This window comes from Paraburkholderia sp. HC6.4b (assembly GCF_014200875.1).
Classification (GTDB): Bacteria; Pseudomonadota; Gammaproteobacteria; order Burkholderiales; family Burkholderiaceae; genus Paraburkholderia; species Paraburkholderia tuberum.
On the sequence record NZ_JACHDC010000019.1, the window covers coordinates 1 to 226,483 of the forward strand.

Here is a 226,483-nt window from a genome sequence, read left to right on the forward strand (position 1 = left end):
TTTGCCTACTTTCTTTGCAGCAGCAAAGAAAGTAGGTGCCGCCCCGCACAGGGGCAACGCTAATAGACCGACAAGACAACAAGGAAAGGCCAACAAAGCGAGAACAACGAAAAAACCCCAACCCATATCCAGAAGAACAAAAAAAACCAAAAAAAGCGCCGCCCCCGCCGGGGCATATAATGTCCCCCGAACTGCGCCTAAGCAAAAAAATGCCCGACCTCCTCTCGAATCTAAACCCCGAACAACACGCCGCCGTAACGCTCCCGAATGAGCCCGCCCTGATCCTGGCGGGCGCCGGCAGCGGCAAAACCCGCGTCCTGATCACCCGCATCGCGTGGCTGATTCAGCAAGGCCTCGCGTCCCCCGCGACCGTCCTCGCGGTGACCTTCACGAACAAAGCCGCCCGCGAAATGATGGCGCGCCTCTCGGCGCTATTGCCGATCGACACGCGCGGCATGTGGATCGGCACGTTCCACGGCCTGTGCAACCGTATGCTGCGCGCGCATCACCGCGACGCCGGGCTGCCCGCCACGTTCCAGATTCTCGATACCGCGGACCAGCTGTCGGCGATCAAGCGCCTGATGAAGGGCCTCAACATCGACGACGAAAAATACCCCGCGAAAAATCTCCAGTACTTCATCAACAACGCGAAAGAGCAGGGCCTGCGCCCCAAAGACGTCGACGCCACCGACAACTTCAACCGCAAGTTCGTCGAACTCTACGAAGCCTACGATCAGCAATGCCAGCGCGAAGGCGTCGTCGACTTCCCCGAGCTGCTGCTGCGCTGCTACGAACTGCTCGCGCACAATCCGCCGCTGCGCGCGCATTACCAGGCGCGCTTCAGGCACATCCTCGTCGACGAGTTTCAGGACACCAACAAGCTGCAATACGCGTGGCTGAAGCTGCTCGCGGGCCAGCACAACGCAATCTTCGCGGTCGGCGACGACGACCAGTCGATCTACGCGTTCCGCGGCGCGAACGTCGGCAACATGCGCGACTTCGAGCACGAGTTCAACGTGCGCAATCTGATCAAGCTCGAGCAGAACTATCGTTCGCACGGCCATATTCTCGATGCCGCCAACCAGCTGATCGCGAACAACTCGCGACGCCTCGGCAAGAATCTGCGTACCGACGCGGGTCACGGCGAACCGGTGCGCGTCTACGAATCAGCGACCGATTCGCAGGAGGCCGGCTGGATCGTCGAAGAGATTCGCGCGCTGATCAACACCGGCCTGTCGCGCAGCGAAATCGCGGTGCTCTACCGCAGCAACGCGCAGTCGCGCACGATCGAGCACACGCTCGTCAACGCGGGCATCGCGTATCGCGTGTATGGCGGCCTGCGCTTTTTCGAACGTCAGGAAGTCAAGCACGCGCTCGCATACCTGCGCCTGATCGACAACCCGAACGACGACACCGCGTTCGGCCGCGTCGTCAATTTCCCGACTCGCGGCATCGGCGCGCGTTCGATCGAACAGCTTGCCGACGCGGCGCGTCTGTACAACTGCTCGATGGCCGCGGCGATTCCCTACGTCGCCGGCAAGGCCGGCTCGAGCCTCGCCGCGTTCGCGAACCTCGTCGGCAAGATGCGCGCCGACACGCAGCAGATGAGCCTGCCGGAGACCGTCGAGTACGTGGTCCGCGCGAGCGGTCTCGCCGACTTCTATCAGAACGAGCGCGAAGGCCAGGAGCGGCTCGAGAACCTGCAGGAACTCGTCAACGCGGCCGCCGCGTTCGTCAGCGAGGAAGGCTACGGGCTCGATACGCCCGCGCGCTCGATTCCGCTGCGCCCAGGAGCCAGCGCCGCGCCCGAACTCGCGGTCGCGACCGACGATCCGACCACGGTGGTCCTCGACGCACCGGGCGTCGCCGATCCGGCGCAAAACCCCGACACGATGACGCCGCTCGCGGGCTTTCTGTCGCACGCATCGCTCGAAGCGGGCGACAACCAGGCGCAGGCCGGCCAGGAAGCGGTGCAACTGATGACGGTGCACGCGGCAAAGGGGCTCGAATTCACCGCGGTGTTCATCACCGGCCTCGAAGAGGGGCTGTTCCCGCACGAGAACAGCGCGATGGAGGCCGACGGCCTCGAAGAAGAGCGGCGTCTGATGTACGTCGCGATCACGCGCGCGAAGGAGCGGCTGTACCTGTCTTTCGCGCAGAGCCGGATGCTGCACGGCCAGACCCGCTACAACATCCGCTCGCGTTTCTTCGACGAATTGCCGCAGGAAACGCTGAAGTGGCTGACGCCGAAGGTCGAGGCGGGCTCGCGCTGGGGCGGCCGCTCGGACAACGCCGGCTACGGGCGCGACTGGTTCGCGCGGCCGGGGTACGGCGGCGGTTCGGCGTCGACGGCGGCGGTGAGCTCCGCGCCGGCGCCCGCGTTCGCGAACGAGCAACGCGCGGCCGACACGGGCTTCCGCGTCGGCCAGCAGGTGTTCCATACCAAGTTCGGCGAAGGCACGATCACCGCACTCGAAGGCAACGGCACCGACGCGAAAGCGCAGGTCCGCTTCAAGCGGCACGGCGAAAAGTGGCTGGCGCTGGCGGTGGCTAAATTGCAGGCGGTCGAATGAGCACGCCCTTGAATCTCAGCCACGATGCGCGGCGGCCGCTCGGCGTTCTGGCCGCGTTGCCGCAGGAACTCGGCGACCTGATCGAAGCGATGCGCGCCGAGTCCGGCGTGCGCACGGTCACGCACGGCCAGCGTGACTACCACGTCGGCACCGTGCACGGCACGCCGTGCGTCGTCACGCTCGCGCGCGTCGGCAAGGTCGCGGCGGCCGCGACGGTCAGTGCGCTGATCCACGCGTTCGATGTCGAGGCGATCGTGTTCACCGGTGTCGCGGGCGGTGTCGGCGGCGACGTGCATGTCGGCGATATCGTCGTTGCGAGCGCGCTGATGCAGCACGATGTCGACGCGTCGCCGCTTTTTCCGCGCTTCGAGGTGCCGCTGCTCGGCATGTCGCGCTTCACCACCGATGCGGCGCTCGCCGACCGTCTAACCGCCGCATGCGAGCAGTTCGTCGCCGAGGAAGGCGCGGCCTGCGCGGCGCGCTTCGGCACGCGCGCGCCGCGCGTGCATCGCGGCTTGATCGTCAGCGGCGATCAGTTCGTCGCGAGCGCGGCGGCCCTCGCGGCGTTGCGCGACGCGCTGCCCGACGCGCTCGCGGTCGAGATGGAAGGCGCGGCGATCGCGCAGGTCTGCTACGAGTACGGCGTGCCGTGCGCGGTCGTGCGCACGATCTCCGATACCGCCGACGACCACGCGCCCGGATCGTTCATGTCGTTCCTGACCGGGATCGCGGGCACGTATTCGAACGCGATTCTCGCGCGCTTTCTCGGCACGCGAGACACCGCGGGCTGAGCGCCCGCTTGTTCGTCCGCCTGTTCGTCCGCCTGGTCGCCCGCTGCTTGGCCCGCTTATTCCTTCCTGCCGTCGCCGAGCGCGTCGCGCACCTGCTGCAGCGCGGCCGGATCTTCGATCGTCGGCAAATCGCCCGGCTCGCGCCCTTCGGCGAGCGCCGCGATAGCGCGGCGCAATAGCTTGCCGGAGCGCGTCTTCGGCAGCATCGATACCATCACCACGCGCGCGGGCCGCGCAATCGAGCCGAGATGGCGGTCCACCGTCATCGCCAGCTCGGCTTCGAGCCGCGCGCGCTCGCTCGGGTCGCCTTCTCCCTGCGCGCCGCGCAGCACGACGAAGGCCATCGCTGCCTGACCCTTGACCGGATCGGTCACACCGACCACCGCGACTTCCGCGACAGCCGCATGGCTCGACAGCGCCTCCTCGATCTCGCGCGTGCCGAGGCGATGGCCCGCGACGTTGATGACGTCGTCGGTGCGGCCGAGGATCGTCACGTAGCCGTCCTCGTCCTGCACGCCCCAGTCGAACGTCGAATACACCTGCTGGTTCGGCACGCTCGACCAGTAGGTGCCGACGAAGCGCTTGTCGTCGCCCCATACCGTCGACATGCAGCCCGGCGGCAGCGGATAGTCGAGCGTCAGCACGCCTTTCTCGCCGGGCGCGCAGGGCTCGCCGGTCAGCTCGTCGCGCACGGTCAGGCTATAGCCGATCGAGGGCACGCCCGGCGAACCGAGCTTGGTCGGCAGTGCCTCGATGCCGCGCGGAATCGCGAGCATCGGCCAGCCGGTTTCGGTCTGCCAGTAGTTGTCGATCACCGGCTTGTTCAACGCGTTGGAGATCCATTCGGCGGTCGGTTCGTCGAGTGGTTCGCCGGCGAGAAACAGCGTGCGCAGGCTCGACAGATCGGCTGCCTTCATCAGCGCCGGGTCCTGCTTCTTCAGCACGCGTATCGCGGTCGGCGCGGTGAACATCAGGTTGATCTTGTGCTGTTCGACGAGCCGCCACCAGATGCCGCCGTCCGGACGAATCGGCGTGCCTTCGTACATTACGGTGGTCAGCCCCGCGATCAGCGGCGCGTACACGATGTAGCTGTGGCCGACCACCCAGCCGACGTCGGACGCGGTGAACATGGTGTCGCCGGGCTTGCCCTCGAAGATGTATTCCATCGATGCCGCGAGCGCGACCGCATAGCCGCCGACATCCCGCTGCACGCCCTTCGGTTTGCCGGTCGTGCCCGACGTGTACAGCACGTACGACGGCTCGTTCGATTCGAGCCACTCGCACGGGACGTGGGCGTCGAAGAACTGTTCGCGCAGCGGCTCGTAGGCGACGAGGTAGGGTGCGTTCAGTCGCGCGGGCGCGAGCTGCCGGTCGATCAGCAGCACATGCGGTGTCTTGTGCATGGCGCGCGCGAGCGCTTCGTCGACGAGCGGCGTGTAGTCGACCACCTTGCCGCCGCGCGCGCCGGCGTCCGCAGTGACGATCAGCACGGGCTTCGCGTCGTCGATACGCGTGGCGAGGTTCGGCGCCGCGAAGCCGCCGAACACGACCGAGTGGATCGCGCCGAGCCGCGCGCAGGCGAGCATCGCGAACAGCGCCTCGGGGATCATCGGCAGATAGATCAGCACGACGTCGCCGCGCTTCACGCCGAGCGAGCGCATGACGGCGGCCATCCGGTTGATTTCGGCGTACAGATCGGCATACGTGTAGTGCCGCTCGATGCCGGTTTCGGTCGATACGTAGACGAGCGCGTTCTGCTGCGCGCGTTCGGCCAGATGCCGGTCGACCGCGTTATGGCAGAGGTTCGTGCGACCGCCGACGAACCAGCGCGCGAACGGCGGCTTCGAGCGGTCGAGCACGGTGCCGAATGGCGTGTGCCAGTGAATGCGCCGGGCTTCTTCGCGCCAGAAGGCTTCGGGGTGGTCGATCGAGCGGCGGTGGAAATCGCGGTAGCGGGTCATCGGCGGCGATCCTCGTGCGGCGGGAGTGGACGGGGTTGGATGAAACGGAATCGCAAATTGCGCGCCCGGTGCGGCGCTGGTTATGCGCACAAGCATAGCCACGGGCGGGAGGGGGGGCAAGCGGGTTCGCCGTAAGGGCGAAGGGCAACAGAAGAAAGTCGTTGTTCGTCACTTTCATCCGTCGCCCATTTGTTGTTTCTGCACCGCGAGGTAGGGTAGAGGCGATCAACGTGACAGGTCGTTTTCCCCCAGGATGGTGAGGCTTGCATGTTCAATCGATACGCTTATGAGCGTGGTAGAGCGGGCGTTCCAGCCTGCGCGACCTGAAGGAGGGGGCTACGCCGTCGCCAGATTGCTACATTCCATTAACGGTCAGGTACTGACATGCGCAAGTCCAGCATCGCCCGTTTTCTCGCTGGCGTAGTTCTGCTTGCCCTTGTCGTTGCGGTTGCTGCGTTTAACGTGATTAACCTGGACGAAGCGTATGGAAGCGGCGAGCCCTATTATTCGCGCACGACGAACATGGACAAGTGGAGCGATCCTTTGCCGGTGCTGGCTGTTGTCGACGGTGTTGCGGTTATCGTCATTGCGGTGGGTTTTTTGCTGTGGAGGCGGATGCGGGGCTAAGGCGAGGGTGGTGCTCTTTGCGGTGTTGGCCTTTCCTTGCTGACTTATCGGTCTATTGGCGTTGCCCCTGTGCGGGGCGGCACCTACTTTCTTTGCTGCTGCAAAGAAAGTAGGCAAAGAAGACAGCTAAAACCGCAAACTCTTAAGCGGGTCCCCTGGCTTGGAAGGGGTAGTGGTGCATCTGGAATCCGTGCCCCCGCACATTCCGCCGTTCGTGACAAAGCCGTCATCCCTCCCCCTCCGCACTACGTGCGTCGCGGACGGGTCTGCCAGGGAAACCAACGGCTTTGCCCGCGCAGCGGGGGCCTTCGGCTGTGCCTCGGCGATGCGCCGAAACAACCAGTGGTTTTTGAACGGGGTTTCGGCGCGCGTAGCGCCGCCGGAAGAATGACCGCCTTGTCACTAGCGCGGAATGTGCGGGAGCACGGATTCCAGATGCACCACTACCTCATGCAGACCGAGGAACCCGCTTAGGAGTTGGCGGTTTGAGCTGTCTTCTTTGCCTACTTTCTTTGCAGCAGCAAAGAAAGTAGGTGCCGCCCCGCACAGGGGCAACGCTAATAGACCGATAAGTCAGCAAGGAAAGGCCAACAAGGCCAGAACAACGAAAAAAGCCCCGCCCCGCACAGGGGCAACGCTAATAGACCGACAAGACAACAAGGAAAGGCCAACAAAGCCAGAACAACGAAAAAAGCCCCGCCCCGCACAGGGGGCAACGCTAATAAACCGACAAGCCAGCAAGGAAAGGCCAACACCACACGATAAGGAAAAAGCCCCAACCCCGCGGCACGCGCTCACCCTTTAACCCGCTTCCCCTCAACATCCGGCAACAAAACAGTGAGCACCCCAATCAACGGCAAAAACGAACAAACCTTATAAACAAACGCAATACTGGTAGCGTCAGCGAGTTCCCCAAGCACCGCGGCGCCCACGCCGCCAAGCCCAAAGGCAAAACCAAAGAACAACCCAGCCACCATCCCAACCTTCCCGGGGATCAACTCCTGCGCATAAACAAGAATCGCCGAGAACGCCGAGGCGAGCACCACCCCAATAACAACCGTCAGCACACTAGTCCAGAACAGATTCGCATACGGCAACAGCAGCGTAAAAGGCGCGACGCCAAGAATCGACACCCAGATCACGTACTTGCGCCCGATCCTGTCGCCGATCGGCCCGCCGATCACCGTACCCGCTGCGACCGCCGCGAGGAACACGAACAGATGGATCTGCGCGGCCTGCACCGACAGATGGAACCTGTCGATCAGATAGAACGTGAAATAGCTATTGATGCTGGCGAGATAGAAGTACTTGGAGAACACCAGCAACACCAGCACGCTCATCGCCAGGATGATCTTGTTACGCGGCAGCGTCACATGCGCGCCCTGGCCGCGCGCCTTCCTGACCGACGGATGACGCTTGTACCAGCGGCCGATCTGCGTGAGCACGACGATCGCGACGAGCGCCGCCGCCGAGAACCACGCGATGCTGCGTTGCCCGTGCGGAATCACGATCAGCGCGGCGAGCAGCGGCCCGAGTGACGAACCCGCATTGCCGCCGACCTGGAACAACGACTGCGCGAGACCGTGACGGCCACCCGAGGCCATCCGCGCGACTCGCGACGACTCCGGATGGAACACCGACGATCCGCAGCCGACCAGCGCCGCGGCGACCAGCAGCACGCCGAAGTTCGGCGCGACCGACATCAGCAGCAGCCCGGTCAGCGTGAAGCCCATGCCGACCGGCAGCGAGTACGGCTTCGGATGTTTGTCGGTATAGCTGCCGACGAGCGGCTGCAGCAGCGACGCGGTGATCTGGTAGGTCAGCGTGATCAGACCGATCTGCCCGAACGACAACGAGAAGTTGTCCTTGAACATCGGGTAGATGGCGAGGATCAGCGACTGGATCATGTCGTTGAGCAGGTGCGAAAAGCTGATCGCACCGAGCACGGAATACACCGTGCGCTGGACCTTGGCGGCCGCCGGCGCAGCGGCGGCCGGGGACGCGCTCGCCCCCGTGGCGGATGCGCCGGCAAGGGCGCTTTTATCGAGGCTCGTTTCCATACGCTAGAAAAAAAGATCGGGAAAACGGTGGAATGAAAGATCGGCACCGAAAACCGGTGCGGGCAGCACGCCTCGTAGGCGCGTTCCGCGAAGCACTGCGGCGTTTCGTCGCGGCAACCGGCGTTTTGAATATCTAGCCGAAGTTTAATGTGGCCGAAGCGAATTGTAAGGACAAGTTTTGTCGCGAATCGGACAAGGGGGCGGATGGCTTTTCATTCGGCGGTGAAACGACGAATCGTCAGCTCTTTGCCTGAAGAAACTTTTTTTGGCGAGTTTTTGGCCACGGTATAAAGCGCTCGCGATTGCGCGGCCCACGAAGCGGCGCGTCGAACATGGAACCGGGAACGGCAAGCGGCGCACGACCCGCCCCGGCCTGCACAAGCGAAATTCAAGATCGCGGGGCGGGCTGCCGTAGACCCGGAGAGATAAGTGGTGATGCCGGAACCGACCGTCCGGCGCGTCGACATGTGGGGACGGGGATGATGAAAGCAGTGGCACACAGCGCAGCGGCAACGAAGTTCAACGGCCTGTCGGTCAAGGCGACGCTGCGGATCGCGTTTGCGATTCTGCTCGCCGGCACGCTGCTGATCGGCGTGTTTTCGCTGCTGCAGATCGGCCGGCTGAACGCGTCCGCGCAATCGATCTACGACCAGGGCCACGTCGCGAGCCGCGCCGCCGAGGAAGCGCGCGGCCACATGCTGCGCGCGAGCCGCGCGCAAAAGATGCTGCTGACCGCGACCACCGCGAAGGAGCGCGACGAACTCGGGGCCGACATCGAGCGCGGCCTCGCGGGTCTCAACGAGCAGCTGGGCACGCTCCAGCAGTACGTCGATAAGTCGGACGCGAAGGCGGTCGGCGCGCAGAAGGCGTTCACCGCGGCGGTCGCGGCATGGAGCGGTCACCTGCGCGACTTCGTCACGCTCGTGAAAGCGCAGCCGCTCGATCTGTCGCAGATGAACTGGCAGGTCGGCACGCAGGACGTGTCGCTGCTCGTCGAAACCGGCAAGCTCGAAAAGCTCGTCGACGAACTCGTCGCGCAGCGCGGCACCGCCGCGAAGGCGACGATCGACGCGTCCGGTTTCATCTATCACTCGTCGTTCGTGATGATCGCGGTGATGACGTTCGCACTGATCGTGCTCGCGATCGGCATCGCCGCGTGGGTCGTGCGGCGCCTCACCGCGCAGCTCGGCGGCGAGCCCGCGTACGCGAAGGAGATCGCGCGTCGCATCGCCGCGGGCGATCTGTCGAATCGCATCGCGCTCGGCGGCAAGGACCGTGCGAGCATGCTGTTCGCGCTGTCCGACATGCAAAGCGGACTCGCGACGACGGTTGCCGACATCGCGTCGAGTGCCGATGCGATCGCGACCGCGTCCGCGCAGATTTCGATGGGCAACCTCGATCTGTCGCAGCGTACCGAGCAGCAGGCGCTTGCGCTCGAGCGCACCGCGAGCAGCATGGAGCAACTGACCTCGACGGTGCGTCAGAACGCCGACAACGCAAAGCAGGCGAGCACGCTCGCGAACAACGCGTCGGCGATCGCCGAGCAGGGCGGCGCGGTCGTGAGCCGCGTGGTCGCGACGATGAACGACATCAACGACAGCGCGCGCAGCATCGGCGACATCATCGGCGTGATCGAGGGGATCGCGTTTCAGACCAACATCCTCGCGTTGAACGCGGCCGTCGAGGCGGCGCGCGCGGGCGAGGAGGGGCGCGGCTTTTCGGTCGTCGCGGCGGAAGTGCGCAATCTCGCGCAGCGCAGCGCGGCGGCCGCGAAGGAGATCAAGGGCTTGATCCAGACTTCGGTCGAGCGCGTCGGCAACGGCTCGACGCTCGCTGCTGACGCTGGTCAGACGATGGACGAAGTCGTCAAGGCCGTGAAGCGCGTGACCGACATCATGGGCGAGATTTCGGCGGCGTCGTCCGAGCAGAGCGCCGGTATCGAGGCGATCAGTCTCGCGGTCACGCAGATGGACTCGGGCACGCAGCAGAACGCCGCGCTGGTGGAGGAGGCCACCGCCGCGGCCCGCTCGCTCGACGATCAGGCGCGCGGGCTGAAGGCGATGGTGGGGCAGTTCCGGCTATAAGAGGCGGCGCGGGCGTCAGCTCGCGTTGGCCAACGAGGAGCCGGAGCCCGTCCCCGGCCGCACGACTACCGTGCAGGTCGTGCCCGCCGCCAACATCACGTCCGCGGGTACCGAGTCGATCTTCACGCGCACTGGCACGCGCTGCGCGAGGCGCACCCAGTTGAAGGTCGGATTCACGTCCGCGAGCAGTTCGTGGCTTTGCGGATTGTCGCGGTCGTAGATGCTGCGCGAGATGCTCTCCACGTGGCCTTTCAGCATGCCGCCGCTCATCAGCCGCACTTCGGCCTGATCGCCGACGCGCACGTGCGGCAGCTTGGTTTCCTCGAAGTAGCGATACACCCAGAACGAGTGACTATCGACGATCGCGAGCTTCGCCGCGCCCGCGCTCGCATAGTCGCCGCGGAACACGGACAGGTTCATCGAAAGCTGTGGAGATTTTGGGCCGTCGCCCATGTACGGACTGCCTGTCGCACGGTAATTATCTGACTGCTGTCACCCCGGCAGCGACTTCAGATAGACCATCGACACACCTATGTCCCTGTCCGTATTTGAGATGCACTCCCTGGAGCTTTTCTGCCAGCGGCCACCGGGTACCTGTTACGTCATCTGCGACGAATGGCACTATAAAGCGTGCCTCGGCAAGGCCGCAGACCTTCAGAGAGCCAGGGCGGAGACCCGGGAATTTCTTGCTATCGCCACACTGAATCGCGGAAAGTGGGAGGAGGACCGGAAGCTGGTCAGGAATCTCATCGACAGTCACTGGCTGTTTTTTCATGATGTACGGGACCGGAACCCTGACACCGATGGCTGGCGGGTCATCGTTGCTCTGTTCGAAGAGATGCGCCGGGGCAAACTGCTTGCCGTTAAAGGTCCGCGTAATGGCCTGTTTCCGTCACCGTACAGCGGCACGCCGTTAATGAATCCCGAAGGGAGGACCGGCAGTCACCCGGACGGTGAACCTGTGCTGTCCGTCCAGTATGATCCGGCCACCTGGCAAACGCAGCTGAACGCTGCGCGCGCAGCCCGGGCGACACCGCCGCGCATCGAGATACCACAGGCACTGACCAAGGCGCAGCGGTGGCAGACGCGCAAGGCGCTGATTGCGGCGGGCAATGCGACCATGTCCGGGCGCGTGCGGGCAGCGGCTGAACGGCTTGCGCGCAACAATGTCGCGGTGGAGAAGGCCAGACTCTCCGATCATGTCTACGAGCCGTCCAGGCCGGTGCCCGAAGGGTGGACGAACCGCAGCGGGGATATGGAATTTCTGGATTGGTATGGCTTGAAGCCGAAAGACCTGAAAATCAAGGGTTCCAATTTTGGAGCGCAGCTATACGAACCCGATCGTCATGTCTTCGGCGACGATATGAAGCCCACCCTCGCCTTCAAGGGAACCGAAATGACGAGCCTGGCCGACTGGTCGAACAACTTTAGCCAAAGCGTGGATAGGGAATCGCCCTATTACGAGAGGGCTGTCAATACAGGCAAAAAATTAGCCTTCTCAGCAGAACCTATCGACATAACAGGTCACTCGTTAGGCGGTGGCCTGTGTTCGGCTGCATCCGTCGCCAGCGGCAAGGACTGCTGGAGCTTCAATGCAGCGGGCCTGCACCCGAAGACGGTCCAGCATTACGGCGGCCAGGTCACGCCATCGAACATCAATGCATACCATGTGAACGGCGACATTCTGACCGTGGCACAGACGTGGACGCCCCTACCCGGTGCAGCCGGTACTGCCTATCCCCTGCCCGGCAGCGGATCGCCGGTGTCGCGGCACTTCATCAGGCAGGCAATAGACGGCATCGAGCAGCAGAAGGCGGAGGACATCTCCGTACTTGAAACACTGTCATAACGGGGCTGAAAGCGATGAAAACACTCAGCCGAATTCTTATCGTGCCGGTGCTGTTACTGGCGCTATCCCCTGTAGTTCATGCAATGAAAAAATTTCCCGCCACTGATTTTTTTAGCGGCCCGCAACTCGAACTGGCGCAGGCCATCGAGCGAGGTGATATGGAGCAGGTCCGGCGATTGGCCCCGAAGACAGACCTGAACACGCCCGGACGCAAGAACATGACGATGCTGTTTTTTGCGTTTCAGGAGGCGTTGCAGCGCGACCCGCATCGGCTTGCGGTTGCGTCGGAGGTGGTGAGGGCGGGGGCCGATTCCTTGCAGGAAGTGCCGAATTTTGGCGATCCGCTCGGGGTCGTGCTCAACAGCTCGCACCCGGAATTCCTGCGTGCGATGCTAGACGGCGGTGTTGATCCAAACTTGATTTCAGAAGGCACCCCGATAATTTTTGATGTTGCAAAGGAGTCGACATCTGGTTCGCTCAGGCTGCTGGTGGAGCGTGGCGCAGATGTGAACCGGCGCGATTCGTTGCGTAATTCAGTGCTATTTGAAGCATTGATGAACAACGCACTCGACCAGATTGACTACCTTCTCGATCACGGCGCAAACCCGTCTACTTACAACATCAACGGAGTATCGTTCCCATTCGCGCTTTCACATGACATCAACAGAAACGCCTCCGCGCCTGATTCACCAGCCTACATGAAGCTGGTCGAAATCCGGGACCGCATCATCAAGATGGGCGTGAAATGGCCTCCGGAGACTCCGGAACAGATAAAAGCACTTTGGGGAGCCAATCCTCCGCGACGGCTCGATGACAGCAAGCTTCCGCTACCTTGAGGCAGAAACCGGAAGAGCTACATCCGGGTAGCCCTCAGACTGCTGACCAACCCCACGTTTTTCGGAGCGTGGGGTTTTGTTTTTTCAGGCAAGAAGCGATGAAAACACTCAGCCGAATCCTTATCGTGCCGGTGCTGTTACTGGCGCTGTCCCCTGTGGTTCATGCAATGAAAAAATTTCCCGCCACTGATTTTTTTAGCGGCCCGCAACTCGAACTGGCGCAGGCCATCGAGCGAGGTGACATGGAGCAGGTCCGGCGGCTGGCACCGAAGACGGACCTGAACACGCCCGGACGCAAGAACATGACGATGCTGTTTTTTGCCTTTCAGGAGGCGTTGCAGCGCGACCCGCATCGGCTTGCGGTTGCGTCGGAGGTGGTGAGGGCCGGGGCCGATCCCTTGCAGGCCGTACCGGATTTTGGCAGCCCCCTCGGGGTCGTGCTCAACAGCTCCCACCCGGAATTCCTGCGCGCGATGCTGGACGGGGGCGTTGATCCTAATCTGGTCTACAAGGGAGATCCATTAATTTTCTTTGTTGCAGGAGAGTCGACATCTGGCTCACTCAAGCTGCTGGTGGAGCGTGGCGCGGATGTGAACCGGCGCGATTCGTTGCGTAATTCAGTGCTGTATGAGGCGCTGGCAAATCGCGCACTAGATCAAATTGACTACTTGCTGGATCATGGGGCGAACCCCGACACCTACGATATCAAAGGCCTGTCGTTTCCTCAGGCGCTATCAACGCGCATTGCCGATAACGCATCCGCGCCCAATTCTCCGACCTACATGAAGCTAATCGAGATTCGGGATCGCATCATCAGGATGGGCGTGAAATGGCCCCCGAAGACACCGGCACAGATACGGGCGCGCTGGGGGGCAAACGCACCACGTTGGCTCGATGACAGCAAGCTTCCGCTGCCTTGAATAACGTGGCTGAAAGCGATGAAAACACTCAGCGGAATTCTTGTCGTGCCGGTGCTATTACTGGCGCTATCCCCTGTGGTTCATGCAATGAAAAAATTTCCCGCCACTGATTTTTTTAGCGGCCCGCAACTCGAACTGGCGCAGGCCATCGAGCGAGGCGACATGGAGCAGGTCCGTCGACTGGCACCGGAGACAGACCTGAACACGCCCGGACGCAAGAACATGACGATGCTGTTTTTTGCGTTTCAGGAGGCGTTGCAGCGCGACCCGCATCGGCTTGCGGTTATGTCGGAGGTGGTGAAGGCCGGAGCCGATCCCTTGCAGGAAGTGCCGAATTTTGGCGATCCGCTCGGGGTCGGGCTCAACAGCTCGCACCCGGAATTCCTGCGTGCGATGCTGGACGGCGGTGTTGATCCAAATTTGATATCAGAAGGCACCCCGATAATTTTTGATGTTGCAAGCGATCGTAAATTGGGCTCGCTCAAGTTGCTGGTGGAGCGTGGCGCGGATGTGAACCGGCGCGATTCATTGCGCAACACATCTCTCTACGAAGCGCTAACTGGCTACGACACCGGGGCAGTCAATTACCTTCTCGATCACGGAGCCAACCCCAACACTTACAACATCAATGGAATCTCATTCCCAAGACAATTGGAATCGCAGATAGAACATATAGGCTCCACCTCTGAATCAGGTGTCAAACTGGTCGAAATCCGAGACCGCATCATCAGGATGGGCGTGAAATGGCCTCCGGAGACTCCGGAACAGATAAAAGCACGTTGGGGAGCCAATCCTCCGCGACGGCTCGATGACAGCAAGCTTCCGCTGCCTTGAAGCCGAGACCGAAAGTGCTACATCCGGGTAGCCCTCAGACTGCTGACCAACCCCACGTTTTTCGGAGCGTGGGGTTTTGTTTTTCAGGCAAGAAGCGATGAAAACACTCAGCCGAATTCTTATCGTGCCGGTGCTGTTACTGGCGCTATCCCCTGTGGTTCATGCAATGAAAAAATTTCCCGCCACTGATTTTTTTAGCGACCCGCAACTCGAACTGGCGCAGGCCATCGAGCGAGGTGATATGGAGCAGGTCCGGCGACTGGCCCCGAAGACAGACCTGAAGACGCCTGGGCGCAAGAACATGACGATGCTGTTTTTTGCCTTTCAGGAGGCGTTGCAGCGCGACCCGCACCGGCTTGCGGTTGCGTCGGAGGTGGTGAGGGCCGGGGCCGATTCCTTGCAGGAAGTACCGGATTATGGCAGCCCCCTCGGGGTCATGCTCAACAGCTCCCATCCGGAATTCCTGCGCGCGATGCTGGACGGTGGGGTTGACCCCAACACCATGATCGAGGGCCGCAGACCCATCATTTTCTTTGTTGCAAGAGAGTCGACATCTGGTTCGCTCAGGCTGCTGGTGGAACGTGGCGCGGATGTGAACCGGCGCGATTCGTTACGTAATTCAGTGCTGTATCAAGCGCTGGCAAATCGCGCGCTAGATCAAATTGACTACTTGCTGGACCATGGGGCAAACCCCAACACCTACAACATTAATGGCGAGTCATTCCCACTAGGGATATGGGATGACATTAATACCTTCGCGCCCAATTCCCCGACCTACAAAAAGCTAATCGAGATTCGGGACCGCATCATCAAGATGGGCGTGAAATGGCCTCCGGAGACTCCGGAACAGATAAAAGCACGTTGGGGAGCCAATCCTCCGCGACGGCTCGATGACAGCAAGCATCCGCTGCCTTGACACAGAGACCGAAAGGGCAACCTTCGACTGGAAGTCCGCAATGAACCAGTTTGTCATCCTGTTTGGCGAGCGCTTCACGCTGGCGAGGGGGTAGGATTTTTTAAACCGACTCGCACACGAAAAGGCGGATAGGCTCCGGGCACGCAGCAGAACGCCGCGCTGGTGGAGGAGGCCACCGCCGCGGCCCGCTCGCTCGACGATCAGGCGCGCGGGCTGAAGGCGATGGTGGGGCAGTTCAGGCTATAAAAGGCGGCGCGGGCGTCAGCTCGCGTTGGCCGACGAGGAGCCGGAGCCCGTCCCCGGCCGCACCACCACCGTGCAGGTCGTGCCCGCCGCCAGCATCACGTCGGGCGGCACCGAGTCGATCCGCACGCGCACCGGCACGCGCTGCGCGAGGCGCACCCAGTTGAAGGTCGGATTCACGTCCGCGAGCAGCTCGTGGCTCTGCGGATTGTCGCGGTCGTAGATGCCGCGCGAGATGCTCTCCACGTGGCCTTGCAGCGTGCCGCCGCTCATCAGCCGCACTTCGGCCTGATCGCCGACGCGCACATGCGGCAGCTTGGTTTCCTCGAAGTAGCCATACACCCAGAACGAGTGACTATCGACGATCGCGAGCTTCGCCGCGCCGGCGCTCGCATAGTCGCCGCGGAACACGGACAGGTTCGTCACGTAGCCGTCGACCGGCGACACCACGCGCGTGCGTTCGAGGTTCAGCTTCGCGGCGTCGAGCGCGGCGAGTGCCTGCTGATAGGCGGCATCGGCGGCGGACGCGGTATGCGTCGCGTTTTCGCGGCTTTCCTTCGACACCACCTGCGAATCCATGTCGGCACGCCGTTGCGCGTCGTCGCGCTTCATCTGCAATTCGGCCTTGCGCGCGGCAACGGCGGCCTGCGCCTGCTCGACCGCGATCTGGTAATGCGACGGATCGATCTGCATCAGCAGGTCGCCCTTCTTCACGAACTGGTTGTCCTTGACCGGCAGATCGACGATCGCGCCCGACACGTCCGGCGCGACGTTGACGATCTCGGCGCGCACGCGGCCGTCGCGGGTCCACGGTTCGTCCATGTAATGGACCCACAGCACGCGGCCAATCACGATCGCGACGATGAAAATGACGGCTGTCGCGATGAAGCCCACAAGATTTCGGATGGTCATGTTTCGACTCTGATCAACGATAAACGGCGAGGCCGAGAAGGCCGCACACGGACACGAGCAAGCTGGCCCGGAACAGGGAGGGGTGCCACACCACGCGATACAGGCCCGTATAGGCGATCACGCGATCGACGAGCCAGGTCAGCGCGGCGCCCGCGATGAACAGCAGCACAATGGCCGGCACATAGGCATCGAGCACGGCGATATCACGCGGCATGAGGAACTCCTTCTTCTTCTTCTGATGCGTCCGCGCGCGCGCCGATCGCCGAGGCAAGCGGCGACTGCGGATCGAGCAGCGCGGTACGGATGAAATGCAGTTGACTGAGGATGCGCAGCAGCTGATGGCGTTCTTCACGCGATGGCGTGAAGCCGGCCATCAGCTGCTGCACTTGCGCGATCGCATCGGCGGTCGCCGCGAGCGCGCGCGCGAAGTGCTGCTGCCGCGGCCGCTCGAACAGCGCCGCGAGCGCATCGCGCAGCGCGCGCAGCGCGACGCGCCACGGTGCCGCTTTGTGGTAGCGCGGCTCGTTGGGCAGCGTCGCGATTTCGCGGCGCAGGTCGATCACCGCGTTGCCGACCTCCAACACCGAAAACAGCCAGCGCAGCGTGTCGCGCTTCGTTTCGGGCTCGTTCTGCGACAGCGCGTCGATCTGGAACATCAGATCGCGCGCGCCGCTTTCGAAGCGCGAGCGCACGCGTGCCAGACCCGCGCGGCCGGCCAGCACCACCTGGCGGCGCAGGTCGACGAGCAGACGGTTGCGCAGCCACGGCGTCGACGGCGGCAGCAGCACCGCGAACGCGATCGACGACACCAGCATCGACAGCACCAGCGCGAGCGCGTCGTTCATGAACGCACTCGGGTCGTAGTGAATCACGTTGTCGGGGCCGGCGAGGAAGCAGAAGAAGATGCAGTAGCCGACGCCGTAGCCCGCGAGCGTCGCACGCGTGGTCATCAACACGCCGAGCAGCAGGAACGGCGCGAGCGCGACGCACAGCATCACGAAGCCGTCGATGTGCGGATACACGCCGAACACCGCGATCATGCCCATCAGCGTCGCGAGCACCGTGCCGCCGGCCATCTTGAACGCGGTGCGCTTCGGATCCGGCGACGCCGACGCGAGCGCGCACACGGTCGCTGCGACCAGCGTCAACGTCGAGCCGCTCGGCCACGCGGTGGCGATCCAGAACGCCCCGAGCACCATCATCACGATGGCCGCGCGCAGGCCCGCGACGCCGGCCGCGATCGCGTTGGTTTTCGGCTCGTAGCGCTCGATCCAGCGTTCGCGCGCGTGCTTATCGACGGCGAGCGACGCGTAGGTCGCCGCGTACGCATGCAGGTCGTCGATGAAGCGGTACAGCAGCTCGGCGCCCGTGTCGAAATCGAGCAGCGGCGCGTCGGGGTGCGTTTCGAGTTCGTCGCGCGTCGCGCGCACGCGTTTGGGCAACTCGCTTCTGTAGGTGTCGAGCTGGGCCGCTGCGTGCGCGGCGTCGGCCGCGCTCAGCACCGGCTCGCCCGACTTCGCGAGCAACGGCGCGATCTCCTTGAAGTACGGTTCGAGCGCGGCGATCGCGATCGCCGCGCCGTGCGTGCCGCTGTCGCGCAGACGGTTCATCAGCTGATGCAGCGCGTGAAAGCGCGTCGACGCGGTCATGAACTCGCTGTTCAGACGCGCGAGGCGCCCGCCGCGCATCCTCGAATCGGGGCCTTCGAACACGGCGATGCTGCGCGCGGCCTCGAAGCCGACGATGTCGGCGACGAAGCGCGCATTGGTCGCCTCGATCTGGGCGCGGTCGTTGCGCCCGGCAAGCGACGCCGACACGTACTCGACGAACGCCGAGAAGCGCGCGCGCACGGTGCTGCGCATCTGCAGGCCGGCGAACTGCGGAAACACGAGGCCGCTGACCGCGCCCGCGCAGATGATGCCGATCACCACTTCCGCGACCCGCGTGAGCGCGCTCAGGAACGCGCCGTCCGGATGCTGCGAAGCGGGGATGCCGATCAGCGCGGCCGTGTAGCCCGCCAGCACGAAGCCGTACGAACGGAAGTTGCGATTGCGCGCGGCGCCGGCGGTGCAGATGCCGACCCAGATCGCGGTCGTGACGAGGAAGAGCTCGGGCTGCTGCGCGAACAGTCCGATCAGCGCGAGCATCACGACGAGACCGACCAGCGTGCCGCAGATCCGATAGAAGCTCTTCGCGAACACTGCGCCGCTTTGCGGCTGCATCACGATGAACACGGTGGTCATCGCGGTGCGCGGCTGCGGCAGATCGAGCTTCATCGCGATGCCGAGCGCGAGGAAGCACGCGGCGAGCGACTTGAACAGATAGATCCATACGAGGCCGTCGGTGCGCGCCCAGTGGGCGGCGGCTTCGGAGAGCGCGGCGAACGAGGCGGGGCGCGCGCTCGACGGGGAGGGCGAGGAGGACATGGCCTTCCTTACTCGGACGCGGGCGCGTTCGGGGCGCGCGAGGCGGTGGTGGCAGAGGTGATGGCCGCGTTGGTCTTTGCGTTGGCGTTCGCATCTGCATCCGCATCCGCTGTTGCCGTGTCGCTACTCGCCGCGCCGCTCTTGCTCTCGCCGCTGCCCTTGCCATGCGCCGGCAACGTTTCGTTATCCCGCGGACCGTTGGCCGGATCGTCGAGACCGCCGCCGAGCGCCGTCATCAACGACGCATGCGCGCCGAGCCACTCGGCCTGCACTTTGGCGACACCTTCCTGCGCGCGCAGCAACTGGTTTTGCGCGACCAGCACGTTCAGATAGTCGGTCAAGCCGCGCCGGTAGCCTTCGCGCGACAGCTCGTAGTTCCTGCGCGCGGCGGCGACCGAGCGGTCGGCGTCGTCGGCCTGGGTGGTCAGCGAACGGATGCGGATCACCTGGTCGGAGATGTCCTTCAGCGCGCCCACGATCGACTGGTTGTAGCGCTCGATGGCCTCGTCGTAGCCCGCCGACGCCGCGCCGAGCTGCGAGCGCAGCCGGCCGCCGTCGAAGATCGGCAGCGTCAGCGCGGGACCCACGCTCCAGCTATGCGACGGACTCTTCAGAAACTGGAACAGCGGCCCCATCGCCGCATAGCCGCCGATCGACGCGAGCAGGTTGATGTCCGGATAGAACCCGGCCTTGGCGACGTCGATGCCGCGCGCCTGCGCGGCGACCGTCCAGCGTGCCGCGACCACGTCCGGCCGGTGGCCGATCAGATCCGCGGGCAGCGCGGCCGGCAGGCCGGCGGGCGCGGCGAGCGACAGCGCCGGGCGCTGGATCGCGTCGCCGGCGCCCGGGCCCTTGCCCGCGAGCGCGGCCAACTGATTGCGGCCGAGCGCGATCTTCTCCTCGATCGCGTCGATCTGGCGCTCGTACTCGGGCATCGGCGTCTCGGCCTGGCTCACTTCGAGCTGCGTGCCGATGCCGCCCTTCAGGCGCCGGTTCGCGAGGTCGACGATCTGCTGCTGTTGCTGCAGCGTGGCCTTCGCGATGTCGAGCAACGCGTAGTTCAGCGACATCTCGATATAGGTGCGCACGACGTTCGCCTGCAGTTCGAGCTGCGCGGCGCGCGCGTCGGCGGCGCTGGCGTGCGCGAGGTCGAGCGCGCGCTCGGCGGCGTTCTTGTCCTTGCCCCAGAAGTCGAGGTGATAGGCGAGGCCGAGCGTGCCGGTGTTGTTCCACGACTGCTCGCCGGCGAGCGGGCCCGGGCCGTAGAACACGTTGTCGGCCCACTGCTGGCGCTGGATCGACAGGCTGCCGTTGACTTGCGGCGCGAGCGCCGCGCGCGCGACGCCGGCCATCGACGCCGCCTCACGCACGCGCGCCTGGGCGACCGCGAGACTGGGATTGCCGGCTTGCGCGTCCGCGATCCACCGGTCCAGCTGCGGATCGTCATAGGCGCGCCACCAGTCGGCGGCGGGCCACTGCGCGTCGGCGTTGGCGGCGCGGATTGCGTTGCCCGCATCGAGCGACGCAGGATTGATCGTGTGCGTTTGCGGCGCGACGCCTCCGGTACTTGCGCATCCGGCGATTGTTAATAGGATCGTAAGAACCGCGGCCGCGGCGATCCCTTTGCGTACCGGAGACTGCACGATTTCCTCCAAATTTGACTATAGAAGCTTGTGCGCAATTATATTTTTTGATCGATTGCGGAATAACCGGTAAAGATGCAAGGCATTTTTACCAGACATGAGACAATCGCCATTGCTGATCGTGTAACAATCGATGCCGATTTCTGAGGATAGGTATGGACACGCTTCAAAACATGCGCGTTTTCGTCCGCGTCGTCGAAGCGGGCAGCTTCACGGGCGCCGCACAGCATCTGAATACGACGACGGCCTACGCGTCGCGCGCGGTTTCCGATCTGGAAGCGCATCTGCGCACACGGCTTTTGAACCGGACCACGCGCCGCATCGCGCTGACCGAAGCTGGCGAGCGCTATCTGCAGCGCTGCGAGCAGATTCTCGCGTACGTGGATCAGGCGGAGGCCGAGGCGAGCGACGCGCACGCGCGTCCGTCCGGCAAGCTGAAGGTTCACGCGATGACGAGCTTCGGCCAGCACTACGTGGTGCCGGCCGTAGGCCGTTACCAGCAGCGCTACCCGGACGTGCATATCGAACTGACGCTCGCGCAGCGCATGCCCGATCTGCTCGACGAAGGCTTCGACGTGTCGCTGACGCTCGCGACCGGCCTGCCGGATTCGGGGCTCGTGTCGCAGCGCCTTGGCAGCGCGTTCAGCATTGCGTGCGCGTCGCCGGCGTACCTCGAACGGCGCGGCGTGCCGCAAACGCCTGCGGACCTCGCGCAGCACGTCTGCCTGCAGATGGTGACGCCGGTAAATCCGCCGGACAAATGGACCTTCGACGGCCCGCACGGCGAGGAAGTGGTCTCGCTCGGCGCGGCGACGTTTCAGGTGAACGTGGCCGAGGCGATGGTCGTGGCCGTCGCCCAGGGCATGGGCGTAGCGCTGATTCCGATCTACTCGGCGATCAGCCGTTTGCGCAGCGGCGAACTGGTGTGGCTGATGCCCGGGTACACGTCGCAGCAGATGAATCTGTATGCGCTGTATCCGTCGCGGCAGTATCTCGATGCGAAGATCCGCACGTGGGTCGAATTCCTGCGCGACGAGTTGCCTTCGACGCTGGCGGCGGATCAGGAGGAGTTGCGGCAGTTCGCGCGGACCTGACCGATCTGCTTGTCATGCATTGACGTTCGAGCGGCACGCGGAGTGCGGCACGCGGAGTGCGGCACGCGGAGTGGGTACGCGGCGTGACAGCCTGTTACACACGCGCCGCGCCGCAACATTTCTTTACTTCTGCCGCGCAGCCGATTTGTTAACGTGTCGTTCACGCGTCGCCGCTCTGGGCGGACGCGCTGGATTCGCCGCCGTTCGGCGCCTCGTAACCACTGAAGGACGACACATCCATGGATACGCACCTGATGATCGGCTTGGCCGTCATGTTTGGACTGATCGGCGTCGCCGCCTCGCGCGATCTGCTGCGCCGCATGCGCGAACAGCAGCCGCAGCTCGTGCCGGTCGAGGTCGAGTCACAGGATGCGCCGCGGCGCGAGCGGTGAGCGGTGAGCGGCGGCGGGTTGATCTGATGCAAGAGGCCCGCACCCGCTAGATCTCGACGACCTTGTCCCACGCAAACAGCGGATTTTCCCACTGGCGCGTGCGCCGGTCGAAATAGCCGCGCGGATTGCACACGACGCGGGTGCCGTCCACCACGTAGTCGAACGACGTATGCGTGTGGCCATGAATCCACAACGCGACAGGCGCGCGCACGAGCTCGGGCAGATGGTTGACGAAGCCCGCCGACACGCGGTCTTCGGCAAAACGCCCGGCCAGGCTCAGCCGATGCGGCGCGTGATGCGTGACCACGATCGTTTGGCCGGCGAACGGTTTGGCAAGCTCGCTTTCGAGCCACGCGCGCGCATGCTGGTGCAGCGCGAGCGAATCGGCGGGCGTGAAGTCGCGCGCGGCGTCGCGCGGGTCGTGCGGCCAGTTCATCTGGATCAGCCCGCGATAGTCGAGCATGACCCGGCGCGCGGCGACGATCGATTCCTCGATTGCATCCGGTGTCGCGCCGTACAGCGCGAAGTCGGTCCACAACGTCGTGCCGAGCACGCGCCAGCGGCCCTGGCTGTCGACCAGCGCGGCGTTGTTCAGCAGATGCACGTTGTCGACCTGCGCGGCCGCGTCGAGCATCGCGCTCTCCAGCGCGCCGAATTCACCGTCGTAGTACTCGTGATTGCCCGGCACGTAGACGACCGGCACCGCGTCGTCGAACGCCTGCGCGGCCCAGCGCGGGCCGGCCGCATGATTGTGGATGTCGCCCGCCAGCACCACGAGATCCGCCTGCGCATGCGGGATCAGTTCAGGCTCGTCGTTTTCCAGATGCAGATCGGACAGCACGCGAATCTTCACGGACGCGACTCCTGCAAAACGCCTGCGCGCCGGATCGCGCAGGCTTCAGATATTAGCGTAGCACCTTGCCCGGATTCATCAGGTTGAGCGGATCGAGCGCCTGCTTGATCGCGCGCATCATCCGCACCTCGACGTCCTGCTTGTAGCGGGCGGCTTCGTCGATCTTCAACTGGCCGAGTCCGTGTTCCGCGCTGATGCTGCCGCGATGCGCATCGACGCTGTCGTAGACGATCCGGTTGATCGGGCTCTGGTACTGCCGCAGAAACGCCTTCGCATCGACGCCCTCGGGCGCCTGCACGTTGTAGTGCAGATTGCCGTCGCCGAGATGGCCGAACGTGACCATGCGCGCGCCCGGCGCGGCTTGCGCGATTGCCGCATCGGTCGTTTCGATGAAGTGGCCGATGCGTGAAATCGGCACCGCGATGTCGTGCTTGATGTTCAGGCCTTCCTCGGCCTGGGCGAGCGGAATGTGCTCGCGCAGATTCCAGAACGCGCGAGACTGCGCGAGGTTTTCCGCCACCACGGCGTCTTCCACGAGACCTTGTTCGAGCGCGGTTTCCATCAGCCCCTCGAACAGCGTGCGCGCGTGCACTTCGCTTTCGCTGTCCGACAGTTCGAGCAGCACGACCTGCGCATGCGGTTCGGCGAACGGATAACGCATCTGCTCGAAATGCCGGCCGACGAGGCGCAGGCAGAAATCCGACATCAGTTCGAAGCCGGTCAGGAGCGGCCCGGCGACGCGTTGCGTGAGCGCGAGAAAATCGAGCGCCGCATGCGGCGACGCGAGCGCGGCGAGCGCGGTGACGCGCGCGGCCGGCTGCGGATGCAGCTTGAGCACCGCCGCGGTGATCAGGCCCAGCGTGCCTTCCGCGCCGATGAACAGGTCGCGCAGATCGTAGCCGGTGTTGTCCTTGCGCAGCCCGCGCAGGCCGTCCCACAGTTCGCCTTGCGGCGTCACCACTTCGAGGCCGAGACATAGCTCGCGCGTGTTGCCATAGCGCAGCACGCCGGTGCCGCCCGCGTTGGTCGACAGATTGCCGCCGATCGTGCAGCTGCCTTCGGCGGCGAGGCTCAGCGCAAACAGACGCCCGGCCGCTTCGGCGTGCTTCTGCACGTCGGCGAGGATCACGCCGGCTTCGACCGTGATCGTGTTGTTGTGCGGATCGATGTCGCGCACGCGATTCAGGCGGCGCAGGCTGATGACCGCCTGCGCGCCGCTCGCGTCGGGTGTCGCGCCGCCCGCGAGGCCGGTGTTGCCGCCCTGCGGCACCAGCGCGACGCAATGTTCGACCGCGAGCCTGACGAGCGCGGCGGCTTCCGCGGACGTGGCCGGGCACAGCACCGCGCAGGCCGCGCCGGTGTAGCGGCGGCGCCAGTCGGTCAGAAAGGGAGCGGTGTCGTGCGAATCCGTCAGTACGTAAGTCGCGCCGATGGCGTCGCGGCAGGCGGCGAGAAAAGCGGTGTGGGTCATGTGGATCGGTTGACGGTGTTGGGGCCTGGGCGTCAGGCGGGCGGGATCGGTTCGCTGGCGGCTTGCTTTGCAGCCTGCTTTGCAGCCTGTTTCGCAGCTCGTTTCGCCGCGCGCTTGAACGGTCCGACATACGCGAGTGCGCAGGTGAAGAAGATCATGGCGAGCGCCGCTTGAAGCCAGCCGAGCCGCGCGCTCAAGCCATGATCGCTCCAGCCACGCACGACGCCTTCGGCGAAATACAGCAGGATCAGCATCGACGCCCATTGCATCGTGTAAAGCCGACGTCGCCACACGCCCGGCAACGCGCAGAGTAGCGGCAACGCTTTCAGCACGAGCAGCGAGCCGCCAGAGCGCAACGGCGCGAGCCACCATTCCCATGCGACGGCAAGCACGATCATCGAGACCAGTGTGAAAGCGGCGACGAGCGCAGCGGCAGCTTTGGGTTGCACGGGCACGACGATTGTAGATGCCGACGCGTTGGCCGCGAGGCTTGCGGGCGCCGCGTTCGCGTGGCCCCCGGAATTCGTGGCCGCGAGTTCAGCGCCACGCGCGTCACGACGGGCGTCGTCGCGTTCGGTGGGTTGCGGATCCGGTTCGTTCACGGCTTTACGCTCACGGCCTTTCGGACATCGACGCCGCCGTGCGCCCAACGCGCGCACCAAGCGCAATCGCCAGCGTCCGTTCGTCGGCGGAGATGCCATGGCCGGTCGTGCCCGCGCGCGCGTAATGCGACGCGCCGTACGGCGTGCCGCCGGTCTGCGTGGTGGACAGCGCGCTCTCCGTGTATGGAATGCCGACGATCAGCATGCCGTGATGGAGCAGCGGCAGCATCATCGACAGCAGCGTGGATTCCTGGCCGCCGTGCAGGCTGCCGGTCGACGTGAACACGCAGGCCGGCTTGCCCGACAGTGCACCGGATAGCCACTGCGGCGTGGTGCCGTCGAGAAAGTATTTGAGCGCGGCAGCCATGTTGCCGAAGCGGGTCGGCGAACCGAGCGCGAGGCCCGCGCATTCTTCGAGGTCGCGCAGCTCGACGTACGGTGGTCCTTCGGCGGGAATGTCCGGCTCGCTCGCCTCGCAAACCGTGGAAACCGCCGGCACGGTGCGCACGCGCGCCTGCATGCCGGGGACGCTGTCGACGCCGTGCGCGATCGCCAGCGCGAGCTCGCGGGTGGCGCCGTGACGGCTGTAATAAAGCACGAGAATGTCTTTCATAGGCCTCATCATTGAACGGGTATTATAGGGGTTCGGTCAGTTGCACAGGCCGCTCATAGCCGTTCGGCCAGCAGCTTCGGCCAAACGCCGCGCGGAGTTCCCGCAGTCCCGGTCTGACGGTTCAGCAAGCAAGGAGGCAGGTTTGTTGGTTAGGGTGCGTTTCGATCTCGACACGCTCAAACGGCTCGCGCAATTCGCGGCGCAACGCATCGGCGAGGACCGGATTCCGCAGGTCGCGGGCAGCCTGACGTTCACGACGATGCTCGCGCTCGTGCCGCTCGCCACCGTCGCGTTTGCGCTGTTCACCGCGTTTCCGATCTTCAGCTCGTTCCAGGCGTCTCTGCAGTTTTTTCTTGCCGACCACCTGATGCCCGCGCAACTGAACGATCAGATCTTCAAGTATCTGAACCAGTTCGCATCGAAGGCCAAAGGGCTGACCACGATCGGCATGATCATCCTGTTCGTCACCGCGGTGATGACGATGATGACCGTCGAGTCCGCGTTCAATGTGATCTGGCGCGTGCGCAAGGCGCGGCCCGTCGCGCAGCGCATTCTCGTGTACTGGGCGATCATCACGCTCGGTCCGATCCTGATCGGCGTGAGCCTGTCCATCTCGTCGTATGTGTTCACGCAATCGATGTCGTTTAGCGCCGCGCAGCGCATCACACCGCTGATCGAATGGGCGCTCGCGAGCGCCTCGCTGCCGTTCACGATGCTCGCGTTCACGATCCTTTACGTTTATCTGCCGAACTGCCGTGTCGAATGGCGCGACGCGGTGGTCGGCGGCGTGATCGCCGCGGTCGCGTTCGAGCTCGCCAAGCGCGGCTTCGGCTACTACGTGCGCCGTATTCCGACCTATACGGCGGTGTACGGCGCGTTCGCCGCGGTGCCGCTGTTCCTGTTGTGGATGTACCTGTGCTGGTTCATCACGCTGACCGGCGCGATGATCGCATCGGCGTTGCCGGCGATTCGCATCGGTCAGTTTCACCGCCCTGTGTTCGATGGCAGCAATCTGTTCGATTCGCTCGAATTGCTCGCGCGGCTGTGCGAGGCGCGTGAGGGCGGCAGACGCGGCTACACGATGCCCGAGCTTGCCCGGATGCTTCGCCGCGACAAGGATACGACGCTGATGCTGTTGCAGCGTCTCGAGGAGATCGAGTGGATCGCGCGGCTGGAGGAGGACCATACCGGCCCGCACTTCGTGCTCCTCGCGAACCCGGCGCAGGTGACCGTGCAGCGGCTGTACGACCTGTTCGTGATCGACCGCGCGGAGCTTACGTATCAGCTCGAACTCGACTCCACACGCGTGGACGGCGGCATGCTGCTCGCCGCGCTCGACAACGACCAGCTGAAGGTGACGCTCGCCGCGTTGCTCGCCTCGCGCGCGGCGGCACGGGCGGCGCGACCCGGCGATGGCGAGCGCGCGGCGGCTTCGATGCCGCACCAGGCGGCGTGATAGGGCGGCCAGACTTCGAGCCGCCCCGATAAAACTACAACGAAATCTTCCCCACGCAGATGTCCTTGAACATCACCCAGTCGCCCATCAGGCTGTAAAACGGATGACGGAAGGTGGCAGGCCGGTTCTTTTCGAAGAAGAAATGGCCGACCCACGCGAAGCCGTAGCCGCACACCACGGCCGCCGGCAACCATAGCCAGTCGCCGGTGGCGAGCGCCATCGCGAGGCAGCCAATGACGCCGAGCGAGCCGACGAAATGCAGCCGCCGCGACACGAGATTGCGATGCTCGCTCAGGTAGTACGGATAAAACTCCGCGAAGTTCGCGAAGTGATCGGTATGTGCTGTATGAGCCATGACGGCCTCCGGAGGCTGAAAAAGACAGCTTCAATCATTCTCCGGCGATCGCCTGCCTGGCGCAACCTGGCCATTCGGCAGATGGCGCGGCGGGTTCGGCGTGGGTATCGTGGTCGTTCGGCAGTGATTCGGTGGCGATTCGCAACGGCATTCCCGACGGCCGCCCGCGGAGCACCGAGGCGCGCGGCGAGCGGCCATCGCGCGCCCCATCAGCGCGCTTCGTGCGGCGGCCGCGAAGCGAAGCCATAGAGCGCATCGAGCGTCGCGTCGGGTTGCTCGGTCATCAACGCGTGGCCCGCATCGAGCGTGACGGTGTCGACCGGCGTGCCCGCCTGCGCGAGCGCATCGGCAAGCGCTTTCGCCGCGCGCGGCGGCGTCATCGCATCGCGCCGGCCAACGATCAGGCGCGTGGCGCAACGCACCTGCGCCGCGCGAGCGTGGCCGTCCGCATAGGTATGGCAGGCGGTGAAGTCGGTGTGGAACAGATGCGGCTCGCCCCCGGCGGACACGTGCTCCATCAGCCGCTGGTTCATGCCGTGCAGCCAGAAACCGGGGCCGGGGCACGAGGGCTTCGCGGCGAGCGTCGAATGTGACCACTGGTTGACCATGGCGATTGCCTCGGGCTCGCGATTGAGCGCGGCGTCGAGCAGCGCGTCGGAGACCGTCATCGGCAGCGCGGTGGCGAGCAGCGCAAGATGCGTTGCGCGCTGCGGATAGCGGCCGGCGAAGTCGAGCGCGATCAGCGAGCCCATGCTGTGACCGGCGACGAACGCACGCGTGACGCCCACGGCGTCGAGCAGCGCAGCGAGCCAGTCGGCCAGCGCGGCGATGCTGGCGAGCGCGGGGCCGGCGCTGCGTCGGTGGCCCGGCAGATCGACCGCGAGCACGCCGAAGCCGTGATGCGCGAAGTAGCGGCTTTGCAGCGCCCACACGCTGTGATCGTGCTCGGCACCGTGGATGAACACGGCGGTTGGCAGGCTCGCGTCGAAGGGTTTGCCGCCGGTGTAGGCGTAGGCCGGTTTGCCTTGAACGGTGACGATCATGCGGACTCCGGGCGGGCGGGGGTGCTCGTGGCGGCGGGCGCGGCAGTGGCGGTCTGTTGCGAGGCGCTGCTCGGCGTTGCGGTACGACCGCCGCTCGCCGCTTGCGCGGTTTTTTGCGCGGCCTTCAGCGCGCGCTTGAGATCGTCGATCAGGTCATCCGGATCTTCGAGCCCGATCGACAGGCGGATCGTGCCTTCGGTGATACCGGCCGCGGCGAGCGCGGCGGCATCCATGCGGAAGTGCGTCGTCGATGCCGGGTGAATCACCAGCGAGCGCGCGTCGCCGACGTTCGCGAGGTGCGAGAAGAGCGTGAGCGCTTCGATGAAGGCGCGCCCGGCCGCGCGGTCGCCGCGCAGGTTGAAGCTGAACACGGCGCCCGCGCCGCGCGGTAGCAGCCGCCTGGCGAGCGCGTGGTCGGGATGCGTCGGCAACTCGGGATAGGCGACCGATTCGACCGCCGCATGACCGGCGAGAAACTCGACCACGCGCCGTGTGTTGACGACGTGACGCTCCATGCGCAACGGCAGTGTCTCGATGCCTTGCAGCAGCTGCCACGCGGCCTGCGGATGCAGGCACGCGCCGAAGTCGCGCAAGCCTTCCCGACGCGCGCGCAGCAGGAACGGCGCGACGGTGCTTTCCTCGGCGAATACCATGCCGTGGAAACCGTCGTACGGCTCGGTAAATTCGGGAAAGCGGCCGGAAGCCTCGAAGTCGAACGTGCCGCCGTCGACCAGCACCCCGCCGATCGTCGTGCCGTGGCCGCCGAGAAACTTGGTCGCCGAGTGGTAGACGAAGTCGGCGCCGTGCTCGAAGGGGCGCAGCAGGTAGGGCGTCGTGAAGGTCGAGTCGACCAGCAACGGCAGGCGGTGCGCGTGCGCGATCTGTGCGAGTGCGGCGATGTCGAGCACGTCGAGGCCCGGATTGCCGAGCGTTTCGCCGAATAGCAGGCGCGTGTTGGGGCGCAGCGCGGCGCGCCATGCGTCGAGGTCGCCGGGCTTGACGAAGGTCGTCTCGATACCGAAGCGTCGCAGCGTGTAATGCAGCAGATTGTGCGAGCCGCCGTACAGCGCGCTCGACGCGACGATGTGCGAACCCGCGCCCATCAGCGTCGCGATCGCCAGATGCAGCGCGGCCTGGCCGCTCGCGGTGCCGATCGCGCCGGCGCCGTTTTCGAGCGCGGCGACGCGCTCCTCGAACACGGCGACGGTCGGATTCGAGATGCGCGAGTAGACGTGGCCGGCGCGCTCCATGTTGAACAGCGCGGCGGCATGATCCGAGTCGCGGAACGAAAACGACGTGGTCTGGTAGATCGGCGTCGCGCGCGCGCCGGTGGCAGGGTCGGGGGCTGCGCCGGCGTGCAGCACAAGCGTATCGAAACGGTTGGCGGACATCGTGGGCGGCGGGCCGCGAGCGGCCTCGCGAAAGATCGGGGTGGGCGGCCATCCTACCATTGGCGCGCGCCGCTTCAAGCGCGGTTTTCCCGCGGGTTCCTGCGGCTCGTGCCGGGAGCGGGGCATGCTCGCAATCTGGAAGTCAGACGAATTCGAGTCTCCGAAGCCCGCCGCGCCTTGGCTGGCGGGCCGCTTTCCTTTTATGGGCCTTTCCGATAGGATCGAAAAAACATTTCATGCACTGCAAGATTGGCGGTATCAGGAGATAGATCATGCGAGTCAGCGACATTCTTAAAGTCAAGGGCAATACCCTTTTTACGGTCACGCCGGATACCACGCTGCATGACGCCGTCAATACCATGGCCGAGCACGACATCGGCTCGCTCGTCGTGATGGAGTACGGCGACCTCGTCGGCATGCTGACGTTTCGCGAAATCATTCTGACCTTGAGCGAGAACGGCGGCAGCGTCGGCACCTCGACGATCCGCAAGGTGATGGACGACCATCCGCTCACCTGCACGCCCGAAACCGACGTCAACGAAGTGCGCCGCATGATGCTCGAGCATCACGTGCGCTATCTGCCCGTCATGGAAAGCCGCACGCTGATGGGCGTCATCTCGTTTTACGACGTCGCGAAGGCGGTGGTCGAGGAGCAGGGGTTCGAGAACCGCATGCTGAAGGCCTATATCCGCGACTGGCCGGAAGAGCAGGAAGGACAGGACCAGCAGCCGGCGCGTTGATGCGCGTGGCTCGAAGGTCGCGCTCCGGCCGTCGCCGCGAGCGCGAATCCGCCGACAGGGCGCGCGCGCAAGCGGGCGCTTTTTTTGTGTCTGGAGCTGGTGCGGACGGATTGCGGCAGCCGCGTGCGCGAGTCGCGGCGATCCGCTTGCCGGCCGTGCCGCCCGCGTCATCGCCATTTTTCCGCGCCGTTCTCCTGACTTCATGAACGATCGTCCGTTGCCCGCTGCCCGCCGCGCCGCTCGCGCGCACGAAGCGCACGAATCCCAGTTCCGCCTGCTCGGCCAGCGCCGCTTCGCGCCGTTCTTCTGGACACAATTTCTCGGCGCGATGAACGACAACGTGTTCAAGATCGGCTTCACGTCGCTCGTCACGTATCAGGCGGCGCGGTTTTCGGGCGTCGACCCGAAAACCGCGGCGTTCCTGATCTCCGCGATTTTCATTCTGCCTTTCGTGCTGTTTTCGGCCACTTCCGGCCAGATCGCGGACAAGTACGACAAAGCGTTGCTCACGCGCCTCGTCAAGACCTTCGAGATCGCGGTGATGCTGGTCGGCGGCGCGGGGTTCTGGCTGCATGGCGCGCCGTTGCTGTACCTGTGCACGTTCCTGATGGGCGTGCATTCGACGGTATTCGGGCCGGTCAAGTACTCGTATCTGCCGCAGCATCTGTCGCAGGCGGAGCTGGTCGGCGGCAATGGCATGGTCGAGATGGGCACCTTCGTCGCGATCCTGATCGGCACGATCGTCGGCGGCGCGGGCGCGGGGTTCGCCGAGCATGGCGCGGTGGTGCTCGCTTGCGCGTGTATCGCGATCGCGCTGATCGGGCGCGCCGTGTCGGGCTTCGTGCCGGCTACGCCCGCGCCGCAGCCCGGGTTGCGCATCAACTGGAACCCGGTCAGCGAAACGTGGCGCAATCTGAAGCTCGCGCACGAAAACCGCGTGGTGTTTCTTGGTCTGCTCGGCATTTCGTGGCTGTGGTTCGTCGGCGCGACGTTCCTCGCGTCGTTCTTCAACTTCGCGAAGGACGTGCTGTCCGCCGATCCCGACGTCGTGACCGTGCTGCTCGCCACGTTTTCGATCGGCATCGGCATCGGCTCGCTGTTGTGCGAACGGCTCTCGAAGCGGCGGATCGAAGTCGGCCTCGTGCCGCTCGGCTCGATCGGCATGAGCGTGTTCGCGATCGATCTTTTTTTCGCGAGCCACGCGCTGCCGCCGGCGGGGCATCTGCTCAGCGTTGGCGAATTTCTCGCGCGGCTAGCGCATTGGCGCGTGCTCGCCGATCTGTTCCTGCTCGCGATGTTCGGCGGCTTTTACAGCGTGCCGCTGTATGCGCTGATCCAGAGTCGAAGTCAGCCGAGCCATCGCGCGCGCATCATCGCCGCGAACAACATCCTCAATTCGCTGTTCATGATCGTGTCGGCGCTGATGGCGGTGGGCCTGACCGCCGCGGGCTTCAGTATTCCGGCGATCTTCCTCGTCACCGCGCTTCTGAATGTGGTAGTCGCGGGCTACATCTATTCGCTCGTGCCGGAGTTCCTGCTGCGCTTCATCGCGTGGCTGCTCGTGCATACGTTCTACCGGATCCGGCTCGTGCACGCGGAGCGGATTCCGGAGCAGGGCGCGGCGGTGCTCGTGTGCAACCACGTCAGTTTCGTCGATGCGATCGTCATCATGGCCGAAAGCCCGCGGCCGATCCGCTTCGTGATGGACCACCAGATCTTCCGCTCGCCGTTCGTCGGCTGGCTGTTCCGGCACGCGAAGGCGATTCCGATCGCGTCCGCGCATCAGGACGCGGCGCTGCTCGCGCGTGCGTACGACCTGTGCGCGCAGGCGCTCGCGGACGGCGAACTCGTCTGCATCTTTCCCGAAGGGAAGCTGACGCGTACCGGCGAGCTGAATCCGTTTCGCCACGGCGTCGCCGAGATCGTCAGGCGGACGCCGGCGCCCGTCATTCCGATGGCGCTGCGCGGGCTGTGGGGCAGCGTGTTTTCGCGCGCGGTGGACGCAACCTGGCCGCGGCCGATCAGCAAAGGTGTGATGAGCCGGCTGAGCCTCGCCGTCGGCGAGCCGATCGACCCGGCGCTCGCGACGCCCGAGGCGCTGCAGCGGATCGTGACCGAGCTGCGCGGCGCCCGCAAGTAGCCGTGGGCCGGTGCGCGGACGCCGAGATGGCGGGCTCGCCCACCATCACCCGCTTTCGGCCGAGTGCGCCCTGGCCGATCGGCCATCGCCGTCGCCAGGCCCGGCTTCGAGACGAGCGGACTGGCATAATAGCGTTCTCCCCGTATTTCTTTGGACGACGCTCATGTCCGGCAACACGCTCGGTACGCTTTTCACTGTCACGACCTTCGGCGAATCGCACGGCCCCGCTATCGGCTGCGTGATCGACGGCTGCCCGCCGGGCATGGCGCTCAACGAAGCCGACATCCAGTTCGAACTCGATCGCCGCAAGCCGGGCACGTCGCGCCACGTGACGCAGCGCCAGGAAGAAGACAAGGTCGAGATCCTCTCGGGCGTGTTCGAAGGTCAAACCACCGGCGCGCCAATTGCGCTGCTGATCCGCAATACCGACCAGCGCAGCAAGGACTACGGCAACATCGCGGAAACGTTCCGCCCCGGCCACGCCGACTACACGTACTGGCAAAAGTACGGCATTCGCGATTACCGCGGTGGCGGCCGCTCGTCGGCACGGCTGACGGCGCCGGCGGTCGCGGCGGGCGCGGTCGCGAAGAAGTGGCTGCGCGAGAAGTTCGGCACCGAAATTCGCGGCTATATGGCCGCGCTCGGCGAGATCGACGTGCCGTTCGTCGATTGGGCGCAGGTGCGCGAAAACCCGTTTTTCGTGCCGAATGCGGAGATCGTTCCGCAGCTCGAGGCGTATATGGACGCGCTGCGCAAGGACGGTGATTCGATCGGCGCGCGCATCAACGTGGTTGCCTCCGGTGTGCCGGTCGGCCTCGGCGAGCCGCTGTTCGACCGCCTCGACGCCGACATCGCGCACGCGATGATGGGCATCAACGCGGTGAAGGGCGTCGAGATCGGCGCCGGCTTCGCGAGCGTCGCGCAACGCGGCTCGGTGCATGGCGACGAGCTGACGCCGGAAGGTTTCGTCGGCAATCACGCGGGCGGCGTGCTCGGCGGTATTTCGACGGGGCAGGACATCACGGTGTCGATCGCAATCAAGCCGACGTCGAGCATTCGCACGCCGCGCCGTTCGATCGACAAGGCGGGGAACCCCGCGATCGTCGAGACCTTCGGGCGGCACGACCCCTGCGTCGGCATTCGTGCGACGCCGATCGCCGAGTCGATGCTTGCGCTCGTGCTGATCGATCACGCGCTGCGCCATCGCGCGCAATGCGGCGATGTGGCCGTGAGCACGCCGAAGATCGCGGCGAGCGCGCCGTAATCCTGACGCGGTCCCGCGATTGGCGGCGAACGAGCCGCCATAAAAAAGAATAGGGAAGGGGACCAACGAAACGCGCAAGAATGCGCGCAGACGAAAGCGCGAGCGCGCTATCGGAATTTGCCTGCGCGACGCTGCCGGTTATCGGGCAGCGCCGCACAGGCAGACGGCACATCAATCACATATTCGGATAGTTCGGACCGCCACCGCCTTCCGGCGTGACCCACACGATATTCTGCGTCGGGTCCTTGATATCGCAGGTCTTGCAGTGCACGCAGTTCTGCGCATTGATGACGAGCCGCTCGCTGCCATCGTCGTTCTTCACGAACTCGTACACTGCAGCGGGGCAATAACGCGCCTCCGGTCCCGCGTAGGTCTGCCAGTTCACGTTGACCGGCACGGTCGGATCCTTCAGCGTCAGGTGCGCCGGCTGATTTTCCTCGTGATTCGTGTTCGAGATGAACACCGAGGACAGCCGGTCGAACGTCAGCTTGCCGTCCGGCTTCGGATACGTGATCGGCTTGCACTGCGAAGCCGGCTTCAGCATTTCATGATCGGAATGCTGATGATGCAGCGTCCACGGCACGTTGCCGCCGAGCAGCTTCTGCTCGAGACCGACCATCAGCGTGCCAAGGTAGAGACCCTTGCTCATCCACTGCTTGAAGTTACGCGCGCGATACAGCTCGGTGTAGAGCCACGACGTCTTGAACGCTTCCGGGTAGGCGCTCAGTTCGTCCGACTGACGGCCGGCCTGCACGGCGTCGAACGCGGCATCGGCGGCGAGCATGCCGGTCTTGATCGCGGCGTGCGAACCCTTGATGCGCGACGCGTTCAGGAAGCCCGCGTCGTCGCCGACCAGCGCACCGCCCGGGAACACCAGCTTCGGCAACGACATCAGGCCGCCCGCGGTGATCGCGCGCGCGCCGTAGGACACGCGCTTGCCGCCTTCGAGAATCGCGCGGATCGCCGGATGCGTCTTGTAGCGCTGGAATTCCTCGAACGGCGACAGATACGGATTCGAATAGCCGAGGCCGACCACGAAGCCGACCACGACCTGGTTGTTGTCCATGTGGTAGAGGAACGAGCCGCCGTACGTGTCGTTTTCGAGCGGCCAGCCGGCCGTGTGCATCACCAGACCCGGCTTGTGCCTGGCGGGATCGATCTCCCACAGCTCCTTGATACCGATGCCGTACACCTGCGGATCGACGCCGTCGCGCAGCTTGAACTTCTCGTTCAGCTGGCGGCCGAGGTGGCCGCGCGCGCCTTCGCAGAACAGCGTGTACTTCGCGTGCAGCTCCATGCCGAGCTGGAAGTTTTCGGTCGGTTCGCCGTCCTTGCCGATGCCGAGGTTGCCGGTCGCGACGCCCTTGACCGAGCCGTCGTCGTTGTACAGCACTTCGGCCGCCGGAAAGCCCGGGAATATCTCGACGCCGAGCGCCTCGGCCTGCTGACCCAGCCAGCGCGTCACGTTCGCGAGGCTGATCACGTAGTTGCCGTGGTTCTTGAAATTGTCCGGCAGCGCCCAGGTCGGCACGCTCTTCGCGCCCGTCGCCGAGAGGAACAGGAAGCGGTCTTCGGTCACGTCGACCGTCAGCGGCGCGCCTTTTTCCTTCCAGTCCGGGATCAGCTCGGTCAGCGCGCGCGGGTCCATCACCGCGCCCGACAGAATATGGGCCCCGATCTCAGAGCCTTTTTCGAGTACGCACACGCCAATGTCAGCGCCTCGTTCGGCGGCGCGCTGCTTCAGGCGAATGGCCGCCGACAGGCCCGCAGGGCCGCCGCCGACGATGACGACGTCATACTCCATCGACTCGCGCGGGCCGTACTGCTCAATGAGACTTGCGGGGGTCATTGATGCTCCTCTTACCGTTAGAATGCTTTTTTCGGGTTCGTATTGTGGGCGATCGATTCCCGCGCCGCAACCCGAAATCCGCAGATTAGCACGACCGTACTATTTCATGATACGGTATAGACCCTTAGTCGGGTCTTACCGAACCCGTCAACCGCAGTTGTCACCACAACCGAACAAGGAAAGACAATGGGCCGTTCGATCAATCTGGAAGGCAAGGTCGCGCTGATTACGGGCGCCTCGAGCGGGCTGGGCAAGCGCTTCGCGCAGGTGCTGTCGCAGGCGGGCGCGAAGGTCGTGCTGGCGAGCCGACGTACCGAGCGGCTCAAGGAGCTGCGCGCGGAAATCGAGGCGTCCGGCGGCGCCGCGCACGTCGTGTCGCTCGACGTGACCGACTATCAGAGCATCAAGTCGGCGGTCGCGCATGCGGAGACCGAGGCCGGCACCATCGATATCCTCGTCAACAACTCGGGCGTGTCGACCACGCAGAAGCTGTCCGAGGTCACGCCGGCGGACTTCGAATACGTGTTCGACACGAATACGCGCGGCGCGTTTTTCGTGGCGCAGGAAGTCGCCAAGCGCATGATCATGCGCGGCAACAACGCGCAGAAGCCGTCGTACCGGATCATCAACATCGCGTCAATGGCGGGCTTGCGCGTGCTGCCGCAAATCGGCCTGTATTCGATGAGCAAGGCCGCGGTCGTCCACATGACGAAGGCGATGGCGCTCGAGTGGGGCAAGCATGGCATCAATGTGAACGCGATCTGCCCCGGGTATATCGACACCGAGATCAACCATCACCACTGGTCGACCGATCAGGGCCAGAAACTCGTGGCGATGCTGCCGCGTCATCGGGTCGGCAAGCCGGAGGATCTCGATGGGCTGCTCCTGCTGCTCGCGGCGGATGAATCGCAGTTCATCAACGGCTCGGTGATCGTCGCCGACGACGGCTTCGGACTCGCGTGAGCGGGTCGTCCAAAGTTTCAAAAGCCAGGCAGAAAAAGGAAGAACGGAAGTACAGAATGAGCGACTTTCACGCAGTTTTCGAAATGACGATGCCGATCCGCTGGGGCGACATGGACGCCTTCGGTCACGTCAACAACACGGTTTATTTCCGCTACATGGAGCAGGTGCGGATTTCCTGGTTCGAGCACATGGACTTTGTCGGCCAGCGCGCGCACGGGCAGGGGCCGGTGATCGTCAATGCGTCGATGGAGTTTCTGAAGCAGCTGCACTATCCGGGCGACGTGATCGGCCGGATGTCGGTGGCGACACCGGGGCGCAGCAGCTTCGATACGGCTTTCGAGCTCCTGCGCGCCGATGAGCCGGATACGCTCTATGCGCGAGGCGCCGCGCGATGCGTGTGGATCGACTACGCGGCGGGCAAGTCGGTGCCGGTGCCTGACGTACTGCGCGCGGCCATCGAGAGCGCGGCGCTCGTCAAGGCGGCCTGAGCGCGCGGCTTGACAGCGCTGTCGCGCGCTTCAAACGCCCTCTCTCAATCCCCGAGCAGCCGCTGCAACAGCTCGGTCGCATTGCCCGTATCGTATTTGCGCATGAGCCGCGCGCGGTAGACGTCGACCGTGCGCGGGCTGATGTCGAGCACGCGGCCGATCTGCTTGCTGGTCTTGCCCGTCACCAGTTGCGCGGCGATTTCGCGCTCGCGTGGCGTCAGTTCCACCGCGACCCGCCGGGTTGCGCTCAAATCCTCGAAGGTCCAGACACCCGCCGCGTGCGGGTCGGTGCGCTGCTGCGCGCGGCCCGTCACGTGACACCAGAACAGCTCGCCGTTCGCGCGCTTCATGATCCGGTCGTCCGCGTAGCTGCCTTGCGCGGTCATGATCGGCGGAATGCGCGCGCCGATCCGCTCGAACTCATCCGCCGATGGATACAACACCTGGAACGACTGACCGATCAGCGCGTCGCGCGCGTAGCCGAATATCGACGCTAGCTCGTCGTTGCAGTCTTCGATGGTCCGCTCGCGGGACAGCACGAGTCCGATCGGCGCGAGGTGAAACGCAGTGCGGTAATCCAGGGCGGGCATGGGCGGGAGGCAAGTACTTATGTATTTTTGCGTATTGTGCCGCATGGCGGGCCCAGCGTACTCTTTCGGGCGGATGACAACGCGGCTCAAGCCGCGGATGACTAGAATGACGTAGCGGTATCGTGAGGCGACGTGAAGTTCGCCCGTTGCGATATCAGCCGCAATGATCCGGCGGCCTGCGTACACGTTTCGGGTTTCCATAGAGGAAGGGACATACAGATGAACAAGGTCTATCCAGGCGCCGCCGAGGCGCTGAAGGACATCGTCAAGGACGGGCAGACGTTCGCCGTCGGCGGCTTCGGGCTGTGCGGCATTCCTGAGGCGCTGATCGCTGCGCTGCGCGATTCGAAGGTGCAGGGCATCACCTGCATCAGCAACAACGCGGGCGTCGACGGTTTCGGCCTCGGCCTGCTGCTCGAGACGCGTCAGATCAAGAAAATGATCTCGTCGTACGTTGGCGAAAACAAGGAGTTCGAGCGCCAGTACCTGGCCGGCGAACTCGAGCTCGAATTCACGCCGCAAGGCACGCTCGCCGAGAAGCTGCGCGCGGGCGGCTCGGGCATCCCGGCGTTTTTCACGAACACCGGCTACGGCACGCAGATCGCCGAGGGCAAGGAAACCCGCCAGTTCGGCGAGAACCACTACGTGCTCGAACATTCGCTGACCGCCGATGTCGCGCTCGTCAAGGCATGGAAGGCCGACAAGGCCGGCAACCTGATCTATCGCCGCACCGCGCGCAACTTCAATCCGATGTGCGCGATGGCGGGCCGCATCACCGTCGCGGAAGTCGAAGAGATCGTCGAAGTGGGCGAGCTCGATCCGGACGCGATCCATACGCCTGGCATCTTCGTGCAGCGCATCGTGCTGAATGCGCATCCGGAAAAACGCATCGAACAACGCGTCGTCCGCGCGAAAGGAGACTGATCATGGCATGGACTCGTGACGAAATGGCCGCGCGCGCGGCGAAGGAACTGCAGGACGGCTTTTACGTGAACCTCGGCATCGGCTTGCCGACGCTGGTCGCGAACCACGTGCCGGCGGGCGTCGAAGTGTGGCTGCAGTCGGAGAACGGTCTGCTCGGTATCGGCCCGTCGCCGACCGAAGACGAAGTCGACGCCGACCTGATCAACGCCGGCAAGCAAACGGTGACGACGCTGCCCGGTTCGTCGATTTTCTCTTCGGCGGATTCGTTCGCGATGATTCGCGGCGGCCACATCAATCTCGCGATTCTCGGTGCGATGCAGATCAGCAGGAAGGGCGATCTCGCGAACTGGATGATCCCGGGCAAGATGATCAAGGGCATGGGCGGCGCGATGGACCTGGTCGCGGGCGTCAAGCGCGTGGTCGTGCTGATGGAGCACGTCGCGAAGGGCGATCAGCACAAGATCCTCGAAGAATGCACGCTGCCGCTGACGGGCGTGGGTGTGGTCGACGAGATCATTACCGATCTCGGCGTGATCGAAGTGACCGAAAACGGCTTGAAAGTGACCGAACTCGCGCCGGGTGTGAGCGTCGACGAAATCAAGGCGAAAACCGGCGCGCCGCTCGATGTGAGCGCGGTGAGCTGACGCGGCTTGAAACGCCGCTGCGCGCGTCGGCGCGACCGCGCGGCGGCAACGGTGTGTTCCGGACGGGCGAGACGTGAGTCTCGCCCGTTCTGTTTTTGGCGCGCGGCGGCGGATGCGCCGGACGGTTGGATCGACCTTCCTAAGCCTTCTGGCCGATGCTTGCCGCGCGACGAAGCGGTTTACAATCGTTTGCAGCCCAATCCGCAGCGTCTTTGCAAGGACACCAGATGGCCGCAACGACTTCCGCTTCCACCACCGGGCGGCCCGCGCCGCGTCAACGTTACGTGCGGTGCGCGAGCGCTGCCGGCCTGCATCGCGTCGCCTATACCGAGTGGGGCGACCCGGACAATCCCCGAGTGTTGCTGTGCGTGCACGGACTCACGCGATCGGGGCGCGATTTCGACCGCCTCGCCGCCAACTTCGCGGACACCTATCGCGTGGTGTGCCCGGACGTGGTTGGCCGGGGCTTGTCGTCGTGGCTCGCGAACCCCAACTTATACGCGGTGCCGCAGTACGTCTCCGACATGGTCACACTGATCGCGCGGCTCGACGTCGACACCGTCGACTGGTTCGGCACCTCGATGGGCGGCCTGATCGGCATGGGGCTCGCCGGCCTGCCGGACACGCCGATCCGCAAGCTGCTGCTGAACGACGTCGGGCCGCATCTGGAGCCGGTCGCGGTCAAGCGCATCGGCGATTACCTTGGCAAGCCCGCACGCTTCGAAACGCTGCAGCAGGGCGTTGACTATGCCGCGCAGCTCGCGCAGAGCTTCGGACCGCTGACTCCGGACGAATGGCGCGAAATCAATACGCCGTTGCTGCGCGAAGAGGACGGCGCATGGGTGCTGCGCTATGACCCGCGCATCGCGCAGCCGTTCGCGGCGGTCACCGAGGAAGCGGCGAAGCTCGGCGAGGCGGCGCTGTGGCATTCGCTCGCGTCGTTCCAGGGGCCGGTGCTGGTGGTGCGCGGCGAGCAGTCGGATTTGCTGTCGCGTGAAACGGTCGCGAAGATGGTGTCGACCGCGCGTGCCGCATCGAGCGTGGAGATCGCCGGCGTCGGGCATGCGCCGGCGTTCCTGGCGGCGGACCAGATCGCGCTCGCGAGGGAGTTCTTCATCGGTTAGGCCGCGAACGCGTCATAATATTGAGTTCCGCATGACGATTTCATCGGCAGTGTCGTGTGGGACGTAGTTCGATTAACCCCTCAGCTCAGGACTTTTCATGGCAGTCATTCGTTATCACGTCGGCAAGCGTCTCTCGGAAATGGCCGTGCACAACGGCACGGTGTACCTCGCGGGTCAGATCGCCGAAGACGACGATCAGGACATCGCCGGCCAGACGCGCGAAGTGCTCGGCCACATCGACCGTCTGCTCGCCGAAGCGAACAGCGACAAGTCGCTGTTGCTGTCGGTGCAGATCTATATCTCGGACATGGCGCATTTCGCCGGCATGAACGCCGTGTGGGACGAGTGGGTCGCGCAGGGCGACACGCCGCCGCGCGCGACCGTCGAGGCAAAGCTTGCGAATCCGAAGTGCCTCGTCGAAATCGTCGTGATCGCGGCGCAGCGCAACTGAGTCGCGGCCGTCCGGCAGCACCGTGGTTGATTTTCCGTTGAATCGTCTGGCCCGGCGGGCCGTCGCACCATGAACACCGATACCGTTCCGAGCGCACCTCATCCCCATCGTTCCTTCGACGAAGCGATGGCGTTCGTGCGCGAACATGCGGGCGAGGTGCGGCTGTCGTCGGGCGAATTGCTCGCGGATCACGCGGCGGGCACCGCGTCGATCATGCGCAAGCTCAACGTTGATCCGCCGGCGGTGCTGGCCGCTGCGCTGTTTGCGCTGACACCGCATCTGCGCGATCCGGAGCGCGTGATCGCCGACGACTTCGGCGAAGAAGTCGCCCAACTGGTCGGCGACGTACGCAAGCTGCTGCGGCTCGGCACGGTCAGTTTGCGCGCGGCGCAAAACGCGATGCCCGAGGCCGGGCGTGACGCGCAGGCTGCGCGCCGCGTGCAGGTCGAGGCGCTGCGCAAAATGCTGCTCGCGTTCGCGCAGGACATTCGCGTCGTGCTGATCCGCCTCGCGTCGCGGCTGCAAACGCTGCGTTATTACGCGGCCGCGAAGCTCACGCCGTCGCCCGACGTCGCACGCGAAACGCTCGATATCTACGCGCCGCTCGCGAACCGCCTCGGCATCTGGCAATTGAAGTGGGAGCTCGAGGACCTCGCGTTCCGTTTCGAGGAGCCGGACACCTACAAGCGCATCGCGAAACTGCTCGACGAGAAGCGCGTCGAGCGTGAGAGCTATGTCGCGCAGGCGATCGAACGCCTGCAGCAGGAGCTGGCCGCCGCGCATATCCGCGCGGAAGTGAGCGGTCGGCCGAAGCATATCTACAGCATCTGGCGCAAGATGCGCGGCAAGGAGCTGGACTTCGCCGAGTTGTACGACGTGCGCGCGTTTCGCGTGATCGTGCCGGACATCAAGGACTGCTACACCGTGCTCGGCATCGTGCACAACCTGTGGCAGCCGGTGCCGAAGGAGTTCGACGATTACATCTCCCGGCCGAAGCCGAACGGCTACAAGTCGCTGCACACCGTCGTGATCGGCGACGACGGCCGCGCGTTCGAAGTGCAGATCCGCACGCAGGAAATGCATCGCTTCGCCGAATACGGCGTGGCCGCGCACTGGCGCTACAAGGAAGCGGGTGCGCGCGGCTATGGCGGCACGTTCACCGCGAGCGAGAAATACGACGAGAAGATCGCCTGGCTGCGACAGTTGCTCGCGTGGAAGGACGAAGTCTCCGAGGGCGAGCATGGCGAAGCGGGCTCGGCACAGCCGTGGGAGCAGTTGCGCCAGGCCACGCTCGACGACGATCACATCTACGTGTTGACGCCGCAGGCGCGCGTGATTCCGTTGCCGCACGGCGCGACGCCGATCGACTTCGCGTTTCACCTGCACAGCGAGCTCGGGCATCGTTGCCGCGGCGCGCGCGTCGACGGCGCGATGGTGCCGCTCAACACGCCGCTGCAGAACGGCCAGACGGTCGAGATCGTGGCGGTGAAGGAGGGCGGTCCGTCGCGCGACTGGCTTAATCCGCAACTTGGCTATCTGCAAAGCCCGCGCGCGCGGCAGAAGGTGCGCGCATGGTTCAACGCGGTGGAGTTACAGGAGCACATCGCGAACGGTCGCGCGATGGTTGAAAAAACCCTGCAGCGCGAAGGCAAGACCTCGGTCAATCTCGATCAACTGGCCGCGCGGCTCGGTTTCAAGACCACCGACGACCTGTTCTCCGTGGTCGGCAAGGAGGAGTTCAGTCTGAGGCTCGTCGAGCAGGCGTTGCACGATGCGCCGCCGCCCGAGCCCGAGGTCGATGCGCCGGAGAAGTTCGAGAAACGCAGCAGCGGCGCGAGCGTCGCGCGCGGCGCATCCACGGGGGTGCTGGTGGTCGGCGTCGATGCGTTGCTCACCCAGCTCGCGCGCTGCTGCCGGCCGGCGCCGCCCGACGACATCTGCGGATTCGTTACGCGAGGCAAGGGCATGTCGGTTCATCGCAGCGACTGCGCGACGTTCCGCCGGATGGCGGAGCGCGCGCCGGAGCGCGTGCTTCAGACGGCGTGGTCGGCGGACGTGATGAGCGGCCGCGGCCATTCCGTCTACCCGGTCGACCTCAGCATCGAGGCGACGGACCGGCAAGGTCTGCTGCGCGATATCTCCGAAGTATTCGCGCGGGAAAAGATGAACGTGATCGGCGTAAAGACGCAATCGCGCCGCAATGCCGCGTTCATGCAATTTACCGTCGAGGTGTCGAGCTCCGCGCAGATTCAGCGCGCGTGCACGCTGCTGGGCGAGATCACGGGTGTCGTGCGCGCGACGCGCAAGAACTGAGGCGCGGGCGGTTGGAAAAAGCCCTGCTAGTGGCGCGACGGACTAAAGTCGCTGCATAAAAGTACTTGCCAAGCCGCGCTATACCCCATATACTCTCGTCTCTTCAGGCTCGTAGCTCAGCTGGTTAGAGCACCACCTTGACATGGTGGGGGTCGTTGGTTCGAGTCCAATCGAGCCTACCAACGAAAATGAAATTCCGGCCTCGCTGGGGTTTCGCAAACTGCAGTAAGCGCTTTGAGCGCAAAAAGGCGAATACGGTTATGACACCGCGAACGTTGACCGAAACCACTTCGGAACGACGCTAGTCGAGGACCACTTTCGCCAGTGAAGTTTGCATAAAATGTGAATGCGGCCCCTCGAAAGCGGGGCCGCATTTTTTTTATCTTTTTGACCCTGGTTGTATGTGCCGCCGCCGGTCGGCACCACGGAGAACGCAATGGTTTCGATACGTTTGCCTGACGGTTCTGTTCGACAGTACGAGCATCCGGTGACCGTCGCCGAAGTGGCCGCCTCGATCGGCCCCGGTCTCGCGAAAGCCGCGCTCGGCGGCAAGATCGACGGGGAGCTGGTCGATACGTCCATGCTGATCGATCACGACGTGGCGCTCGCCATCGTCACGGAGAAGGACGCAGACGGTCTCGATATCATCCGCCACTCGACGGCGCACCTGCTCGCGTACGCGGTGAAGGATCTGTACCCGGAAGCGCAGGTCACGATCGGCCCGGTCATCGACAACGGTTTCTATTACGACTTCTCCTATAACCGTCCTTTCACGCCGGAAGATCTCGAAAAGATCGAAAAACGCATGCAGGAACTCTCGAAGAGGGATGAGCCGGTGTCGCGTCGCGTGGTGTCCCGCGACGAAGCGGTCGAGTACTTCAAGAGCATCGGTGAAAAGTACAAGGCCGAGATCATCGAATCGATCCCCGCTAGCGACGAAATCAAACTGTACTCGCATGGCGGCTTCACGGACCTGTGCCGCGGCCCCCACGTGCCGTCCACCGGCAAGCTGAAGGTCTTCAAGCTGATGAAAGTCGCGGGCGCGTACTGGCGTGGCGACTCGAAGAACGAGCAACTGCAGCGCATTTACGGCACGGCCTGGACGAAGAAGGAAGACCAGGAAGCGTATCTCCACATGCTCGAAGAAGCCGAGAAGCGCGACCATCGCAAGCTTGGTAAGCAGCTCGACCTGTTCCACATGCAGGACGAGTCGCCGGGCATGGTGTTCTGGCATCCGCGCGGCTGGACGCTGTGGCAGCAAGTCGAGCAGTACATGCGCCGTCGCGTGAATGACGCCGGCTACCTGGAAATCAAGACGCCATTGATCATGGACCGCTCGCTGTGGGAAGCTTCGGGCCACTGGCAGAACTATCGTGAAAACATGTTCACGACGGAATCGGAAAAGCGTGACTACGCGATCAAGCCGATGAACTGCCCCGGTCACGTGCAGGTGTTCAATCACGGTCTGCGCTCGTATCGCGATCTGCCGCTGCGTTACGCGGAGTTCGGTTCGTGCCATCGCAACGAATCGTCGGGCGCGCTGCATGGACTGATGCGTGTGCGCGGCTTCGTGCAGGACGACGCGCATATTTTCTGTACCGAAGATCAGTTCATCAGCGAATCGATCGCGTTCAACACGCTGGCAATGAGCGTCTACCGCGACTTCGGCTTTGATAGCGTCGAGATCAAGCTGTCACTGCGCCCGGATGCGCGCGCCGGCACCGACGAAACTTGGGATCGCGCGGAGCAGGGACTGCGCGATGCGCTGACGGCCTGCGGCGTCACGTGGGAAGAGTTGCCCGGCGAGGGTGCATTCTACGGCCCGAAGGTCGAGTATCACATCAAGGACGCGCTCGGCCGCTCGTGGCAGTGCGGTACGCTGCAGCTCGACATGGTGTTGCCGGAGCGGCTGGGTGCCGAATACGTTGCCGAAGACAACAGTCGCCGTCGCCCGATCATGCTGCACCGGGCGATCGTCGGATCGATGGAGCGTTTCCTCGGGATTCTGATCGAGCACCATGCTGGTGCAATGCCCGCTTGGCTCGCGCCGATGCAGGTCGTAGTGATGAATATTGCGGAAAGTCAGGCCGAATACGCGCAGGCGCTAGCCCAATCGTTGCAAAAACAAGGGGTTAGAGTCGAGGCCGATTTGCGCAACGAGAAGATTAGCTATAAAATACGCGAGCACACGCTGGAAAAGGTCCCCTACCTGTTGGTGGTCGGCGACAAGGAGCGTGAAGCGCAAACGGTAGCCGTGCGTGCCCGTGGTGGTGTCGATATGGGTGTAATGCCTGTTGACGCCTTCATTGAGCGTCTGCGCCAGGACGTGCAGTCGTTCAACTGAGCCACTTGGTACCCGGCTCGTTTTTTTTAATTTTTAGAGGAAACGTAACATCGCTACTGATAAGTCTGCGCACCGCATCAACGGTGAAATTACAGCACCCGAGGTGCGACTGGTCGGCGTCGAGAACGAACCGCTCGGCATCGTGAAACTCGCTGATGCGTTCCGCATGTCGGAACAGCAGGACGTAGATCTGGTCGAAATCGCTCCGCAAGCGGTTCCGCCGGTTTGCCGCTTGATGGACTACGGCAAGTTCAAGTACCAGGAAGCGAAGAAGCAACACGAGGCCAAGCTCAAGCAGAAGGTCATCCAGGTCAAGGAAGTCAAATTCCGCCCAGGTACCGACGACGGTGATTACAACGTCAAGCTGCGCAACCTCGTCCGCTTCCTCGAAGACGGCGACAAGACGAAAATCACGTTGCGTTTCCGGGGCCGCGAAATGGCTCACCAGGAAATCGGCATGCGCATGCTCGAACGCCTGCGCACCGACCTCGACGAAGTCGGTCAGGTCGAGCAGATGCCGAAAATGGAAGGGCGCCAGATGATCATGGTGCTCGCTCCGAAGAAAAAGAAGTAAGCGCGAAGCAGTTGGCCGGAGCGACGGCGTGCCATGTGGCGCGCGCTCCGGCGGCGCAAGGTTGTTTGATGCTGTGCTGGGTGTCCGGCTTGGTGTCGGAAGGTTTCGGAACGTCGCGCATGCAAGTGCGCAGTGGTTCCCGAAAAGCGGCCGCTGGCGGTATCGGCGGTCTGCATACCAAGTGGAATGGGTTTCGAAGGGCGGGAAATGGCCATCTGGCCGACCGCACACCCATGTCCATCTAATAATGGAGTTGTCATGCCGAAGATGAAGACCAAGAAGAGCGCTGCAAAGCGCTTCGTGGTGCGTCCGGGCGGTACCGTCAAGCGCGGTCAGGCCTTCAAGCGTCACATTCTTACCAAGAAGACCACCAAGAACAAACGCCATCTGCGCGGCTCCACGGCAGTTCATGATTCCGATCTGAACTCCGTTCGCGCAATGCTGCCGTTCGCTTAACCCTTAACCGACACTCATAGGAGCGAAACATGCCTCGAGTAAAACGTGGGGTTACCGCACGGGCCCGTCACAAGAAGATCATCAAGCTGGCCAAGGGTTACCGCGGCCGTCGCAATAACGTCTATCGCATCGCCAAGCAGGCGGTCATGCGCGCAGGCCAATACGCCTACCGCGACCGCCGCAACAAGAAGCGTGTGTTCCGCGCACTATGGATCACGCGTATCAACGCGGCGGTGCGTCAGCACGACATGACGTACAGCGTGTTCATCAACGGCCTGAAGAAGGCGTCGATCGAACTGGACCGTAAGGTGCTGGCCGACATGGCTGTGTTCGACAAGGCTGCTTTTGCTGCGATCGTTCAGCAGGTGAAAGCCGCCGTTGCAGCCTGATTGCGCTTCTGGCAATTAAAACTGCGTGGTTCGTTGCAGCGAACATCCGGTAGTCTCGGTGACGCTGCAACAAAAACGGGGCTCCTCACCGAGCCCCGTTTTTGTTGGTAGAACCAGTTTTGTTTCGATAGAACACTGACGTTGAAATGATGGGATCAATGGATCTGGACCAGATTGTCGCCGACGCGCAAAAAGGCTTCGCAGAAGCCCCCGACGTCACCACCCTCGAGAACGAGAAAGCGCGCTTTCTCGGTAAGGCGGGTGCGCTGACCGAGCTGTTGAAGGGCCTTGGCAAACTCGATCCCGAAACGCGCAAGACCGAAGGCGCACGGATCAACCTCGTCAAGCAACAGGTCGAGGCCGCGCTGACGGCACGTCGTCAGGCGCTCGCCGACGCACTTCTGAACCAGCGTCTCGCTGCTGAAGCGATCGACGTCACGCTGCCGGGCCGCGGCGCCAATGCAGGTAGCCTGCACCCGGTGATGCGCACCTGGGAGCGCGTCGAACAGATTTTCCGTACGATCGGATTCGACGTGGCCGACGGCCCCGAGATCGAAACCGACTGGTACAACTTCACCTCGCTGAACAGCCCGGAAAACCATCCGGCGCGTTCGATGCAGGACACCTTCTACGTCGACGGCAAGGATGCCGACGGCCGCCCGCTGCTGCTGCGCACGCATACGAGCCCGATGCAGGTGCGCTACGCGCGCACCAACACGCCGCCGATCAAGGTGATCGTACCGGGCCGCACGTATCGCGTGGATAGCGACGCGACGCATTCGCCGATGTTCAACCAGGTCGAAGGCCTGTGGATTGACGAGAACATCAGCTTCGCGGACCTGAAGGGCGTCTATACCGACTTCCTGAAGAAATTCTTCGAGCGCGACGACATTCTCGTGCGCTTTCGTCCGTCGTATTTCCCGTTCACCGAACCGTCGGCCGAGATCGACATGCAGTTCGAAACGGGCAAGAACGCGGGCAAGTGGCTCGAAATTTCGGGCTCCGGCCAGGTGCATCCGACTGTGATCCGCAACATGGGTCTCGACCCGGAGCGCTACATCGGCTTCGCTTTCGGCAGTGGCCTCGAGCGTCTCACGATGCTGCGTTACGGCGTGCAGGACCTGCGCCTGTTTTTCGAAAACGACCTGCGTTTCCTGCGTCAATTCGCGTGACCCGGCGCGCGCGAGCGCGACGAAGCATAAATCGCGACAGCGCACCTGGTGCGCGCCGCGAGCGTCCCCGGCAGAGCTCGCTGAACCGGCGCAAGACCACCGGGCTTTACGAAGCATCTGCCGGACGTGGACCTAACCTGATCACAACGTACACAGAACCATGCAATTTCCGGAATCCTGGCTCAGAACTTTTGTCGATCCGCAACTGACCACCGACGAGCTGTCGCACGCGTTGACGATGGCGGGTCTCGAAGTCGAAGACCTGCGGACGGCCGCGCCGCCGACCTCGAAGATCGTCGTCGGCCAGGTGCTGGAAGTCGTCAAGCACCCGGATGCGGACAAGCTCAACGTGTGTCAGGTCGACGCTGGCACCGGCGCGACGCTCAACATCGTGTGCGGCGCGCCGAATGTTGCGCCCGGCATCAAGGTGCCGGTCGCGCTGGTCGGCGCGCAACTGCCGCCGGCCGAAGAGGGCGGCGCACCGTTCGCGATCAAGCTGTCGAAGCTGCGCGGCGTGGAAAGCCAGGGCATGCTGTGCTCGGCGCGCGAGCTGAAGCTCTCCGAAGATCACAGCGGTCTGATGATCCTGCCGGAAGGCACGCCGATCGGCCAGGACATCCGCGACACGCTCAATCTCGACGACACCGTTTTTGAAATCAAGCTGACGCCGAACAAGGCCGACTGTCTGTCGGTATTCGGCGTCGCGCGAGAAACGTCGGCGATTAGCGGGGCGCCGCTGCGTCCGCTCGAAATCAAGCCGGCTCCGGTCACGCTCAACGAAACGCTGCCCGTGAAAATCTCCGCGCCCGATCTGTGCGGCCGTTTCTCGGGCCGCGTGATCCGCGGCGTCAATGCGCGTGCAAAGTCGCCGCAATGGATGGTCGAGCGTCTCGAGCGCTCCGGCCAGCGCAGCATTTCCGCGCTCGTCGACATCTCGAACTATGTGATGCTCGAGCTGGGGCGTCCGTCGCACGTGTTCGATCTCGACAAGATCCACGGCGGCATGGACGTACGCTGGGGCCGCAAGGGCGAAACGCTGAAGCTGCTGAACGGGAACACGGTCGAGCTCGACGAAACGGTCGGTGTGATCGCCGACGAGCAGCATATCGAAAGCCTCGCGGGCATCATGGGCGGCGACAGCACCGCGGTCACGCTCGACACCACCAACATCTATCTCGAGGCCGCGTTCTGGTGGCCCGACAGCATTCGTGGTCGCTCGCGCAAGTACAACTTTTCGACCGATGCAGGCCATCGCTTCGAGCGCGGCGTCGACTACGCGACGACCGTCGATCATATCGAGCGCATCACGCAGCTGATCCTCGACATCTGCGGCGGCAAAGCGGGTCCGGTCGACGATCAGATCGTCAACGTCCCGAAGCGCGCGCCCGTGAAGATGCGCGTTTCGCGCGCGAACCGCATCATCGGCGTCGCGATCGGTGTCGATGAAATCGCGCAGATCTTCACGCGCCTCGGCCTCTCGTTCGAGCGTGACGGCGATACGTTCTCGGTGATGCCGCCGTCGTACCGCTTCGATATCGAAATCGAAGAGGACCTGATCGAAGAGGTCGCGCGTATCCACGGCTTCGAAAAGATTCCGGCGCGCCCGCCGGTCGCGACCAGCGAAATGCGCGCGACCAACGAGACGCAACGCTCCATCCACGCGATCCGTCATGCGCTCGCAGCGCGCGACTACGCGGAAACGGTGAACTTCAGCTTCGTCGACGCGGAGTGGGAGCAGGACTTCGCAGGCAACAGCAACCCCGTGCGTCTTATCAACCCGATCGCGAGCCAACTGTCGGTGATGCGCACGACGTTGTTCGGCAGCCTGATTCATGTGTTGCGCACGAATCTGAACCGTCGCGCGGCGGACCGCGTACGCGTGTTTGAAGCAGGTCGCGTATTCCTGCACGATCCGTCGATCAAGGCCGGCGAGCTGACCGTCGAAGGTTTCGCGCAGCCGAAGATGATCGGCGCGCTCGCCTATGGGCCCGCGCTCGACGAGCAGTGGGGCGCACCGACGCGTGCCGTCGACTTCTTCGACGTGAAGGGCGACCTCGAAGCGCTGGTCGCACCGGCGCTCGCGCGGTTCGTGCAGGCCGAGCATCCGGCGCTGCATCCGGGACGCAGCGCGCGGATCGAATTGAATGGTCGCGCAGTGGGCTGGATTGGCGAATTGCATCCGCGCTGGATGCAAAAATATGATTTGCCGCATGCGCCGATTCTGTTTGAAATCGAAGCGGAAGCATTAATGCAACGGGTATTGCCGATTCCGTCGGAAGTTTCAAAATTCCCGCCGGTACGACGTGATATCGCGGTGGTCGTCGATCAGAAAATCGAGGTTCAGGCGCTGCTCGACGAGCTTCAGAAGGCCCAGTCCGAACCGGCCTGCAAGGCTGTCCAGAAGGTTGCACTTTTCGACGAATTTCGTCCAAAATCAAACACTTCCGGTGGTCTGGCCGCGCACGAGAAAAGCCTTGCGTTCCGGGTGACCTTGCAAGATACTGGCGGAACCCTTCAGGATGAAACGGTCGATCTGGCTATTCAAACTCTGGTGGAACGTCTAGCTCGAGTATATGGCGCACGGTTGCGCGGATAACCCGCATTTAACAATTGCACGGCTGTTTCCGCATCCATTGTTTTACGCTTGGCGCGCCATTTGATAGATATGAATGAAATGAACTCGAGTGATTTCGAAGCCCTTCTTACGGCGCAACGCAGCGCCATGATTCGAGATATTCCGACATCATCCGCCGTCGTTTCCAATGAAACGCCGACACTCACCAAGGCGGAACTTGCCGAGTTGCTGTTCGACAATGTCGGGCTCAACAAGCGGGAAGCGAAGGACATGGTCGAGGCGTTCTTCGAGGTGATCCGCGATGCGCTCGAGAGCGGCGACAGCGTGAAGCTGTCGGGCTTCGGCAACTTCCAGTTGCGCGACAAGCCGCAGCGTCCGGGCAGAAATCCGAAGACGGGCGAGGCGATTCCGATTGCGGCACGTCGCGTGGTGACGTTTCATGCAAGTCAAAAACTGAAGGCGCTCGTCGAAAACGGCGCCGAAGCGAGCTTCTCGCGCGCTGATTGACTGGCGCGCTTTCGGGCAACCCATCACGGCTAACTGACGATGACAGCGACGATCGAAAAAGTCGTCTTGCCTCCGATTCCGGCGAAGCGGTACTTCACGATTGGTGAGGTCAGCGAACTTTGTGGGGTAAAGCCTCACGTGCTGCGTTACTGGGAGCAGGAGTTCACCCAGTTGAGGCCGGTCAAGCGGCGCGGCAATCGTCGGTATTATCAGCATCACGAGGTGCTGCTGATCCGGCGGATTCGAGAGTTGCTGTACGAGCAGGGTTTTACGATCAACGGGGCGCGCAACCGGCTCGATTCGCATGGCGGCGGTGGGCCGGATGCGGTGGTCGAAGAGGGTGAGGCTACCGCCGGAGTCGCGGGTCAGGTGCAGGCATCGGCGGCAACGGTTGCGGTCGATGTCGAGAAGTTGCGCAAGGAACTGCAGAACGTAATCGATCTGCTGGGCCACTAGTTCATGGACTTGTTCGCTTTGTTCGTGTCGAGCGGTTCTAATCGAATGAAGTGTCTGTTATAATTTTCTTCTGTTCGGGGCGTAGCGCAGCCTGGTAGCGTACCTGCATGGGGTGCAGGTGGTCGGAGGTTCAAATCCTCTCGCCCCGACCAAAAAGATCAAAAGGACTTACGGTGAAAGCCGTAAGTCCTTTTTTCTTGTCCGTCGCGCGGGGCAGCGTTTCCCGCTGTCAACGCTTCGCCCACGCTCATCTGCATCCCGAAGCCTCGATTGCTTTGCTTATGCGCTCGGTTTCGGCTGTCTTGCACATCGCGACCGCCGTGGGCAGCATCGACCCGCCGCCCCATTCTCGAGAAGCCGATTTTTTGCAGTTGGCGTCACGGCGCGTTTTCCACGCGGTGAGCCTCTTCTCGATCGCCGCTTGGCAACTCGCCGACACCGCGGCCTTGCCCTTGACGACCTGCTCCAGCTTCTGCTCCGCGACGATCTGATCGCGCCACGCGCACAGATTCATGCTCATCTGATTCGCGTCGCAATGCGACAGGGCCGCGTCGACCTCACTGGCGGGCAGTCCACTGCGGGTTGCGATGACGTCGGCTGGATTGGATGCGGTTGCCCTTGTTGCGAGTTGAGCGTCGACATCTGCCAAGGTCACCGGTCGCCGCATTTCGTCATTGGTGCATCGGCCAAAGTACGCAGGCGTGCCTATCCCGAAGGTGCAATTGTTCGCTACGTCGTTGTCGTAGCGAAGGACAGCGCCCTCGTGCATCCGCAATGCTGTCCATCCGGCATCGGTCAACTTTTTTGATTCGTTTGGCAGGCTCAGCTCCTCAAGAATAGGCGAGTGCAATCTGGCAGACTTGTCACCGGCACGCGTTCGCATTCGCAAGCGCACACGAATCACAGCCCTCGAGCCCCCAACGCCACAAACCGCTCCAGATGATGATCCTCATCCCCAAGCTGATGATCGATCATCACGAGCCGCTTCGCGTAATGCGCGAGCGGCAGTTCCCACGTCATACCGATCCCGCCGTGCAACTGGATGCATTCCTCCGCGACTCGCGTGCCGATCCGGCCGATGCTGTACTTCGCCGCCGACACCGCGCGCTCGCGCGCGTTTCGTTCACCGTCGAGCGCCGCCGCCGCGTTGATCACCGCCGAGCGCGCCTGCTCGATTTCGAGCAGCAAATCGGCCATGCGATGCTGCAACGCCTGGAAGCTGCCGATCGGCACGCCGAACTGCTTGCGCGTGCGCAGATAGTCGAGCGTGTAGTCTTTCGCGACGTCCATTGCGCCGACCGCTTCCGCGCACAGCGCGAGCACGCCGCAACTCAGCGCATATTCGAGCGTCGCAAAGCCGTGATCCACTGAGCCGAGCACGGTGTCGTCGCGGAGCGTGACGTCGTCGAACGTCACTTCGGCCGCGCGTCCTCCGTCGATCTTGCGATAGCCGCGCACGCTCACACCCGTCGCGTCCCTCGGCACCAGAAACAGCGTGATGCCGGCTTCGGCATCGTCCTCGCCGCTCGTGCGTGCCGAGACGAGGAACACCTGAGCATGCTCGCCATGCTGAACGACGGCCTTTGCGCCGTGCAACGTCCACACGCCGCTGTTGCCATTTACGCTGCGGCGCGCGCGCGTCGTCGCGACCCGGGCAAGCTCGTAATGACTGTCCGGTTCACCATGCGCGAGCGCAACGATCCGCGAGCCGTCGATCAACGAATCCAGCGCCGCATGCTGCACGTCGCCGCCGCTGCGAGCGATCGCCCGGCCGACGATTAGCGTATCGAGAAACGGTTCGACGACGAGCCCGCGGCCGATACTCTCGAACACCACGGAAATATCGAACCCGCCGCCGCCAAAACCGCCGCTCGCTTCGTCGAACAGTGCGCCGATCACGCCAAGCTCCGCGAAGCGTGCCCATAATTCGGTGCTGAAGCCTTGCGTCGAGCGTGCGATTTCATCGCGCGTCGCGAAGCCGTACTGCTCGCTGATAAACCGATTCAGCGTATCCGCCAGCATGCGGCGCTCTTCGGTGTGCTGGAAATTCATGACGTGCGCCTCTTACAGTCCGAGGATCATTTTGGAAATGATGTTCTTCTGGATTTCGTTCGAGCCGCCGAAGATCGACAGCTTGCGATTATTGAAGTACTGCGACGCGGCACTCGCGGCTTCGTCGGGGCCGACCGGCACGCCGTCGAAGCCTTCGTGCAGCGCTTCCTCGACGAATGGCTGCGCATAAGCGCCCATCGCACGCCGCGTCAGCGACGAGATCTCCTGACGGATCTCGGTGCCGCGAATCTTCAGCATCGAACTCTCGGCACCGGGCACGCCGCCGCCCGCCACGGCCGCGATCACCCGAAGATTGGTCGTCTTCATGTTCTCGAGATCGATCTCGACGCGCGCCATGCGTGCCGCGAACGCCGGATCCTCGGCGAGCGGCCGGCCATTGCGCAGCTGTGTCGCGGCGATCTTGCGCAGACGGTTGAAGGCGGCGACGGAAAAGCCGACGCCGGCGATATTGGTGCGCTCGTACGTAAGCAGATATTTCGCGTAGGTCCAGCCCTTGTTTTCTTCGCCGACGAGATTTCCGACCGGCACGCGCACGTCGGTGAAGAACACTTCATTGACCTCGTGCTCGCCGTCGAGCGTGATGATCGGCCGGACTTCGACGCCCGGCGTGTTCATGTCGATCAGCAGAAAGCTGATGCCTTCCTGTTTGCGCACGTCGGTCGCGGTGCGCACGAGGCAGAAGATCATGTTCGCGTAATGACCGAGTGTGGTCCACGTCTTCTGGCCATTGACGAGGTAGTGCTCGCCCTGCGCGTCCTTGCCGCGCACTGCCGTCGTCTTGACCGAAGCGAGATCGGAGCCCGCGCCCGGCTCCGAATAGCCCTGGCACCACCAGTCGGAACCGTCGAGAATGCGCGGCAGCCAGTGACGCTTCTGCGCCTCGCTGCCGTACTTGATCAGCACCGGCCCGAGCATGTTGACGCCGAACGGCACGACGCGTGGCGCGCCGGCGAGTGCGCATTCGTTTTCGAAGATGAATTTCTGCACTGCGCTCCAACCCGGGCCGCCGTACTCTTTCGGCCAGTGATTCGCGAGCCAGCCTTGCGCGTTCAGAATCGCGTGCCACTCGGCCATGTCGCCGCGCGTCAGACGCCGCCCGCCGTGCACCTTGCCGGCGAGACGTCGCGGGAGCTTGTCGCGCAGAAACGCCAGCACGCTGGCGCGAAAAGCTTCTTCCTCGGAGGTGAAGTTCAGATCCATCGCAGTCGTTCCGTCAGTGTTCGTGGTGGTTCAGGCCGTCGTGTTCAGGCTCGCGAAATCCGCGCCGCGCTCGACCAGATCGACGAGCAGCGGCGACGGCCGCCAGAACAGCGGGTCTTCCTTCGCGAACTCGCGGATGTCGGCGAGAATCGTCGGCAGGCCGACGCTATCCGCGTATTTCATCGGACCGCCGCGGTAGCGCGGAAAGCCGTAGCCGTACAGCAGGGTCACGTCGACGTCGAGCGGGCGCAGCGCGATACCTTCGTGGACGACGTTCGCGCCTTCGTTGATCATCGCGGCCAGATAGCGGCGCATGATCTGCTCGTCGGTGAAGCTGCGCGGCGTGATGCCCGCGCGCGCACGCTCGGCGTCGATGATCGCCTCGACTTCGGGATCGGGCATGCCGCCGCGCGATCCTTCGGGGTACAGATAGAATCCGCGGCCGGTCTTCTGGCCGAACCAGCCGCGCTCGCACAGGCGGTCGGCGATCTGCACGTAGCGCGCGTTCGGGTCGCGCGTGGCCGCGCGGCGTTTGCGCGCCGCCCAGCCGATGTCGCCGCCCGCGAGATCGACCACCTGAAACGGGCCCATCGGCAAGCCGAACGCCCGCACCGCCGCGTCGATCTGATACGGCGATGCACCGTCTTCCATCAGCGCGTCCGCGGCGGCGCGGTACACGGCAAGCAGGCGATTGCCGATGAAGCCGTCGCACACGCCGGCGCGCACCGGCGTCTTGCGCAGCTTCTTCGCGAACTCGAACGCAGTCGCGACGACGTCGGCGCTGACCTGCTTCGGCACCACGACTTCGAGCAGCTTCATGATGTTGGCGGGCGAGAAGAAGTGCAGTCCGATTACGTCGGCGGGGCGCGAGATGCTGGCTGCGATCGCGTCGATGTCCAGATACGACGTGTTGGTCGCGAGCACCGCACCGGACTTGCAGACGCGATCGAGCTCGGCGAATACGGCCTTTTTGACGTCGAGATCTTCGAACACGGCTTCGATCACGAGGTCGGCGTGAGCAAGCGCATCGTACGACGTGCTGCCGCTCCAGCGCGCGATGGTCGCGGCTTTCTTCTCAGCGGTGAGGCGGCCCCGGGCGATCAGCCCGTCGTAGACCTTGTCGATGTGCGCGCGGCCACGCGCGAGCGCCGCTTCGTCGCGTTCGATCAGCGTGACGGGCAGCCCCGCGTCGAGCACTGCGACCGCAATGCCCGCGCCCATCGTCCCGCCGCCGATCACGCCGATCGCCTCCAGCGCGCGCGGTTTCGCGTCGCGCGTTTCGGGCGCCTTCAGCACTTCGCGCTCGGCGAAGAATGCGTGAACCAGGCCGGCGCGCTGCGGGCTGTCGAGGCATTGCAGGAACAGCTTGCGTTCGAGCTTCAAGCCCTCCTCGAAGGGCTGTTCGATCGCGGCTTCGACGGCATCGACGATTTTCAGCGGCGAGAACAGGCCGCGCGCTTTCTTCGCGGTTTCGTCACGCGCTTTCGCGACGGCGGCGCGGCTCGCGGCGCGATCGATCAATGCGGCGGCGTCGCGCGTGCGGCGTACCGGCGCGTGCGCGGCGAGCAGCTCGTGCGCGTAGGCGAGCCCTTCGGCGAGGATGTCGCCGCTGTCGCCGAGACGGTCGACGAGGCCGAGCGCGAGCGCCTCCTTCGCGTTCGCGTGACGGCCGCTCAGCATCAGGTCGAGCGCCGCCGGCGCGCCGATCAGACGCGGCGTGCGTTGCGTGCCGCCCGCGCCAGGCAGCAGACCCAGCTGCACTTCGGGCAGGCCGAGCTTCGCGCCGTCGACGGCGATCCGGTAATGCGCGGCGAGCGCCACTTCGAGCCCGCCGCCGAGCGCCGCGCCATGCAGCGCGGCAATCACGGGTTTCGTGCATGCCTCGATGCGGTTGCACACGTCCGGCAGCGAAGGCGGCACCGGCGGCTTGCCGAACTCGCGAATCTCGGCACCGGCGATGAAGTTGCGCCCCGCGCCGACGATCAGCACGGCTTCGACCGCGCGGTCGGCGTCGGCGGCTTCGATCGCGGCCAGCAGGCCGCGCCGCACGTCGGCGGATAGCGCGTTGACCGGCGCGTGGTCGATCGTGACGAGCAGGACCTTGCCGTGCAATTCGCGCGTGACGACGTCGGCTGAGGAGGAAAGGGTCATCGTAGGTGTCTCCGTTTGAGGATGGCGAGGCGCGCCGGATCGTCCCATTCTGGAGTGGTCAACGTTCATTGACAATTACACCGTTGATTGACAGACTGCCAAAATTATTTTGACAAAGACTGGGCCATGGACGTCAACTCGCTGACCCTGCTCGTCGACATCCTCGACGCCGGCAATCTGAGCGAAGCGGCGCGCCGGCTCAAGATGAGCCGCGCGAACGTCAGCTATCACCTGAATCAGCTCGAGCGTTCGGTCGGCCTGCAATTGGTGCGACGCACCACGCGTCGCGTCGAGCCGACCGAGATCGGTCTGCGGCTCTACGAGCACGGCCGCACGATCCGCAACGCGCTGCTGGCCGCGCGCGAGTCGGTGACGACACTGGGCCAGAGCCTGCAGGGGCGCGTGCGGCTCAGCGTGCCGAGCGGCTATGGCCAGCTCGTGATGTCCGACTGGCTGATCGCGTTCAAGCGGCTGTATCCGGGAATCGTGCTCGATGTGATGTTCGAGAACCGCGTCGAGGATCTGATGCGCGACGAGATCGACATCGCGGTGCGCGTGATGTCGGAGCCGCCGCAAAACCTCGTCGCGCGGGACATGGGGCCAGTCCGGTACGTGGCCTGCGCATCCCCCGAATTCGCGCGGACACACGGCCTGCCCGCGACGCTCGACGACCTGCGCACCGCGCCGCTGATTACCGCGGCCGTGATCGGCAAGCAGTTGCGGCTCGCCGCGTATCTGCGCGACGAGCGTCATGAAGTCCTGCTCGAACCGACGATTATTTCGGAAAACTTTCTATTTTTGCGCCAGGCGGTGCTGGCCGGTCTCGGTGTCGGACTCGTGCCCGACTACGTGGTGCAGGACGATCTGAAGCTCGGCGCCGTGCTGACCGCGCTCGATGCCTGGCGGCTCAGCATCTTCGGCACGCACATGTACATGCTGTACATGCCGAATCGGCATCACACGCGCGCGGCGGCGACGTTCATCGACTTCGTGCTGGAGCAGGCGCAGGGCTCGGGCAGGGGCGGCGCGAACTGAAGCTGCGAACTCAGGCGCCGAGTCTGCGCGCGATGGCCGTCGTGACCATCGGCACGCCGACGCGCAGCAGCTTGCGCACGCCTTCGTCGCTACCGACTTTGCCCACCGCGTTGTCGATCATCGCCTGCATCACGCTCGCCGGATAAAATTCGCGAAACAGCGTGTTGGCGCCGGTTTGCTCGAACACGTGGTGCAGGAGCGACCCAACGGGGGGGCCGATGCGCTTGAACAGGCCCATCTTGACCACCCGGTTGTTCCACAGATGCAGCGTGTACGCATTGGAACAGAGCGCCGCGCACTCGTCGAAATAGCGCGGCAGGAACACCTTGTAGTAATCGTTGAAGTGCACCGGATAGAACAGGCTTTCGGGAAGACCGGCCTTCACGCCGTAGATGGCGGTCAACAGACGCGGGCCCGTGTCGCCCCATTTCAGTGCCCGGCCTTTCATCGCTTCGACCCGTTCGATCGCCTCGTGCAAGCGCGGCTGATCCGGATCGAGCCGCAGAATCGCATTACAGATGCTCGACTGGGTTTCCCGGCCGATCAGATCGCCCTTGGCGTTGAGATCGAAATCGCGTAGCAGCAGCATGTCGGTATCGACCCAGATCTCATCGGTCTTCGTGAACATCACGAAGCGGAAATAGTCGGTGAAATGCTGCATCGACGGCACGCCGTGAATCGGGAAGTCGTTCAGCGAGTCGCGCGGCAGTATCGTGGTCGCGTCCTTCGCGATCACGCCGGGCGGCAGAGTGTCGATCGGCTCGTAGCTATAGAGCGCGACCTCGCTGCCGTACAGCGTGAACGAATTCAGACAGGCGATCTCGTAGGGAGAAAGTTCCGGGCCATGCCAGAACGATGCAAACCTTGCCTTGCGCATATGTCATCCAGGGTAGCGATCATGCGGCGCAACATGCGCGCCGAACCTGTGTAACGATCCTAGACGGGCACGGCACAGGTCAGATGTAAAGGGCCTGAATCGCACAGGAGTTGTCGCAAAACGTTGAGTTCAGCGCAACGAGTCGGCGATTATGAGCGGGACTATGTCGTATCTGGCGAATTCAGTTGCGCACGGCAATGCATCAACCGAGTGCGCAAGGTCGTGGGCTAAACTGCGGAACACCGGCCATGCGCGCAGAGGCAGCAAGCGACGGACCATGCATCACGCCATGCAGCGGCAACGACGATATCCAGGAGACCCGATGAACCTCGACGGCGAGACTTACGATTCGCTCACGGCCAGCTTCGCGTGGCGTATTCCACCGCGCTACAACATCGGCGTCGACACATGCGACAAGTGGGCCGATGGCTCGGGGCGTCTCGCGCTGATCTACGAAGACGCCGACGGCCGCGCGACCCGCTATACGTTTGACGAACTGAAAGCCCTGTCCGACCGCTTCGCCAATGCGCTGCTCGCGGCGGGCGCGCGGCGCGGCGAGCGCATCGGCATCTTTCTGTCGCAATCGATCGAAACGGCCATCGCGCATCTCGCGGCCTACAAGGCCGGCATGGTCGCGGTGCCGCTGTTCGCGCTGTTCGGCGTGGACGCGATCGAGCATCGGCTCGGCGACAGCGGCGCGCTCGCGCTGATCACCGATCACGCCGGCGTGCAAAAGATCGCCGAAATTCGCGGCGCGCTGCCCGGGTTGCGACACGTGTTCAGTGTCGATATCGAGCAGGATGACGAAGCATCGGACGCGCCCGTGCGGTCGTTCTGGCAGGCGTTGAATGGCGCTTGCGCCGAGTTCACGCCGGCCGACACCGCCGCGGACGATCCGGCGATCATCATCTATACGTCGGGCACGACCGGAAAACCGAAGGGCGCGTTGCACGGGCATCGCGTATTGCTCGGGCATCTGCCCGGCGTGGAGATGTCGCAGCAGGGCTTTCCCGCGCGCGCGACGCTGATGTGGACGCCCGCGGACTGGGCGTGGATCGGCGGTCTGTTCGACGTGCTGCTGCCATCGTGGCATCACGGTGTCGCGGTGCTGGCGCGCCGTTTTGCGAAATTCGACGGCCACGCCGCGTTCGATCTGCTCGCGCGTCACGCCGTCTCCCATGCGTTTCTACCGCCGACCGCGCTGAAGATGATGCGCGGCGTCGAGCGGCCCGCCCATCTGCGTCTCGCGTTGCAAGCGGTCGCGAGCGGCGGCGAATCGCTGGGCGAGGAACTGATCGGCTGGGGGCGCGACGCACTCGGCGTGACGATCAACGAGTTCTACGGGCAGACCGAGTGCAACGTCGTGGTGTCGTCGTGCGCGGCGCTGTTCGAGCCGCGCTTCGGCGCGATCGGGCGCGCGGTGCCGGGGCACCATGTCGCGATCGTCGATGCCGCCGGCAACGAGCTGCCGCCCGGCGCGATCGGCGATATCGCGGTGGCCGCGCCCGATCCGGTGATGTTTCTCGGCTACTGGCGGAATGTTGCGGCCACCAACGACAAATTCCGCGGCAGGTTTCTGCTGACCGGCGATCTCGGCACGCGCGACGCGGACGGCTTCATTCGCTTCGTCGGCCGTGGCGACGACGTGATCACGAGCGCCGGTTACCGGATTGGGCCGGCGTCGATCGAGGATTCGCTGCTGCGTCATCCGGCCGTCGCGATGGCGGCCGTGGTCGGCGCCCCCGATCGCGAGCGCACCGAAATCGTGATGGCGTTCGTCGTGCTGAAAGCGGGTTTCGTCGGCGACGATGCACTCGTGCGCGAGATCCAGCAGCACGTGAAGACGCGTCTGGCCGCGCACGAATATCCGCGCGAGATTCGCTTCGTCGAAAGCCTGCCGATGACGGCCACCGGCAAGGTGATCCGCAAGACGCTGCGCGAGGCGGTGACACACGGTCCGGACGCGATCTCACCGGCGAAAAACTGAGTCTGCTACGATGACCAACCCACGATGGGAATCACAGCGGAGAGATTGGATGCGCCCCGAGAGTGCAATGCGTTTCGACCAGGAGTTCGCGCCGCGCATTGCCGAGGCGATCGCCGCGTGTATCGCCAAGACCGTGCACACCGACGTGTTGCCGCATGGCGAACAGGGTCAGCCCACCCGCGTGCGGATTCACGCCACGCCGCTCGATGAGCTCGGCCATTACCCGCATCCGTTGAATCTGTATCTGACCTGGGACAGCGACGAAATAGAAAGGCTGATGGGCGAGCAGGGCGCGACGCGTTTCGCCAGATATCTGGCCGCGCTGCCGCGCAAGCTCAATGCGTGGACCCAGGCGCGCGAACTCGATTTCTCCACGCACACACAGGGTGAGCCGGTTACGTTGATCGGCGGGCTCGATTTCGAATCGTAGACGCGCGCGCGCGATTGCGGGCTTGCGTTCGGGAGCTGGATGAAAAACGGCCGCTGTGCTCGAAGAGCCAGCGGCCGTTGCTTTTGCAGCGTTGGGTTACAGCGACGCTCAGCCGCCTAGCGCCGGATCGCTCATGCTGTTGTTTGCCGTCTCGACATGACCGGCGATGCGGCGCGCGAACGTCGGGTCCGTATCGACGGTGATCGCGAGATCGTACCAGCCGTATGCGTTGCGCAGATCGAGGTACAGATTGTCGGTGTCGCCGCCGCGTACCGAACGCTTGATCACATGGCTCGCGTCGTACGCGTTGACGATCGTGAACTGGCAACGCGCGCTGCCGACGTTCTCGAGCCGCAGTTGCAGATTGCCGTTCGCGACATCGTAGCCTTCGGCGACGGCCGGCCGTGCGGTGTCCGAACCATTCCACCAGTTCCGTGCGACCACCTTGCCCGCGAAGCGGCGCAGGAAGCCGTTCGGCCCGTGCACGCTGAAGTCGTAGCTGCCGTCGGCGTTGAGCAGCAGCGCGTCCTGCAGATGCTTGCCCGCTTCGACGGTATAGCTGCGCGGCGCGTCGGCGCTATTGGCCGCGTACACGAGGAATACCGCGCCCGCGCGGCCCGTGTTGACGAAGCGCATCGTCAGCTTGCCGTTCGAGCCTTCGTCGACGCGCACGAACAGTTCGTACGGCAACGCGCGCGCCGGGCGCACGCCCGCTTCCTGCTTCGGCACCGTCTGCACCGTCGGCGGTTGCGGCACGTAGTCCGGGTGACGGTTCTGGTCGGGCGGCACGTAGCCGCTCGTGCCCGGCAGTGACGGCACCGACGCGTTCGGATTCGCGAAGTTGAACGCGGAGGTCAGATCGCCGCACACCGCGCGACGCCACGGCGTGATGTTCGATTCGCCGAGATTGTGCTGCTGGCCGAAGCGCTTTTCGATGAAGCGGATCACCGACGTATGGTCGAACACTTCCGAGCACACGTAGCCGCCTTTGGACCACGGCGAGACCACCAGCATCGGCACGCGCGGTCCGAGCCCGTACGGCCCGGCGACGTTCTTGGCATCGCCGGCATAGATTTCGTGCGTGATGTCGACGCTCGACAAACCGTTCGCGCTCGACGCGGCCGCGAACGGTGCGGCGATGTGATCGAAGAAGCCGTCGTTTTCGTCGTAGTTGATCAGCAGCACGGTCTTGCTCCACACGTCCGGGTTCGACGTGAGGATCTGCAGCACCTGATCGATGTACCACGCGCCGTAGTTGGTCGGCCAGTTCGGATGCTCGCTGTACGCTTCGGGCGCGACGATCCACGACACCTGCGGCAGCGTGCCGTTCTGCACGTCACGCTTCAGAATGTCGAAGTAGCCGTCGCCGTTGACCGCGTTGGTGCCGGTCCGCGCGTTGTCGTACAGCGGGTTGCCCGGCTGCGCGTTGCGGTACTGATTGAAATACAGCAGGGAGTTGTCACCGTAGTTGCCGATGTACGCGTTCTGCGTCCAGCCCCACGAGCCGTTCGCGTCGAGCCCGGTGCCGATGTCCTGATAGATCTTCCACGAGATGCCCGCGTTCTGCAGCACTTCGGGGTAGGTCGACCAGCCGTAGCCGAGTTCCGAATTGTCGATTACCGGACCGCCGCCGCTGCTGTCGTTGCCGACCCAGCCACTCCACATGTAGTAGCGATTCGGATCGGTCGGGCCCATCAGCGAGCAGTGGTAGGCGTCGCAGATCGTGAATGCGTCGGCGAGCTGATAGTGGAACGGGATGTCGTCGCGCGTCAGGTAGGCCATCGTGGTCGCGCCTTTCGACGGTACCCACTGATCGTTGCGGCCGCCGTTCCATGCGGCGTGCGTGGAGCTCCAGTCGTGCGCGAGATCCTGCAGGAATTGCAGGCCGAGGTTCGGCGCGCTCGGACGGAACGGCAGCACGTAGCTGGCACCGCTGGCATCGGCGGTTTGCGGCTGATACCACACCGGCTGGCCGTTCGCGAGGTTGATCGCGCGCGTGTCGCCGAAGCCGCGCACGCCTTTGAGCGTGCCGAAGTAGTGGTCGAACGAACGGTTCTCCTGCATCAGCACGACGATGTGCTCGACGTCGCGGAGCGTGCCGGTCCGGTTGTTGGCCGGAATCGCGAGCGCATTGCGGATGCCCGGCGGCAGCATGCTCAACGCGGTGAAGGAACCGGCGGCTTGCGCGGCCGAGCGCAGAAAATCACGGCGATTGTTTGAGGTCATGGTTGGGGCGGTGGTGGCTTTGATCTTCGGTGGAGGAAAAAGGCACGGGGACGACAAATTGCGGTACTGAAACGGCGATGCTGCGTCGGACGCGCGAAGGCAGGCTAGCCGCCGCGCGCGGCGCGATTCTCAATCGACGGTATGGATGACGGGGCTGGCCAGCGGCGGCGAGGTGGCGGACAGCGCCGTGCCGGCTTCGGATGCGGGTGCCGCCGGTGTCTGGATCGTCAGCGTCGGCGGCGCGGAGTCGGCCGGCGGCGGGGCGATCGATGGGTCGCCGGGGTTAGCGGCGAAATGGTCGGTTGAACTGATCGTATTCGTGCCGGCGGGCGGGGCGTCGTCGCTGCACGCTCCCGCTAGCGCGCACAGCGCGATCACCGCGATGGCGCCCGTCAAACGTTTGCGATGGGGCGCACGAACCGGCTTCGACACGAAGGGCATGGCACTGTCTCCGGGCGGGGAAGGGATGCCTCGCAATCGATGTGCCGAGGTCAGCGATGCAGCAGCATAATCGCCGATCCGTGTAATTTTTATGAAGTATCGGTAACAGACGGGCGCCGCTTATCGTTGTGCGCGCACGAACGCCGCGATGGCGTCGTTGAGCGCGGCGGGCGCGTCGCGATGCGGCGAGTGTCCGCATGCGTCGAGCTTCACGAGTTGGGCGTGCGGCACGCGCGCGGCGATCGTGTCGATCTGCGCCATCGTGCCGTAGTTGTCGTCGTTGCCCTGGATCGCGAGTAGCGGTCGACGGATCGGCGCGAGCGCCTCGACGATCGACCACCGCCTGAACCCAGGGTCGAGCCAGATATCGTTCCAGCCGTAGAACGCGGAATCGACGTCCGCGTGATAGCGGGCGAGCTTCGCGCGAAGATCGGTGGTTTCGTAAAGCTGCTTCGTTTGGGCGATGCTTTGCACCGAGATGTCTTCGACGAATACGTGCGGCGCGATCACGACCGCGCCCGCGAGCGCATCGGGGTACAGCGCCGCATACAGCAGCGCGATCGAGCCGCCGTCGCTATGACCGATCACCCACATGCGTTGGCGTTGGCGCAGGTCGATATCGAGCGCGTCGAGCAGGGTGGGGAGGATGTCGCGCGCCTGGGCGGTCATGAAATCGACCGGCCATTTGTCGTCAGGCGCACGCGCTGTCGAGAGTCCGTAGCCTGGCCGCGAATAGACGAGCCCGCGCATGCCGAGTCGCGCGCACAACGTCTGCGGCCAGTCGCGCCACATCGCGATCGAGCCGAGACCTTCGTGCAGGAATACCGCCATCGGCGAATCGTCCTGCTGAGCATTCGCCTGCTCGTTGACCCAGCGGTACTCGATGCGCAGCGGTCCATGCGACGCGCTCGCCGGCAGTGCGGCAAAGCGGCTGGCGGCAACCGCGGAGGAAGTGGCAGGGGCGGTACCTCGGTTCTGCATCAATGAATCACCTATGACTGTTCGCGTAGCTTGAAGCGTTGAATCTTGCCGGTGGCGGTCTTCGGCAGATCGTCGGTGAACACGATATCGCGCGGGTACTTGTGCGGCGCGAGCCGTTCCTTGACGAAGGTCTTCAGTTCCTCAGCGAGCAGGTCGGACGGCATGAAGTCGCGCTTGAGCACGACGAACGCGCGCGTTTTCACGAGCCCGCCATGATCGACGCCGACCACCGCCGCTTCGAGCACCGCCGGATGCGCGACGAGCACCATCTCGACCTCGACCGGCGACACATATTGGCCGCTCACTTTCAGCATGTCGTCGCTGCGGCCCGCGTAGACATAGCAGCCGTTCGTGAGACGTCGATATTTGTCGCCGCTTCTGATCCATTCGCCGAGAAACGTCGCGCGCGTTTTCTCGCGATTGCTCCAGTACATCAGCGCCGCGCTCGGCCCCTTGATGAACAGATCGCCGACTTCGCCATCGGGCACCGGCCGCCCGGCTTCGTCGCGCAACTCGACTTCGTAGCCCGGCACGGGGCGCCCGGTCGTGCCGTATTCGACTTCGCCCGCGCGATTCGACAGGAAGATGTGCAGCATTTCCGTCGAGCCGATCCCATCGAGAATCTCGGCGCCGAAGTGCGCGGTGAAGCGTTCGCCGACGTCGCGTGGCAACGCCTCGCCGGCCGACGCGCACACGCGGATCGCGACGTCGGCGCGCGCGGGCAGGTTGGGCGACACCAGCATGTTCGCGTACAAGGTCGGCACGCCGTAGAACACGGTCGGGCGGTGCTGCACGAGGCGCGCGAAAATCGCCTCGGCGGTCGGGCGCTCGGCCATCAGGATCGCGGTCGCGCCGACCGACAGCGGAAACGTCAGCGCGTTGCCGAGTCCATATGCAAAGAACAGTTTCGCCGCCGAAAACACCACGTCGCTCTCGACGATGCCGAGCACCGGCTTCGCATACAGCTCGGCGGTCCAGTACAGATTCGCGTGCGTATGGACGGTGCCTTTCGGCTTGCCGGTCGAGCCCGACGAATAGAGCCAGAACGCGATGTCGTCCGCGTTGCTTGCACAGCCTTTGACGGCGGGTAGCGCGGTGTCGACCAGCGTTTCGAAGCGGGACGCCGCGAGCGGCGCTTCGGTGGAGGCGTGAGGTTGCGAGACGATCGGTTGGCAGCCGTCGTCGTCGATGCTGCTCAGCGCCTCGGTCACGTTAGGTAGCAACGGTTCCGATACGATCACCGCTCGCGCGTGGCTGTGCGTCAGCATGTACGTATAGTCGGCGGCGCTCAGCAAGGTGTTCGCGACGACCGGCACGATGCCGGCGTAAAGCGCGCCGAGAAATGCGACCGGCAGCGATACGGTGTCGAGCATCACGAGCAGCACGCGTTCCTCGGGATGCACGCCGAGCGCACGCAGTGCGCTGGCGCAGCGCCGCGCGCGCTGTTCGAGTTCGCCGTAGGTCATCGCGCCGTAGTCGTCGATATAGGCGACTTTGCTCGCGCGCGCTTCGTTCAACTGGAACAGATGCCTCGCGAAGTTGAACAGCGGGGGCGGCGGCGCAACCGGCTCGCGTGCGCTCGTTTCCAGCAGGGCTTCCATATGTCTCCTCCATCCGTGGACACGGTCCGGCTCTTGTGTGATCGTGACCTGCTCGCGGCTCACGCGCGCGTGAATTCGATCGCCCCTTGCGGCAGCAGATACAGCACCAGCGCCCGGCCGTTCGCGACGCTCGGACGATGCGCCGAGCCGGGGCCGTACACGCACCAGCCGGCCGGATGGCCGTCGAACGTCGCGCCGTCGGTGAGGGGCATGATCAGATCGATCTCGCCGTGCGGATGGACGTGGTGCGGACCGGCAATGTCCTGCATGTCGACGACGTCGACGGAAAAGCCGTGCGTGTCGGGCAGCGCCTTGAAGATGCGGCCGTAGCGGATGCCGCCGGCCTCGCGGTTGCACAGCCAGCCTTCGGCGACGCCGCTGCGGCATGCGTTCGCGAGTTCGTGAAAGGTGGGACTGCCGGCAGGCCAGGTGTCGGTCAGCCAGTCGGCGAGCGCGGCGTCGAGCGGCCGCCCGGCGAGTTGCCCAGTGACGCCTGCGATCAGGCGCTGGAATTCCTGTGGGGACATGCGAGCCTCCAGAAGCGCGCTCATGCAGGCCGGCCGTCGGGTCGCCGGCCGCCGGATCGCCGGCCGCCGGAACTTGGGTGCATGCGTATTGCGGCACCGTCTCCGTGACGCGGCCGGAATGCCAAGGCGGCGCGCGACTGTGTTTGTGATTGGATCAGCTTTTGGCGAAAATTAAACCGTTCACCTGGTGCGTGTCAAGCACTATAGTACATGTATCGTAGTCACGAGGTCGCAAAACATGAATCAAAAGTACCCTCCCGCACCGTTGGACGAAACCGACGACGACACGGCCCGCGCCGAACGCACCGAGCGCGCGGGTGAACGCACGGCCGAACGTGGCGGCGAGCGCGAAGAACGCGATCCGTTCCTGACCGCGATGGGCGAGCGTGTGCGTTTGCTGCGCGCGCGCCGCGGCATGACGCGCAAGACGCTGGCGGCCGAAACCGGTTTGTCGGAGCGACATCTGGCGAACCTCGAATCGGGCGTCGGCAATGCGTCGGTGCTGGTGCTGCGGCAGCTCGCGGCCACGCTGAACTGCTCGCTCGCCGAGGTGATCGGCGACGAAACCACCGCGTCCGCCGAATGGCTGCTGATCCGCGAGCTGCTGCAGGGGCGCGACCAGGCGGCACTGCAGCGCGCGCGCATCGCGCTCGCCGAGATGTTCGCGCAGGCGCCGCGCGACCCGCACCGCAAGGACCGCATCGCGCTGATCGGCCTGCGCGGCGCGGGTAAGTCGACGCTCGGGCGCATGCTCGCGCAGGAGCGCAAGGTGCCGTTCATCGAGCTCACGCGCGTGATCGAACAGCTCGCGGGCTGTCCGCCGTCGGAGATTCATTCGCTGTACGGCGCGAGCGCGTATCGACGCTACGAGCAACGCGCGCTCGAGGCGGTGATCCACGAGCATTCGCACGCGGTGATCGCGTCGCCGGGCGGGCTCGTGTCGGAATCGGGCACGTTCAACGTGCTGCTGTCGCACTGCTTCACCGTGTGGTTGCAGGCGACGCCCGAGGAACATATGCGCCGCGTCGTCGCGCAAGGCGATCTGCGGCCGATGTCCGGCAACCGCGAGGCGATGGACGACCTGAAGCGCATCCTCGCCGGGCGCGCCGAGCTATACGGACGCGCGGACATGTCGTTCGACACCAGCGAAAAGACGCTCGCCGATGCGTACCTGCAGTTGCGCGACCGTCTCGCCGCGCGGCTCGCGGCGGAAGCCCCCGACGAGGCGCGCGTGAACTGACCGATCGCGGGCACTAGGGTTTCCCCGTAAAAATGCACTAAAGTGCTTTACGCTGGTATGACGATGCACTATTGTTCAAAAAACAGATTGCATCGTCCAGTCAGGAGACGCCCCATGTCCACAGCACCCACCGCCGTTGCCCAGGCCGCGCCGGTCGACTATCGCACCGAGCCGTCGCAGTACAAGCATTGGAAGCTCAGCTTCAACGGTCCGGTCGCGACGCTCGGCCTCGACGTCGCCGAGGACGGCGGCATTCGCGACGGCTACAAGCTGAAGCTCAATTCGTATGATCTCGGCGTCGACATCGAGCTGCACGACGCGATTCAGCGCATTCGCTTCGAGCATCCGGAAGTCCGCACGGTGGTGGTGACGAGCCTGAAGGACCGGGTGTTCTGCTCGGGCGCGAATATCTTCATGCTGGGGCTGTCATCGCACGCGTGGAAGGTCAACTTCTGCAAATTCACGAACGAAACGCGCAACGGGCTCGAAGATTCGTCGCGCCATTCGGGGCTGAAGTTTCTCGCCGCGGTGAACGGCGCGTGCGCGGGCGGCGGTTATGAACTCGCGCTCGCCTGCGATGAAATCTATCTGATCGACGATCGTTCCTCTTCGGTGTCGCTGCCGGAAGTGCCGCTGCTCGGCGTGCTGCCCGGCACCGGCGGACTCACGCGCGTGACCGACAAGCGCAAGGTGCGCCACGATCGCGCGGATATCTTCTGCACGGTGGTCGAGGGCGTGCGCGGCGAACGCGCGAAGGCCTGGCGTCTCGTCGACGAAGTCGTGAAGCCGAACCAGTTCGAGCAGGCCATTCAGGCGCGCGCGCTCGAACTCGGCGCGCACAGCGATCGTCCGGCCGGAGCGCCAGGCGTCGCGCTCACGCGCATCGAACGCACGGATCGCGAAGCTGGCCTCAGCTATCAGACGGTCGAGATCACGATCGATCGCGCGAAACGTGTGGCGACCTTCACCGCGCGCGCGCCACAGACCGCGCAACCGACCGGCATCGCCGCGATCGTCGCGGCGGGCGCCAACTGGTGGCCGCTGCAATTCGCGCGCGAACTCGACGACGCGATCCTCTCGATGCGCACCAACGCGCTCGACATCGGCACCTGGGTGTTCAAGACCGAAGGCGACGCGCGCCACCTGCTCGCGGTCGATGCGACGCTGCTGCAGCACCGGGATCACTGGTTCGTGCGCGAAACGATCGGCATGCTGCGCCGCACGCTCGCGCGCCTCGACGTGTCGTCGCGCTCCATCTTCACGCTGATCGAGCCGGGTTCATGCTTCGCCGGCACGTTCGCGGAACTCGCGTTCGCCGCCGATCGCACCTACATGGCCGCGCTGCCCGACAACGAGGACGAGGAGCCGGCGATCACGCTGTCGGAAGTCAACTTCGGCCTGTATCCGATGGTGACGCATCAGTCGCGGCTCGCGCGGCGCTTCTACGAGGAAGCCGAGCCGCTCGACGCGGCGCGCGCGCTGATCGGCCAGCCGGTCAAGGCGCTCGACGCGGAGCGCCTCGGTCTCGTCACCGCGTCGCCGGACGACATCGATTGGGCCGACGAAATCCGCATTGCGCTCGAAGAACGCGCGGCGATGTCGCCCGATGCCTTGACCGGCCTCGAAGCGAATCTGCGCTTCAATGGGCCGGAGACGATGGAGACGCGCATTTTCGGCCGTCTCACCGCCTGGCAGAACTGGATCTTCAACCGGCCGAACGCAGTGGGCGAGAAGGGTGCGCTCAAGGTGTACGGCAAGGGCAGCAAGGCGCAATTCGATGTGTCGCGCGTGTGAGATGCGCCGCGCTCACTCCGACTAAACGACGCCGCCTGCCGATACGCGCCTCTCGCCACTGCAGCTTCCGAACAGGGAATTGACCCAGGGAACCGACCATGTCCTCGATCAACTACAGCGAAAAGATTCCGAACAACGTCAACCTCGCCGACGACCGCGCGCTGCAACGCGCGCTCGAACAATGGCAGCCGAACTTTCTGTCATGGTGGGGCGACATGGGCCCGGAAGGCTCGCACGGTTACGACGTGTATCTGCGCACCGCGGTCAGCGTCGATGCGGGCGGCTGGGCGCACTTCGACTACGTGAAGATGCCCGAGTACCGCTGGGGCATTTTCCTCACGCCGGGCGAGCAGGATCGCACGATCCACTTCGGCGAGCACAAGGGCGAAGCCGCGTGGCAGGACGTGCCCGGCGAGCATCGCGCGAACCTGCGCCGCATCATCGTCACGCAGGGCGATACGGAACCGGCCTCGGTCGAGCAGCAGCGTCACCTCGGTTTGACCGCGCCGTCGCTGTACGATCTGCGCAACCTGTTCCAGGTCAACGTCGAGGAAGGCCGTCACTTGTGGGCGATGGTGTACCTGCTGCATCGCTACTTCGGCCGCGACGGTCGTGAGGAAGCCGAAGCCTTGCTCGGCCGTCGCTCGGGCGACGAGGACAACCCGCGCATTCTCGGCGCGTTCAACGAGAAAACGCCGGACTGGCTCGCGTTCTACATGTTCACGTACTTCACCGACCGCGACGGCAAGTTCCAGTTGTCGGCGCTCGCGGAGTCGGGCTTCGATCCGCTCGCGCGCACGACGAAGTTCATGCTGACCGAGGAAGCGCATCACATGTTCGTCGGCGAATCGGGCGTGTCGCGCGTGATCCAGCGCACCGCTCAGGTGATGAACGAACTCGGCACCGGCGACGTCGCGAAGATCCGCGCGGCCGGCGTGATCGATCTGCCGACCATCCAGCGCTATCTGAACTTCCATTACTCGGTCACGATCGACCTGTTCGGCGCCGATCATTCGTCGAACGCGGCGACGTTCTATAGCTCGGGTCTGAAGGGCCGCTACGAGGAAGGCAAGCGCGACGACGATCATCGCCTGAACGAGCTTGCTTACAAGCTGCTCGACGTGCAGGACGGCAAGCTCGTCGAGCGCGAAGTGCCGATGCTCAACGCGATGAACGAAGTGCTGCGCGACGATTACATCAAGGACTCGGTCGCGGGCGTCGGCCGCTGGAACAAGGTGCTCGAGAAGGCCGGCATCGACTTTCGCATGACGGTGCCGCACAAGGCGTTCAACCGGCAGATCGGCACGTTCGCGGGCACGCGCGTGTCGCCCGACGGCCGCGTCGTCAGCGAAGCCGAATGGGCCGCGAACGAAGCGAACTGGCTCGCCACGCCGGAAGACCGCGCGTTCGTCGCTTCGCTGATGGGCCGCGTCGCCGAGCCGGGCAAGTTCGCGAACTGGATCGCGCCGCCCGCGATGGGCGTGAACCGTCAGCCAGTCGATTTCGAATACGTGCGCTTCAACTGAAGCAGGCGAGGAAGTCATGAACGGGCCAGTATCGGTCGAAGTTCTGCGGCAGCATCTGATCGATCCGGAGATCTGCATTCGCTGCAATACCTGCGAAGAGACCTGTCCGGTCGATGCGATCACGCACGACGACAACAACTACGTCGTGAAGGCCGACGTCTGCAACGGCTGCATGGCCTGCGTGCCGCCGTGCCCGACCGGCGCGATCGACAACTGGCGCACCGTGCTGAAGGCCGACGCCTATTCGATCGACGAGCAGTTTACGTGGGACGTGTTGCCGGAGCAGAACACGATGGCGGTGCCGGCTGAAGAACCGGTGGCCGCGTCCACCGCGGACGACAGCGCCGCCGAAGCGGACGGCATCGAAGTGGATACCGTGCGCGGCGCGCTCGTGCCGCCGTGGTCGGCCGCGAAGCCGTACGTGAATCTCTACACGCATAAGGCGCCGACCACCGCGACGGTGGTCGGCAACTACCGGCTCACCGACAGCGCGACGTCGAGCGACATCCATCACATCGTGCTCGATTTCGGCTCGATGCCGTTTCCGGTGCTCGAAGGCCAGTCGATCGGCATTCTGCCGCCGGGAGCTGCTGCCGACGGCCGCGTGCATCACGCGCGCCAATACTCGATCGCGAGTCCGCGCGATGGCGAGCGGCCCGGCTATAACAACGTGTCGCTGACGGTGAAACGGGTGTCGCAGCAGCACGGCGACGCGATCGACGGCGTGTGCTCGAACTATCTGTGCGATCTGAAGAAGGGCGACGTGGTCAACGTGATCGGTCCGTTCGGCAGCACCTTCCTGATGCCGAATCATCCGAACTCGCATCTGCTGATGATCTGCACGGGCACCGGTTCCGCGCCGATGCGCGCGATGACCGAGTATCGCCGCCGCAAGCGCCTCAAAGGCGCGACCGGCAAGCTGATGCTGTTCTTCGGCGCGCGTACCAAGGAGGAGCTGCCGTACTTTGGACCGCTGACGAATCTGCCGAAGGATTTCATCGACACCACGCTCGCGTTTTCGCGCACCCCGGGACAGGCGAAGCGCTACGTGCAGGACGCAATGCGCGAACGTTCGGCCGACGTCGCGAACCTGCTGAAGGACGACAACACCTATATCTACGTGTGTGGCCTCAAGGGCATGGAGGACGGTGTGCTGCAGGCGCTCAAGGATATCGGCGAGCAGCATCAGATCGATTGGGAAGCGTTGTGGGCGAAGCTGAAGCGGGAAGGGCGGCTGCATCTGGAGACGTACTGAGCGGCGCGCCGACACGCCGACCCGCACCGAAAGCTGCGCGAAAAGGCTCCGCAAAGGCTCGTGAAAGCATGAGCGCTTGCGGGGTTTTTTTGCCTGCGCCATATGCTCGACGGCAGAGCGCAGCGGCTGACTTGTGCGGATCGACGCACCGCGCGCGAAGCGCTTTGAAAATCGCGGACGGTTTGCTACAGTCGGCCCACACAGCCGGCCGCACGCCGGCACTCCCCGCCAAACGCGGCAGTCTGCCACCTGCGCAGGCACTCAGACGGAGCCGTCCGATGAAGCCGATTCGTTCACTTGCGATGATTGCGCTGTTGCAGGCAGCACTCGCGCATCCGGCTAGCGCCGATGATCTCGCGCGGATCAAGGCATCGGGCGTGTTCCGGATCGGCACCGAAGGTACGTACGCCCCGTTCACCTACCACGACGACGCGGGCAAGCTGACCGGCTTCGACGTCGAGATTGGGAGCGCGATCGCGCAGCGTCTCGGCGTCAAGCCGCAATTCATCGAAGGCAAATGGGAAGGACTGATCGCCGGTCTCGACGTCAATCGCTACGACGCGGTGATCAACGAGGTCGCGATCACCGACGAGCGCAAGCTCAAATACGATTACTCGGAGCCGTACATCACGTCGCACGCGGTGCTGATCGTCGCATCGGACAACACGACGATCAAATCTTTCGACGACCTGAAGGGCCGCAAATCGGCCAATACGCTGGCCAGCAACGTCGGCAGGATCGCGGCCGCGCACGGCGCGCAGGTGATTCCGGCGCAGGGCTTCGACGAATCGATCGAGCTGCTCGTCGCGGGCCGCGTCGACGCGACCGTCAACGATTCATTGTCGTTTCTCGACTACAGGAAGCGCGAGCCCGAGGCGAGGATCAAGGTCGTCGCGGTCGATACGTCGCCCGATAGCAGCGACAAGTCGGCCGTACTGATCCGCAAGGGCAATCCGAAGCTGCGCCTGGCGATCGACGACGCGCTCGCCGGCATGAGAAAAGACGGTACGTATCAGCGGATTTCGCTGAAGTACTTCGGCCGGGACGTGTTTCATTGACCGTCGGCCGAGGTTGACGCGGATAAATCCCCATTAAAAAGGAAGGGGCGTCGAAACGCCCCTTCTTGGTTGTCGTCAGCCCGTCGAACATGCGGCGTGCCGCACGTTCAACGCGGCAGACGCTGCCTCACACCGTCGCGTCGCTCAGCGCGGCGTCGAAGAAGCGCTCCTGGGCATCCGTGTTCACGCGTGCATACGCGCGGTTCACGCCGCTGATCACCGCGCGGATCGACGCGGTGATCAGGTTCGCATCGACACCGACGCCGAACGCGCTGCCGGCCACATCGGTGCCGGCCATTTCGGCGATCGCGATCGCGCGCGCATCGGCGCCCTGCGTGAGCGCGCGTTCCTCGTAGTGCTGGATGCGCACGGGCACGTCGAAGGCGTGCATCAGCGCGTCGAGCGGGCCGTTGCCGGCGCCGCCCAGCACGCGCGGCGTGCCGTTGATTTCGACGTTGAGCTTGATGTGCTCGCGGCCGTCATGCTCGGACAGGCTGTGGCTGATATAGCGGACCGGCTCGGCCGTGCGCACGTATTCCTGCTGGAACAGTTCCCAGATCTGCGCGGGCGTGACTTCCTGGCCGCTCTGGTCGGTGAAGCGCTGCACGGCCGAGCTGAAATCGACCTGCAGACGGCGCGGCAACACGACGCCGTAGCTCTGCTCGAGCAGGTACGCGATACCGCCCTTGCCCGACTGGCTGTTCACGCGAATCACGGAGTCGTAGGTTCGGCCGAGGTCGCTCGGATCGATCGGCATGTACGGCACTTCCCAGATCGCGTCCGGCTTCTGCGCGGCGAAGCCCTTCTTGATCGCGTCCTGGTGCGAGCCCGAGAACGCGGTGAAGACGAGATCGCCGACATACGGATGACGCGGATGCACCGGCAACTGCGTGCATTCCTCGGCCGTGCGCGCGACTTCGTTGATGTTCGAGAAATCGAGCTCGGGGTCGACGCCCTGCGTGTACAGGTTCAACGCGAGCGTGACGAGGTCGACGTTGCCGGTGCGCTCGCCGTTGCCGAACAGACAACCTTCGACGCGATCCGCGCCCGCCATCACCGCGAGCTCCGCGGCCGCGACGGCCGTGCCGCGGTCGTTATGCGGGTGGACGGAGACGATCAGCGAGTCGCGACGCGCGAGATTGCGGTGCATCCATTCGATCTGGTCGGCGTAGACGTTCGGCGTGGCCATTTCGACGGTGGCCGGCAGATTGACGATCGCCTTGTGCTCGGGCGTCGGTCGCCAGATGTCGAACACCGCGTCGCAGACTTCCTTCGCGAATTCGAGTTCGGTGCCGCTGAACACTTCCGGGCTGTATTGCAGCGTGAAGTGCGTGTCCGGTTGCGCGTCGGCGAGGCGTTTCATCGTGCGCGCGGCCTTCTGCGCGAGTTCGATCACGCCGCTCTTTTCGAGGCCGAACACGATCTTGCGGAATTCCGGCGCGGTCGCGTTGTACAGATGGACGATCGCGCGCGGGGCGCCGCGCAACGATTCGAAAGTACGCTCGATCAGATCGTCGCGCGCCTGCGTGAGCACTTCGATCGTCACGTCGTCGGGAATATGGCCGCCCTCGATCAGCTCGCGCACGAAGTTGAAATCGGTCTGCGACGCCGACGGAAACGCGACTTCGATTTCCTTGAAGCCGATCTGCACCAGCGTCTTGAACATGCGCATCTTGCGCTCGGCGTTCATCGGCTCGAACAGCGCCTGGTTGCCGTCGCGCAGATCGGTGCTCATCCAGATCGGCGCGCGCGTGATGGTGCGCGACGGCCACTGGCGATCCGTCAAATTGACCGGCTTGAACGAACGGTACTTGGTAGCAGGGTTTTTCAACATTTTCATCATCCGGGGGAGAGACCGTGGAATGGGTGTCGACCGGACGACGAAAACGCGATACTGGGCCGCCGGTCGGAAACCGGGGCTGGGTCAGTTACTGGGGATTCAAGCGATGCTTCGGTGTATCAGAGAGAAGCGGACGCGCGCAGCAGCAGACCTAGCCCGGTAGAGCGGGCTAGTAGTAGCGATAGGGTGGTCTGGGCGCGGTACATAGTGCGCAATGGGAACATATTATTGAGAAAGCGTCAAGGGCCGAGGTGGAGTGGGCCGTGGCCTGCTCGGCTGCAGAAGGGGGCGAGCGGCCGCTCGCATGGAAGGTGCCGTGGGACGCTCGCGCGGCACTCGATTCAGGGGTGAGCTCACGAGGCGTCGTCAATTCACAGAGCAGGAGGTGAACATGAAAAGGGTAGCGAAGATATCCGGCCTCGCGAGGATCTGCGCGTGCGCGGCGTTGGCATGTGGGTTCGTCGGGCAGGCCGGCGCGCAGGGGCTCAGCGCGCAGAACGACATGAACGCGCCGCAGAACAGTACAGGTCTGATGCCGCAGGCGGCGCGCGGCAGCGAGTATCCGACGCATGGCAACCAGCAGGCGGGCGAGCTGAATCTGAATCCGACCGATCCGCGTGCGCAACTGGTCAACGGCTTGCCGAACAACGCGAGCGCGGGCGGCTATGGCGCGCCGCTGGCGGGCGTGCGTACTTACGTGCAACCGCCCCAGCCGGCGAATTGAGACTGGCGAAGCAGGATCGGCAGACGAAGACTACGACGCTGAAGGCGGCAAGCCGAAGCCGTTGCGTGCCGCGCAGTCTTCGTCGACGCCCCGCGTTGATCACGCGCCGGACCAAAGTCGCAACGTATCGCTGTTCACCATCACCGATACGCCTATCGTGACGAGGATCAGCGGCAGCAGCGCCGAGCCGTAGCGCCGGATCGGCGCGCCGAGCAACGGGTGGTCGACCAGCCATGCCGCGCCCGCGCACCAGAGCCCGATCATCACGACGAACACGAGCGAAACCAGCGCGTTCTCGGCGGGCGTACGACTCGCGTACAGCGGCACGTAGACGGCGAGGTTGTCCGAGCCGTTGGCGATGGCGACGCTCGCGACGGTCCAGCTCGATGAGCCGCGAACGGATGGCGGAGCGCTTGCGCGGCTGTCCTCGCTATCTTCGCTGGCGTTGCGCCGCGCGTGGCCGGGACCGAAGCGCTGCCAGGCCTTGTGCAGGCCCACGACGATCGGCAGCAAGCCGAGCAGGCCCACATAACCGGCCGGCAGGCGCGTGAGCAAGGCCGCGAGCACGAGCGCCGCGGCGACGAGGATCAAAGAGCCCGCGTACTGTCCCGCGACCACGCGGCGCCGCTCCACGCCCGTTTCGGTCAGAAAGCCGAGCAGCACGAACAGGTTGTCGATATTGGTCGCGGCGTAGGCGACGATCGCGAGCAGGACGAGGCTGAGCATGAAGAAGCCGAGATCGTTACCGGGGGTAGAGTCGTTTTGAATTCGCCACGCAATGTGGGCAACCGGGCTGCCGGCTGCGCCATCGAGGGCGCGACCGGTCAACACAATGCCGATGCGCTGGGTCAAGGTCAAGCGGCAGGCGGCCGCGAAGCCGGGCGACGGGGTCGTAAGCTACAATGACCGAGGCCTGGAACAACGGAACATCGATGAAGATTCGCCTTCTCTCTATCGCCTGTGTCGCGAGCGCCGCGGCGCTGCTAGCGGCCTGCACGATCGGTACCCGCAACTCGGGCGCATGCGAACAATTGATGCGCAGCAAGCTGGCCGAGGCGCCGTCGGGGATGTCGTCGGATACGCTGCGGGTCACGCATCGCGGGGCCGCGATTCGCGGCTCGCGCGTCGTGGTGGAGGGGACGATCGAGCATCGGGTAAGCGCGTCCGAGGTGGCGGTCTCCGCGCCGCTCGCGGCATCGGCATCGCAAGCGGCGATGGACGTCAACGTGGCCGCGAAGCAGGCCGAGCCGAAGAGGGTCAGCACGCCGGCCGCCGCCGAGTGCACGTTCCACGGCGAAGAGCTGGACGTATTCCGCTGGCTCGCGCCGGCAAAGCTGGCCGCGCCGGCTGCGCAACCCGCCAGCGCGGCGGGCTGAGTTCCCGTCCGCGTCTCGCGCCATCGCTGCGCATCCAACCCAATCAACCTCAGAACGCGTAATACGGCCCCTGGCCGGCCGACGTATTGCGCGCCGCAATCGCCGTGTAAATGCGTTTGCCGTAAAAGAACGGCAAGCCCCAGCCGAAGCCCTGACTCGAATTGCCGGCGAGATTGTCGAACGCGTTGTTCGACGATGAGAACAGCGTGCTCGAATTGGCTATGTCGAATGACACCGTGCTCGACACGCCATCGATGCCGGTGATCGACGCGCTCGCCGACTGCGTCGAAGTCGGGCAGTACCACAAGCCGCACAACGGGAACTGCGTCGAGTGGAAGAACAGGCCGTTCGAGCCGCTGTCGAGATAGCTCACCGCATAGGTCTGACCGCCCGAGTTCGTCGTCACGTAGCCGGTCGCGGCGTTCGCCTTCAGGACGTTCGGGCTCGTCAGCGTGTTGTTCGACTGGGTGCCGATGCCGAAGATCAACGAGCCCGACACGCTGGCCGCGCCCGCATCGGCGACGGCCGGCAGGTCGATCACGACGCCGTTGTTGTCGAGCGGGAAGCTGCTGACCGGGTTGGTCACCTGCTGTGCGAGCGGCTGCGCGGTTGCGGTGCAGCCGCTCGTCGTGCAGCTGTAGTACCAGCGCGGCAATGCGGAGTTCGAGCAGCCGTTGCCGCAGTCGACCGGGAACAGGCCCACGCCGAGGATCCCGTTCGAGTGCAGGCTCGACACCGTCAGCAGCGACGCGCCGGAGTTCGCGCAGTCGGTGGGTGCGGCGGGCAGCGCACTGTCGGCGATTACCTGGATCGGAATCGATGACGCCTGTTGGCCAGCCATGCGTACGTCCGCGTTGCGGATCGAGCCCCACGCATAACCGCTGCCGAACACCGCGCATTCGGCGCTCACGCCGCCGCCCGCGGCGATGGTCGGCAGCGACAGGGTCGTCGGCAGCGCCGATGCGAGGATGCGCAGGCCGTTCGAGCCGGTGTCGACCTGGATGTCGTCGATCGTCGCGCAGTTGCTGGTGCCGGCCTGGCAGACGGTGACGCTCGTCGTCAGCATGTTGCGCGTACTGCCGGGCGATACGCCGACCGTGACCAGCTGCACGTTGGGCGTGGTCGATTGCGGCACGTTCGCGCTCTGCGTCGTGTTCGACGCGCTCGTGGAACTGGTCGACGAGGTCGGCGCGGTCGCGGACGGCGTCGAGCCCGAGCCGGACGAGCTGGACGAGGAACTGCCGCCTCCGCCGCCGCAGCCGACGAGGGCCGCGCAGACGATCAGAAGCAGGGCATGGAAACGCAAGGCGGATTTCATGGCGTGGCGATCCGTCGGGTGGAACTTAGGCGTGAAGGGGGCGCGAGCGACGCGTGCGGGGCGCACGCGTTACTGGATGTCGTCGGAGGTGACGCCGGCGGGCAAAGCCGCCGGCAGCCACGCGCGGCCGACGTAGCCGCGCATCGGTCCGCCGGACTCGACGATCACGTCGGCGCGCGTGACCCGCGACGAATGCAGATTGCCGCTGCCGGCCGCCGCCGCGGCGCCTGTCTTGTACGAGTCGCCGTATTTGCCGAGTAGCGCGTGCAGATCCGGCATCGTCGGGCCTTGCCACGCGTAGGCGACGATCAGGCCGGTGCTGGTCGCGTATTCGTTGATGGTCGTATTGCCAGCGTCGGTCCACGTGCGCTCGCGCAGTGCGCCATTGAGCAGCGTGCGCGGCGCGCTCGCGCCCGACACCGCCTGGCTCGGCATCGTGCCGCCCAATTCGGCATGTGCGCCGAAGCTCGCGCAGCACGCGACGACGGCGATCGCCGAGGCGATCGCGGATGGATTGAGACAGGACTGGGACATGAGGCCTTCCTCGTTTGGCGCCGGATTTTTTATTGAGATAACTCGATTAATCTGGCGCTGGTTTTTTTCTGGTCTTTGCACATCGCGGCGGACAGGACCGCGCGCCATGTTTAAAAACAAGCCGCATGCAGACCGGAAGCCCTTATTCGGCGGCCCTCCGGCAAAGACTTGGGAATAGTCCCAAGGTCAACTCGAAAGTGTTATTTAGTGTTAAATTTACCGCATAAGAAGGCAAATAGCATGATGGGCGCGGACTTTTTTCCCGTGGTCGCTTCGTAGCCGTGGCATGCGGCGATTCGCGGGCAAACCCCAGTTTTTGCACAGGCCTCGCCGGGACCGGTAAAATGTTGGGTTGATCCACGGAAACTTGCCGTGGCGTAGCGGAAGGATTCCCCGAACATGACTGATTTTCGTCTCACCAAGCGGTTTGCAGTAATGCTCATGGCAGGCGGGCTGGTCGCCGGCTGCGGCACCTCGTCGCCGACCAAAATCGACTATAGGAGCGACTCCCGTTCGAAGCAGGTATCGCTTGCCGTACCGCCGAACATGATCGACGAGACGGCCGATCAGCGTTCGCTGCCGCCGCAGGGCGGCGAAACCTCGCTGTCCACGCTGAAACAGGTGCAGGCACAGGCGCCGGCCGGCGACGCGGTCGCGGTCGTGCCGCCCGTCCAGGGCATCCACATCCAGCGCGACGGCACCGAGAGCTGGCTCGTGATCGACAACAAAACGCCCGATCAGGCCTGGCCGCAAATTCGCCGCTTCTGGCAGGAGCAGGGCTTCCTGCTCGTGGTCGACCAGCGCGACAAGGGCGTGATGGAAACCGACTGGAACGAAACCCACGCGCAGATCAACGACGGCTTTATCCGCAACACGCTGTCGAAGGCGATGGGCAACAGCTACGTGAGTTCGGAGCGCAACAAGTTTCGCACGCGTCTCGAAGCGGCGCCGAAGGGCGGCACCTATGTGTTCGTCAGCCAGAAAGGCATGCGTGAGGCGATCACCGGTACGAACAACGAGTCGACCCAGTGGCAACCCAAGCCGAACGACCCGGCGCTCGAGCAGGAATACCTGAAGCGCCTGATGGTCTCGCTGGCGCGGGCCGATTCGGGTAGCAACGCGGGTGGCACACAGAACGCCGAGCTGTCGCCCGCGGGCACGCAGATCGCGCCGAACGCGGCGACGGCGGGTGCGAAGTCGGCGACGGCCGCCGTTGTCGCGCAGAACGTCGCGCTCGCGGCGCAACCGCCTATGCCGGACGCGGATTCGGCCAACAACACGTCGGCGCAGCTCTCATCGACCGAACTCACGCTCGGCGAGCCGTATGACCGCGCGTGGCTGCGCGTGGGCCTCGCACTCGATCGCAGCAATTTCACGGTCGACGATCGCGACATGAGCCGCGGCCTCTATTTCGTGCGCTACGTCGATCCGAAGGATATGTCGTCGGCCGAGCAGGGCTTCTGGAGCCAGGTCTTCCACGGCAAGAAGGAGAAGGTCGCCAGGCAGTATCGCGTGAACGTGCGCGCGGTGACGCCGAACCAGACCCGCGTGGCCGTGGTCGACGACAAGGGGCAACTCGACGAAAGCTCGCAGGCCAAGCAGATCATGAGCCTGATGGCCGACCAGCTGCACTGATACGAGAGCCTCGCGGCCGACGCCGCCGGTTCGACGAAACCGCCCGGAGAAATCCGGGCGGTTTTTTTTGACTATGCATTTGACGCGCGAAGGGCCCGCGCGTGAGCCGATGTAACGTGACCGGATCGGCAAGCCGCGACCCGGCGCGGTTGCCGATTGACTCCGTGCGCTCAGGTATCCGCGCGCCGCGTCCCCATCCACGGCAAGCGCTTGACTACGCCGGTCGCCAACGCGGTGCCGACCAGAATCACAGCGCACCCTTCGAGCATGCCGGGCGACACCGTCTCGCCGAGAAACAACGCGCCCCACAGAATGCCGAAGATCGGAATCACGAAGGTCACGGTGATCGCGCGCGTCGGCCCGGCGACCGCGATCAGATGGAAGAACAGCATGTACGCGATGCCGGTACAGGCGACGCCGAGCGCGATCACCGCGCCCCACGCGCGCAGCGAGATCGGCGCGGCGGGCCAGTAGATGACCGCGAGCGGCAGCAGCACGATCGTCGCGCCGATCATCGTGCCGGTCGCGACGGTCAGCGCGTCGACGCCAGTCAGGTGACGCTTCGTGTAGTTGGCGGCGATGCCGTAGAGCAGCGTGGCGCCGAGCGCGGCGCCGGCCGCGAGCGCGACGCTCAGCGGCGAGGCGGCCGAGCCGGCCGGCGCCGCGATCTGATCCCACACGAGCATCAGCACGCCGAGAAAGCCGACCACGAGACCGAGCGTGCGCAGTGCGCTGAGCCGGTCGCGCAGCCACAGGAAGCCGACCAGCGCGCCCCACAGCGGCGCGCACGCATTGATCACCGACGTGACGCCCGCCGACAGTGTCAGCTCGGCATACGCGAACAGGCAGAACGGTGCCGCCGAATTGACGATACCGACCACGAGCAGCGGCACTGCGTGCGTGCGCAACACGGTGGCGGACTGTTGCAGCGGCCGTCGCGCGATCAGCACGATCGCGAGAAAGAGCGCGCCGATGCCGACGCGCAGCGCCATCAGCGGCGCGACGCCGAAGTCGGTCACGCCGACGCGGATGAACAGGAACGATGCGCCCCATAGGGCAGCGAGGATCAGCAGTTGCAGCAGGTTTCTGGTTTTCATTGGAATGGCGCCGCGCGCAGTTGAGTCGGGACGCCAGCTCATCGTAACAGTGCGATCGCGCGAATCGTTTCAGTACGGGATGAAACGGCAAGATCCGGGAGACAGCCGCGTCCGATGAGGTCGATGGTAAGCGCTGCGAGGGCGCGCGCCAAACGAGCAATTCTCGCCGATATGTGAGAAAAATTGCGATCAGGCGGAACGGCGGTGGGATGGGATCGGAAACGGCGCCCGCGATGCGTGGGCGGCCGTCCGAAAAGATGTGAATTGCATTGCGCCGTTACTGGCGCGACCTCAATGCGGAATCATCCATTGCAGGACGTTCTGCTGCGCCCAGACGAGCACGCCAAGCAGCACCGTCAGCAGAATCGAATGTTTGAAGGTCTTGGCGAACACGACGCCTTCCTTGCCCTTCAACTCGGTGGTCGCGACGCCGGTCGCGATGTTCTGCGGCGAGATCATCTTGCCCATCACGCCGCCCGACGAGTTGGTCGCCGCCATCAGCACCGGATTCAGATTGAGCTGGTTGGCCGCGACCACCTGCAGATTGCCGAACAGCGCATTGCCCGACGTATCGCTGCCCGACAGGAACACCGCCACCCAGCCGAGGAACGCCGACACGAGCGGAAACAGCGGCCCGACCGACGCAACGCCGAGACCGAGCGTGTAGGTGAGTCCCGAGTAGTTCATCAGGTAAGCGAGGCCGACGATCGTTGCCACGGTCAGGATCGCGATGCGCGTTTGCACCCACGTATCGGAGATCGCCTTGCCGAACTCGGCGGGCGAGAGCCGTACGACGAACGCCGTGATGAGCGCGGCGACGAGGATCGCGGTACCGGTCGCGAGCGGCTGGAAGTCCCAGACCGCGCCGTACGGCGTGTTGTAGAGCGTGATGAACACGGCCTTGTCGAGACCGGGCCACGACAACTTGATGTCGCCGATCGTGAAGATCCTCGCGATCGTCCAGATGATCACGACGACCGACACGATGATCCACGGATACCAGCCCTGTGCGCCGCCGATCTTGCCGCGCACCTCGCTGATGCGATCGACGTTGATCGCGAATTTCGGATCGACGGCGGGCTTCCAGACGCGCAGGAACGCAACGGTGAGGATCAGCGAAACCAGCGACGACAGCACGTCGGTCAGGCTGTAGTTGATGAAGTTCGAGACGACGAACTGGGTCAGCGCGAAGCTCAGGCCCGAGACCAGCAGCACCGGCCAGATCCGCAGCATGTTGCGAAAGCCCGCGTACACGGCGATCACATAGAAGGGCAGCAGGACCGCGAAGAAAGGCAATTGCCGCCCGACCATCTTGCCGAGCACATCGGACGGCAGATGCGTGACCGCGCCGAGCACCGTGATCGGCACGCCGAGCGCGCCGAACGCGACCGGCGCGGTGTTGAAGATCAGCGTGAAGGTCAGCGCTTCGAGCGTCGGAAAGCCGAGCATGATCAGCAGCGAGCTCGTGATCGCGACCGGCGTGCCGAAACCCGAAATGCCCTCGAGCAGCGCGCCGAACGAAAAGCCGACCACGACGAGCACGATGCGCCGGTCGTTCGGCAGGTTGTCGATCATCCACAGGCGAAAGGCCTCGAAGCGTCCCGAGCGCTGCGCGATGTTGTACAGCAGGATCGCGGTGAACACGATCCACATCACTGGCCAGATCGCGAACACGACGCCAGCCGCGACCGAGTTGAACGCGAGCCCGACCGGAAACTGCCAGACGAAAATCGCCACGATCAAACCGATGATCAGTCCCGCGAGCGACGCTTGCCACGCGGGCCTGCGCGCCCAGCCGAGCAGCGCGAGCACGGCGATGATCGGCAGCGCGGCGACGATGAACGACGGAAAAAGCGAATTGCCAACCGGAGTGAGTAGTTGATGAAACATCACGTCTCCTTCGTTGTTGTGTAATTCGACGCGGGGATTGCGCATGACGGCGCGTCGCTCTGATTCGGCGGACGCTCGCAACTGGCCTCGACAAAGCGGCGTCGCCCGATTTAAGCGGGTGCTGCATGAAACCTTCCAAGGATAGAGCGCCTTACCGGCGCGTCAAGCCGGGAAAGTACGGGCGGGGTATGCGCGGTGGAGGGCGATACGCGCGGAAAAACGACTCATGAAGAAGCGCGCGCGCCGGCAGTTGAAGTGCCGGCGCGTGCACGCTCCGCGACGAAAGAGGACAGGTCAATGCGAGTGGCCGCCCCCATGGCCACCCCAATGGCCGCCCCAATAACCGCCAATGCCGATCGCAATCGACGGTCCGTAGTAGGCGGGGTAGCCGTAATAAGCGGGATAAGGCGGCGGCGGATAGTAGGCGGGATAAACCGGCGGCGCCGCGTACACAGGCGCGGGGACCGCATAACCGGGCTGCATGTCTTGCGGTGCGACCTGCATTTGCGCCTGGGCTTGAGGCGGCTGCTGTTGATCGGTCGCCGGCGCGGTTTGGTCGGCTGTGGTCGCGGGCGCGGTCGAATAGTACGACGGATAATAGCCGGCGGGATAGTAGCCGGCGGGGTAATAGCAGCCTGCCAAAAAGAGACTCGAGGCGAGCACGCAAATCGCGGTGGCGGGCCACGCGAACCTCGCGGAAAAACTGGACGAATCGCGTGGCGTCGAGAGGCGCACCACGCAAAGATGGGTGTCGACGCGGGACTTCATGGCGCGCTCCTCGATGAACCGATGCCGCCTTGCGCGACGTCGTTATGAGGAGCTTACGCTCTTGCCGCGGCAGCGCTGTGGCAAAACCGCAACCGCATATTTCAGCCTATTTCCACGCGCGTTGTCGGGACAAGGGCGCACCGCATCCGGCGCCCTCGGCAGTCCGGATCGTGGTCCGAAAAAATCGTTTGCTATCCTATATGAATCGTTGGACGCGTCATCGGACGCAACGCTCACTTGCCGCTCACTTGCCGACCTGGTTACCGATGACGCCGCCTACCGCCGCGCCGCCCAACGTCGACAAGCCGCTGCCACCGATCGCCGCGCCAGCGGCGCCGCCGACACCCGCGCCGATCGCGGTATCGCGTGTGCGTGGGGACATGTCGCCGCATGCCGCGAGACCCGCGACAAGTGAAAGGGCGGCTGCGACCGTACCAAGACGAGTACCGAGATGACGGATCGATTTCATGATGCTGACTCCGCTCGTTGTTGGAAACAGATGTTTCCTTCTCTCAGCACGCAACGTGCCTGCTCGATGCGGTGGAAAAGAAAAGCCCGCCATGCCGGCGGGCTTCGATACTGCAGTGCTGGTTCGCGCGAATCGCGCAACCCGCTCATTGCCGCTGATAAATCTCCGCGCCTTGCTTCATGAACTCGATCGACTTTACTTCCATGCCTTTCTTCAGCGCTTCGTCGTCGGTGACGCCTTGTTGCGCGGCGAACTCGCGTACGTCCTGGGTGATCTTCATCGAGCAGAAGTGCGGGCCGCACATCGAGCAGAAATGCGCGACCTTGGCCGAATCCTTCGGCAGCGTTTCGTCGTGGAATTCGCGCGCCTTGTCCGGGTCGAGACCGAGATTGAACTGGTCTTCCCAGCGGAATTCGAAGCGCGCCTTCGACAGCGCGTTGTCGCGCACCTGCGCACCCGGATGACCCTTCGCGAGATCGGCGGCATGCGCGGCGAGCTTGTACGTGATGATGCCGGTCTTCACGTCGTCCTTGTTCGGCAGACCGAGGTGTTCCTTCGGCGTCACGTAGCACAGCATCGCGGTGCCGAACCAGCCGATCATCGCGGCGCCAATGCCCGACGTGATGTGGTCGTAGCCCGGCGCGATGTCGGTGGTCAGCGGCCCGAGCGTGTAGAACGGCGCCTCGTCGCACCAGTCGAGCTGCAGGTCCATGTTTTCCTTGATCAGCTGCATCGGCACATGGCCCGGACCTTCGATCATCACCTGCACGTCGTGCTTCCACGCGATCTGCGTGAGTTCGCCGAGCGTCTTCAGCTCGCCCAGTTGCGCTTCGTCGTTCGCGTCGTAGATCGAGCCGGGACGCAGGCCGTCGCCGAGCGAGAAGGCCACGTCGTAGGCCTTCATGATTTCGCAGATCTCTTCGAAATGCTCGTACAGGAAGCTTTCCTTGTGATGCGCGAGACACCACTTCGCCATGATCGAGCCGCCGCGCGACACGATGCCGGTCATCCGGTTCGCCGTGAGCGGCACATATTGCAGACGCACGCCCGCGTGGATCGTGAAGTAGTCGACGCCTTGCTCGGCCTGCTCGATCAGCGTGTCGCGGAAGATTTCCCAGGTGAGGTCTTCAGCTTTGCCGTTGACCTTTTCGAGCGCCTGATAGATCGGCACCGTGCCGATCGGCACCGGGCTGTTGCGGATGATCCATTCGCGCGTTTCATGAATGTGCTTGCCGGTCGACAGATCCATCACCGTGTCGCCGCCCCAGCGGATCGCCCACGTCATCTTGTCGACTTCCTCGCCGATCGACGATGTCACCGCCGAGTTGCCGATGTTCGCATTGACCTTCACGAGGAAGTTGCGGCCGATGATCATCGGCTCGCTTTCCGGGTGATTGATGTTGTTCGGGATGATCGCGCGGCCGCGCGCGATTTCCTCGCGCACGAATTCCGCGGTGATTTCGGTGAGGCCGTTCGGACCGAACGCGCTCGCGCCGAATGCCTGGCCGGGGTGCTGACGGCCCATCATCGCGGCGAGCTTCGCGCCGTTCGGGCCGCTCGTCTTCAGGGTCTCGAGGTACTCGGCACGGCGCTGGTTTTCGCGAATCGCGATGTATTCCATTTCCGGCGTGATGAGGCCTTGCTTCGCGTAGTGCATCTGCGTCACGTTCCTGCCGGCGATCGCGCGGCGCGGCGTGCGATGCAGTCCCGGAAAACGCAGCTGCGCGGTGGCCGGATCGGCGGCGCGCTCGCGGCTGAAGCTGCTCGACAGACCGGTCAGCGGCTCGGTGTCGCCGCGCTCCTTGATCCACGCCTCGCGCAGCGCGGGCAGACCCGCGCGGATGTCGATCTCCGCGTCCGGGTCGGAGTAGGGGCCCGACGTGTCGTACACGTAGATCGGCGGATTCTTTTCGCCGCCGAAGCTGTCGGGCGTGTCGGCCTGCGAGATTTCGCGCATCGGCACGCGGATGTCCGGGCGCGAGCCGGTCACGTAGACCTTGCGCGAATTCGGCAACGGCGCGACGGCGGCCTCGTCCACATGGGCTTCGGCGGAAATAAACTTCGGATTGGCGTTCATGTAAGTCTCCGTACAAAGTGGGGCGGCTAAGCAGGAGACCGAGATGGAAGTAGTCGGAAATCGCGGAGAGGTGAGGCCCTTGAGGCTGGAGCGAAATCCGTACGCTTCCCTGCGCTGGCATTATCCAGATCAGGTTCAAAGGGTATTTCTCACCCACGCAACACGGACCTCCAGCTCCGCGCTACGCAGGACCCCCGCGTTAGCAGCGCACACGATACACCGCCCGCCCGCGGTTTGGCAACCTGTCTGAATGACTCAAAAAAACTGGTCCGGATGAAACCAGACATCTCCTATGCTTGATTCGAGACCGCATCAGACAAGGCAACTTACAGCGAGGGAACGGCCGCCTTACAGTGAAAAATCGTCGGCGGCTTCAGGCTGATACAGGATTTTGTCGAGCTTGAGCACTTTCTGATCGCCGCTGGGTGGCGTGAAACGGATGCTCTCGCCGCGGCGCGCGCCGAGCAGCGCGAGGCCAGCCGGCGAGAACACGTTCAGGCGCCCTTGCGCGAAATCGGCGTTGGGCGGATAGACGACGGTCCACGTCATCTGTTCGCCGCTCGCTGTGTCGATCAGCGTCGCTTGCGAGTTCATCGTGACGACGTCGGCGGGGATGTCGTGCGAGTCGACGATCACCGCGCGTTCGAGCACATCGTCGAGCATGTGCTGCAACTTGGCGTCGGTGGCCGCGTATTTCTCGAGGCGGGTTACGTCGAGTTCGGTCAGGTAGCAGGTTTTGATCTTCTTCATCATCAGGACTCCGGATAAGGCGGTCATGGATGGCCGCATGCAACGACCCATGGGGTGGTCGGCGGATGAGTGGACGAATGGGAGAGCCCGGTGCCCGGCGACGCGGCCCTGGGTATTGGCGGGCTGCGTCAGCGAGGGCGCCGGGCGGCGTGAAGCGGGACCGTTCGGGACGTCTCGCCGGGGCCGTGCGACGCGACGTCCGCGCGCGCGCACTCGCCTGCGCGGCATGGGCGCAAGCGGGCGAGAGCACGGAAAGTCGGACGACGCAGAGAAGTCACGGGCAAAACGACCAGGTGTTGGGGAAAAGCGATCGAGAGGTGCCGGGCGACAAAGCGTGAGGCCGCGCGGCAGCAGCGAGACGAAAGTTCGATGTTAGCACGCTGTCTCACGCAGCTCCGTTTGCGACGTCGCGCCCGTCGATTGACCGTTTTTGTGCGGTGCGAGAAGAAAGCGGGGTGGTCCGCATTGCGTTCAAGCCAGTCAGAGGATTGCCGTTAAACAAAGTGCAGCGAAGGCCGCACTCCAGCGAAGCGATTCGCGGGATGGAGCGTGAATGGCGCGAGGCGACTCGCGCCGATTGACAAAGAGGTGCACATGAAAGCGGAAAGCAGGCGGTGGCGAACGTTCGGTCGCACAGTCGCGGTGGTGGCATTGCTTGCCGCGCCGCTGGCGGCGCCGGCGGCATCGACGGCGACGGGCGGCGTGATCCGGTTCGTGGGGATGATCGTTGCACCGCCGATGCAGATCAGCGTGGATACGGCGCCCATTGGCGTCGCCGTCGGTAGCGCGAGCGTGGCGGGTCAGCGCTTCTCGCGCACGGTGACGTTCAGCGCGCCGCCGGGCGTCGTCAGCGGGGCCGATGTCGCGCTCGAAGTGAACGGCGGCACGCAGTCGCGCGATCTGGTGGCGGCGCGGTTCGTCGATGGCACCGGGCGTGTCGCGACGGCCCGCGACGGCCACTACGCGGTCGATCGCGCGGGCGGCGTGCTGTCGCTGAACGCGAAGCGCACCGATATGGACACGCGCGTGACGGTGGTGGTCAGTTACGACTGAGTCGCGGGCGAGCTTTGGCTGGCTCGTCCCGCGCCGGAAAAAAATTAAAAGAGGCTTGTCATAACCGGCCGCGCGGCTCGACAAACGTGCAGATTACGATCGGAGCACGTCATGTCGACCGCGCACAATCGCTCGATACTTCAACGCTTTACGACTTTTTCGACGCCCGCCGTCGGCCTCGCGCTTTTTCTGCTGAGCGGTTCTGGCATCAGTGCGGCCGACGCGGCCGGGCCCCTATGCGCCACGCACAGCCCCGCGCACCGCGTCGCGCTCGTCGAGCTGTACAGCAGCGAGGGCTGCGATAGCTGCCCGCCCGCCGACCGCTGGCTCAGTCAATGGAAAAGCGACGGCGCCGCGCACGGCATCGTGCCGCTCGCGCTGCACGTCGACTACTGGAACAGCCTCGGCTGGACCGACCGCTTTTCCCAGCATCGCTTCACCGAACGTCAGCAAACGCTGACGCGTCTCGCGGGCGCGCACACGCTCTATACGCCGGAAGTGTTCGTCGCCGGCCGCGAGCTGCGCGACTGGTCGCAACGCGACAGTTTCGAGCGCCGCATCGACGAGCTCGTCGCCGAACCCGCCCAGGCGAGCGTCGCACTTGCGCTGAGCCCGCGTGCGCCCGGCGCGTTCGATGTCGATGCGCAGTTCAGCACGACGGCAGCCGCCGCCACGGGTGCGTTGAGCGCCTATCTCGCGATCTATGAGAACGCGCTGACGACGCAGGTCGGCGCGGGCGAAAACCGCGGCGCGACGCTGCATCACGAGCGCGTCGTGCGCGCCTGGTTCGGGCCGGTGCCCCTCGTCTCCGGTCACGCGCGGATTCATCAGGACATCGATGTACACGCTGCGAGCGTCGATGCGCAAGCCGATCCGAGCGCCAACGCCGCCGGCCGCTTCGGCGTGGTCGCGTTCGTCGAAAGCGACGCGAGCGGCGACGTGCTGCAAGCGACCGACCTTCCCGCGTGCCGTTGATCGACCTCGCGCGCGCCGCATTCACTACCGCTGCTCGAGGAGAGCCCCATGTCCACACCCCACGCCTTGCGCCCCAGCGCACCCGCCGCGCCCACCGCGCCGAAGCGCGGCGCCATTCATCCGCTGTGGCTGCGCATCACGCATTGGCTGAATGCGCTCGCGGCGATCGTGATGATGCTGTCGGGCTGGCGCATCTACGACGCGTCGCCGATCTTCCCGGCGTTCACCTTCCCGACCGCGATCACGCTGGGCGGCTGGCTCGGCGGGGCGCTGCAATGGCACTTCGCGGCGATGTGGCTGCTGGTGTTCAACGGCCTCATGTATGTCGCGCTGAATCTCGCGAGCGGGCGTTTCGTGCGCAAGTTCCTGCCGCTGACGCCGCGCGCGGTACTGCGCGATTTCGTCGCCGCGTTGCGCGGGAAGCTTTCGCATGGCGATCTGCGCGTCTACAACGCGGTGCAGAAATTCGCCTACCTGTTCGCGATCGCCGATCTGATCGTGCTCGTGCTATCGGGGCTCGCGATCTGGAAGTCGGTGCAGTTTCCGCTGCTGCGCGAACTGATGGGCGGCTACGACAACGCGCGCATCGTGCACTTCAGCGCGATGTCGCTGCTGGCCGCGTTTCTCGCCGTGCATCTGGCGATGGTCGCGCTCGTGCCGCGCTCGTTGCTCGCGATGTTGCGCGGACGTTGAGCCCGCGGCTACCCATGCGCATGCTCACGCTCATGAAATCGCAACGCGAATTCCAAACGGATACCGAATCATGAACAAGCCGATAGAGAAACCAGCGGACCCATCCACACATCGTGTGAGCCACAAGCTCGACCGCGCATCGATCCTGCTCGATGCGAAGCGCGAACTGGCGATGCCGTCGCGACGCCTGTTCGGCAAGCAGCTCTTGACGCTCGGCGGCCTGTCGATGCTGACCGGCTGCTCGTTGACCGACGACGCTTCCGTGAACCGTTTCCTGACAGCCGTGTCGCGGCTGAACGATCGCGCGCAGGCCGCGCTGTTCGATCCGAAGCAGCTCGCGCCGACCTACACCGAAGCGCAGATCACGCGGCCGTTTCCCTTCAACGCGTACTACGGCATCGACGACGTGCCGCACGTCGACGGCTCAGATTATCAATTGAAGCTGAGCGGTCTCGTGACCGGCCAGCGCGTGTGGACGCTGCCCGAGCTGTACGCGCTGCCACATGGCGAGCAGATCACGCGACATATCTGCGTCGAAGGCTGGAGCGCGATCGGCCGCTGGGGCGGCACGCCATTCGGCGATTTTCTGCGGCGCGTCGGCGCGGACACGACGGCGAAGTACGTCGGCTTCAAATGTGCGGACGACTACTACGAAAGCATCGACATGCCGACCGCTTTGCATCCGCAAACGCTGCTGACGTTTTCCTACGACGGCGAACGGCTGCCCGCGAAATACGGCTACCCGATGAAGCTGCGCATGCCGACCAAGCTCGGCTACAAGAATCCGAAGCACATCGTCGAAATATTCGTCACCAACACGTATCCCGGCGGCTATTGGGTCGACCAGGGCTACAACTGGTTCGGAGGCTCCTGACGCATGCGGGCGCACGCGCGCTTGCGGCAGCGGCTTCGGAAGCACGCCGGCTCTCGCCGGCTTCGATTCATCCACCACCAAGGAGTCATCCCATGAAGAAGATTGCAGTTACCACGATCGCGTTGTTGATGCTGGCAAGCGGCGGCGCGGCCTTCGCGCAGGCGAGCGGCGCGATGTCGAACGATGAGATGTCGAAGAATGCGATGTCGAAAGATTCGATGTCCAAAGACAGCATGTCGAAGGACGGCATGAAAAAGGACACGATGAAGCACGGCTCGATGAAAAAGGGCGGCGACGCGATGAAACACGAGGCGTCGGGCGCGATGGGCAACTGAGTCGGCGCCGAGGGCGCTTAGCGATCCTGCCGATGCACGGCCGCGCATCGAACGGATCCGACACCGCAAGCCGGGGATGCGTCCCCGGCTTTTCTGTTGCGGGAAACCCAAAAGTTACGATTCTCTCGCGTGGCGTTCTCGGCGCTTACTGCATAATGCGGTGCGCGCCGGGGCTTTGCCAAGCTTGCGGCCGCGCAGCGCGGCCGCGTTGCATCGTGTCGTTCTGACCGGCGCGGCCGCCACCGCCGTTTCTGGCGCTTCCGGCGCCGCCCATCGTCTTCCCGTTCCACCGACATGTCCGCCAGCCTCGCCCGTCCGACCGCATCGCCGATGCGGTGCCCGCCATCCCGCCCGAAAGGTATCGACGCAGGCTCGGCGCCTCGCGGGCATCGAGCGCATCGCGCGGGTCGAGTGGCGACGGCGGACTGAAGCATGTTGCTGCAACGTTCAGCTTTTTCTCCGCGCGGCTGGCCGCTGCGTCTGCCGCAGTCGCGCAACGGGCGGATCGCGCTCGCGCTTGCCGTCGTTTATCTGGTGTGGGGCTCGACGTACCTCGGCGTGCACGTCGCGCTCGGCTCGTTCCCGCCGCTGCTGATGTCGGGCTTGCGCAACCTGTTCGCCGGCATCGGTCTGTTCGTGTTCGCCGCGCGCCGCAAGCCGATCTGGCCGAGCTTCGCCGAAATCCGCAACGCGGGCCTCGTCGGCACCATGCTGGTGGGTCTGTCGAGCGGCATGCTCGCCTACGGCATGCGCACGGTCGGCACCGGCACCGCGGCCGTGATGGTCGCGACCGTGCCGCTGTTCGCGACCGTGATCGCGGTCGTCGCCGGACGCAAGATCGGCCGCGGCGAATGGTTCGCGGTCGGGCTGGGGCTCGCCGGCATCGTGATTCTGAGTCACGGCGACAGCACGCCGGGCTCGACGGGCGGCAGTCTCGCGATTCTGTGCGGCGCGCTGTTCTGGGCCGGCGGCGCGCATCTGGCCGGGCAGCTGAAGCTGCCGTCGGACCTGTTTCTGTCGACCTCGCTGCAGATCGGCCTCGGCGGCGCGATGTCGACGCTGGTCGCATGGGCGTCGGGCGAGCGGATGCTCGAGCTGCATTTTCTGCCTCTCGTCGCGTTCCTGTATCTGATGTTGATTGGGACGATGGCGGCGTACGTCGCCTACGGTTATCTGATTCGCCACACGAGCCCCATCATCGCGAGCAGCTGCATGTACGTGAATCCGGTCGTCGCGGTCGCGCTGGGCGCGCTGCTGCTCGGCGAGCCGGTCACCCGCTCGACGGTAATCGCGACGATCGTGATTCTGATCAGCGTCGGCCTGTCTTTCTGGTTCGATTACCGGAACAAGCGCAGCGCCTGATAGCGGCGCGGTTCTCGTCGAACCGCGCGCCCGCTGTCAAAGCCTTGCCGCCAGCTCCGCGCCCTCGCGGATCGCCGTGCCGTTTCATCGCGTTCTGAAAACGCGTCGCGTCGAGTGCCAGCCAGCACGCAATCATTCACGAAAAAAAAGCCCGCAGCGGCATCCCGCGACGGGCTTTGCAAATCCTGCTGCCATGTGCCGGCTTATTTCGCCTTATCCGCCTCGTTCGTGATGGCGTGGCCGCCCTTCGAAATATCTTCGCCGGCGCCCGCCATCGTGTTGCAGCCGGTGACAAGCATGGCAGTTCCTGCGAGCACTAGCAAAGCGATCAGTCGAGTCATGAAACTTCTCCTTGTCGAGAATGCATCGGTTGATGTCGTCCGACCGGGGCCATGCCAGTCGATTAGGTCTCGATCCGGTTTCGAACCGGTCTATTTGCATGGTAAAAAAAGGGCGGGGGCGGCGCTGTCGGCCGTGCCGCGATTTTGTCGTAGGCGTGCTCCGGTGTTTGCGTCGGCGCACTCCTACAACGGCTTGGGGGCGCTGCGGCGAGCATCTGTCAGACGGGGCTTTGCGACGAAGTGGGCGGCGTGGCCGGCGACGTCAGCGGCTGGTCGACCGAAGGCGTCGCGGCGCTCGCGCTCGGCATCACGACGTCGATGTCGGTGCCGTTTTGCGCGCCACGGCGGATGTCGAAGCGCCCGCCATGCGCGGCCACGCGCTGACGCATGCCGAGCAGGCCGTGCGTATGTGTGCGCTTCAGGTCGGCCGGCATGATGCCGACGCCGTTGTCCGCGATATGCAGCGCGACCTCGCCGTCGCCGACCCGCAATGCGATTCCGACCTTCGAGGCCCGCGCGTACTTGGCGGCGTTCGTCAGCGATTCCTGTGCGACCCGAAACAGCGCGATTTCGGTCTGCTCGTCGAGCTGGATATCGTCGGCGGGCAGGTGCAGCTCGAGCGTCCAGTTGTTGCGCTGCGCGGCTTCGTCGGCGAGCGTGCGCAGCGCGGTAACGAGCCCGAAATTGGCCAGCACGGTCGGTCGCATGTCCTCGATGATGCGCCGCTTCAACGCGATGCCCTGGTCGAGATTGGCGAGTGCGCGCTGCAGCTTGTCGGCGATGTCCGGCTCGCTGTCCTTCAGCTTGCGGCGCGCCCATGCGACGTCCATCCGGCATGCGGTCAGAATCGCGCCGAGCTCGTCGTGCAACTCGCGCGCGAGCTGGGTCTTTTCGTTTTCGCTGACCGCCTGCAGATGCCAGCCGAGCGCTTCGAGCTGCCGCGTGCGCTCGTTGACGAGCTGGTCGAGTTCCTCCTGCTGCGTGATCAACTGACGCTGCGCGCGCGCCTGCCGGTCGATCTGGATGCCGAGATTGCGAAACAGCAGAATGAACAGCACGATGTTCAGCGCCGACAGACCCGCCGCGCACAGCGTCGACAGCCGCTGGTCGGCGCGGCTCGCGGCCAGCGCGTGCTGAGCGCGGCGCTCCTCGTTGTCGCGCAGCAGCGCGAGCGTACTGTCGATCAACGACGCGTCTGCCGGGTTGATGTCGCTCGCGCTCCCGCATGCGCCGAGATCGAGCGGATGCGGCGCGGCGTGCTGCATCGCGGCGGCGCCCGCGCCGATGCGCGCGTCGATCAGCGCGAGAATCTGCGTGAAGCTCGCGAGTTCCGCGCTGTCCGCGCGGGCGCCGCGATAGAAGCGGTCCAACTGCTGCGTGGTGTCGCGGATGCGCGCGGCGCTCGCGCAGAACGCGTGGGCGGATGCGTCGTCCTTCGTCAGAAGAAACTGGTTTTGTTGCGCGGTGAGGCGCGACAGCTCGCTCGCGAGTGTGCTCAGTCGCACGGTGACGTCGCGCGCTTCAAGCGCGGTCTCATACTCGGCGGTGATGCGCTGACGCGCGGTCTCCAGAATCACGAGGCCTCCCACCGTGATCACGATCGCCACCGTCATCGCGATCGCCCAGCTGCGATTGCGCATCCACTCGGCGAGCCGCGCCGTGGCGGGCGCGCCAGCTTGTTCCGGCGGGTTCTGCAGATTCGACACTTTCGGCTCCGGAAAGAGGGCATCGACACCGGCATCAACTCCGGCATCGCGCGAAGCCGCGCGCGTAATGTCGTCGTAACCCAATGTAAGCGGATTCTCACACGAAAAACGGCGAGCGTCGGAATGCGCGCGGCGCCGCGCATCGATAGCATGGACCCGATCGTTCATGCAATGTTTCGGGAGGAAGCCATCATGTTGAAGTGGGCACTGTTCTTCGCGATCGTCGCGGTGATCGCCGGTCTTCTCGGCTTCACCGGCATCGCGGCCGGCGCGGCGGCGATCGCGAAGTTCCTGTTCTTCGTCTTTGTCGTGCTGTGCGTGGTGTTCCTCGTGCTGGGCTTCGTCGTGACGAAGAAAATGATCGATTAGCGCGGCCATCGCGGTGGCGGCAAGCCGCGCCCTCACAGCAGGCGAGCGATTTGCTGGTAGTCGATTGGAAGGCCAACAAAAGGGAGAAATGCCATGCTTCACTATGCCATCGTCTTCTTCGTGATTGCGATCATCGCAGCCGTGTTCGGCTTTACCGGCATCGCGGCCGGCGCGGCCGAAATCGCGAAGATCCTGTTCTACATCTTCCTCGTCGTGTTCGTGGTCACGTTGCTGCTCGGCGTGTTTCGAACCTAGCCGCGCGAGCCGGATGAACGCAACATGAGGTAGGCAGCGAAGTACGCAATGTAGGAACAGTAGTCAACAGGGCGCGTGAACGCGCGGCGTTTGAATCCCCGATTGAGGCGCCCGGTTCGAAGCGCGCTGTCATTCCACCCTGGGCGCATCAGGCGCGATTCGTGCTGATGCGCGATTCACCCAATACCGGATAAAGGAGAAGTTCGATGACGAAGCAATCTGGCGACACGTTCGTGATGGACATCAAGAAGATCCGCGAGGACGCGCGCAAGCATATGTCGGATGGTCCCGTCACGCAGAGCTATGGCGCGAATCGCGAGACGGTGCTCAAGCTGCTCAACGACGCGCTCGCCACCGAGATCGTCTGCACGCTGCGCTACAAGCGCCATTACTTCATGGCGAAGGGCATCAATTCCGAAGCAGTCGCGAGGGAATTTGCCGAGCACGCAACCGAGGAGCAGGAGCACGCCGATCGCATCGCCGAGCGCATCGTGCAGCTTGGCGGCGAACCGGATTTCGCGCCGGACGGCATCAAGGCACGCGCGCATTCGGAATACAAGGAAGGCACCGATCTGACCGACATGATTCGCGAGAACCTGATCGCGGAGCGCATCGCGATCGACACGTACCGCGAGATCGTACGGTATCTCGGCGAGAAGGACGTGACCACGCGCCGGCTGTTCGAGGAGATTCTCGCGGTCGAAGAAGAACATGCCGACGATATGGCGGATCTGCTCGCGGGGCGCGAGTAGCGCAGCAGGCGACACGGAAGCGTCGAAGGACCGGGTCGCGGGCGAACTCGGGAATGCCGGCAGCTGCGGTGCGAAGCCGCCCTCGCATTGCGCGTTCGGCCGTGGCCCCGGATCATTACCATGTCCGCATCGGAGCGACTCCCTTTGCACGGAACCCAACCGATGATTCGAGTGCTGATAGCTGACGATCATGCGATCGTTCGAGGTGGATTCAGACAGTTCGTCGCCGACGAGCCGGACATGTGCGTCGCCGCGGAGGCCGCCACCGGCGAGGAAGCGATCGGCCTCGTGCGCGAGCAGGCATTCGACGTCGTGCTGCTCGACATCGCGATGCCGGACAAGAACGGCATCGATACGTTGCGTGTGATCAAGCAGGTGCGTCCCGAGCAGGGCGTGCTGATTCTATCGGGCTATCCCGAGAGCCAGTACGCGATCAATCTGCTGCGCGCGGGCGCGAGCGGCTATCTGAACAAGGACTGCGAGCCGGAAGAAATCGTGCGCGCGATCCGCTCGGTCGCGCGTGGGCATCGCTATCTGTCGGAGGCGGTCGCCGATACGCTTGCCGACAATCTCGACAAGCCTGCCGCCGGGCGTCCGCATGAAGCGCTGTCGGAGCGCGAATTCCAGATCTTCTGCAAGCTCGCGGCCGGCCAGTTGCCGACCGAGATTGCTGAAGAGCTGCATCTGTCGGTCAAAACGGTGAGCACGTATCGCGCGCGGGTGCTCGAGAAGATGCGTCTCGCGAACAACGCGGACCTCACGTATTACGCGATCAAGAATGGCCTGATCGAATGACGGACGATCGAGATATCCCGATGAACAGCGAACCGAACCCCGCTACCGAGTCAGCCAGCCGCGCGCCGTTGCGCGTGCTGCTGATCGAGGATTCGCCGCTGATCCGCCGCAGCCTCGTGGAGGCGATCGATGCGTCGGGCCTGCTGCGCGTGGCCGCTTATGCCGATTCCGCCGATCAGGCGATCTCGCTGCTCGGCGACGAAGCGTTCGACGCGGTGATCGTCGATTTGCAGCTGAAGCTGGGCTCGGGCGTGCCGGTGCTCGCATATCTGCAGCGCGAGGGGCTGATCGATTCGATGTTCGCGGCGGTGCTGACCAATCACGCGTTGCCCGCGTACCGCGAGCGCTGCGAGCAGTATGGCGTGCGGCACTTTTACGACAAATCGTTCGAGTTCGATCGCGTGCTCGATGCGCTGCATGAGTATGCGTTGGGGCGGGGTGGCGGGGTGTAACGACTCGACCGTAGTTGGCGTTTCTAGTCCTGTTTCCACACTCCGCGCGTCATCGCTTCTTCGAGCATCCCAAGGGTAAGCGAACGTCCGCCGAGCAATTCTCGCGCGCTGGCACTGAACGGGGACTTCAACGCGGCCACGACGATGTCGCGCTTGCGCATGTTGGCGGATGGAACGTGGTAAGCGACGTCGAAATCGCGCAGGTCCACATGGAAGCGCTCAGCCCATGCCTGCATCACCTCGACGATTTTCGCCGGCTCCCAATCCAGATCGTGATACAGATCCATGTCACGGGTCAGCTTGTCGTCGAGAGGCAGCCCGGCGGGAGTGCGCATTTCGCGGATGAACCGAGCGAGATCGAGCCACGTGTCGTTCATTACAGACGATCCTCCGGCTGATATCAATGCCCAGCCCGCGCCGGCAACCGCAAATGATTCCACGCGCCGAGCGCGGCAAACGCGATCCCCGCGATAGTCACGCCAATCCACCCGAACACCGGCCACACGATCGCGCCGACACCCGAGCCCAGCGCCCCGCCGATGAAATACGCGACCATGTACACGGTATTCACGCGACTGCGCGCATCGGGCTTCAAGGCGTAGATGCGCGACTGATTCGAAATCTGCGCGGCCTGCACGCCGATGTCGAGAATGATCACGCCGACCACGAGTCCCGCGATGCTCTTCGCCGAAGCGCCGAAAATCACGAACGCGATGACGACCAGCACGAGCGACACGGTGATGATCGCGCGCGGTCCACGCTGGTCGGCGAACTTGCCGGCGAGCGGCGCGGCCAGCGCGCCGGCCGCGCCGACGATACCGAACAGCCCTGCCGCCTGCGGCCCGAGATGAAACGGCGCGCCCGCGAGCAGCAGCGCGAGCACCGACCAGAAAATGCTGAACGCGCCGAACAACGCCGCACCGGTCAGCGATGCCTCGCGCAGCGCGCGATGCTCGGTGACCAGGTGCCACATCGACACGAGCAGCTTGCCGTACGGCAACGTCGAGGTCGGCTGACTCTTCGGCAAACGCAAAATGATGACGACCGCGAGTGCGAGCAGCGCGACGACCGATGCGCCAAACACCGCGCGCCAGCCGAAGTATTCGGCGACGATGCCCGCCGCGGTCCGGGCGAGCAGGATGCCGAGCAGCAGGCCGCTCATCACGGTGCCGACCGCGTGGCCGCGCTCGGACGGCGGCGCGAGTTCGGCCGCGAACGGTACCGCCTGTTGCGCGATCGTCGCGAGCACGCCGATCGCGAGACTCGTGACGATCAGCACCGCGAGCGTCGGTGCCGACGCCGCAATGACGAGCGCGACGCACAGGCCGGCGATCTGCAGCAGGATCAGCAGACGCCGGTCGAAGCGATCGCCGAGCGGCGCGAGCAACAGCATGCCGGCGGCGTAGCCGAGCTGCGTGACGGCCGGCACCGCGCCGACCCATGACGCGCTGCCCGGAAACGACTGGCGGAAGTTATCGAGCAGCGGCTGGTTGAAATAGATGTTTGCGACCGAGACACCGGCGATCGTCGCGAGCAGCAGCAACACGCCGCGCAACGACCGGGCGGAGGAAGCGGAAGTGGAAGCGTCGGAAGTGGACATGACAGGGGCGGATCGACGGACCGGCCCATGCGCGGTCCTCAAGCGTGCCGATCATACCGGAGCGGCGGTGTTCGTGCTGACGGCCGCGCGAGGCTCGCCCGCGCATCCGGTATCAGGCGGTTGCGAAGTGTGTCCGGCGGTTCAGTCGATCAACGCGCCGGCGTCGTAGAACGGATACGGGCCGTCGGCCGCGTCGACATACGCATGATGCGTGACGATGCCCGTCGCGGGATCGTAGTAATGGAGCGCATACGCGGGCGGCTCCATCACGAACGCCGACGGTCCGTCCTCGCGAAAATCGAGCGCCACCTGGTGCGCGGGCGCTGGAATCGCGCTCGCGATCGTGCCGCCGAAGCGCACGAACATCGACCGATGCACGTGCCCGCAGAGCACGCGCTCGACGTTGGGATGCTGAGCGATCAACGCCGCGAGCTTGTGCGACGCCGCCCGGTCGAGCCGGATCTCGTCCATATGCCCGATGCCGCACGCGAACGGCGGGTGATGCAGCGCGACCACGACCGGCTTGCCGCGCGCCGCATCGAGCTGCCGCTCGAGCCACGCGAGCCGCGTGTCGCACAGCATGCCGGCGCTCGAACCGGGCACTAGCGAATCGAGCGCGATCACGCGCAGCGGGCCGACGTCGAGCGCGTACTGCACGAACTCGCCGCCGCTCAGCAATTCCTCGCGCTCGGCAAACGCCGCGCGCAGCGCGTTGCGTTCGTCGTGATTGCCGACCATCAGGAAGTAGGGGATCGCGAGCGGCGCGAGCAGTGTTTTCAGGCGCGCGTACTGCTGGGGGGCGCCCTGATCGACGAGGTCGCCGGTGATCAGCACCGCGTCGGGGCGCGGGGTGAGCGCGTTGAGCGCGTCGACGCAGCGCGCGAGGTAGGGGGCGGTATCGACGCGGCGATACGCGAGTGCGCCGGGTTGCTTGATATGCAGGTCGCTAATTTGAGCCAGCAGCATGACAGAGGTCCTTCGGGTTGCTTCGTGTCGGGCGCCAGGATGCGGCGCTGTTTTTACCTACGATAGCGCAATCAGTGCGTCCGGCTCGATCGAGATGCCGACCGGCGTGCCGCGCGCAAGCTCGATGCGGCCCGCGACGTCGACGAAGAGCGGCTCGGGCGCGGCACCGCCAATCGTCAGACGCGTGCGTTCGCCGAGGAACGCGGTGCTTTCGATCTGGCCGCGCAGCTGCGCGAGCGCGGGGTCGGTGAGCCGGGCATCCTCGGGGCGAAAGAAGATTTCGTGCGCGCCGCGTGCGTTCGACGCATGCGCGGGCAACGGCACGGCGCCGCCGCTCGTCGCGAGCATGCCGTCGCGCGGCTCGCCCGCGACACGGTTGATCGTGCCGACGAACTGCGCGACCGTGCGATTGGCCGGACGATAGTAGATGTCGCGCGGCGAACCGATCTGCTCGATGCGTCCCGCGCTCATCACGACGATGCGATCGCCGAGCTCCATCGCTTCGGCCTGATCGTGCGTCACGTAGACGGTCGTGATGCCGAGTTCGCGCAACAGCGCGTTCATCTCGCTGCGCAATGCGTCGCGCAGACGCGCGTCGAGCGCGGTCAGCGGTTCGTCGAGCAGCAGCACGCGCGGCTGCACCGCGAGTGCGCGCGCGAGCGCCACACGTTGACGCTGGCCGCCCGACAGTTGATCGATCGGTTTGTCGGCGTGCGCGTTGAGCCGCATCATGCCGAGCAGTTCGTCGACGCGTTGTCGCGCGACTGCGGCCGGCACGCGCTTGATCTTCAGACCGTAGCCGATGTTGCCGCGCACGGTCAGGTTCGGAAACAGCGCGTAGCTCTGGAACACCATGCCGACCGCGCGTTTTTCGATCGGCAGCGTGGTCACGTCGTCGTCGCCGAATGCGATGCGGCCGCCCGCGTCAGGTGTTTCGAGGCCCGCGATCAGGCGCAGCGTCGTCGTCTTGCCGCAGCCCGACGGTCCGAGCAGCACGAGGGTTTCGCCCGCGCCGATCGTCAGGTCGAGCGGTTCGAGCACGCGCGTGCCGCGAAACGTTTTGGCGCACTGCGTGAGCGTGATGGGAACCGAGGTCAGTTTCATGGCGTGTCGATGGGCTTCGCGGAAGAGGCGGCGCCGCGCTTTTTCGACGCGCTGCGCTGGCCGGTCGCATCGACGCCGAGCCATTGCATCGCGACGAGCAGCGGCATCGTCATGATGAAGAACAGGATCGTGTACGCGCTGCCGATCTCGATGCGCATCGACGCGTAGGTGTCGGCGAGGCCGACCGGCAGCGTCTTCGTGTCGGGCGTGTGCAGCATCCACGTGAGGTTGAATTCGCCGATCGACAGCGTGAGCACCGCGAGCGCGCCCGCGACGATGCCTGGCCGCGCGTTCGGCAGCACGATCGTGACGAAGCGCGTGAAGAAGCTCGCGCCGAGGCTCGCCGCGCCTTCTTCGAGCGTGCGCAGATCGCTGCTCGCGCAGACCGCCGCGACTGCGCGCACCATGAACGGCAGCGTGAACACCACATGCCCGACGACGATGAACGCCGCGCTCATCCGAAACGCCGTGAAGCCGCCGTAGATCACCAGCAGCGCGAGTGCCGATGCGAGGCCGGGCAGCGCGATCGGCAGCACCAGAAACTCTTCGACGATGCGTGCGAAGCGCGTCTTGCTGCGCGCGAGCACATAGCCCGCGGGCACGCCGGTCAGCAGCGTGACGACGAGCGTCGCCGCGGCCACTTCGAGCGACAGCCACACCGAGTCGTGATACTGGGTCCACACTTCGACGAGCCAGCGCAGCGTGAGTCCGCTCGACACGCCCTTGAAGTAGTTGACCGTCAGCCCGGCGACGATCGACATGACGACCGGCACGATCAGGAACGCGCACAGCAGCAGTGTGACGAACCATTGACCCGCGGCGAGCCATGTTCGCGTGGAAGGCCACGCGCGTCGCGCGCGCGGTCCCGCTGCCGGTTGCGAAGACGGCGAAGGGGCGGTGATTGAGTTCATAGGTAGGTAGTCGTTGCGTTCGCGAACGCGCGGCTTTGGCGACGCGCCGTTCACGCGCTCGCCGCCACGCCCGAACCGCTCGCGCTGCGCGCGATCGCCAGCACTGCCCACGTGACGATGCCCAGCACGATCGACAGGCCCGCGGCCGTCACCATGTTCGCGTTCAGCGTGAACTCGGTATAGATGGTCATCGGCAGCACGTCGATGTCGGTGGCGAGCGTGAACGCCGTGCCGAACGCGCCCATCGCGGTCGCGAAGCACACGGCGCCCGCCGCGATCAGTCCGGGCGACAGCGCCGGCAACACGATGTCGCGCATGATGCGCCACGGCGATGCGCCGAGCGAGCGCGCGGCCTCTTCGAGCGATGCATCGAGCTTGGTCGCCGAAGCCATCACGGTGACGATCACGCGCGGAATCGAGAAGTACAGATAGCCGAGAAACAGGCCGCTCATCGAATACGCGAACACCCAGCGATCGCCCGCGAGTTTCAGCGACAGCGCGCCGATCAGCCCCTGACGTCCCGCCAGCATGATGACCATGAAGCCCACGACGACGCCCGGAAACGCGAGCGGAAACGTCAGCAGCGCGAGCAGCGGGCGCTTGCCGGCGAACTCTCGACGCGCGAGCAGCAGCCCCGCGATCACCGACAGCACCAGCGTGGCCGCCGTGACCCCCGCCGCCAGCACGACGGTCGCGCCAAGGCTCGACATGTAACGCGCATTCGTCAGCATTGCGCGATACGTCGCGAACGCATGGCCGCCGCCGGAGAGCTGCGCGAGCGCGACCATCGGCAGTAGCCAGAACGCGATGAAGACCGCGAGCGCGGGCGCGAGCAAGGCGATGCGCCAGCGCAGCGGGAACGTGACTTCGTTCAATGCATCACCTGTAGATAGCGCTCGCCGAAGCTCGACTGCTTGTCGGCCATCTTCGCGAAGTCGACCGGCTTCGCGCGCGCGTATTCGCTCGCGGGCAGGAACTGCGCAGCCGTCTCGGCGCTCATCGCGCTCGCGCGCACCGGCCGCAGATACGCCTGCGCCCACAGCTTCTGGCCTTCGTCGGACAGTACGAAATCGAGCACCTTCTTGCCGTTCGCTTCGTGCGGCGCGCCTTTCACGAGGCTCATCACGTACGGCACCGAGATCGTGCCTTCCTGCGGAATCACGAACTCGACGTTCGCGTGATCCTTGTACTTCGCGCGGTACGCGTCGAAGTCGTAGTCGAGCAGGATCGGAATTTCGCCGGACAGCACGCGCGCGTACGCGGTTTGCTTCGGCACGATCGGCGCGTTCGCCTTGAGCTTTCTGAACCAGTCGAGACCCGGCTCGAAGTTGTCGAGCGTGCCGCCGAGCGCCTGGTTCACCGCGACCGCGCCCGCATAGCCGACGAACGCGCTCGACGGATCGAGATAACCGATCATGCCTTTGTATTCGGGCTTCAGCAGATCGGCCCACGAGCGCGGCACCGGCTTGCCTTCGAGCGCGTCCTTGTTGACGAAGAAGCCGAGCGTGCCCGAGTGGATCGTGAACCAGTAGCCTTGCGGGTCTTTCAGGCCGGCGGGAATGTCGTCCCAGTGCGCGGGCTTGTACGGCTGGATCACGCCCTTGTCCTTGGCCTGGAGCGCCGACGATACGCCGAGATACACGACGTCGGCGACCGGGCTTTTCTGCTCGGCCATCAGTTGCGCGATCGATTGTCCTGAGTTCTTGTTGTCGAACGGCACGCGAATGCCGGTCTTTTGCTGGATCGCCTTGATCTGGCTCGCCCAGTCGGCCCATTCGGGCGGGCAGTTGTAGCAGATCGCGGTTTCGTCGGCGCGCGCGGCTTGCGGCGCGAGCGCGACGAGCGCCGCGCCAGCGACGAGCAGGCTCGCCGGCAGTGCGGTCGCGGCGGCGCGCGAGAGTTTCTGCCACAGCGGTATGAGCGAGGATGCGAAGCGTGAGGTTGAGCGGGGCACTGCGGGTCTCCCTGTGTCGGATGGGTTGCGCGGGTTGGGAATGACAGCTAGGGCGCGCGTATGCGCGTGCCTTCATTGGGCTTCTTATGCGAGCGGTTTTTCGGTGGCGGCCGCAGCGCTCGGGACGTGGGTCGGCGACGCTCCGTCGAGATTCGCGTGCGAGCCGAGTGCCGCGATCGTCGCGCCTTCGCGCAGGCTGTGCGGCAGCGTCAACGCGCGCGAGGTTGCGCAGAACGCGCGCTCGTCGCGCGCGCCGCCGATGCGTGCGAGCAAGCGCTGCCACGCCGCACAGCCGATTTCGCGATTCGGCGCGCAGATGCTCGCGAGCGCCGGCGACAGCAGTTCGCCCATTGCGAGGCCGTCGAAGCCGAGAATCGACATGTCCTGCGGAATCCTCAGACACGCGCGGCGCAGGCCGCGCATCACGACCATCGCGAGCAGATCGTTGCTGCAGAAGAGGGCGGTCGGACGGTTTGCGCCGTGCGTCAGGTGCGCGAGCACGGACGGCGCGAGTTCGTCGGCGTTGAAATCGACTTCGAGCGCGGGCGCGGCCGTGAGGCCGGCCTGCTGCATCGCCTGCGTGTAGCCGAGATGCCGCTGACGCGCGCGATCCGAGGCCGCGAACGAGCCGGCCAGCATCAGAATGCGGCGATGGCCGTGCGCGATGAGCCGGCGCACGCCGTCGTAGGCGGCGAGGCGATTGTCGACCGACACCGACGGTCGGCGCACCGTGTCGTTGTGCATCAGCACGTATAGCAGGCCGTCGCGGTCGAGTTCGTCGAGCAGCGGATGGGTGTCGGCATCGGCGACGGTCAGGATCAGTCCTTCGACGCGATGCTCGCGCAGCGTTTCGATTGCGTGACGTTCACGGTCCACGTCGTACTGCGTGGTCATCAGCATCAGCCGATAGCCTTGCGCTGACGCGAGATCGTCGATGCCTTGCAGGCATTCGGCGAACACCGGGTTCGCGAGCGTCGGCAGAACGACGCCGACGAGGCGCGTGCGCTCGCCGCGCAATTGCCGGCCGAGCGGGCTCGGGCGGAAGTTCAGCGCGTCGATCGACTGACGTACCTTGTCGAGCGTGACGGGGTTCACGGTGTGCGGCGCGTTGATCGCGCGCGATACCGTGGCGATGGAAAAGCCCGCGTGGGCGGCGACATCCTTGATCGTCGGCGTCATCGGTTTTCGGCCCGCTGTAATCGTTTTCGTGAGCGGATTATCGGCAACGTTTGTGACTTGTGGATGAATGCGGGTGTCGGGCGCTTTTTTGGGGCTGCCGCGAGGCGATGGTAGAATTCGCGACCACGCGCGATTGCCACCTCTGCCGGGGTGATGAAATTGGTAAACATAGCGGACTTAAAATCCGCCGCCTTCGGGCTTGCCGGTTCAAGTCCGGTCCCCGGCACCAAATACTCGCCAACGGATTTCAACGGTTCACCACGAAGCCCCGACAGCTAGCGCTGAGCGGGGCTTTTGTTTGCTGTAGTCTCCAAGGGTTCACCAGCGATTACAACCCAGGGGGTCGTTTCGGGGGTTGCCACGATTCAAGCGCCCGTCGGATTTCAAGCGCCCGTCGGATGGAAAACGACCCCCGCAGCGGCGCGACAACCGGAGACGCAGACATGGCGCTGACCGATGCCACGATCCGTAACACGAAGCCGGGTGAAAAACAGCAGAAGCTGTACGACGGTGGCGGCCTGCTGCTGCTTGTCACGCCAACGGGCAGCAAGCGATGGATTTTCAAGTACCGTTTTGCCGGAAAGGAAAAGAGCCCCGCACTTGGCGTCTATCCAGACGTGCCGCTTGCCGATGCCCGCAAGCGTCGGGACGACGCCCGCGAAAAACTGGCAGCAAACATCGATCCGGGGGAAGCCAAAAAGGCCGGGAAACGCGCCGCCCGCCTTGCTGCTGCCAATTCATTCGAAGCCGTTGCGCTCGCCTGGATGGAAGAGCGCGGTCAGTCCGTTGAAAGCGGGCAGTGTGAAAAAACGCTTGCGCGTTTCAGGAATGACGCGTTTTCCTAGCTTGGCAAGCGACCCATCGCGGAAATTGACGCACCCGAGATTCTGGCAGTCCTTAAACGCGTGGATAGCCGGGGCGCCCGCTTTACGGCTCACCGTCTGCGCAGCGAAACAAGCCCCGTGTTCCGTTTCGCGATCAAGGAGGGCTATTGCAAAACCGATCCGGCACGCGATCTGGTTGGCGCAATACCGCCTGCACAGACAACGCATTTCGCCTCGATCACCGAGCCCGCCAAGGTCTCGGAGATGTTGCGGGCCTTCGATGCCTTTTCCGGCACGTTCCCGGTTTTGTGCGCGCTCAGGCTCGCGCCCATGCTGTTTGTGCGTCCCGGCGAACTGAGACAGGCTGAATGGGCGCAGATCGATCTGGACAAGGGGGAATGGCGCTACCGCGTCACGAAAACCAACACGGATCATCTTGTGCCACTGGCGGCACAGGCCGTCGCGATCCTGCGCGAACTGCGGGCGCTGACGGGTAGCGGCCGCTACGTGTTCCCAGGCGCGCGCGACGCGCACGCCGTACCGGATAACCTTGGTTCGGCGTACAACCGCACAAAATTCATTCGCGAGCGCCGCGAGATGATGCAGGAGTGGGCCGATTACCGTGACCGGATCAAGGCCGGGGCCGAAGTCATTCCGATCAAAGGCGGGACGGTCGCCTGACTACCTCAGCGGGACAATCTTTTGGAACAGCACCTCCCGATGATGGAAGCGTGGGCGGCGCATGTCTTTGCTCACTGAGACCTACGTGACGTTAAACAGAAAGTCCCGCCGAAGCGGGACCACTTGTACTCATCGGCTTCGCGAACTACCGGTTAATAGTCGTCGCGGTTATCCTCAAACACCGGAAAATTAAGGTCGAGGGTAATCAGGTAGCGCTCGTCGTTTGGTCGGCCGTCTGTCCGAAAGCATCGGATATTGAGGGAAACCTGATATTTGTTGCCGGCCTGCCATCGTGTCGTGGGTGCGTCGCACGCCCGAATTGTATTGCGTGTCGCCTGAGTGTCTTCGATGGGGCGATTGGCCGAAGAGTGAAAAGGTTTCCACCCGCCCCGCCTGAATTGGTTCTGTAGGTCCGTAAGGATCGCCATTGATTCATCAAGCGGTAATGTTTCGACTTGCGGCGAGAGTACAAGCGATTCGACCTTGCCTTTCTGGTCGTACTGAACCATGAAAAACTTCGCGGCCGGCGTTACGAAATCATAGTGTGGATCAACAAATCGGAGTTTTGCAGGGCGTATCAGCACCCCAGCCCAGCTTGTATTGGGTTCAATCGGCGGTAACGTCGAGTGCGATTGCTTACGCACCTGTTCATAGGGTTCCCCTAGCGTCAGCACGACCTCATCAACAGGCTTTGCCATTGCGAGCAGTCCCCATAAGGCAGCGCAGCCAACTACGGTGCAAACGAGATATCTAAACCACCTGATTTTTCGACTCAGCATGTTTACCTTGCATGCGCGATGAGATAAAGGGAATTTTCTACGTCATATTTCTTAAGCGGATCGTGTAGCAGTTGGTCGAAACGCTGTGCGGCTCGCAAAACAAATGTCATGCGCTGCTGTGGATCGGCAAGATTTGCCAGAGGCTCCTTGCTAAATCTTTCGTTCTTGGCGTTGGCCCCCGTCACCGTACACTGATTCGCAAAGGCAAGCTGGATTTCCCGCGCCGATCCAGTCGGAATATGCAATGCCCATGCGAACTGGTTGGCGCGCATCAGCAACGCGAATGTTGGATCGTTGTACATGGCCGGTTGCAAGATGTTGATTTGCTCGTGTATTGCCAAGTCTTTGACACCATCTGCAATGCGGCCACTATCAATTGCGGAGAAGGCGCTCAAAATCTGAGGCCTTTCCTCCGCGAACGGAACACTGTTCTCAATCGGCCACAGGACGGAACTGCGCAAGAGTTTGCGTTCGGGTAAGCATCGCTTTAATCGCGCAAGCCCAAACTTCTTGTAGAACATATGCAGCGGCCAAACGTCGAGAAACAGCGACGTGTTGCCCTTTGCCAGCATCTGATAGACCTTGGCACCGCTTTCGGCGGTCGCAGCACTCACCGCCGACTGTGCCCCGTAGGCCGTCATCCATGCAGCCGGGCCAACACTCGCTACCTTGCGCAAATTGGCAACGCTGTCCGAAGCCGATTTGCCGATCATCTCGGCGGCATTGAGCAGCCCGCATCCTACCTGCTTCGACGCGAACGCCGCGAGTCCGGCCCACTGGAAACGTCGGTCATCCCACCAGAGTTGTGCATACGCCGCATTGATGCTGCGGTTACGCGCAATCGGATCGTCAACGGATACGATGGCCTCGGCCTTCTTCTGATAGAAGCGCCAGCAGTCGATACAGTCCTACTTGTCCTCTTCCGCTCGCTTTTTTGCGGCGGCCTCTTCCTCTTTCCAGTTCGGGTAACAGACCGGACACCTTGGGTTATCGCACTTTTGCATCTTCGTTATTCGCGTTGGTGTTGTACTGACGCCGCGCAAGGCCGATGCCATATTTCGGCGCGCAGTTCTGGGTGAGGGCATGCCGACTCTCTCGGCTCTCCGCTTCGTGAGCGAATCATAAAATGGCCTCACCTTCGACGGGTGAGCGCTGTGGATCACCCTGCGCCAAGCTAGCGCAAACAGGAGGGGGCATTCAATAGGACAGGGTCGATATTTTGTTTAACGATTGTCAAAACAATGGTGATGGTGACCATCGGGTTTAGTGAGTTGTGAGCGGCGGCGCGATAACAAGGAGCCAGCGGTCGCTGTCGCCGTTGTCGGGGGGAGTGACAACCGCTTTCATATGTACAGGATGACCAACCATCAGGTCGCCAAAGCCCTGTACGACGAAGTAAAGAACGGCAACCTGCTGTTTGTGCCCGAGCGGGACGACATGCGCAAGTGTGTGGAGGCGATACGCAAGCAGCGGGAAAAAGGTTCGGGTCCAGCGCCTGCCCGCACACAACAACCGGCCGAGGCGGACATCGCAAGCTCGCTCCATGGCAACAGTCCGCGCGTGCCGCAGAATCTCGGCAATGCAAAGCCGTTGGAGTACGCACCGGACGCGCCGAGCGGCGATGTGCAGCAGATCGCGGCGCGCGGAGTCAGCGCGGCCGAGGAAACTGAGTGCGACGCGATATATCATGCGGAAATGACAGCCTGTTCTGCTGCTGGCGCAATATTCCAAGACCCGCGCACTTATGCGCTGTGCGCGCAACGGGCATTCGCGAATTACCAGACCTGTAGAGGTTATTGATGAGTCAACGACAAACCGCGTTTATCAGTTTTTTCGACGAACACACGGGACAGGTGAAATTCTGCGTTGTGCCGCGACAGTTCGTTCAAACCGCGATTGATCGCGTCATGGCAATCAGCGTGCCGCCGGATGCCGCTGAACACTCCGACGCTCCATTTACAGACGAGGACGCGCGGAAGCTGGGGGGCTTGGCGGTCCTGAGCCTTGCCGCTTCGAATCCTGACTTGAGGTCTCGCTTGCAGATCACGACCGAAGCCCCGATGGTCTGGACACCAGCGAAGCCGTCTGGCGAATAGTGCATTCTTGTAGTCGCTCGACGTCAAGCATGCAGGGTGATTGATGCGATGAAGCGAGCGAATCAATTGCGCGGTGACGACAACGCCATCTTGCACGACGATGGAGGCGTTGAATCAGGCGGTGAAATCATCGACAACATGCACGCCTACGCGCCTTAAGTCGTCCGGAAAGAATCAAACTTATCGCCAGGCCGGACCATGCGTAACATCACCCCCGCCAACCTCACTCCGCCTTCATGTCCCCCCTCAAATACCTCACCGGCTACCCCGCACCGTTGCAAGACAAGGTGAGAAAGCTGATCGCCGCCGATCAGCTCGGCTCCTACGTCGCGCAGAAGTACCCGAGCACGCACGAGGTGCAAACCGACCGCGCGCTCTACGAGTACTGTGCGGAACTCAAACGCGAACACCTGCGCAACGCCGAGCAGATCGACAAGGTCACTTACGACAGCAAACTCGACGTGATGCGTCACGCGCTCGGCCTGCACACGAGCGTTTCGCGGGTGCAGGGCAGCAAGCTGAAAGCGAAGAAGGAAATCCGCATCGCGTCGTTATTCAAGGCCGCGGCGCCGGAGTTTCTGAAGATGATCGTCGTGCACGAACTCGCTCATCTGAAAGAAAGCGACCACAACAAAGCGTTCTATCGTCTGTGCGAGTTCATGCAGCCGGGTTACCAACAGATCGAATTCGATCTACGTCTGTATCTGACACATCGCGATCTGGCGAAGAAGACCGTGTGAGGTACGCCGCGCGGCGGGCGCGGCAGACGTGACAAACGGAGCTGACTTCAAGCCGCCATTTCCGCGGCATCCTCCACCATCGACGCCGTCAACAACACCGGAATCGACTTCGACGTCGGCGTACCCGCGCCATCTGCGACCGAGGAGAGCGGCACCAGCGGATTCGTCTCCGGATAATAAGCGCCGAGGCAGCCGCGCGGAATGTCGTACTCGACGAGCAGAAAACCGTCCACGCGTCGCTCGATGCCATCGGCCCACACGCTCGTGATATCGACGCGCTGACCAGCCGCGAACCCGAGCATCGCGAGATCGTCCTTGTTGGCGAACAGCACGCGCCGCTGTCCGTACACGCCGCGATAGCGATCGTCGAGACCGTAAATCGTCGTGTTGTACTGATCATGTGAGCGGGTGGTCATTAGCGTCATCAGGCGTTCGCCATGTTGCTTCTTCGCCTGATGAATCGGCGTGTCGAGCGCGATCGCGTGGACGATGAACTGTGCCTTGCCGCTCGGCGTTTTCCAGATGCGATCGCGCGATGCGACGCCGAGATGGAAGCCGCCCGGCTTCTTCAGACGCTCGTTGTAGTCGTCGAAACCGTCGATCACCTTCGCGATGCCCTCGCGAATCAGCGCGTAGTCGGCCGCATGGGCGAGCCAGTCCACCTTGCCGCTGCCCAAAGTTGCATGCGCCATGCGCGCGACGATCGCCACTTCGGAAAGCAGATTGTCCGACGCCGGCTTGTTCATCCCATACGAGATGTGCACCATGCTCATCGAATCCTCGACGCTGACGCCTTGCGCCACGCCGTTCTGAACATCGATCTCGGTGCGTCCGAGCGTCGGCAGGATCAGCGCGTCGCGGCCATGCACGAGGTGGCTGCGATTGAGCTTCGTCGTCACGTGCACGGTCAGATCGCATGCGCGCATCGCGTCCCACGTGCGCGGCGTGTCCGGCGTCGCGATCGAGAAATTGCCGCCCAGCCCGATGAAGACCTTCACCTTGCCGTCGAGCATCGCCTGAATCGTGTTGACGACGTCGAGTCCGTGCTCGCGCGGCGGCGCGAAGTCGTAGGCTGCGCCGAGCTTGTCGAGAAACGCTTCAGTAGGCTTTTCTTCGATACCGACCGTGCGGTCGCCCTGCACGTTCGAGTGGCCGCGCACCGGGCACAGCCCCGCGCCGCGCCGGCCGATATTGCCGCGCATCATCATCAGATTCGACAGCAGCTGTACCGTCGCGACCGAGTTCTTGTGCTGCGTGAGACCCATGCCCCAGGTCGAAATCACCGCGCGGCCCTTCACGTAGATATCGGCGAGCTTCAGCACCTCATCGAGCGGCACGCCTGCCTCGGCGACGATAGTGTCCCAGCGCTCGGCGCGCAGATCGTCGGCGAAGGCCGCGAAGCCGACTGTGTGCTGGGCGATGAAGCCGAAGTCGAGCACGCGCTCGAGGCCCGACACGAGCGCTTCGTCATCCAGTTCGAGCACGCGTTTGGCGACGCCCTTGATCAGCGCGAAATCGCCGCCGACCTTCGGACGGGTGAATACCGAGCTGATTTTCGTGCTGCCCATCGTCAGCATTTCGACCGGATGCTGCGGGCTCGCGAAGCGTTCGAGGCCGCGCTCCTTCAGCGGATTGATCGACACGATCGTGGCGCCGCGCTTCGCGCATTCGCGCAGCTCGCCGAGCATGCGCGGATGGTTGGTGGCCGGATTCTGGCCGAAGATCAGCAGCGTATCCGCGTGTTCGAAGTCATCGAGCGTGACCGTGCCCTTGCCGATGCCGACCGTGTGCGGCAGGCCACGGCTCGTCGCCTCGTGGCACATGTTCGAGCAATCGGGAAAATTGTTGGTGCCGTACATGCGCACGAACAGCTGGTACAGGAACGCGGCTTCGTTGCTCGCGCGGCCCGAGGTATAGAACGCGGCGCGGTCAGGATCGTCGAGACGCTTCAGATGGCTCGCGATCAGCGCGAATGCGTCGTCCCAGCCGATCGGCACATAGCGGTCGCGCGCGGCGTCGTAGACGAGCGGATCGGTCAGGCGGCCGTGCTGCTCGAGTTCGAAGTCGGATTGCATCATCAGCTCCGTGACGCTGTGCCGCTCGAAGAACGCGGGCGTCACGCGCTTGCCGGTGGCCTCGGCGGCCACGGCCTTCACGCCGTTTTCGCAGAACTCGAATGTCGACGCGTGCTCGCGATCCGGCCACGCGCAGCCGGGGCAGTCGAAGCCGTCAGGCTGGTTCTGCTTGAGCAGCGTGCGGTAGTTGCCGCCCGCGACCTTCTCCTTGAGCAAGTTGATGGCGACGTACTTCAGCGCGCCCCAGCCAGCGGCGGGGTGCTTGTACGGCTCGATGCGGGCTTCGGCTTGTGTTTCGTTCTTCTTCATGACGTGGCGGTGGAAAGATTCGACAGGGTTTGCAGACCAATGCCGGAGATCGTACTGTGTTCCACAAACTACGTCGGATACAGAAAATCGAAAAGAATAGGAGTACAGTTGCGCAACGATGCCTGAAGCCGCCCGAATCCAGCCGAATCGCATGAAGCTCTACGAAAAACTCGCCGACGAAATCACCGAAGCCGTGCGCCGCGGCGTGTTCGCGGCCGGCGAGCGGGTTGCGTCGGTGCGTCAGGCGAGCCAGCAGCACGGCGTCAGCATCAAGACGGTGCTGCACGCGTATGCGCTGCTGGAGAGCCGCGGCATCGTCGAGAGCCGGCCGCAGTCGGGCTATTTCGTGCGCGACGCGGCCGCGCGGGCGCTCGCGCCGGCGCCCGCCGCGGCCCGCGCGGGCCGCAAGTCCGCGCCGCCGCCGGTGCCCGCGACGGTCGACGTGAGCCGGCTCGTGCTGTCGACGCTACGCAGCATCCGCGCGCACGACGCCGTGCCGTTCGGCTCGCCGTATCCCGATCCGTCGCTGTTCCCGTGGCGGCGTATCAACCAGTACGCCAACGCGATCGCGCGGCGGCACGCGAGCTGGAATCTGATCGACGATCTGCCGCCGGGCAACCCCGAGCTGATCCGGCAGATCGCGCGGCGCTATGCGGAAAACGGTCTGCCGGTCGATCCGGGCGAAATCGTGATCACGCTCGGCGCGACCGAGGCGATCAACCTGAGCCTGCAGGCGGTCGCCAAGCCGGGCGATACCGTCGCGGTCGAGTCGCCGACCTACTACGCGATGCTGCACGCCATCGAGCGCCTCGGCATGCGCGCGATCGAGGTGGCGACGCATCCGGTCGACGGCATCGACATCGACGCGCTCGCGAAGGCGATCGCGCGGCAGAAGATCGCCGCGTGCATGGTGATGCCGAATTTCCAGAATCCGCTCGGTTTCTGCATGTCCGACGAGCGCAAGCGGCAACTGGTCGAACTGCTGGCCGCGCACGAGATTCCGGCGATCGAGAACGATGTCTACCAGGAGCTGTATTTCGGTGACACGCGGCCGTCGACGCTGAAGACCTTCGACACCCAGGGGCTCGTGCTGCACTGTGCGTCGTTTTCGAAAAGCCTGACGGCGTCGTACCGGATCGGCTGGGCGCTGCCGGGGCGCTATCGCGCGCAGGTCGAGAAGCTCAAGTTCCTGAATACGCTGACGACGCCGTCGGTGCCCCAGATCGCGGTCGCCGATTATTTGCGTCAGGACGGCTACGACCGCCATCTGCGGCACCTGCGCCGCGTGTACCGGCAGCAGGCGAGCATCATGAGCGCGCTGGTGCTGCGCTTTTTCCCGGTCGGCACGCGCGTGTCGACGCCGCGGGGCGGCTACGTACTGTGGGTCGAGTTGCCCGTTGCGATCGATTCGATGCGGCTTTATCAGGCGGCGCTCGAACGCGGGATCACGGTAGGGCCGGGGATGATGTTTTCGACGCGCAACGATTTTCGGCACTTCATCCGGCTCAACTACAGCTATCCGTGGACCGCGCAGGCCGAAGCGGCGTTGAAGACGCTCGGTGAGCTGGCTACGACGATGGCGTGACAGGCGCTACGGCGATGCCAAACGACACATCACGACAGGTAGACCGACATGGATGACGACGACATCGACCCGCAACTCGCCGCGATACTCGCGCAGCTATGGCGCGCGCATCGCGAGACACCCTGGCGCGCGTGGTCGCTCGCGAAGCTGTCGAAGCAGGCCGGCGTGCCGATGAGCAGCTTGCGGCGGCAATTGACGGCGCTCTCGGGAAGCGGTCTCGTCGATACGATGTGCCACGACGATGGCACCGGAGCCGCGTCGCTGAGTGAAATCGGCGCGCAGCTTTGCGCGGAGCTGTTCGGCACGAGCGAGGGCGGCGAGCCGTCGGCCGCCGGCTGAGCGTCCCGGCGCAACTGCCACCGGCGCGCAATTGATCCGGCGCACGGGTTGATTGTTGTCGTAGTCAGCGCGCTCCGCCGTCTCATTGCCCGACGCTCGCCTGCACCTGCGGTTGTGATCGCGATGGCGCCATGTCCGCCGCCTCGAGTGTGGCGACGCCGCAGAACCAGTCGGCATCGCCTGGCTGATACTTCCACCGCTTGCTGGACTGCCCGATCACGCTCGCACACTGCTCGTTCACCACAAGGTCGGGCTGCGCGGCCGTGCATTGCAGCGTCGACGGGTCGGAGTGCGCATCCGCATCCACGGACGCCGCGTGCCGCGCGCCGCTCGGCAGGCTCGCCAGCAGTCGCTGCAATTCGTCGATACGCGTCGCGTACCACGTCCGCAGACACGCGGCGTCGCGGCAGTTCGCTTCGCGCCAGGCCCACTTGCTGTCGTTGTCGTCGATGAACGCGCGGCGCTGGGCGACTCGCCGACGTGCCTTCCAGTAGAGTTGGCCCAACGTGTCGTCGAGCGTCGACAGGGCGGCGTCGCCGCAAATCATGCGCTCGGCCGGCGAGCGGCCGCGCTGGCAATCGAAGCTCGCAGCGTTGGCGTACGGATGCGCGAGCAGCAGTCCGGCGATCAGGAGGGGGCGGAAGAGGGTCATCAGGGTCCGGGCGGTGCATCGGTTGATCATGCCGCCGATGATCGACCGGTCGCGCGCCTCGCGGACGTCCGAACAACGCGGGAATTCGGGCGGGTCGTTACCAGATGTTGCCGCGCGGGCTGCCGGCCCAGGTCGGCGCTCGCGCACCTTCGCGTGTCATGAAGTAGGCGCAACGTCTATATGATGGAAGTGGGGGCACTTGGGCCGGCGTGGTCAAAGGCGGCCATCGAAAGAGGGAGAACGAATGCAACGACGACTCGTGATCGGTCTTTGCATGGCAGCGGGCCTTCTGACTTTACCCGGCGCGGCCAGCGCGCAGTCACAGGCCTATACGAACAGCGGGTCCAACCTGCGCGCGGGCCCTGCGGCCGACTACCCGATCGTCGCGCAACTGCCGGCCCAGCGTCGAGCCGCCGCGGCGCCTGCGGGCCACGAACAGACGGCGCCCGCACTGCCGTCGCCCGTCGTACCGGCATCAACCGATGCTGGCACGCCACACCGGAGCCGTCCGCACGCGATGCATGGCAGATTTTCACGCTGGACTTAGCGTAAACCCCGGTGTGCCGCGTACACTAACTTGCCGATGTTGGGTTGGGGGGCGCAACTATGATTTGCGAAGCAACATCACGTGGCACAACGACAGCTGCGCCGGAGGGCGGCCGCTATCGGCCGGAACGGGCCGAGGAGGTACTCGCGTCCGAGCGCGGCGTGTTGCGGCTGATCACCCGCAACACGCCGCTGCCCGAACTGCTCGACGAAGTCTGCCGTCGCGCCGAGGCGCTGCTCGGCGACGGCGCGTGCTGCTCGATCCTGCTGCTCGACCCGGACGGCGTGCATGTGCGCGTCGGCGGCGCGCCGTCGCTGCCGCCCGCGTACAGCGCCGCGATCGAGGGCGCGGCGATCGGTCCGGGCGTCGGCTCGTGCGGCACGGCGATGTTCGAGCGGCGTCTGGTGATCGTCGACGACATCGAATCCGATCCGCTGTGGGAAAACTTCCGCGATTTCGCGTTGCCGCACGGCTTGCGCGCATGCTGGTCCGTGCCCTTCGAAAACGACGCGGGCATCGTGCTCGGCGCGTTCGCCGTTTACTACCGCGCCACCCGCTGTCCGACCCCCGAGGAAGAGGCGATGCTGCGCGACATCGGCGGCAGCGTCGGCCTCGCAGTCCATCAGGACGCGATGGCGCAGCGCCTCGCGCATAGCGAGGAGCGTCACCGGCTGGTCGTCGATCATCTCAGCGAGGGCATCGTCGTGCAGTCGCGCACCGGCATCGTGCTCGCCTGCAATCCGAGTGCGCAGCGCATGCTGCACGTGACACCGGAGGTCGTCGGCAGCAGCATGCGGACCGTGATGACACGCGCGTTCGGCGAGGACGGCTCGGTCATCGGCGAAGTCAACCGTCCGGTCTCGCAGGTCTTTGCGACCGGCAAGCCGATGCTCGGCGTGACGGTCGGCCTCGAACTGATCGGCGGCGAGGTCGTGTGGATCACGCAGAACGTCGTGCCGATCCTGCGGCCCGGCGACAGCGAGCCGGACTCCGTGCTGATTTCGTTTTCCGACATCGGGCCGGTGCGCGAGGCGCAGCGCCAGCTGAAGTACCTCGCCACGCGCGATTCGCTGACCGGCCTCTACAACCGCGCCTACCTGACCGAGCGGATGCGCGACCTGTTCGCGCCGTGCGCCGCCGGCGACCATGACGGCGAGCTCACCAGCGTCGCCGTGCTGTTCGTCGATCTCGACAGCTTCAAGAAGGTCAACGACACCGCCGGTCACGAAGCCGGCGACGCCTTGCTGTGCAGCGTCGCCGAACGGCTGTCGGCCTGCGTCGGGTGCGGCGACACGCTGGCGCGCGTCGGCGGCGACGAGTTCGTGATCGTCGCCAGTGCGTACGGCAATACCGGCGAGCTGATCGGCCTCGCGCACCGCATTCTGGACATGATCGCGGTGCCATTCGCGGTGGCGGGCAACGAGTACTACCTGGGCGCGTCGATCGGCATCAGCCTGTTTCCCGAAGACGGCCAGGACGTCGCGACGCTGATGCGCAACGCCGATTCGGCGATGTATCACGCGAAGCAGCGGGGCCGCAACAACTTCCAGTTCTTCACCGCCGAGCTGAACCAGCATCTGCAGCGGCGTTTCACGATCGAACAGTCGCTGCGGCGCGCGCTCGCGGCCAACGAGCTGAGCCTCGTGTACCAGCCGATCGTCGATAGCCAGAGCGGCCGCACGATCGGTGCGGAAGCACTGCTGCGCTGGTACAACAGCGAGCTGGGCAACGTGTCGCCGGGCGAATTCATTCCGGTCGCCGAGGATGCCGGGCTGATCGTCGAGATCGGCGACTGGGTGCTCGAGCACGCCTGCCAGCAGGTCGCGCAGTGGCGGCGCTCGCTCGCGCCGCATCTGGTCGTCGCGGTCAATCTGTCGCCGCGGCAGTTCAACGACGGGCTGCTCGAGCGCATCGAACGTTGTCTTGCGCAGTCCGGGCTCGAACCGGCCGCGCTCGAACTCGAGATCACCGAGCGGTTGCTGATGAGCGACAGCGATACCGTGCTGCCGATGCTGAGCGCGCTGAACGCAATGGGCGTGCGCGTCTCGGTCGACGATTTCGGCACCGGTTATTCGTCGCTGTCGTACCTGAAGCGCTTTCCGCTGCATAACCTGAAGATCGACCGCTCGTTCGTCGCGGGGCTGCCCGATCATCGCGATTCGGTCGCGATCACGCAGGCGGTCGTCGCGATGGCGCACTCGCTCGGCATGAACGTCACCGCCGAGGGCGTCGAGACCGTCGAGCAGGCGGCGTTCCTGCGCGCGATCGATTGCGACAAGCAGCAGGGCTACCTGTACAGCCGGCCGGTCGGCGCGAGCGCGTATGCGCGCACGCTGTACGACGCGCAGCTGATCGGCATGGCGAAGGCGTCCTGACGCGATTGTTCAGATTGCCGAACAAGTGACTTCGCGTTGCCGCTATTTATCGGCGGCGACGCACTCCCTAAAATTCCCCCATCGAAACATTATTGGTGCGCGGTGCCGAAGCGGCGCCCCGCGTTTGGGGGTCGTCATGTCAGAGTTGATCAGAAACCAGTTTTACCGGCCAGCGGTCGTACTGCCGATGGTCGCGCTGATGCAGGTGATGGTGTCGCAGGACTTCAATCTCGGCCAGGTCGGCTGGGTGTTCGCGGCGCGCGGCGCGCAGGCCGCACTGCAACGTTCGCGCGAGTTGATTTGCGCGGTTCATTGCCACGCCTGAGATTTCCCGCGCAGCATACGCAGTAATCCCAACTGATTGGCGCCGCCTCGCGCGCGGCGCGTGGGAAGACGGGCCGTCGCCAAAGCGCCCGCACAACCAGACATGACATGGCAGCGCGTGGCACTAAGCGTAAGATGCTACGACCTGCACCCAGCCGGGGAGAGTTGCCATGCCACAGCACTTCGACGCAGTCGTGATCGGTACCGGACAAGGCGGTTCGCCGCTCGCCGTGCGCCTCGCTCAAAGCGGGCGCCGCACCGCGGTGATCGAACGCGCGGAGTTCGGCGGCACTTGCGTGAACGTCGGCTGCACGCCGACCAAATCCTATGTGGCGAGCGCCCGCGCGGCGCACGTTGCGCACCATGCGGCGGAGCTCGGCGTGCAGGTGGGTTCGGTCGGCGTCGATCTGGCGGCCGTGAAGGCGCGCAAGGACCGGATCATCGGAGAGTCGCGCAGCGGCGTCGAAAAATGGCTGCGCGGCACGGAAAACATCACGGTGTTCAACGGCCACGCGCGCTTCACCGGCGCGCGCACGCTCGCTATCTGCGGGCGCGACGGGGAATTGCTGAACGAGCTCAGCGCGTTCGAAATCTTCATCAACACCGGCACGCGCGCCGTCGTGCCGCCGCTCGAAGGCATCCAGCGGATTCCGTACTACACGAACTCGACGCTGCTCGAACTGACCGCGTTGCCGGATCATCTGGTGATCGTCGGCGGCAGTTATATCGCGCTCGAATTCGCGCAGGTGTTTCGCCGCTTCGGGAGCCGCGTCAGTGTGCTGGTGCGCGGCGAGCGCGTGTTGAACCGCGAGGATGCCGATTTCGCGGAGTCGGTGCAGAAGGTGCTCGCGCGCGAGGGCGTCGAGTTTCATTTCGGCGTGCAGCCGACGCGCGTCGAGCCGCATGCGCATCATGCGAACGACGTGTGCATCGGCTTCGAGCAGAACATCCCGGCCATGGAGGCGTCGCACCTGCTGTTGGCCACCGGCCGCAGGCCGAATACCGACGATCTCGGCCTCGACGTCGCCGGCATCGAGACCGACCGGCACGGCACGATCATCGTCGACGGCCAGTTGCGCACCAGCGTGCCGGGCGTTTGGGCGATCGGCGACGTGAACGGTCGCGGCGCGTTCACGCACACGTCCTACGACGACTACCAGATCGTCGCGGCGAACCTGCTCGACGGCGGCGCGCGCAGCGTCGACACGCGGATCATGACGTATGCGGTGTTCGTCGATCCGCCGCTCGCGCGCGTCGGCATGTCGGAGCAGGAGGTGCGCAACAGCGGCCGCGAAGCGCTGATCGCGACGATGCCGATGTCGCGCGTGGGCCGTGCGAGCGAGCGTGGCGAGACCGACGGCTTCATGAAGGCGCTCGTCGATGCGAACAGCAAACAGATACTCGGCGCGGCAATTCACGGCATCGAGGGCGACGAGGCGATCCATACGTTCGTCGACATCATGACCGCAGGCGCGCCGTATCCGACTTTGCAATACGCCATGCACGTGCATCCGACCATCAGCGAACTGGTGCCGACGCTGCTCGATGGGCTCAAGCCGATGCAATGAACTGCCTTGACGCTGGCGCGACACGCTGATGACAGGCCCGCTCAAACCCGCACGTAACAGCGGCAATCTGTTCGACCTCGTCGCGCAGTTGGGGACGACGCCCGAGGAGCAGGTCGACGCGCTCGTCGAGCGGGGCGGCGTGACGATCGAGCGGATCGTCTCGACCGGGCAGGCGAGTCCGCCCGGCTTCTGGTACGAGAGCCCGCGCGCCGAATGGGTCGTGCTGCTCACCGGCGCGGCGATACTGGAATTCGACGGCGACCCCGAGCCGCATCGGATGAAGCCCGGCGATCACGTGCTGATCGAGGCGCATTGCCGCCACCGCGTCGCATGGACGAGCGACACCGAGCCGAGCGTGTGGCTCGCCGTCCATTACCCGTGAGCCGCGGCGGATCGAGCCATCCGCGCGTCCGGCTCTCGCGCATCGACAAATCCTCACACCATCACCGATAATCGGCAGCGGCGCGGCCCGCGCGCAAGGCGAAGGCGGGCTGTGCGCCCCACCGCATTGATCTTCGGGACTCGCATGGGCAAGGGACGCGTCGAAGCCTTCAGCGATGGCGTAATCGCCATCATCATCACGATCATGGTGCTCGAGCTGAAGGTGCCCGAAGGCCACGATCTCGCGGCGCTGCGCCCGGTCGTACCGGTATTCTGCGCATACGTGCTGAGCTTCGTCTACGTCGGCATTTACTGGAACAATCACCATCACATGTTCCATGCGGTGCAGAAGGTCAACGGCAAGGTGTTGTGGGCGAACCTGCATCTGCTGTTCTGGCTATCCCTCTTGCCGGCCGTGACGCACTGGGTCGGCGAAAACCATCTGGCCGCGTGGCCGACCGCGATGTACGGCATCGTGCTGTTCATGGCGGCGATCGCGTATTTCATCCTGACGCGCACGCTGATTTCGCAGCATGGACACGACTCGACGCTGGCCAAAGCGCTCGGCAACGACTTCAAGGGCAAGGTCTCCGTCGTCATTTACCTGACCGGCATCGGGCTCGCGTTCGTCGTGCCGTGGGCGTCGGCCGTGCTGTACGCGCTCGCCGCCGCGTGGTGGTTCGTACCGGACCGTCGCATCGAACACGTGCTGGAGGCCTGAGCATGCTGCTCGCGCTGAAGCTCGTGCTGGTGCCGGCCTTTCTCGCCGCGCTGACGGCGGCCGCGCGCGTCTGGGGGCCGTCGGTCGCGGGATGGCTCGCGGGACTGCCGGTCGTCGCCGGACCGATCATGCTGCTGCTCGCAGTCGAGCGCGGGCCGGCGTTCGCGGCGCAGGCGTCGGCGGCGTCGGTTGCGGCGATCGCCGCATCCGAGGCATTCAATCTTGCTTACGGATGGAGCTGCCGACGCTTCGACTGGCCGCTCGCACTGGTCGCGGGCATGGCCGGCTGGCTCGGCGCGGGACTGCTGATTGTGCGGATGCCCGGCTCGCTTGGGTGGGCGCTGGCGGCGGCGTGCGTGGCCGTCGCGGTGTCGCAGAGCTGCTTGCCGCGCGCGACGGGCCATGTGCCGGCGGCGCGCGTCGGGCGCGCGGATCTGGCCGTGCGGATGCTCGCGGGCGCATTGCTGACGCTCGCGGTGACGGCTGCCTCGGCATCGATGGGCGCGGCGTGGAGTGGCGTGGTGTCGGTGTTCCCGCTGCTCGGCATCGTGCTCGCGGTGTCGGCGCAGCGTGCGCACGGCGCGGACTTCGTCGCGCTCTTGATGCGCGGTATGGTGGTCGGGCGCGGCTCGTTCGCGGCGTTCTTCGCGGTGACGGCGATGCTGCTGCCGCACTACGGTGTGGCGACGGGGTTTGCGTGCGCGGCGGTGGTGTCGGTCGTCGTGCAGGGGTTGACGCGGCGCATGCTGGCTGGGCAGCGCCGTGCCCAGGCGGCGGCGCGAGAGTTGGCGCAGCCGCAGACCGAGTGAGACTGCGCATGGCTTCACATCGCTCACCTTCGACCGCTACCCGCATCGGGCTCATCTCGGATACGCACAACCTCGTGCGTCCCGAAGCGTTGCGCTATCTCGACGGCTGCGACGCGATCATTCACGCGGGCGATATCTGCAACCCGGACGTGCTCGACGCGCTCGCGCGGATCGCGCCGCTCACCGCGGTGCGCGGCAACAACGATACCGGTGACTGGGCCGCGTCTCTACCGACGCATGCGCGGCTGACGATCCAGCAGGTGACGATTCTGGTCGTGCACGACATCGCCGAGCTGGGCTGCGTGCCGCAGCACGATGGCATTCGCGTCGTGGTGAGCGGCCACTCGCACAAGCCGTCGATCGCCGAGCGCGACGGCGTGCTGTACGTCAATCCTGGCAGCGCGGGGCCGCGGCGCTTCAGGCTGCCGGTGTGCGCGGGCACGCTGACCGTCGAAGGCGCGCAGGTTGGCGCGACGTTCGATTCGCTGTTGACGTAAAAAAGCGGGCCGGCGAATGTCGCCGGCCCGCTTCAGAAACTACGCCTGACGTGATGACTGCGCAGGTCAGGCACGCGCGGTCGCAGCCGCCGCGAACCGTTCATCCATCTCCTCGGCCTCGCGCTCACCGCGCAGCACCGCGTGCGCTTCAGCGCGCGTCGCGACGCACGGACCCGAGCCGAGCAGCGGCTTGCGCGCGGTTTCGCGCAGCGCGAGCACCGACACGATGCCGATCAGCGATGCGCCCATCAAGTAGTACGCGGGCATCATCAGATTGCCGGTCCGGTCGACGAGCCATGCGGTCACGAGCGGCGTCGTGCCGCCGAACAGCGACACCGAGATATTGAAGCCGATCGCGAGCGCGCCGTAGCGGATCCGGGTCGGGAACAGCGCCGGCAGCGCCGACGGCATCACCCCGGTGAAGCACGACAGCAGCACGCCGAGAATCATCAGACCGCCGAACACCGGCAGCACCGTGCCCATCCGAATCAGCAGCAGCGCGGGAATCGACAGCGCGAACAGACCGACGCAGCCGAGCAGCATCACGGGCTTGCGGCCGATCGCATCGGACAGACGGCCGGCGGCGAGCGTCATCGGCATCATCAGGATCATCACGAGCAGCACGGGGAATAGACCGTGCGTTTCGTTGAAGTGCAGCGTGGCGGACAGATAGCTCGGCAGATACGAGAGCGCCATATAGTCGGTCACGTTGAAAATCAGCACGAGGCCGACACACAGCAGCAGCGGCTTCCACTGCTGCACGAGCAGCTGGCGCAACGACTGGCTGGGCAGCGCGCGGTCCTCGGCTTCGCGCTCTTCGGCCTGTTTCTTGAACGCGGGCGTTTCCTCGAGCTTCATGCGGATGTAGAGACCCACCAGGCCGAGCGGTCCGGCGATCAGGAACGGTACGCGCCAGCCCCAGGACAGCAGCGCGTCATTCGACAGCGTCGCCGTCAGCAGCGCGACCGTGCCCGCGCCGAGCACGTAGCCGATCAGCGTGCCGAACTCGAGAAAGCTGCCCATGAAGCCGCGGCGCTTGTCGGTCGAGAATTCGGCGATGAAGGTCGCGGCGCCGCCGTATTCGCCGCCGGTCGAGAAGCCCTGCACGAGGCGCGCAAGCAGCAACAGCGCCGGCGCGAGAATGCCGATCGTCGCGTAGTTGGGGATCAGGCCGATCGCGAAGGTGCCCGCGGCCATCATGATCATCGTCATTGCCAGCACGCGCTGACGGCCGATGCGGTCACCGAGCGGCCCGAATACCATGCCGCCGATCGGCCGCACGAGAAACGCCGCGGCAAACGTGCCGAAGGTCGCAATGAGTTGCGCCGAAGGGCTCGACGAGGGGAAGAACACCTTGCCGAGCGTGACCGCGATGTAGCTGTACACGCCGAAATCGAACCATTCCATCGCGTTGCCGAGCGCCATGGCGCCGACGGCCCGTTTCAGGAGGGAGTGATCGACGACGGTGATGTCGTCGAGGGAAAGACGCTGTTCCGGTTTGTGATGTCGCCAGAAGCCGTTGCTGGAAGCGGTCAAGGTTGAAACTCCAATGACTGCGACGAAACTCGTGATGCGTTCCGCCACGGTTTTGCTGGGAAGTGTAATTTCGTGAGCAAGGCGAGACTATTCGCGGCACCGGTTATCCGGCGGCGCAACGGATGGCGAAAAGAAGCAAACGCCCGTGCCTCGCGGTAAGTTCGCGAAAAAACACTCGACTAGATTGTGCTGACTGTTGCACCTGCGTGGCCGTGGAAGGGGGGCAGATGCATGAGGGACGCGGGGCTGGCGGGAAACTGACCCATGCGCCACTGAAGGCTTGAAACGAAAAAGGCCGGTCTTGAATTTTCCGCTTTAGGCGGGGAAACGACCGACGAGCCTTCTTGTTTAAAAACAGTTCAATTCAGGATGGCGCGTGCGCGGAAAAACACACGATGAACCAACTTGAAAGAACACGAATGAAGGTGAATTGCGGCTGAAACGAGGGCACATGTTAGCACGATGCCAGAGGATCATGCAAATCGGCAGTGCGAGGCGGGGCCGCCAATGGGACTCGATCCGTTGCGGGACGGGAGATCTGGCGGGGTCGGAACGGCCCTGAAAAACGGACCGCTTAGAACATTGGCGAGCGCTTTTTGAGGCGAAGACGACGCGAGCGGCGGGCGCGATGCGCGGCCGATGTTGGTGCGAAAAAAATCCGCGCTTGCGGCGCGGACTTTCAGGCGTGTGTTTGCTCGGTTTGGGCGACGCGTCGTGTCGTGTCGTCCTCGACGAGGCAAGCTCAGGCCGACGGCGGCACGTAGCCCGACGCGGTATCCGCGCCTTCGCCGAAGAAGAACTTTTCGGTCTGCTTCATCAGATACTGCCGCGCGCGCGGATCGGCCATGTTCAGGCGGTTTTCGTTGATCAACATGGTCTGCTGCTTCAACCAGCTCTGCCAGGCTTCCTTCGAGATACTTTCGTAGATCCGCTTGCCGAGTTCGCCCGGCAGCGGCGGGAAATCGAGGCCTTCGGCTTCCTTGCCGAGCTTCGCGCATTGAACCATACGAGTCATGCTGTGCTTCTCCTGTAATCGATGTGGGGCGGGCAGACGCCGGTTCGGATCAGATGGGGGCGATCACGAAGTACTCAAAGCTGTTTCATCAGCACGAGCGATTTGCGCTGCCAGTTATAGAGTCGGCGGCGGTCTTCGGGCAAGTCGTCGACCGTAACCTTGACGAAGCCGCGCTTCAGGAACCAGTGTTCGGTGCGCGTGGTGAGCACGAAAATGCGCGTGAGGCCGCGTGCCCGCGCGCGCTGTTCGATGCGCTTGAGCAGGCGCTCGCCGTCGCCGGTGCCTTGAGCTTCGGGCGCGACGGTCAGGCACGCCATTTCGCCGATGCGCTCCTGCGGATACGGATACAGCGCCGCGCAGCCGAACAGCACGCCGTCGTGCTCGATTACCGAGAAATGGTCGATATCGCGTTCGATCTGGTGACGGCCGCGCCGTACCAGCGTGCCGTCTGTTTCGAGCGGCTCGATCAGCGCGAGAATGCCGCCGACGTCGTCCGGCGTTGCTTCGCGCAGGCTTTCGAGGTTCTCGTACGAAATCATCGTGCCGACGCCATCGTGCAGGAACAGTTCGAGCAGCAGGCTGCCGTCGAGCGCGTACGGGATGATGTGCGCACGCGGCACGCCGCCGCGGCAGCCGCGGATCGAATGCTTCAGGTAGAACGCGGCGTCGCCAGTCACTTCGCCGCTTTCGTGCAGCTTGTAGGCGTCGTCGAGCGACAGTTCGCGGATCAGCTCGGTGCCGCTTTCGCCGGTTTCCATCAGGCCCGGCGTTTCGGTCAGGAACACGATCTTGTCGGCGCGCAGCGCGATCGCCGCGGCCGAGGCCACGTCTTCCATCGACAGATTGAATGCCTCACCGGTGGGCGAGAAGCCGAGCGGCGACAGCAGCACGAGCTTGCGGCTCGCAAGCGAGTGTCGGATCGAATCCGCGTCGATCTTGCGCACGAGGCCCGTGTGCTGGAAGTCGACGCCGTCCAGAATGCCGACGGGGCGCGCCGTCACGAAGTTGCCCGATACGACGCTGATGTGCGCGTGCGCCATTGGCGTGTTCGGCAGACCCTGGCTGATCGCGGCTTCGATGTCGAGACGCACTTCGCCAGCCGCCTCCTTCGCGGACTCGAGCGCGCGCGCGTCGGTGATGCGCATGCCGTGTGAAAACTCCGATTCGACGCCGTGCAGGCTCATCTGCTCCTCGACCTGCGGGCGCGAGCCATGCACGAGCACGATCTGGATGCCCATTGCCTGCAGCAGCGCGATGTCGGACACGAGCGCATTCAGCAGCCCCTGATGCACCACTTCGCCGCCGAAACCCACGACGAATGTCTTGTTTCGGAACGCGTGGATATACGGGGCGACGGAACGCATCCAGTCGACGAATTGCGCGTGCTGGGCGAGGGTTTCCGGCGAGTCGGCGGGGGCCGGGACGCTCGCGGGCGCGGGGACGAGGTCGGTTTGGGAATTCATGCCGGGGATTATAATGCGCCCCCATGTCGAATGTACCCAAAAGTCCCGCTGGGGCGAACGAGAAACCGGCGTCGGCCGGCGAGCCGGCCAACCCCGGCGACACGATGCGCCGGCCAGCGCAGGATGCGAAACCCGATCAGGCGCGTGACGCGCGTCGGGGGGCGGGCGCGTCTGCGCGAAAGGTGCCGCCTGAAGGGAGCCGCAATACGCCTTCGGCCGCGCCTCGCGGTGAGCATGGCAAGCAGGCTCGCGACGAGGGAGGTGATGCGCGGCAAAGCGAGCAGCGCAATGAAATCCGCGACGCGCGCTCGGACACGCCTCGTGTTGAACAGCGTCGTGCGTCTCGCAACGAACAGGGAGATCGCGGGCCACGTAGCGAGCAACAACGCGGATCGACCCGAGGCGAGCAACGTCACGGATCGCGCGACAAACAATCGGGCGAGCCGCGCAAGGAACAACCTCGCGCGCCGCGCGAAGCGCGGCCGTCGCGGGTCGTCGAGCCGAATCCGATTCCACCGGTCACGTTTCCCGAAGCGCTTCCTGTCTCCGGTCGTCGCGACGAGATCGCGCGGGCGATCGCGGAGAATCAGGTCGTGATCGTGTCGGGCGAAACCGGCTCGGGCAAGACCACGCAGTTGCCGAAAATCTGCCTCGCGCTTGGCCGTGGTTTCGGTGCCGGCGGCAATGGTCTGATCGGCCATACGCAGCCGCGCCGGATCGCTGCGTCGGCGACCGGGCGCCGTATCGCCGAGGAACTCGGCACGCCGTTCGGCGAAGTGGTCGGCTATAAGGTGCGCTTCAACGACAACCTCGCGCCGGGCGCATCGGTCAAGCTGATGACCGACGGCATTCTGCTTGCGGAAACGCAGACCGATCCGCTGCTGAATGCCTACGACACGCTGATCATCGACGAAGCACACGAGCGCAGCCTCAACATCGATTTTCTGCTCGGCTACCTGAAGGAGATTCTTCCCAGGCGTCCCGACCTGAAGCTGATCGTCACCTCGGCGACGATCGACGCCGACCGTTTTGCGCGTCATTTCGGCAGCGACGACAAACCCGCGCCGGTGATCGAAGTGAGCGGCCGGATGTATCCGGTCGAGGTACGTTACCGTCCGGTCGTCGAGGACAGCCCGGCGGTCAAGGCGGCGCAAGGGACCTCGGGTGCAACCTCGTCTGGCCGCGAGCGCCCGAAGACGCAGCGCGAGACTGATCGTGATCTGATGGAGGCGATCGTCGACGCTGTCGACGAACTGTGCCGCGAAGGCCCCGGCGACGTACTGGTGTTCCTGCCCGGCGAGCGCGAGATTCGCGACGCCGCCGAGGCGCTGCGCAAACATCATCCGCCCCACACGGAGATCCTGCCGCTGTTCGCGCGGCTCTCGGCCGCCGAGCAGGAGCGCGTGTTCCGCGCGTCGAACGCGCGCCGCATCGTGCTCGCGACCAACGTCGCCGAAACTTCGCTGACGGTACCCGGCATCCGCTACGTGGTCGACACCGGCCTTGCGCGCGTGAAGCGCTACTCGTATCGCAACAAGGTCGAGCAGTTGCAGGTCGAGTCGATTTCGCAGGCCGCCGCGAACCAGCGCGCAGGGCGTTGCGGCCGGGTCGCCGATGGCATCTGCATTCGTCTGTATGAGGACAGCGACTTCCAGGGCCGCGCGCGCTTCACCGATCCGGAAATTCTGCGCTCGTCGCTTGCTTCGGTGATTCTGCGCATGAAGTCGCTGCATCTGACGGCGATCGAAACCTTCCCGTTTATCGAACCGCCGCCGGGCCGTGCGATTTCCGATGGCTACCAGTTGCTCAACGAGCTCGGCGCCGTCGACGACGACACCCACCTGACGCCGCTCGGCCGCGAACTCGCGCGACTGCCGCTCGATCCGCGCGTTGGCCGCATGATCCTCGCCGCGCGCGACCAGCAGGCGCTGAAGGAAGTGCTGATCATCGCGAGTGCGCTGTCCGTGCAGGACCCGCGCGATCGCCCGATCGAAGCGCAGGAGCAGGCGGACCAGGCGCATCGCCGGTTCGCCGACGAGCGCTCCGAATTCCTGCAGTGGCTGAAGATCTGGAACTGGTTCGACGAAGCGATCGCGCACAAGAAATCGAACCGGCAGCTGCAGGACGAGTGCCGCAAGAACTTCCTGTCGCAACTGCGGCTGCGCGAATGGCGCGACGTCCACTCGCAGCTGCTGACGGTGGTGCGCGAGCACGGCTGGCGGCTGAACGAAGCGGAGGCAACATTCGAGCAGATCCATCTGGCGCTGCTGACCGGTTTGCTCGGCAACATCGGCCTGAAAGCCGACGACGAGCCGTACTACCTCGGCGCGCGCGGCATCAAGTTCTACTTGTGGCCCGGCTCGGCGCTCGTGAAAAAAGCAGGCAAGTGGGTGATGGCCGCCGAGCTCGTTGAAACGAGCCGTCTGTACGCGCGCTGTATCGCGAAAATCGAGCCGGAGTGGGTCGAGAAGGTCGGCGCGCATCTGCTCAAGAAGTCGTTGTCCGAGCCGCATTGGGAAAAGCGCGCGGCGCAGGTGTCCGCGTTCGAGCGCGCGATGCTGTACGGCCTGCCGATCTATCACCGGCGGCGCGTCGCATTCGGCAAGCAGGACCCGGCGCGGGCGCGCGAGCTGTTCATTCGCGGTGCGCTCGTCGAAGGCGAGTTCGACACGAAGCTTGCGTTCTTCGCGCACAACCGCAAGTTGCTCGCCGACATCGAGCAGCTCGAGCACAAGTCGCGCCGCCAGGACGTGCTGGTCGACGACGAGTTGATCTACGCGTTCTACGATCAGGCGCTGCCGGACGGCATCCATACCGGCGCCGCGTTCGAGCGCTGGTATCGCGACGAGGTCGAAAAGAGCGGCCAGGCGGAGGACAAGCTGCGGCTGTTGTATTTGTCCCGAGACGATCTGATGCGGCACGAGGCGGCGGGTGTCACGACGGATCTGTTCCCTAAGCGGCTGACGATGGCGGGCATCGAGATGGCGCTGACCTACCACTTCGAGCCGGGCACGCCGCGCGACGGCGTGACGCTCGCAGTGCCGCTGTACGCGCTGAACCAGGTCGACGCGCGCCGCTGTGAGTGGCTCGTGCCCGGGATGCTGAAAGAAAAGGCGCAGTTGCTGCTGAAGTCGCTGCCGCAAAAGCTGCGTCGGCATTGCGTGCCGCTCCCCGAGTACGCGGCGGGCTTCGCCGAACGGCACGGCGCACAGCGCTTCGGAGGAGGAGGCTTGCTCGAGGCGCTGATCGCCGACCTGCGCGAGCAGACCCAGGTCACGATGAAGCAGTCCGACTTCAAGCTCGAGACGCTGCCCGCGCATCTGTTCATGAACTTCAAGGTCATCGACGAACATGGCCGGCAGCTCGCGATGGGGCGCAATTTGTCGCAACTGCGCGCCGAGCTCGGCGCTCAGGCGCAGCAGCATTTCCAGAAGCTCGTTTCGGGCGCGGCGGGCGCCGCCTTGGCCGACGCGGGCGGCGGCGGTGTTGCGGCACCTGCACGCTCTCCAGATTTGGCTCAGAGTGGCGCGTCGCGCGGCAAGGGCGCGGCCGCGCCGCAACCCGCGACACCCGAAGGCGCACCAGCCACCGCGCTGTATGAAAACCTGACCACGTGGAATTTCGGCAAGTTGCCCGAGTTGCTCGAAATTCGCCGTGGTGGTCAGACGCTGTTTGGCTACCCGGCGCTCGTGGACCGTGGCACCCATTGCGACGTCGAGGTGTTCGATTCGCCGGAAGAAGCCGCGCGGATTCATCGGGCGGGCTTGCGTCGGCTCTTCGCGCTGCAGTTGAAGGAGCCGATCAAGTATCTGGAGAAGAATCTGCCAGGCCTGCGCGAAATGGCCATGCAGTTCATGCCGCGCGGCACGCAGGAGGAGCTGCGCGATCAGCTGATCGACACCGCACTCGACCGCGCGTGTCTGCAGGATCCGCTGCCCGACGACGATGCGAGCTTCCATGTCCGCCGCGACGAAGGGCGTAGCCGCCTCACGTTGCTCGCGCAGGAAATTTCGCGGCTGGTCGGTCAGATTCTTGGCGAATACGCGAGCCTGACGAAGAAGCTCCTGCAGGCGAAGCCATTCGTGGCCGCGTACACCGATCTGCAGAATCAGCTCGATGCGCTGATCGGCAAGCGTTTTGTCGTCGATACGCCGTATGCCCAACTCGCACATTTCCCGCGTTATCTGAAGGGGATGGCGCTGCGTATCGACAAGCTGCGCGCGGACGCCATACGCGACGCGCGCCAGTTCGCCGAATTCCAGCCGCTGCTGCAGCACTATCAGCGCGCGGTGTCGCAGCGCGGCGGCGTCGTGGATCCGCGGCTTGCGGAATTCCGCTGGCTCCTCGAAGAATTGCGCATCTCGCTGTTTGCGCAGGAGTTGCGCACCCCGATGCCGGTTTCGGTGAAGCGCCTGCACAAGGTGTGGGAGTCGATGCAGCGCTAAAGCCAGGGCGCTCGCTCGCGGACGCTGGACACTGGGTGTGCGCCGCGGCCGATGAGCGGGCCCGCGCACCGGTGCGCGCGGGGTACACCGAGCGTCCTCTGAACGCCGCCGCGGCCGGACTCGGTCCGATACGTTCGCACGAGCTGATTTCACCAATGCATCCCCGCGCCGATCGATGCACCGAACTGTCGGCGAGAGTCGGTGCTGCCTTGGACCTTGTAGATCCATTTGCCGGTGTCCGACAACTGCGACACGCTGATTGCGAGCGCAGATTGACCGCCGTACGTGCCACCCGCCATGGCGACCATGCCGTGTCCCGGCAGGACCGCTTGCGGCAAAGCTGCCATCGCGAGCGCCGATGCCGTGCCCCCGTAGCTGTCCCGACGGGCGGAGCGGATCTGGTCGTCGGTATAGCGATTCGACGCGCTGATCGCGCCGCTCACGCTTTGCTGCAACTGATTGACGTTGACCGCGTCGGTGCCTCGTACGCCGGCCGCGACGTTGGCGATCTGGCGTTCCTGGCCCGCCGCGCCAACCGATACCGTGTTCGCTCGGTCGGCGACGGAGCCCTGGCCTAACGCCACCGAGTTGTCGGCGCTCGCGCTGGCTGCGGCACCGACCGCCGTCGCGTTGTTGCCGCTGGCGATGGCGTTCGCTCCGATGCTTGCCGCGTTGGCGCCGCTTGCTTGTGCATTCGCTCCGACGGCAATCGCGTTCGTGCCGGCCGCCTCTGCGTTCGCACCCTCGGCGACCGTGTTGACGCCGCTCGCCCGCGCGTTCGCCCCGGCCGCAATCGCGTGCGCGCCGGACGCCTGCGCGCTCTCAGTCGCGCTATCGCCTGCCGCGCTGAACAACGCGTCGGCCGGGCCGATCGTCGCGTTATTGATCGCGCCTTCGAGCGCCGCGTTCAGCTGACCGAGGTTGACCGCGTCGGACGCCTGTACGCCGTCCGCGACGTTGTGGATGACGGTGCCCTCCGTGGTATCGCCGCCGAGCGTAACGCTGTTCCGGTTGATGCTGCCGTCGGCGTTCGTGTCGTACATGACCGCGCCGTCGAGCTTCGCTGCGGTCGCGCTGCTCTGGTCGCTCACCGCTTTCAGCTGGGCGACGTTGACCGCATCGGTGTCGGCGGTGCCAGCCGCGACGTTGGTGATCTGGCGTTCGTTGGCCGTTGAACCGACCGACACGGTACCCGCGCGATCGGCGATCGAGCCCTGGCCGAGCGCGACGGAGTTTGCAACTAGCGCGCTCGAGTTAGATCCGAGCGAAAGTGCGTTGTCGGCGGCTGCGCTGGCACCGGAGCCGAGCGCGAGGGCGCCGGCGCCGTTCGCCGTGGCGTTGGAGCCGAGCGCCGTCGCACCGGAGCCGTAGGCCGACGCTGAGGCGCCCAGCGAGGTCGCGTCGGCCGTGCCGGCGACAGCGCCCGCGCCGATCGCGGTCGAGTCGGATGCGCTGGCGCTGGCGCTGGTGCCGAATGCGGTTGCGTTGCTGCCCATAGCGCTGGCGTTGCTGCCCGCGGCAAGCGCGTGCGTGCCGTCTGCGAGCGCCTCGTTGGAGCCGTCGACCGGGTCAGCAGCGCTGAAGTAATGCAGCGCGCTGCTTTGAGCGAGTGCATCGACCTTGTTGTCGACCGCGCTCAACTGGCTCACGTTGACCGCGTCGGTGGGCGCGGCGCCCGCGGCGACGTTGGTCAGGCGACGCTCGTTGTTCGCCGAGCCGAGCGAGACTTCGCCCGTCGCGCTGGAGGCCGCGATCGGGGTGGCGCCCGTTCCCACGGGCACAAACGCGCTTTGCGACAGGTCCGTCGTGGTGCTGGCGTTGGCGCCTAGCGCGACGCTATTGTCGGCGCTCGCGTTTGCGTTGCTGCCGAGCGCGATCGCGCCGGCTCCCGCGGCCGTTGCGCCGAAGCCGATTGCGCTGGCGTAGGCGCCGCGTGCCTGCGCGGCAACGCCGAGGGCGATGGCGCCGACGCCGCTGACGACGGCATTACTGCCAAGCGCGACGCTCGAGTCCGCGAGCGCCGAGGCCCATGCTCCGGCGGCGAGCGAGTTGGCGCCTCCGGCCTGCGCGACATAGCCGAGCGCGGTCGATCCGACGCTGGTTGCCGTGGATAGGGAGCCAAACGCGGAGGCGGCCGAGTCCGCCGCTATTGAACCGGAGCCCGCTGCGACCGAGTCGACGCCAAGCGCCGACGCGTTCAGACCGAGCGCGGTCGCGCGTTCCGCTTGCGCATTCGCATAAGGCCCGAAGGCGCTCGCGCCTTCGCCTTGTGCGGAAGAGGAGAGGCCCATGGCGACGGCGCTATCGCCGTGCGCCGTGGCGTTCGCCCCTAACGCGATCGTGCCGTCGTTTTGCGCGTTCGCCTGCGAGCCGACCGCCAGCGATGAGTCGCCGCTTGCGGTGGCCTGTGCGCCTATCGCGACCGCGATGTCGCCGGGCGCGCTGGCCGTGCCTACCTCGACGGAATCGACGCCGGCGCCTGTCGCTTCCGTGACGTAAAGGGCCGCCGCCGCTATTGCAACACCCGCGGTACTTCGAACCGCCCGTGCGATGCTTTTCTGGCGCGCGGAAGCACGGTGTGTTTGCAGGCAGGCAGTTCGCGGCGCTGCGACTTTTATTTGAGACGTGGTATGGCGAATTATCGAAATATTCTTGTTCATCAATTAAAAATCCTCCGCATTATTGTAGTTAGTGGCACGTAGTTAGTGGCACGCAGCGCGTATTCCGACTTTGACGTGAAGTTATTGCCTGGTGGGTTTGAAAATATTGAAAATACAAAAACGCCGGTCATTGGTAAGGCTTGCGTTATTTGGCCGAGCGCGCGTCAGCCCGGCGATGTACGCTCGGGATTCATGGGGGAGGCGCTACCGGGGCGGCGCGTATGGAGAATTCTCCGATGTCCGCGTGCAATTCAGATATCAGCAAACTCCGAAATTCAATCGGGCTAAAAAATATATTAATACGGCTAGGTTTTTATTGATAAGGAAAGAGGAGTATTCTTATTGTTCCCGCTAATCATTTGCGCGATTTTAACGTGTGGCTGATGCATGATTGACCCTGACAGGGAGAGCACATTGATTCCTCACTCGAAAACCCGCGGCGCGAGCATCAAACCGGACGTGGCAGACGAAACCTCCCGCACGCGGCCGCGCTTCATCGCACCCGTCATTTTTCGGTCGTCGCCAGTGACTTACGTCAACCGCCCGGACCGGCAAACGTTCTACAATGACCGTTGTTCTCCGAAGCGAGTTTTCATGCGTCAATTTTTTCTTCCCGGCTTGAGTGCCACGTTCGCCGCGACCGCGGTGCTGGTCGCCGCCGCAGGCTTTTTTTCTCCAGCGGCGCACGCCAATAACGTGATCGTGCTCAATTCCGGCGAGGCCACGCTGAGCCTGATCGACGAGAACAGCCATCAGGTCATCGGCACCGTGCCCACGGGCAAGGAACCGCATCACCTGATGGCCACGCCGGACAATTCCTCGCTGATCGTCGCCAATTCGGTGTCGAACAGCCTGATGTTCGTCGATCCGAAAACGGGGCAGTTACAGCGCTGGGTCGAGAACATCGAAGATCCCTATCAGATCGGTTTTTCGCCTGATCGCAAGTGGCTCGTCACTACGGGACTGCGGCTCGATCGACTCGACATCTATCACTACGACAACCAGAAAAACCAGATGACGCTGGCTTCACGGCTGCCGCTCGCGGTGATGCCGAGCCACATGGCGTTCTCGAATGACAGCAAGACGGTGTTCGTCTCGCTGCAGATCTCGGGCGAGCTCGCCGCCATCGACCTGCCCACGCAAACCGTCAAATGGAAGATGAAGGTCGGCAAGGTGCCCGCGGGTCTGTGGATGACGCCGGGGGAAAAGTACCTGCTCGTCGGCATGACCGGCGAGGACTGCGTCGCCGTGGTGGACTGGCGCAACCAGAAGGTCGTCAAGACAATTCACACGGGCAAGGGCGCTCACAATTTCCGCTCGCTCGCCGACGGCAAGCATGTCGCGGTGTCGAACCGCGTCGCTAGCACGATCAGCATCATCGACGAAGACACGCTCACCAACGTCGGCGACATCACCGGCCTGATGCCGGGACCGGACGATATGGAACTTTCCGCCGACAAACGCTATCTGTGGGTGACCTTCCGCTTCGCGAAGCATGTTGGCATCATCGATCTCAACACGCGCAAGCTGATCCAGACCATTGCGGTGGGCCGCTCGCCGCACGGCATCTATTTCTTCGACCGCGCGCCGGTGACGGCGCCGAACGGCGCTTGAGGGGCCTGAGGGCGCCCGACAGTGCCTGAGGGCAACAGGGCAGAGCCAGGACGCCACGAGCCACCAAGGATGAAGTAACAGGCCAGCATCATGTTCCATCTGATTTTCTCCTCACTCGACAGCTTCGTTTCAGCCGCGCAGACGTGGCTGTACGTCGACGTGGTGCAGCCGCTGCTGTTCCGGTTCGATCTGATGGACTACGACGAGGACACCTACGACAGCCTGTACTGGGTCATCGTCGGTGTGCTCGAGGTGCTCGCGATGTACGCGATCCTGCGTCCGCTCGAGGCGCTGCGCCCGGTCGAGCAATGGGAGAACCGCAAGGCCGTGCGCGTCGACGTGCTGTACACGTGGATCGCCAAGCTCGGCATTCTGAACCTGTTCTTTTTCTTCGCGCTGCAACCGTTCTTCGACAACGTGCAAGGCTGGCTGCGGCTGCACGGCATCGCGAACCTGAACTTCGACAACCTGTGGCCCGGCGTGACCACGCAGCCGCTCGTCACGTTCGTCATGTATCTGCTCGTACTCGATTTCGCCGGCTACTGGTATCACCGCTGGCAGCACCGCGTCGGCGTGTGGTGGGAGCTGCATGCGGTACACCATAGTCAGCGGCAGATGTCGCTGTGGTCCGACGATCGCAACCATCTGCTCGACGATCTGCTGCAGGCGTCGTTCTTCGCGATGATCGCGCTCGCGATCGGTGTGCCGCCGTCGCAGTTCGTCGTGCTGGTTGCGATCACGAATCTCGCGCAAAGCGTGCAGCACGCGAACATCCGCCTGTATTACGGCTGGCTCGGCGAGCGGCTGCTCGTCAGCCCGGCGTTCCACCGCCGTCACCACGCGATCGGGTACGGTCATGAAGGGCTCAAATACGGTTGCAATTTCGGCGTGCTGTTCCCGTGGTGGGACATGTTGTTCCGCAGCGTGTCGTGGAGCCGTGATATGGAGCCGACCGGTATCAGCGATCAGCTCGAAGGCCGCCGCTATGGCGATGGATTCTGGGAGCAGCACTGGTTCGCCTTCGTGCGCATCGCGCATCGCCTCGTATCGAAGCGCCGCGCACCCGGCAACGACACCGCTGCCGTTTGAGTCGGTTCAGAGTCCGTTCTGAGTCCACTGCGGATCCATTCGAGCGCGCACTCCGCCGTGCTGCTCGCTTCCGCCGGCGGCGCGTCCCTTGGTTTATGCTGTGCACGTTCGAGCGCACCCTCCAGTGCCCCAGCATGCCTGGCCCGGGCGCGGCGCGATTCTCCCGTCCATCGTTTCGTTCGCAGGCACTGGCTCGCATGAATGATCTGTTGCGCTCGTTTGGGCGCGCACTCGCAAGCGCGTTGCATCCGCGCATGCTCTGGCTGACCTTCAAACCGTTTATCGTCGCGACGGTCGGCTGGGGCGTACTCCTGTGGTTCTTCTGGCAGACGCTGACCGGCGCGACCCGCACCTGGCTCGACGACTGGTCTTTCACCGCCACGCTTTATCATCTGTTCGACGTGCTCGGTTTTTCGACGCTGCACGCGGTCATCGCGCCGTTCATCGTGATTGCGATGGCGATCCCGCTGATCGTCGTCACGGTGCTGCTGCTGATCGCCATGCTGTCGATGCCGGCCGTGATCCGCTTTCTCGCGGCCCGCCAGTTCGCCGGGCTGGAGATGCGCCACGGCGGAACGTGGTACGGTAGCCTCGGTCAGGCGCTCTGGACCACGCTGCTGTGTCTGGCGCTGCTGATCGTCACGTTGCCGCTGTGGCTCGTGCCGCCGTTCTTCGCGTTGATTCCGCCGCTGCTGTGGGGATGGCTCACGTATCGCGTGATGACCTACGACGCGCTCTCGTTGCATGCGACGCGCGACGAGCGGCGCGAACTGGTGCGGCGCCACCGGCTGCCGTTGCTGCTGATCGGTATCGTGAGCGGCCTGCTAGGTTCGCTGCCGACGCTGTTGTGGGCGTCGTCGGTATGGCTGATTGTGCTGTTCCCGGTGATCACGACGGTGACGATCTGGATTTACGCGTTCATCCTCGTGTTCTCGGCGCTATGGTTCGGCAACTACTGCCTGCGCGCGCTGCAGCGCATGCGGGCGGAAGCGCCTGGTGGCGCGCGCGAGGTCGCGCCGGTTCCCTATTGATCAAACGAAAGAGGCGGCAATGGCATTTGGCGTCATCATCATCGGCGATGAAATCCTCTCGGGCAGACGCGTCGACAAGCATCTGCCGAAGGTCATCGAGTTGCTCCGCGGGCGCGGGCTGTCGCTCGGCTGGGCGGAGTACATCGGCGACGATCCGGAGCGCATCACGGCGACGCTGCGGCGCACGTTCGCGTCGGGCGACATCGTGTTCTCGACGGGCGGTATCGGCGCGACACCGGACGACCACACGCGCCAGTGCGCGGCGGCCGCGCTCGGCGTGCCGCTCGAGCTGCATCCGGAAGCCGCGAAGCTGATTCAGGAGCGTATCCGCGACATGTATCCGGCGAACTCGCCGGCGCCGCTCGATCTGAACTCGCCCGAGAACCGGCATCGCCTGAATATGGGCACGTACCCGCAGGGCGCCGACATCATTCCGAACGGCTACAACAAGATTCCGGGCTTTTCGATCCGCCAACACCATTTCGTGCCGGGTTTCCCGGTGATGGCCTGGCCGATGATCGAGTGGGTGCTCGACACGCGGTACGCGCATCTGCATCACACGACGCCGCACGCTGAAAAATCGCTGCTGGTGTTCGAGTTGCCGGAGTCGCGCGTGACGCCGCTGATGGAGAAAATCGAGCGCGATTTTCCGGGCGTGCGGGTGTTCAGCCTGCCGAGCGTCGGGGATGCGGAGCGCGGCGGCGTGTATGCGCGGCATCACATCGATCTGGGTGTGAAGGGTGAACCGGAAGCCGTCGCCGCGGCGTTCGTGAAGCTGCGAGAGGGGGTGCATCTGCTCGGTGGCGATATCGTCGAGCCTGAAGCGGCGGCAGCGGCTTCGGCAGCGGCCACGGGTAAGCCGTGAAGCTGAGCGGGCCCTCAATACGATTCAGGTAAGTAGTCAGGACACGACTGCGCTGACGAAGTTTTATACGGCGTTCTATCACGCGCTGTGGGCGCCGAGCGTATTCAGCGATTCCAACGGCCAATATATCGGCTTCGACCAGCAGGTCCATACGGTTAGCGCGGGCCACGCGGCGCAGTACACCAGCTTTTCGGGCTGGGACATCTATCGCTCGCTGATTGCGCTCAAAGCCACGCTGTTTCCTCAGGAAACCAGCGATATGGTGCAGTCGCTAGTCAACGATGCAGATCAGTGCGGCGCGATTCCGCATTGGGTCAACGACAACGTCGAGGATGGCGTGATGCCCGGCGACGCCGGCTCGCTGATCGTGGCGGGCGCCTATGCATTCGGCGCGCGAGCGTTCGATACCTCGGGCGCGCTGAAGCACATGATCAAGATGGCCAACGTTCCCGGAACGGCGTGCAATGGCGTGACCACGAACGGCGGCCGCGCCAGTTATCTGCAGTTCGGCTACATCACGAATGGCGAATGGGGGCAGGCATCGTCGACGCTCGAATACGCGAGCAGCGATTTCGCCATTTCGCAGTTTGCCGGCCAACTGGGCAATTCAACGATCCAGAAGATGCTGCTGAGCCGCTCGGCCTATTGGCAGAACCTGCTCAACACGTCGCTGCCGTCGCCTCTGATCGCCGCGCGCAACTCGGACGGAAGCTGGATTGCGCAGACGCAGAGCAGCACCGACAACTACGTCGAAGGCAATGCCGGGCAGTACATGTGGATGGTGCCGTTCAACCCCGGTCGGACCGTTTGCGCAACTGGGCGGCAACACGGCGGCGGTGTCGCGCCTGAACGCGTTCTTTACGGTGTTCGAACGCGGGGATGAGCCTGCCCAATTTCTATATGGGCGACGAACCGACCTTCGAGGTGCCGTGGCTATATAACTGGGCGAGCGATGGCGGTGGAGCAGACCATCGCGATGCCGCCGGGCGAACTCGTGGCGAGCGTCACGCTGCCGAAACAGGTCAGCGCCGGCAAGTTGCACGTGTTCGGGATTTCGGCCGCGCCCTGAACACAATGGAGCGCCGCGCGCGCGCGGCGCTCGACAAAACAAGCGGTCCGCGCCTGAGGGTCAGGTTGGCGCGAACCGCGACATCGCAGTGTCACAACCCGCGCCGACGACGCAATCAATGCGTGGTCGGCGCGAACCGTTTCAATCGGCGTGCTTCAGCGCCGCGCCACGGGCTTCCGCAGATGCGGGCAGTGCGCCACGCGCCATCAGGCTCCGATCCACGGCAAGCCGCGAAAACACCATCCCGACACCGTCTTCCGATGCCCCTGGCCGTCCTTGTCGCCTTCGAAGCCTTCCAGCAGGTCATACGCCTTCGTGAAGCCGGCCTGGGTCGCGGCGATCGCGGCGAGCTTCGAGCGCGCGGCGCTGCGGCACAGGAACAGCACCGGCGTGTCGGGCGAGGCGACCTGCGCGAGTTGCTGCACGAACTCCTGATTGGGCACCGCGCCCGGATAGCGCGTCCATTCGACATGCGCGTATTGGCCATCACCGATCACCGGCCGGCCGACCCAGTCGAGCTCGGCGCGGGTACGCACGTCGACGAGACGCGTGCGCGGATCGAGTTCCAGCAGTTCGAACGCCTCGGCCGGCGATACCGCGCCCGCGTAGGGCAGTTGGTTCTCGGTGCGGCGGGCGTCCGCCTTCGCGTAAAGCTGTTCGAGCGTGCTCATGAGCGTCAATCTCCTTCGGACCAAATGATCATTCTAGCGCGCTGCAGGCAGCGCACAGACCTGTGTAGACTGGCGACGCCGGGCAGTCGCGGGCGCCGTCCCAACCTCGATGCGCAAATTTGGTGCATTTCCTGCTGAATGCACCACAATGGTAGGGACCGTCGTTTCCAAAGCGGTGAATGCGCGAAATTGGTGCGTTGCAATGCCCGCACGTTTGTTTGCGAGTCTGCCCGCGCCTCGTGCGTGGCCGGCAAACGTAAGCGGCGTACTGGTGTGCGCCGGATTTGCCCATGCGAGGCCCAGAGGTGGCACACTATCTGCTTTATTGGTGCCGATCGATTTATCCCGGGCAGAATTTTCCGCCCGCGACGCCATATAAGTGGACGTTCCGGGATGGGTCAGCTAGATTGGGCGGCGGCTGAATCCGCCGAAATTGTTAATCAGGAGATAGGTTATGAGTAAATCCGTGGCCGACGTCATTCAACTCGTCAAGGACGAAGACGTCAAGTTTGTCGACTTCCGTTTCACCGACACGCGCGGCAAGGAACAACACGTTTCGGTGCCGGTGTCGGCATTCGATGAAGACAAGTTCGAAAGCGGCCATGCGTTTGACGGATCGTCGATTGCCGGCTGGAAGGGCATCGAAGCATCGGACATGTTGCTGGTCCCGGACGCGAACACGGCCTTCATCGACCCGTTCTACGAAGAATCGACCCTCGTGCTGACCTGTGACGTCGTCGAACCGGCTGACGGCAAGGGCTACGAGCGCGACCCGCGCTCGCTCGCGAAGCGCGCCGAAGCGTACCTGAAGAGCTCGGGGCTCGGCGACACCGCGTACTTCGGTCCGGAACCGGAATTCTTCATTTTCGACTCGGTCCAGTGGAACACGGACCAGTCGGGCTGCTTCGTGAAGATCGGTTCGGAAGAAGCACCGTGGTCGTCGGCGAAGGAATTCGAAGGCGGCAACACCGGCCACCGTCCGGGCACCAAGGGCGGCTACTTCCCGGTCGCGCCGGTCGATTCCTTCCAGGACATCCGTTCGGAAATGTGTCTGCTGCTCGAACAGATCGGCATTCCGGTCGAAGTGCATCACCACGAAGTGGGGGGCATGGGCCAGAATGAAATCGGCACGAAGTTCTCGACGCTGGTGCAGCGCGCCGACTGGACGCAGCAACTGAAGTACATCATCCAAAACGTCGCGCACACGTACGGCAAGACGGCAACGTTCATGCCGAAGCCGGTCGTCGGCGATAACGGTTCGGGCATGCACGTTCACCAGTCGATCTGGAAGGACGGCACGAACCTGTTCGCAGGCAACGGCTACGCAGGTCTGTCGGAATTCGCGCTCTTCTACATCGGCGGCATCATCAAGCACGCTCGCGCGCTGAACGCGATCACGAACCCGGGTACGAACTCGTACAAGCGTCTCGTGCCGCACTTCGAAGCGCCGGTCAAGCTCGCTTACTCGGCTCGCAACCGTTCGGCATCGATCCGAATTCCGCACGTGTCGAACCCGAAGGGCCGCCGTATCGAAACGCGCTTCCCGGATCCGCTGGCGAATCCGTACCTGTGCTTCTCCGCGCTGATGATGGCGGGTCTGGACGGCGTGCAGAACAAGATTCACCCGGGCGAAGCCGCCGACAAGAACCTGTACGACCTGCCGCCGGAAGAGGATGCAAAGATCCCGACCGTGTGCGCGGGCCTCGACCAGGCTCTCGACTCGCTCGACGCGGACCGCGAGTTCCTGACGCGCGGCGGCGTGTTCACGGATGCGATGCTCGACGCGTACATCGAACTGAAGACGACGGAACTGCAGCGTTATCGTCAGGCGGTGCACCCGATCGAATTCGAAATGTATTACTCGCTGTAAGCGGCCATGGCGCTTCGCCCTTCACCCGGCGAAGCGCTTTGCCCGACGCTCGCGATCGGTCACAAAGGGACGGCGGCGCCGTCCCTTTTTCGTTAGGCCGTACGCACGGCCGGCCGCGCGCGGGCAACACGGCATTCGGTGAAGCACAATAAAGCAGCACTCCTGATTTATCACCATCTCCTACCGGCCAGACTGCAAGATGGTTCTCAAGAATCTGATCAAGGCAAGGAAAGGACACGAACAGACGCTGTCGGACGACATGCAACTCGTGAGTTCCGGCTTGCTGCCAGGCTTCGAGGCGCTGCCGACCGTCTTGCTGGTGCTCGAGAAGCGCACGCTGCGCGTCGCGTTCGCGAATCCGTCGGCGGAGTCGATGCTGGAGATGTCTCGCAAGCAACTCACGCAGATGGCGTGGCCAGACATCTTCTCGAACGCGGACGAACTGGTCGCGACGATCACCGCGATCGCCGCGCACCGCTTTCACGCGACGCATCTGGACGCCGTGCTCGAGCGTCCCGGCCACGAGCCGCTGCACGTGCATGCGATCGTCGGTTTTCTGGAAAGCGCGCAGGACTACGTGTTGCTCGAACTGTTCGAGAACGAGCGGCATCTGCGCACCGACCGCGAAGAGCGCATCAACGACCTGACCGCCGTCAACAAGCATCTGATCCGCAATCTCGCGCACGAAATCAAGAATCCGCTGGGCGGCATTCGCGGCGCCGCGCAACTGCTCGAGTTCGAACTCGGCGAACGTGAGCGCGACGAGTTGCGCGAGTACACCCAGGTCATCATCAAGGAGTCGGACCGTCTGCAGACGCTGGTCGACCGCTTGCTCGAACCGCACCGGCATCCGCATATCGTCGGCGACGTGAATGTTCACGAAGTGTGCGAGCGCGTGCGTCAGGTGATTCTCGCGGAGTTTCCGCGCGGCCTGACGATCGAGCGCGACTACGACGTCAGCGTGCCGGATCTGCGCGGCGACAAGGAGCAGCTGATCCAGGCGCTGCTGAACATCGTGCGCAATGCGGCCGAGGCGTTGCGCGAGCGGATCTCGCAGGGCGATGCGCGCATCGAATTGCGCACGCGCATCGCGCGCAAGGTCACGATTTCAAAACGCCTGTGCAAGCTGGCATTGGACTTGCATATCATCGACAACGGCCCAGGCATTCCCGAAGAGATTCGCGACCGCATTTTCTATCCGCTCGTGTCGGGGCGCGAGGACGGCAGCGGTCTCGGTCTCACGCTAGCGCAGACCTTCGTGCAGCAGCACGAAGGTCTGATCGAGGTGGACAGCCGGCCGGGCCATACCGAGTTTCAGATTCTGCTGCCGCTCGACCTCTAGATAACACAAGCACCTCAAGACTTCTGACCGACCTATATGAAGCCGATCTGGATAGTAGACGACGATCAATCAATTCGCTGGGTGCTCGAGAAAGCGCTGGCGCGCGAGAACTTCGCGACGCGCAGCTTCGCGAACGTGCGCGAAGCGTCGGCCGCGCTCGATCACGACAGCCCGCAGGTGCTGGTCTCCGATATCCGCATGCCTGGCGGCTCCGGGCTGGAGCTGCTGCAAACCGTACGCGACAAGGTGCCGGGCTTGCCGGTCATCATCATGACCGCGTTCTCGGATCTCGATAGCGCGGTCGCCGCATTCCAGGGCGGCGCGTTCGAGTATCTGGCGAAGCCGTTCGACGTCGACAAGGCCGTCGAGCTGATTCGCCGCGCGGTCGACGAAAGCATGCGCGGCGAGCAGACGTGGGACGACCGCGTCGCCGAAGCGCCCGAGATGCTCGGCCAGGCGCCCGCGATGCAGGACATGTTTCGCGCGATCGGCCGCCTGTCGCATTCGGCGGCCACCGTGCTCATTACCGGCGAATCAGGCACCGGGAAGGAACTGGTCGCGCGTGCGTTGCACCGACATAGCCCACGCGCGAACGGCCCCTTCATCGCGTTGAACACGGCCGCGATTCCGAAGGATTTGCTGGAGTCCGAACTGTTCGGTCATGAGCGCGGTGCGTTCACCGGCGCGCAGGCGATGCGCCAGGGACGCTTCGAGCAAGCCGAGAACGGCACGCTGTTTCTCGACGAAATCGGCGACATGCCGTTCGATCTGCAGACGCGTTTGTTGCGCGTGCTGTCGGACGGGCAGTTCTATCGCGTGGGCGGCCACAATCCGTTGCGCGCGAATGTGCGGGTGATCGCGGCGACGCACCAGAATCTCGAATCGCGCGTGCGGCAGGGACTGTTTCGCGAGGACCTGTATCACCGTCTGAACGTGATCCGTCTGCGCTTGCCTGCGTTGCGCGAGCGCAACGAGGATATCCCGCTGCTGACGCGGCATTTCCTGCAAAAGAGTGCGCGCGATCTCGGCGTCGAACCGAAGCGCGTGTCCGAGGAGGCGCTCGCGTATCTCGCGTCGCTGCCGTTTCCGGGCAACGTGCGGCAACTCGAGAACCTCGCGAACTGGCTCACGGTGATGGCGCCCGCGCAGACGATCGAAACCAAGGATCTGCCGCCCGATCTCGGTCCCGCGCACGGCAGCGGGAGCGAGCTTGGTGCGGGCGCCGCTGCCGGCGCGACGACGGATGGCACCGTGGCCACCAATGCGGGAATCGCGGGCGGCGTACCGCTCGCTGGCACGAACGGCGGCGCGCTCGTGCATCCGGGTGGGGCGGCCGGTGCGTCGGTCGCCACCGCGCTGAGCGCATGGGAAGGCGGCTTGCGTACCGAAGTCGCGCGCATGCTGCGCGAAAACGCGGCCGACGTGATGGACGAACTCGCGCGCCGCTTCGAAGCGGCCGTGATCCGCGAGGCGCTCGACTTCACGCGCGGCCGCAAGGTCGAGGCGGCCGAGCGGCTCGGCATCGGGCGCAATACGATTACGCGCAAGATTCAGGAGCTCAATCTGGAGCCTTGATGCGCTCGTTCTGAGCGATGCTGCATGGCAGGCGGGGGCGGCTCAGGCCGCCTTCGTCGTTGTTGCATCGCGCCCCGCGGCAAACCGTCAACCACCGCGCACGAGGCATAATCAACGCTGTTCCGATCCAACAGCCGACGATGCCAGCTTCTTCAGCTTCTCCCGCCCCGTTCGAGTGGCCGCTTTCCCCCGATCCTTTCCTGTCGCTCGAAGAGCTGTACGACGCTGACGCACTCGCATGGGTCGACGCGCAGAATGCGCGCACCCGCGTGGCGTGGTGCAGCGGCGAGTCGTTCGACACGCTCAGACGGCGGCTCGCCGATGCCTATCTGCCGCGCGAGCGTCCGGTGATTCCGGATCGCTGGAAGGACTGGGCCTACGATTTGTGGCAGGACGAGCGCAATCCGCGCGGTATCTGGCGACGCACTTCGTGGGCCGCATGGCGCAACGGCGCGCCGGTGTGGCAGAACCTGCTCGACTTCGACGCGCTCGGCGCGGCCGACGGCACGCCGTGGGTCTGCGTCGATCTCGACATCCTTTATCCGGACGGCGACCGCGCGCTGATCACGATGTCGCCGGGCGGTTCGGATGCGCTCGTCGTGCGCGAGTTCGATCTCGACGCGCGGCGTTTCGTCGACGATGGCTTCGCGATTGCGAAGGCGGGCAAGCACACGGTGTCGTGGATCGATCGCGATACGCTGTACGTCGGCTGGGACAATGGGCGCAAGACGCTGACGCGCTCCGGTTATCCGCGCGACGTGCGGCGCTGGACCCGCGGCACGGCGCTCGCCGATGCGCCCGTCGTGTTTCGCGGCGAGTTTGGCGACATCGGCGTGGAGGCGCATTACGATCCGGTCGATCGCCGGCATACGGTGACGAGCAGCGTCGACTTTTTCGATTCACACACGTATTACCTCGACGACGCTAGCGACGCCTGGCATCGTTACGAAGTGCCGTCGCACGTCGCGGTGGGGGCGTGGCAGGGCTGGCTGTTGCTCGAGCCGCGGCTCGATTGGGAGTGCGAGTGGGACGGCAATCTCGCGCGCTATCCGGGCGGCGCGCTGCTCGCGATTCGCGAGGACGCGTTTTTGCGCGGCGAGCGCGACGTGACGCCGCTCTTCACGCCGACGCCGCTGACCTCGGCCTGCGAGTGGTCGCATACGCGCCATCATCTGATCGTGTCGTATCTCGACGACGTGCGCGGCAAGACGCTGATCTGGACGCCGTCGCAGCGCGAGGACGGCACCTGGCAGTGGCGTGAGCGCGTGTTCGCGTCGCGCGGCGATGCGCAGGTCGACGTGTCGCCGGTCGAGTCGACATTGAACGACGAAGTGTTCGTCGACACCGACGATTATCTGCAACCGCCCGCCTACTGGCTCTCCGATCTCGCGCTCGAGGAGCCCGGCGAATGGGAGTTGCTCGACCGTTGGCCGACGCAGTTCGACGCGACGCGCGTTGCGGTGACGCGCGGACATGCGGTATCGGCCGATGGCACGCGCGTACCCTACACGGTGATTGGGCCGAAGGAAGCGCCGTCATCGCCGGGCGATGAAAGCCCGACGCGCCCATGTCTGTTGAGCGGCTACGGCGGCTTCGCGATTCCGCTGCTGCCGAGCTATCTGACGGGGCAGGGCATCGGCTGGCTCGAACGCGGCGGCGTGTACGTGGTCGCGCATATTCGCGGCGGCGGCGAGTTCGGCACGCGCTGGCACACGGCGGCGCAAGGCGAGTATCGCCAGCGCGCGTTCGATGATTTCATCGCGGTCGCCGAGGCGCTGATCGCGACCGGCGTGACGAGCGCCGCACAGCTCGGCATTCAGGGCGGCAGCAACGGCGGTTTGCTCGTGGCCGCCTGCATGGTGCAGCGGCCGCAGCTATTCGGCGCGGTCGTCTGCGAGGTGCCGTTGCTCGATATGAGCCGCTATCACCTGCTGCATGCGGGCGCCTCGTGGATCGACGAGTACGGCGACCCCGACGAACCCGATGAAGCGCGTGCGCTCGCCGCGTATTCGCCGTATCACAACCTCGCGGCGGGTGTCGCGTATCCGCCGGTGCTATTCACGACGTCGACCGCCGACGATCGCGTGCATCCCGGCCATGCGCGCAAAATGGCCGCGCGCATGCAGGCGCTGGGCGCGCAGCACGTGTGGTATCGGGAGAATACGGAAGGCGGCCACGGCGGCTCCGATGAGCTGGAGCAGGCCGAGCATGATGCGATGGTGTTCGGGTTCCTGTGGGGTGTGCTGGGCGGCGCTTGAAGCAATAGGGACGCGAGGCAGCGCTGCCTCGTTTCGTCGCTGTATTCCGGATCAGCCCAGCTGCGCGAACACTGGCGCGTGATCCGACGGCTGCTCCCACTTGCGCGGCACCTTGTCGATGTCGCACGCCGAGCAGATGTCGGCCAATGCCTTCGACAGCAGGATGTGATCGATGCGCAGTCCCGCGTTGCGACGGAACGCCATCATCCGGTAGTCCCACCACGAATAGATTTTTTCCTGCTGCTCGAACTGGCGGAACGCGTCGAGCAGGCCGAGGCCGATCAGTCGCACGAACGCCGCGCGTTCCTCGGGCGACACCAGATTCTGACCTTCCCATGCCTTCGGATCGTGCACGTCGCGATCGTCGGGCGCGATGTTGTAGTCGCCGAGCAAGGCGAGCTTCGGATGCAGCGTCATCTCGGTTGCGAGCCAGTCGTGCAGCGCGTCGAGCCAGCGCAGCTTGTACGCGAACTTGTCGGTGCCGGGCGCCTGGCCGTTGGGGAAATACGCGGAGATGATGCGCACGCCATCGATGGTCGCCGCGATCACGCGCTGCTGCGGGTCCTCGAAACCGGGGATGTTGCGCACGATGCTGCTTTCGTCGACGTTCAAACCTTCGCGCACCAGAATGCCGACACCGTTATAGGTTTTCTGACCCGCGTACCAGCTTCGATAGCCGACCGCCTCGAGTTCGGCGCGCGGAAATTTTTCGTCGGGAAGCTTCAGTTCCTGCAGGCACAGCACGTCGGTGCCGCTGCTCGCGAGCCAGTCGATGACGTGTTGCTGGCGGACTTTGAGGGAGTTGACGTTCCAGGTGGCGATTTTCATCAGTTGCACAAATTGTTGATTTTCAATAAATATTTGACTTGATGTGGTCGTGATATACGTATCGATATACCATTTCGCGAGTGGTGTTCCGCGAGTGGTGTTCCGTTACTCAGGAGTCACACGCCATGCCAGTCCGGCGTCGCAGCCTATATGATACGGCCTGTCACGCCGGGGGGCGCGGGTTCGTGTCCCGTCCACTCCGCCAGACAAAGCCCGTTCATGGGAACTTGAACGGGTTTTTTGCTTTTGGACCATCACCAGACCATCATCTCGGGCCGGTCGAGCTTGGGCTTTCGCCGCTGTCCCGGTTGTTGAACTCCCGCCCATGAAACAGGCGCTATTCGGTAGGAACGGGAACCCGGATGCACGCAACCCGCCGTGCATCACCTTGCTGGGAAACCGCTTGCGGTTGCGCATCGCCGCATGCGTCGATCGCGGCGGGGCAGCGCGTGCGGAACGCGCATCCCGACGGCGGTTGCAAGGGCGACGGAATCTCGCCTTGAAGCAGCAGATGCCGTCGCGCGCGCTCGACGGTCGGGTCGGGAACCGGTACGGCCGACAGCAATGCACGGGTATAGGGATGCGCAGGTGCCGCGTACAGCGCGCGTTTTTCGCCGAACTCTATCACGCGCCCCATATACATCACCATCACGCGATGGCTGATTGCTTTCACCACGGCCAGATCGTGTGCGACGAACAGCAGCGACAACGCCAGTTCGCGTTGCAAGTCGCGCAATAGATTAACGATTTGCGCTTGAATCGACACGTCGAGCGCGGACACCGGTTCATCGCAGATCACGAGTTGCGGCTCGCTGATCAATGCCCGTGCAATTCCGACGCGCTGACATTGCCCGCCCGAAAACTCATGCGGATAGCGCCGCAGATGCTGCGCATTCAGGCCGACGCGTTCGAGGATGGCCAGCACGCGAGCGCGCACATCGGCGCGCGCGACATCGGGCCGATGCGTGATCAACGGCTCCGCGACGATCTGCTCGATCGTCATGCGCGGATCGAGCGACGCCAGCGGGTCCTGAAAGATCATCTGCACGTCGCGCCGCAAGATGCCGAGATCGCGCTTCGCGCCTTGCACGGTTTCGACGCCATGAAGCTTGACGCTGCCGCCCGACGCAGGCGCAAGACCGACGATCGCGCGCGCGAGCGTGGACTTGCCGCAGCCGGATTCACCCACCAGCCCGACGGTTTCGCCGCGCCGTACATCGAACGACACGCCGTCGACAGCGCGCAGCGTGGCCTTGCCGGACCACGGTAATTTGCCGCGCGGCACGCTGAAATGCACCTTCAGTTCGTTCACCGACAGCAGCGGTTCGGTACTGTTGCAAGCGGAATGCTGGTTCATCGAACGGCCTCCAGAATGGCTGAAACCGGACGGTGGCACGCGCGCAATGCACCCGCCAGATCGCTACGCGCATCGAGCGACGGCACTGTGGTGCGGCAAGTATCGTCTGCAAACGAACAACGCGGTGCGAACGCGCAACCCGCGCCGATTTGCCCCGGCAAAGGCGGATTGCCCGGAATGGTTTGCAACGGGCGGTCGTCGTCGTCGGTGATGCGTGGCAGCGCGTTCAGCAGGCCGATCGTGTACGGATGGGTCGGCGCGGCGAACAGCGCACGCGCGTCTGCCTGCTCGACCGTGCGCCCTGCATACATCACCATCACGGTGTCGCACAATCCGGCGACCACGCCCATGTCGTGCGTGATGAGGACGATTGCCGTGCCGCGCTCGCGATTCAGTTCGCGCAGCAATTCGATGATTTGCGCCTGAACGGTGACGTCGAGCGCGGTAGTCGGTTCGTCGGCAATCAAAATTTCCGGTTCGGACAGCAACGCCATCGCAATCATCACGCGCTGCCGCATACCACCGGAAAACTCATGCGGATACATGCCGATGCGGCGTGCGGCATCGGGAATCCGCACCGTGTCGAGCACCTCGATGGCACGCCGACGCGCTTCGCGACGCGACAGCTTCTTGTGCAATTGCAGCGATTCCGTCATCTGCCGTTCAATGGTCAAAAACGGATTGAGCGCCGTCATCGGGTCCTGAAACACCATGCCGATCCGGTTGCCGCGAATCCTGTTCAGCGCTGCGTTGTTCATCGTCAGCAGATCGCCGCCGTCTTCGCCACGATACAGTGCGGTGCCCGACACGCTGCCGTTCGACGACAGCAAACCGAGCAGCGCCATCACGGTCTGACTCTTGCCCGACCCCGATTCGCCGACGATGCCCAGCGTGCTGCCCGCGTCGAGCGAAAACGACACGCGTTGGACCGCATCGACCGGCGGTCCTTCGCGGCGCGTGAAGCGCACACTCAGGTCCTTCACTTCGAGTAGCGCCATGTCAATGATCCTTGGGGTCGAGAGCGTCGCGCAAACCGTCGCCGACGAAGTTCACGCAATACAGCGTCACGCACAGCATGACGGCAGGGCAGAGCAGCAGCCACGGCATCGATTCGAGTTTTTGGGCACCGTCTTCGATCAGCACGCCCCAACTCGTCATCGGCTCCTGGACGCCGAGTCCGAGAAACGACAGCACCGATTCCGTCAGCACGATCGTCGGCACTGTGACCGTGGCATACACGACCACCACGCCGATCAGGTTCGGCACGATATGCCGCGCGATGATGGCGCGGGTGCTGACGCCAGTCGCACGCGCCGCGTCGACGAATTCGCGCGAACGCAGCGACAGCGTCTGACCGCGCACCACGCGCGCCATATCGAGCCACGAAAACGCGCTGATGGTCAGCACGACCAGATAGAATGCGCGGCCGAACAGCGTCATCATCATGATCGCGATCAGCATGTACGGAATCGCGTACATCACGTCGACGACGCGCATCATAACGGCGTCGACGCGTCCGCCCATGAAGCCGGCTGTCGCGCCCCACGCGACGCCGATCAGTCCGGACACCAGCGTGCCGAGCAACCCGACTTCGAGCGATACGCGCCCGCCCACCAGCGTGCGCGCGAGCAGGTCGCGACCGAGTTCGTCGGTACCGAACAGATGCATGCCGAGCCACGACGGCGGCAGACTGATCGATCCCCAGTCGCTGTCGACCGGATTGTTGGGCAGAAACAGCGGCCCCGCAAAGCATGCGACGACGATCAGCAGCAGGATCACGAGACTTGCAAATGCCGCGCGATTACGCAAAAAGCGCATGCTGGCAATCGCGAACGGTCCGCGCGAAGCCTTCGTGACGATGCCGCCGGACAGACAGCCGCCTGCGGCCGCCGCATCGGCCGGCGGCGCGACGAACGCGCGCGCGGCCAGGTTGAATCGACGAATCTTCATGTCAGTACCGGATGCGCGGATCGAGCCATGCGTAAGCAAGATCGACCAGCAGATTGAACAGGACCGCGAATGCCGTAATCAATGCGACCAGACCGAGCACGAGCGTGTAGTCGCGATTGATCGCGCCGTTCACGACCAGTTGCCCGAGACCGGGCAGCGCGAATACGGATTCGGTGACGACCGCAGCGGTGATCGACGAAATGCACAGCGAGCCGAGTAGCGATACGACCGGCATCAGCGCCGGTTTCAGCGCATGACGCAAGACGATGGTGCGGCCGGCCAGACCTTTCGCGCGCGCGGTCCGGATGAAGTTGCCGGACAGCACTTCGATCATGCTGCCGCGCATCACGCGCGCAATCGTCGATACGTTGATGATCACGAGCAGTACGATCGGCAATACGCGGTAGTGCCAGTCGCCATCACCCCAACCGCCAGCGGGCAGCAGACCATGCTCGCCGCGCTTGATCAGGATCGCGAAGACCCACACCAGCACGGGGCCGAGGATGAATGGCGGCACCACACTGCCGAGATTGCCGAGGAACATCACGCCGTAGTCGATCACGCCATTGCGGCGCACCGCCGCAACCGTGCCGAGCGCCACACCGATCACCAGCGCGATCGGCACCGAAATGCCGCCGACGCCGAGGCTGACCGGTAGGGCTTTCCACACCAGTTCGCTGACCGACCAGTCCGTGTAACGGAACGACGCGCCGAGATCGCCGTGCAGCAGCGAGTCGATGTACAGCAAATACTGCTTCCACAGCGGCTGATCGATGTGGTATTTCGCGTCGAGATTGGCAAGCACGGCCGCCGACAGATGCTTCTCCGAATCGAACGGGCCGCCGGGCGTCAGGTGCAGCAGCAGGTAGCACGCGGTGATCACGGCGAGAATCGTCGGGATCGCCCATAACGCGCGGCGCAATGTATAAGCCAGCATGGCAAGGCTCCTTGCGCTCAGTGCTTGATGATGTACATGTCCTGCGACTGCCGCTGATCGACGTAGTTGGTCGGCGAATAGCCGCCCACATACGATTTCACGAGCCGCACCGCCGAGTACTGGAACATCGGAATCAGCGGATAGTCGTTCATCGCGATGTCGTGCGCCTGCGTTAGCATCGCGGTGCGCTTCGCTTCGTCCATCTGCTGGTTCGCCTGATCGATCAACGCATCGACCTTCGGATTGCAGTAGTGCTGGTCGTTCTGCACGCTGTTGCAGCGGATCAGGTCGAAGAACGACATCGCGTCGTTGTAGTCGACGAACCAGCCGTCGCGCGACGCCTGCACCTTGCCGTCGTGGCGCATTTTCAGCAGCACGCGGTTCTCGACGTTTTCGAGCTTCACGTTGACGCCGAGCTTGGTGCGCCATTCCGACGTCGTGAATAGCGCGACCTTCTTGTGCAGGTCGTTGGTGTTGTATGTCAGCGTGAACGTCAACGGCTTGGCAGCGGAATAGCCCGCCTGTTTCAGCAGGTCTCGCGCGGTTTCGATGCGCTTCGCCATCGGCCACGCGGCCCAGTCGGGCTGGAATTGCGCCGCGCCTTGCGTGCCTTTTGCAATCAGGCCGTACAGCGGCAACTCGCCGCTGGCGGTCAGTTTAGACGTCAGCAGGTTGCGGTCGATCACCATGGATAGCGCCTCGCGCACGCGCTTGTCCCTGAAGGCCGGGTCGGCGTTGTTCAGCGAGTAGTAGTAGGTGGCGATAAACATCCCGGTCTTCAGTTCGGAGCCGAACTGCTTGCTGACCTGGTTATAGATGCCGGACGGAATCGAATACGTGTAATCGAACTGGCCGGCCTGATTCATCCGCATTGCCGTTTCGTCGCTTTCGATCGGCAGATAGGTGACTTTCGTGATCGCGACCTTGCTCGCATCCCAGTACTTGTCGTTCTTCACCATCACGAGACGGTTGCCCGGTTGCCAGTCGCTCAACGCATACGCACCGTCGCTGACCATGTGGCCGGGACGGGTCCATTCGTCGCCGTACTTCGCGACCGTCGCGCGGTTCACCGGCGCCATCGTCGACATTGCGGTCAGTTGCGGAAAGAACGCGGTCGGGTCTTCGGTCCTGACCTCTACCGTGTACGGATCGACCGCGCGCACGCCGAGACTGGAGAGCGGCGACTTGCCCGCCAGAATCGCCTTCGCGTTCTTCACGAACTCGACCAGGATCGTGTATTTCGAGCCGGTCTTCGGATCGACCACGCGTTGCCATGAATAGACGAAATCGGCGGCCGTGACCGGCTCGCCGTTACTCCAGCGCGCGTTGTGGCGCAGCTTGAAGATCCATGTATCGGGCGCGCTGCGGCTCCACGATTGCGCGACGCCCGGCACGACCGCACCGTCGGCGGCGATTCGCGTCAAGCCTTCGAACAGGTCGAGGCCGATCGTATTAGCGGCCCAGGATTCGATATGCGCGGGGTCGATCGATTCTGCCTCGACGGGTGTTTGCCGCGTGAGTTCCTGGGTGGCTGCGAGCGTGACGCCGGGCGGAATCGTCACGGCGTGGGCGGGAGAGAGAAGGGCGAGCGCCAACGCGGCCAACGCCGCCCGAGTGGCGTGAATCGGTTTCATTGCGTATTTCAAGTGGCATCCGAATAGCAAAAAAGCTGGCGGTGCGCGAGGCACCGCCGCCAATCCTCTTCAACAACGAAGAAGAGGCAAGAGGAGACCTACGGTCCTGCGATAAAGCCCGCTGCGACGATCAGAAGCGGTAGGTCGCACCGATCTGGAAGAAGCGGCCCAGATTCGTGTACAGCGACTGGTCGTAGCCGGTGATGTCCGGCGTTGATTGCCACTCCACGTCGAACGGCGGCTCCCTGTCGAAGATGTTCTGGATGCCACCATAGATCGTCCAGTTCTTGAAGCCGCGATACGTCATCATCAGGTTGAACTGGCTATACGACGCCACCGAACCCGTGCCACCGTCGCCGAACTCGGCTGCCACTGCGTTGGTGTACGGACCCGTGTACTGCCAGCTCAGCGTCGTGGTCATCTTGCGGTAATCCCAGGTCAGGCTCGTGTTGCCCTTCCAGCGGGGATTCGACGCACCGAACGGTTGCAGCAGCGCGAGGTTGTTACCCGCGAAGTCCTGCGTTGCAGCGCCCGGGCTGTTCAGCTTGAAGTGCCACACGTACGCCCAGTCGCCCGACAGCGTGAACGTGCCGTACTTCGTGCCGACCGACTTGCGGAAGTTCATGTCGAAGCCGTCGGTATCCAGCGAGCCGAGGTTGACGAACTGTTGCGCGATGTAGCGGATCGTGCCGTCAGGATTGCGCACGACCTTCGACGGGTCGTTGGCATCCAGCACGGCATTCGGATCGTCGGTACCGATCACGCCGTCGATATGAATCTTGTAGAACGCTGCACCGATATCGGTCGACGCATCCGGCGACAGTTCGAAGCCGATGTTGTAGTTCTTGGTGTGCTCCGGTTGGAGGTTCGGATTGCCGTTGATCTGTTCCGTCGTGAAGTGCTTGGTCGGCACGCCGCTCGGGTCGTTCGGATCGACGAGGTTCTGGTGAGCGAGGTAGGTTGCCTGCGAGTTTTCGACCAGCGTCGGCGCGCGGAAACCACGGCTGTACGACGCGTACGTCGTCAGCATCTGGACCGGTTGGAAGCGCAGTGCGAAGTTCGGCGAGAACGCGCCGCCGAAGTCGCTATAGTGGTCGTAGCGGCCCGCTTGCGTGAACGTCAGGTTGTGGATGATCGGAATATCGATCTGGTAATACACGGCCGCGATGTTGCGTTCGCCGTCGACGGACTGAACGTTCGCCGGCACGACGATCCCTTGCGACGAGTACGTGCGCGGGTTGATCAGCGAGCTTTCGTGACGGAATTCCGTACCGAAACCGATGCCGACCGGGCCAGCCGGAAGGTTGAACAGATTGCCGGTCGAGGTCTTCGCCGTCACGCTGTCGAGCTTCGAGATCGCCTGCTGGTTGTCGTCCTGGAACAGGCCGTTCAGACCGTTCGGTGTCGATGCCGGGTTCGCGAAGTTGTAGCCGCCGTTCGGGCCGAGGATGTTTTCAAGCGCGGCCGTGTTGATCATGTTCGAGTACGTCGTGTCGACCGTGCTCTGCGAATGACCATAGTCCACCGACCAGTCCCAGTCGCCGACCTTCGGCGTGGTGAACGAACCTTTCACGCCCGTCGAGGCCTTCCAGAACGTCGATACCGTGTCTGCGCGCTGCGCAACGCCCGGGAAGGTCAGGTTGATCGGCGTATCGACACCGTACGGGTTGTACGGATTCAGCGCCGACACCGTGCGGTCGAGTTGCGACACCGAGCCGGTCAGCGGATTGAACACGTTCGACGTGCTGCTGATGGCCGGGCTGCCGAAATACTGTACCGTCTCGTTGCGGCTCGCCCACAGGTCGGCGTAGGCCTGTATGTCGTCGTTGATCTTGAAGGTGCCACGCACCTTCGCGTTCATACGCGTCGTCTGTGGAATCAGCGAGTACGTGTTCGCGTTCTTGTACACGCACGATGCGCCCGCCGCGTTAGTGCTGCCCGGAGGGCACGGGCTCAACGCGGCGGTCGAGCCGTCGGGCAGTTGCCAGAATGACTGCTGGTTCGGACCCAGAGGACCCGTCGACCCACCTGGGAACTGGCTGAAGTCTTCGTTTTTGGTCATGTCGCGCTGGTCGAGCGTCGAACCGGAATCGCGATAGTAGCTGGCGGCTGCCGTCACGTTGAAACGATCCGAGTTCAGGTCGCCGAAGCCGCCGAGCACGCTGAAGTTGCCCTGACCGTCACCCGGATGCTGTGCCTTGCCGAGCTGCCCGTCGATCTGAAGACCCTGGAAGTTCTTCTTCGTGATGATGTTGACCACGCCGGCAATCGCGTCGGAACCGTATGCGGACACGGCGCCCGTCTTCACGATTTCGATGTGATCGACGATGTTCAGCGGGATCGTGTTGACGTCGAAGAACGTGTCGGTGAAGTTCACCGCCTGTGCGTAGTTCGCGACGCGTTGGCCGTCGACCAGCACCAGCGTGTACTTCTCGGACAGACCGCGCAATGCGATCCCCGAGCCGCCCGGCGCCGTGCCGTTCATCGTGGTGGAACCCCAACTGGACGCGGAGTTGGCAGACATGCCGCGCAGGAAGTCGGCCACGGTCGTGTAGCCGCTTTGCTGGATTTCCCTTGCCGTAACGGTCTGGACTTCGACGTTGCCGGTCTTGTCCGATGTGCGGATCAGCGAACCGGTGACTTCTACTTTTTCGAGCTTGCTGACGGCGGGGGGAGGCGCCGCTGGCGTGCTTGCGGCCGTCGGAACGGCCGCTGTATCAGGTTGGCTTTGTGCGTGTGCCAGCGGGACGAACGCCGCTGTCAACACCAGCTCGGCTCCGATGATTCTTTTGATGGCTGAGGCCAATCGCTTCTGTTTCACTTGCGCTCCTTCTTGTTGTTGAGGCCACTTCCGTTGAACGATCACGCAAACGCAGGCGCGAGTTGCGCATGCGCTGCAGTGCGTTGACGTCAGCGAGTTCTTCGCTGTCCGGCGCATCCCCGCGCCGTCCCGCACATCCCGTCCAGGGTGCGTCGCCGATCGTGTCGGACGCGCGCCTTGGTCTTGAAGCGAGCGCAGCAAGAGCACGAGATATGCCATGTGTGAGGTCGCGGACCGTCGGAAAGGCCTTGAGCGGCCTGCGCAAATGCATCGAAGCGATTGATTTGCTTAGGAATTAAGACTTACGAAAAATTTTGTTACGTGGGTAATGCATGGAAATAAATCTCTCCTCGTGCGTGTAACAGAACACAAGAAAATTTCAATTAAAAAAGAATACAGCCTGGTGGTTCGTTGTCGTTACGATTGGTGCGGAATTCGCACCGCGCGAATGCGTTAATTCCGAATTGGTGCATTAATAAAAGTGGATAAAACGCAATTAGATTCACTAATTCTGGGCAATTAAGGTGCCTTAAAAACGCTAAGTAATAAATGTAAGAAAACGATCGGTAAGATGGCTTCGCGTTGCGCGGAGCCTTTTTAGGGCGGGGATTGGTCTGCAATTGGTGTTCATGAGGTAAGCAAACTGAATGTGCAAAGAAAGCTAGACGTAATAAAGTTGGCTATGTCGTATTGGGCATTGCACCAAAGCGTTTCAATTGCGATTTTTCGCACCATTTCGGCAATAGCGAATTAAAGACCTTTCCAGGATAAGTCTTGGAAAGCGGCTTTACGCCATTACCGAAATCAATTTGTTTTGCTATACGCGTGCGCGAGCGCGACGCAAGCCTTCGGGATGCGAGTTTTTGTTACGCTACGTAAGGCTATGAAATAAAAGGCAAAGCGTTCCATGTAAGGGATTGGCGACGTCTTTACGGAGCAATCAGGCGCTCGATCTGGTACGGGCTTTGCATGGGTGACAGGCCTTTTTAGCTGGCGACCCATAAGGCAGCCGGCATCTCGATACCCACCGTTATTCAACGGCCGCTTGAGCCTGTACTAACCGGAGTCCGCAGTGCTGAATACCCTCATTAACTACTCGATCCAGTCGATGGGTCTGATCCCTCTCCTCGCGTTCATCTTCCTGCTCGGCATCGCGATCATCATCGAACGATTCATGTTCTTCTCGCGTGCCGTGCGTGCCGGCAAGACCCTCGAACATGACCTGAAACTCGTCGATGCAGCCAATCCCGACGATGCCGCCAAAGTGGCCGAGCACTACAAGCAGACCGTGCAAGGCGAACTCGTGAAGTCGGCGATGAAAGTGAAGGGCAAGAGCGAAGCCGTGGTCGAACGCGAGATCGAGGAAACGATCATGTTCCAGTTGCCGCGTCTCGACCGTAACCTGTGGATTCTCGACACGGCCGTGACGCTCGGCCCGTTGCTGGGTCTGCTTGGCACGATTATCGGCATGGTCGAATCGTTCAACGTGCTCGGCACCAGCGGCACCGCGAACCCGAACGGTGTGACGGGCGGCATCGGTCACGCGCTGACGGCCACCGCGTGCGGCCTGACCATCGCGATCATCTGCGTGATCTTCCTGAACTACTTCAACAAGCGTATCCGGATGACGGTCAACCAGTTCGACCTCATCAAGTCGCTGCTCGTATCGCGCTTCGCAGTCTGACGCCCGCACTCAAGGAGACGGACCATGCGAAACCATCGCAGCCATTACCTCGGCGGTGAAGAGAAAGCGCGCATCGAGATCATCCCCATGATCGACATCATGATGTTCCTGCTGGTGTTCTTCATGCTCGCGACGCTGAAGATGATCCAGGGCACAGGCATCAAGCTCGACCTGCCGCAATCGAGCACCGCCGAGCAGTTGCAGCAGACCGTCAAGCTATCGATCGGCGTGACGAAGACGGATGAAATCTATCTGGATTCGAAGCCCGTGACGCCCGACGAACTGACCGCGCGTCTGCAAGGTCTGGTTCACGACTCGAAGAAAGTAGATGTCGCGATTGCCGGCGACGAAGGCACGAGCTACAAGAATATCGTCAAGGTCATGGACCTGGTGCGCGCGGCGGGCATCAGTTCGGTTGCATTGGCCACGAACCCGACGACATGAGTTCACCGGCCATCGACATGAAAGATCCGCAAAACCGCCTGCACGGTGCACTTTGGGCATCGACGACGCCGGCGCATCACGGTCGCATGCCCATGAAGCTGGCGATCGGCGTTGCGGTGCTGGTCGAGGCGCTGGTGATTCTGGGCGTGTCGCACATGAAGTTCCAGCCGCCGCCGCCTCCGCCGCCGAAGGAGATGCGCGTGCAGATTGCGCCGCCGCCTCCGCCACCGCCGCCGCCCGAGGTGAAGAAGCTGGAGCCGCCGCCGGCGCCGCCCAAAGCGCAGCCGAAGCACGAAATACCGAAGCCGACCCCGACGCCGCCGCCGCCGCGACCGACGCCGCAGCCGGTGATCCAGCCCACGGCGAATCCGGCTCCGAACGCTCCGGCGATCGCCTCGCCGACGCCTGCGCCGGCACCCGCTCCGGCACCGGCCGCGCCGCCGGCGCCGCCCGCGCTGCATGGCGTGGTGGACGGCCGCGGTCACTGCCAGTCGGTGCAGCCGGTGATTCCGCGCAAGGCATTGACGGACGGTATTTCGGCGGACGTGATCGCGCATCTGACGATCGGTACGGACGGCAATGTCAGCGACGTGAAGATCATGCGCGTCACGCCGCCGACGTCGGTGTTCAACGAAGCCGTGATTGCCGCAGGCAAGGCGTACAAGTGCGAGAAGAATGCCGAGCCGTATGTCGGCGAAGTTCAGTTCTCGTTCAAGACCACACCGTCCGACGACGAGTAACCACGACGAGTAACGACGACGAATAAGCTCAGCTTCGACGCGAACTTCCGGCCTTCGCAATTTACCCATCCGGCCTTCAACCCGGAACCGCGCGAGCGGTGGCTACCCGCCGCCGCCCGCGCGGTTTCGAAGCATCGCGCATCGGCTACGAGCCGATTGCGTCCAGACACGCATGATGACAACCGACAGGTTTCGAGGCCCGCGCGCGCGCGTCGTTACGGCGTTCGCGGCGCGGGTTGCGATGACGCTCGTCGCGGGGCTGCTGGTCGTGCCGTTGACGACCGCGCCCGCGTTGGCGAGGGCGTCGATCGCGCAGTACGACGCGCCGAAGTATCCATCCGGGTTCACGCATTTCGATTACGCGGACCCGAATGCGCCGACCGATGGCACACTGGTTTTCCAGAACTACGACGAAAGGCAAAGCTACGATTCGCTGAATCCGTTCCTGACGCGTGGTGCGCCGGCGCCGGACATCCTGCATCTGATGTTCGATACGCTGATGCAGCGCAGCTGGGACGAACTCGCGTCGGAATACGCGTTGATCGCCGACGACGTCGAGGTGGCGCCGGATGGCAAATCAGCGGTGTTTCATATCGACCCGCGAGCGCGCTTTTCGAACGGCGATCCGATCACCGCCGACGACGTCAAGTATTCGTTCGATACGCTGACCAGCCCGCAGGCATCGCCGCTGTTCAACTCGCAGTTCGCGGTGATCAGCCGCGCCACGGTGCTCGACCCGTCGCGGGTGCGCTTCGACTTCAGGCACGTGGAACGCGACGCGCCGTTGATCGCAGGCGACCTGCCGGTTTTCTCGCGCAAGTGGGCAATGCAAGCCAACGGCACGCGCATCGCGTTCGATCAGTTGACCAACGTGCCGCCGGTGTCGAGCGGCCCGTATCTGATCGAGCAGCGCAAGAACGACACGCAGATCGTCTACCGTCGCAATCCGGCTTACTGGGCCGCCGATTTGCCGTCGCGGCGCGGCATGTACCATTTCGCGCGCGTCGCGTTCAAGCTCTATCACGATCATTACACGCAGCTCGAGTCGCTGAAAGCGCTCGATACCGACGTGATGGTCGAATACAGTTCGATGCAATGGGCGCGCCGTTATATCGGCAAGAACTTCGATAACGGCGCGTTGCAGCGCAAACTCTTTCCGGATCACGGCGCGCAGATGCAGGGGCTGATGTTCAACACGCGCAGGCCGATGTTTTCGGATGTGCGGGTGCGGCATGCCCTTGCACTCGCGTTCGACTACGACTGGCTGAACCGGATGACCTTCTACGGCCAGTACCGGCGCACCAACAGCTACTTCGACGATAGCCCGTTCGCCGCGCAAGGCGCGCCGACCGATGCCGAACTCGCGCTGCTCGACCCGTATCGCGCGAGTTTGCCGGCGGCCGTGTTCGGTCCAATGGTCAGGCAGGCCGACACGATTGCGCCGCACACGTTGCGCGAGAACCTGCGCGAAGCGCGCGGCCTGCTCGCCGAAGCGGGTTGGACGGTGCGCGACGGCCAGTTGCGCGACGCGCACGGCAACCCGATGTCGATCGAAATCATCGACGATCAGCCTGGCATGGATCGCGTACTGCTGGCGTATATGCGCAACCTGCAACTGCTCGGCATCGATGCGCATATGCGCGAGATAGATAGTGCGTTGTATCAGAAGCGGATCGACAACTTCGAGTTCGATATGACGACGTTCATCTATCTGCGCGTGACGATTCCCGGTTCAGAACTGGAGCGTCGTTTCAGCAGCGCATCGGCATCGCAGGTCGGCTCGGAAAACTATCCGGGCGTGAGGTCGCCGGCGGTCGACGCGCTGGTGCGCGCGGTGATGCGCGCGAGCACGCTGAACGAACTCGAAACCGCGACCCATGCGCTCGACCGCGTGCTGATCAACGGCTATTACCTGGTGCCCGAATATTTCGCGCCGGATACGCGCATAGCGTACAAAAGCGCCCTCGGCTACCCGTCGGTGACGCCGGTCAGTTTCCAGGGCGAGGACTGGATCGTCAGCTACTGGTATCGCAAGCCGCCGTCCGCTGCGGCCAACACCGCCGAGGCGAAGTGAGGGGCTTATGTTTATCTACATCGTCAAACGTCTGCTGCTGATGATCCCGACGCTGATCGGCGTCGTTACGCTGACTTTCTTCGTGACGCAGTTCGTGCCGGGCGGCCCGGTCGAACAGATGATGACGCAGTTGCGTCACGGCCAGCAGCGCGGCGGCGAAGGCGGAGGCGGCGGCAACGCGTATCACGGCAGCCAGGGCGTCGATCCGCAGCAGATCGAGCAGATCAAGAAGCAGTTCGGCTTCGACAAACCGCCGCTGACGCGCTATCTGAAGATGCTGAGGGACTACGCGCGTTTCGATCTCGGCCAGTCCTACTATCACCATCAGAGCGTACGGGCGGTGATCCGCTCGAAACTGCCGGTGTCGATCACGCTCGGGTTATGGACGGTCGTGCTGACCTACATCGTGTCGGTGCCGCTCGGGATCGCGAAAGCGGTGCGCAACGGCTCGCGCTTCGACACCGCCACCAGCGTGATGGTGCTGACCGGCTACGCGATTCCGGGCTTCGTGTTCGGCGTGCTGCTGCTGATGCTGTTTGGCGGCGGCACGTTCTGGCAGATCTTCCCGATGCGCGGCCTCACGTCCGATAACTTCGACGAACTCAGTGCGTTCGGCAAGGTGCTCGATTATCTATGGCACATCGTGTTGCCGGTGACGGCGTCGGTGGTGGGCAACTTCGCGATCGTCACGATCCTGACCAAGAATACGTTTCTCGAAGAGATTGGTCGTCAATACGTGCTGACTGCGCGGGCGAAAGGCGCGCCCAAGCGTGACGTGCTGTGGAAGCACGTATTGCGCAACGCCGCGATTCCGCTGCTGACCGGGTTGCCCGCCGCGTTTATCGGCGCCTTCCTGAACGGCAACCTGCTGATCGAAACGCTGTTTTCGCTCGACGGCATGGGCCAACTGTCTTATGACTCGGTGATCCGCCGCGACTATCCGGTCGTGCTGGGTTCGCTGTTCCTGTTCACGCTGATTGGTCTCGTGACCAAACTCATTGCTGACGTCTGCTATGTACTCGTCGACCCCCGCATCCAGTTCAACAGCCTGGACCGATAAGCTGCCGCCCGGCGCGTTGCCGGTGTCCGTGTCGCCTGGGCGACGCGTGTGGCAGCGTTTCCGTCGGCAGAAGCTCGGTTACTGGAGCCTGATCGTGTTCGCGACGCTGTTCGTGTTGAGCCTGCTCGGCGAAGTGCTCGCGAATGACCGGCCGCTGATGGTCCGTTACGACGGCCATGACTATTTTCCGATCGTGAAGGACTATCCGGAAACGATGTTCGGCGGCGATTTTCCGACCCGCGCAAACTATCTCGATCCGTTTATCCGCAAGCAGTTGACGGAGAAAGGCAACTTCGCGGTCTACCCGCCGAATCACTACCACTACGACACGATCGATTACTTCGCGACGCGGCCGTTTCCGGCGTCGCCGTCCGCGACCAACTGGCTCGGCACCGATCAATACGGCCGCGACGTGCTGTCGCGATTGCTGTACGGCTTCAGGCTGTCGGTGTTGATGGCGCTTGCGCTGACGGTGTCGGGTATCGTGCTGGGCGTGCTGGCGGGTGCGTTGCAAGGCTTTTACGGCGGCCGCACCGACCTGATCGGGCAGCGCCTGATCGAAGTATGGAGTTCGATGCCGGACCTGTATCTGCTGATCATCTTCGCGTCGATCTTCGAGCCGAGTTTGTGGCTGCTGTTTATCCTGCTGTCGATGTTCGGCTGGCTGGTGCTGTCCGACTATGTGCGCGCCGAATTCCTGCGCAACCGTTCGCTCGATTACGTTCGCGCCGCGCGCACGATGGGTTTGAGCAACTGGCAGATCATCTGGCGTCATCTGCTGCCGAACAGCATGACGCCGGTGATCACCTTCCTGCCGTTCCGGATGAGCGCCGCGATTCTGTCGCTGACGAGTCTGGACTTTCTGGGGCTGGGTGTCGCACCGCCCACGCCGAGCCTGGGCGAACTGCTTCAGGAAGGCAAGAACAACCTCGACGCATGGTGGATTTCGGTATCTGCGTTTGCCGCGCTGGTGATCACGTTGTTGCTGCTGACGTTCATGGGCGACGCGTTGCGCAATGCGCTCGACACGCGTTCACGCGGGTCGGCGTTCGGCGGGAGGAAGTGATGAGCGACGCAACGTTGCACAAGCCTTTGCTGGAAATCGACACGTTCTCGATCCGTTTCGGCGACAAGGTCGCGGTTCGCGAACTGAATCTGACGATCGGGCGCGGCGAGCGGGTTGCGCTGGTCGGCGAATCCGGTTCGGGCAAGAGCGTCACGGCGCTGTCGATCCTGCGCCTCGTCGAACCTGCGCAGACCAGCGGCCAGATCCGTCTCGACGGCGTCGATCTATTACAGAAAACCGAGCAGCAGATGCGCGGGATTCGCGGTGCCGACGTCGCGATGGTGTTTCAGGAGCCGATGACCGCGCTCAATCCGCTGTTCACGATCGGTCAGCAGATCGCCGAAAGCCTGCGTCTGCACGAGGGTTTGTGGTCGAACGCGGCGCGCGCCCGCGGCATCGAACTGCTGCGCCGTACCGGCATTCCCGAGCCGGAACGGCGGATCGACAGCTACCCGCATCAACTATCCGGCGGACAACGCCAGCGCGCGATGATCGCGATGGCGCTCGCGTGCCGTCCGCGCCTGCTGCTCGCCGACGAACCCACTACCGCGCTCGACGTCACCGTGCGTCAGCAGATCGTCGATCTGCTGATCGAGTTGCAGGAACAGGAAGCCGCCGATCGCGGCATGGCGGTGCTGCTGATCACGCACGACCTGAATCTCGTGCGCCGCTTCGCCCAACGCGTGGCGGTAATGGAAAAGGGTGTGCTGGTCGAAACCAATACGACCCAGGCGCTGTTCGCAGCGCCGCAGCATCCTTACACGCAGCGCTTGCTCGACAGCGAACCGAATCGCGAGATCGGGCCGATCGAACCGCACGCGCGTCGGGTGCTCGAGGTGCAAGGCCTCGCGGTCGATTACCGGACGGCCGCGAAAGGCTGGCGCTCGCTGTTCAGCGGTTCGACCTTTCGCGCAGTGCACGACGTCGATCTGACGCTGCGTCGCGGTGAGACGCTCGGCGTGGTCGGCGAATCGGGCTCCGGAAAATCGACGCTGGCGGCGACGCTGCTCGGTCTGCAACGGCCCGCCGCCGGTCATATCCATATCGACGGCGCGCCGTTGTCGGCTTTGCGTGGCGCGAACTCGCGCCGCGCGTTGTACTCGCGGATGCAGGTGGTGTTTCAGGACCCGTTCGGGTCGCTATCGCCGCGTATGACGGTCGAGCAGATCGTCGGGGAATGGATCGAGGTGCACCGGCCGGAAATCGACGCGCGCACGCGCCGCGCGCGGGTGGGGACGATGCTCGAAGAAGTGGGCATGCCGCAAGAATCGATGCTGCGCTATCCGCACGAGTTTTCCGGCGGGCAGCGGCAGCGCATAGCGATCGCGCGTGCGTTGGCGGTCGAACCGGAAGTGCTGATTCTCGACGAGCCGACCAGCGCGCTCGATGTGTCGATCCAGCAACAGGTGCTTAAGTTGTTGGCGGGCTTGCAGAAGAAGTACCGGTTAAGCTATCTGTTGATCACCCATGATCTGGCGGTGATGCGTGCGATGGCGCATCGCGTGATCGTGATGAAGAACGGCCGCGTGGTCGAGGCGGGAGACACGCTCGATGTGCTGCATGCGCCGTCACATCCTTATACGCAGTCGTTGCTCGCCGCGTCGATGATCGCGCCGGAGCACGACGAACCCGAGGTGCTGCAATGAGTGAATCGCGCTGGACGCAGGCCGCCCGTGCGTTGAAGAGCAATGCGGCGTTCTGGTCCTTACGGATTTGCGATGAGCAGATCGACGACCACGAAGTGCGCAACGACGTCGCGCAGCCGCTGCGCACGCAGCGCGAACGCGGCGTCATGCTGACCGCGTGGGCCGGCGCGGGCGCGGGCTATGCGGCAACCACGGATCTGTCCATCGCGGGCTTGCAGGCTGCGCTCGATATCGCGACGCAACGTGCGCTGGCGAGCGCCGGCGCATCGCTGATCGACCATCGCGCGGTGTCGCGCGAAGCGCTCAGCGGCGCGTATGTCTCGCCCAATGCCGACCAGCCGCTGCCGACGCGCGGCGAATGGCTCGCGCGTCTCGCGCACGAATGCGCCGCCGCGAAAATCGACGACCGGATCGTCGAGCGCACGGCATCCGTGCAGATCACGCGCACCGAACAGGTTTATCTGACCAGCGACGGCGCGCGAATCGACCAGCGCTTTTGCCTCGTGATGCCGGAAATGAGCGTCGCGGCGCACGCGAACGGCGACACGCAGGTGCGCACGCTCGGCGGCAATTACGGCACGCTCGCGCAAGGCGGCGTCGAAGTGCTGGACCGCTACGCGTTCGACGGCGCAGGCGTGCGGCTCGCCACTGACGCGCTGACCTTGCTGGCCGCGCCGAACTGTCCGTCTGGTCCTCGTGACCTGCTGCTGATGCCCGATCAGATGATGTTGCAGATTCACGAATCGATCGGGCATCCGCTCGAACTCGACCGGATTCTCGGCGACGAACGCAACTTCGCCGGATGGAGTTTCGTGAAGCCGGAGATGTTCGGCACTTACCGTTACGGCTCGGAACTGCTCAACGTGACATTCGATCCGTCGTTGCGCGAACAAGCCGCGTCGTACGCATTCGACGACGACGGCACTGAAGCGCGCAAACAGTATCTGATTCGCGATGGCGTGCTCGAACGTCCGCTCGGTGGCGCGCTGTCGCAACAGCGCGCAAAGATGGCGGGCGTCGCGAATTCGCGTGCGTCGAGCTGGAATCGCGCGCCGATCGACCGGATGGCGAACCTGAATATCGAACCGGGAACCAGCACGCTCGGCGAAATGATTTCCGGCATCGAACACGGCATCCTGATGCGCACCAATACGTCGTGGTCGATCGACGATCACCGCAACAAGTTTCAATTCGGCTGCGAGTTCGGCCAGTTGATCGAAAACGGCAAGCTCACGCAAATCGTCAGGCAACCGAATTATCGCGGCATATCCGCGAATTTCTGGCGCAGTCTGAGTGCTGTCGGCAATGCCGGCACGCGCGAAGTGTTCGGCACGTCGATGTGCGGCAAAGGCGAACCGGTGCAGCTGGTGCGCGTCGGCCATGCGTCGCCGCCGTGCGTGTTCACGCATGTCGATGTATTCGGAGGCGCGCGATGACTACAACCCATGCAGTCAATGCATCGAGCGGCTTCGATTTCGCCTCGAACGCGCAGTCGCCGGATTGGCACGCGCATTTCGCGCTGCTCGCCGATGCGATCGACACGTTGCTCAGCGGCGACGAAGTGGCGTTGACTCGGCTGTCGGCGGAGCAATCCGACTTTATCCGCTTCAACGGTGGCAAGGTTCGGCAGATCGGCCAGGTGTCGCAAGGCAAGCTGACCGTCCGCCTGATCGACGGCGCCAGGCAGGCGTATTCGAGCTTCACGGTATGCGGCGATCCAGCGACGGACCTGCGCGATATCGCCGATGCGCTGAATACGTTGCGCGACGGCTTGCGCGATGCGCCCGACGACCCGCATCTGTTGTACGACGCCACCCAATGGACCCAATCGACGCGCCGCAGCGGCAAGCTGCCCGCGCCCGACGCACTGTTGCGGATCGCCACCGAAAGCGCGCGCGGACTCGATTTCGTCGGCTTCTATGCAGGTGGCTCGATGGTGCGCGGCTTCGCGTCGTCGCGCGGCAGTCGCGGCTGGTACGAAGTCAGCAACTTCAGCTTTAGCTGGTCGTTGTACGACCCGAGCGGCCGTGCGATCAAAAGCACGTACACCGGCGACCACTGGGACGACAGCGTGTTCGCCGCGAAGGTCGAACAGGCCGCCGCACGTTTGCCGGTGCTTGGACACACGCCGCGCGCGTTGTCGCCGGGGCGGTATCGCACGTATTTGGCGCCGGCGGCGATGCTGGAACTGGTCGGCACGGCGTCGTGGGGCGGGTTTTCCGCGCGCGCGAACGCCACCGCGCGCAGCCCGTTTTACCAGCTGCACAGCGGCGAAGTCGCGCTCGATCCGCGCGTGTCGATGACCGAAGACCTGAGCCTGAATATCACGCCGCGCTTCAACGAAGACGGTTATCAGCGCGACAGCGTGCCGTTGATTCACGACGGCCGCAACGCCGGGCAACTGACCAACGCCCGTAGCGCGCGCGAATACGGATTGACGCCGAACGGCGCGCTCGCCAGCGAAACGCCCGAGTCGCTGGCGATGGCTGGCGGCGATCTCGACGCCGCCGATATCCTTGCCGCACTCGATACCGGGCTGTATGTCGGCAATCTCTGGTACGTGAATTTTTCTGACCGGATGAATTGCCGGTTGACCGGCATGACGCGTTTCGCGACGTTCTGGGTCGAACGCGGCCAGATCGTCGCGCCGGTCGACGCGATGCGTTTCGACGACAGCCTGTACCGTTTGCTGTCGAGCGAGCTCGAACGTCTCGACGCCCAGTCGGAACTTCTGCTGAACGATGGAACGTGGGGCGAGCGGCAGACCGGCGGCTGGAAACTACCCGGCTTGCTGGCACGCTCGTTCGAACTGACGCTGTGAGTGAGTTTCCGATGACAGACTGAACGCCATAACAATGACAGAACCAAAGACAATATTTGAGAGCACGACCCGGTTCGGGGCCGAACCGGTCGAGATGAGCATTCGGCCGCTGGATCCGGACGACGCCGCGCAATTCCACGCGCTGCGTTCATGCCCCGGTGTGATGCGCCAGAACCCGATGCGTCCGTATCCGACCTTGCAGCAGACTCAAGGCTGGCTCGCGAAGCTCGCGGCGCCGTCGATGGCGATTGCAGCGCTGGTGGGCGATACGCTGGTCGGCGCGGCCGATCTGCATCCGGGCGCGCTGCGTCGCGCGCATAGCGGCTGGCTGGGTATCAGCGTGCACGACGACTGGCAGGGCAAGGGCGTCGGCACGCGGCTGATGGCCGAACTGATCGATGCCGCCGACAACTGGTACGGGCTGCGCCGTCTCGAGCTGAATGTGTTCGCCCATAACCATCGCGCGATTGCGCTGTATCGCAAGTTCGGTTTTTCGCACGAAGCGACCTTTCGCGGCGCCGTGCTGCGCGACGGCATGCTGATCGACTCGATGTTCATGGGCCGCTTACGCGCGCCGATGGGTCATCTGCAAGCGGAAATCGAGGCGACCGTATGAACGTCTCGTTGAAACCCGACATGGCGCATGTGATTATCCGCGCCCGCGAAGCGTCCGACCTCGACGCGATCACTTCGTTGATGAACTGCCCCGGCGCGCGGCATGGCACGTTGCAGACGCCGTATCGCTCGAACGCGACGGTCGGGAGCTGGCTCGAAAAAATGCCCGCGAACACGCTCGGACTGTGCGCGGAGGCGGGCGCTCGCGTGGTCGGGATGATCGACGTGTTGCCGCACATGCACCGGATGGCGCATTGCGCGGGAATCGGTCTCTGCGTGCATGACGATTACGTCGGGCGCGGCATCGGCACGGCGCTGCTCGCGGCGGCCGTCGAGTGCGCGGATACGCTGCTCGGCCTGCGTCGGCTGGAGTTGACCGTGTTCGTCGACAACCACCGCGCGATCGCTCTGTACCAGCGCTTCGGTTTCGTCGAGGAAGGACGCTCGCCAGCGTTCGCGATGCGCGACGGCAAGCTGGTCGATGCATTCCATATGGCCCGTTTCGCCGATGCGCCGGTGTTCGCTTCGCCGGTCGCGCTCGCACCGAACCCACACGCGTGAGCATGCCTTGGCCGCCTTTTTTATCGACCGACCGGTCTTTGCGTGGATTCTGGCGCTTGCGGTAATCATCGCGGGCGCGCTCGCGTTGACGCAACTGCCGGTCGCGCAATATCCACGACTCGCGCCGCCGCGTATCGTGATCGACGCCGTCTATCCGGGTGCATCGACGGAAGCCGTGGATGCGAACGTTGGCAGCGTCATCGAAGAAAGTCTCGACGGTGCCGACGGGATGCTTTACTACGAAACCGCCAGCGACGGCCTCGGCAACCTTGAAATCGCGGCGACCTTCGCGCCCGGCACCAACCCCGATATCGCGATGATGGACGTGCAGAACCGGCTCAAGCAGGTCGAGCCGCGTTTGCCGCAACAGGTGGTGCAGCAGGGTATCAGCGTTTTCAAGGCCGCCAACACGTTCCTGATGCTGGTCGCGCTGACATCCACCGATGGCACGCGCGATTCCGCGCAACTGAGCGACATCCTCAGCCGCGACATCATGCGCGAACTGAAGCGCGCGCCGGGCGTCGGTTCCGCGCAACTGTGGGACGCCGACGAAGCGTTGCGCGTCTGGCTCGATCCGATGAAGCTGCGCGAATTCGGCCTCGCCGCGTCCGACGTCAACGCCGCGATTGCCGCGCAAAACGCGAGCGTCGCGGCAGGCACACTCGGCGACGCGCCGCTGGTGGACGGCCAGCAGCTGAGCGCGTCGGTGAACGTCAAAGGGCAGTTGCTGTCGCCGGAGGAATTCGGCCAGATCGTGCTGAAAGCGCACCCCGACGGCTCGGCAGTGCGGCTTGCCGACGTCGCGCGGGTCGAGATCGGCCGCGACAACTATACGTTCTGGTCGCGCCTGAACGGCAAGCCGTCGGCGACGGTCGGGATTCAACTCGGGCCGCGCGGCAACGCGCTCGAAACATCGGACGCGATTCGGGCGCGGCTCGCGGAACTGGCGAGCCGTTTGCCGCCGGGCGTCGCGGTTCAGGTGCCGTTCGATAGCGCGCGCTTCGTCAACGTTGCGATTCGCGAAGTGCTGATCACGCTGGCCGAGGCGATCTTGCTGGTGTTTCTCGTGATGTGGCTGTTCCTGCGCGATCTGCGCTACGCGCTGGTGCCGACAGTGGTGATTCCGGTCACGCTGATGGGTGCGTTTGTCACGATGTACGCATTCGGCTTGTCGATCAACGTGTTCACGATGTTCGGCCTCGTGCTGGCGATCGGCATTCTGGTCGACGACGCGATCGTGGTGGTCGAGAGCGTGCATCGCGTGATGGACGAAGAGGGCATGGCGCCGCGCGACGCGACATTGAAAGCGATGAAACAGATCGGCGGTGCGATCGTCGGCGTGACGGCGGTGCTGACCGCCGTGTTCGTGCCGATGGCGTTCTTTCCTGGCGGCGTCGGTGGGATTTACCGGCAATTCGCGGTCGCGATGATTGCGTCGATGCTGGTGTCGTCTTTCATGGCGCTGTCGTTGACGCCCGCGTTGTGCGCGAACCTGCTGAGCGCGCCTGCGCAATCGGTCCGTCAGCGTGACGCGCGACGCGGTTTGCGTGGCGTTGCCGCGCGCCTCTCGACGCGTTTCGAACAGGGCTTTGATCGCGCGTCGCGCGCCTACCGGGCCATGACGGCCGCCGCGATGCGCAGGGTCGGGCCGCTGCTCGCGCTGTATGCCGTATTGCTGCTGCTGTGCGGCGCATTGTACTGGCGGATGCCGGGCGGCTTCCTGCCCGTCGAAGACCAGGGCCAACTGCAGGTGATGATCCAGTTGCCGGCCGGCGCGACGCAGGCGCGCACGCTCGCCGTCGTCGAAAAGACCGAGTCGATTTTGCGCATGCAAACGGCGGTGGCGAACGTGACAAGCGTGATCGGCTGGAGTTTCGAGGGCAGCGGACAGAACGTAGCGATGTCATTCGTCGCGCTGAAAGACTGGGGCCGGCGCGGCGTTGATGCGATGACGCTGCGCGACACGTTGAACCGGTCGTTCAGCCGGTTTCTCGACGGCAACGTGCAGGCGCAATTGCCGCCGTCGGTGCCGGGCGTCGGGCATTCGGACGGCTTCACGTTCCGGCTCGAAGATCGCGGTGGCTTGGGCCGCGACGCGTTGAAGGCCGCCCGCGACCAGCTTGCCGAGCGCGCGAAGGCCGATCCGTCGCTGGCGTCGATTCATTTCGAGGATCTGCCCGACGCGCCGCGTATCGAACTCGACGTGGACCGCGCGAAGGCGTACGCGCTCGGCTTATCGTTCGACCGGATTGCGGACGTGCTCGGCAGCACCTTTGGCTCGCACTACGTCGACGATTTTCCGGCGGGTGGCCGGATGCGCCGCGTCCTGGTGGCGGGCGATGCGTCGACGCGGATGACGGAAACCGATCTGCTGGCGTTGTCGGTGCCGAACCAGTCGGGCGCGATGGTGCCGCTGTCGTCGGTTGCGACGCGCCGCTGGACCATCGGGCCAGTCGCATTGACGCGCTACAACGGCTATCCGTCGCTCGATCTGAACGGCCGTGCGGCGAGCGGTGTCAGTTCGGGGGCGGCGATGGAGGCGATGGAGCGGCTCGCGGCGAGCTTGCCTGCGGGCATCGCGTTCGACTGGGTCGATGCGGCGCGCGAAGAACGCGCGGCGGCGCGGCAGACGCCGTTGCTGCTCGGACTGTCGCTGCTGGCGGTGTTCATGGCGCTGGCCGCGCTATACGAAAGCTGGACGATTCCGCTCGCGGTGTTGATGGTCGTACCGCTTGGCGTGGTCGGCGCCATTGCGGCGATGCTGATGCGCGGCATGCCGAACGACGTCTACTTCAAGGTTGGGATGATCACAGTGATCGGCTTGTCCGCGAAAAACGCGATCCTGATCGTGCAATTCGCGCGCGACCTGAGCCTACGCGGCGTGCCGCTGACGCGCGCGGTGATACGCGCGGCGGGCGCGCGATTTCGCCCGATCGTGATGACGTCGTCGGCGTTCCTGCTGGGCGTCGTGCCGCTGGTGCTGGCGAGCGGCGGCGGTGCGGAAAGCCGCCGGTCGATCGGTACGGGCGTGTTCGGCGGCGTCGTGACGGCGACCTTGCTCGGGCTGGTGTTTGCGCCGGTCGCGTTTCAGGCGGTGGCGGTGGTCGCGCAGCAAGGGCCGCGCGGCGCGCTGCGGCGCTTGCATGGCTATCGGCGTCAGTCGCGCGAGTTGATTCGCGATGTCAGCACATGATCGGCTCACGCGCCGTCGATCTTCAGATACGCACGCGCGAGGCCTTCGTTTTCAAAGCCGAGCCGCTCGAGGAGTCGCGCGCTGCGCAGATTGTCGGGCCGGTAATTCGCCTTTACGCGATGCAGTTGCAGCGTGCTAAAGACGTGGTCGATTGCGTTGCTCAACCCTTCGCGCGCGAAGCCGCGACCTTCGAAGCGCCGCGATACCGGGAACCTGAGATGACACGCCTGGAAGGATGCAAGACCAAAGATAGAAGTGTCATGGCGGTCTCACTGATGTGGCAACTATCGGCACCCGCCGCAGGAAGATGCGTTCGTCCGAGCAGGAAAGCCGCACACCGCGCGCAGCAAGATGGACCGTCTTGGTTGAAAGAAATGGTGTATCGCGTGAACGGGTATCCCCGCTTACGCAAATAGATGATCGATTGGAAGCACGAAGGGACGACTCATGGCGCAATACGCATGAGCATGGGCGACCGTGCTCGCGGCAGAAGAATTTAAATGCCGTGTTGATTCCTCGTGCATGGGTGCCGATGCCTGCGCAACTTGAGCAAAGAGGTTTTCACGGGCAGCGCAGCAAGAATTGCATCGGGTGGATACGTCATATCAAGTTCCGCTCAACGATGAAGATAGCTTCTTGCGTTGTTGCGTTCGCGCGGGCGAGGCTCGATGAATGAAGTCCCGGCCAGTTGCTCCGATTCGCGGTAGTCCCGCATCTTATCGCGTGCGCGAGCGGGGAGTGTGCAACTTGCCGTTGCGATGTTTCGTAGCGCGTGCGACGCATCGCGCCGCGCGAATGTGCCGCTTGCTCGACCGCACTCGATATGTATTTCGCGCCAACATTTGACGTTGTGTCAGCGATCCGATATACTCTTTTTTCTCTGACGCGGGGTGGAGCAGTCTGGCAGCTCGTCGGGCTCATAACCCGAAGGTCGTAGGTTCAAATCCTACCCCCGCAACCACAATTCGAGACTGATTTCCGGCAGCACAGACGAGCAGTTGTTCGGAAACGTCTTCATAGGACGCGAAGTAACCACCGTCCCTCTTCTGTATCTCTATCGGTCCCATCAGCGTCGCAATTATTTGCCGCGCTTCATCGACGGATTCCCCCGATAACGCTTCCCTGAGTTCTGTTGTTCGTGCCTTTGCGCGTTGAGCAATTTCCGCGAACTGTTCGCTGTTGAGCTTCGTCCGAGTCAAAGCCTGGGTAAGCGCCTCACGCTCGCCTTCCGCTTTTTTCAGCCGTTCCATCAGGGCCGCTGAAACGCCTATTTCTGCCAGCGCCTGCGTCAGATTTTCGATCTGCCGGTCGAGCGTGCTTACCTTCGCTCGAATCTCCCTGGCCGATCCGGCCGTATCGTCCTGTTCGTTCGCGAAATATCGGCGCACGGCCGAATCAATACCCGCCTGGGCGTCGTCGGACAGCAGTTCATCGCGCAGGATATTGAGCAATCGTTCGTCTGTCTCAGCGCGGTAAATGTTCGCGCCGTGACATGCTTGCAGGCCGCGCTCCTTTCGGGTCACGCAGCCGTAGTAACGCTGGTTGATTGAAACCATTGCCCCGCCGCACTCAGGGCAGCGCAACAATCCACCGAACAGGCTGCGTGGCGCGCGTCCAGCCCCCGACGTTCCGGCGTTCAGGCGATCCGCGCCCATGCGCGTGCGCACTGAGTGCCAGAGGTCATCGCTGACGATGCGGTAGTGGTCGCGGCGTTCGGTTTTCCATTCGTTTTCCGGCCGGTCCTGACGTACGCGCGCGCCCGTGTCGGGGTCCTTTATCCACTGCGAGCGGTTCCAGATATAGATACCGATGTAGGCCGAGTTATTGAGAATGCCGGAACCCTTGCGCGGTGAGCCGTACAGCGCCGAACGCATCCAGGTTGTGTTGCGCGGCGACGGCACGCCGAGGCGGTTGAGTTCGTCGCATATCCTGAAGGTGGACCAGCCCGCCGCGAACTTCTCGAAGATGAACCGCACCCACTTCGCCTGTTCGTCGTTGACGCGGTAATCGCTGCCATGCTCGCCTTTAACGAGGTCGTAGCCGTAGCTTTTGCCACCGGCGACGAACCCGCGATCAACCTGGCCGGTCTGACCGCGCAGTGTCTTGCAGCGAAGATCATCAATATAGAGTTCGTTGACAAGGCCGCGAACCGTCCGCTGCACCTTGCGGCTGCCTGAGGTCGAATCGTAGCCATCGGACACGCCGAGCACGCGGATGCCGCGAAACTCAAGCCGACGCAGAATGGTTTCCTGCTCGACCTGATCGCGCGACAGGCGGTCCAGCGCTTCGACGACCAGTACATCGAACCGGCCCGCCATCGCGTCGGCCATCAGCTGCTTGCCGCCAGGACGTGATTCGACACGCGTCCCACCTGAGATACCTTCGTCCGAATGACGGGCAACAATTTCGCACTCGGCCAGCGTCGCGACGCGACGCGCACATACGTTTATTTGGTCCGTGACCGATGTTTCTTTCTGTTTGTCCGTTGAGAAGCGGGCATAGATTGCCACTCGCATTTCGATTCGTTCTCCGTGTTGTTCGCCGCTCGGGAACCCCGTACCATGTCGCGTGCTACGCTGCGCGCGAGAAGATTTATCAGGGCTTGCCATGCTTCAGGATGCTTGTCCCGCAACAATTTTAGCCTCCACATTCGTTGTAGGCTTTCAGCGCATTCCGAATCTGAGCGCTGTCCGGTTCATTCCTGTTCATCTTCGATGCCGTTCGGATCAGGCACGTTCATCGTTCCAAGCGTGTGCGGCCGGCGCAGGAAATAGACCGTGTGCGCTGTCGTCGCTTCGTCGTCCGGGTACACATGGATGTGCCATATGAACGAACAGGTGCCCCCATCCTTCGGCTGAAAGTGAACGCGATCCAGGCGCGCGTCCACGAAGCGCAAGTCGCCCAGGCCGTCGCGATCTTCGTCACGCAGCGCGAGCTTTACGCCAGCGAATTTGCCCGCCCAATGCAGCGTGCCAAGCTGTGGGTTTCGCAGTACCGGCGTACTGTCCGGGTCAACGATATCGGGTTGCCGATCCGCCTCATATAGCGAACTGCGCAGCGTCGGCGACATATCATCGAGCGCAGTATTCGGCAGGTCCGCCTTGATGGTCAGGTCGAGCGCAAGCCGTTCCTCTTCGCCGTGAAATTCCACGCGCGTGTTGATGTGTTCAAGCCTGACAGGATGATTTTCGAAGCGCATCATTGCTCACTCTCCATCCTGTGGCGTTTCGCTAGATAGAACTCTTCCAGTTCTTCGCGCTGGCCTTCGTCCGGCACGGTGCGTATCAGGCCGGCGGCAACATCGAGCGCGTCGAGCGTTTCCGCTTGTTCCAGCGCGTCCATGACCTGGGCGAACGTCATTGCAGCCACTTCGCCGCCGCGATCACGTTTCGAGCGTGCGTCAGCAGGATCGTCCTGCGCGGGTTGCGCGTGCGCCGCTGCGCGTTCGGCGTTGAGCTTGTCGCTGTATGCCGTGCGCGCGATTTCCTTTTCCTGATCGGTGCGCAACTTCGTAGCAAGTTCGCCTGCCGCCGTCATTTCGCCGCTGTTCGTTGCTTCCGCAATGGCCTTCAGAACCTCGTCAAGCGTCGGCGCTGCATTGCGTGTAGTCGCGTTCTTCTTCATGCGCTCCTTGACGCTACTTGTGCGCGACGATCCATGCGCCGCGGATTCCCGTCTGACTTCTTCGGCTGGCCCCATGTCGCGCATGCCGTTGTCGATCACGTCGAGTTCGTCGGGCGTGCGGACGCCAAAGACAATTTCGGACGCGTGCAGCCGGGACCAGCGTTTACCGGACAGGTAGGCAATCTGCTGCTTCGGGTCATCCGCCCATAACGTCGAGTTGCGCACGCGCGCCTGCTTCATCAGGATCGTCAGCACGCGCGGTTCGCGCTCGCCCCTGAGCGTCGCAAAGCAACGCACGCCAACGTCTGCTTCGTCTTCGATATTCCATGCAGGCACGCGGTATCGGACAGGCTCGCCGTGTTCGTTTTTCTTCGTCTTCGACTCGCGTTCAACGAACTGCCCGACGATCTTTTCCCAATCGCCAAACCAGTCCCAGTTGATGCGATCCACCAGCAGGCCAGATGTATTGACAGCCGCGATGATGAGCTGCGCCTCGTAACCGATCTGGTTGTTGACGAAGTGCGTTTTTGCTGCGACAGCGAACGGATTCATACCCCATTGCAGCGCCTGAATCGTCACGGCAGCGCAATTGCCGGGCTTGCCGCGATACGGTTCGGGAACGGTGACGCCAGCCGTCGCCATCAGATTCGCGAAGCGCTCGATGTAGCCAAGCATGTCGGGGTTCAATTCGAACCGTTTCAGGGTGCGCGGTTCCTCTTCCACTGTTGCGATCATTCGGCAACCTCCTTTCCTTCCTTCGGTTTGCTGTACGTCAGCGTCGTGTAATCGCACGCATCAACGCTGTACGCGGGACGGTGGACGAACTTGCGTTTATACGCGCCACCATTGGGAAGTCGGCCGATTGCGGCCTCACCCATTGCGTGCAGGATGTGGGCGCGTGCGCCGTCGCTGACGGCCTGGTACGCCTTGACCTGTTCGTCGGCCTCGATGCGCACGTTGTGCCAATCCATCAGCGCCGCATCGAGCGTGATGGTTTCGCCAGTCGTACCGGGATAAAGACGCTTCAGCATGTCAACCCCATGCCGGTGCGAATAGTCGAAAGGCGGCGGCTCGCCGGTTTCCACGAACGTCCAGAACGTCATTTCCTGGCCGATCAGCAGTTCCGAAAATTCCGGGTCGCGCTCTATCGTGTAGGTGACAAGACGGTTGCCACCGACAACCGCGCCCAGGTGCCAGGCGTCGTAGTTCAGTACCGTCAGATAGTGATGGCACTGGCACAGGTATTCGACCGGAACCTGATCCGAACCCTGATCGCCCCACTCGCCGGAGAAGCGGAAGAAATCCGCATTGACGTTCTTCGCTTCGAAGCCTTCGCGTCGACCTTCAACGAGCCTGTCTACGGACGCAGCCATGAACTGGTACTTCGGGTGTCGGATGATCTGATTGCGACGGCGCAGACGCACACCCGTGCGATGCGCAAACATATCGGCCGCGATGGCTTCCATCGCCCGGCCGAAGCGGGTTGTTTCGTTGTCTTCGCGCTCGCCTGTTGTCTGCCCGGTCTTGTCCAGCCACAACTCATAGGCTGTCTGATAGCGCGACTGGCCGATAGCGGCGGCGGCGTCGCTGCCGCCGATGCCCTTGCGGCGCTCCGCAAGCCAGTCGTCCCTTGCATTCATGGGTCTATTCCCTAAGTGAAAGACCGCGTTGCGTCAGCGCGTCCACAACGGCCTGAACAGAATCCGGGCCAACGTGCGTCATCAGCAACAGGTCGCGCGCACGACGCTCGCACAGCTCGCCTATCGACGTGATACCGGCCGCACGAAGCTGATTGGCGATCCGTACCGACAGGCCAAGCTCCGCAATCGGCTGCCGGGCAAGCAGCGAAAAGTCGAATGCGCTCATTGCTGCGGGTCCGGCAGGACGCGGACGAATACTGTCCACAGACCCGTTTCGATGTCGCGATACTGGCCGGTGATGACCGGCGCCCGAGCCGAGCGGATCGAGTCGCGGATAGTCAGCGCGTGCCCATAAGCTGCTTCGCTATCTGGCGACCGGATAATATGGTTTTCTCCGCCTTCTTCATGCGGCATTGACCAGTGTTCGATAAATGCGGTTGACACAATTCGCTCCGTGCCGAAATAACATGGATCGAAAGATAGGCGTCAAGCCGGGTTGAATTCAAGAAAAAAGCGAAAACCCTCCGCCGCAAAAAAGATTATCAGCTGCCGCTTTCAGAACGGCCGTTTAATTTTTATTTCCATATCCATCAGCGGCTTGCGCAGCGGGTGTCGAGGATGAATTTACATAACCTGACGATAATGGTTGAAACATCCAATTTTCCTAAGTGAATGCACCTATCCTCTTGATTTTTTATAAAAAACATCTGTGTACTTCCATGCACTTGCATGCACTCTTAATACAAATCAACGTAATTGACGGGATGCCTTTTTACGCCTAATTTTTAGTCCGTGAATCCAGTAAAGAAATTCGTCATGCTTACTGCGACAGACGATTTTCCCGGGGTGACGACACCGTAGGACGACGCGATGAATCCAGCCGATCAAGGAGCGCGCCTTACCGGCTCGGACGGCAAGACGTACCCGCGCAGCTACAAGGTCAACCGCGACGCGATCCGGCAGGCCATCGAAGCCGATCCGACCGCGACCAACACGGCGATAGCTAGGCTGACCAACGCGTCACGCGATACGGTTATCGACGTGCGCCGCAACATGACCGCCAACGCCGGGGCGCTGGTCGATGCACGCTACGTCGCGATGTGTACCGCCATTGCGGAATGCCATCGCGTCGATGAAGTGAAAGACCTTCGCGATAAGGCGCTCGCGTTCGAAGTCTATGCAAGGCAGGCGAAGAACACCGACGCCGAACGCAAGGCCTGCGCGATCCGCCTGCGCGCCGAACGCCGCGCGGGCACGTTGCTGACAGAGCTTGCACAGGCGGAATTGCGAGCGATGCCGAAGACGGCGAACCCGACCGGAAAAACCCTAGTCGTAGGCAACGACAAGGGGTCCTCCGTCGCAACGCTCGCTGACCTGGGAGTAACGCGGGACCAGTCATCAAAGTGGCAAAAGCTGGCGACGATCCCCGAACGGGAATTCGAAGACGCGTTACGCGATCCCGCGAAGAAACCAAGCACGACGGCTCTTATCCGGGACATCCACAACGATGTGGCGGCGACGATCAACCGCATCCCTGAGGATGTTCTGTGGATATGGGGCCGTGTGCGCGACTTCGAGAGCGACGGGTATCTCTCGAAGAATCCCACCGCGATCTATGACGCGATGACGGACGTCATGCAGACCGACGTGCGGCGCATCGTACCGGCGATGGCCGGGTTTCTGTGCGCGATGCTGGAAGGGGCAAGCCATGACGGGACGTAACACCACGCCGCAACCGGCAGGCGGCGCACGGGAAATCATCGTCCGGGCGGTCCGCAAGGCAATCCTCGAACTAGAAGCCGAAGACGTTCAGCGCGTCGAATGCAACACGGTTGCAGATCGCGCCCGTACACGACTCGAAAGCGGCAACGAATCCATATGCGCGAGGTACGGCTTCATGCAGTACCTGCTCGATGTCACGCGCCGGGAACTGGCGCGCAGCTACGGCGCGGAGTCACACGAGACACGGGCGATACAGGGCGACTTGTACACAGGCACGTTGCAGGCGCGTTATCCCGTTCCGCATCAGCGCGGCGAAAACCCGCAATACGTGCTGCTCGATCTCCTTACACCCGAACAGGTCCGTTGGAATGCGCGTCAGCATCGCAAGGTCGGGCGCGCTCACTTACGACACGCGGATGCGCTCGACGCATTCGCCCGTACAAAGGCCAGCGGCAGCAATGCGGCCTGACCCGATGGTGCAACCATGACTGATTCCGGAATCAAGGGAAGTTTCGCTATCCGCATCGCGAGGCGCGCACGCGCGCTGGATGACTATGAGCGTGCGGCGCGCGTCGTACTGCGTGACGCTGAAGCGGTCACACGCTGCATAGGTGGCCGTCTGGCAGAGCTGCGCGAACAGGACGCGCGAGCCCGCGCATTGCTGGCTGATAGCTCTGGCTTACCGGCCTGCGCGTTTCTGCTGGCACTCGCCGATGCGCTGCAGGATCGGCAACCGTAAGCGCCCGCTCGCAGTGGTCAAAAGCATTTACACACTGAGGCGGACCAATGAAACGTCCCTCGTTCCAGTTCTATCCGGGCGACTGGACTTCGAACGGCAAACTTCGCCGCTGCTCGCACTCGGAAAAAGGAATCTGGATTGACGTGCTGTGCCTGCTACACGACCAGGAGGATTACGGCACGGTTCGCTGGCCGTTGAGGGACATCGCCCAAGCGGTGCATTGCACGCTCGCCGCGCTGCGTATGCTGGCCGACAAGCGAATCCTGAAAGGCGGCGACGTGGGTGAACCTGTCGAGCCTTATCTCTACGTTCCCCGTTCGGGACGAAGGGAGGGAACGCCTGTCGTTCTGGTATGCGAACAGATCGGGCCAGTCTGGTATTCCTCGCGGATGGTCAGGGATGAATACGTGCGTACCATTCGCGGCAATTCCTCGCGCTTTGGTGCTGCTGAGGGTGACGCACCAAACCCCGCACCAAAGCCCTCCTTAAGTGACGGCTCTTCATCTTCATCTTCTACTTCATCAAATGCAAAGACAAAAACCGCGCGCGGAGCGCGCTTCGACGCGCACGCGCGTCTTGTGTCGCTCGGTGTGGAACCTCAGATCGCAAGCGACTGGCTGACCCTGCGCAGCGGCAAGCGTCTGAAACCCACGGAAACGGCCATTGCTGGCGTTCTGCGGGAAGCGCAATCGGCTGCCTTGTCGCTAAACGACGCACTGCGTATCTGCTGCACGCGTGGCTGGGCCGGCTTTCAGGCCGAATGGCTGCTGCCTCGCTCGAACGGTGCAACCGGACCGCCGTTCGCGCGGCTCAGCCCGCGCGATGTGCGCGAGGCACGCGACCGCGAAATGATCGCGGCGCTAACCGGGCGCGATGCGTCGCGCCCGCCAAACGTGTTCGACCTTGCCCCTGAGGACGTGCGCGATGTTCCCGACCGATCAACCTGAAACCCGCGGCGAATGGCTGTTTCGCCAGATGCACGCGATCTATGGCGCGCGCTTCGTGGCGATGTGGCGCGGCGTCGATACCAACGATCTGAAACGCGTCTGGACGCACACGCTTCAGGGTGTGCCAGCCGAAGCGCTACAGGCCGGCATTGTCGCGCTCTGCGATGTGCCGCATCCACCGACGCTGCCCGAATTCCTTGAACTCTGCCGCGCCACGCGCCGACAAGCCGCAGCAAGCAGTCCGCCACGTCTGCCGCAGCCCGACCGGGCGGACCCGGCGAAGGTAGAAGCGTGCCTCGCACGCATGCGGGAAATTCTTGCGCCGCTCGCGAATCGCCGGCCCTCGCCGCAATGGGCCTTTGAGATGTTGCTACGCGGGTGCGCAAAAAACGGCGCACCGCTCACCTATGAAACGAAGCGAATCTCGATTGATGCCGTACTGTCGCCAGCGGGCCGCGCATATCTGGACGACGCGCCTGCAGAGAAACGAGCGCAGTACCGAGCCGTTTTCGATGCCGCGTTCCAATTGCGCGGCGGCGTGCTGCCCTCGCGTGTACCGGGCGAAGACGACGAAGAGCCGCATGAGGCCACGGTGTGAACGCGATTGCCTTCACGATCCTGGGCGAGCCCGCCGGCAAAGCGAACAGCCGCGAAATCGTCTCGCGCCGCTATCGCGATGACGCGAACCGCATCCGTTCGCGCCCGATGTCGATCAAGTCAGACAAGGCGCGCGCCTATGAGCGCTACGCGCTACGGCAGATTCCCCCGCTGTGCCGCGTGCAACTGACCGGCCCGGTGCGCGTCACGCTGCGGATCTTCTACGCGTCCGAACGGCCGGACCTCGATGAATCCGTGATTCTCGACGTGCTGCAGAACCGCTATGCAAGGGTGAAGGCCGGTGGTGCAAGTGTGCGCGAGTTGGTACAGGCCGGCGTCTACAGGAACGACAGGCAGGTGCGCGAGAAACACGTCTATCACGGTATCGACCGCACCAATCCGCGCACCGAGGTCGTCGTTGAACCGCTTGCAGCACAGCAGTGCGTGCTGTCGTTCGCGCACGCGCTATCGATGGAGGCCATGCCATGAACCTGCGACAGAGAGAGGTCAGAGTGATCCGTTCCGACCAGATGCGCCACCGCGCATTGCACGACGCTGCACGTTTGCGCGAAGCGCTCGCGCTGATTGCCGACCTCGCGGAAGGCACGACGAGCGCGCTAACGCTGCCCGATATCGCGCGGATTGCACGCGCCGCGCTGGTGGGTGCGGAACCAGCGGACCCGCGTCAGCAATCCGGTGCGGTGACACACTGAGTGGGAAAACCATGCACAGATTTCCGGTCGCCGAATGCGCGCCGCTCCTAAGCGTGACCCTCGCCGATCAGGTGCGCGCTGAAGCGATCCGGCGCGGCGGCGAATGGAAGGCGCGGGCTGACGAATGCGCGGCACGTGCGGTCAAGTGGTACGGACGCAGACCATGCAAAGGTGAGGACCTGCGTATCGTGTTTGGCGAAGTGTTCAGGGCTGAGAGGACATAGCCATGCACCGTTGTCCGTGGCCCGGTTGCAGGCAGATCAACCCGCGCAATGCGTGGGGTTGCCGGAGACACTGGTACGCGCTGCCGAACGATCTGAGGGCGTGGATCGGCCGCGCCTACCGTCAGGGAATCGAGCGCGGCGACCATCCTTCACGCTCGTATCGGGAAGCGCACCGCGCCGCGCTCGAATGGATACGGGAGCAGACCACCGAGGGGCGATCAGCCGCGTATCAAACCTTGCCGGCGGACACCAAATCCTCGCCGCGTCAGGTGCAATCCTCGCCCGGCGACGGTCAATCCTCGCCGCCCCGGTTGCAATCCTCGCCCATCAACGCGGCATCCTCGCCGCCTCGGAAGAAATCTGAGTCTGGCCGAAGTTTGCCTCTGGACAGGCCTGCGCGGTCGCCTTAAGGTGGGTATGCAGTTGTTTGTAATTACCCACTTACTAGATAGGATTCCAGATGAAATCGACGAAGACCACCACGAACCACGCCGCAACGAAAGCACCGGCAACGAAGGCACCGGCAAAGAAAACGATGGCTGCGAGTGTGGTTGAGCCGAAGGCAAAAACGACGGTGGCGGCGAAGGCGGCTGCCAAAGCTCCGACGACGAAGGTCGCGCCGACGCCCGCCGCCAAGACTCCCGCGACGAAGGCCGCGCCCGCCGTCAAGACGCCCGCAGCGAAGGTCGCGCCGACGCCTGGCGAAAAAACCTCGACAACGTTAGCGCCGACGCCGCCTGCGTCGAGCCAGTCCAGCGGTGCAAAATCTCTTCCTCAGACGGCTGGCGCGGCGCTCGCTGCGCGAATCGCCGACGCGCGCGTGACTGAAGTCAAGCTGGCGAAAGCGATCAGCGTTGCGCCGCGCCGTATCCGCGAGATCATCGAGGGCAAGCGCCGTTTGACGGCTGATACGGCCGTTCGCCTTGCTGTGTTCTTCGGCGACGATCCGATGACCTGGATGGGCTACCAGCTTGCGTACGAAATCGCGCAGGAGACTCAGGAGCTCTCCGGCGTACTCGCGTCGATCGTGCCCCTGGCGCGCGTCGCGCAGACTCCTGTCGTCGCTTCCAGGGGAGCGTGAGATGGCGAGGAAAAAGCCGGCCGGAATCGTTGCAAAGCTGGTCCCTGAGAGTCGTCGCCTGAGGTTTCTCCCGAAAATGCTGGGCAAATTTTTATGGCCGGTTGCAGAGAACCTGGTGTATTCCTGCGCGGCCAAGCTCTCGCCGGAGTATGCGCACGGGGCGTGGAATTTTTACGAACTGTCGAACGGCAGTTTCTATCTTGCGCCCCGCGCGCCGGAACGGATGACACTGAGGATAGAGGGCAATCAGTTCGATAGCACCATGAGCGCGGACGCAGCCGGAATCACCATCAGCCTGTTCGTCCTGAACCGGCTGATATGGACGATTCATGAACAGGGCGGTAACTACGATCCGCAGGTCGAGCAGTACTACGCGCTGAGGGAGTACGCGAAACAGCACGCCGAGGGCGGGCTGATTTTGCGGGCTATCGACTAGCGATCTGGCGCACCAGTCCAAGCCCGCCGAGCGCAGGCCTGAGCGTTTCTGACGCTAGCGCGCTGGTGGGTCGGATTGAAATTTCTTGACAACCGGCAAAAACAGTCGAATATACGCAAAGATTAGTAGTCTCCGAACTGCACCCGGAACCCGCCTCGAGCGGGTTTTTTCGTTTTGCGCGTTCAGATTCCTGCACCGCCCCCCATGAAAGACACCTATTGCGGCACAGCAGCGGCGCTGCGTGACGCGCTTTCGCACGCGGTTCTGCGTGGAGGCGCGTCCTCTCTCAAGGCGCTACACCAGTCGGCTCCCGGCGATGACGTACTGACCGGCACGGATGCCACCGCGCAGGCCGCGCGTATCCGTTACCGGCTGGACCGATTGACGGATTTGCAGCGCGCGCTGCTCGTAGTCAGCTACGCACCCCAAAACATAACCTGCGCGTGCCATCGTCCCTGCTGCGCGGGGCACTATCCCAATCCCGAATGGTCGGGCGCGCTCGCTCAGATCGTCGCGCACACTGCGCCGCTCTTCATCGGGCACGTCCCGAATATCCGTTTGCGTTCCGCGCTGGTCGCCAACATCCTCACCCATACCGGCGAGACACAGGTCAGCCTCGCGCAGCGCTGCGGCGTGCACCGGCAGACCGTTGCCGAACATACCGCGATTCTCGGTGCAACACTGAGCGGCACGCGGCAGAAAAGCGGTGAGTTCGACGCAGCGTTCGGGCGCATCGATGCGCTCCTGCGCGAAGCGGGGATCGTACGCGACGAATCCGCATCAGACGTCACGAATGAAGAAACAACCGCCCTGGCCTGCCGACAGCGTGGAGCGCTGGCCGCTTGAGCGGCTGCAGCTTGCGACGCGCAACGCGCGTAGCCATCCACCGGAGCAGGTGGAGAGCCTTGCAGGCTCACTGCGTGAATTTGGCTGGACGATTCCCGTACTTGTAGACGAAGTCGGCGAAATCATCGCCGGACACGGACGTCTGCTCGCCGCGCGCCAGATCGGGCTGGACGATGCGCCCGTAATCGTGGCGCGGGGATGGAGTGAGGCCCAGAAGCGCGCCTACCGGATTGCGGACAACAAGCTCGCACTTAACGCCTCATGGGACACGGAACTGCTCGCGCAGGAGCTTCAGGCACTCACCGTTGAGGGCTTCGAGCCCGATCTGCTAGGTTTCTCTGACGCTGATCTGGCGCGGCTGACTGACGATACAGACAGGCTCCGGCTCGATCACGCCGCGCAGATTGCCGAAGTCGCAGACCCTACGGAATTTGGTTTCGCAAGCGCGAACGCCAATACACACGACCGGGCTCCTGTCAGTGCAGCCGCCGACGCTGCCGCCAGCCAGAATGGTTTTTCTGCTGTGAGCGATGCAGCTGCATCTCTCGCAGTCTTTTCCTGCATGGTCCGAGTTGCCGACCGTCAGATTCTGTTCGATGCCATTGCACACGCGCGAACGCGCGGCGCCGCCGACAGCGGCGCGGCGCTCCTGCTGATAGCGCGCGAATGGCTTGATGCAAGCCAAAGTATCCAATGAATCGATCCGCTCACATCGGCGCGCCCTCGCACGCGTTCACGGCTTATGACTGGCAGCATGGCTGTCTGGCTGACGCATTGCTGGCGTGGACGGACGACCTTACCGTCACCGAGCCGCAGGCGACTCATTTCGGCTACGTGTATGAGGGGGCAGCGCGCCTGCAGCACAACGGCCATGCGTGGATGCTGCACGCCGGCCAGTACTTCTGCGTCCCGGGCCGGTTCACGCTGTCTGCACGGAGCAGCCGCGGAGTCATCATGCGGCGCGCTGGCTGGCGCGGCCTGTTCATGATCGGCGGTCCCGTCGAACACAGGGGCCGCCTGCGCTATATCGACCAGTGCAGTGATACCACGCTGGTTCAGCCGGTTCGCTGCGGCGATCCCTGTCTGAACCTGCTGTACTTCCCCGAAGGTGTTTTCCAAACCGCCCATACGCACCCATCGGACCGGCTCGGGCTGGTGCTGTCAGGAAGTGGGACATGCATCGCACGTAATGCGGGCGCGGATGTCTGCATCGCACTCGAAGCGGGGATGATTTTCTGCATTCATGCGAACGGGCGTCATCACTTCGCCACCGACCGGGGCGACGAAATGCGCGTGCTCGCGTATCACCCGGATTCCGATTGCGGGCCTACCGACGACGATCACCCGATGATTAACCGGACCATCGTGGACGGCGTATCAGCGCGCAATCTCGCCGCGATCCGCACGACCGGCGACGCGACACTGGAACGCTCATGAGCGGCAAGGCGCGTGTGACGCTGGACCGGCATTATGTGGACGATACTGTTCACGATGCGGCGCTGGAACGTATCCGGCATCTGTACAGCCGGTTCGACCGGATCGTCGTCTCGTTCTCGGGCGGGAAGGATTCGACCGTCGTGTTGCATCTCGCGCTCTCGGTCGCGAGCGAAACCGGACGCCTGCCGCTCGAGGTTCACTTCTATGACGAGGAGTGCATTTCGCCCGACACAGAGGACTATGTAGGGCGCGTGCGCGCCCAGCCCAATATCGCGCTCACCTGGTATTGCGTGCCGGTCAAGCATCGCAACGCCTGTTCGCGGCAGCAGCCGTACTGGTACTGCTGGAATCCCGATGAGCGCGACCTGTGGGTGCGCCGGATGCCGGCGTGCGCTGAGGCGACAATGCCGGGTTTCGCGCGCGGAATGATGATTCCCGATTGCAGTCACCTGCCATTCGCGGGCCGGTCGCAGACTGTCGCCATGCTGCGCGGCATCCGCACCCAGGAATCGTTGCGCCGGTTGCGCATGACCATGCGCTCGCGCGTCGATAACTACATTCATCAGAGCCCTAACGCGCGAAACGTGTGGTTGTGCGATCCGATATACGACTGGCGGTTCGAGGATGTATGGGTCGCGCCGTCGTGCTTCGGCTGGGACTACAACCGCACGTATGACCGCTTCGAAGCGATGGGACTGGCGCATGCCCAACAGCGCGTCTGCCCGCCGTTCGGCGAAGAACCGCTCAACCTGCTGCATACGTGGGCGATCTGCTACCCCAATCTATGGCACCGCATGACCGCTCGCGTGCCAGGCGCCGCGACAGCGGCACGCTATGCGCTGACCGAGCTTTACGGCACGCACCTGCGCGAGCCGCCAGAAGGTCTGACGTGGCGGCAATGGACCTGGCGGATCATCAATCTGTACGATGAGCCGTGGCGCTCACGCGTCGCGCTCTCACTGCGACGCGCCGTCGAAACGCATCAGCGCAAGACGAAGCGGCCCATTGACGACACAAGAGCCGACCCGATGAGCGGCGTGTCCTGGCGCGCGCTCGCGCAGATCGCGCTCAAGGGTGACTTCAAGAACCGCAAGGCCGGCGGGCTGGTCACGCTGGCTGGAGCCGAGCAGAAGCGGCGTGGGGTGACGCTCGAAGAACTGCTTGCAATGGAAAACGACAACGATGGCACCCGCTATTGAGTCCGCTTCGCCGCTGCCGGATGACGTGCGCGGCGCTATTGAACGCGCTGCCGTCTCACGCGTGAAATGGGTACATCGCGATTGCGTGCGGGCGAACGACTACAACCCCAACTGCGTTGCGCCGCCCGAACTTGAACTGCTGGTTCTCTCGATCCTAGAGGACGGCTTCACACAGCCGCTGGTTGTGCTCAGGGACGGCAGCGGTTATCTGCTGATTGATGGCTTTCATCGCTGGCTGGTGTCGGACGATGCTCGTATCCGCGAGCGGTACGGCGGCTTCGTCCCGGCTGCGGAGATTGAAGCCAATCCGGTACACCGGATGATGTCCACCATCCGTCACAATCGCGCGCGTGGCACGCACGCAGTTTTGCCGATGGCCGGGATTGTCCGCACGATCATCGAGGCAGGCGTACCGGTACCGGAGATCGAGCGCGGCCTTGGCATGGAACCGGAGGAAGTAGACAGACTTGCAGACCGTTCCGGCATGCCTGAACGTGTGGGTAAGCGCCTCGCAAAAGCGGAGTTCGGCCGCGCGTGGATTCCGTCCTGACGCTGCGTGTATCGATGCTTGAACTGTCGATCCGCTCGAACATTGAGGCCGTGTCGCGCAAGCTCTCAGCGCTGGCTTATCGGCAATTGCCCTTTGCCGAAGCACGCACTGTGACCGAACTGGCGAAGCTCGCCGCCGACGCCGAAAGGAACGCACTACCGCAGGTATTTGACAACCCGACGCCCTTTACGGTCAACTCGGTGGCCGTGCAGCCCGCGCGCAAGGGAACGCCCGTTGCACGCGTCTATATCCGCGACAAGGCCGCTCGATACCTTGCACCCTATGAATTCGGCGGCGTGCAGTATCTTGGCGCGAAGCCTGCGAATCTCGTTCCGGCCGGCGCATCGGCGAACCAGTACGGCAACCTGCCGCGCAACGCGATCCGCAAGTACATGGGGCGGCTTGACGTGTTCATGGGAAGCGTCAGAACGAAACGCCGCACGGCGTACGGTGTATGGCAGCGGCCCGCACCGGCACAGTCCACCTCACCGCGCCGACGCGGCAAAGACCGTGCTGCAAACACAACCGGCAGCCTTCGCTTGCTGGTCGCGTTCCACGCGCCGGTCGAGACGAAGAAACGGCTTGAATTTGGCAAACGAGCCGAAGCGCTCGTATCTGCGAACTTCGACCGGGTTTTCGGCAGGGAGCTTGCGCGGGCAATCGCGAACGCAACATGAGAACCCACGTGCGACAACAACAGATGGCCCTTCAAGGGACGGTGGTACTTCTCCGAGGCGGTCATTCGCTGCAAGGCACGTCTCCCGGTACCTTCCGGAGATGAGCGTCGGTCAGGCCATTGCTTCTGCTTCCAACCGGGAGAATGTATTGGGATCCAACTGTCCGGTGACAGGTAAACCTCTCGTGCTTTGAAAGGTTCGAAGCGCTGAAGCGGTATGATCAAGCAAAATTCCGTCTATCTCTTCCGCGTCTATGCCCAAGTACATTAGATAGATCTGTGCTGCTCTGACGTCTATGTCAGGCACACCGCCGTTTTTGTATTTCGCGTACGCACCGCTGATCAGACCGGCATATCTACCCGTTGTGTCTCCATTGTAAGCTGCTGCAAACGACGTCCAGTCTAAGCAGGCAAGTGAACCGTCCATTTCGCTACTGATAATGAACCTTGCAGTTGCCAAAAGCTGAGAATCCTCAGACGCGACCATGTCGGATAGCATAGCATCTACGGTTCCGTAGCCCGCCGCATCGAAGTTCCGGCCAAGCACTTGCCCCAAGCCCCACGAAGCGCTTTTGAGGGCAGCATCTTCGTCGAGGAAAATTGCCCTGTTCAAACGTCTATACTGATCGGCAGCTGTGTTGTCGCCGTAGTAGCCGGGCGTGGTGCTGCTAATATCAGACGCGGTCTGGTCATAGAGACCTCGCGTTATTTCATGGAACACTCGTTGTTCATATAGCATCTGCGGTGATCGATTCTGCCAGAAACCGGCATGAGGAAAGACAGTCTCGGTGTGGATCAGAGCCCAGATGCACTCGACGTCAACCTGCATGTCGCTACGCGCGCTTTCCAGCCCGGCCGCAGTCAACGGTGCTCCCTTTCCGGTAAAGTTCATCGCATCACTCCAAACCAGACAGATCTATTAAAAAACCCCGATATTGATATGCTTGGACGGCGCAGCGCCCGGGGTGGTGCCACCCGTTTCTGGAGTGGTTCCCGCTGCCTTCAACTTGTTCACGGCGTCGTCTAGGCTGCCGAATGCCGCAGCACTGAGCGCTTTAAATTCCTGCGTCACCGAGGCTTTGTCTGGCCAGTCGGTGTGGAATGTACATTTCCGGTTGGCGCTATCTCCGCCCCTGTCTAGTATCCCAAGGCGTTTGGGAGTGCCCCACAGCGCATCGCAAATCGGGCCGTCCACCTCCTGTTGGGTGGGTTGTTTTTGCAACAGCCAATAGAGCGCTACTACCTGCTTGTCGCCGCTTCCTGCGCCAAGCCTCTTGACGATCTGGTTGACGATATTCCTGTCAGCTGCGCTCACTGACAGAGTCACCGTTGGTTTAGCGCCCGGTATCGGTGGCGTCTGACCATTTACTCCTGGTTCCGGATTCTGCCCGATGGAATTTCCGGCGTTATCGGTAGCTCGGGGCCTTGCGGTCTGGAGGGCCTGTCTCACAAGGCTCGTGATTTCAGGAATGGTGCAGATATCCTGGTCGTCGAAAAGTGCGACCAGAGCCGCATTGACTGTCAAGACACCACGATCCTTACGCACCTTGTTTTGATGCGTGACCAGCGCGTTCATGGTCAGCGTACGTACCGAGTCGATGTTCTCGGCGGCAAATAAAAAGTCCTTAGTGTAGACGCCAGTACCGGCGACGAAAGTGGATGTGCCAAGTGCAGTAGCAGAAACAGCAGCGGTGCCGGCGTGCGTGAGCGCAAGTATCGACGTCGCGAGCGTGCCGGCGACCGCAACAGTGTCGTTCGCGACGATGATCCATTGCTGCCTTTTCCCGGCCGAACGGAAGTAATCCATACATGAAGCGTAGATTAGCGAGAAGCCAGCTTCGAGCATCGCTTCCGCATTTTTCGATTCAACGTCTGTTGGAAGCACGCTGCCGTCAGCGGGAAGTGCATCACGCGCGGCTCTATTAAAGCGTGCTGCAAATATCGCCATTGGAGCTGAAGCCGGAGCAGGAGGAGCCGGAACCGTCCAGTCGGCAGTGACAATTGGTGGGGGGCCCGTCTGCAGCGAGCACGCTTCGACCAAAACTGCAAGCATGCAGATAGCCGACTTGCTCACGGTTCGACCTACGCCGCAGAACAAGCCCTGTTTGTCCAGATGTACTCGTGACATTGTTCGCCTCTTGTTAACAGCGGGCCGACGGCGACCAGAGGACCAGAAGCAATGAGACACCTATGAGTCTCAGATGTTTACCTGTTTGGTGCCGGAATGGAAGCCGGCGGAGGGGCTTCTGTTGCCCTTTGTGTTGACTTGTGTCGGGTAGCCAACATTTCCGTGAAAGCCCGGGTCCTTGCCCCCTGGAAAAATTGGAGGGAAATTGCGCGACCCCGTTCTTTCTGTAGCTACACGTTTCAAAAAGTCTTTGCACCGTGGCTGACGGCATTTCAATCCGCGAATTCGCGCGGCGCGAGCACGTTTCGGACACGCTTGTTCATCAGGCGCTGAAACAGGGACGGCTCGCGAAGCGCGCAGACGGCCTCATGGACCCGGCGCTCGTCGGTACCCGCTGGCGCGCGAGCGAGAGACCCGACGAAAGCGCAAAGGAAAACGCAAAGGACACTTTGCAATCAGCCGGAAGTGCAAAGGGCCTCGCCTACGGCGAAGCGCTGCGCCTGAAAGAGAACTGGACGGCGCTGCTGCGCCGCCTCGAATACGAACAGAAATCCGGCGCGCTCGTTGAGCTGGCCGTCGCGCGAGGCGTCGTGTTCGAGTTATGCCGCGAGCAGCGCGACGCGTGGCTTGCGTGGCCCGCGAAGGTCGCACCGTTCATCGCAATGGTTTTCGGTCTGGACGACGTTGACCGGCTAACGAACACACTGGCGGCGCATGTCCATCAGCAGCTTGCCGACCTCGGGGAGCCTGAACCGCGCTTCGACGCAGAACAAGGCCGATGACCTTCGACGTGTCGGCCGCGGCGGTTGGACCCCGCCGCCACGCCTGAGCGTCCCGCAGTGGGCTGACCGGTTCCGGCGACTCGCGAAGGAATCGGGCAGCCTGTCGGGCCGCTGGACGACCGGGACCGTGGAAGCCGCACGCGGGCCGATGCTCGCAGTGACCGAGCCGGGCGTGCATGTCATCACGGCGATGGTGAATACGCAACTGTTCAAGACGTCGCTGATCGAGAACGTCTTCGGCTACTTTGCGCATCTCGATCCGTGCCCGATGCTGCTGCTCGAACCGAAGGAAGCCGCGGCCGAACAGTTCAGCAAGGAACGCATTACGCCACTGGTACGGGTCACGCCCGTACTGCGTGAACGGGTCGGCACGACCAAAACGCGCAACGCCGAGGAAACGCTGCTGTTCAAGTCGTTTCCGGGCGGCTTCCTCGCGCTCGCGGGCGCGGGCAGTCCCGATAACCTCGCGCGGCGCCCGATCCGGCTGGTTCTCGCGGACGAAATCGACAAGTACCCGGTCACGCGCGAGGGCGACCCTATCGCGCTCGCCGAGGAACGGGTCGCCACGTTTGCGAACTGGCTGTCAGTGCGGACCTGTTCACCAACCGTCACCGAGGAAAGCCGCATCGAAGCCAGTTACGGCGAGTCGGACCAGCGTCGCGCGAGCGTGGCCTGCCCGCATTGCGGGCACCGTCAGTTCCTGGAATTTTTCCGCCATGTTGAGTGGGAGAAGCGCAAGGACGACAAAGGCAACGTAACTGGCCATCGCACGAAGACCGCGCGCGTGTACTGCGAGTCGTGCAGCGCGGGCTGGTCCGAGTCAGAACGGCTTACCGCCTTGCAGTCCATACGGTGGCATCAGACGCGGGTGTTCGAGTGCTGCGGCGCACGGCACGTACCGCTCGACGCGTACGACCGCGCCTGGCGAAGCAGTGATGAAGCAGGCAACGGCACCGACCCGGTTGGCGTGGTGTGGGACTGGTGGGCATCGGAACGTCATGCCGTCTACCGCGCGAAGTGTCCGACCTGCGGCGCGTGGAGCGTCGATAACTCGCATGCCGGATTCCAGGCGTCCAAGCTCCTGAGCCCGTGGACGCGCGACCGGCCCGCCGATATTGCGGCGCGCTGGATCGACGCGCAGGGCGACGAGGAACGGCTGCAGGCCTGGTGGAATACACAGATGGGACTCCCGTACCGTCCGCGCACTGGTCGCTCGCTCTCCGCAGAAGCGGTCGTCGCTCGCGGTGAGATATGGGCGGCTGAAGTGCCCGATGGTGTCGCCGTGCTGGTCGTGGGCGCGGACGTGCAGGATTACCGCGTTGAGCTTGAAGTCGTGGGCTGGGGCCGCAACGAGGAAAGCTGGTCAATCGACTACGAAATCATCGAGGGCGAGTTTTCGGACGCGCGCACGCAGGCGCGCATCGACACGTATCTCAGACGCCTGTGGCATCGCGCCGACGGTCGTCCCTTCGAGATCATGGCGGCGTGCATCGATTCGGGCGGGCATCACACGCAGGCGGTCTACCAGTTCTGCGCGGCGCGAATCGGCCGCCGTATCTGGGCGGTCAAGGGCGAATCGGCACGCGGCGGCGAGCGCAATCCGGTGTGGCCGTCAAAGCGCCCCACGTCGCGCACGAAGAAGACCTATCGCCCGATCCTGCTCGGCGTGAACGCGGCGAAAGACACGATCCGGCAGCGGCTGCTGCTCGATACACCGGGACCAGGTTACATGCATTTCCCTGCCGACCGTGACATTGGCTATTACGCGCAACTGACCGCCGAGCGCATCGTGATCAAGGAGTCGGGCGGTAGACGTTATCGGGTGTGGGAACTGCCACCGGGCCGCGCCAATGAAGCGCTCGACTGTCGCGTGTATGCGTACGGCGCGCTGTGCGGCCTGCTGTTCTTCGGCCTGCAACTGAACCGGCGCGCCGACGCGGTACAGGCGTGGACGCCGCCGCCTGACGTGCCACTGACGCCGCACCGTCCGTACCCGGCCACTGCCCGCATGCGAACCTCGCTCGTTCAGCGTCTTGCCTGAATCGCACGTCTAAGCTGCCATGCCCTGTCGCCGCCTGAGCATCCTGGACGGGATGACGCTCGGCGCGCTCGAATCGCAGCTTGCAGGTATGCAGCGGGCGTATCTCGCGCTGATATCGGGCACCCGGGCGCAGTCCGCGTCGTACACGCAGGCAGACGGTAGCCGTTCGATCGCATACACGCAGGCCAATATCGCCGATCTGGTGCAGGCCATCATCGGCGTGCAGACGCAGATTGATGCGCTGCGCGGACTCTGTCGCAACCGCCGCCGTCCGGTCACGCCGTATTTCTGAGCCAGCAATGGGCGTCATCGTTGACGAAAGCGGCCAGCCGATTCCGGCACCCGTTGCTGTACGTGGCGGCGCGACGAACGCGCTAACGGGGGAACCGGGGCGCGCGATGGTCATGCCGGGGCTCGGGCTTCCTGGCTACCAGTTTCCGTACGACGCTGCGGACTGGTTCGCCCAGGAGATGGGCAACTGGTTGCCGTGGATACGGTCGCCCGATTCGGAGATCAATCTCTTCCGGGACTGGATGGTTGCGCGCTCGCGCGACCTCTTTCGCAATGACGGCTGGATCAATGGCGGTGTTACCCGCATTCTCGATAACACCATCGGCACGAACCTGCTTTTATCGGCGAATCCCGATTACCGCGCGCTGGCATTGCGTACCGGTATCAGCGCCTTTGACGCGACCTGGGCCGATGAATTCAGACGTACGGCGGAAGCACTCTGGCGCGGCTATGCTGAGAACCCCGCGCACTACAACGACGTGGCGCGACAGCTTACGCTCGGTCAGCAGTTCCGGCTCGCAATGCGTCACAAGCTGGTCGATGGCGAGGGGCTGGGTCTCATCTACTGGCTACCCGAACGCGTCGGCTATGGCGGCGCGGACTACGCGACCGCGTTGCTGCTGCTCGATCCCGACCGCCTGAGCAATCCGTATCAGGCCATCGATTCGCGCTACCTGCGCGGCGGCGTCGAGATTGACGACTACGGCGTACCGCTCGCGTATCACATCCGCGAGGCGCACCAGAACGACTGGTATCTCGCCGTCGAGGCGAACACCTGGGAGCGTATCGAGCGCTGCGACGAGGACGGCTGGCTGCGCGTGCTGCACGACTATGACCGCGACCGGGCGGGCCAGCATCGGGGCCTCGGGGTGTTCACGCCGGTCCTGCTGCACGCGCGCATGCTCGCGCGGTATTACGGCGTCGAGCTACAGGCCGCGACCATCGCCGCGACATTCGGCACCTACGTTACGTCGCCCTATGATCCGGCGCTGGTGCAGGACGCGCTTGGCGCGGGCGAAGGCGAGGAACTGCCGCTGTATCAGGCATTGCGTGCGCGGTGGGCCGACGAGCGTCCCGCGATGCTCAACGGCGCGCGTATTCCCACGCTCGCACCTGGCGAATCACTCGAAAGCGTCTCGGCCGCGCACCCGCATGGCAACTTCGAGACCTTCGCGCACGAAATGCAGCGCGTGATTGCAGCGGTGCTGGGGCTCAGCGCCGAGCAGCTTTCGCAGGACTGGAGCAAGACGAATTACAGCAGCGCGCGTGCGGCGCTGCTCGAAGCCTGGAAGACCCTCACGCGGCGGCGCGACGAGTTCTGCCTGAACTTCGCGTCACCGTTCTACGGCGCGTGGCTGTGGGAAGCAATGGACCGGGGCGAACTGCCGCTGCCGGCCGGTGCGCCGCCGTATATCGAGGCGCGCGCCGCGTACGCGCGCTGTTCATGGATGGGGGTGGCGCGTGGCTGGATCGATCCGACCAAGGAAAAGGCTGGTGCGGTGATGGGCATGGACGCGGCGCTCTCGACGCTCAAGCGCGAATGCGCAGAACAGGGACTCGACTACGAGGAAGTACTGCATCAGCGCGCGAATGAAATCCGGCTGATGAAGGAACTTGGGCTTGATTTGCCTGCCTGGGCTGGCAGTATCGCTGCGGCAGAAGCGGCGAAACCCGAGGCAGCCCCTGTACCGCAATAGTATCCGGCCGCGTTGATAGCCGCGCGCCGTGTTCAGGACTGGCGACGCGCGGCGAACAGCTTGCGTACGAGCGCAATCAGGCGCAGGGGATTCAGGCGGAAATGGCTATGGCGTGCAACGCCTGCGCGGCTGTAGAGGTGTGTAGCTTCAATCAGGGTAATGGGGCTCATGACTTTCTCCGTATAAATTCGAATACAGGATAGGTCTCCCTGTCTCAAATTTGAATAGGTTCAGTCCGAAAGATATATGCCCCCGGATATCGAGGTCGGTGGAAAGAGAAGCCAGATTTGTTGAATTGCAGGTTTCCGGGTGGCGACACGCCCAACGGTGCCGCGACGGCCGAATGAAGGGACGCAAAAAATAGCGCGCCACAAGGACGCGCCGTGAAAAGGGCTTTGTACTGCATGCCAACCCTATCGCCGCTCAAGAGCGGGGGGACGTCCTGAGCGGCGACGCTTCAATGCTAGGCGTATATGCCGGACGCAGACCTCGGACAACTCCGAAAAGCCGGGGCGCGCACGATGGTCGTGAACTGGCCACCTCTGGCGACGCGTTTGTCCACCGTGCTCCGGATGATGAAAAACTGAGCCTTGAATTGCCCGACTGGGCGCACAACGTCGCGGCGCGTGAAGCCAGACACGACGAGGAAACTTTCAAACCGAAGTGATACCTTGCCTAGCCAATCTGTAATCAGTTTTCGCGACTAAATCGTATTGACGAAATGACTGCGTCAAAAGTGGGCAGCGCATCGCTGTAAAGCGCATCAACTGCATGAGCACCGATGTACGAACCCACCAGACATTGAATTACCCATTCATTACCTGGTGTGACAGTTACATACGTCTTTGTACGAAGGCGCATGGTCAGCATGCCCATCCATGCTGCTTCCTTTGCTTGAGTTTCCGCCCAGTAAGCCGTTGCAGAATCCAGTTCTGCTCTGCCAACGTCAATAATGGTCGTGCGCACTTCGGCTCCCGCATTTACTCGGGAACTGAATATTTCCCTCGTCATCGGATTGCGGTCGAGCCAATCATTGATTTGCGGCTGACCGCTCGAAAAATATCCAGGCTTCAAAATGTGCCGATCGATACGGCACTGGCGAACTTTGACCTTATTCCTGATGCTCGGCTTGAGCAAGAGTGCCATACCGGCAGGCGTGTCACTCACGTCATAGGTCCAACCTTTGGGTACGGTGATTGTCAATCCGATCTTTGGCGGACTCACCGGAATTTCTTCGACTACTGCCTTTCCTTCCGGGAGCTGATCGGAGGTTGCGAGTGCACTCAAGGGGGCGATCAAGCAAACTAAGCCGATGGCGATGATCTTCATTGAAGTGGAGTACCAATACGTGGTGGCATCTGATGATCGTGTGCCGGTGTTGAAGCGCAGAGTGAAGGGACTTGCGCCGAGTTAGAAAATGTCGAGGTAGCGCGGTGATGTTCAGTCGATAAAAGTATCCGTTTTGAATGAAGGCTCGCTCTTCCGCGAACTCCGTTCGCTTCCAGCCATGCCTGGCCCCAACGCAGCGGTCTGGCGCTCGGTCAACTGACGAATTATCCGAATCAGGACCAGCGCGGCTGCGATTCCGAGCAAAGATGACATAACTGTCAGTGATTCGGAACCTCGATATTGACTTACATTCTCGGCCTTTATCGACGCACGGAGAGCGCCGTTACCAAATATGCAAGTTGCAATCCAGAGGCCCCACCACCAACGAAGTTTGGCGGGAACGGACACACTGCGCCAATTATCAGGATTTGCAGATATTTGCCAGGTTTCGCGCATTCCCCGGAAGGGTTTCCACAGAGTCGCAAACGGAATGAAGTACCAGCCGACCGCCCATCCGGGTCTCATAGGTTTCGTCGCTACCAGATACTTTGCGTTTGCATTAGTCAGGTACACCCATTTCAGAAAGAAAAAGGACGTCACCATAAATGCAAGAAAATTTGCGATGCCAGATAGCGCGTTCCTCATGTTTTCCCCGCCGGTCAAGCCGGGGACTTCGTCGAACATGGAGAATGGCGTGTCCCCAGATAGCTGCTGGAGCGCAACGAGTTCACTCATGCTGGAAAATCCGTAGAACAATTCAGAGCCCACGTAAATCCAGAGAAGTAGTATTGAGACTTGTGCGGCCTTTCTCGGATCGCGTGGCTTATAGGTGATATTGCTGGTCATCGTGCGCATGTCTGTCGATGTCTCGTTCATCCCAGAAAGTCCAAAGTTGAAAGGTTGGAAATATAACTACGGCAGCTTACCGAGCGCCTGATGTCATCAGGCAACGCAAAATGAACTAATGCGAAGCACGAGCTTATAAATTTCCATGTACCAGTATGGCGTGCGGAGCAGGTTGATTCCATCAGACGTGTCTCGTATTTGTGTGCGACGTGAAAGCCACATCTCGAAGCTGGCATGACCCCGGACTACCCGCATCTGGCGACGCGCCTTTTCAATGTGCCGCTCGCCATTGCGCCCGGCAAGATTGAAGTCATCATGGCCGCGCTCGCGGATCGTTTCGGTCTCGCGCGGCTCTTTCGTACCAACGGCAAAGCGCTCACGTTCGACGGCGATTACGAAGCGGGCGAGCCTGCGGGCGACCGCACCTTTGAAGTCATCGACGGTATCGCGGTCATTCCCGTTCAGGGCACGCTGGTGCAGAAGCTTGGCACGCTGCATCCGTACTCGGGCATGACCGGCTATGACGGCATCCGCGCGAACCTTGCGACGGCGCTCGGCGATGACGCGGTGCGCGCCGTGGTGCTCGACGTGGACAGCCCCGGCGGCGAAGTCGCCGGGTGCTTCGACCTGACCGACGCCATTTTCGCTTCGCGCGGCATCAAGCCGCTGTACGCGATCCTTACCGAGTGCGCGTATTCCGCGGCGTATGCGCTCGCGTCGGCGTGTGACCGCGTGATCGTGCCGCGCACAGGCGGGACCGGTAGCGTCGGCGTGATCGTCGCGCACGTTGATTTTTCGAAAGCGCTCAGTGATGCGGGCCTGACAGTCACGCTGATTACCTACGGCGAGCGCAAGGCCGACGGCAGCGAATACCGACCACTTTCCGACGAAGCCTATACGCGCATCAAGGCGGACGTGGACAGCGTGGGTGAACTGTTCGTGGCGACGGTCGCACGCAATCGCGGACTAACTGTCGCGCAGGTTCGCGGCACGCAGGCCGCAACCTTCCTCGGTGCGGCGAGCGTCGATAACGGCTTTGCCGATGCTGTGATGTCACCCGATGCCGCGTTTCTCGCGCTACTCGATTCGCTCGCGCTGTCATCCGTACCGCAGTAACCACCAGGATCATGCAGGAGGTCTTCAAAATGGGATTCTCTCTTTCAGCGATGACCCGCGCGCTGCCGTTCGCGCATCTTGCGCGCGTGGGAACGCGTACACGCGCCGATGAAGACTCACCGCTTGTCGATGATGACGAACGCGACCGGCCCGCCGAGCGCGACCGCGAGGATGGCGCACGCAACGATGCGCGCACACCGCGCGCACAGGACGACGAGCCGCGCAACGGTGACGATGCACAGGACGACCACAACGAAGAAGACGAGGAAGAGGACAACGACGAAGGCGACGGCGATGACGTCCAGCTCGGGGACGGCGACAGCCGCGAGGACAGCGGGGACGATGCCAACAACGCCGACGAACGGGACAGCCGGCGCGGCAAGGCCAGACGTGGTCGCGCGCAGGATGATGACGACTCGGAAATGCATGGCAGTTCCGTCGAGGCGCGCGCGCGCCGCCGCGAGCAGGCGCGCTGCGCTGCCATCTTTTCAAGTCACGCCGCCGCGCGTAATCCGGTACTGGCCGCCAATCTCGCGTTCAGAACGCGCCTCGCACGCGGTGCCGCGCTCGCAGTACTCGAAAGCACACCCGCCGCGCCGCCCGCCAATAGCGGACGCGTCGAGCGCAATCCGCGCGTCGGCCCGGGAGGTACACCAGGCATGAACTCACGCCAGGCCATCGCGTCGGCATGGGACCACGCATTCGCGAAGGTGAATGCGCGCAAACGCTAGTGCGCGTGCCGCGTTTTCATCCATTCCATTACAAGGGGTCACGATCATGGGCGCTCCTACTGTCCCGCCGCTCTTTGAGAACTGGCATGACGGCGGCTTTCTCGTCTCCGAAGCGAACGGCCATCGCTCGCGCGACGGCATCGTCCTGACGGGTGGTGTGTATGTCATGGCCGGGACCATTCTCAGCCGCCTTGCCTTGCCTCCGCCACCGCCGCCAGGCAGTGACGCAAGGGGCGATGCGGGGGCCGCGTCGGTCGTCGCAGGCACGCCGGAGCGCGAGAACACCGGCGACGGTGTCTTGCGGATCACCGATCCGCCGCGTGCCAGCTCGTCGCCGTATGGCCGCTACGTCTGCACCTTCACGAGCCGCAACACGTTCGACGTGAGCGGACCCGATGAACTGGGCGCGACTGCGCAGCAGACCGGGGCGCCGGTCGTCGTCGGCGGCCTGAGCTTCGTCATCGAACAGGGCGCAAAGCGCTTCGCTGCGGGCGATACCTTCGCGATCACGTTCACTGCTGCCGATCCATCCGATATCGGCACGCCCGGTATCTGGATGCCCTGGAATCCCGCCGCGACTGATGGCTCCGAAGTCGTGGCGGGTCTGCTGTTCGGCTCGCGCGATACGACGCGGATGGATCGCGCGGCCGTCGCGATCGTGCGCGACGCAGAAGTGAACGCATCGGAGCTCGTCTGGCCGTCGGACGCGACGCCGTACCAGATGCAGATCGCGGGCGACCAGTTGCGCGCCGCAGGCATCCTGTTGCGCTAGTACCCCTTTCCTTCCTCGCAAGGCCGCACGGACTCTGGTCCGGGGCGGTCTTTTCTTTTGGGGAGCCGTCATCATGGCTGGCGAAATTCTCGATGTATTCCATCAGGACCCGTTCACGGCGATTGCGCTCTCCGACGCCGTTCAGCGCAACCCGTACCAGCCTGTCGGCCTCGGCGAGCTGGGCGTATTCGATCCCAACCCGATCCGCACGAAAGCGCTGGCAGTCGAGGAACGCACCGGCAAGCTGATCCTGATCCCGTTCTCCCAGCGCGGCGAGGAAGGCACGCAGCGCACGACCGAACGTCGCAAGATGCGCTATTTCGACGTGCCGCGCCTGATGCACTCGGACACGGTGTACGCCGAGGAAGTACAGGGCATCCGCGAGTTCGGTACGGAATCCGTACTGATGCAGGTCGAGGCCGAAGTTGCGCGGCGACTGTCAGGGCCAACCGGTCTGCTGGCGAGCGTCGAGTACACGAAGGAATTCCTGAGGCTCGCCGCGCTGCAGGGTCTGGTGCTCGATCCGAAGGACGGCAGCGTGCTCTACAACTGGTTCGATGAATTCCAGATTCCGCAGGCCGCCGAAACGCCGTTCGATCTGGGCGCGACCGAGGCAGGCAAGGCGAACACACCCTTGCGGCCGATCTGCAACGCGATCATCCGTACGATGGCGCGCAAGTCGCAGGGCGCATTCACGCCGACCACGCGCGTCTACGCGATGTGCGGCGATGCTTTCTATGACGCGTTCGTCAATCACCCGGACGTGATCCGTACGTTCGTGAACTGGTCCGATGCGCGCGCACTGCGCGACAACTCGCAGGGTGCCGCGTTCGATGCGTTCGTGTTCTCCGGCATTACATGGTTCAACTATCGCGGCTCGGACGACAACGTGACCATCAAGGTTCCTGATGACGTGGTGAAGTTCTTCCCGGTCGGCGCGCCCGGTGTATTCCGCGAAGCGATGGCACCGGGCGAAACCGTCGATTGGGTCAACACGCCGGGACGGCCCGTATATGTGCTGCCGATCTTCGATGTGCTGCGGCGCATGTGGTGGAAGATGGAAGCGTATGCGTACCCGCTCTATGTCTGCACGCGGCCCGAAGTGCTGCTGTCCGGTCGCATGCTCGAAGCGACAACGGCCGGCACTGCCCGCACCCCACTGGAAGACCCGTCCGCGACGACTGAACAACCGGCAGACGCAGCCAGTACGGCGGCGCATGCCTGAGCGGGCGCGGTCATGATCGATTGGGATAGCGTGGTGCTTGCGCCCGTCGAAGGCATCTTCGGCCAGCCCGCGACGCTCTACGCGGGAAGCGGTAACGCGCATGCGCTTAACGGCGTGTTTGACGAAGCCTTTACGAACGTGGATGTGGTCGACGGCGTACCGGTGACCACGACACGCCCATGCTACGGCTTTCGCGTGGCAACACTTCCCGTTACTGCGCACCAGGGCGACACGCTGTTCATTCCGGCCGCGCCCGGTGCGCCACTCAGTGACACGACCTATGTCGTCCGCGAAGTCCGTACGGATGGACATGGGTGGTGTTTCCTGCTGCTGAACCTCGCTCCCTGAGTTACGTGTATGCCCCGCGTCCGCATTGCGTTGCCGATGCTTGGGCGTCGTCAGGTGCGTCTCGCCGCGCTTGGCGCACTGCAGCGCGCAGCGCTTCGGGTCGCCGGCCGGCCGGTCCTGATCCGCTCGCCGGGCGACTGGGCCGCGCCGTCTGACGTGCTGCCTGCGGTCATCGTGCGTACCGCGCACGAATCGAAATCCTCATTCAATCGCGGCATGCCGCAGTTCACCACGACATGCAGCCTCGAAGTCAAGGCGATGGTCGAGGCGGCGACGGGCGAAGCCGCACAGGACGCCATTGAATCGCTCTGGTACGCCGTCGAAAACGCGCTACTGCTCGACTGGTCGCTTGTACGCATGCTGCAGCAGTTCGCGACGGTCGAAAGCGTGCTGGATATCCGCGCGGAAGGTGCGCGTCACCTCGCCGGTATCGCGGCGTCCTTCCGCTGCGAGTTTCCCGAAATGTACGACCCCACGGTTGAGCAGCCGCAGCCGGCGCCCTGGCCGCTCGATCCGCCTGCGCCCGCACCGCTCGAAAGCGTGGGCCTGCACGCGGACCTCACCAATCGCGCCGACCCGACCGGCACGTATCCCGCGCCGCCGTTCCCGCAGGCGGTCGTCCCCGCGCCGCGTACGCACGGCCCTGATGGACGCGACGAGGGCCGGCTTGACGTTCCGTTAAAGGGGAACTGACATGCACATCAGGCCAGCAACCGGCATGCGGGTGCGCGATCCCGACCTGCGCGACTTCCTGCCCGACGCGGGGCGCGTCGTACCCGATTCGGTGTACTGGCGTCGCCGTTTCCGCGATGGTGACGTGGTGCCGGTCGCGGATGAGCCGCCCACCATCCCGGACACGCCAGACGAGCCCGACGCGACGCGGCGCGCATCACACCGCACGCGCGAACCCAAAGCCACCGACCCGACGTAACACGCGCCTTCTGCGCCGCTGCCTGCCGCTGCGCGCGCTTCCCGCGCAATCCCTCAAGACGATCGCGCGAGCCCCACCACGGCCCGCCCGGGCCGTTCTGCGTCCGTTTCCGTCTCCGGTTCGCGCCCACCTTCCCGGGAGGTTGCTCCCATGATTCCCTTTACCAACCTGCCTGAGAACATCCGCGTCCCGCTGTTCTACGCGGAGCTCGACGCGTCACAGGCGAACAGCGCCCAGCTCAACCAGCGCACGCTGATTATCGGGCAGATGACCGACGCGGGAACCGGCGAGCCGGGCACGCCCGTTATCAGCGCGGGCGTGGGTGACGCGCGCGCACGGTGGGGCAGCAATTCGATGCTCGCCGCGATGACCGCTGCCTATCGCGCGGCCGACTCCTTCGGCGAAGTCTGGTATCTGGCGCTCAAGGACGCAACCGGCGCGGTGGCCGCAAGTGGAACGGTCACGCTCAACATCGAAGCCGACGCCGGCGTCTCGGGCGTCATCTCGCTTTATATCGCCGGTCGGCGCTACCAGTTGCCGGTGCAGGCCACGCAGAGCGCGGCCGACATCGCGGAAGCGCTCGCCACACTCGTTGCTGCAGATGCGTTCGGGCTGGTGAGCGCATCGGCTCATGACAACGTAGTCACGCTGACCGCCATCAATGCGGGCATGGTGGGCAATGAAATTGACGTGCGCCTGAATTACGGCGGCTCACGCGCAGGCGAATCGACGCCGCTCAATCTGGACATAGCCATCACGCCGATGGCGGGCGGCGCGATCAATCCGACCGACACGCTACAGGCCGCGCTCGATAACTGTGGCGACATGCCATTCGACTTCATCGTCTGCCCCCATACCGATAGCGTCAGCCTCGATGCACTGCATACGTTCCTGAACGATCAGACCGGGCGCTGGTCGTGGGCCCAGCAGATTTACGGCCATGCCTTCGCCGCGTACCGGGGGACGCTCGCGGCGTGTACGACATTCGGCGCGGGCCGCAACAATCAGCATGAATCGGTGCTTGGGTTCCATGATTCGCCCACACCCGCATGGATCGTCGCCGCGCAGCTTGCCGGCTCGGTCGCGCCCGCGCTGCGCAATGATCCGGGGCGTCCGGTCCAGACGCTACCGATTCGCGGCATGCTCGCGCCGCCGGTTGCCTCGCGCTTCCTGCTCACCGAGCGCAACACGCTGCTCTATGACGGTATCAGCACGTTCAATGTTGGCGATGACGGCACCTGCTATGCCGAGAACATCACGACGACCTACCAGAAGAATCCGTGGGGCGATCCCGATGACAGTTACCTCGAAGTCGAAACGATGTTTCTGCTGATGTACGTGCTGCGTGCGCTGCGCTCGATGGTCACATCGAAGTATTCACGCATGAAGCTCGCCGCGGACGGCACGCGCTTCGCATCCGGTAGCGCCATCGTCACACCGCTGCTGATACGCGCAGACGTGATCGCCCGGTATCAGGAACTCGAATTCGATGGCTACGTGCAGAACAGCGCACTGTTCGCGCGGCAACTCATTGTCGAGCAGAACGCGCATAACCCGAATCGCGTTGACTGTCTGTGGCCCGGAACGCTGATCGACCAGCTCCGGATTTTTGCCCTGCTCGCGCAATTCAGGCTCAGCTAGTCATTCCGAACCGCAGCACTGAACCGCACCAGGCCGCCCCGGCGAACCGCCCCGGCGGCTTTTTCATTTCTGGAGCCCGCCATGTCAGATGACACAAATCGCCTGGCCGGTGTCGCATGGATATCGATGGACGGCCAGAACTACATGCTGTCCGGCGAACTGGCGTATTCGCCCGCCGACTACGAACGCGAGTCAATGGTCGGACAGGACCGCGTTCACGGCTACGCAGAGAAGCCGCGCGCGCCGTTCATTTCCGCGACGCTGCGCGACGCAGGTACGCTGACGGTCAAGGACTTCAACGCCATGACCAACGTCACGGTCACGCTCGAACTGGCGAACGGCAAGACGGTCGTCGGCCGCAATATGTGGAGCACCGAGGCGCAGGAAGTCAGAACCCCGGAAGCGACGTTCGAAATCCGCTTCGAGGGCTTCTCGGGCAGCGTCACGGAGCAATAAGCGAACAGTAAGGGGCGCGCCATGTACGAAGTCATTACGCTACTGAGCCCCATCGACGGACTGACTGAGATCACGCTGCGCGAACCTACGGTCGATGAAATCGCGAAGGTCAACGACGACGCAGCGAAGTTCGGCAACGTGCGCGCGATGAAGAACCTGATCGCAACGATGGCAAAGATCGACGTTGCGACCGTGGGCCGCATGGGTGCGCGCGACTTCAACGCGTGCAACAAGTACCTCTCCGGTTTTTTCGAGTAGTGCCCGCGAACGTGCGCGATATCGTGGCCGATGTGACGCACTTCTATGGATGGGGGCCGCGCGACGCGGGCGCGCTGACGTGGGCTGAACTCGCGCAATGGCTCGCGCAGGCGCGACGCATCCAGCACGTTGCGCAGCAGGCCGCAGAGAAACGCCGCCAGGGGTAAGGCAATGGCAGCGCAGGCAATCCAGTTCACCATCTCGACCGTTGACAGGGCGACGAGGACAATCAACCGGATCAACGATTCAGTGTCGCGCATGACGCGCCCATACCAGAACCTCGCGCGCAGCGTGCAACGGTTCTCGAAGGCGTCGGGGCTGACTGAAGTTGGCAAGCGGCTGGAAGCTGTCGCGCAGAAGGCAGGCAAGGCGGCGGCGAGTGTGACGCGCATCGGTGCGCCGCTGCTCGCGCTGGTCGGTGGCGGTACGCTCGCGGGTCTGGCTGACCTCGTTGTGCAGTGGGAGCGCATGGGCGCGGAAACGGAACGCACCGCGCGACTGCTCGGCATCACGGCGGGCGAACTCACGCAGATGCGCAGCGCGGCGACGCTGATGGGCGTGTCTGCCGATACGATGACCTCGGGCTTTCGTGGCTTCGCAGACACGTTGCAGGATGCACGCTGGGGACGCAATCAGGCCGCGTTCGCGACGATCCAGGCGCTCGGCATTGCGTTGCGCACAACGAAGACCGGCGCAACCGATACGCAGGCCGCGCTCCATGAGCTCGCGGATCGTATCCAGAGAATCCAGCACGCGGACCCGGCTGCGGCACGCAATCTGGCGCGCTCGCTCGGCGTCGAGCAGCTTCTGCCGGTCCTCGTTCGCGGTCGCCGGGGCATGCAGGCGTATGAGGCCGAAGCGCGGCGGCTACGCGGTGACTTTACCCCGCAGATGGCCGCGCGTGCGCAGGCGTTCGCCCTGTCGCTCGACCGGATGCGTACGGCAGCCGATGGGCTCAAAGCATCGATTGCAGACAGTCTCGCGCCGGTACTTGGCCCAATGATCGACCGCTTTACAGAATGGATTGCGAAGAACCGCGAACTGGTTGCGCAGCGTATCGCGGAACTTGCGCAACGGCTTGCACGCTGGCTCGCCTCGGTCGATTGGAACAGGTTTGCGCAGGGCGTCACGGAGGCTGTGACCGGCCTGATCGGCTTCGCTTCGTGGGTCGGTGACGCGGTGGAGGCCATTGGCGGCTGGAAGGTCGCCGCCGCAGCGCTGGCCCTGTACATGACGGGCGGATTCATTGCGTCGATTGCTTCGGCTTTCGGCAGCATTGCAATGCTCGCGGTCAGGGGCTTCATGCTCGCGCGCGCATTGACCGGCATCGGTGCAGCGGCAGGCATGGCAGCCGAGGCGATGACGGGTGCGGGGGCAGCAGCGGGCGGCGGCCTGCTCGCACGCCTGGCGGGCCGGCTGCTGCGCTTCGTCAATCCTGCGACCGTTGGCGCGTATCTGGGTCTGCATAGCGAACACCTCAACACAGGCGAGGATGAACAACTGAAGCGCATCCGGGCGGCCGAAGCGGCAACGGGTGGCGTGTGGCCCGGTTCGGCAAACGTCCAGCGTGCGGAGACCGCACCCGGCGCAGCGGGCGCAACCGGCGAAATGGGGGCGCCACTCAATCCTGCTGTCGCGCAGTGGGCACAGAAACTCAATTTCGCCGGAACCGAAGCGCGCTATGGTCTGCCTGTCGGACTGCTTTCGGCCATCGCGCAGAAGGAATCGCGCGGTAACCCGGTGGCGGTGAGTCCTGCCGGCGCGCGCGGACTGTTCCAGTTCATGCCCGCGACGGCGCGCGAATACGGGATCGACGCGTTCAATCCAGCGCAGGCCGCCGACGCCGCGGCGCGCAAGATGTCCGGCCTGCTCGCGCGCTACAAGGGCAATCTGACCTACGCGCTATCAGCCTATAACTGGGGCGAAGGCAATCTGGACCGCAAGGGACTCGCCAACGCCCCGGCCGAAACGCGCAACTACGCGCCGGGCGTCCTCGCGCACATGCCGTCGCTCGATCCGGGCATGGACGTGGCTTCGCTCAGTGCCCCCGGCGCGGCGGCGGGCATGCAGAGCGCGCCCGCACCGGTCGTCCACGTTGACAACCACGTCCACGTCGCGCGCGACGGCAGCGTGACTGTGAAGACGCGCACGCCTGCGGGTCTGAAGATCGCCCGACCGATGGAAGCGCTCGGCTAGGTAGATGGCTGTGGCCGAGTATCCGTTCTTCAGCGCGTTGCAGGCCGCCTCATGGCGGGGCGTGCCGTTCGGTGTGACAGGTTCGACGCTGAAGGTTGGCCGTCGCAACGTCACGCACGAATATCCGTACCGCGACGAAGTATGGGTCGAGGACCTCGGACGCGCAGGACGGCGCATCAGCCTGAGCGGTTTTCTGCTTCAGGATGCCGCCTATCTGGGTAGCCCTGGCGGCGGCGACGTGATCGCGCAGCGCGCGGCGATGATCCGCGCATGCGAGCAGCCTGCAGACAGTGACAGCGCCGATGGCGAACTGGTGCATCCGTCGCTTGGGCGGCTGAATGTCGCGCTGATTGAATTCGAGTGCGAGGAACGTTCAGAGCGCGGCCGGTACTTTGAACTGCGATTTTCGTTCATCGAGTCGGGCGCGCAGCAGTTTCCGACGCTGGCGATTGCGACGCAGGCACAGACCGGCCTGTCAGCCGTCGCCGCATTCGCGGCAGTGGCGCAGGACTTCTTCAGCACGGTTTCCGCCGTGCTGTCGTCACCGGCCGTGGTCGGCGAGATCGGACGCACCGCGCAGAACTTCGTCGTCGAGGCGCAGGCGATCACGCAGCGCGCAACGAGCCTCGTTGCGATGGTCGCGACGCTCAAAGGCCGGTATGGCCGGTTCGTGGGACAGTTCACCGCCGCCGTGCGGCAACCAGCAACGACGATACAGGACCTGATCGGCGCGGGCGCGCAGGCGCGGACCGCCGTAGGCGTCGCGGGGAAAGCGCTGAGGAGCGCTGCGGCCGTCTCGGACTGGCACGGCATGTCTGACGCTACACGGACGCTGGTGGGAGCCGTGCAGAACGCGAATCCCGATCCGCATCAGGCCGTGCAATCGCTTGTCGCGTTACAGTCGTCCATCAACCCGCAGAAGCGGGCGACGGCGGCGCTCACCGTTGCAAACCGGCTCACGACATTGCTGTACCGTCGCAGCGCCGTTATCGCGCTTGCGGAGAGCACGACCGGTTATGCGCTCGCCTCGCTTGAGGACGCCGAATCCTTGCGTTCAACGGTATGCGATGCGCTTGATATGGAGATCACGACCGCAGGCGATGCGGGCAACGACGCGACTTTTACCGCGCTGCGTGCGCTTGAGGTTGCCGTGGTGCAGGACGTAACCATGCGTGGCGCGTCGCTCGCGAGCATACAGACGGTCAGCACGTCGGAGCCGATGCCGCTGCTTGTCCTTGCTCAACGGCTCTATCAGGACGTGGCGCGATACGACACGTTGCTACAGCAGGCCGCACCGGTTCATCCTGCCTTTGCGCCAACCGTCTTTAGCGCTTCATTAACCTAATCCTTACGTGGGGCTGGGTGCCGGGTGACAGCCTGTGGTTATCGACTCGCTATCGCTGCGATCGCGGCTCTTGAAATGCAGCCGTCATCAGTGCCTTCGTGTGCAACGGCAAGTCATCCGCCATGCTTGTCATTCGTCTGCGCGCGCAACTTGCCGGTCGTGACCAGCCGCTCTCGATCTGACGGTTCCAGGGGGTTAATCGACCACTCGTTCATGGTGAATCTGACCAAGCGTAGAATGGCGCTGCTCGGCCTTTTGGCGCTTACATCGGAGGTGTGCGGAGATGCCCCTATGATCTTGGATTCTTTCAAATTACATACAACAATCATTCAAATCCAGTATTCAGAGGCTTTCATTCTTTGGGATCGTGCGGGGCAAATCTCATCTAGGCTCGCGAAAATATGGCCGGGGCTAGCCTTGGCGGATGGCCAACCGAATCAACAGACGCTTCAGACGACGGGAGTGCAGATTCAGACCGGACTTAAACAGTCCACCATAACTCTGCGAGGTGAAAAATCGCTGGACGCCCAAAGGACACATCAGATCAAAGAGACCTTTGAGGTGTGGCGCGATATGCTCGAACTGACTGAATTGACACGCGTTAGTGCGCGAACTGCGTATGCCCGGAAATTCAAATCCCTGCGCGAGGCAAATGAGGCTCTGTTAGACCTGAAACTCGTCAACTGGCCCACTGAGCGGGTGTTCGATCAGCCGATGGACGGGGAGCGTAACGGAGTGGAAGTCCAGCTTCGTTTCGAGGACAAAACGTCTTTTTCAGTATTGCGCTTAAAGGCAGAGGAGTTGCGGCTCGAGATGGACCTGGATCCAGATTTTTTTGAAGAGCCAATTAGAGAGTCTCGATATAGGATGGTTATCGACTTCGACCGAGGCTTATTGGGAGTGGTTGACGCTACGAAGTTTCGAATGGATGATTGGCTGAAAGGTTATCTTCATGTTCTACGGCGGGATATCGATAAGGTAATTCAACCAAAACCATGACGATAAAAGCGATCATTCCCGTGAGTGGAACAGAATCTGCGCGGCCGCTGGGGAAACCCACGGGCGCCGCTGCGGTAGTTCAGCAGACCCTCGGTGTCGACTGGAGTGCAACTAGCTCGCACGTGATTTCGGCTCGCAGCGGCAGCACTTTGTCCACCGGCGACGAGTCGCCGACATCGGCCCTCTCGATTTCTCCAGGACCCGAGCAGGTTTACCCTCATTTGTTCGACGAAGATACATCGGCCGGTCAAACGCGCGTGCTTGTTGAGCTAGCGTTGAACGATGCGCGACTTGCGCTTGACTCATTTGGACAAAACGACTTTGACTCTATCGGGTCGCGCCTCGGCTTGATTGCCGCCTCGATGCAGAAAGCGCATCGGTTGACTACCTTCAACGAGAGTTTTGGGTCCGTCATTTCATATATTCGACGCGCGGTTCTTGCAGCGAACAGCGCGGACGTGACTCGTCCGGGGTTGAACGCGTTGATACAGGCGCTGCAGTCATTGCATGCAAATCCTGCAATGGATTTGGACGATGCCAGTGAACTCGTGGAGGCTCTGTCGGTAGAGGGATGGCAAGGCGATCATGATGTGGTGAATGCGCTCATAGCGATATTGTTCAGTGAGGATGTCGAATCAAACTTACCTAACGACCAGGCCGAGTTGTTCTCCGAGAACAACCGTACATAGATGGCAGCAAGGAGGATAGATTGTCTGGCAGCTTCCTGGATACCACAGTTGTCGTCGAACTGGCAGAAGAAAGTGACCTCGCGAAGACATGGGGACTACCATATATTGCGGGAAACCAACCAGCCCAAACCCCCTACTATGCATTGAAGGAACTGCTGGCTGGCAGGGTTAGAATCCTTTGCGACGCCCACAATAGATTGCAAGCAGCTGAAAACGTCGGCGAAGCACTTATGGCTCTTGCGCGGATGCCCGGTGTTGCGGGGCGCAAGAAAGACGCAGCTATCCAATCACTAGCAGCGGCTTTGAGTACGGCGTTCGAGACAAATCCGACCGGCGGCAGAGATGACATCAAGCGGGAGATGCTTCAAGACCTTGCGTTAAAGGTGTCTCGGCTTTGGCGAAACGCGCGCAAAACAAATGGCATCAAGATAATTCAACCGCTAGCATGCTTTAACAATGGAAGTTTGTCGCACGGGCCGACGGGTGAGCTTCGCGGGCCTGCCGATTCCTTTAACTGTCTTGAATCAGAGCGCTGTGCTGCAGCGGCATACATTCACGACAATGCTGCAAGCCTTTCAAAACTCATCGACGCATTACATCCGAACAATCTTGACCCGGCGGCTGCCGCGAAAAATGAGAACCAGAAGCGGCGAAAAGCCCTGAAAGAACTGAAGCATGCCGGTCCAACAGCTTTCGGCAAAGCGAGTTGCAGAGCACTGGGCGACGCGTATTTTGCGGCGATGTGTCCCGCCGGATCGGCAGTTCTTACAACCAACTCGTCGGATCACTTACCATTGTGCGCCTCCCTCGGCAAAGCGGTAGTCTCACCAAAGTGAGTGATGGAGCGATGGTCCGGTCTATCTCTGGAAGAGCCTTTGATTCAGTAGATTCCTAGGCGGATCGATCGGCTAAGATGGCCGGCTTTGGATCCGGGATTTTTCCATAGCGGTCGCTCAGGGATCGGAAATTCGATGTCGAATGAATATACGGATCGGCGGCGACTCGACTGATAACATCTGTGCAGAAACGTCCGCTGTCTGAGACGACGCCGACGTTCGAATGTCCAAGTGATAGTGCGGGCAAAGGGCCGTAGTTGGGCGGTAGGCGGAAGTTGGGTCCAACGCTGATGTCGAACTGAACACGCTGATCTGGCAGCGTCGAATACTATCATTGCGCTCATGAGCGATGACGTTTCCCTGACCGTCAACGGGTTAAGCATCGCGGGCTGGAAAAGCGTAAGCATTACGCGCGGCGCGTCGCGCGCGAGCATGCAGACGGTCAGCACGTCGGTCCCGATGCCGCTGCGTGTCCTTGCTATTGACACGTTGTTAGAGCAGGCTGCGTCAATTCATCCGGCGTTTGCGCCGATCAGCTTCACTGCTTCACTGACCTGAGACTAGCGACCGTTCCAAACCATTACTCAGGCGTTGCGGATAATCTCTGCCAGCAATTTAAGAAACCGGGCTTGCGCCCCCTGCAGATCTTGCATCAGCGTACGATGCCTTTTTGCCGCGCGCGTCCAGTCGGACGTTTCAGATTTAGCGACCTTTAGAAACCTGGACTGATGCAGATCCAACTTGATCCGGCAGAGGTTCAACTCGGAAAGAGCATCCCTCAGTTCATCGAAATAGACGTTCATCAACATTGATACCTTCCGGAATTGGTCGTGATGTCCTTTAGCGTTTTCAATCGCTAAATCTCTAGCCTCTTGAACGCTGTGTCTTCCATGCATTGCTGCCAGCCAGATTAGATGCTCTTGCCATACATAGGTGGCCCAGTCATCTGCCAATCCGTATAGTTCTTCGCCACGTTGCCTTATGAAATCGCGCTTTTCCTTGCGTTCGTCCCGATCTAGTTGGGTAAGAAATCGCTTATTTGCCTGCCAATTGGTCAACCAGACGCCGCCCAGCGCGATTAGCGCTCCAATCATTGCCGAGATTGCTGGAACGACGACATTGAGTGCAGTCATAAGTGTTCGATCTGTAAATGGCCTGATCGCCAGCAACTATGCCAGGCCGCCGCTTTGGACGGTAGTCGCATGCCAATGTCCCATCCCCGAGGGGACTGAGTAAGTCCTTGTCTGGGTACCGACGGAAAGAGCAACGATTTTTAGAACGTGCACCATTGTTCAAACGGTGTCTGGCCTTCCTTCCGTGCGGCGTCGTCGACGAACAGGGTCCATCGTAACGGAGGTTCGAGGGTCTCAAGGGACCGCACAAATGCAGCGAGATCGACAAACAGGTCAAGGTCGGGAAAGCCGTTTTGCGCAGTTAATTCCAGTTTCTGGTCCGGCAACAAACGAAGGCTGTTTAACGCGGGTGGCAAACGTTCTGACGAGTATTCGAAGCGGGTGTACTGCAAATTCTCATGCCTGACGGGGCCACGTTGCAGAACTGACTGTCCAGTTTCCGGGTCCAGGTGCGTTGGTGTAGGGATATCCACCAGCAGGCACCAGTGGTGAACAGTAAATACGCCTTCGTTTTTCAGTGTAGGGATCAAACGATAGCGGTGCTGCTTGGCTTCGCGTTGCAGGTTTCGGATCGAAAGGTTAGCAAACAGACGTGGCGCCTTTCGCCGATTCATCACATCGCGAATAGAAAAATCATACATAGCCTCCGACGTGGTGCCTATTCGCTGATAGTACCTTTTGTCGTGACGACTCTGGTAGGCCGTATCGCCTTGCTCGACATGAATCACGAAAACGCGCCCTCGGGGTTCGACTGGGAAGATGTCGATCTGAAATCCGCTAAATACAGGATCGGTATTCGAAGTAAGGATGACCGTAAGCTGATCTTTCGTCACGTCCGGGTTCGTGACTGGCTCAAAGTCTTCAGCAACGTTGCGCGCGCCTTGCCGCTGCTCGCTGATTCCGTAGATGATCGTTCCGCCTCCGGCATTGGCAAAGGCCGTTACTTCCTTCACGAACGTGCCGCGCACTCTGTCGTTCATTTCGTCAAAAGCTCGGCCCGATTTAAATTCGAGCGAGACTGATTCCTCGGCCACGCCAAACAGTGCCCGAATCTGTTCGATAGAGTCGTACATTTGCCCTCCGTTGAGTTGGGTTGATTGGGTAACTGTACTGCACCGCGCCAGCGTACCACGTGTCTCTACTGGATAAAGCGTGGGGCTGAGCGTGAGCGACGATGTATCGCTGACCGTCAACGGGTCGAGCATCGCAGGCTGGAAAAGCGTGCGCATCACGCGCGGCATGGAGCGTATCCCGGCCGACTTCGATATCTCGATGACCGAGCGCTTTCCAAACACGACAACGGTCGTGGTCATGGAAGGGGACTCCTGCGTCGTGAACATCGGTGCAAACCCGGTCATTACTGGATACGTGGACCGGGTGGCAGAGTCGGTCAGCGCGACAACGCATACGCTGTCGATATCGGGGCGTGGCAAGTGCGAAGACCTGGTGGACTGTTCTGCACAGTTTGATTCGTTCCAGTTCGTCAACATGGCGACCGCCGATATTGCGGCCCAGCTCGCGCAGCCGTTCGGCATCCGGGTCAAGGCGCTCACGCCAGGCATGCTGCACCCGCAGGTCTGTCTGAATGTCGGGGAATCACCGTATGCCGCCATCGACCGTCTGTGCAAGCTCGCACAGGTACTGTGTTACGAGGATGCGGACGGTGATCTGGTGATCGGGCCGCTTTCGACCATTGAGGCGGCGGGCGGTTTCGCGATGGGCGTCAATGTCGAACAGGCAAGCTATACGCGCGATATCTCGCAGCGCTTCAGCGAATACCGCGTCTATCTGGTAGGCACTGGCATTTTCACGGATGCCGGTCAGCAGCCGCTCGCCGAATACACGGTGGCTGATGACACCATGCCGCGTTTCCGTCCCAAGGCGTTCATCGCGCAGAACGGCGACGCGGGCGCGGACGTGTCGAACGCGCACGCGCTATGGGAATGCAACCGGCGCATCGGGCGCGGTAACGTGGTATCAATCACGGCCACGTCATGGCGCGACAGCGCGGGTTCGCTCTATGCGCCGAACACGCTGGCCGCGCTCTCGCTGCCGCAACTGAAGCTCATCGACGGCGCGAAGTGGACGCTTGGTGAAGTGACCTATCGACGCGACATGAGCGGGACCGGCTGCGAACTCACGCTGATGCCGCCTGAAGCGTTCCGGCCCGAACCGATCCTCTATCTGCCGTTGCCTGCGGATGCTGCTGCCGCGCTCGCGCAACGATAGCGTCAATCGTGGAACACCTGTTCTGGAGCCTCGTTCGCGCGCTCGGACGCGGACGCCTTACGCGCGTGGACGATGGCGGCGCGGTTCAGCTTGTACAGATGCAGCTATCCGCGAACGAGACACGCGACGGCACGCCGCGACTCGCGGAATACGGGTTCCAGTCGAATCCGCCAGCGGGGAGCGACGCGCTCGCGGTGTTTCTCGGTGGCGACCGCACGAACGGCGTGGTGATTGCATGCGGCAACCAGCAGTACAGGTTCCGCAATCTCGCGCCGGGCGAGGTCTGCATCAGTGACGACAAGGGGCAATCGGTCCATCTGTCCGCAGCGGGGATCGTCGTCAACGGTGGCGGTCAACCTGTCACGATCACCAACGCGCCGCAGATCACCGCCGATGCGCCGCTGTTCCACTGCACCGGGGATATCGAGGGCGACGGCAATATCACCTGTGCGGGCGACATGCGCGACAACAGCGCGACCAACCCGCACACCGCTGCCGCTTCGCGCGCCGTCTACAACTCACATCATCATCCGGTGCCGGACGTGCAGCGCGGCAGCGACATCGCAACCAGCGACATACCGCAACCGCAACTCTGATTTCCGCGCCGTGGGCGATATCTCAACCGTCTGGAATGTACCGGACATGCGCGGCGACTGGATGCTTGCGGGCGCCTCCCTGCGATCCGGCAACGACCTGCAGACCGCCGTGCTTATCAGCCTTTTCAGTGACCGGCTGGCATTGCCGAGCGACGAAACACCGGACGGCGACCGGCGCGGCTGGTGGGGCGACAGCGCCGACTACCCGATTGGCTCGCGCCTGTGGCTGCTCTCCCGGGTCAAGGGACCGCGCGACGTGGCGCAGCGCGCTGGCGACTACGCGAGCGAGGCGCTGCAATGGATGCTCGATGACGGCGTGGTGGCGCGCTTCGACATTACGCCGCAATGGGTCACACCCAACCGGCTCGACCTGGCGATTGTCGCGAGCCGCCGCGACGGCACGCGCGTCGCGATGAGCTTCCCCAGGGTGTGGACGGGAACCTAGCCCCGACCGGTAGTCCCTTTCTTAAGGCGCATGCCTTTCTCACGACCGACGCTGACGGCCCTGCGCAATCAGGTTGCGCAGGAACTGAATGCGAACCTGCCGGGTGCCGATGCCCTGTTGCGCTTCTCGAATCTGCGCGTGCTCGGCGACGTTCAGGCCGGGCTCGCGCACATGCAGTACGGGTATCTCGACTGGATCGCATTGCAGGCTACGCCGTTCACGGCGACTGACGAATTTCTCGAGGCGTGGGGCGCGCTCAGGGGCGTTTTGCGCAAGAGCGCGTCGCAGTCCTCGGGTCTTGTCACGTTCGCCGGCTCCGAAGGCGTACCGGTCAATAGCGGAACGGGACTCAAGCGCAGCGACGGATTGCCCTACACGGTCACTGCGGCGGCTGCCGTCGAAGCCGGTAAGGTCACGGTGGCCGCGACCGCGAACCCGGACCCGGCAGGACTGGCAGGCCTGAACGGCGATTGCGCGGTCGGGACGCAATTCACGCTCGCCAGCGCGATTCCGGGTATCGATTCGACCGGCGTTGCCGCAACGGAATTCCGAGGCGGCGCGGACATTGAATCGAACGATGCCTACCGTGCGCGTGTCCTGTTCGTCTACCAGAACCCGCCGCAGGGTGGCGCGGCGAGCGACTATGTCGCATGGGCGCTCGCCGTTCCGGGAGTCACGCGCGCGTGGTGTACGGGCAATGGCTACGGTGCCGGTACGGTCATCGTGTTCGTGATGCTCGATGAGGCGAACGCGCAGCATGACGGCTTCCCGCAGGGCAGAGACGGTGTCGCGTCAGCCGAGACAAGAGACACGCCCGCGACTGGCGACCAGCTCGCCGTGGCCAACGCAATCTATCCATTGCGGCCCGTTACCGCGCTGGTTTATGTCGTCGCGCCGGAGCCGTACCCGGTCGATATCAGTATTCGTGGCGTGGCGCCCGACAGGCAGGACGCCGCGCTCGACGCTATCGCGGGACTGATGAAAAGCGAGGGCGAACCGGGCGGATTCCTGATTCTCGCGCATCTGTGGTCGGCCATTGCCGCCGTCTCCGGCATCAATGATTTTCTGATTCTGTCGCCGACTGACGACGTGATGCTTCCGGCCGGTGCGCTCGCGGTGCCCGGTGAGGTTACGTGGTCGTAACTGACATGAACCCGGCGCGCTATAGCCGCGCGGACTACGCAGGCGTATTGCGGCGGCTGCTGCCGCGTGGACGTGTCTGGACGCGCGAGGACAGCGGCACGCAGGCCGCCGTGCTCGATGCGCTCGCGAACACACCCGCCACGATCGATAGCGACGCGCTGACGCTGATCGCTGGCTCTTTTCCGGCGACCGCCGACGCGCTGCTACCCGAATGGAATGCGTCGCTCGCGCTGCCTGATCCATGCTTCGGGCCGTTCGACTCTGACGACGAGAACAGGCTACAGATCGTCGCCCGCCTGATCGGTACGGGCGGCCAGTCCCCCGAGTATTTCAGGGCACTGGCCGCGACACTCGGCTACACGATCACGATTACGGAATTTGCCGTTCATCACGTCATGCGGTCCGTCACGACACCGATTGCCAATACCGACTGGGCGCATGGCTGGCTGGTCGATGTCATCAGCGCGCCGCCGCCGCGATGGAACACGGTCGAGGACACCGTAGACAATCCGCTCTCCGCCTGGGGCACGTCGCCGACGCTGACGATGATCGAATGTCTGCTGCGCCGCTATGCGCCTGCACAGTCGGTTGTGGCGTTCTCCCATCACTGAGAGGAAATCAACGTGGATCGCTATTGGGAAGCGAACAGCGCCGCTCAGGCGCCAGCCGTGCCCGTTGATAACGAGGGCGGCTTTCCGACAGACGGCAGTCTGCCCGCCGCGATAGCGCCGACGACACCGGGCGCCTGGTGGTTCCATTCGATCACCGAGGAACTACGCAATGCCATCGTCGCGCTCGGCGCGTCGCCCGACCATACGAAGGTCGATCAACTCGCGCAGTCGCTGCTTGCAGCGCTCGCCCATCTCGCCGTTTCGATCAGATATGAAGACGTGATCGGGACGCCTGCACCGCTCGGATTCACGCCCGTGGAGCAAGGCGGCGGCGTGAGCCAGGGGGCGAACAAGGTTCATATCGGATGGCGACCCAACGGCAGCGGGCTGGGTGTCACGGTTGACCAGACCGACGAGGGCAACGTGGTCTTCGAGGCTGAGCTGCAGGGCAACGTCAGCAACCTGCAAAACAGCATCAACAACGTGAACAACGCGGTGAACGATCTGCGGGGCCAGGTGGGCGGCGCATGGACACCGGCCAACCTGCAACCGCTCAGCGGAAACGGAATCGGGTGGGTGGCGTTCATTGTGCGTGCAGGCGATAGCAGCCAGTCCGCGCCGGAAGGTACGGTCGCAGCGCTGCCGGGGCGTCCCGGAACGTGGCTCAGCAGCGGCAATGCGTCCGCTGCGAGCGACTATTGGTGCGTATGGACGAGGATCGCGTGATGGACATTGTTGCTGTCAGGAATCCCGCATGGGCCGACGCGGAACACAGCGGCATTCGTTGCGAGGTTCACTTCGAGCGCTTCGACAACTTCATGCCATTCATCGCCATGCCGGACGATCCGCACGAGCACGGTCGCGACATTTTCGAGGCGTGCCTCGCGGGGCACTTTGGCGATATCGCCGACTTTGTACCGGGTGACGGGGAATGACATGGATCGCTACTGGCAGGCCAACGCGGTCGAGGATGCGCCCGAAACACCCGCAGATAATCCGGGGGGCTTTCCGGCAAATGGCAATCCGGCGGCGGGCGTTACCGGAACTGTGCCCGGCGAGTGGTGGTATCACGCGATTACCGAGGAACTGCGCAACGCCATCATCGCGCTTGGTGGAACACCAGACTTCACGCAGGTTAACCAGCTTGCGGATGTTCTTGTTGAGTCGTTCGCCAAAACAGTCAGTACGATTACCGGCAGTCTTGCAACGGTTGCCACCACTGGCAGCTACCACGACCTGACGGACCAGCCTGTCATTCCGCCTGGTCAGGTCAATTCGGACTGGAACGCAGACAGTGGAATCGCCGCGATCCTCAACCGGCCTGCGATCCCTGCTGCGCAGGTCAACGCCGACTGGAACGCAGAATCAGGCGTTGCCGCGATACTCAACAGGCCGGACATTCCGGCTCCGCAGCGCGGCTCGACGCTGCTCGCGGCCACCGTCTATTCCGTCGTAGCTCAAAGCGTCACGTTCTCGGCCGGCTCGCCGGTCATCACATGCTCGCTCCATTCGCCTCTCACCGGATCGCCGGTGACGTTCAGCAGTACGGACTCGTTACCGGGCAGCATTGCGCAGGGCGCGACCTATTTCGTGGTTCAGGTGTCCGCCGACCAGAGCACGTTCCAGATTTCCGACACGCAGGGCGGCGCACCCATATCGATGACCAACGCGGGGACGGGTACGCACTCGATAGGGAACCCGCCGTGGCGGAAATCGGATCACAGTCCGGCTATGGTGGAGACCGCACTTCAGGGCGGTGGCGGCTCGGGCGGTGTCGCCAGCCGGACGTCCAATGCGGGCACGGCAACGGGTGGCGGCGCGGGAGGCTATGTCTGGCTGCGCCGCTCCGCTGACAGTCTGCCGGACGAGTTGGATATCGGCATCGGTAAGGGTGGTACCGTACCAGCTTCGGGCAACGCGGGTAGTCCCGGCTATCTGACTCATCTGGGAGACCTGCGATCACCCCTTGCCGTCGCGACCGGTGGCGCAGGCGGGTCTGGCTCGGCCACGAATGCCGTCCTGCTCGGTGCGCCCGGTGGAACTGGCAGCGGTGGCGACCTGAACCTGCGCGGCGAAGGCTCCCTGCCGGTTGTCAGCACGACGGCATCGAATTACACCGCAGGCGGAAGGTCGATGTTCGGCACAGCCGGGATGGGCGGTGTCTATGGTCCTTCCGGGGCGACTCCGGTTCATGACGCCACAGGTCGGGGAGCGGGCGGTGGCGGTGGAACCGGCCTGCCAGGTTCGTACAACGCTGGCAATGGCAGCGACGGGCTGCTGATCATGCGTGAATACAGTTGATGAGGCAAACGGCACGGACGGTAGACGCCTACCTGTCGCGCAGGAGAACTCCATCATGCGACGCGTTGCGTTGATCCTGCTCGTTCTCGCGGTCCCGATGCTGACGGCCTGCACCGTGATTTACATCGAAGGAAACGACAACACCGTGAGCGGCATTGAAGGTCATACGGGGACGGTGAAAGTCCCCTCGAGCTTTCGCGACAGCGCACTATCCCAATAATCGCGAATTCTCCAGCATCCGCTTATAATCGGAATGCCGTCAAAACATCGACGGATCAGGCTTGGCAGCCTGAAAAATCTTGAAGACCGGCACGCCTGCCTAGCAGGCGATGCCTTTGCCTCTGCACGTCTGTTTTCTACGGGCGGGCCTTGGCAGGGAGGCGCTCGCGCCTGCCGGTCGTTGGTCTTCAAGTCCGGTCTGCCAACCCTGTCACTGCGCCCGCTCACCACCTCCTTATGTGTCCGGGCGATCCTTCACGATAACAAGGACCGCGCATGACCAAACCCACCCGAAAGCAGCAATCTCCCTCTCGTCCCCCTGTAGACGCTCTCCAGTATGAACGGCTCGCGCTTGCGGCCTTCCATCTTTGTGATCGGCAGAGCCAGCAACTTCAACACCTGATCACACTTGCGACCTCAATGCTCAGGAGTCCTGCTGTGACTGTCGTGGAAAGACACGAACACCGCAGCCTGCTGGAACTGATGATCCAGATCGGCGAGAACTACCACGCGACCAACCGCTGCGATCAGGAACTGTACACGGTGCTTGCGCTCGACGCCAAGGGGCTTCCTAACCGCCAACTGACACCGCAGGACGCGGCAGCGATTCTCGCTGACGCTGCGCAGGGCGCGAACGGGAAACTGGCGGCTATGGACGCTTCATGGACAAAGCACTAACCGGCGTCGATCACTTACGGGAAAAGCGGCTCAATGCCGCTTTTTTGTTGGACGGTGATATTGGAAAAATGCACCTTAAATTGAGATAGGAAGGGCAATTGTGGAAATCTGTCAAAACGGCTTTATCTCAATTTAAAGTCGTTGACCGTGTCGCGTTTTGGATGGTTAATTCGTCGGGTGTGTTCTGGAAAAACAGCAGAGGTCAGATGGAGCAACAGAAACAGGATGAAACCATGGGCAAGGAAGAGTGCGACCTTTGCCGTATCACCTATTCAATCTACTCAAACTTCCCGCCAATGCCGTCTGCAATGGCGCTGAACGCCGAAACCGGCGAATGGTTTCCGTTCGATAGTCTGAAGTCCTATGCAACCGGTTACGAGATGGCCGAAGCCCTGGGTTACGCATGGGCGTGCAATTGTCGCGGACGCACCCCTGATACCGCGCAGAAAAAAGGCCCGTTATCGCTCCACGGCGCAACACCCCGATCGGTGCTTCCGCAGTCGTCTATCTGTCTCGAATGCATGATCCACGCTGCCGGGCAAGGCGCAATGACCCTGGAGCGCTGATGATTCCCGCCTCTGTCAATGAACAGCTTCGCCAGTATGGGGAACGGCACTTCAGTGGCCACGTGCTGGCGCTGGTGGACGGTATTCATTACCAGCAGCATACCGGCCAGCAATTCATGCCCGAAAACGATAGGACGGTTTCGCTGTTCGCGGGCACGAACGACATGGCACTCGCACACGCGGGGCCGTGGCTGGTTGATCTGACGACGGCGCGCGACCATCTTGCGGTCCTGCGCGAGCTCGAACAGGCCCGCCCTGGCGTGATCTGGCTGATCACCTCAGAGAGCCTGGAGAGGCAGGCCGCAAAGCTGCGCCCGCACCTGGATACCCGAATACCGGACGGACGTTCCGCCCTGCTGCGCTTCTGGGACCCCAGGGTGTTGCATGCGCTCAATGCGGTATGCCACGGCAGGAGCGAGCGCGAGCTTTTCAGGGCTGCCGACGCGTGGCACTACCTCAACGAAGGACGACGGTTCACCATCAACGACAATGGAATTTACTGAAGGGCAATGGGCGCTTCTGAAAGCCCACGAAGACCGCAACTATGTGGACTTTATCCGTGGTCATATCGTGTGCGACTATCCCGCGCTGGCCAATGATCCGACCTTGCGCGACCGGCTTAATGCGGCCTTCGCGCAAACCAAGGTACTCCGCTTTACGCGTGACGTGCCGATAGTCAATTTCCTGTATGTGGAAGCCACCACGCCGGGGTTTTACCGGATTCCGGCGGTCATGGCATGGCTGCACAAATCAGGCGTTCCGGCTGAACAGCGATTTGAAATGCTGCTACAGGCAACGGGTAAAAGGCAACAGGAAATGAAGGAGAAACGCTGATGGGTATTCCATTCCCGGCGGCGCTCGCACACGCAGCAAACGCAATGGCGCAGGCAATGCCTATGCCTGTTCCGGTCCCCACCGCCGCACCGTCTGCTGGTCCCGCAGGCAGCAGCAGCACTGGCGCAGGTGCAGACGGCGGATGGGGCGAACTACCGCGTGACCGGAGCCGCGAGCGCGAGAGACCGTGCAAGTGCCCGCCTGAGAAGGCCGGCAAAAAGGTACAGCGAAATCACAGCATGAATCCCGAGCCTCGACGCTATCAGGCGCGCATTACCGGCTTCGAGTATGGGATTACAACGGACGGCAAAGGCCGGGAGACCAGCCAAGGCTGGAATATGGAATGGGAATGGTTCGCCACGGATTTTGATGGGTTTCAGTCTTCCCGATGTCTCTTGCAGGAAGCGAAGGGGAATTACGATCAGTTCATAAGGGACGATGGCGAAGTATTGCGCTTTTTCACGGGCTTCGATTCGATGCAAGATCAGATCAAGACGCAGGGCGCGATCGTGCGCGCTAATCCTCCTGCGAAGCTAATGTGGTACTTTCAAACGCCGAAGACCCGCGCCTATATGCTGCGAACTCTCTCAGCCAATGGCGTTTCTTCTATCTATCAACCCTGAGTCGGCCATGAACCTGTTTTCGCAACATCGGGACGCCAACAACATTCCCAACAGAGATTTTTTCTTTCATTTCGAACGTCTTCGGCCGGTTATCGAATTGCTAGTGCGGAAGGACCGGTTACTTGAAAATTGGTATCTCAAAGGAGACGATCTGACGAAGGCGCTAAAGTATCGTGTCTACGAGGACGATCGGCCCGCAAAAGACGCAATGAATGAAGTCGCTGCACGCTATAAAGGCAAAGATGAAGGAGCGTCGAAGACCATCGGAATTTGGAATGGCATCCAGTCAGATCAAGGTGGCGCGGCATTCTCGATTTCGATCGATGGCGGTGGGCTTTTACCCCAATCCTTTGAACTGGCCGTGGATGAAAAAGACCAGACATCGTCTCGGCTCGGCGGATGCCAATCCGTTGCCGAAGTCGTCGCCAAGGTCGTTGAGATTTACGACCCATTCTACGTGACGTTCGGCCCACGCAAATATTTCGAAATGCAAGTTTTCGAAGACCGACCAGGCGTAAGCTGGATGCTCTATGTTCCGCACGCTCTCGCGTCGGCCCAGATGCCAGAAGCGCGCGCCCTTATCCCTGTCAGGCGCGATGGCAAGCAGCAAGGCACGATCATCATCAGCGTGACGGATGAAGTCTTTGATGTGAACAACCGGGAGCACGTCAAGGCGGCTAACGATATCGAAATCCGCCTCGCCGATCAGGACCTGTTGCCGCGTTTCGTTGATCTCTGAGTTCGGCTCGCTATCCCCGCTTCGGCGGGGCTTTTTCCTGCGAAAAGGCCCGCTACTGCGCGGGCCTTTTTTCGTTACGCCTGATTCCAGCGATTGGGCCTCAGGGCCGATCCACCACGATGCCACTTGCGCCGTTCTGCTGCGATCTTCTCCAGCAGTTGCAACACCGCTTCGCGCTTACCGGCTTTATCTGCCTGTTCCATAGCGGCCCGGTATTCATCAGGCGTCGGCTTGACGCCGTCACAGCACCGGTTCACCACCACCGTAAGCGCATCCATCGGCGGGCCGACATACCGGACACGCAACGATGACATCCCTTCATGCGTGAGTTGGGTCAGATCGTCGGTCTGCAACACAGCGGCGCTGATTCTCAACACAGGTTCCATCCACGCCAGCAATTCTGACGAATGCTGCTTTCGCACTTCGAGCGAACGAAGATTGTCGTAGCAGCGCTTCCTGTTGTTATGGTCGAACGTGGCGGGCGCGAAACGATACGTGAACTCGGTTCGCGTCCATCCGAGGTATTCACGCACATGGGAGACATTTGCACCAAGCCTCATTTCCCTACCTCCAAAAGGCAAAAAAAAACCCGCACACAAAGGTGCGGGCATTACCACACACGTCGCGGTCCGGGGATGGGACCGCGACGCTTTACAACGCGATGCTATCCATCCAGGGTGGCTGCGGACGTGCGCGGGCGCTGCGCACCAGTCAGCACATTTCTCACTTCCGTTCTGCACCGGTATGTGCAGGAACGAAGCGGTCTTATGCTTGTGCTTGCAACTGAATCTCGCTTTTCCATCGATTTTTCTCCGGCGTTACAGGTGCGCGCGATGCGCGTTATCGTTACGGGCCGCACGGTGTTCTGTCCGATGCGCAGAAGCGCCGGGCCGCGATGTGTTTTTGTTTTCAAGACCTCGGGGGTGCAGCAACTGCACAGGGTTGCAGGAAAGGACAAGCGCCAGTCTCTTCCGGGTCCGGTCGCGCAGCACGGGTAACGCTTCCATACCCTTGAAGGTCTTGGATGTACAGCCGAAGGCTTTGGCGCACTGGTCAATCGTCATGCGCCGGTACATTCGCCAGGCGGTAATCGGGGATCTGCCATCGATCAGGTGCGCCATCACGGCGTCGGGATACTCAGTGTCGTCGGGTGCAAATTGGGCCACATGGCCTTTTGGGGCCGGCACGGACTGGTAGGGTTTGGTGCAGGAGCCAGGTTGCGGGGTCAACTGCCCGGTCGTGCAGTCGTACACGTCCGCGAAGCGCTTCAGTGTCTCGACGCTGGGCACGTTATAGCCGCGTTCGTGCCAGAGAACCGTGCCGGGGGAGAGGCCCGCGAGTTCAGCCGCCTCAACGGGCGTAAGGTCCCGATAGAGTCTCCACGCCCGCAGGTTGTAGTTGCCCTGCTCGATCAGTCGCGCAACCTCATCGGGAATCGGCTCGACAAATACACGCGGAAAGAATACCTGCTGCTTCGCGGGGTGGCGGGGCGTCAGGGAGGCCGGTTCTTCCTGGCAGGACACCGCAGGAGCGCCTGATGACGTTTCCGACACCGTGGGGAACTCGACAGCTCGCGTT

The 226,483-nt window shown here is 63.5% G+C and carries 213 protein-coding genes, 4 tRNA genes, 5 pseudogenes and 1 riboswitch; of the genes and pseudogenes, 143 read left to right on the forward strand and 79 right to left on the reverse strand.

Annotation, left to right across the window (positions count from 1 at the left end):
• Positions 1–209: 209 nt before the first annotated feature.
• Complete coding sequence (locus HDG34_RS26500; RefSeq protein WP_184063588.1) at positions 210–2,573, forward strand: UvrD-helicase domain-containing protein; 2,364 nt, start codon at positions 210–212, stop codon at positions 2,571–2,573.
• Entirely contained in the window at positions 2,570–3,364 is a 795-nt protein-coding gene (locus HDG34_RS26505) for a 5'-methylthioadenosine/adenosylhomocysteine nucleosidase (RefSeq protein ID WP_184063590.1), read from the forward strand. Before HDG34_RS26500 ends, HDG34_RS26505 begins: the two co-directional genes overlap by 4 nt.
• Positions 3,365–3,420: 56 nt before the next feature.
• Here the strand turns inward: HDG34_RS26505 and HDG34_RS26510 are convergent, their stop codons facing one another.
• The gene (locus tag HDG34_RS26510; protein WP_184063604.1) at positions 3,421–5,325 is read right to left on the reverse strand and encodes a propionate--CoA ligase; all 1,905 of its coding nucleotides are present in this window, start codon (positions 5,323–5,325) and stop codon (positions 3,421–3,423) included.
• Between the two features lie 384 nt (positions 5,326–5,709).
• Here HDG34_RS26510 and HDG34_RS26515 point away from each other — a divergent pair, with 384 nt between their 5' ends.
• The gene (locus HDG34_RS26515; RefSeq protein WP_184063607.1) at positions 5,710–5,952 is read left to right on the forward strand and encodes a hypothetical protein; all 243 of its coding nucleotides are present in this window, start codon (positions 5,710–5,712) and stop codon (positions 5,950–5,952) included.
• Between the two features lie 794 nt (positions 5,953–6,746).
• Here the strand turns inward: HDG34_RS26515 and HDG34_RS26520 are convergent.
• Positions 6,747–8,012, reverse strand: a complete 1,266-nt coding sequence (locus tag HDG34_RS26520) for an MFS transporter (RefSeq protein ID WP_184063611.1) — start codon at positions 8,010–8,012, stop codon at positions 6,747–6,749.
• Between the two features lie 482 nt (positions 8,013–8,494).
• Here HDG34_RS26520 and HDG34_RS26525 point away from each other — a divergent pair, with 482 nt between their 5' ends.
• Positions 8,495–10,096 carry a methyl-accepting chemotaxis protein gene (locus HDG34_RS26525; RefSeq protein WP_184064132.1) on the forward strand — a complete coding sequence of 534 codons (1,602 nt, stop codon included), beginning with the start codon at positions 8,495–8,497 and terminating at the stop codon, positions 10,094–10,096.
• Positions 10,097–10,111: 15 nt separating this feature from the next.
• Here HDG34_RS26525 and HDG34_RS26530 read toward each other — a convergent pair.
• Positions 10,112–10,513 (reverse strand): annotated as a pseudogene (locus HDG34_RS26530) (efflux transporter periplasmic adaptor subunit); the annotation flags it as partial.
• 115 nt (positions 10,514–10,628) lie between these two features.
• Here HDG34_RS26530 and HDG34_RS26535 point away from each other — a divergent pair.
• The 5 genes from HDG34_RS26535 (at position 10,629) to HDG34_RS26555 (ending at position 15,451) form a co-directional block, all read left to right on the forward strand.
• Complete coding sequence (locus tag HDG34_RS26535; RefSeq protein ID WP_184063614.1) at positions 10,629–11,945, forward strand: DUF2974 domain-containing protein; 1,317 nt, start codon at positions 10,629–10,631, stop codon at positions 11,943–11,945.
• A gap of 14 nt (positions 11,946–11,959) precedes the next feature.
• A complete protein-coding gene (locus tag HDG34_RS26540; RefSeq protein ID WP_184063617.1) occupies positions 11,960–12,781 on the forward strand; it encodes an ankyrin repeat domain-containing protein in 822 nt (273 codons plus the stop codon).
• A gap of 98 nt (positions 12,782–12,879) precedes the next feature.
• A complete protein-coding gene (locus HDG34_RS26545; RefSeq protein WP_184021769.1) occupies positions 12,880–13,701 on the forward strand; it encodes an ankyrin repeat domain-containing protein in 822 nt (273 codons plus the stop codon).
• 18 nt (positions 13,702–13,719) lie between these two features.
• Complete coding sequence (locus HDG34_RS26550; protein WP_184063620.1) at positions 13,720–14,535, forward strand: ankyrin repeat domain-containing protein; 816 nt, start codon at positions 13,720–13,722, stop codon at positions 14,533–14,535.
• A 97-nt stretch (positions 14,536–14,632) separates the two neighbouring features.
• Positions 14,633–15,451: an ankyrin repeat domain-containing protein gene (locus HDG34_RS26555; protein ID WP_184063622.1), complete on the forward strand. Its 819-nt coding sequence runs from the start codon at positions 14,633–14,635 to the stop codon at positions 15,449–15,451.
• Positions 15,452–15,712: 261 nt separating this feature from the next.
• On the opposite strand, the gene HDG34_RS26560 is transcribed toward HDG34_RS26555, so the two are convergent.
• From HDG34_RS26560 to HDG34_RS26575, 4 genes are read right to left on the reverse strand one after another with little or no spacing between them, the layout of a single operon-like run.
• Positions 15,713–16,606 (reverse strand): HlyD family secretion protein, encoded by an 894-nt coding sequence (locus HDG34_RS26560; RefSeq protein WP_184063625.1) that lies wholly within the window; start codon positions 16,604–16,606, stop codon positions 15,713–15,715.
• 13 nt (positions 16,607–16,619) lie between these two features.
• Positions 16,620–16,820, reverse strand: a complete 201-nt coding sequence (locus tag HDG34_RS26565) for a DUF1656 domain-containing protein (RefSeq protein WP_018421177.1) — start codon at positions 16,818–16,820, stop codon at positions 16,620–16,622.
• Positions 16,810–19,032 carry an FUSC family protein gene (locus tag HDG34_RS26570; protein WP_184063628.1) on the reverse strand — a complete coding sequence of 741 codons (2,223 nt, stop codon included), beginning with the start codon at positions 19,030–19,032 and terminating at the stop codon, positions 16,810–16,812. The genes HDG34_RS26565 and HDG34_RS26570 overlap by 11 nt, the downstream gene beginning before the upstream one ends.
• Positions 19,033–19,040: 8 nt before the next feature.
• Positions 19,041–20,675, reverse strand: a complete 1,635-nt coding sequence (locus tag HDG34_RS26575; protein ID WP_184063631.1) for an efflux transporter outer membrane subunit — start codon at positions 20,673–20,675, stop codon at positions 19,041–19,043.
• A gap of 155 nt (positions 20,676–20,830) precedes the next feature.
• Between HDG34_RS26575 and HDG34_RS26580 the strand changes: the two genes are divergently transcribed.
• A complete protein-coding gene (locus HDG34_RS26580; RefSeq protein ID WP_184063634.1) occupies positions 20,831–21,769 on the forward strand; it encodes a LysR family transcriptional regulator in 939 nt (312 codons plus the stop codon).
• Between the two features lie 239 nt (positions 21,770–22,008).
• Positions 22,009–22,161 (forward strand): hypothetical protein, encoded by a 153-nt coding sequence (locus HDG34_RS26585; RefSeq protein ID WP_167544144.1) that lies wholly within the window; start codon positions 22,009–22,011, stop codon positions 22,159–22,161.
• 46 nt (positions 22,162–22,207) lie between these two features.
• Here the strand turns inward: HDG34_RS26585 and HDG34_RS26590 are convergent, their stop codons facing one another.
• The 4 genes from HDG34_RS26590 to wrbA are packed head-to-tail and all read right to left on the reverse strand — an operon-like array spanning position 22,208 to position 25,700.
• Positions 22,208–23,014, reverse strand: coding sequence for a metallophosphoesterase (locus tag HDG34_RS26590; RefSeq protein ID WP_184063637.1), 807 nt, complete (start codon positions 23,012–23,014; stop codon positions 22,208–22,210).
• A 52-nt stretch (positions 23,015–23,066) separates the two neighbouring features.
• A complete protein-coding gene (locus HDG34_RS26595) occupies positions 23,067–24,485 on the reverse strand; it encodes an FAD-binding oxidoreductase (protein ID WP_184063640.1) in 1,419 nt (472 codons plus the stop codon).
• Positions 24,486–24,517: 32 nt separating this feature from the next.
• Positions 24,518–25,087, reverse strand: coding sequence for a DUF2069 domain-containing protein (locus HDG34_RS39910; protein WP_184063643.1), 570 nt, complete (start codon positions 25,085–25,087; stop codon positions 24,518–24,520).
• Positions 25,088–25,097: 10 nt separating this feature from the next.
• Positions 25,098–25,700, reverse strand: a complete 603-nt coding sequence (gene wrbA, locus HDG34_RS26605; RefSeq protein WP_184063646.1) for an NAD(P)H:quinone oxidoreductase — start codon at positions 25,698–25,700, stop codon at positions 25,098–25,100.
• 142 nt (positions 25,701–25,842) lie between these two features.
• Here wrbA and HDG34_RS26610 point away from each other — a divergent pair, with 142 nt between their 5' ends.
• Entirely contained in the window at positions 25,843–27,156 is a 1,314-nt protein-coding gene (locus HDG34_RS26610; RefSeq protein WP_184063649.1) for a YihY family inner membrane protein, read from the forward strand.
• 34 nt (positions 27,157–27,190) lie between these two features.
• On the opposite strand, the gene HDG34_RS26615 is transcribed toward HDG34_RS26610, so the two are convergent.
• The 3 genes from HDG34_RS26615 to HDG34_RS26625 all read right to left on the reverse strand — a co-directional run bounded on the left by HDG34_RS26615 (position 27,191) and on the right by HDG34_RS26625 (position 29,945).
• Positions 27,191–27,511, reverse strand: coding sequence for an Mpo1-like protein (locus HDG34_RS26615; RefSeq protein ID WP_184006183.1), 321 nt, complete (start codon positions 27,509–27,511; stop codon positions 27,191–27,193).
• A 209-nt stretch (positions 27,512–27,720) separates the two neighbouring features.
• On the reverse strand, positions 27,721–28,554 hold the full coding sequence (locus tag HDG34_RS26620) for an alpha/beta fold hydrolase (RefSeq protein WP_184063652.1): 834 nt from the start codon (positions 28,552–28,554) through the stop codon (positions 27,721–27,723).
• Positions 28,551–29,945 carry an O-acetylhomoserine aminocarboxypropyltransferase gene (locus HDG34_RS26625; protein WP_184063654.1) on the reverse strand — a complete coding sequence of 465 codons (1,395 nt, stop codon included), beginning with the start codon at positions 29,943–29,945 and terminating at the stop codon, positions 28,551–28,553. Before HDG34_RS26625 ends, HDG34_RS26620 begins: the two co-directional genes overlap by 4 nt.
• A gap of 272 nt (positions 29,946–30,217) precedes the next feature.
• Here HDG34_RS26625 and HDG34_RS26630 point away from each other — a divergent pair, with 272 nt between their 5' ends.
• The 3 genes from HDG34_RS26630 (at position 30,218) to aroC (ending at position 34,089) form a co-directional block, all read left to right on the forward strand.
• The gene (locus tag HDG34_RS26630) at positions 30,218–30,685 is read left to right on the forward strand and encodes a CBS domain-containing protein (protein ID WP_018421164.1); all 468 of its coding nucleotides are present in this window, start codon (positions 30,218–30,220) and stop codon (positions 30,683–30,685) included.
• A gap of 202 nt (positions 30,686–30,887) precedes the next feature.
• Positions 30,888–32,825, forward strand: a complete 1,938-nt coding sequence (locus HDG34_RS26635) for an MFS transporter (RefSeq protein WP_184063657.1) — start codon at positions 30,888–30,890, stop codon at positions 32,823–32,825.
• A 163-nt stretch (positions 32,826–32,988) separates the two neighbouring features.
• Entirely contained in the window at positions 32,989–34,089 is a 1,101-nt protein-coding gene (gene aroC, locus HDG34_RS26640; RefSeq protein ID WP_184063673.1) for a chorismate synthase, read from the forward strand.
• Between the two features lie 175 nt (positions 34,090–34,264).
• Here aroC and HDG34_RS26645 read toward each other — a convergent pair whose 3' ends face one another.
• The gene (locus tag HDG34_RS26645) at positions 34,265–35,938 is read right to left on the reverse strand and encodes an electron transfer flavoprotein-ubiquinone oxidoreductase (RefSeq protein WP_184063676.1); all 1,674 of its coding nucleotides are present in this window, start codon (positions 35,936–35,938) and stop codon (positions 34,265–34,267) included.
• A 186-nt stretch (positions 35,939–36,124) separates the two neighbouring features.
• Here HDG34_RS26645 and HDG34_RS26650 point away from each other — a divergent pair, with 186 nt between their 5' ends.
• Together HDG34_RS26650 and HDG34_RS26655 are read left to right on the forward strand one after the other, a co-directional pair.
• A complete protein-coding gene (locus HDG34_RS26650; RefSeq protein WP_018421159.1) occupies positions 36,125–36,901 on the forward strand; it encodes an SDR family oxidoreductase in 777 nt (258 codons plus the stop codon).
• Between the two features lie 56 nt (positions 36,902–36,957).
• Positions 36,958–37,389, forward strand: a complete 432-nt coding sequence (locus HDG34_RS26655) for a thioesterase family protein (protein ID WP_090800991.1) — start codon at positions 36,958–36,960, stop codon at positions 37,387–37,389.
• Positions 37,390–37,433: 44 nt separating this feature from the next.
• Here HDG34_RS26655 and HDG34_RS26660 read toward each other — a convergent pair whose 3' ends face one another.
• Complete coding sequence (locus HDG34_RS26660; protein ID WP_018421157.1) at positions 37,434–37,979, reverse strand: LuxR C-terminal-related transcriptional regulator; 546 nt, start codon at positions 37,977–37,979, stop codon at positions 37,434–37,436.
• Between the two features lie 219 nt (positions 37,980–38,198).
• Between HDG34_RS26660 and HDG34_RS26665 the strand changes: the two genes are divergently transcribed.
• From HDG34_RS26665 to HDG34_RS26735, 15 genes are all read left to right on the forward strand, one after another.
• On the forward strand, positions 38,199–38,903 hold the full coding sequence (locus HDG34_RS26665; protein ID WP_090800989.1) for a CoA transferase subunit A: 705 nt from the start codon (positions 38,199–38,201) through the stop codon (positions 38,901–38,903).
• Positions 38,904–38,905: 2 nt separating this feature from the next.
• Positions 38,906–39,547 (forward strand): CoA transferase subunit B, encoded by a 642-nt coding sequence (locus tag HDG34_RS26670; RefSeq protein WP_184021841.1) that lies wholly within the window; start codon positions 38,906–38,908, stop codon positions 39,545–39,547.
• A 227-nt stretch (positions 39,548–39,774) separates the two neighbouring features.
• Positions 39,775–40,671: an alpha/beta fold hydrolase gene (locus tag HDG34_RS26675; RefSeq protein ID WP_184063679.1), complete on the forward strand. Its 897-nt coding sequence runs from the start codon at positions 39,775–39,777 to the stop codon at positions 40,669–40,671.
• Positions 40,672–40,768: 97 nt separating this feature from the next.
• Positions 40,769–41,122: a RidA family protein gene (locus HDG34_RS26680; RefSeq protein ID WP_184021856.1), complete on the forward strand. Its 354-nt coding sequence runs from the start codon at positions 40,769–40,771 to the stop codon at positions 41,120–41,122.
• Positions 41,123–41,191: 69 nt separating this feature from the next.
• A complete protein-coding gene (locus HDG34_RS26685) occupies positions 41,192–43,435 on the forward strand; it encodes a bifunctional (p)ppGpp synthetase/guanosine-3',5'-bis(diphosphate) 3'-pyrophosphohydrolase (RefSeq protein ID WP_184063682.1) in 2,244 nt (747 codons plus the stop codon).
• A gap of 105 nt (positions 43,436–43,540) precedes the next feature.
• Positions 43,541–43,617, forward strand: a tRNA-Val gene (locus HDG34_RS26690).
• A gap of 254 nt (positions 43,618–43,871) precedes the next feature.
• Positions 43,872–45,779, forward strand: a complete 1,908-nt coding sequence (gene thrS, locus HDG34_RS26695; protein WP_184063685.1) for a threonine--tRNA ligase — start codon at positions 43,872–43,874, stop codon at positions 45,777–45,779.
• A 49-nt stretch (positions 45,780–45,828) separates the two neighbouring features.
• Positions 45,829–46,353: a translation initiation factor IF-3 gene (infC, locus tag HDG34_RS26700; protein WP_075643713.1), complete on the forward strand. Its 525-nt coding sequence runs from the start codon at positions 45,829–45,831 to the stop codon at positions 46,351–46,353.
• 258 nt (positions 46,354–46,611) lie between these two features.
• On the forward strand, positions 46,612–46,809 hold the full coding sequence (gene rpmI, locus HDG34_RS26705; RefSeq protein ID WP_006052501.1) for a 50S ribosomal protein L35: 198 nt from the start codon (positions 46,612–46,614) through the stop codon (positions 46,807–46,809).
• Positions 46,810–46,838: 29 nt separating this feature from the next.
• Positions 46,839–47,198 (forward strand): 50S ribosomal protein L20, encoded by a 360-nt coding sequence (rplT, locus tag HDG34_RS26710; protein ID WP_006052502.1) that lies wholly within the window; start codon positions 46,839–46,841, stop codon positions 47,196–47,198.
• A 158-nt stretch (positions 47,199–47,356) separates the two neighbouring features.
• A complete protein-coding gene (gene pheS / locus HDG34_RS26715) occupies positions 47,357–48,370 on the forward strand; it encodes a phenylalanine--tRNA ligase subunit alpha (RefSeq protein ID WP_184063688.1) in 1,014 nt (337 codons plus the stop codon).
• 160 nt (positions 48,371–48,530) lie between these two features.
• Positions 48,531–50,966 (forward strand): phenylalanine--tRNA ligase subunit beta, encoded by a 2,436-nt coding sequence (gene pheT / locus HDG34_RS26720; RefSeq protein ID WP_184063691.1) that lies wholly within the window; start codon positions 48,531–48,533, stop codon positions 50,964–50,966.
• 69 nt (positions 50,967–51,035) lie between these two features.
• Entirely contained in the window at positions 51,036–51,452 is a 417-nt protein-coding gene (locus HDG34_RS26725) for an integration host factor subunit alpha (RefSeq protein ID WP_090800976.1), read from the forward strand.
• Positions 51,453–51,491: 39 nt separating this feature from the next.
• Complete coding sequence (locus HDG34_RS26730) at positions 51,492–51,908, forward strand: MerR family transcriptional regulator (RefSeq protein ID WP_184021872.1); 417 nt, start codon at positions 51,492–51,494, stop codon at positions 51,906–51,908.
• Positions 51,909–51,983: 75 nt separating this feature from the next.
• Positions 51,984–52,060 (forward strand) — tRNA-Pro (locus HDG34_RS26735).
• A 95-nt stretch (positions 52,061–52,155) separates the two neighbouring features.
• Here HDG34_RS26735 and HDG34_RS26740 read toward each other — a convergent pair.
• From HDG34_RS26740 to HDG34_RS26755, 4 genes are read right to left on the reverse strand one after another with little or no spacing between them, the layout of a single operon-like run.
• Positions 52,156–52,758, reverse strand: a complete 603-nt coding sequence (locus HDG34_RS26740; RefSeq protein WP_260321351.1) for a lysozyme inhibitor LprI family protein — start codon at positions 52,756–52,758, stop codon at positions 52,156–52,158.
• 50 nt (positions 52,759–52,808) lie between these two features.
• Positions 52,809–53,960 (reverse strand): acyl-CoA dehydrogenase family protein, encoded by a 1,152-nt coding sequence (locus tag HDG34_RS26745; protein ID WP_184063694.1) that lies wholly within the window; start codon positions 53,958–53,960, stop codon positions 52,809–52,811.
• A 12-nt stretch (positions 53,961–53,972) separates the two neighbouring features.
• Positions 53,973–55,181 carry an acyl-CoA dehydrogenase family protein gene (locus tag HDG34_RS26750; RefSeq protein ID WP_184063697.1) on the reverse strand — a complete coding sequence of 403 codons (1,209 nt, stop codon included), beginning with the start codon at positions 55,179–55,181 and terminating at the stop codon, positions 53,973–53,975.
• A gap of 30 nt (positions 55,182–55,211) precedes the next feature.
• Positions 55,212–57,332, reverse strand: a complete 2,121-nt coding sequence (locus HDG34_RS26755; RefSeq protein WP_184063701.1) for a 3-hydroxyacyl-CoA dehydrogenase NAD-binding domain-containing protein — start codon at positions 57,330–57,332, stop codon at positions 55,212–55,214.
• 126 nt (positions 57,333–57,458) lie between these two features.
• Here HDG34_RS26755 and HDG34_RS26760 point away from each other — a divergent pair, with 126 nt between their 5' ends.
• Positions 57,459–58,367: a LysR family transcriptional regulator gene (locus HDG34_RS26760; RefSeq protein ID WP_184063703.1), complete on the forward strand. Its 909-nt coding sequence runs from the start codon at positions 57,459–57,461 to the stop codon at positions 58,365–58,367.
• 10 nt (positions 58,368–58,377) lie between these two features.
• Here HDG34_RS26760 and HDG34_RS26765 read toward each other — a convergent pair whose 3' ends face one another.
• The gene (locus HDG34_RS26765; RefSeq protein ID WP_184063706.1) at positions 58,378–59,244 is read right to left on the reverse strand and encodes a hypothetical protein; all 867 of its coding nucleotides are present in this window, start codon (positions 59,242–59,244) and stop codon (positions 58,378–58,380) included.
• A gap of 322 nt (positions 59,245–59,566) precedes the next feature.
• Here HDG34_RS26765 and HDG34_RS26770 point away from each other — a divergent pair, with 322 nt between their 5' ends.
• Both HDG34_RS26770 and HDG34_RS26775 read left to right on the forward strand, forming a co-directional pair.
• On the forward strand, positions 59,567–61,231 hold the full coding sequence (locus HDG34_RS26770) for an acyl-CoA synthetase (RefSeq protein ID WP_184063709.1): 1,665 nt from the start codon (positions 59,567–59,569) through the stop codon (positions 61,229–61,231).
• A 49-nt stretch (positions 61,232–61,280) separates the two neighbouring features.
• Positions 61,281–61,661, forward strand: a complete 381-nt coding sequence (locus HDG34_RS26775) for a DUF5594 family protein (RefSeq protein ID WP_090800962.1) — start codon at positions 61,281–61,283, stop codon at positions 61,659–61,661.
• A 108-nt stretch (positions 61,662–61,769) separates the two neighbouring features.
• On the opposite strand, the gene HDG34_RS26780 is transcribed toward HDG34_RS26775, so the two are convergent.
• The 5 genes from HDG34_RS26780 to HDG34_RS26800 all read right to left on the reverse strand — a co-directional run bounded on the left by HDG34_RS26780 (position 61,770) and on the right by HDG34_RS26800 (position 67,437).
• Positions 61,770–63,887, reverse strand: a complete 2,118-nt coding sequence (locus HDG34_RS26780; protein WP_184063712.1) for a phosphocholine-specific phospholipase C — start codon at positions 63,885–63,887, stop codon at positions 61,770–61,772.
• A gap of 129 nt (positions 63,888–64,016) precedes the next feature.
• Complete coding sequence (locus tag HDG34_RS26785; RefSeq protein ID WP_184063715.1) at positions 64,017–64,328, reverse strand: hypothetical protein; 312 nt, start codon at positions 64,326–64,328, stop codon at positions 64,017–64,019.
• Positions 64,329–64,448: 120 nt separating this feature from the next.
• Complete coding sequence (locus HDG34_RS26790; RefSeq protein ID WP_184063718.1) at positions 64,449–65,309, reverse strand: alpha/beta fold hydrolase; 861 nt, start codon at positions 65,307–65,309, stop codon at positions 64,449–64,451.
• An 11-nt stretch (positions 65,310–65,320) separates the two neighbouring features.
• Complete coding sequence (locus HDG34_RS26795; RefSeq protein ID WP_184063721.1) at positions 65,321–66,910, reverse strand: benzoate-CoA ligase family protein; 1,590 nt, start codon at positions 66,908–66,910, stop codon at positions 65,321–65,323.
• 59 nt (positions 66,911–66,969) lie between these two features.
• A complete protein-coding gene (locus HDG34_RS26800) occupies positions 66,970–67,437 on the reverse strand; it encodes a DUF4863 family protein (RefSeq protein ID WP_184063724.1) in 468 nt (155 codons plus the stop codon).
• Positions 67,438–67,675: 238 nt separating this feature from the next.
• On the opposite strand from HDG34_RS26800, the gene HDG34_RS26805 reads away from it, so the two are divergent.
• The 5 genes from HDG34_RS26805 to HDG34_RS26825 all read left to right on the forward strand — a co-directional run bounded on the left by HDG34_RS26805 (position 67,676) and on the right by HDG34_RS26825 (position 74,310).
• Entirely contained in the window at positions 67,676–68,677 is a 1,002-nt protein-coding gene (locus HDG34_RS26805; protein WP_184063728.1) for a helix-turn-helix transcriptional regulator, read from the forward strand.
• 114 nt (positions 68,678–68,791) lie between these two features.
• On the forward strand, positions 68,792–70,471 hold the full coding sequence (boxC, locus tag HDG34_RS26810) for a 2,3-epoxybenzoyl-CoA dihydrolase (protein WP_184063730.1): 1,680 nt from the start codon (positions 68,792–68,794) through the stop codon (positions 70,469–70,471).
• 98 nt (positions 70,472–70,569) lie between these two features.
• Positions 70,570–71,997 (forward strand): benzoyl-CoA 2,3-epoxidase subunit BoxB, encoded by a 1,428-nt coding sequence (gene boxB, locus HDG34_RS26815; RefSeq protein ID WP_184063733.1) that lies wholly within the window; start codon positions 70,570–70,572, stop codon positions 71,995–71,997.
• 16 nt (positions 71,998–72,013) lie between these two features.
• Positions 72,014–73,252, forward strand: a complete 1,239-nt coding sequence (boxA, locus tag HDG34_RS26820) for a benzoyl-CoA 2,3-epoxidase subunit BoxA (protein WP_184063737.1) — start codon at positions 72,014–72,016, stop codon at positions 73,250–73,252.
• Positions 73,253–73,530: 278 nt separating this feature from the next.
• On the forward strand, positions 73,531–74,310 hold the full coding sequence (locus HDG34_RS26825; RefSeq protein WP_184063740.1) for an amino acid ABC transporter substrate-binding protein: 780 nt from the start codon (positions 73,531–73,533) through the stop codon (positions 74,308–74,310).
• A 127-nt stretch (positions 74,311–74,437) separates the two neighbouring features.
• Here HDG34_RS26825 and leuA read toward each other — a convergent pair whose 3' ends face one another.
• Positions 74,438–76,144 carry a 2-isopropylmalate synthase gene (gene leuA, locus HDG34_RS26830; protein WP_184063743.1) on the reverse strand — a complete coding sequence of 569 codons (1,707 nt, stop codon included), beginning with the start codon at positions 76,142–76,144 and terminating at the stop codon, positions 74,438–74,440.
• A gap of 397 nt (positions 76,145–76,541) precedes the next feature.
• Here leuA and HDG34_RS26835 point away from each other — a divergent pair, with 397 nt between their 5' ends.
• Positions 76,542–76,874: a hypothetical protein gene (locus tag HDG34_RS26835; protein WP_090800949.1), complete on the forward strand. Its 333-nt coding sequence runs from the start codon at positions 76,542–76,544 to the stop codon at positions 76,872–76,874.
• Between the two features lie 99 nt (positions 76,875–76,973).
• On the opposite strand, the gene HDG34_RS26840 is transcribed toward HDG34_RS26835, so the two are convergent.
• A complete protein-coding gene (locus tag HDG34_RS26840) occupies positions 76,974–77,600 on the reverse strand; it encodes a cadmium resistance transporter (RefSeq protein ID WP_184063746.1) in 627 nt (208 codons plus the stop codon).
• Between the two features lie 206 nt (positions 77,601–77,806).
• Between HDG34_RS26840 and HDG34_RS26845 the strand changes: the two genes are divergently transcribed.
• Positions 77,807–78,250, forward strand: coding sequence for a hypothetical protein (locus HDG34_RS26845; protein ID WP_184063749.1), 444 nt, complete (start codon positions 77,807–77,809; stop codon positions 78,248–78,250).
• A gap of 49 nt (positions 78,251–78,299) precedes the next feature.
• Here the strand turns inward: HDG34_RS26845 and HDG34_RS26850 are convergent, their stop codons facing one another.
• Both HDG34_RS26850 and HDG34_RS26855 read right to left on the reverse strand, forming a co-directional pair.
• Positions 78,300–79,568 (reverse strand): DUF3443 domain-containing protein, encoded by a 1,269-nt coding sequence (locus HDG34_RS26850; protein ID WP_184063752.1) that lies wholly within the window; start codon positions 79,566–79,568, stop codon positions 78,300–78,302.
• 69 nt (positions 79,569–79,637) lie between these two features.
• Positions 79,638–80,102 (reverse strand): DUF2844 domain-containing protein, encoded by a 465-nt coding sequence (locus tag HDG34_RS26855; RefSeq protein ID WP_018421123.1) that lies wholly within the window; start codon positions 80,100–80,102, stop codon positions 79,638–79,640.
• Positions 80,103–80,501: 399 nt separating this feature from the next.
• Here HDG34_RS26855 and bamC point away from each other — a divergent pair, with 399 nt between their 5' ends.
• Positions 80,502–81,737 carry an outer membrane protein assembly factor BamC gene (gene bamC, locus HDG34_RS26860; protein ID WP_184022020.1) on the forward strand — a complete coding sequence of 412 codons (1,236 nt, stop codon included), beginning with the start codon at positions 80,502–80,504 and terminating at the stop codon, positions 81,735–81,737.
• 170 nt (positions 81,738–81,907) lie between these two features.
• Here the strand turns inward: bamC and HDG34_RS26865 are convergent, their stop codons facing one another.
• The 6 genes from HDG34_RS26865 to HDG34_RS26890 all read right to left on the reverse strand — a co-directional run bounded on the left by HDG34_RS26865 (position 81,908) and on the right by HDG34_RS26890 (position 88,788).
• Positions 81,908–82,834, reverse strand: coding sequence for a DMT family transporter (locus HDG34_RS26865; RefSeq protein WP_260321352.1), 927 nt, complete (start codon positions 82,832–82,834; stop codon positions 81,908–81,910).
• Positions 82,835–83,125: 291 nt separating this feature from the next.
• Positions 83,126–84,724: an L-lactate permease gene (locus tag HDG34_RS26870; RefSeq protein WP_184063759.1), complete on the reverse strand. Its 1,599-nt coding sequence runs from the start codon at positions 84,722–84,724 to the stop codon at positions 83,126–83,128.
• A 294-nt stretch (positions 84,725–85,018) separates the two neighbouring features.
• Positions 85,019–85,492 carry a hypothetical protein gene (locus HDG34_RS26875; protein WP_184063763.1) on the reverse strand — a complete coding sequence of 158 codons (474 nt, stop codon included), beginning with the start codon at positions 85,490–85,492 and terminating at the stop codon, positions 85,019–85,021.
• Between the two features lie 244 nt (positions 85,493–85,736).
• The gene (locus HDG34_RS26880) at positions 85,737–85,961 is read right to left on the reverse strand and encodes a glycine zipper 2TM domain-containing protein (protein ID WP_184047976.1); all 225 of its coding nucleotides are present in this window, start codon (positions 85,959–85,961) and stop codon (positions 85,737–85,739) included.
• A 145-nt stretch (positions 85,962–86,106) separates the two neighbouring features.
• Positions 86,107–88,038 carry a phosphomethylpyrimidine synthase ThiC gene (thiC, locus tag HDG34_RS26885; protein ID WP_184063766.1) on the reverse strand — a complete coding sequence of 644 codons (1,932 nt, stop codon included), beginning with the start codon at positions 88,036–88,038 and terminating at the stop codon, positions 86,107–86,109.
• Between the two features lie 88 nt (positions 88,039–88,126).
• Positions 88,127–88,244: riboswitch (TPP riboswitch) on the reverse strand.
• Between the two features lie 142 nt (positions 88,245–88,386).
• Positions 88,387–88,788: a GreA/GreB family elongation factor gene (locus HDG34_RS26890; RefSeq protein WP_184064138.1), complete on the reverse strand. Its 402-nt coding sequence runs from the start codon at positions 88,786–88,788 to the stop codon at positions 88,387–88,389.
• 594 nt (positions 88,789–89,382) lie between these two features.
• Here HDG34_RS26890 and HDG34_RS26895 point away from each other — a divergent pair.
• The 6 genes from HDG34_RS26895 to HDG34_RS26920 all read left to right on the forward strand — a co-directional run bounded on the left by HDG34_RS26895 (position 89,383) and on the right by HDG34_RS26920 (position 94,080).
• Complete coding sequence (locus tag HDG34_RS26895) at positions 89,383–89,841, forward strand: hypothetical protein (RefSeq protein ID WP_184063770.1); 459 nt, start codon at positions 89,383–89,385, stop codon at positions 89,839–89,841.
• A 111-nt stretch (positions 89,842–89,952) separates the two neighbouring features.
• Positions 89,953–90,816, forward strand: coding sequence for a thioredoxin family protein (locus tag HDG34_RS26900; RefSeq protein ID WP_184063773.1), 864 nt, complete (start codon positions 89,953–89,955; stop codon positions 90,814–90,816).
• Positions 90,817–90,864: 48 nt separating this feature from the next.
• Entirely contained in the window at positions 90,865–91,509 is a 645-nt protein-coding gene (locus HDG34_RS26905; RefSeq protein ID WP_184063776.1) for a cytochrome b/b6 domain-containing protein, read from the forward strand.
• Positions 91,510–91,579: 70 nt separating this feature from the next.
• Complete coding sequence (locus HDG34_RS26910; protein WP_184063779.1) at positions 91,580–92,383, forward strand: molybdopterin-dependent oxidoreductase; 804 nt, start codon at positions 91,580–91,582, stop codon at positions 92,381–92,383.
• Positions 92,384–92,475: 92 nt separating this feature from the next.
• Positions 92,476–92,718, forward strand: a complete 243-nt coding sequence (locus HDG34_RS26915; RefSeq protein ID WP_184063782.1) for a pentapeptide MXKDX repeat protein — start codon at positions 92,476–92,478, stop codon at positions 92,716–92,718.
• A gap of 432 nt (positions 92,719–93,150) precedes the next feature.
• On the forward strand, positions 93,151–94,080 hold the full coding sequence (locus tag HDG34_RS26920; protein WP_184063785.1) for an EamA family transporter: 930 nt from the start codon (positions 93,151–93,153) through the stop codon (positions 94,078–94,080).
• Positions 94,081–94,283: 203 nt separating this feature from the next.
• On the opposite strand, the gene HDG34_RS26925 is transcribed toward HDG34_RS26920, so the two are convergent.
• Positions 94,284–94,421, reverse strand: coding sequence for an entericidin A/B family lipoprotein (locus tag HDG34_RS26925; protein WP_018421109.1), 138 nt, complete (start codon positions 94,419–94,421; stop codon positions 94,284–94,286).
• A gap of 218 nt (positions 94,422–94,639) precedes the next feature.
• Positions 94,640–96,295, reverse strand: a complete 1,656-nt coding sequence (locus HDG34_RS26930) for a sensor histidine kinase (RefSeq protein WP_260321353.1) — start codon at positions 96,293–96,295, stop codon at positions 94,640–94,642.
• Between the two features lie 24 nt (positions 96,296–96,319).
• Between HDG34_RS26930 and HDG34_RS26935 the strand changes: the two genes are divergently transcribed.
• The 5 genes from HDG34_RS26935 to HDG34_RS26955 all read left to right on the forward strand — a co-directional run bounded on the left by HDG34_RS26935 (position 96,320) and on the right by HDG34_RS26955 (position 98,750).
• Positions 96,320–96,496: a DUF1328 family protein gene (locus tag HDG34_RS26935; RefSeq protein ID WP_090805380.1), complete on the forward strand. Its 177-nt coding sequence runs from the start codon at positions 96,320–96,322 to the stop codon at positions 96,494–96,496.
• A gap of 93 nt (positions 96,497–96,589) precedes the next feature.
• Positions 96,590–96,751 carry a DUF1328 domain-containing protein gene (locus HDG34_RS26940; RefSeq protein ID WP_006052455.1) on the forward strand — a complete coding sequence of 54 codons (162 nt, stop codon included), beginning with the start codon at positions 96,590–96,592 and terminating at the stop codon, positions 96,749–96,751.
• A 206-nt stretch (positions 96,752–96,957) separates the two neighbouring features.
• Positions 96,958–97,503 (forward strand): bacterioferritin, encoded by a 546-nt coding sequence (locus HDG34_RS26945; RefSeq protein WP_184063788.1) that lies wholly within the window; start codon positions 96,958–96,960, stop codon positions 97,501–97,503.
• A gap of 162 nt (positions 97,504–97,665) precedes the next feature.
• A complete protein-coding gene (locus tag HDG34_RS26950) occupies positions 97,666–98,298 on the forward strand; it encodes a response regulator transcription factor (protein WP_184063791.1) in 633 nt (210 codons plus the stop codon).
• A gap of 20 nt (positions 98,299–98,318) precedes the next feature.
• Positions 98,319–98,750 (forward strand): response regulator, encoded by a 432-nt coding sequence (locus HDG34_RS26955; protein WP_184063793.1) that lies wholly within the window; start codon positions 98,319–98,321, stop codon positions 98,748–98,750.
• Positions 98,751–98,773: 23 nt separating this feature from the next.
• Here HDG34_RS26955 and HDG34_RS26960 read toward each other — a convergent pair whose 3' ends face one another.
• The 8 genes from HDG34_RS26960 to HDG34_RS26995 all read right to left on the reverse strand — a co-directional run bounded on the left by HDG34_RS26960 (position 98,774) and on the right by HDG34_RS26995 (position 106,464).
• The gene (locus tag HDG34_RS26960) at positions 98,774–99,127 is read right to left on the reverse strand and encodes a DUF1493 family protein (RefSeq protein ID WP_184063797.1); all 354 of its coding nucleotides are present in this window, start codon (positions 99,125–99,127) and stop codon (positions 98,774–98,776) included.
• Between the two features lie 23 nt (positions 99,128–99,150).
• Positions 99,151–100,350 carry an MFS transporter gene (locus HDG34_RS26965; protein ID WP_184063800.1) on the reverse strand — a complete coding sequence of 400 codons (1,200 nt, stop codon included), beginning with the start codon at positions 100,348–100,350 and terminating at the stop codon, positions 99,151–99,153.
• A 141-nt stretch (positions 100,351–100,491) separates the two neighbouring features.
• Entirely contained in the window at positions 100,492–101,316 is an 825-nt protein-coding gene (locus HDG34_RS26970; protein WP_184063803.1) for a phosphodiesterase, read from the reverse strand.
• Between the two features lie 57 nt (positions 101,317–101,373).
• Positions 101,374–102,420 carry an ABC transporter ATP-binding protein gene (locus tag HDG34_RS26975; RefSeq protein ID WP_184048017.1) on the reverse strand — a complete coding sequence of 349 codons (1,047 nt, stop codon included), beginning with the start codon at positions 102,418–102,420 and terminating at the stop codon, positions 101,374–101,376.
• Entirely contained in the window at positions 102,417–103,331 is a 915-nt protein-coding gene (locus HDG34_RS26980; RefSeq protein WP_184063806.1) for an ABC transporter permease, read from the reverse strand. The genes HDG34_RS26975 and HDG34_RS26980 overlap by 4 nt, the downstream gene beginning before the upstream one ends.
• Before the next feature lie 50 nt (positions 103,332–103,381).
• Entirely contained in the window at positions 103,382–104,206 is an 825-nt protein-coding gene (locus tag HDG34_RS26985; protein WP_184063809.1) for an ABC transporter permease, read from the reverse strand.
• Positions 104,203–105,285 (reverse strand): ABC transporter substrate-binding protein, encoded by a 1,083-nt coding sequence (locus HDG34_RS26990; RefSeq protein WP_184063812.1) that lies wholly within the window; start codon positions 105,283–105,285, stop codon positions 104,203–104,205. The genes HDG34_RS26985 and HDG34_RS26990 overlap by 4 nt, the downstream gene beginning before the upstream one ends.
• A gap of 84 nt (positions 105,286–105,369) precedes the next feature.
• Positions 105,370–106,464, reverse strand: a complete 1,095-nt coding sequence (locus HDG34_RS26995; protein ID WP_184063815.1) for a LacI family DNA-binding transcriptional regulator — start codon at positions 106,462–106,464, stop codon at positions 105,370–105,372.
• A 144-nt stretch (positions 106,465–106,608) separates the two neighbouring features.
• Between HDG34_RS26995 and HDG34_RS27000 the strand changes: the two genes are divergently transcribed.
• Positions 106,609–106,693: transfer RNA gene (locus HDG34_RS27000), tRNA-Leu, on the forward strand.
• Positions 106,694–106,907: 214 nt separating this feature from the next.
• Positions 106,908–107,969 (forward strand): annotated as a pseudogene (locus tag HDG34_RS27005) (tyrosine-type recombinase/integrase).
• 152 nt (positions 107,970–108,121) lie between these two features.
• Here HDG34_RS27005 and HDG34_RS27010 read toward each other — a convergent pair.
• Positions 108,122–108,667: a flagellar biosynthesis sigma factor gene (locus HDG34_RS27010; protein WP_260321354.1), complete on the reverse strand. Its 546-nt coding sequence runs from the start codon at positions 108,665–108,667 to the stop codon at positions 108,122–108,124.
• 83 nt (positions 108,668–108,750) lie between these two features.
• Positions 108,751–109,752, reverse strand: a pseudogene (locus HDG34_RS27015) (DUF2515 family protein).
• A 352-nt stretch (positions 109,753–110,104) separates the two neighbouring features.
• Here HDG34_RS27015 and HDG34_RS27020 point away from each other — a divergent pair.
• The 3 genes from HDG34_RS27020 (at position 110,105) to HDG34_RS27030 (ending at position 111,584) form a co-directional block, all read left to right on the forward strand.
• The gene (locus HDG34_RS27020) at positions 110,105–110,548 is read left to right on the forward strand and encodes a hypothetical protein (RefSeq protein ID WP_184063821.1); all 444 of its coding nucleotides are present in this window, start codon (positions 110,105–110,107) and stop codon (positions 110,546–110,548) included.
• Positions 110,548–110,844 carry a hypothetical protein gene (locus HDG34_RS27025; RefSeq protein WP_184063824.1) on the forward strand — a complete coding sequence of 99 codons (297 nt, stop codon included), beginning with the start codon at positions 110,548–110,550 and terminating at the stop codon, positions 110,842–110,844. Before HDG34_RS27020 ends, HDG34_RS27025 begins: the two co-directional genes overlap by 1 nt.
• 236 nt (positions 110,845–111,080) lie before the next feature.
• Entirely contained in the window at positions 111,081–111,584 is a 504-nt protein-coding gene (locus HDG34_RS27030) for a M48 family metallopeptidase (protein ID WP_184063827.1), read from the forward strand.
• A 47-nt stretch (positions 111,585–111,631) separates the two neighbouring features.
• On the opposite strand, the gene HDG34_RS27035 is transcribed toward HDG34_RS27030, so the two are convergent.
• Entirely contained in the window at positions 111,632–113,968 is a 2,337-nt protein-coding gene (locus HDG34_RS27035) for an FdhF/YdeP family oxidoreductase (RefSeq protein WP_184063829.1), read from the reverse strand.
• A 151-nt stretch (positions 113,969–114,119) separates the two neighbouring features.
• Between HDG34_RS27035 and HDG34_RS27040 the strand changes: the two genes are divergently transcribed.
• The gene (locus HDG34_RS27040; RefSeq protein WP_184063832.1) at positions 114,120–115,553 is read left to right on the forward strand and encodes a PLP-dependent aminotransferase family protein; all 1,434 of its coding nucleotides are present in this window, start codon (positions 114,120–114,122) and stop codon (positions 115,551–115,553) included.
• Between the two features lie 48 nt (positions 115,554–115,601).
• The gene (locus tag HDG34_RS27045; RefSeq protein ID WP_184063836.1) at positions 115,602–115,892 is read left to right on the forward strand and encodes a helix-turn-helix domain-containing protein; all 291 of its coding nucleotides are present in this window, start codon (positions 115,602–115,604) and stop codon (positions 115,890–115,892) included.
• Positions 115,893–115,974: 82 nt separating this feature from the next.
• Here HDG34_RS27045 and HDG34_RS27050 read toward each other — a convergent pair whose 3' ends face one another.
• Entirely contained in the window at positions 115,975–116,544 is a 570-nt protein-coding gene (locus tag HDG34_RS27050; protein WP_184063839.1) for a lysozyme inhibitor LprI family protein, read from the reverse strand.
• 244 nt (positions 116,545–116,788) lie between these two features.
• Between HDG34_RS27050 and HDG34_RS40240 the strand changes: the two are divergent.
• The 8 genes and pseudogenes from HDG34_RS40240 to HDG34_RS27090 form a co-directional block, all read left to right on the forward strand.
• Positions 116,789–116,941, forward strand: a pseudogene (locus HDG34_RS40240) (peptide-binding protein); the annotation flags it as partial.
• Between the two features lie 209 nt (positions 116,942–117,150).
• Complete coding sequence (locus HDG34_RS27060; protein WP_184063844.1) at positions 117,151–119,466, forward strand: bifunctional diguanylate cyclase/phosphodiesterase; 2,316 nt, start codon at positions 117,151–117,153, stop codon at positions 119,464–119,466.
• A gap of 136 nt (positions 119,467–119,602) precedes the next feature.
• Positions 119,603–119,791, forward strand: coding sequence for a hypothetical protein (locus tag HDG34_RS27065; protein ID WP_184063847.1), 189 nt, complete (start codon positions 119,603–119,605; stop codon positions 119,789–119,791).
• Between the two features lie 169 nt (positions 119,792–119,960).
• On the forward strand, positions 119,961–121,358 hold the full coding sequence (locus HDG34_RS27070) for an FAD-containing oxidoreductase (protein WP_184063850.1): 1,398 nt from the start codon (positions 119,961–119,963) through the stop codon (positions 121,356–121,358).
• A gap of 28 nt (positions 121,359–121,386) precedes the next feature.
• The gene (locus HDG34_RS27075; RefSeq protein WP_184063853.1) at positions 121,387–121,740 is read left to right on the forward strand and encodes a cupin domain-containing protein; all 354 of its coding nucleotides are present in this window, start codon (positions 121,387–121,389) and stop codon (positions 121,738–121,740) included.
• Positions 121,741–121,884: 144 nt separating this feature from the next.
• Entirely contained in the window at positions 121,885–122,460 is a 576-nt protein-coding gene (locus tag HDG34_RS27080; protein ID WP_184022166.1) for a TMEM175 family protein, read from the forward strand.
• Between the two features lie 2 nt (positions 122,461–122,462).
• Entirely contained in the window at positions 122,463–123,269 is an 807-nt protein-coding gene (locus tag HDG34_RS27085) for a hypothetical protein (RefSeq protein ID WP_184063856.1), read from the forward strand.
• A gap of 8 nt (positions 123,270–123,277) precedes the next feature.
• Positions 123,278–123,766, forward strand: a complete 489-nt coding sequence (locus HDG34_RS27090) for a metallophosphoesterase family protein (RefSeq protein ID WP_184022172.1) — start codon at positions 123,278–123,280, stop codon at positions 123,764–123,766.
• A 66-nt stretch (positions 123,767–123,832) separates the two neighbouring features.
• Here the strand turns inward: HDG34_RS27090 and proP are convergent, their stop codons facing one another.
• The 3 genes from proP to argA form a co-directional block, all read right to left on the reverse strand.
• Positions 123,833–125,302, reverse strand: coding sequence for a glycine betaine/L-proline transporter ProP (gene proP, locus HDG34_RS27095; RefSeq protein ID WP_184063859.1), 1,470 nt, complete (start codon positions 125,300–125,302; stop codon positions 123,833–123,835).
• A gap of 742 nt (positions 125,303–126,044) precedes the next feature.
• Positions 126,045–126,317 carry an oxidative damage protection protein gene (locus HDG34_RS27100; RefSeq protein ID WP_026225286.1) on the reverse strand — a complete coding sequence of 91 codons (273 nt, stop codon included), beginning with the start codon at positions 126,315–126,317 and terminating at the stop codon, positions 126,045–126,047.
• A gap of 74 nt (positions 126,318–126,391) precedes the next feature.
• Positions 126,392–127,780, reverse strand: coding sequence for an amino-acid N-acetyltransferase (argA, locus tag HDG34_RS27105; protein WP_090800877.1), 1,389 nt, complete (start codon positions 127,778–127,780; stop codon positions 126,392–126,394).
• Positions 127,781–127,803: 23 nt separating this feature from the next.
• Here argA and hrpA point away from each other — a divergent pair, with 23 nt between their 5' ends.
• Entirely contained in the window at positions 127,804–132,225 is a 4,422-nt protein-coding gene (gene hrpA / locus HDG34_RS27110; protein WP_184063861.1) for an ATP-dependent RNA helicase HrpA, read from the forward strand.
• Positions 132,226–132,374: 149 nt separating this feature from the next.
• Here the strand turns inward: hrpA and HDG34_RS27115 are convergent, their stop codons facing one another.
• Complete coding sequence (locus tag HDG34_RS27115) at positions 132,375–134,885, reverse strand: YadA family autotransporter adhesin (protein ID WP_184063864.1); 2,511 nt, start codon at positions 134,883–134,885, stop codon at positions 132,375–132,377.
• 594 nt (positions 134,886–135,479) lie between these two features.
• Between HDG34_RS27115 and HDG34_RS27120 the strand changes: the two genes are divergently transcribed.
• The 5 genes and pseudogenes from HDG34_RS27120 to HDG34_RS27140 all read left to right on the forward strand — a co-directional run.
• Complete coding sequence (locus HDG34_RS27120; RefSeq protein ID WP_184063866.1) at positions 135,480–136,499, forward strand: beta-propeller fold lactonase family protein; 1,020 nt, start codon at positions 135,480–135,482, stop codon at positions 136,497–136,499.
• Between the two features lie 90 nt (positions 136,500–136,589).
• On the forward strand, positions 136,590–137,588 hold the full coding sequence (locus HDG34_RS27125) for a sterol desaturase family protein (protein WP_184063869.1): 999 nt from the start codon (positions 136,590–136,592) through the stop codon (positions 137,586–137,588).
• 197 nt (positions 137,589–137,785) lie between these two features.
• Positions 137,786–138,619 (forward strand): EI24 domain-containing protein, encoded by an 834-nt coding sequence (locus HDG34_RS27130; RefSeq protein WP_184048089.1) that lies wholly within the window; start codon positions 137,786–137,788, stop codon positions 138,617–138,619.
• 19 nt (positions 138,620–138,638) lie between these two features.
• Positions 138,639–139,484 (forward strand): molybdopterin-binding protein, encoded by an 846-nt coding sequence (locus tag HDG34_RS27135; RefSeq protein WP_184063872.1) that lies wholly within the window; start codon positions 138,639–138,641, stop codon positions 139,482–139,484.
• Between the two features lie 13 nt (positions 139,485–139,497).
• Positions 139,498–140,447, forward strand: a pseudogene (locus HDG34_RS27140) (glycoside hydrolase domain-containing protein); the annotation flags it as partial.
• A gap of 312 nt (positions 140,448–140,759) precedes the next feature.
• Here the strand turns inward: HDG34_RS27140 and HDG34_RS27145 are convergent.
• A complete protein-coding gene (locus HDG34_RS27145) occupies positions 140,760–141,224 on the reverse strand; it encodes a rhodanese-like domain-containing protein (protein ID WP_184022229.1) in 465 nt (154 codons plus the stop codon).
• Positions 141,225–141,678: 454 nt separating this feature from the next.
• On the opposite strand from HDG34_RS27145, the gene glnA reads away from it, so the two are divergent.
• From glnA to HDG34_RS27165, 4 genes are all read left to right on the forward strand, one after another.
• Positions 141,679–143,094 carry a type I glutamate--ammonia ligase gene (glnA, locus tag HDG34_RS27150; RefSeq protein ID WP_184063875.1) on the forward strand — a complete coding sequence of 472 codons (1,416 nt, stop codon included), beginning with the start codon at positions 141,679–141,681 and terminating at the stop codon, positions 143,092–143,094.
• Positions 143,095–143,293: 199 nt separating this feature from the next.
• Positions 143,294–144,436 carry a nitrogen regulation protein NR(II) gene (glnL, locus tag HDG34_RS27155; RefSeq protein ID WP_184048104.1) on the forward strand — a complete coding sequence of 381 codons (1,143 nt, stop codon included), beginning with the start codon at positions 143,294–143,296 and terminating at the stop codon, positions 144,434–144,436.
• A gap of 36 nt (positions 144,437–144,472) precedes the next feature.
• The gene (gene ntrC / locus HDG34_RS27160) at positions 144,473–146,011 is read left to right on the forward strand and encodes a nitrogen regulation protein NR(I) (RefSeq protein WP_184063877.1); all 1,539 of its coding nucleotides are present in this window, start codon (positions 144,473–144,475) and stop codon (positions 146,009–146,011) included.
• Positions 146,012–146,151: 140 nt separating this feature from the next.
• Complete coding sequence (locus HDG34_RS27165) at positions 146,152–148,269, forward strand: prolyl oligopeptidase family protein (RefSeq protein ID WP_184063880.1); 2,118 nt, start codon at positions 146,152–146,154, stop codon at positions 148,267–148,269.
• A 51-nt stretch (positions 148,270–148,320) separates the two neighbouring features.
• Here HDG34_RS27165 and xth read toward each other — a convergent pair whose 3' ends face one another.
• The 7 genes from xth to HDG34_RS27200 all read right to left on the reverse strand — a co-directional run bounded on the left by xth (position 148,321) and on the right by HDG34_RS27200 (position 157,796).
• Positions 148,321–149,097, reverse strand: coding sequence for an exodeoxyribonuclease III (gene xth, locus HDG34_RS27170; protein WP_090800854.1), 777 nt, complete (start codon positions 149,095–149,097; stop codon positions 148,321–148,323).
• Positions 149,098–149,434: 337 nt separating this feature from the next.
• Positions 149,435–150,454, reverse strand: coding sequence for an ABC transporter ATP-binding protein (locus HDG34_RS27175; protein ID WP_184063896.1), 1,020 nt, complete (start codon positions 150,452–150,454; stop codon positions 149,435–149,437).
• On the reverse strand, positions 150,451–151,452 hold the full coding sequence (locus tag HDG34_RS27180; RefSeq protein ID WP_184063910.1) for an ABC transporter ATP-binding protein: 1,002 nt from the start codon (positions 151,450–151,452) through the stop codon (positions 150,451–150,453). Before HDG34_RS27180 ends, HDG34_RS27175 begins: the two co-directional genes overlap by 4 nt.
• A gap of 1 nt (position 151,453) precedes the next feature.
• A complete protein-coding gene (locus HDG34_RS27185) occupies positions 151,454–152,404 on the reverse strand; it encodes an ABC transporter permease (protein WP_260321356.1) in 951 nt (316 codons plus the stop codon).
• 1 nt (position 152,405) lies between these two features.
• On the reverse strand, positions 152,406–153,341 hold the full coding sequence (locus HDG34_RS27190; protein WP_184063913.1) for an ABC transporter permease subunit: 936 nt from the start codon (positions 153,339–153,341) through the stop codon (positions 152,406–152,408).
• Between the two features lie 17 nt (positions 153,342–153,358).
• The gene (locus HDG34_RS27195) at positions 153,359–154,975 is read right to left on the reverse strand and encodes a peptide ABC transporter substrate-binding protein (RefSeq protein ID WP_184063916.1); all 1,617 of its coding nucleotides are present in this window, start codon (positions 154,973–154,975) and stop codon (positions 153,359–153,361) included.
• A gap of 130 nt (positions 154,976–155,105) precedes the next feature.
• Positions 155,106–157,796, reverse strand: coding sequence for a TonB-dependent siderophore receptor (locus HDG34_RS27200; protein ID WP_184063919.1), 2,691 nt, complete (start codon positions 157,794–157,796; stop codon positions 155,106–155,108).
• 1,072 nt (positions 157,797–158,868) lie between these two features.
• On the opposite strand from HDG34_RS27200, the gene HDG34_RS27205 reads away from it, so the two are divergent.
• From HDG34_RS27205 to HDG34_RS27260, 12 genes are all read left to right on the forward strand, one after another.
• Positions 158,869–159,480, forward strand: a complete 612-nt coding sequence (locus HDG34_RS27205; RefSeq protein WP_184063922.1) for a MotA/TolQ/ExbB proton channel family protein — start codon at positions 158,869–158,871, stop codon at positions 159,478–159,480.
• Positions 159,481–159,504: 24 nt separating this feature from the next.
• The gene (locus tag HDG34_RS27210; protein WP_090800842.1) at positions 159,505–159,924 is read left to right on the forward strand and encodes a biopolymer transporter ExbD; all 420 of its coding nucleotides are present in this window, start codon (positions 159,505–159,507) and stop codon (positions 159,922–159,924) included.
• Positions 159,921–160,664, forward strand: a complete 744-nt coding sequence (locus HDG34_RS27215; protein WP_184063925.1) for an energy transducer TonB — start codon at positions 159,921–159,923, stop codon at positions 160,662–160,664. The genes HDG34_RS27210 and HDG34_RS27215 overlap by 4 nt, the downstream gene beginning before the upstream one ends.
• Before the next feature lie 175 nt (positions 160,665–160,839).
• On the forward strand, positions 160,840–162,738 hold the full coding sequence (locus HDG34_RS27220; protein WP_184064147.1) for an extracellular solute-binding protein: 1,899 nt from the start codon (positions 160,840–160,842) through the stop codon (positions 162,736–162,738).
• 7 nt (positions 162,739–162,745) lie between these two features.
• Positions 162,746–163,798 carry a microcin C ABC transporter permease YejB gene (locus tag HDG34_RS27225; RefSeq protein WP_184063928.1) on the forward strand — a complete coding sequence of 351 codons (1,053 nt, stop codon included), beginning with the start codon at positions 162,746–162,748 and terminating at the stop codon, positions 163,796–163,798.
• Positions 163,752–164,864 carry an ABC transporter permease gene (locus HDG34_RS27230; RefSeq protein ID WP_184063931.1) on the forward strand — a complete coding sequence of 371 codons (1,113 nt, stop codon included), beginning with the start codon at positions 163,752–163,754 and terminating at the stop codon, positions 164,862–164,864. Before HDG34_RS27225 ends, HDG34_RS27230 begins: the two co-directional genes overlap by 47 nt.
• A complete protein-coding gene (locus HDG34_RS27235) occupies positions 164,864–166,510 on the forward strand; it encodes an ABC transporter ATP-binding protein (protein WP_184063934.1) in 1,647 nt (548 codons plus the stop codon). Before HDG34_RS27230 ends, HDG34_RS27235 begins: the two co-directional genes overlap by 1 nt.
• Positions 166,507–167,946 (forward strand): TldD/PmbA family protein, encoded by a 1,440-nt coding sequence (locus HDG34_RS27240; protein WP_184063937.1) that lies wholly within the window; start codon positions 166,507–166,509, stop codon positions 167,944–167,946. The genes HDG34_RS27235 and HDG34_RS27240 overlap by 4 nt, the downstream gene beginning before the upstream one ends.
• On the forward strand, positions 167,943–169,331 hold the full coding sequence (locus HDG34_RS27245; RefSeq protein WP_260321357.1) for a TldD/PmbA family protein: 1,389 nt from the start codon (positions 167,943–167,945) through the stop codon (positions 169,329–169,331). Before HDG34_RS27240 ends, HDG34_RS27245 begins: the two co-directional genes overlap by 4 nt.
• A 94-nt stretch (positions 169,332–169,425) precedes the next feature.
• Positions 169,426–169,947: a GNAT family N-acetyltransferase gene (locus HDG34_RS27250; protein ID WP_260321358.1), complete on the forward strand. Its 522-nt coding sequence runs from the start codon at positions 169,426–169,428 to the stop codon at positions 169,945–169,947.
• Positions 169,944–170,507: a GNAT family N-acetyltransferase gene (locus HDG34_RS27255; RefSeq protein ID WP_184063943.1), complete on the forward strand. Its 564-nt coding sequence runs from the start codon at positions 169,944–169,946 to the stop codon at positions 170,505–170,507. The genes HDG34_RS27250 and HDG34_RS27255 overlap by 4 nt, the downstream gene beginning before the upstream one ends.
• A 7-nt stretch (positions 170,508–170,514) precedes the next feature.
• On the forward strand, positions 170,515–173,700 hold the full coding sequence (locus HDG34_RS27260) for a multidrug efflux RND transporter permease subunit (RefSeq protein WP_184063946.1): 3,186 nt from the start codon (positions 170,515–170,517) through the stop codon (positions 173,698–173,700).
• Positions 173,701–173,705: 5 nt separating this feature from the next.
• Here the strand turns inward: HDG34_RS27260 and HDG34_RS27265 are convergent, their stop codons facing one another.
• Positions 173,706–173,951 (reverse strand): GNAT family N-acetyltransferase, encoded by a 246-nt coding sequence (locus HDG34_RS27265; RefSeq protein ID WP_184064153.1) that lies wholly within the window; start codon positions 173,949–173,951, stop codon positions 173,706–173,708.
• Between the two features lie 633 nt (positions 173,952–174,584).
• Between HDG34_RS27265 and HDG34_RS27270 the strand changes: the two genes are divergently transcribed.
• Positions 174,585–174,661, forward strand: a tRNA-Met gene (locus tag HDG34_RS27270).
• Here HDG34_RS27270 and HDG34_RS27275 read toward each other — a convergent pair.
• From HDG34_RS27275 to HDG34_RS27300, 6 genes are all read right to left on the reverse strand, one after another.
• The gene (locus HDG34_RS27275) at positions 174,618–176,309 is read right to left on the reverse strand and encodes a recombinase family protein (protein ID WP_311735648.1); all 1,692 of its coding nucleotides are present in this window, start codon (positions 176,307–176,309) and stop codon (positions 174,618–174,620) included. The two genes, HDG34_RS27270 and HDG34_RS27275, sit on opposite strands and share 44 nt — an antisense overlap.
• 86 nt (positions 176,310–176,395) lie before the next feature.
• Complete coding sequence (locus tag HDG34_RS27280) at positions 176,396–176,902, reverse strand: hypothetical protein (RefSeq protein WP_184063950.1); 507 nt, start codon at positions 176,900–176,902, stop codon at positions 176,396–176,398.
• The gene (locus HDG34_RS27285; protein WP_184063953.1) at positions 176,899–178,059 is read right to left on the reverse strand and encodes a RecT family recombinase; all 1,161 of its coding nucleotides are present in this window, start codon (positions 178,057–178,059) and stop codon (positions 176,899–176,901) included. The genes HDG34_RS27280 and HDG34_RS27285 overlap by 4 nt, the downstream gene beginning before the upstream one ends.
• Positions 178,056–178,964: a YqaJ viral recombinase family protein gene (locus HDG34_RS27290; RefSeq protein WP_184063957.1), complete on the reverse strand. Its 909-nt coding sequence runs from the start codon at positions 178,962–178,964 to the stop codon at positions 178,056–178,058. The genes HDG34_RS27285 and HDG34_RS27290 overlap by 4 nt, the downstream gene beginning before the upstream one ends.
• A gap of 4 nt (positions 178,965–178,968) precedes the next feature.
• Positions 178,969–179,190, reverse strand: coding sequence for a DNA-directed RNA polymerase subunit alpha C-terminal domain-containing protein (locus HDG34_RS27295; RefSeq protein WP_184063960.1), 222 nt, complete (start codon positions 179,188–179,190; stop codon positions 178,969–178,971).
• The gene (locus HDG34_RS27300) at positions 179,187–179,408 is read right to left on the reverse strand and encodes a hypothetical protein (protein ID WP_184063964.1); all 222 of its coding nucleotides are present in this window, start codon (positions 179,406–179,408) and stop codon (positions 179,187–179,189) included. Before HDG34_RS27300 ends, HDG34_RS27295 begins: the two co-directional genes overlap by 4 nt.
• A 609-nt stretch (positions 179,409–180,017) precedes the next feature.
• On the opposite strand from HDG34_RS27300, the gene HDG34_RS27305 reads away from it, so the two are divergent.
• The 7 genes from HDG34_RS27305 to HDG34_RS27335 all read left to right on the forward strand — a co-directional run bounded on the left by HDG34_RS27305 (position 180,018) and on the right by HDG34_RS27335 (position 183,682).
• The gene (locus HDG34_RS27305) at positions 180,018–180,686 is read left to right on the forward strand and encodes a hypothetical protein (RefSeq protein WP_184063968.1); all 669 of its coding nucleotides are present in this window, start codon (positions 180,018–180,020) and stop codon (positions 180,684–180,686) included.
• Positions 180,673–181,155 carry a hypothetical protein gene (locus HDG34_RS27310; protein WP_184063971.1) on the forward strand — a complete coding sequence of 161 codons (483 nt, stop codon included), beginning with the start codon at positions 180,673–180,675 and terminating at the stop codon, positions 181,153–181,155. Before HDG34_RS27305 ends, HDG34_RS27310 begins: the two co-directional genes overlap by 14 nt.
• A 15-nt stretch (positions 181,156–181,170) precedes the next feature.
• Positions 181,171–181,425, forward strand: a complete 255-nt coding sequence (locus HDG34_RS27315; RefSeq protein ID WP_184063974.1) for a hypothetical protein — start codon at positions 181,171–181,173, stop codon at positions 181,423–181,425.
• 47 nt (positions 181,426–181,472) lie between these two features.
• Entirely contained in the window at positions 181,473–182,372 is a 900-nt protein-coding gene (locus HDG34_RS27320; RefSeq protein ID WP_184063977.1) for a hypothetical protein, read from the forward strand.
• A gap of 61 nt (positions 182,373–182,433) precedes the next feature.
• Positions 182,434–182,970, forward strand: coding sequence for a hypothetical protein (locus HDG34_RS27325; RefSeq protein ID WP_184063980.1), 537 nt, complete (start codon positions 182,434–182,436; stop codon positions 182,968–182,970).
• Positions 182,967–183,458, forward strand: a complete 492-nt coding sequence (locus tag HDG34_RS27330; protein WP_184063983.1) for a RusA family crossover junction endodeoxyribonuclease — start codon at positions 182,967–182,969, stop codon at positions 183,456–183,458. Before HDG34_RS27325 ends, HDG34_RS27330 begins: the two co-directional genes overlap by 4 nt.
• Positions 183,455–183,682: a hypothetical protein gene (locus HDG34_RS27335; RefSeq protein WP_184063986.1), complete on the forward strand. Its 228-nt coding sequence runs from the start codon at positions 183,455–183,457 to the stop codon at positions 183,680–183,682. Before HDG34_RS27330 ends, HDG34_RS27335 begins: the two co-directional genes overlap by 4 nt.
• A 668-nt stretch (positions 183,683–184,350) precedes the next feature.
• Here HDG34_RS27335 and HDG34_RS38705 read toward each other — a convergent pair.
• A complete protein-coding gene (locus tag HDG34_RS38705; protein WP_221309284.1) occupies positions 184,351–184,503 on the reverse strand; it encodes a hypothetical protein in 153 nt (50 codons plus the stop codon).
• Here HDG34_RS38705 and HDG34_RS27340 point away from each other — a divergent pair.
• The 8 genes from HDG34_RS27340 (at position 184,481) to HDG34_RS27375 (ending at position 190,132) form a co-directional block, all read left to right on the forward strand.
• Complete coding sequence (locus HDG34_RS27340; protein ID WP_311734842.1) at positions 184,481–184,987, forward strand: HigA family addiction module antitoxin; 507 nt, start codon at positions 184,481–184,483, stop codon at positions 184,985–184,987. The genes HDG34_RS38705 and HDG34_RS27340 overlap by 23 nt on opposite strands.
• A gap of 1 nt (position 184,988) precedes the next feature.
• Positions 184,989–185,423 carry an antirestriction protein gene (locus HDG34_RS27345; protein ID WP_184060359.1) on the forward strand — a complete coding sequence of 145 codons (435 nt, stop codon included), beginning with the start codon at positions 184,989–184,991 and terminating at the stop codon, positions 185,421–185,423.
• A gap of 204 nt (positions 185,424–185,627) precedes the next feature.
• Positions 185,628–186,269, forward strand: a complete 642-nt coding sequence (locus HDG34_RS27350) for a hypothetical protein (RefSeq protein ID WP_184063989.1) — start codon at positions 185,628–185,630, stop codon at positions 186,267–186,269.
• The gene (locus HDG34_RS27355) at positions 186,217–186,966 is read left to right on the forward strand and encodes a ParB/Srx family N-terminal domain-containing protein (RefSeq protein WP_184063991.1); all 750 of its coding nucleotides are present in this window, start codon (positions 186,217–186,219) and stop codon (positions 186,964–186,966) included. The genes HDG34_RS27350 and HDG34_RS27355 overlap by 53 nt, the downstream gene beginning before the upstream one ends.
• Positions 186,963–187,706 carry a cupin domain-containing protein gene (locus tag HDG34_RS27360; RefSeq protein WP_184063994.1) on the forward strand — a complete coding sequence of 248 codons (744 nt, stop codon included), beginning with the start codon at positions 186,963–186,965 and terminating at the stop codon, positions 187,704–187,706. The genes HDG34_RS27355 and HDG34_RS27360 overlap by 4 nt, the downstream gene beginning before the upstream one ends.
• On the forward strand, positions 187,703–188,905 hold the full coding sequence (locus HDG34_RS27365) for a phosphoadenosine phosphosulfate reductase family protein (RefSeq protein ID WP_184063997.1): 1,203 nt from the start codon (positions 187,703–187,705) through the stop codon (positions 188,903–188,905). Before HDG34_RS27360 ends, HDG34_RS27365 begins: the two co-directional genes overlap by 4 nt.
• Positions 188,889–189,455 carry a ParB/RepB/Spo0J family partition protein gene (locus HDG34_RS27370; protein ID WP_184064001.1) on the forward strand — a complete coding sequence of 189 codons (567 nt, stop codon included), beginning with the start codon at positions 188,889–188,891 and terminating at the stop codon, positions 189,453–189,455. The genes HDG34_RS27365 and HDG34_RS27370 overlap by 17 nt, the downstream gene beginning before the upstream one ends.
• Positions 189,440–190,132 (forward strand): hypothetical protein, encoded by a 693-nt coding sequence (locus HDG34_RS27375; RefSeq protein ID WP_184064004.1) that lies wholly within the window; start codon positions 189,440–189,442, stop codon positions 190,130–190,132. Before HDG34_RS27370 ends, HDG34_RS27375 begins: the two co-directional genes overlap by 16 nt.
• Before the next feature lie 111 nt (positions 190,133–190,243).
• Here HDG34_RS27375 and HDG34_RS27380 read toward each other — a convergent pair whose 3' ends face one another.
• Both HDG34_RS27380 and HDG34_RS27385 read right to left on the reverse strand, forming a co-directional pair.
• The gene (locus HDG34_RS27380; RefSeq protein ID WP_184064007.1) at positions 190,244–191,023 is read right to left on the reverse strand and encodes an N-acetylmuramidase domain-containing protein; all 780 of its coding nucleotides are present in this window, start codon (positions 191,021–191,023) and stop codon (positions 190,244–190,246) included.
• Positions 191,024–191,050: 27 nt separating this feature from the next.
• Positions 191,051–192,079, reverse strand: coding sequence for a hypothetical protein (locus HDG34_RS27385; protein ID WP_184064010.1), 1,029 nt, complete (start codon positions 192,077–192,079; stop codon positions 191,051–191,053).
• A 437-nt stretch (positions 192,080–192,516) separates the two neighbouring features.
• Here HDG34_RS27385 and HDG34_RS27390 point away from each other — a divergent pair, with 437 nt between their 5' ends.
• The 4 genes from HDG34_RS27390 to HDG34_RS27405 are packed head-to-tail and all read left to right on the forward strand — an operon-like array spanning position 192,517 to position 197,070.
• On the forward strand, positions 192,517–193,041 hold the full coding sequence (locus HDG34_RS27390; RefSeq protein WP_184064013.1) for a hypothetical protein: 525 nt from the start codon (positions 192,517–192,519) through the stop codon (positions 193,039–193,041).
• Positions 192,974–195,082: a phage terminase large subunit family protein gene (locus tag HDG34_RS27395; RefSeq protein ID WP_184064017.1), complete on the forward strand. Its 2,109-nt coding sequence runs from the start codon at positions 192,974–192,976 to the stop codon at positions 195,080–195,082. Before HDG34_RS27390 ends, HDG34_RS27395 begins: the two co-directional genes overlap by 68 nt.
• Positions 195,083–195,101: 19 nt before the next feature.
• Positions 195,102–195,374: a gpW family head-tail joining protein gene (gene gpW / locus HDG34_RS27400; RefSeq protein ID WP_184064020.1), complete on the forward strand. Its 273-nt coding sequence runs from the start codon at positions 195,102–195,104 to the stop codon at positions 195,372–195,374.
• Between the two features lie 7 nt (positions 195,375–195,381).
• The gene (locus HDG34_RS27405) at positions 195,382–197,070 is read left to right on the forward strand and encodes a phage portal protein (RefSeq protein WP_184064023.1); all 1,689 of its coding nucleotides are present in this window, start codon (positions 195,382–195,384) and stop codon (positions 197,068–197,070) included.
• A gap of 32 nt (positions 197,071–197,102) precedes the next feature.
• On the opposite strand, the gene HDG34_RS27410 is transcribed toward HDG34_RS27405, so the two are convergent.
• The 3 genes from HDG34_RS27410 to HDG34_RS27420 form a co-directional block, all read right to left on the reverse strand.
• Positions 197,103–197,240, reverse strand: a complete 138-nt coding sequence (locus HDG34_RS27410) for a hypothetical protein (protein ID WP_184064026.1) — start codon at positions 197,238–197,240, stop codon at positions 197,103–197,105.
• A 520-nt stretch (positions 197,241–197,760) separates the two neighbouring features.
• Positions 197,761–198,399, reverse strand: a complete 639-nt coding sequence (locus HDG34_RS27415) for a hypothetical protein (protein ID WP_184064029.1) — start codon at positions 198,397–198,399, stop codon at positions 197,761–197,763.
• A 111-nt stretch (positions 198,400–198,510) separates the two neighbouring features.
• Positions 198,511–199,275, reverse strand: a complete 765-nt coding sequence (locus HDG34_RS27420) for a DUF4328 domain-containing protein (protein WP_184064032.1) — start codon at positions 199,273–199,275, stop codon at positions 198,511–198,513.
• A gap of 204 nt (positions 199,276–199,479) precedes the next feature.
• On the opposite strand from HDG34_RS27420, the gene HDG34_RS27425 reads away from it, so the two are divergent.
• From HDG34_RS27425 to HDG34_RS27505, 17 genes are all read left to right on the forward strand, one after another.
• Positions 199,480–200,361 carry a S49 family peptidase gene (locus tag HDG34_RS27425; protein WP_184064035.1) on the forward strand — a complete coding sequence of 294 codons (882 nt, stop codon included), beginning with the start codon at positions 199,480–199,482 and terminating at the stop codon, positions 200,359–200,361.
• Positions 200,362–200,390: 29 nt separating this feature from the next.
• Positions 200,391–201,092, forward strand: coding sequence for a hypothetical protein (locus HDG34_RS27430; protein WP_184064038.1), 702 nt, complete (start codon positions 200,391–200,393; stop codon positions 201,090–201,092).
• Between the two features lie 46 nt (positions 201,093–201,138).
• Entirely contained in the window at positions 201,139–201,864 is a 726-nt protein-coding gene (locus tag HDG34_RS27435) for a head decoration protein (protein WP_184064041.1), read from the forward strand.
• 73 nt (positions 201,865–201,937) lie between these two features.
• On the forward strand, positions 201,938–203,089 hold the full coding sequence (locus HDG34_RS27440) for a major capsid protein (RefSeq protein ID WP_184064044.1): 1,152 nt from the start codon (positions 201,938–201,940) through the stop codon (positions 203,087–203,089).
• Positions 203,090–203,101: 12 nt separating this feature from the next.
• The gene (locus HDG34_RS27445; protein WP_184064047.1) at positions 203,102–203,437 is read left to right on the forward strand and encodes a hypothetical protein; all 336 of its coding nucleotides are present in this window, start codon (positions 203,102–203,104) and stop codon (positions 203,435–203,437) included.
• A gap of 9 nt (positions 203,438–203,446) precedes the next feature.
• Complete coding sequence (locus tag HDG34_RS27450; RefSeq protein ID WP_184064050.1) at positions 203,447–204,130, forward strand: hypothetical protein; 684 nt, start codon at positions 203,447–203,449, stop codon at positions 204,128–204,130.
• 1 nt (position 204,131) lies between these two features.
• A complete protein-coding gene (locus tag HDG34_RS27455) occupies positions 204,132–204,368 on the forward strand; it encodes a DUF2635 domain-containing protein (protein ID WP_184064053.1) in 237 nt (78 codons plus the stop codon).
• Positions 204,369–204,518: 150 nt separating this feature from the next.
• Positions 204,519–206,009: a phage tail sheath subtilisin-like domain-containing protein gene (locus HDG34_RS27460; protein WP_184064057.1), complete on the forward strand. Its 1,491-nt coding sequence runs from the start codon at positions 204,519–204,521 to the stop codon at positions 206,007–206,009.
• Positions 206,010–206,090: 81 nt separating this feature from the next.
• The gene (locus tag HDG34_RS27465) at positions 206,091–206,465 is read left to right on the forward strand and encodes a phage tail tube protein (protein ID WP_184064060.1); all 375 of its coding nucleotides are present in this window, start codon (positions 206,091–206,093) and stop codon (positions 206,463–206,465) included.
• Positions 206,466–206,486: 21 nt separating this feature from the next.
• Positions 206,487–206,723, forward strand: a complete 237-nt coding sequence (locus HDG34_RS27470; RefSeq protein ID WP_184060406.1) for a phage tail assembly protein — start codon at positions 206,487–206,489, stop codon at positions 206,721–206,723.
• Positions 206,724–206,734: 11 nt separating this feature from the next.
• A complete protein-coding gene (locus HDG34_RS27475) occupies positions 206,735–206,890 on the forward strand; it encodes a GpE family phage tail protein (protein WP_184146116.1) in 156 nt (51 codons plus the stop codon).
• Positions 206,891–206,894: 4 nt separating this feature from the next.
• The gene (locus HDG34_RS38710; RefSeq protein WP_221309274.1) at positions 206,895–208,919 is read left to right on the forward strand and encodes a lytic transglycosylase domain-containing protein; all 2,025 of its coding nucleotides are present in this window, start codon (positions 206,895–206,897) and stop codon (positions 208,917–208,919) included.
• A gap of 4 nt (positions 208,920–208,923) precedes the next feature.
• Positions 208,924–210,264, forward strand: coding sequence for a DNA circularization protein (locus tag HDG34_RS27485; protein ID WP_184064066.1), 1,341 nt, complete (start codon positions 208,924–208,926; stop codon positions 210,262–210,264).
• Between the two features lie 213 nt (positions 210,265–210,477).
• Positions 210,478–211,263 (forward strand): hypothetical protein, encoded by a 786-nt coding sequence (locus HDG34_RS27490; protein WP_184064069.1) that lies wholly within the window; start codon positions 210,478–210,480, stop codon positions 211,261–211,263.
• The gene (locus HDG34_RS27495; RefSeq protein WP_184064072.1) at positions 211,260–211,952 is read left to right on the forward strand and encodes a hypothetical protein; all 693 of its coding nucleotides are present in this window, start codon (positions 211,260–211,262) and stop codon (positions 211,950–211,952) included. Before HDG34_RS27490 ends, HDG34_RS27495 begins: the two co-directional genes overlap by 4 nt.
• 20 nt (positions 211,953–211,972) lie before the next feature.
• Positions 211,973–212,788 carry a hypothetical protein gene (locus tag HDG34_RS27500; RefSeq protein WP_184064075.1) on the forward strand — a complete coding sequence of 272 codons (816 nt, stop codon included), beginning with the start codon at positions 211,973–211,975 and terminating at the stop codon, positions 212,786–212,788.
• 342 nt (positions 212,789–213,130) lie between these two features.
• Positions 213,131–213,346, forward strand: a complete 216-nt coding sequence (locus HDG34_RS27505) for a hypothetical protein (protein ID WP_184064078.1) — start codon at positions 213,131–213,133, stop codon at positions 213,344–213,346.
• Positions 213,347–213,372: 26 nt separating this feature from the next.
• Here the strand turns inward: HDG34_RS27505 and HDG34_RS27510 are convergent, their stop codons facing one another.
• Together HDG34_RS27510 and HDG34_RS27515 are read right to left on the reverse strand one after the other, a co-directional pair.
• The gene (locus HDG34_RS27510; protein WP_184064082.1) at positions 213,373–213,921 is read right to left on the reverse strand and encodes a hypothetical protein; all 549 of its coding nucleotides are present in this window, start codon (positions 213,919–213,921) and stop codon (positions 213,373–213,375) included.
• 140 nt (positions 213,922–214,061) lie between these two features.
• Entirely contained in the window at positions 214,062–215,234 is a 1,173-nt protein-coding gene (locus HDG34_RS27515) for a helix-turn-helix domain-containing protein (protein ID WP_184064088.1), read from the reverse strand.
• Here HDG34_RS27515 and HDG34_RS27520 point away from each other — a divergent pair.
• The 15 genes from HDG34_RS27520 to HDG34_RS27590 all read left to right on the forward strand — a co-directional run bounded on the left by HDG34_RS27520 (position 215,143) and on the right by HDG34_RS27590 (position 224,905).
• Positions 215,143–216,150 carry a phage baseplate assembly protein gene (locus HDG34_RS27520; protein ID WP_409259581.1) on the forward strand — a complete coding sequence of 336 codons (1,008 nt, stop codon included), beginning with the start codon at positions 215,143–215,145 and terminating at the stop codon, positions 216,148–216,150. The two genes, HDG34_RS27515 and HDG34_RS27520, sit on opposite strands and share 92 nt — an antisense overlap.
• A gap of 8 nt (positions 216,151–216,158) precedes the next feature.
• Positions 216,159–216,746 carry a phage baseplate assembly protein V gene (locus tag HDG34_RS27525; RefSeq protein WP_311734837.1) on the forward strand — a complete coding sequence of 196 codons (588 nt, stop codon included), beginning with the start codon at positions 216,159–216,161 and terminating at the stop codon, positions 216,744–216,746.
• Positions 216,747–216,792: 46 nt separating this feature from the next.
• Positions 216,793–217,191 carry a phage GP46 family protein gene (locus HDG34_RS27530; protein WP_184064094.1) on the forward strand — a complete coding sequence of 133 codons (399 nt, stop codon included), beginning with the start codon at positions 216,793–216,795 and terminating at the stop codon, positions 217,189–217,191.
• A gap of 30 nt (positions 217,192–217,221) precedes the next feature.
• Positions 217,222–218,334: a baseplate J/gp47 family protein gene (locus HDG34_RS27535; protein WP_184064097.1), complete on the forward strand. Its 1,113-nt coding sequence runs from the start codon at positions 217,222–217,224 to the stop codon at positions 218,332–218,334.
• Positions 218,325–218,945 (forward strand): YmfQ family protein, encoded by a 621-nt coding sequence (locus HDG34_RS27540; protein ID WP_184064100.1) that lies wholly within the window; start codon positions 218,325–218,327, stop codon positions 218,943–218,945. Before HDG34_RS27535 ends, HDG34_RS27540 begins: the two co-directional genes overlap by 10 nt.
• 12 nt (positions 218,946–218,957) lie before the next feature.
• Positions 218,958–219,671: a hypothetical protein gene (locus tag HDG34_RS27545; protein WP_184064103.1), complete on the forward strand. Its 714-nt coding sequence runs from the start codon at positions 218,958–218,960 to the stop codon at positions 219,669–219,671.
• A complete protein-coding gene (locus tag HDG34_RS27550) occupies positions 219,671–219,880 on the forward strand; it encodes a hypothetical protein (protein ID WP_184064106.1) in 210 nt (69 codons plus the stop codon). The genes HDG34_RS27545 and HDG34_RS27550 overlap by 1 nt, the downstream gene beginning before the upstream one ends.
• A 1-nt stretch (position 219,881) precedes the next feature.
• A complete protein-coding gene (locus HDG34_RS27555) occupies positions 219,882–221,246 on the forward strand; it encodes a hypothetical protein (RefSeq protein WP_184064108.1) in 1,365 nt (454 codons plus the stop codon).
• Positions 221,247–221,301: 55 nt separating this feature from the next.
• The gene (locus HDG34_RS27560) at positions 221,302–221,466 is read left to right on the forward strand and encodes a hypothetical protein (protein ID WP_184064111.1); all 165 of its coding nucleotides are present in this window, start codon (positions 221,302–221,304) and stop codon (positions 221,464–221,466) included.
• A 275-nt stretch (positions 221,467–221,741) separates the two neighbouring features.
• Entirely contained in the window at positions 221,742–222,143 is a 402-nt protein-coding gene (locus tag HDG34_RS39495; protein ID WP_260321359.1) for a hypothetical protein, read from the forward strand.
• Positions 222,144–222,349: 206 nt separating this feature from the next.
• Positions 222,350–222,709 (forward strand): hypothetical protein, encoded by a 360-nt coding sequence (locus tag HDG34_RS39500; protein WP_260321364.1) that lies wholly within the window; start codon positions 222,350–222,352, stop codon positions 222,707–222,709.
• Positions 222,709–223,212 (forward strand): DUF4123 domain-containing protein, encoded by a 504-nt coding sequence (locus HDG34_RS27575; protein ID WP_184064114.1) that lies wholly within the window; start codon positions 222,709–222,711, stop codon positions 223,210–223,212. Before HDG34_RS39500 ends, HDG34_RS27575 begins: the two co-directional genes overlap by 1 nt.
• The gene (locus HDG34_RS27580) at positions 223,199–223,543 is read left to right on the forward strand and encodes a hypothetical protein (protein ID WP_184064117.1); all 345 of its coding nucleotides are present in this window, start codon (positions 223,199–223,201) and stop codon (positions 223,541–223,543) included. Before HDG34_RS27575 ends, HDG34_RS27580 begins: the two co-directional genes overlap by 14 nt.
• Positions 223,543–224,166 (forward strand): restriction endonuclease fold toxin 5 domain-containing protein, encoded by a 624-nt coding sequence (locus HDG34_RS27585; protein ID WP_184064120.1) that lies wholly within the window; start codon positions 223,543–223,545, stop codon positions 224,164–224,166. Before HDG34_RS27580 ends, HDG34_RS27585 begins: the two co-directional genes overlap by 1 nt.
• 7 nt (positions 224,167–224,173) lie before the next feature.
• A complete protein-coding gene (locus HDG34_RS27590; protein ID WP_184064123.1) occupies positions 224,174–224,905 on the forward strand; it encodes an immunity 52 family protein in 732 nt (243 codons plus the stop codon).
• Positions 224,906–224,979: 74 nt separating this feature from the next.
• On the opposite strand, the gene HDG34_RS27595 is transcribed toward HDG34_RS27590, so the two are convergent.
• The gene (locus tag HDG34_RS27595; RefSeq protein WP_184064126.1) at positions 224,980–225,465 is read right to left on the reverse strand and encodes a hypothetical protein; all 486 of its coding nucleotides are present in this window, start codon (positions 225,463–225,465) and stop codon (positions 224,980–224,982) included.
• Between the two features lie 258 nt (positions 225,466–225,723).
• On the reverse strand, positions 225,724–226,483 hold a 760-nt coding region (locus HDG34_RS27600; protein WP_221309277.1), incomplete at its 5' end, for a helix-turn-helix domain-containing protein.

What these genes read in the sequence shown, in the direction of transcription:
- HDG34_RS27415 (WP_184064029.1), bottom strand. Translation starts at nt 198,399, where the DNA reads ATGAAGATCATCGCCATCGGCTTAGTTTGCTTGATCGCCCCCTTGAGT.
- HDG34_RS26665 (WP_090800989.1), top strand. Translation starts at nt 38,199, where the DNA reads ATGAACAAGGTCTATCCAGGCGCCGCCGAGGCGCTGAAGGACATCGTC.
- HDG34_RS26770 (WP_184063709.1), top strand. Translation starts at nt 59,567, where the DNA reads ATGAACCTCGACGGCGAGACTTACGATTCGCTCACGGCCAGCTTCGCG.
- HDG34_RS27230 (WP_184063931.1), top strand. Translation starts at nt 163,752, where the DNA reads ATGTACTCGTCGACCCCCGCATCCAGTTCAACAGCCTGGACCGATAAG.
- HDG34_RS27530 (WP_184064094.1), top strand. Translation starts at nt 216,793, where the DNA reads ATGCGCGGCGACTGGATGCTTGCGGGCGCCTCCCTGCGATCCGGCAAC.
- HDG34_RS26675 (WP_184063679.1), top strand. Translation starts at nt 39,775, where the DNA reads ATGGCCGCAACGACTTCCGCTTCCACCACCGGGCGGCCCGCGCCGCGT.
- HDG34_RS26650 (WP_018421159.1), top strand. Translation starts at nt 36,125, where the DNA reads ATGGGCCGTTCGATCAATCTGGAAGGCAAGGTCGCGCTGATTACGGGC.
- HDG34_RS27180 (WP_184063910.1), bottom strand. Translation starts at nt 151,452, where the DNA reads ATGGCGCTACTCGAAGTGAAGGACCTGAGTGTGCGCTTCACGCGCCGC.
- HDG34_RS26805 (WP_184063728.1), top strand. Translation starts at nt 67,676, where the DNA reads ATGAATCAAAAGTACCCTCCCGCACCGTTGGACGAAACCGACGACGAC.
- gpW (WP_184064020.1), top strand. Translation starts at nt 195,102, where the DNA reads ATGCCCTGTCGCCGCCTGAGCATCCTGGACGGGATGACGCTCGGCGCG.
- HDG34_RS27035 (WP_184063829.1), bottom strand. Translation starts at nt 113,968, where the DNA reads ATGAAGAAGAACGAAACACAAGCCGAAGCCCGCATCGAGCCGTACAAG.
- HDG34_RS27115 (WP_184063864.1), bottom strand. Translation starts at nt 134,885, where the DNA reads ATGAACAAGAATATTTCGATAATTCGCCATACCACGTCTCAAATAAAA.
- HDG34_RS27425 (WP_184064035.1), top strand. Translation starts at nt 199,480, where the DNA reads ATGACCCCGGACTACCCGCATCTGGCGACGCGCCTTTTCAATGTGCCG.
- HDG34_RS27585 (WP_184064120.1), top strand. Translation starts at nt 223,543, where the DNA reads ATGGGTATTCCATTCCCGGCGGCGCTCGCACACGCAGCAAACGCAATG.
- HDG34_RS27365 (WP_184063997.1), top strand. Translation starts at nt 187,703, where the DNA reads ATGAGCGGCAAGGCGCGTGTGACGCTGGACCGGCATTATGTGGACGAT.
- xth (WP_090800854.1), bottom strand. Translation starts at nt 149,097, where the DNA reads ATGAAAATCGCCACCTGGAACGTCAACTCCCTCAAAGTCCGCCAGCAA.
- HDG34_RS27595 (WP_184064126.1), bottom strand. Translation starts at nt 225,465, where the DNA reads ATGAGGCTTGGTGCAAATGTCTCCCATGTGCGTGAATACCTCGGATGG.
- HDG34_RS26965 (WP_184063800.1), bottom strand. Translation starts at nt 100,350, where the DNA reads ATGTCCACTTCCGACGCTTCCACTTCCGCTTCCTCCGCCCGGTCGTTG.
- HDG34_RS27245 (WP_260321357.1), top strand. Translation starts at nt 167,943, where the DNA reads ATGACTACAACCCATGCAGTCAATGCATCGAGCGGCTTCGATTTCGCC.
- HDG34_RS26910 (WP_184063779.1), top strand. Translation starts at nt 91,580, where the DNA reads ATGAACAAGCCGATAGAGAAACCAGCGGACCCATCCACACATCGTGTG.
- HDG34_RS27590 (WP_184064123.1), top strand. Translation starts at nt 224,174, where the DNA reads ATGAACCTGTTTTCGCAACATCGGGACGCCAACAACATTCCCAACAGA.
- hrpA (WP_184063861.1), top strand. Translation starts at nt 127,804, where the DNA reads ATGTCGAATGTACCCAAAAGTCCCGCTGGGGCGAACGAGAAACCGGCG.
- HDG34_RS26905 (WP_184063776.1), top strand. Translation starts at nt 90,865, where the DNA reads ATGTCCACACCCCACGCCTTGCGCCCCAGCGCACCCGCCGCGCCCACC.
- HDG34_RS27210 (WP_090800842.1), top strand. Translation starts at nt 159,505, where the DNA reads ATGCGAAACCATCGCAGCCATTACCTCGGCGGTGAAGAGAAAGCGCGC.
- HDG34_RS27275 (WP_311735648.1), bottom strand. Translation starts at nt 176,309, where the DNA reads ATGGCAAGCCCTGATAAATCTTCTCGCGCGCAGCGTAGCACGCGACAT.
- HDG34_RS26525 (WP_184064132.1), top strand. Translation starts at nt 8,495, where the DNA reads ATGAAAGCAGTGGCACACAGCGCAGCGGCAACGAAGTTCAACGGCCTG.
- HDG34_RS26510 (WP_184063604.1), bottom strand. Translation starts at nt 5,325, where the DNA reads ATGACCCGCTACCGCGATTTCCACCGCCGCTCGATCGACCACCCCGAA.
- HDG34_RS27440 (WP_184064044.1), top strand. Translation starts at nt 201,938, where the DNA reads ATGGCTGGCGAAATTCTCGATGTATTCCATCAGGACCCGTTCACGGCG.
- HDG34_RS27065 (WP_184063847.1), top strand. Translation starts at nt 119,603, where the DNA reads ATGTCAGAGTTGATCAGAAACCAGTTTTACCGGCCAGCGGTCGTACTG.
- boxC (WP_184063730.1), top strand. Translation starts at nt 68,792, where the DNA reads ATGTCCACAGCACCCACCGCCGTTGCCCAGGCCGCGCCGGTCGACTAT.
- HDG34_RS26785 (WP_184063715.1), bottom strand. Translation starts at nt 64,328, where the DNA reads ATGCCCTTCGTGTCGAAGCCGGTTCGTGCGCCCCATCGCAAACGTTTG.
- HDG34_RS39500 (WP_260321364.1), top strand. Translation starts at nt 222,350, where the DNA reads ATGGAGCAACAGAAACAGGATGAAACCATGGGCAAGGAAGAGTGCGAC.
- HDG34_RS27575 (WP_184064114.1), top strand. Translation starts at nt 222,709, where the DNA reads ATGATTCCCGCCTCTGTCAATGAACAGCTTCGCCAGTATGGGGAACGG.
- HDG34_RS26580 (WP_184063634.1), top strand. Translation starts at nt 20,831, where the DNA reads ATGGACACGCTTCAAAACATGCGCGTTTTCGTCCGCGTCGTCGAAGCG.
- thrS (WP_184063685.1), top strand. Translation starts at nt 43,872, where the DNA reads ATGGTTTCGATACGTTTGCCTGACGGTTCTGTTCGACAGTACGAGCAT.
- rplT (WP_006052502.1), top strand. Translation starts at nt 46,839, where the DNA reads ATGCCTCGAGTAAAACGTGGGGTTACCGCACGGGCCCGTCACAAGAAG.
- HDG34_RS26645 (WP_184063676.1), bottom strand. Translation starts at nt 35,938, where the DNA reads ATGACCCCCGCAAGTCTCATTGAGCAGTACGGCCCGCGCGAGTCGATG.
- HDG34_RS27405 (WP_184064023.1), top strand. Translation starts at nt 195,382, where the DNA reads ATGGGCGTCATCGTTGACGAAAGCGGCCAGCCGATTCCGGCACCCGTT.
- HDG34_RS27085 (WP_184063856.1), top strand. Translation starts at nt 122,463, where the DNA reads ATGCTGCTCGCGCTGAAGCTCGTGCTGGTGCCGGCCTTTCTCGCCGCG.
- HDG34_RS26535 (WP_184063614.1), top strand. Translation starts at nt 10,629, where the DNA reads ATGTCCCTGTCCGTATTTGAGATGCACTCCCTGGAGCTTTTCTGCCAG.
- HDG34_RS27305 (WP_184063968.1), top strand. Translation starts at nt 180,018, where the DNA reads ATGACCGCCAACGCCGGGGCGCTGGTCGATGCACGCTACGTCGCGATG.
- HDG34_RS26890 (WP_184064138.1), bottom strand. Translation starts at nt 88,788, where the DNA reads ATGAAGAAGATCAAAACCTGCTACCTGACCGAACTCGACGTAACCCGC.
- HDG34_RS27460 (WP_184064057.1), top strand. Translation starts at nt 204,519, where the DNA reads ATGATTCCCTTTACCAACCTGCCTGAGAACATCCGCGTCCCGCTGTTC.
- HDG34_RS27290 (WP_184063957.1), bottom strand. Translation starts at nt 178,964, where the DNA reads ATGAATGCAAGGGACGACTGGCTTGCGGAGCGCCGCAAGGGCATCGGC.
- HDG34_RS26725 (WP_090800976.1), top strand. Translation starts at nt 51,036, where the DNA reads ATGAATGAAATGAACTCGAGTGATTTCGAAGCCCTTCTTACGGCGCAA.
- HDG34_RS26995 (WP_184063815.1), bottom strand. Translation starts at nt 106,464, where the DNA reads ATGACGCCGACGATCAAGGATGTCGCCGCCCACGCGGGCTTTTCCATC.
- HDG34_RS27145 (WP_184022229.1), bottom strand. Translation starts at nt 141,224, where the DNA reads ATGAGCACGCTCGAACAGCTTTACGCGAAGGCGGACGCCCGCCGCACC.
- HDG34_RS27515 (WP_184064088.1), bottom strand. Translation starts at nt 215,234, where the DNA reads ATGACCACGACCGTTGTCGTGTTTGGAAAGCGCTCGGTCATCGAGATA.
- HDG34_RS26775 (WP_090800962.1), top strand. Translation starts at nt 61,281, where the DNA reads ATGCGCCCCGAGAGTGCAATGCGTTTCGACCAGGAGTTCGCGCCGCGC.
- HDG34_RS26680 (WP_184021856.1), top strand. Translation starts at nt 40,769, where the DNA reads ATGGCAGTCATTCGTTATCACGTCGGCAAGCGTCTCTCGGAAATGGCC.
- HDG34_RS27580 (WP_184064117.1), top strand. Translation starts at nt 223,199, where the DNA reads ATGGAATTTACTGAAGGGCAATGGGCGCTTCTGAAAGCCCACGAAGAC.
- HDG34_RS27315 (WP_184063974.1), top strand. Translation starts at nt 181,171, where the DNA reads ATGACTGATTCCGGAATCAAGGGAAGTTTCGCTATCCGCATCGCGAGG.
- HDG34_RS27195 (WP_184063916.1), bottom strand. Translation starts at nt 154,975, where the DNA reads ATGAAACCGATTCACGCCACTCGGGCGGCGTTGGCCGCGTTGGCGCTC.
- HDG34_RS38710 (WP_221309274.1), top strand. Translation starts at nt 206,895, where the DNA reads ATGGCAGCGCAGGCAATCCAGTTCACCATCTCGACCGTTGACAGGGCG.
- HDG34_RS26505 (WP_184063590.1), top strand. Translation starts at nt 2,570, where the DNA reads ATGAGCACGCCCTTGAATCTCAGCCACGATGCGCGGCGGCCGCTCGGC.
- HDG34_RS26685 (WP_184063682.1), top strand. Translation starts at nt 41,192, where the DNA reads ATGAACACCGATACCGTTCCGAGCGCACCTCATCCCCATCGTTCCTTC.
- HDG34_RS26745 (WP_184063694.1), bottom strand. Translation starts at nt 53,960, where the DNA reads ATGAATTTCCAGCACACCGAAGAGCGCCGCATGCTGGCGGATACGCTG.
- HDG34_RS27310 (WP_184063971.1), top strand. Translation starts at nt 180,673, where the DNA reads ATGACGGGACGTAACACCACGCCGCAACCGGCAGGCGGCGCACGGGAA.
- boxB (WP_184063733.1), top strand. Translation starts at nt 70,570, where the DNA reads ATGTCCTCGATCAACTACAGCGAAAAGATTCCGAACAACGTCAACCTC.
- HDG34_RS27120 (WP_184063866.1), top strand. Translation starts at nt 135,480, where the DNA reads ATGCGTCAATTTTTTCTTCCCGGCTTGAGTGCCACGTTCGCCGCGACC.
- HDG34_RS27510 (WP_184064082.1), bottom strand. Translation starts at nt 213,921, where the DNA reads ATGACTGCACTCAATGTCGTCGTTCCAGCAATCTCGGCAATGATTGGA.
- HDG34_RS27325 (WP_184063980.1), top strand. Translation starts at nt 182,434, where the DNA reads ATGTGGCGCGGCGTCGATACCAACGATCTGAAACGCGTCTGGACGCAC.
- HDG34_RS26960 (WP_184063797.1), bottom strand. Translation starts at nt 99,127, where the DNA reads ATGAACGACACGTGGCTCGATCTCGCTCGGTTCATCCGCGAAATGCGC.
- HDG34_RS26835 (WP_090800949.1), top strand. Translation starts at nt 76,542, where the DNA reads ATGAAAAGGGTAGCGAAGATATCCGGCCTCGCGAGGATCTGCGCGTGC.
- HDG34_RS27335 (WP_184063986.1), top strand. Translation starts at nt 183,455, where the DNA reads ATGAACCTGCGACAGAGAGAGGTCAGAGTGATCCGTTCCGACCAGATG.
- HDG34_RS26670 (WP_184021841.1), top strand. Translation starts at nt 38,906, where the DNA reads ATGGCATGGACTCGTGACGAAATGGCCGCGCGCGCGGCGAAGGAACTG.
- glnL (WP_184048104.1), top strand. Translation starts at nt 143,294, where the DNA reads ATGGTTCTCAAGAATCTGATCAAGGCAAGGAAAGGACACGAACAGACG.
- HDG34_RS27175 (WP_184063896.1), bottom strand. Translation starts at nt 150,454, where the DNA reads ATGAACCAGCATTCCGCTTGCAACAGTACCGAACCGCTGCTGTCGGTG.
- HDG34_RS27060 (WP_184063844.1), top strand. Translation starts at nt 117,151, where the DNA reads ATGATTTGCGAAGCAACATCACGTGGCACAACGACAGCTGCGCCGGAG.
- HDG34_RS26620 (WP_184063652.1), bottom strand. Translation starts at nt 28,554, where the DNA reads ATGATCGTCACCGTTCAAGGCAAACCGGCCTACGCCTACACCGGCGGC.
- HDG34_RS26545 (WP_184021769.1), top strand. Translation starts at nt 12,880, where the DNA reads ATGAAAACACTCAGCCGAATCCTTATCGTGCCGGTGCTGTTACTGGCG.
- HDG34_RS26550 (WP_184063620.1), top strand. Translation starts at nt 13,720, where the DNA reads ATGAAAACACTCAGCGGAATTCTTGTCGTGCCGGTGCTATTACTGGCG.
- HDG34_RS27190 (WP_184063913.1), bottom strand. Translation starts at nt 153,341, where the DNA reads ATGCTGGCTTATACATTGCGCCGCGCGTTATGGGCGATCCCGACGATT.
- boxA (WP_184063737.1), top strand. Translation starts at nt 72,014, where the DNA reads ATGAACGGGCCAGTATCGGTCGAAGTTCTGCGGCAGCATCTGATCGAT.
- HDG34_RS27070 (WP_184063850.1), top strand. Translation starts at nt 119,961, where the DNA reads ATGCCACAGCACTTCGACGCAGTCGTGATCGGTACCGGACAAGGCGGT.
- HDG34_RS27185 (WP_260321356.1), bottom strand. Translation starts at nt 152,404, where the DNA reads ATGAAGATTCGTCGATTCAACCTGGCCGCGCGCGCGTTCGTCGCGCCG.
- glnA (WP_184063875.1), top strand. Translation starts at nt 141,679, where the DNA reads ATGAGTAAATCCGTGGCCGACGTCATTCAACTCGTCAAGGACGAAGAC.
- HDG34_RS26935 (WP_090805380.1), top strand. Translation starts at nt 96,320, where the DNA reads ATGTTGAAGTGGGCACTGTTCTTCGCGATCGTCGCGGTGATCGCCGGT.
- HDG34_RS39495 (WP_260321359.1), top strand. Translation starts at nt 221,742, where the DNA reads ATGACCAAACCCACCCGAAAGCAGCAATCTCCCTCTCGTCCCCCTGTA.
- HDG34_RS26855 (WP_018421123.1), bottom strand. Translation starts at nt 80,102, where the DNA reads ATGTCCCAGTCCTGTCTCAATCCATCCGCGATCGCCTCGGCGATCGCC.
- HDG34_RS27255 (WP_184063943.1), top strand. Translation starts at nt 169,944, where the DNA reads ATGAACGTCTCGTTGAAACCCGACATGGCGCATGTGATTATCCGCGCC.
- HDG34_RS27225 (WP_184063928.1), top strand. Translation starts at nt 162,746, where the DNA reads ATGTTTATCTACATCGTCAAACGTCTGCTGCTGATGATCCCGACGCTG.
- HDG34_RS27345 (WP_184060359.1), top strand. Translation starts at nt 184,989, where the DNA reads ATGGCGAGGAAAAAGCCGGCCGGAATCGTTGCAAAGCTGGTCCCTGAG.
- HDG34_RS26925 (WP_018421109.1), bottom strand. Translation starts at nt 94,421, where the DNA reads ATGACTCGACTGATCGCTTTGCTAGTGCTCGCAGGAACTGCCATGCTT.
- HDG34_RS27380 (WP_184064007.1), bottom strand. Translation starts at nt 191,023, where the DNA reads ATGAACTTTACCGGAAAGGGAGCACCGTTGACTGCGGCCGGGCTGGAA.
- HDG34_RS27080 (WP_184022166.1), top strand. Translation starts at nt 121,885, where the DNA reads ATGGGCAAGGGACGCGTCGAAGCCTTCAGCGATGGCGTAATCGCCATC.
- HDG34_RS26795 (WP_184063721.1), bottom strand. Translation starts at nt 66,910, where the DNA reads ATGGAAGCCCTGCTGGAAACGAGCGCACGCGAGCCGGTTGCGCCGCCG.
- HDG34_RS26895 (WP_184063770.1), top strand. Translation starts at nt 89,383, where the DNA reads ATGAAAGCGGAAAGCAGGCGGTGGCGAACGTTCGGTCGCACAGTCGCG.
- HDG34_RS26540 (WP_184063617.1), top strand. Translation starts at nt 11,960, where the DNA reads ATGAAAACACTCAGCCGAATTCTTATCGTGCCGGTGCTGTTACTGGCG.
- HDG34_RS26730 (WP_184021872.1), top strand. Translation starts at nt 51,492, where the DNA reads ATGACAGCGACGATCGAAAAAGTCGTCTTGCCTCCGATTCCGGCGAAG.
- leuA (WP_184063743.1), bottom strand. Translation starts at nt 76,144, where the DNA reads ATGTTGAAAAACCCTGCTACCAAGTACCGTTCGTTCAAGCCGGTCAAT.
- HDG34_RS27395 (WP_184064017.1), top strand. Translation starts at nt 192,974, where the DNA reads ATGTCCATCAGCAGCTTGCCGACCTCGGGGAGCCTGAACCGCGCTTCG.
- thiC (WP_184063766.1), bottom strand. Translation starts at nt 88,038, where the DNA reads ATGAACGCCAATCCGAAGTTTATTTCCGCCGAAGCCCATGTGGACGAG.
- HDG34_RS26765 (WP_184063706.1), bottom strand. Translation starts at nt 59,244, where the DNA reads ATGCGCAAGGCAAGGTTTGCATCGTTCTGGCATGGCCCGGAACTTTCT.
- HDG34_RS26840 (WP_184063746.1), bottom strand. Translation starts at nt 77,600, where the DNA reads ATGCTCAGCCTCGTCCTGCTCGCGATCGTCGCCTACGCCGCGACCAAT.
- HDG34_RS27285 (WP_184063953.1), bottom strand. Translation starts at nt 178,059, where the DNA reads ATGATCGCAACAGTGGAAGAGGAACCGCGCACCCTGAAACGGTTCGAA.
- HDG34_RS26930 (WP_260321353.1), bottom strand. Translation starts at nt 96,295, where the DNA reads ATGAACGATCGGGTCCATGCTATCGATGCGCGGCGCCGCGCGCATTCC.
- HDG34_RS27355 (WP_184063991.1), top strand. Translation starts at nt 186,217, where the DNA reads ATGAAGAAACAACCGCCCTGGCCTGCCGACAGCGTGGAGCGCTGGCCG.
- HDG34_RS27280 (WP_184063950.1), bottom strand. Translation starts at nt 176,902, where the DNA reads ATGATGCGCTTCGAAAATCATCCTGTCAGGCTTGAACACATCAACACG.
- HDG34_RS26945 (WP_184063788.1), top strand. Translation starts at nt 96,958, where the DNA reads ATGACGAAGCAATCTGGCGACACGTTCGTGATGGACATCAAGAAGATC.
- pheT (WP_184063691.1), top strand. Translation starts at nt 48,531, where the DNA reads ATGCAATTTCCGGAATCCTGGCTCAGAACTTTTGTCGATCCGCAACTG.
- HDG34_RS26845 (WP_184063749.1), top strand. Translation starts at nt 77,807, where the DNA reads ATGAAGATTCGCCTTCTCTCTATCGCCTGTGTCGCGAGCGCCGCGGCG.
- HDG34_RS27430 (WP_184064038.1), top strand. Translation starts at nt 200,391, where the DNA reads ATGGGATTCTCTCTTTCAGCGATGACCCGCGCGCTGCCGTTCGCGCAT.
- HDG34_RS27030 (WP_184063827.1), top strand. Translation starts at nt 111,081, where the DNA reads ATGTCCCCCCTCAAATACCTCACCGGCTACCCCGCACCGTTGCAAGAC.
- HDG34_RS27020 (WP_184063821.1), top strand. Translation starts at nt 110,105, where the DNA reads ATGACCAACCATCAGGTCGCCAAAGCCCTGTACGACGAAGTAAAGAAC.
- HDG34_RS26975 (WP_184048017.1), bottom strand. Translation starts at nt 102,420, where the DNA reads ATGAAACTGACCTCGGTTCCCATCACGCTCACGCAGTGCGCCAAAACG.
- argA (WP_090800877.1), bottom strand. Translation starts at nt 127,780, where the DNA reads ATGAATTCCCAAACCGACCTCGTCCCCGCGCCCGCGAGCGTCCCGGCC.
- HDG34_RS27435 (WP_184064041.1), top strand. Translation starts at nt 201,139, where the DNA reads ATGGGCGCTCCTACTGTCCCGCCGCTCTTTGAGAACTGGCATGACGGC.
- HDG34_RS27535 (WP_184064097.1), top strand. Translation starts at nt 217,222, where the DNA reads ATGCCTTTCTCACGACCGACGCTGACGGCCCTGCGCAATCAGGTTGCG.
- HDG34_RS26800 (WP_184063724.1), bottom strand. Translation starts at nt 67,437, where the DNA reads ATGTCCCCACAGGAATTCCAGCGCCTGATCGCAGGCGTCACTGGGCAA.
- HDG34_RS26660 (WP_018421157.1), bottom strand. Translation starts at nt 37,979, where the DNA reads ATGCCCGCCCTGGATTACCGCACTGCGTTTCACCTCGCGCCGATCGGA.
- HDG34_RS27235 (WP_184063934.1), top strand. Translation starts at nt 164,864, where the DNA reads ATGAGCGACGCAACGTTGCACAAGCCTTTGCTGGAAATCGACACGTTC.
- bamC (WP_184022020.1), top strand. Translation starts at nt 80,502, where the DNA reads ATGACTGATTTTCGTCTCACCAAGCGGTTTGCAGTAATGCTCATGGCA.
- HDG34_RS26880 (WP_184047976.1), bottom strand. Translation starts at nt 85,961, where the DNA reads ATGAAATCGATCCGTCATCTCGGTACTCGTCTTGGTACGGTCGCAGCC.
- HDG34_RS27495 (WP_184064072.1), top strand. Translation starts at nt 211,260, where the DNA reads ATGACGATAAAAGCGATCATTCCCGTGAGTGGAACAGAATCTGCGCGG.
- HDG34_RS26750 (WP_184063697.1), bottom strand. Translation starts at nt 55,181, where the DNA reads ATGGATCTGAACTTCACCTCCGAGGAAGAAGCTTTTCGCGCCAGCGTG.
- HDG34_RS27420 (WP_184064032.1), bottom strand. Translation starts at nt 199,275, where the DNA reads ATGAACGAGACATCGACAGACATGCGCACGATGACCAGCAATATCACC.
- HDG34_RS26615 (WP_184006183.1), bottom strand. Translation starts at nt 27,511, where the DNA reads ATGGCTCATACAGCACATACCGATCACTTCGCGAACTTCGCGGAGTTT.
- ntrC (WP_184063877.1), top strand. Translation starts at nt 144,473, where the DNA reads ATGAAGCCGATCTGGATAGTAGACGACGATCAATCAATTCGCTGGGTG.
- HDG34_RS27485 (WP_184064066.1), top strand. Translation starts at nt 208,924, where the DNA reads ATGGCTGTGGCCGAGTATCCGTTCTTCAGCGCGTTGCAGGCCGCCTCA.
- HDG34_RS27445 (WP_184064047.1), top strand. Translation starts at nt 203,102, where the DNA reads ATGATCGATTGGGATAGCGTGGTGCTTGCGCCCGTCGAAGGCATCTTC.
- rpmI (WP_006052501.1), top strand. Translation starts at nt 46,612, where the DNA reads ATGCCGAAGATGAAGACCAAGAAGAGCGCTGCAAAGCGCTTCGTGGTG.
- HDG34_RS27045 (WP_184063836.1), top strand. Translation starts at nt 115,602, where the DNA reads ATGGATGACGACGACATCGACCCGCAACTCGCCGCGATACTCGCGCAG.
- HDG34_RS27350 (WP_184063989.1), top strand. Translation starts at nt 185,628, where the DNA reads ATGAAAGACACCTATTGCGGCACAGCAGCGGCGCTGCGTGACGCGCTT.
- HDG34_RS27125 (WP_184063869.1), top strand. Translation starts at nt 136,590, where the DNA reads ATGTTCCATCTGATTTTCTCCTCACTCGACAGCTTCGTTTCAGCCGCG.
- HDG34_RS26790 (WP_184063718.1), bottom strand. Translation starts at nt 65,309, where the DNA reads ATGCAGAACCGAGGTACCGCCCCTGCCACTTCCTCCGCGGTTGCCGCC.
- HDG34_RS27090 (WP_184022172.1), top strand. Translation starts at nt 123,278, where the DNA reads ATGGCTTCACATCGCTCACCTTCGACCGCTACCCGCATCGGGCTCATC.
- HDG34_RS26865 (WP_260321352.1), bottom strand. Translation starts at nt 82,834, where the DNA reads ATGAAAACCAGAAACCTGCTGCAACTGCTGATCCTCGCTGCCCTATGG.
- HDG34_RS27295 (WP_184063960.1), bottom strand. Translation starts at nt 179,190, where the DNA reads ATGAGCGCATTCGACTTTTCGCTGCTTGCCCGGCAGCCGATTGCGGAG.
- HDG34_RS26920 (WP_184063785.1), top strand. Translation starts at nt 93,151, where the DNA reads ATGTTGCTGCAACGTTCAGCTTTTTCTCCGCGCGGCTGGCCGCTGCGT.
- HDG34_RS26980 (WP_184063806.1), bottom strand. Translation starts at nt 103,331, where the DNA reads ATGAACTCAATCACCGCCCCTTCGCCGTCTTCGCAACCGGCAGCGGGA.
- HDG34_RS27470 (WP_184060406.1), top strand. Translation starts at nt 206,487, where the DNA reads ATGTACGAAGTCATTACGCTACTGAGCCCCATCGACGGACTGACTGAG.
- HDG34_RS26635 (WP_184063657.1), top strand. Translation starts at nt 30,888, where the DNA reads ATGAACGATCGTCCGTTGCCCGCTGCCCGCCGCGCCGCTCGCGCGCAC.
- HDG34_RS27130 (WP_184048089.1), top strand. Translation starts at nt 137,786, where the DNA reads ATGAATGATCTGTTGCGCTCGTTTGGGCGCGCACTCGCAAGCGCGTTG.
- HDG34_RS26560 (WP_184063625.1), bottom strand. Translation starts at nt 16,606, where the DNA reads ATGACCATCCGAAATCTTGTGGGCTTCATCGCGACAGCCGTCATTTTC.
- HDG34_RS26585 (WP_167544144.1), top strand. Translation starts at nt 22,009, where the DNA reads ATGGATACGCACCTGATGATCGGCTTGGCCGTCATGTTTGGACTGATC.
- HDG34_RS27450 (WP_184064050.1), top strand. Translation starts at nt 203,447, where the DNA reads ATGCCCCGCGTCCGCATTGCGTTGCCGATGCTTGGGCGTCGTCAGGTG.
- HDG34_RS27100 (WP_026225286.1), bottom strand. Translation starts at nt 126,317, where the DNA reads ATGACTCGTATGGTTCAATGCGCGAAGCTCGGCAAGGAAGCCGAAGGC.
- HDG34_RS26870 (WP_184063759.1), bottom strand. Translation starts at nt 84,724, where the DNA reads ATGTTTCATCAACTACTCACTCCGGTTGGCAATTCGCTTTTTCCGTCG.
- HDG34_RS26825 (WP_184063740.1), top strand. Translation starts at nt 73,531, where the DNA reads ATGAAGCCGATTCGTTCACTTGCGATGATTGCGCTGTTGCAGGCAGCA.
- pheS (WP_184063688.1), top strand. Translation starts at nt 47,357, where the DNA reads ATGGATCTGGACCAGATTGTCGCCGACGCGCAAAAAGGCTTCGCAGAA.
- HDG34_RS26555 (WP_184063622.1), top strand. Translation starts at nt 14,633, where the DNA reads ATGAAAACACTCAGCCGAATTCTTATCGTGCCGGTGCTGTTACTGGCG.
- HDG34_RS27215 (WP_184063925.1), top strand. Translation starts at nt 159,921, where the DNA reads ATGAGTTCACCGGCCATCGACATGAAAGATCCGCAAAACCGCCTGCAC.
- HDG34_RS26515 (WP_184063607.1), top strand. Translation starts at nt 5,710, where the DNA reads ATGCGCAAGTCCAGCATCGCCCGTTTTCTCGCTGGCGTAGTTCTGCTT.
- HDG34_RS27050 (WP_184063839.1), bottom strand. Translation starts at nt 116,544, where the DNA reads ATGACCCTCTTCCGCCCCCTCCTGATCGCCGGACTGCTGCTCGCGCAT.
- HDG34_RS27560 (WP_184064111.1), top strand. Translation starts at nt 221,302, where the DNA reads ATGCGACGCGTTGCGTTGATCCTGCTCGTTCTCGCGGTCCCGATGCTG.
- HDG34_RS27165 (WP_184063880.1), top strand. Translation starts at nt 146,152, where the DNA reads ATGCCAGCTTCTTCAGCTTCTCCCGCCCCGTTCGAGTGGCCGCTTTCC.
- HDG34_RS26500 (WP_184063588.1), top strand. Translation starts at nt 210, where the DNA reads ATGCCCGACCTCCTCTCGAATCTAAACCCCGAACAACACGCCGCCGTA.
- HDG34_RS26755 (WP_184063701.1), bottom strand. Translation starts at nt 57,332, where the DNA reads ATGACCCTTTCCTCCTCAGCCGACGTCGTCACGCGCGAATTGCACGGC.
- HDG34_RS26625 (WP_184063654.1), bottom strand. Translation starts at nt 29,945, where the DNA reads ATGTCCGCCAACCGTTTCGATACGCTTGTGCTGCACGCCGGCGCAGCC.
- HDG34_RS26570 (WP_184063628.1), bottom strand. Translation starts at nt 19,032, where the DNA reads ATGTCCTCCTCGCCCTCCCCGTCGAGCGCGCGCCCCGCCTCGTTCGCC.
- HDG34_RS26900 (WP_184063773.1), top strand. Translation starts at nt 89,953, where the DNA reads ATGTCGACCGCGCACAATCGCTCGATACTTCAACGCTTTACGACTTTT.
- HDG34_RS27240 (WP_184063937.1), top strand. Translation starts at nt 166,507, where the DNA reads ATGAGTGAATCGCGCTGGACGCAGGCCGCCCGTGCGTTGAAGAGCAAT.
- aroC (WP_184063673.1), top strand. Translation starts at nt 32,989, where the DNA reads ATGTCCGGCAACACGCTCGGTACGCTTTTCACTGTCACGACCTTCGGC.
- HDG34_RS26850 (WP_184063752.1), bottom strand. Translation starts at nt 79,568, where the DNA reads ATGAAATCCGCCTTGCGTTTCCATGCCCTGCTTCTGATCGTCTGCGCG.
- HDG34_RS26760 (WP_184063703.1), top strand. Translation starts at nt 57,459, where the DNA reads ATGGACGTCAACTCGCTGACCCTGCTCGTCGACATCCTCGACGCCGGC.
- HDG34_RS27025 (WP_184063824.1), top strand. Translation starts at nt 110,548, where the DNA reads ATGAGTCAACGACAAACCGCGTTTATCAGTTTTTTCGACGAACACACG.
- HDG34_RS26565 (WP_018421177.1), bottom strand. Translation starts at nt 16,820, where the DNA reads ATGCCGCGTGATATCGCCGTGCTCGATGCCTATGTGCCGGCCATTGTG.
- HDG34_RS27465 (WP_184064060.1), top strand. Translation starts at nt 206,091, where the DNA reads ATGTCAGATGACACAAATCGCCTGGCCGGTGTCGCATGGATATCGATG.
- HDG34_RS26655 (WP_090800991.1), top strand. Translation starts at nt 36,958, where the DNA reads ATGAGCGACTTTCACGCAGTTTTCGAAATGACGATGCCGATCCGCTGG.
- HDG34_RS27555 (WP_184064108.1), top strand. Translation starts at nt 219,882, where the DNA reads ATGGATCGCTACTGGCAGGCCAACGCGGTCGAGGATGCGCCCGAAACA.
- HDG34_RS27075 (WP_184063853.1), top strand. Translation starts at nt 121,387, where the DNA reads ATGACAGGCCCGCTCAAACCCGCACGTAACAGCGGCAATCTGTTCGAC.
- HDG34_RS27505 (WP_184064078.1), top strand. Translation starts at nt 213,131, where the DNA reads ATGAGCGATGACGTTTCCCTGACCGTCAACGGGTTAAGCATCGCGGGC.
- HDG34_RS26955 (WP_184063793.1), top strand. Translation starts at nt 98,319, where the DNA reads ATGAACAGCGAACCGAACCCCGCTACCGAGTCAGCCAGCCGCGCGCCG.
- HDG34_RS27360 (WP_184063994.1), top strand. Translation starts at nt 186,963, where the DNA reads ATGAATCGATCCGCTCACATCGGCGCGCCCTCGCACGCGTTCACGGCT.
- HDG34_RS26950 (WP_184063791.1), top strand. Translation starts at nt 97,666, where the DNA reads ATGATTCGAGTGCTGATAGCTGACGATCATGCGATCGTTCGAGGTGGA.
- HDG34_RS27490 (WP_184064069.1), top strand. Translation starts at nt 210,478, where the DNA reads ATGGTGAATCTGACCAAGCGTAGAATGGCGCTGCTCGGCCTTTTGGCG.
- HDG34_RS27455 (WP_184064053.1), top strand. Translation starts at nt 204,132, where the DNA reads ATGCACATCAGGCCAGCAACCGGCATGCGGGTGCGCGATCCCGACCTG.
- HDG34_RS26915 (WP_184063782.1), top strand. Translation starts at nt 92,476, where the DNA reads ATGAAGAAGATTGCAGTTACCACGATCGCGTTGTTGATGCTGGCAAGC.
- HDG34_RS26630 (WP_018421164.1), top strand. Translation starts at nt 30,218, where the DNA reads ATGCGAGTCAGCGACATTCTTAAAGTCAAGGGCAATACCCTTTTTACG.
- HDG34_RS27040 (WP_184063832.1), top strand. Translation starts at nt 114,120, where the DNA reads ATGAAGCTCTACGAAAAACTCGCCGACGAAATCACCGAAGCCGTGCGC.
- HDG34_RS27220 (WP_184064147.1), top strand. Translation starts at nt 160,840, where the DNA reads ATGACAACCGACAGGTTTCGAGGCCCGCGCGCGCGCGTCGTTACGGCG.
- HDG34_RS26595 (WP_184063640.1), bottom strand. Translation starts at nt 24,485, where the DNA reads ATGACCCACACCGCTTTTCTCGCCGCCTGCCGCGACGCCATCGGCGCG.
- HDG34_RS27320 (WP_184063977.1), top strand. Translation starts at nt 181,473, where the DNA reads ATGAAACGTCCCTCGTTCCAGTTCTATCCGGGCGACTGGACTTCGAAC.
- HDG34_RS27010 (WP_260321354.1), bottom strand. Translation starts at nt 108,667, where the DNA reads ATGGCAAAGCCTGTTGATGAGGTCGTGCTGACGCTAGGGGAACCCTAT.
- HDG34_RS27370 (WP_184064001.1), top strand. Translation starts at nt 188,889, where the DNA reads ATGGCACCCGCTATTGAGTCCGCTTCGCCGCTGCCGGATGACGTGCGC.
- HDG34_RS26970 (WP_184063803.1), bottom strand. Translation starts at nt 101,316, where the DNA reads ATGCTGCTGGCTCAAATTAGCGACCTGCATATCAAGCAACCCGGCGCA.
- wrbA (WP_184063646.1), bottom strand. Translation starts at nt 25,700, where the DNA reads ATGAAAGACATTCTCGTGCTTTATTACAGCCGTCACGGCGCCACCCGC.
- HDG34_RS27410 (WP_184064026.1), bottom strand. Translation starts at nt 197,240, where the DNA reads ATGAGCCCCATTACCCTGATTGAAGCTACACACCTCTACAGCCGCGCA.
- HDG34_RS26875 (WP_184063763.1), bottom strand. Translation starts at nt 85,492, where the DNA reads ATGAAGTCCCGCGTCGACACCCATCTTTGCGTGGTGCGCCTCTCGACG.
- HDG34_RS27135 (WP_184063872.1), top strand. Translation starts at nt 138,639, where the DNA reads ATGGCATTTGGCGTCATCATCATCGGCGATGAAATCCTCTCGGGCAGA.
- HDG34_RS27385 (WP_184064010.1), bottom strand. Translation starts at nt 192,079, where the DNA reads ATGGCGATATTTGCAGCACGCTTTAATAGAGCCGCGCGTGATGCACTT.
- HDG34_RS27250 (WP_260321358.1), top strand. Translation starts at nt 169,426, where the DNA reads ATGAGCATTCGGCCGCTGGATCCGGACGACGCCGCGCAATTCCACGCG.
- HDG34_RS26520 (WP_184063611.1), bottom strand. Translation starts at nt 8,012, where the DNA reads ATGGAAACGAGCCTCGATAAAAGCGCCCTTGCCGGCGCATCCGCCACG.
- HDG34_RS27550 (WP_184064106.1), top strand. Translation starts at nt 219,671, where the DNA reads ATGGACATTGTTGCTGTCAGGAATCCCGCATGGGCCGACGCGGAACAC.
- HDG34_RS26780 (WP_184063712.1), bottom strand. Translation starts at nt 63,887, where the DNA reads ATGACCTCAAACAATCGCCGTGATTTTCTGCGCTCGGCCGCGCAAGCC.
- HDG34_RS26940 (WP_006052455.1), top strand. Translation starts at nt 96,590, where the DNA reads ATGCTTCACTATGCCATCGTCTTCTTCGTGATTGCGATCATCGCAGCC.